199 protein-coding genes, 1 tRNA gene, 2 other RNA genes and 1 pseudogene (2 of these 203 running past the window's edge) are annotated in these 230,686 nt (G+C 39.6%); 102 read left to right on the top strand and 101 right to left on the bottom strand.

The features are described from left to right. A protein-coding gene (locus BLR37_RS01870; RefSeq protein ID WP_244154570.1) for a competence protein CoiA family protein crosses the window boundary here: on the top strand, nt 1–104 show its end. The gene continues 559 nt to the left of window position 1, outside the view; only the last 104 of its 663 coding nucleotides appear in the window; its start codon lies beyond the left edge, outside the window; it ends in the stop codon at nt 102–104. A gap of 186 nt (nt 105–290) precedes the next feature. Beyond that, the gene (locus tag BLR37_RS01860) at nt 291–665 is read left to right on the top strand and encodes a LytR/AlgR family response regulator transcription factor (protein WP_167356529.1); all 375 of its coding nucleotides are present in this window, start codon (nt 291–293) and stop codon (nt 663–665) included. A gap of 37 nt (nt 666–702) precedes the next feature. Here BLR37_RS01860 and BLR37_RS01855 read toward each other — a convergent pair whose 3' ends face one another. Further along, a complete protein-coding gene (locus BLR37_RS01855) occupies nt 703–1,290 on the bottom strand; it encodes a DUF4142 domain-containing protein (protein ID WP_090763821.1) in 588 nt (195 codons plus the stop codon). A gap of 300 nt (nt 1,291–1,590) precedes the next feature. Continuing rightward, the gene (locus tag BLR37_RS01850; protein WP_039470855.1) at nt 1,591–1,800 is read right to left on the bottom strand and encodes a hypothetical protein; all 210 of its coding nucleotides are present in this window, start codon (nt 1,798–1,800) and stop codon (nt 1,591–1,593) included. 235 nt (nt 1,801–2,035) lie between these two features. On the opposite strand from BLR37_RS01850, the gene BLR37_RS01845 reads away from it, so the two are divergent. Next, nucleotides 2,036–2,680, top strand: coding sequence for a Crp/Fnr family transcriptional regulator (locus tag BLR37_RS01845; RefSeq protein ID WP_244154569.1), 645 nt, complete (start codon nt 2,036–2,038; stop codon nt 2,678–2,680). Between the two features lie 10 nt (nt 2,681–2,690). Then, complete coding sequence (locus BLR37_RS01840) at nt 2,691–3,275, top strand: molybdenum cofactor guanylyltransferase (RefSeq protein WP_090763815.1); 585 nt, start codon at nt 2,691–2,693, stop codon at nt 3,273–3,275. 12 nt (nt 3,276–3,287) lie between these two features. Here BLR37_RS01840 and BLR37_RS25685 read toward each other — a convergent pair whose 3' ends face one another. Genes BLR37_RS25685 through nirB form a run of 7 tightly spaced genes read right to left on the bottom strand, consistent with a single transcriptional unit; the run spans nt 3,288 to nt 13,625 of the window. Continuing rightward, nucleotides 3,288–4,766: a rubredoxin gene (locus tag BLR37_RS25685; RefSeq protein ID WP_143009509.1), complete on the bottom strand. Its 1,479-nt coding sequence runs from the start codon at nt 4,764–4,766 to the stop codon at nt 3,288–3,290. Nucleotides 4,767–4,776: 10 nt separating this feature from the next. After that, the gene (locus BLR37_RS01830) at nt 4,777–5,274 is read right to left on the bottom strand and encodes a nitrate reductase associated protein (protein WP_208599582.1); all 498 of its coding nucleotides are present in this window, start codon (nt 5,272–5,274) and stop codon (nt 4,777–4,779) included. A gap of 15 nt (nt 5,275–5,289) precedes the next feature. Beyond that, on the bottom strand, nt 5,290–8,838 hold the full coding sequence (locus BLR37_RS01825) for a nitrate reductase (protein ID WP_244154568.1): 3,549 nt from the start codon (nt 8,836–8,838) through the stop codon (nt 5,290–5,292). Between the two features lie 38 nt (nt 8,839–8,876). Further along, entirely contained in the window at nt 8,877–10,247 is a 1,371-nt protein-coding gene (locus tag BLR37_RS01820) for an MFS transporter (protein ID WP_090763806.1), read from the bottom strand. Nucleotides 10,248–10,273: 26 nt separating this feature from the next. Next, nucleotides 10,274–10,669, bottom strand: a complete 396-nt coding sequence (locus tag BLR37_RS01815; RefSeq protein WP_244154567.1) for a hypothetical protein — start codon at nt 10,667–10,669, stop codon at nt 10,274–10,276. 51 nt (nt 10,670–10,720) lie between these two features. After that, complete coding sequence (gene nirD / locus BLR37_RS01810) at nt 10,721–11,071, bottom strand: nitrite reductase small subunit NirD (RefSeq protein ID WP_090763800.1); 351 nt, start codon at nt 11,069–11,071, stop codon at nt 10,721–10,723. 43 nt (nt 11,072–11,114) lie between these two features. Beyond that, a complete protein-coding gene (gene nirB / locus BLR37_RS01805) occupies nt 11,115–13,625 on the bottom strand; it encodes a nitrite reductase large subunit NirB (RefSeq protein WP_090763798.1) in 2,511 nt (836 codons plus the stop codon). 241 nt (nt 13,626–13,866) lie between these two features. On the opposite strand from nirB, the gene cobA reads away from it, so the two are divergent. Next, on the top strand, nt 13,867–14,631 hold the full coding sequence (gene cobA / locus BLR37_RS01800; RefSeq protein ID WP_090763795.1) for a uroporphyrinogen-III C-methyltransferase: 765 nt from the start codon (nt 13,867–13,869) through the stop codon (nt 14,629–14,631). Between the two features lie 489 nt (nt 14,632–15,120). Here cobA and BLR37_RS01795 read toward each other — a convergent pair whose 3' ends face one another. Next, nucleotides 15,121–16,470: an alpha-L-fucosidase gene (locus BLR37_RS01795; protein ID WP_090763792.1), complete on the bottom strand. Its 1,350-nt coding sequence runs from the start codon at nt 16,468–16,470 to the stop codon at nt 15,121–15,123. A 151-nt stretch (nt 16,471–16,621) separates the two neighbouring features. Here BLR37_RS01795 and BLR37_RS01790 point away from each other — a divergent pair, with 151 nt between their 5' ends. Beyond that, nucleotides 16,622–17,530, top strand: coding sequence for an SDR family oxidoreductase (locus tag BLR37_RS01790; protein WP_341844504.1), 909 nt, complete (start codon nt 16,622–16,624; stop codon nt 17,528–17,530). A gap of 24 nt (nt 17,531–17,554) precedes the next feature. After that, nucleotides 17,555–18,379 (top strand): ion transporter, encoded by an 825-nt coding sequence (locus BLR37_RS01785; RefSeq protein ID WP_090763789.1) that lies wholly within the window; start codon nt 17,555–17,557, stop codon nt 18,377–18,379. A 49-nt stretch (nt 18,380–18,428) separates the two neighbouring features. Here the strand turns inward: BLR37_RS01785 and BLR37_RS01780 are convergent, their stop codons facing one another. Then, complete coding sequence (locus tag BLR37_RS01780) at nt 18,429–18,755, bottom strand: hypothetical protein (protein ID WP_090763786.1); 327 nt, start codon at nt 18,753–18,755, stop codon at nt 18,429–18,431. Between the two features lie 191 nt (nt 18,756–18,946). On the opposite strand from BLR37_RS01780, the gene BLR37_RS01775 reads away from it, so the two are divergent. Further along, nucleotides 18,947–19,543, top strand: coding sequence for an FMN-dependent NADH-azoreductase (locus BLR37_RS01775; RefSeq protein ID WP_090763784.1), 597 nt, complete (start codon nt 18,947–18,949; stop codon nt 19,541–19,543). Nucleotides 19,544–19,590: 47 nt separating this feature from the next. Here the strand turns inward: BLR37_RS01775 and BLR37_RS01770 are convergent, their stop codons facing one another. Continuing rightward, entirely contained in the window at nt 19,591–19,953 is a 363-nt protein-coding gene (locus BLR37_RS01770; RefSeq protein ID WP_039470881.1) for a response regulator transcription factor, read from the bottom strand. A 289-nt stretch (nt 19,954–20,242) separates the two neighbouring features. Here BLR37_RS01770 and BLR37_RS01765 point away from each other — a divergent pair, with 289 nt between their 5' ends. Further along, the gene (locus BLR37_RS01765; RefSeq protein ID WP_090763780.1) at nt 20,243–20,557 is read left to right on the top strand and encodes a hypothetical protein; all 315 of its coding nucleotides are present in this window, start codon (nt 20,243–20,245) and stop codon (nt 20,555–20,557) included. Between the two features lie 140 nt (nt 20,558–20,697). On the opposite strand, the gene mnmA is transcribed toward BLR37_RS01765, so the two are convergent. Then, nucleotides 20,698–21,789, bottom strand: a complete 1,092-nt coding sequence (gene mnmA, locus BLR37_RS01760; protein WP_039470885.1) for a tRNA 2-thiouridine(34) synthase MnmA — start codon at nt 21,787–21,789, stop codon at nt 20,698–20,700. Between the two features lie 429 nt (nt 21,790–22,218). Here mnmA and BLR37_RS01755 point away from each other — a divergent pair, with 429 nt between their 5' ends. Together BLR37_RS01755 and BLR37_RS01750 are read left to right on the top strand one after the other, a co-directional pair. Beyond that, a complete protein-coding gene (locus BLR37_RS01755) occupies nt 22,219–24,504 on the top strand; it encodes a GH92 family glycosyl hydrolase (RefSeq protein ID WP_167356528.1) in 2,286 nt (761 codons plus the stop codon). 153 nt (nt 24,505–24,657) lie between these two features. Continuing rightward, complete coding sequence (locus tag BLR37_RS01750) at nt 24,658–26,064, top strand: DUF6794 domain-containing protein (protein WP_090763777.1); 1,407 nt, start codon at nt 24,658–24,660, stop codon at nt 26,062–26,064. 50 nt (nt 26,065–26,114) lie between these two features. On the opposite strand, the gene BLR37_RS01745 is transcribed toward BLR37_RS01750, so the two are convergent. From BLR37_RS01745 to BLR37_RS01730, 4 genes are all read right to left on the bottom strand, one after another. Further along, nucleotides 26,115–26,528: an EamA family transporter gene (locus BLR37_RS01745; RefSeq protein ID WP_090763774.1), complete on the bottom strand. Its 414-nt coding sequence runs from the start codon at nt 26,526–26,528 to the stop codon at nt 26,115–26,117. 207 nt (nt 26,529–26,735) lie between these two features. Further along, nucleotides 26,736–27,590, bottom strand: coding sequence for an SDR family oxidoreductase (locus BLR37_RS01740; RefSeq protein ID WP_341844503.1), 855 nt, complete (start codon nt 27,588–27,590; stop codon nt 26,736–26,738). Between the two features lie 24 nt (nt 27,591–27,614). Beyond that, a complete protein-coding gene (locus BLR37_RS01735; RefSeq protein ID WP_039470893.1) occupies nt 27,615–28,454 on the bottom strand; it encodes an SDR family NAD(P)-dependent oxidoreductase in 840 nt (279 codons plus the stop codon). Between the two features lie 83 nt (nt 28,455–28,537). After that, nucleotides 28,538–29,449, bottom strand: coding sequence for a helix-turn-helix domain-containing protein (locus BLR37_RS01730; protein WP_039470894.1), 912 nt, complete (start codon nt 29,447–29,449; stop codon nt 28,538–28,540). Between the two features lie 374 nt (nt 29,450–29,823). On the opposite strand from BLR37_RS01730, the gene BLR37_RS01725 reads away from it, so the two are divergent. After that, a complete protein-coding gene (locus BLR37_RS01725) occupies nt 29,824–30,588 on the top strand; it encodes an SDR family oxidoreductase (RefSeq protein ID WP_090763768.1) in 765 nt (254 codons plus the stop codon). 166 nt (nt 30,589–30,754) lie between these two features. Beyond that, nucleotides 30,755–32,005: a beta-ketoacyl-ACP synthase II gene (fabF, locus tag BLR37_RS01720; protein WP_090763765.1), complete on the top strand. Its 1,251-nt coding sequence runs from the start codon at nt 30,755–30,757 to the stop codon at nt 32,003–32,005. Between the two features lie 286 nt (nt 32,006–32,291). Here fabF and BLR37_RS01715 read toward each other — a convergent pair whose 3' ends face one another. Then, nucleotides 32,292–32,942, bottom strand: coding sequence for a YceH family protein (locus tag BLR37_RS01715; RefSeq protein ID WP_090763762.1), 651 nt, complete (start codon nt 32,940–32,942; stop codon nt 32,292–32,294). A 193-nt stretch (nt 32,943–33,135) separates the two neighbouring features. Between BLR37_RS01715 and BLR37_RS01710 the strand changes: the two genes are divergently transcribed. Then, nucleotides 33,136–34,182, top strand: a complete 1,047-nt coding sequence (locus BLR37_RS01710; RefSeq protein ID WP_090763759.1) for an NAD(P)-dependent alcohol dehydrogenase — start codon at nt 33,136–33,138, stop codon at nt 34,180–34,182. Between the two features lie 115 nt (nt 34,183–34,297). Here BLR37_RS01710 and BLR37_RS01705 read toward each other — a convergent pair whose 3' ends face one another. The 4 genes from BLR37_RS01705 to BLR37_RS01690 form a co-directional block, all read right to left on the bottom strand. Continuing rightward, nucleotides 34,298–35,911 (bottom strand): S8 family peptidase, encoded by a 1,614-nt coding sequence (locus BLR37_RS01705; RefSeq protein ID WP_090764821.1) that lies wholly within the window; start codon nt 35,909–35,911, stop codon nt 34,298–34,300. A 155-nt stretch (nt 35,912–36,066) separates the two neighbouring features. Continuing rightward, nucleotides 36,067–36,663, bottom strand: a complete 597-nt coding sequence (locus tag BLR37_RS01700) for a DUF4142 domain-containing protein (RefSeq protein WP_090763756.1) — start codon at nt 36,661–36,663, stop codon at nt 36,067–36,069. A 59-nt stretch (nt 36,664–36,722) separates the two neighbouring features. After that, a complete protein-coding gene (locus BLR37_RS01695; RefSeq protein WP_090763752.1) occupies nt 36,723–37,166 on the bottom strand; it encodes a GNAT family N-acetyltransferase in 444 nt (147 codons plus the stop codon). A 146-nt stretch (nt 37,167–37,312) separates the two neighbouring features. Continuing rightward, on the bottom strand, nt 37,313–37,804 hold the full coding sequence (locus BLR37_RS01690; RefSeq protein ID WP_090763749.1) for a YajQ family cyclic di-GMP-binding protein: 492 nt from the start codon (nt 37,802–37,804) through the stop codon (nt 37,313–37,315). A gap of 76 nt (nt 37,805–37,880) precedes the next feature. On the opposite strand from BLR37_RS01690, the gene BLR37_RS01685 reads away from it, so the two are divergent. The 3 genes from BLR37_RS01685 (at nt 37,881) to BLR37_RS01675 (ending at nt 41,522) form a co-directional block, all read left to right on the top strand. Continuing rightward, nucleotides 37,881–38,480 carry a hypothetical protein gene (locus BLR37_RS01685; RefSeq protein WP_090763746.1) on the top strand — a complete coding sequence of 200 codons (600 nt, stop codon included), beginning with the start codon at nt 37,881–37,883 and terminating at the stop codon, nt 38,478–38,480. 100 nt (nt 38,481–38,580) lie between these two features. Continuing rightward, the gene (gene ppk1, locus BLR37_RS01680; protein WP_090763743.1) at nt 38,581–40,641 is read left to right on the top strand and encodes a polyphosphate kinase 1; all 2,061 of its coding nucleotides are present in this window, start codon (nt 38,581–38,583) and stop codon (nt 40,639–40,641) included. Then, a complete protein-coding gene (locus tag BLR37_RS01675; protein WP_090763741.1) occupies nt 40,641–41,522 on the top strand; it encodes a Ppx/GppA phosphatase family protein in 882 nt (293 codons plus the stop codon). Before ppk1 ends, BLR37_RS01675 begins: the two co-directional genes overlap by 1 nt. 235 nt (nt 41,523–41,757) lie before the next feature. On the opposite strand, the gene BLR37_RS01670 is transcribed toward BLR37_RS01675, so the two are convergent. The 5 genes from BLR37_RS01670 to BLR37_RS01650 all read right to left on the bottom strand — a co-directional run bounded on the left by BLR37_RS01670 (nt 41,758) and on the right by BLR37_RS01650 (nt 46,725). Further along, a complete protein-coding gene (locus BLR37_RS01670) occupies nt 41,758–42,108 on the bottom strand; it encodes a DUF5655 domain-containing protein (RefSeq protein ID WP_090763739.1) in 351 nt (116 codons plus the stop codon). Between the two features lie 6 nt (nt 42,109–42,114). Then, nucleotides 42,115–42,840 (bottom strand): 6-phosphogluconolactonase, encoded by a 726-nt coding sequence (pgl, locus tag BLR37_RS01665; protein WP_090763691.1) that lies wholly within the window; start codon nt 42,838–42,840, stop codon nt 42,115–42,117. A gap of 65 nt (nt 42,841–42,905) precedes the next feature. Continuing rightward, complete coding sequence (gene zwf, locus BLR37_RS01660; RefSeq protein ID WP_039470922.1) at nt 42,906–44,420, bottom strand: glucose-6-phosphate dehydrogenase; 1,515 nt, start codon at nt 44,418–44,420, stop codon at nt 42,906–42,908. 29 nt (nt 44,421–44,449) lie between these two features. Next, nucleotides 44,450–45,865 carry an NADP-dependent phosphogluconate dehydrogenase gene (gene gndA / locus BLR37_RS01655; RefSeq protein ID WP_090763690.1) on the bottom strand — a complete coding sequence of 472 codons (1,416 nt, stop codon included), beginning with the start codon at nt 45,863–45,865 and terminating at the stop codon, nt 44,450–44,452. Nucleotides 45,866–45,966: 101 nt separating this feature from the next. Beyond that, the gene (locus BLR37_RS01650) at nt 45,967–46,725 is read right to left on the bottom strand and encodes an ROK family protein (protein WP_090763689.1); all 759 of its coding nucleotides are present in this window, start codon (nt 46,723–46,725) and stop codon (nt 45,967–45,969) included. A 103-nt stretch (nt 46,726–46,828) separates the two neighbouring features. On the opposite strand from BLR37_RS01650, the gene BLR37_RS01645 reads away from it, so the two are divergent. The 7 genes from BLR37_RS01645 to BLR37_RS01615 all read left to right on the top strand — a co-directional run bounded on the left by BLR37_RS01645 (nt 46,829) and on the right by BLR37_RS01615 (nt 58,359). Next, entirely contained in the window at nt 46,829–48,106 is a 1,278-nt protein-coding gene (locus BLR37_RS01645) for a sterol desaturase family protein (RefSeq protein ID WP_244154566.1), read from the top strand. Between the two features lie 508 nt (nt 48,107–48,614). Then, nucleotides 48,615–51,935: a SusC/RagA family TonB-linked outer membrane protein gene (locus BLR37_RS01640; protein ID WP_244154565.1), complete on the top strand. Its 3,321-nt coding sequence runs from the start codon at nt 48,615–48,617 to the stop codon at nt 51,933–51,935. 7 nt (nt 51,936–51,942) lie between these two features. Then, nucleotides 51,943–53,523, top strand: a complete 1,581-nt coding sequence (locus tag BLR37_RS01635) for a SusD/RagB family nutrient-binding outer membrane lipoprotein (protein WP_090763687.1) — start codon at nt 51,943–51,945, stop codon at nt 53,521–53,523. 9 nt (nt 53,524–53,532) lie between these two features. Then, entirely contained in the window at nt 53,533–55,071 is a 1,539-nt protein-coding gene (locus BLR37_RS01630; protein WP_143009508.1) for a DUF5689 domain-containing protein, read from the top strand. A gap of 86 nt (nt 55,072–55,157) precedes the next feature. After that, a complete protein-coding gene (locus BLR37_RS01625; protein ID WP_090763677.1) occupies nt 55,158–56,567 on the top strand; it encodes a calcineurin-like phosphoesterase C-terminal domain-containing protein in 1,410 nt (469 codons plus the stop codon). A 168-nt stretch (nt 56,568–56,735) separates the two neighbouring features. Then, nucleotides 56,736–57,635 (top strand): glycerophosphodiester phosphodiesterase family protein, encoded by a 900-nt coding sequence (locus tag BLR37_RS01620; RefSeq protein ID WP_090763674.1) that lies wholly within the window; start codon nt 56,736–56,738, stop codon nt 57,633–57,635. A 25-nt stretch (nt 57,636–57,660) separates the two neighbouring features. Beyond that, nucleotides 57,661–58,359 carry a GDSL-type esterase/lipase family protein gene (locus tag BLR37_RS01615; protein ID WP_090763671.1) on the top strand — a complete coding sequence of 233 codons (699 nt, stop codon included), beginning with the start codon at nt 57,661–57,663 and terminating at the stop codon, nt 58,357–58,359. 114 nt (nt 58,360–58,473) lie between these two features. On the opposite strand, the gene bioD is transcribed toward BLR37_RS01615, so the two are convergent. The 4 genes from bioD to BLR37_RS01595 form a co-directional block, all read right to left on the bottom strand. Beyond that, a complete protein-coding gene (bioD, locus tag BLR37_RS01610) occupies nt 58,474–59,082 on the bottom strand; it encodes a dethiobiotin synthase (RefSeq protein WP_090763670.1) in 609 nt (202 codons plus the stop codon). After that, the gene (locus BLR37_RS01605; protein WP_090763668.1) at nt 59,075–60,205 is read right to left on the bottom strand and encodes an aminotransferase class I/II-fold pyridoxal phosphate-dependent enzyme; all 1,131 of its coding nucleotides are present in this window, start codon (nt 60,203–60,205) and stop codon (nt 59,075–59,077) included. The genes bioD and BLR37_RS01605 overlap by 8 nt, the downstream gene beginning before the upstream one ends. Nucleotides 60,206–60,293: 88 nt before the next feature. After that, nucleotides 60,294–60,746, bottom strand: coding sequence for a hypothetical protein (locus tag BLR37_RS01600; protein WP_090763666.1), 453 nt, complete (start codon nt 60,744–60,746; stop codon nt 60,294–60,296). Between the two features lie 79 nt (nt 60,747–60,825). Continuing rightward, nucleotides 60,826–61,602, bottom strand: coding sequence for an XRE family transcriptional regulator (locus tag BLR37_RS01595; protein ID WP_039470948.1), 777 nt, complete (start codon nt 61,600–61,602; stop codon nt 60,826–60,828). 133 nt (nt 61,603–61,735) lie between these two features. Here BLR37_RS01595 and BLR37_RS01590 point away from each other — a divergent pair, with 133 nt between their 5' ends. Further along, nucleotides 61,736–62,086 (top strand): GIY-YIG nuclease family protein, encoded by a 351-nt coding sequence (locus tag BLR37_RS01590; RefSeq protein WP_039470950.1) that lies wholly within the window; start codon nt 61,736–61,738, stop codon nt 62,084–62,086. Between the two features lie 74 nt (nt 62,087–62,160). Here BLR37_RS01590 and BLR37_RS01585 read toward each other — a convergent pair whose 3' ends face one another. After that, nucleotides 62,161–65,313 (bottom strand): peptidase MA family metallohydrolase, encoded by a 3,153-nt coding sequence (locus tag BLR37_RS01585; protein WP_090763664.1) that lies wholly within the window; start codon nt 65,311–65,313, stop codon nt 62,161–62,163. A 172-nt stretch (nt 65,314–65,485) separates the two neighbouring features. Beyond that, on the bottom strand, nt 65,486–67,939 hold the full coding sequence (locus BLR37_RS01580) for a transglycosylase domain-containing protein (protein ID WP_090763661.1): 2,454 nt from the start codon (nt 67,937–67,939) through the stop codon (nt 65,486–65,488). Nucleotides 67,940–68,082: 143 nt separating this feature from the next. Between BLR37_RS01580 and BLR37_RS01575 the strand changes: the two genes are divergently transcribed. Continuing rightward, entirely contained in the window at nt 68,083–68,961 is an 879-nt protein-coding gene (locus BLR37_RS01575) for a polyphosphate kinase 2 family protein (RefSeq protein WP_090763658.1), read from the top strand. A gap of 4 nt (nt 68,962–68,965) precedes the next feature. On the opposite strand, the gene rnpB is transcribed toward BLR37_RS01575, so the two are convergent. The 13 genes from rnpB to BLR37_RS01510 all read right to left on the bottom strand — a co-directional run bounded on the left by rnpB (nt 68,966) and on the right by BLR37_RS01510 (nt 77,946). Continuing rightward, nucleotides 68,966–69,345, bottom strand: an RNA gene (gene rnpB, locus BLR37_RS01570) — RNase P RNA component class A. 106 nt (nt 69,346–69,451) lie between these two features. Further along, on the bottom strand, nt 69,452–69,910 hold the full coding sequence (locus BLR37_RS01565; protein WP_090763656.1) for a PIN domain-containing protein: 459 nt from the start codon (nt 69,908–69,910) through the stop codon (nt 69,452–69,454). Then, nucleotides 69,894–70,121, bottom strand: coding sequence for a UPF0175 family protein (locus tag BLR37_RS01560; RefSeq protein WP_090763653.1), 228 nt, complete (start codon nt 70,119–70,121; stop codon nt 69,894–69,896). Before BLR37_RS01560 ends, BLR37_RS01565 begins: the two co-directional genes overlap by 17 nt. A 23-nt stretch (nt 70,122–70,144) precedes the next feature. Further along, complete coding sequence (locus BLR37_RS01555) at nt 70,145–70,567, bottom strand: c-type cytochrome (RefSeq protein ID WP_090763652.1); 423 nt, start codon at nt 70,565–70,567, stop codon at nt 70,145–70,147. 160 nt (nt 70,568–70,727) lie between these two features. Beyond that, entirely contained in the window at nt 70,728–71,378 is a 651-nt protein-coding gene (locus BLR37_RS01550) for an SCO family protein (RefSeq protein WP_090763651.1), read from the bottom strand. Between the two features lie 154 nt (nt 71,379–71,532). Beyond that, nucleotides 71,533–71,793: a YHS domain-containing protein gene (locus BLR37_RS01545; RefSeq protein ID WP_208599581.1), complete on the bottom strand. Its 261-nt coding sequence runs from the start codon at nt 71,791–71,793 to the stop codon at nt 71,533–71,535. Nucleotides 71,794–71,907: 114 nt separating this feature from the next. Then, a complete protein-coding gene (locus BLR37_RS01540; protein ID WP_090763650.1) occupies nt 71,908–72,339 on the bottom strand; it encodes a hypothetical protein in 432 nt (143 codons plus the stop codon). Between the two features lie 4 nt (nt 72,340–72,343). Then, a complete protein-coding gene (locus BLR37_RS01535) occupies nt 72,344–73,321 on the bottom strand; it encodes a transporter (protein WP_090763649.1) in 978 nt (325 codons plus the stop codon). After that, complete coding sequence (locus tag BLR37_RS01530) at nt 73,284–74,321, bottom strand: cytochrome-c peroxidase (protein WP_244154564.1); 1,038 nt, start codon at nt 74,319–74,321, stop codon at nt 73,284–73,286. The genes BLR37_RS01535 and BLR37_RS01530 overlap by 38 nt, the downstream gene beginning before the upstream one ends. Next, nucleotides 74,322–75,092, bottom strand: a complete 771-nt coding sequence (locus tag BLR37_RS01525) for an MbnP family protein (protein ID WP_090763643.1) — start codon at nt 75,090–75,092, stop codon at nt 74,322–74,324. Nucleotides 75,093–75,252: 160 nt separating this feature from the next. After that, nucleotides 75,253–75,567, bottom strand: coding sequence for a hypothetical protein (locus tag BLR37_RS01520; RefSeq protein WP_090763640.1), 315 nt, complete (start codon nt 75,565–75,567; stop codon nt 75,253–75,255). A 162-nt stretch (nt 75,568–75,729) separates the two neighbouring features. Next, on the bottom strand, nt 75,730–75,939 hold the full coding sequence (locus tag BLR37_RS01515) for a hypothetical protein (protein WP_090763638.1): 210 nt from the start codon (nt 75,937–75,939) through the stop codon (nt 75,730–75,732). Between the two features lie 270 nt (nt 75,940–76,209). Beyond that, a complete protein-coding gene (locus tag BLR37_RS01510; protein WP_090764809.1) occupies nt 76,210–77,946 on the bottom strand; it encodes a phospho-sugar mutase in 1,737 nt (578 codons plus the stop codon). Nucleotides 77,947–78,209: 263 nt separating this feature from the next. Here BLR37_RS01510 and BLR37_RS01505 point away from each other — a divergent pair, with 263 nt between their 5' ends. Further along, nucleotides 78,210–79,523, top strand: coding sequence for an aspartate kinase (locus tag BLR37_RS01505; protein WP_039470980.1), 1,314 nt, complete (start codon nt 78,210–78,212; stop codon nt 79,521–79,523). A gap of 318 nt (nt 79,524–79,841) precedes the next feature. Further along, nucleotides 79,842–81,008 (top strand): diaminopimelate decarboxylase, encoded by a 1,167-nt coding sequence (gene lysA, locus BLR37_RS01500; protein ID WP_090763635.1) that lies wholly within the window; start codon nt 79,842–79,844, stop codon nt 81,006–81,008. Nucleotides 81,009–81,103: 95 nt separating this feature from the next. On the opposite strand, the gene BLR37_RS01495 is transcribed toward lysA, so the two are convergent. The 8 genes from BLR37_RS01495 to BLR37_RS01455 form a co-directional block, all read right to left on the bottom strand. Beyond that, the gene (locus BLR37_RS01495) at nt 81,104–82,462 is read right to left on the bottom strand and encodes a DUF3526 domain-containing protein (RefSeq protein ID WP_090763631.1); all 1,359 of its coding nucleotides are present in this window, start codon (nt 82,460–82,462) and stop codon (nt 81,104–81,106) included. 13 nt (nt 82,463–82,475) lie between these two features. Further along, nucleotides 82,476–83,933, bottom strand: a complete 1,458-nt coding sequence (locus BLR37_RS01490; RefSeq protein ID WP_208599580.1) for an ABC transporter permease — start codon at nt 83,931–83,933, stop codon at nt 82,476–82,478. Then, on the bottom strand, nt 83,933–86,425 hold the full coding sequence (locus tag BLR37_RS01485) for a TonB-dependent siderophore receptor (protein WP_090763626.1): 2,493 nt from the start codon (nt 86,423–86,425) through the stop codon (nt 83,933–83,935). Before BLR37_RS01485 ends, BLR37_RS01490 begins: the two co-directional genes overlap by 1 nt. Before the next feature lie 10 nt (nt 86,426–86,435). After that, a complete protein-coding gene (locus tag BLR37_RS01480; RefSeq protein ID WP_090764806.1) occupies nt 86,436–87,131 on the bottom strand; it encodes an ABC transporter ATP-binding protein in 696 nt (231 codons plus the stop codon). Nucleotides 87,132–87,677: 546 nt separating this feature from the next. Further along, nucleotides 87,678–87,890: a hypothetical protein gene (locus BLR37_RS01470; RefSeq protein WP_090763620.1), complete on the bottom strand. Its 213-nt coding sequence runs from the start codon at nt 87,888–87,890 to the stop codon at nt 87,678–87,680. A 40-nt stretch (nt 87,891–87,930) separates the two neighbouring features. Continuing rightward, nucleotides 87,931–88,740, bottom strand: a complete 810-nt coding sequence (locus BLR37_RS01465; protein ID WP_143009506.1) for a hypothetical protein — start codon at nt 88,738–88,740, stop codon at nt 87,931–87,933. Between the two features lie 14 nt (nt 88,741–88,754). Beyond that, complete coding sequence (locus BLR37_RS01460; protein WP_090763614.1) at nt 88,755–89,132, bottom strand: SRPBCC domain-containing protein; 378 nt, start codon at nt 89,130–89,132, stop codon at nt 88,755–88,757. A gap of 186 nt (nt 89,133–89,318) precedes the next feature. Beyond that, the gene (locus BLR37_RS01455) at nt 89,319–90,509 is read right to left on the bottom strand and encodes an acyl-CoA dehydrogenase family protein (RefSeq protein ID WP_090763611.1); all 1,191 of its coding nucleotides are present in this window, start codon (nt 90,507–90,509) and stop codon (nt 89,319–89,321) included. 112 nt (nt 90,510–90,621) lie between these two features. On the opposite strand from BLR37_RS01455, the gene folB reads away from it, so the two are divergent. Both folB and BLR37_RS01445 read left to right on the top strand, forming a co-directional pair. Next, nucleotides 90,622–90,990 (top strand): dihydroneopterin aldolase, encoded by a 369-nt coding sequence (gene folB / locus BLR37_RS01450; protein ID WP_090763608.1) that lies wholly within the window; start codon nt 90,622–90,624, stop codon nt 90,988–90,990. A 1-nt stretch (nt 90,991) separates the two neighbouring features. Beyond that, complete coding sequence (locus BLR37_RS01445; protein ID WP_090763605.1) at nt 90,992–92,416, top strand: FAD-binding oxidoreductase; 1,425 nt, start codon at nt 90,992–90,994, stop codon at nt 92,414–92,416. Nucleotides 92,417–92,444: 28 nt separating this feature from the next. On the opposite strand, the gene BLR37_RS01440 is transcribed toward BLR37_RS01445, so the two are convergent. Then, nucleotides 92,445–92,933 (bottom strand): acyl-CoA thioesterase, encoded by a 489-nt coding sequence (locus tag BLR37_RS01440; RefSeq protein WP_090763603.1) that lies wholly within the window; start codon nt 92,931–92,933, stop codon nt 92,445–92,447. 69 nt (nt 92,934–93,002) lie between these two features. On the opposite strand from BLR37_RS01440, the gene BLR37_RS01435 reads away from it, so the two are divergent. Both BLR37_RS01435 and BLR37_RS01430 read left to right on the top strand, forming a co-directional pair. Beyond that, nucleotides 93,003–93,437 (top strand): Hsp20/alpha crystallin family protein, encoded by a 435-nt coding sequence (locus BLR37_RS01435; RefSeq protein WP_090763600.1) that lies wholly within the window; start codon nt 93,003–93,005, stop codon nt 93,435–93,437. A gap of 255 nt (nt 93,438–93,692) precedes the next feature. Continuing rightward, nucleotides 93,693–95,009 carry a nicotinamide mononucleotide adenylyltransferase gene (locus BLR37_RS01430; RefSeq protein ID WP_090763598.1) on the top strand — a complete coding sequence of 439 codons (1,317 nt, stop codon included), beginning with the start codon at nt 93,693–93,695 and terminating at the stop codon, nt 95,007–95,009. 85 nt (nt 95,010–95,094) lie between these two features. On the opposite strand, the pseudogene BLR37_RS25555 reads toward BLR37_RS01430, so the two are convergent. From BLR37_RS25555 to BLR37_RS25195, 4 genes and pseudogenes are all read right to left on the bottom strand, one after another. Beyond that, nucleotides 95,095–95,220 (bottom strand): annotated as a pseudogene (locus tag BLR37_RS25555) (type II toxin-antitoxin system YoeB family toxin); the annotation flags it as partial. 137 nt (nt 95,221–95,357) lie between these two features. Continuing rightward, nucleotides 95,358–95,567: a DUF2683 family protein gene (locus tag BLR37_RS01420; protein WP_039471015.1), complete on the bottom strand. Its 210-nt coding sequence runs from the start codon at nt 95,565–95,567 to the stop codon at nt 95,358–95,360. A gap of 87 nt (nt 95,568–95,654) precedes the next feature. Then, nucleotides 95,655–96,677 (bottom strand): S66 peptidase family protein, encoded by a 1,023-nt coding sequence (locus BLR37_RS01415; protein ID WP_090763595.1) that lies wholly within the window; start codon nt 96,675–96,677, stop codon nt 95,655–95,657. 573 nt (nt 96,678–97,250) lie between these two features. Then, the gene (locus BLR37_RS25195; RefSeq protein WP_167356527.1) at nt 97,251–97,412 is read right to left on the bottom strand and encodes a hypothetical protein; all 162 of its coding nucleotides are present in this window, start codon (nt 97,410–97,412) and stop codon (nt 97,251–97,253) included. A gap of 340 nt (nt 97,413–97,752) precedes the next feature. Here BLR37_RS25195 and BLR37_RS01410 point away from each other — a divergent pair, with 340 nt between their 5' ends. Beyond that, nucleotides 97,753–99,051: a DEAD/DEAH box helicase gene (locus tag BLR37_RS01410; RefSeq protein WP_090763592.1), complete on the top strand. Its 1,299-nt coding sequence runs from the start codon at nt 97,753–97,755 to the stop codon at nt 99,049–99,051. A 247-nt stretch (nt 99,052–99,298) separates the two neighbouring features. Here BLR37_RS01410 and BLR37_RS01405 read toward each other — a convergent pair whose 3' ends face one another. The 4 genes from BLR37_RS01405 to BLR37_RS01390 all read right to left on the bottom strand — a co-directional run bounded on the left by BLR37_RS01405 (nt 99,299) and on the right by BLR37_RS01390 (nt 103,381). After that, nucleotides 99,299–100,615 (bottom strand): OmpA family protein, encoded by a 1,317-nt coding sequence (locus BLR37_RS01405; RefSeq protein ID WP_090763588.1) that lies wholly within the window; start codon nt 100,613–100,615, stop codon nt 99,299–99,301. 236 nt (nt 100,616–100,851) lie between these two features. Then, nucleotides 100,852–101,514 (bottom strand): YdeI/OmpD-associated family protein, encoded by a 663-nt coding sequence (locus BLR37_RS01400; protein ID WP_090763585.1) that lies wholly within the window; start codon nt 101,512–101,514, stop codon nt 100,852–100,854. A 109-nt stretch (nt 101,515–101,623) separates the two neighbouring features. Next, on the bottom strand, nt 101,624–102,154 hold the full coding sequence (locus BLR37_RS01395; RefSeq protein ID WP_090763581.1) for an RNA methyltransferase: 531 nt from the start codon (nt 102,152–102,154) through the stop codon (nt 101,624–101,626). Between the two features lie 78 nt (nt 102,155–102,232). Next, nucleotides 102,233–103,381, bottom strand: a complete 1,149-nt coding sequence (locus tag BLR37_RS01390; RefSeq protein ID WP_090763578.1) for a galactokinase — start codon at nt 103,379–103,381, stop codon at nt 102,233–102,235. A 76-nt stretch (nt 103,382–103,457) separates the two neighbouring features. Between BLR37_RS01390 and BLR37_RS01385 the strand changes: the two genes are divergently transcribed. Continuing rightward, on the top strand, nt 103,458–104,507 hold the full coding sequence (locus BLR37_RS01385) for an aldose epimerase family protein (protein ID WP_090763576.1): 1,050 nt from the start codon (nt 103,458–103,460) through the stop codon (nt 104,505–104,507). Nucleotides 104,508–104,510: 3 nt separating this feature from the next. After that, on the top strand, nt 104,511–104,906 hold the full coding sequence (locus BLR37_RS01380) for a DUF1398 domain-containing protein (protein ID WP_090763572.1): 396 nt from the start codon (nt 104,511–104,513) through the stop codon (nt 104,904–104,906). Nucleotides 104,907–104,973: 67 nt separating this feature from the next. On the opposite strand, the gene BLR37_RS01375 is transcribed toward BLR37_RS01380, so the two are convergent. From BLR37_RS01375 to ribD, 4 genes are all read right to left on the bottom strand, one after another. Then, complete coding sequence (locus BLR37_RS01375) at nt 104,974–105,834, bottom strand: nucleoside phosphorylase (protein WP_090763569.1); 861 nt, start codon at nt 105,832–105,834, stop codon at nt 104,974–104,976. A gap of 152 nt (nt 105,835–105,986) precedes the next feature. Beyond that, entirely contained in the window at nt 105,987–106,601 is a 615-nt protein-coding gene (locus tag BLR37_RS01370; protein WP_090763566.1) for an IMPACT family protein, read from the bottom strand. Then, complete coding sequence (locus tag BLR37_RS01365; protein WP_090763563.1) at nt 106,588–107,454, bottom strand: DMT family transporter; 867 nt, start codon at nt 107,452–107,454, stop codon at nt 106,588–106,590. Before BLR37_RS01365 ends, BLR37_RS01370 begins: the two co-directional genes overlap by 14 nt. Then, a complete protein-coding gene (ribD, locus tag BLR37_RS01360; protein WP_090763560.1) occupies nt 107,451–108,506 on the bottom strand; it encodes a bifunctional diaminohydroxyphosphoribosylaminopyrimidine deaminase/5-amino-6-(5-phosphoribosylamino)uracil reductase RibD in 1,056 nt (351 codons plus the stop codon). The genes BLR37_RS01365 and ribD overlap by 4 nt, the downstream gene beginning before the upstream one ends. 148 nt (nt 108,507–108,654) lie before the next feature. Here ribD and prmC point away from each other — a divergent pair, with 148 nt between their 5' ends. Then, on the top strand, nt 108,655–109,512 hold the full coding sequence (gene prmC, locus BLR37_RS01355; protein WP_090763557.1) for a peptide chain release factor N(5)-glutamine methyltransferase: 858 nt from the start codon (nt 108,655–108,657) through the stop codon (nt 109,510–109,512). Here the strand turns inward: prmC and xerD are convergent. Further along, the gene (xerD, locus tag BLR37_RS01350; RefSeq protein WP_090763554.1) at nt 109,509–110,408 is read right to left on the bottom strand and encodes a site-specific tyrosine recombinase XerD; all 900 of its coding nucleotides are present in this window, start codon (nt 110,406–110,408) and stop codon (nt 109,509–109,511) included. The two genes, prmC and xerD, sit on opposite strands and share 4 nt — an antisense overlap. A gap of 61 nt (nt 110,409–110,469) precedes the next feature. On the opposite strand from xerD, the gene aroQ reads away from it, so the two are divergent. Beyond that, complete coding sequence (aroQ, locus tag BLR37_RS01345) at nt 110,470–110,886, top strand: type II 3-dehydroquinate dehydratase (protein ID WP_090764803.1); 417 nt, start codon at nt 110,470–110,472, stop codon at nt 110,884–110,886. An 11-nt stretch (nt 110,887–110,897) separates the two neighbouring features. Then, complete coding sequence (locus tag BLR37_RS01340) at nt 110,898–111,614, top strand: TlpA family protein disulfide reductase (protein WP_090763551.1); 717 nt, start codon at nt 110,898–110,900, stop codon at nt 111,612–111,614. 191 nt (nt 111,615–111,805) lie between these two features. Here BLR37_RS01340 and BLR37_RS01335 read toward each other — a convergent pair whose 3' ends face one another. After that, complete coding sequence (locus BLR37_RS01335; protein WP_090763548.1) at nt 111,806–112,819, bottom strand: glycosyltransferase family 2 protein; 1,014 nt, start codon at nt 112,817–112,819, stop codon at nt 111,806–111,808. A 266-nt stretch (nt 112,820–113,085) separates the two neighbouring features. Here BLR37_RS01335 and BLR37_RS01330 point away from each other — a divergent pair, with 266 nt between their 5' ends. From BLR37_RS01330 to bioB, 6 genes are all read left to right on the top strand, one after another. Then, nucleotides 113,086–113,697, top strand: coding sequence for a WbqC family protein (locus tag BLR37_RS01330; RefSeq protein ID WP_090764799.1), 612 nt, complete (start codon nt 113,086–113,088; stop codon nt 113,695–113,697). Nucleotides 113,698–113,699: 2 nt separating this feature from the next. Beyond that, nucleotides 113,700–114,821, top strand: a complete 1,122-nt coding sequence (corA, locus tag BLR37_RS01325) for a magnesium/cobalt transporter CorA (RefSeq protein WP_167356526.1) — start codon at nt 113,700–113,702, stop codon at nt 114,819–114,821. Nucleotides 114,822–114,881: 60 nt separating this feature from the next. After that, complete coding sequence (locus BLR37_RS01320; protein ID WP_039471058.1) at nt 114,882–115,133, top strand: type II toxin-antitoxin system ParD family antitoxin; 252 nt, start codon at nt 114,882–114,884, stop codon at nt 115,131–115,133. Beyond that, on the top strand, nt 115,126–115,428 hold the full coding sequence (locus BLR37_RS01315; protein ID WP_090763545.1) for a type II toxin-antitoxin system RelE/ParE family toxin: 303 nt from the start codon (nt 115,126–115,128) through the stop codon (nt 115,426–115,428). The genes BLR37_RS01320 and BLR37_RS01315 overlap by 8 nt, the downstream gene beginning before the upstream one ends. An 88-nt stretch (nt 115,429–115,516) precedes the next feature. Further along, entirely contained in the window at nt 115,517–116,866 is a 1,350-nt protein-coding gene (mgtE, locus tag BLR37_RS01310) for a magnesium transporter (RefSeq protein ID WP_090763541.1), read from the top strand. Nucleotides 116,867–116,887: 21 nt separating this feature from the next. Beyond that, complete coding sequence (bioB, locus tag BLR37_RS01305) at nt 116,888–117,889, top strand: biotin synthase BioB (RefSeq protein WP_090763537.1); 1,002 nt, start codon at nt 116,888–116,890, stop codon at nt 117,887–117,889. Nucleotides 117,890–118,163: 274 nt separating this feature from the next. Here bioB and BLR37_RS01300 read toward each other — a convergent pair whose 3' ends face one another. Then, on the bottom strand, nt 118,164–118,574 hold the full coding sequence (locus tag BLR37_RS01300) for an organic hydroperoxide resistance protein (RefSeq protein WP_090763534.1): 411 nt from the start codon (nt 118,572–118,574) through the stop codon (nt 118,164–118,166). A gap of 542 nt (nt 118,575–119,116) precedes the next feature. Here BLR37_RS01300 and BLR37_RS01295 point away from each other — a divergent pair. Genes BLR37_RS01295 through BLR37_RS01285 form a run of 3 tightly spaced genes read left to right on the top strand, consistent with a single transcriptional unit; the run spans nt 119,117 to nt 122,805 of the window. Next, complete coding sequence (locus tag BLR37_RS01295; protein WP_143009505.1) at nt 119,117–121,393, top strand: hypothetical protein; 2,277 nt, start codon at nt 119,117–119,119, stop codon at nt 121,391–121,393. Beyond that, complete coding sequence (locus BLR37_RS01290) at nt 121,390–122,388, top strand: PorP/SprF family type IX secretion system membrane protein (RefSeq protein ID WP_090763528.1); 999 nt, start codon at nt 121,390–121,392, stop codon at nt 122,386–122,388. Before BLR37_RS01295 ends, BLR37_RS01290 begins: the two co-directional genes overlap by 4 nt. Before the next feature lie 3 nt (nt 122,389–122,391). Then, nucleotides 122,392–122,805 carry a hypothetical protein gene (locus BLR37_RS01285; protein ID WP_090763525.1) on the top strand — a complete coding sequence of 138 codons (414 nt, stop codon included), beginning with the start codon at nt 122,392–122,394 and terminating at the stop codon, nt 122,803–122,805. Nucleotides 122,806–122,808: 3 nt separating this feature from the next. Here BLR37_RS01285 and BLR37_RS01280 read toward each other — a convergent pair whose 3' ends face one another. Together BLR37_RS01280 and BLR37_RS01275 are read right to left on the bottom strand one after the other, a co-directional pair. Next, the gene (locus BLR37_RS01280) at nt 122,809–124,968 is read right to left on the bottom strand and encodes an FUSC family protein (protein WP_090763523.1); all 2,160 of its coding nucleotides are present in this window, start codon (nt 124,966–124,968) and stop codon (nt 122,809–122,811) included. Between the two features lie 712 nt (nt 124,969–125,680). Beyond that, nucleotides 125,681–127,948 carry a glycoside hydrolase family 95 protein gene (locus tag BLR37_RS01275; RefSeq protein WP_167356525.1) on the bottom strand — a complete coding sequence of 756 codons (2,268 nt, stop codon included), beginning with the start codon at nt 127,946–127,948 and terminating at the stop codon, nt 125,681–125,683. Between the two features lie 224 nt (nt 127,949–128,172). On the opposite strand from BLR37_RS01275, the gene BLR37_RS01270 reads away from it, so the two are divergent. From BLR37_RS01270 to BLR37_RS01240, 7 genes are all read left to right on the top strand, one after another. Continuing rightward, nucleotides 128,173–130,326 carry a GH92 family glycosyl hydrolase gene (locus BLR37_RS01270; RefSeq protein ID WP_090763518.1) on the top strand — a complete coding sequence of 718 codons (2,154 nt, stop codon included), beginning with the start codon at nt 128,173–128,175 and terminating at the stop codon, nt 130,324–130,326. Between the two features lie 275 nt (nt 130,327–130,601). Next, complete coding sequence (locus tag BLR37_RS01265; protein WP_090764793.1) at nt 130,602–131,195, top strand: RNA polymerase sigma factor; 594 nt, start codon at nt 130,602–130,604, stop codon at nt 131,193–131,195. A 63-nt stretch (nt 131,196–131,258) separates the two neighbouring features. After that, nucleotides 131,259–132,422, top strand: coding sequence for a FecR family protein (locus BLR37_RS01260; protein WP_090763515.1), 1,164 nt, complete (start codon nt 131,259–131,261; stop codon nt 132,420–132,422). A 95-nt stretch (nt 132,423–132,517) separates the two neighbouring features. Continuing rightward, on the top strand, nt 132,518–136,084 hold the full coding sequence (locus tag BLR37_RS01255; protein ID WP_244154563.1) for a SusC/RagA family TonB-linked outer membrane protein: 3,567 nt from the start codon (nt 132,518–132,520) through the stop codon (nt 136,082–136,084). A 4-nt stretch (nt 136,085–136,088) separates the two neighbouring features. Beyond that, complete coding sequence (locus tag BLR37_RS01250; RefSeq protein WP_090763512.1) at nt 136,089–137,516, top strand: RagB/SusD family nutrient uptake outer membrane protein; 1,428 nt, start codon at nt 136,089–136,091, stop codon at nt 137,514–137,516. Nucleotide 137,517: 1 nt separating this feature from the next. Further along, a complete protein-coding gene (locus tag BLR37_RS01245) occupies nt 137,518–139,965 on the top strand; it encodes a zinc-dependent metalloprotease (protein ID WP_090763507.1) in 2,448 nt (815 codons plus the stop codon). Between the two features lies 1 nt (nt 139,966). Continuing rightward, a complete protein-coding gene (locus tag BLR37_RS01240; RefSeq protein ID WP_090763504.1) occupies nt 139,967–140,503 on the top strand; it encodes a DUF3347 domain-containing protein in 537 nt (178 codons plus the stop codon). 107 nt (nt 140,504–140,610) lie between these two features. Here BLR37_RS01240 and BLR37_RS01235 read toward each other — a convergent pair whose 3' ends face one another. Beyond that, nucleotides 140,611–142,434, bottom strand: a complete 1,824-nt coding sequence (locus tag BLR37_RS01235; RefSeq protein ID WP_090763501.1) for a M60 family metallopeptidase — start codon at nt 142,432–142,434, stop codon at nt 140,611–140,613. Between the two features lie 777 nt (nt 142,435–143,211). On the opposite strand from BLR37_RS01235, the gene BLR37_RS01230 reads away from it, so the two are divergent. Continuing rightward, nucleotides 143,212–144,708 carry a sulfatase family protein gene (locus tag BLR37_RS01230; RefSeq protein ID WP_090763498.1) on the top strand — a complete coding sequence of 499 codons (1,497 nt, stop codon included), beginning with the start codon at nt 143,212–143,214 and terminating at the stop codon, nt 144,706–144,708. 206 nt (nt 144,709–144,914) lie between these two features. Here BLR37_RS01230 and BLR37_RS01225 read toward each other — a convergent pair whose 3' ends face one another. Continuing rightward, nucleotides 144,915–145,226 carry a hypothetical protein gene (locus tag BLR37_RS01225; RefSeq protein ID WP_143009504.1) on the bottom strand — a complete coding sequence of 104 codons (312 nt, stop codon included), beginning with the start codon at nt 145,224–145,226 and terminating at the stop codon, nt 144,915–144,917. 398 nt (nt 145,227–145,624) lie between these two features. Between BLR37_RS01225 and BLR37_RS01220 the strand changes: the two genes are divergently transcribed. From BLR37_RS01220 to BLR37_RS01195, 6 genes are all read left to right on the top strand, one after another. Next, nucleotides 145,625–146,491, top strand: a complete 867-nt coding sequence (locus BLR37_RS01220; protein ID WP_090763492.1) for a class I SAM-dependent methyltransferase — start codon at nt 145,625–145,627, stop codon at nt 146,489–146,491. Between the two features lie 707 nt (nt 146,492–147,198). Further along, nucleotides 147,199–147,624, top strand: coding sequence for a DUF1801 domain-containing protein (locus BLR37_RS01215; protein ID WP_090763489.1), 426 nt, complete (start codon nt 147,199–147,201; stop codon nt 147,622–147,624). Nucleotides 147,625–147,756: 132 nt separating this feature from the next. Next, nucleotides 147,757–148,644, top strand: a complete 888-nt coding sequence (locus tag BLR37_RS01210; protein ID WP_090763486.1) for an EamA family transporter — start codon at nt 147,757–147,759, stop codon at nt 148,642–148,644. A gap of 70 nt (nt 148,645–148,714) precedes the next feature. Further along, nucleotides 148,715–149,191, top strand: a complete 477-nt coding sequence (locus BLR37_RS01205; RefSeq protein ID WP_090763483.1) for an Lrp/AsnC family transcriptional regulator — start codon at nt 148,715–148,717, stop codon at nt 149,189–149,191. Between the two features lie 188 nt (nt 149,192–149,379). Further along, nucleotides 149,380–149,667, top strand: a complete 288-nt coding sequence (locus tag BLR37_RS01200) for a hypothetical protein (protein WP_090763480.1) — start codon at nt 149,380–149,382, stop codon at nt 149,665–149,667. A 290-nt stretch (nt 149,668–149,957) separates the two neighbouring features. After that, nucleotides 149,958–150,482, top strand: coding sequence for a DinB family protein (locus BLR37_RS01195; RefSeq protein WP_090763477.1), 525 nt, complete (start codon nt 149,958–149,960; stop codon nt 150,480–150,482). 345 nt (nt 150,483–150,827) lie between these two features. Here BLR37_RS01195 and BLR37_RS01185 read toward each other — a convergent pair. Continuing rightward, a tRNA-Lys gene (locus tag BLR37_RS01185) sits at nt 150,828–150,900 on the bottom strand. A 183-nt stretch (nt 150,901–151,083) separates the two neighbouring features. Here BLR37_RS01185 and BLR37_RS01180 point away from each other — a divergent pair. The 3 genes from BLR37_RS01180 (at nt 151,084) to BLR37_RS01170 (ending at nt 154,252) form a co-directional block, all read left to right on the top strand. After that, complete coding sequence (locus BLR37_RS01180) at nt 151,084–152,202, top strand: formylglycine-generating enzyme family protein (protein ID WP_090763469.1); 1,119 nt, start codon at nt 151,084–151,086, stop codon at nt 152,200–152,202. Nucleotides 152,203–152,304: 102 nt separating this feature from the next. After that, nucleotides 152,305–153,591 carry a sugar MFS transporter gene (locus BLR37_RS01175; RefSeq protein ID WP_090763465.1) on the top strand — a complete coding sequence of 429 codons (1,287 nt, stop codon included), beginning with the start codon at nt 152,305–152,307 and terminating at the stop codon, nt 153,589–153,591. Nucleotides 153,592–153,745: 154 nt separating this feature from the next. Further along, on the top strand, nt 153,746–154,252 hold the full coding sequence (locus BLR37_RS01170) for a D-glycero-alpha-D-manno-heptose-1,7-bisphosphate 7-phosphatase (protein ID WP_090763462.1): 507 nt from the start codon (nt 153,746–153,748) through the stop codon (nt 154,250–154,252). A gap of 158 nt (nt 154,253–154,410) precedes the next feature. On the opposite strand, the gene fsa is transcribed toward BLR37_RS01170, so the two are convergent. After that, nucleotides 154,411–155,070, bottom strand: coding sequence for a fructose-6-phosphate aldolase (fsa, locus tag BLR37_RS01165; protein WP_039482663.1), 660 nt, complete (start codon nt 155,068–155,070; stop codon nt 154,411–154,413). A 91-nt stretch (nt 155,071–155,161) separates the two neighbouring features. Then, nucleotides 155,162–155,261: signal recognition particle sRNA small type (gene ffs / locus BLR37_RS01160), an RNA gene on the bottom strand. 422 nt (nt 155,262–155,683) lie between these two features. Here ffs and gltB point away from each other — a divergent pair. From gltB to BLR37_RS01145, 3 genes are all read left to right on the top strand, one after another. Continuing rightward, nucleotides 155,684–160,183 (top strand): glutamate synthase large subunit, encoded by a 4,500-nt coding sequence (gene gltB / locus BLR37_RS01155; RefSeq protein ID WP_090763459.1) that lies wholly within the window; start codon nt 155,684–155,686, stop codon nt 160,181–160,183. 3 nt (nt 160,184–160,186) lie between these two features. Continuing rightward, the gene (locus BLR37_RS01150) at nt 160,187–161,653 is read left to right on the top strand and encodes a glutamate synthase subunit beta (RefSeq protein ID WP_090763456.1); all 1,467 of its coding nucleotides are present in this window, start codon (nt 160,187–160,189) and stop codon (nt 161,651–161,653) included. 400 nt (nt 161,654–162,053) lie between these two features. Further along, nucleotides 162,054–162,611, top strand: coding sequence for an REP-associated tyrosine transposase (locus BLR37_RS01145; protein WP_090763454.1), 558 nt, complete (start codon nt 162,054–162,056; stop codon nt 162,609–162,611). A gap of 318 nt (nt 162,612–162,929) precedes the next feature. Here the strand turns inward: BLR37_RS01145 and BLR37_RS01140 are convergent, their stop codons facing one another. Then, nucleotides 162,930–164,132 carry a DUF763 domain-containing protein gene (locus BLR37_RS01140; protein WP_090764786.1) on the bottom strand — a complete coding sequence of 401 codons (1,203 nt, stop codon included), beginning with the start codon at nt 164,130–164,132 and terminating at the stop codon, nt 162,930–162,932. A 230-nt stretch (nt 164,133–164,362) separates the two neighbouring features. Here BLR37_RS01140 and BLR37_RS01135 point away from each other — a divergent pair, with 230 nt between their 5' ends. Further along, nucleotides 164,363–165,466 (top strand): metallophosphoesterase, encoded by a 1,104-nt coding sequence (locus BLR37_RS01135; protein ID WP_090763451.1) that lies wholly within the window; start codon nt 164,363–164,365, stop codon nt 165,464–165,466. On the opposite strand, the gene BLR37_RS01130 is transcribed toward BLR37_RS01135, so the two are convergent. Further along, on the bottom strand, nt 165,452–166,573 hold the full coding sequence (locus tag BLR37_RS01130; protein ID WP_090763448.1) for a sensor histidine kinase: 1,122 nt from the start codon (nt 166,571–166,573) through the stop codon (nt 165,452–165,454). The two genes, BLR37_RS01135 and BLR37_RS01130, sit on opposite strands and share 15 nt — an antisense overlap. A 156-nt stretch (nt 166,574–166,729) precedes the next feature. Here BLR37_RS01130 and BLR37_RS01125 point away from each other — a divergent pair, with 156 nt between their 5' ends. Further along, complete coding sequence (locus tag BLR37_RS01125) at nt 166,730–168,196, top strand: glycoside hydrolase family 130 protein (protein WP_090763443.1); 1,467 nt, start codon at nt 166,730–166,732, stop codon at nt 168,194–168,196. Between the two features lie 121 nt (nt 168,197–168,317). Here BLR37_RS01125 and BLR37_RS01120 read toward each other — a convergent pair whose 3' ends face one another. Next, nucleotides 168,318–170,588, bottom strand: a complete 2,271-nt coding sequence (locus BLR37_RS01120; RefSeq protein WP_090763440.1) for a glycosyltransferase family 4 protein — start codon at nt 170,586–170,588, stop codon at nt 168,318–168,320. Nucleotides 170,589–170,735: 147 nt separating this feature from the next. Next, nucleotides 170,736–171,854: an alpha/beta hydrolase gene (locus tag BLR37_RS01115; protein ID WP_090763436.1), complete on the bottom strand. Its 1,119-nt coding sequence runs from the start codon at nt 171,852–171,854 to the stop codon at nt 170,736–170,738. Between the two features lie 136 nt (nt 171,855–171,990). Here BLR37_RS01115 and BLR37_RS01110 point away from each other — a divergent pair, with 136 nt between their 5' ends. Genes BLR37_RS01110 through BLR37_RS01105 form a run of 3 tightly spaced genes read left to right on the top strand, consistent with a single transcriptional unit; the run spans nt 171,991 to nt 173,351 of the window. Beyond that, on the top strand, nt 171,991–172,359 hold the full coding sequence (locus tag BLR37_RS01110) for a SpoIIAA family protein (protein WP_039482640.1): 369 nt from the start codon (nt 171,991–171,993) through the stop codon (nt 172,357–172,359). Between the two features lie 16 nt (nt 172,360–172,375). Next, nucleotides 172,376–172,528 (top strand): hypothetical protein, encoded by a 153-nt coding sequence (locus tag BLR37_RS25190; protein ID WP_156131577.1) that lies wholly within the window; start codon nt 172,376–172,378, stop codon nt 172,526–172,528. A gap of 16 nt (nt 172,529–172,544) precedes the next feature. Then, entirely contained in the window at nt 172,545–173,351 is an 807-nt protein-coding gene (locus tag BLR37_RS01105) for a mechanosensitive ion channel family protein (protein ID WP_090763433.1), read from the top strand. Here the strand turns inward: BLR37_RS01105 and BLR37_RS01100 are convergent. Beyond that, nucleotides 173,348–173,725 carry a response regulator transcription factor gene (locus BLR37_RS01100; RefSeq protein ID WP_039482634.1) on the bottom strand — a complete coding sequence of 126 codons (378 nt, stop codon included), beginning with the start codon at nt 173,723–173,725 and terminating at the stop codon, nt 173,348–173,350. The genes BLR37_RS01105 and BLR37_RS01100 overlap by 4 nt on opposite strands. 147 nt (nt 173,726–173,872) lie before the next feature. Between BLR37_RS01100 and BLR37_RS01095 the strand changes: the two genes are divergently transcribed. From BLR37_RS01095 to BLR37_RS01080, 4 genes are all read left to right on the top strand, one after another. Further along, nucleotides 173,873–176,086 carry an ATP-binding protein gene (locus tag BLR37_RS01095; protein WP_090763430.1) on the top strand — a complete coding sequence of 738 codons (2,214 nt, stop codon included), beginning with the start codon at nt 173,873–173,875 and terminating at the stop codon, nt 176,084–176,086. A 1-nt stretch (nt 176,087) separates the two neighbouring features. After that, nucleotides 176,088–176,507, top strand: coding sequence for a response regulator (locus BLR37_RS01090; protein WP_090764783.1), 420 nt, complete (start codon nt 176,088–176,090; stop codon nt 176,505–176,507). Between the two features lie 76 nt (nt 176,508–176,583). Beyond that, a complete protein-coding gene (locus tag BLR37_RS01085; RefSeq protein WP_090763427.1) occupies nt 176,584–177,168 on the top strand; it encodes a biliverdin-producing heme oxygenase in 585 nt (194 codons plus the stop codon). 185 nt (nt 177,169–177,353) lie between these two features. Continuing rightward, complete coding sequence (locus tag BLR37_RS01080) at nt 177,354–177,533, top strand: hypothetical protein (protein WP_039482627.1); 180 nt, start codon at nt 177,354–177,356, stop codon at nt 177,531–177,533. A gap of 391 nt (nt 177,534–177,924) precedes the next feature. On the opposite strand, the gene BLR37_RS01075 is transcribed toward BLR37_RS01080, so the two are convergent. Next, complete coding sequence (locus BLR37_RS01075; RefSeq protein WP_090763424.1) at nt 177,925–178,980, bottom strand: HmuY family protein; 1,056 nt, start codon at nt 178,978–178,980, stop codon at nt 177,925–177,927. 26 nt (nt 178,981–179,006) lie between these two features. Then, on the bottom strand, nt 179,007–181,082 hold the full coding sequence (locus BLR37_RS01070; protein WP_090763422.1) for a TonB-dependent receptor plug domain-containing protein: 2,076 nt from the start codon (nt 181,080–181,082) through the stop codon (nt 179,007–179,009). A 172-nt stretch (nt 181,083–181,254) separates the two neighbouring features. Here BLR37_RS01070 and BLR37_RS01065 point away from each other — a divergent pair, with 172 nt between their 5' ends. Further along, nucleotides 181,255–182,187 (top strand): helix-turn-helix transcriptional regulator, encoded by a 933-nt coding sequence (locus tag BLR37_RS01065; RefSeq protein ID WP_090763420.1) that lies wholly within the window; start codon nt 181,255–181,257, stop codon nt 182,185–182,187. A 26-nt stretch (nt 182,188–182,213) separates the two neighbouring features. On the opposite strand, the gene BLR37_RS01060 is transcribed toward BLR37_RS01065, so the two are convergent. Continuing rightward, a complete protein-coding gene (locus BLR37_RS01060; RefSeq protein ID WP_039482617.1) occupies nt 182,214–183,230 on the bottom strand; it encodes a LacI family DNA-binding transcriptional regulator in 1,017 nt (338 codons plus the stop codon). 678 nt (nt 183,231–183,908) lie between these two features. Between BLR37_RS01060 and BLR37_RS01055 the strand changes: the two genes are divergently transcribed. The 12 genes from BLR37_RS01055 to BLR37_RS01000 all read left to right on the top strand — a co-directional run bounded on the left by BLR37_RS01055 (nt 183,909) and on the right by BLR37_RS01000 (nt 197,728). Continuing rightward, nucleotides 183,909–184,496: an RNA polymerase sigma factor gene (locus BLR37_RS01055; RefSeq protein ID WP_090763417.1), complete on the top strand. Its 588-nt coding sequence runs from the start codon at nt 183,909–183,911 to the stop codon at nt 184,494–184,496. 133 nt (nt 184,497–184,629) lie between these two features. Next, nucleotides 184,630–185,784, top strand: a complete 1,155-nt coding sequence (locus BLR37_RS01050; RefSeq protein ID WP_090763414.1) for a FecR family protein — start codon at nt 184,630–184,632, stop codon at nt 185,782–185,784. Nucleotides 185,785–185,986: 202 nt separating this feature from the next. Further along, complete coding sequence (locus BLR37_RS01045) at nt 185,987–189,355, top strand: SusC/RagA family TonB-linked outer membrane protein (RefSeq protein ID WP_090763411.1); 3,369 nt, start codon at nt 185,987–185,989, stop codon at nt 189,353–189,355. Nucleotides 189,356–189,381: 26 nt separating this feature from the next. After that, complete coding sequence (locus BLR37_RS01040; RefSeq protein ID WP_090763408.1) at nt 189,382–190,938, top strand: SusD/RagB family nutrient-binding outer membrane lipoprotein; 1,557 nt, start codon at nt 189,382–189,384, stop codon at nt 190,936–190,938. Between the two features lie 146 nt (nt 190,939–191,084). Next, entirely contained in the window at nt 191,085–192,179 is a 1,095-nt protein-coding gene (locus tag BLR37_RS01035; RefSeq protein ID WP_167356524.1) for an MBL fold metallo-hydrolase, read from the top strand. Nucleotides 192,180–192,230: 51 nt separating this feature from the next. Further along, on the top strand, nt 192,231–192,593 hold the full coding sequence (locus BLR37_RS01030) for a hypothetical protein (RefSeq protein ID WP_090763403.1): 363 nt from the start codon (nt 192,231–192,233) through the stop codon (nt 192,591–192,593). Nucleotides 192,594–192,647: 54 nt separating this feature from the next. Further along, nucleotides 192,648–193,430 carry a hypothetical protein gene (locus BLR37_RS01025; protein ID WP_090763400.1) on the top strand — a complete coding sequence of 261 codons (783 nt, stop codon included), beginning with the start codon at nt 192,648–192,650 and terminating at the stop codon, nt 193,428–193,430. Next, nucleotides 193,430–194,359 carry a tRNA (adenosine(37)-N6)-dimethylallyltransferase MiaA gene (miaA, locus tag BLR37_RS01020; protein ID WP_090763397.1) on the top strand — a complete coding sequence of 310 codons (930 nt, stop codon included), beginning with the start codon at nt 193,430–193,432 and terminating at the stop codon, nt 194,357–194,359. Before BLR37_RS01025 ends, miaA begins: the two co-directional genes overlap by 1 nt. Nucleotides 194,360–194,478: 119 nt before the next feature. Further along, nucleotides 194,479–194,982 carry a hypothetical protein gene (locus tag BLR37_RS01015; RefSeq protein ID WP_039482601.1) on the top strand — a complete coding sequence of 168 codons (504 nt, stop codon included), beginning with the start codon at nt 194,479–194,481 and terminating at the stop codon, nt 194,980–194,982. 150 nt (nt 194,983–195,132) lie between these two features. Continuing rightward, nucleotides 195,133–195,678, top strand: coding sequence for a porin family protein (locus BLR37_RS01010; protein WP_090763393.1), 546 nt, complete (start codon nt 195,133–195,135; stop codon nt 195,676–195,678). Between the two features lie 97 nt (nt 195,679–195,775). Continuing rightward, nucleotides 195,776–196,306, top strand: coding sequence for a DUF3347 domain-containing protein (locus tag BLR37_RS01005; protein WP_090763390.1), 531 nt, complete (start codon nt 195,776–195,778; stop codon nt 196,304–196,306). Nucleotides 196,307–196,438: 132 nt separating this feature from the next. After that, nucleotides 196,439–197,728, top strand: a complete 1,290-nt coding sequence (locus BLR37_RS01000) for a citrate synthase (RefSeq protein WP_090763387.1) — start codon at nt 196,439–196,441, stop codon at nt 197,726–197,728. A 183-nt stretch (nt 197,729–197,911) separates the two neighbouring features. Here BLR37_RS01000 and BLR37_RS00995 read toward each other — a convergent pair whose 3' ends face one another. From BLR37_RS00995 to BLR37_RS00975, 5 genes are all read right to left on the bottom strand, one after another. Beyond that, nucleotides 197,912–199,042, bottom strand: coding sequence for a DUF3667 domain-containing protein (locus BLR37_RS00995; protein WP_090763384.1), 1,131 nt, complete (start codon nt 199,040–199,042; stop codon nt 197,912–197,914). 26 nt (nt 199,043–199,068) lie between these two features. Next, on the bottom strand, nt 199,069–200,448 hold the full coding sequence (locus BLR37_RS00990) for a nucleoside permease (protein ID WP_090763381.1): 1,380 nt from the start codon (nt 200,446–200,448) through the stop codon (nt 199,069–199,071). A 172-nt stretch (nt 200,449–200,620) separates the two neighbouring features. Then, nucleotides 200,621–201,235: a bifunctional nuclease family protein gene (locus tag BLR37_RS00985; RefSeq protein ID WP_039482582.1), complete on the bottom strand. Its 615-nt coding sequence runs from the start codon at nt 201,233–201,235 to the stop codon at nt 200,621–200,623. Nucleotides 201,236–201,291: 56 nt separating this feature from the next. After that, nucleotides 201,292–202,260 (bottom strand): electron transfer flavoprotein subunit alpha/FixB family protein, encoded by a 969-nt coding sequence (locus BLR37_RS00980; RefSeq protein ID WP_039482578.1) that lies wholly within the window; start codon nt 202,258–202,260, stop codon nt 201,292–201,294. 99 nt (nt 202,261–202,359) lie between these two features. After that, the gene (locus tag BLR37_RS00975; RefSeq protein ID WP_039482575.1) at nt 202,360–203,097 is read right to left on the bottom strand and encodes an electron transfer flavoprotein subunit beta/FixA family protein; all 738 of its coding nucleotides are present in this window, start codon (nt 203,095–203,097) and stop codon (nt 202,360–202,362) included. A 62-nt stretch (nt 203,098–203,159) separates the two neighbouring features. Here BLR37_RS00975 and BLR37_RS00970 point away from each other — a divergent pair, with 62 nt between their 5' ends. After that, nucleotides 203,160–203,495: a tetratricopeptide repeat protein gene (locus BLR37_RS00970; protein WP_090763378.1), complete on the top strand. Its 336-nt coding sequence runs from the start codon at nt 203,160–203,162 to the stop codon at nt 203,493–203,495. Nucleotides 203,496–203,530: 35 nt separating this feature from the next. Beyond that, the gene (gene chrA, locus BLR37_RS00965) at nt 203,531–204,748 is read left to right on the top strand and encodes a chromate efflux transporter (protein ID WP_090763375.1); all 1,218 of its coding nucleotides are present in this window, start codon (nt 203,531–203,533) and stop codon (nt 204,746–204,748) included. 424 nt (nt 204,749–205,172) lie between these two features. On the opposite strand, the gene dnaB is transcribed toward chrA, so the two are convergent. Beyond that, entirely contained in the window at nt 205,173–206,735 is a 1,563-nt protein-coding gene (gene dnaB / locus BLR37_RS00960; RefSeq protein ID WP_039483176.1) for a replicative DNA helicase, read from the bottom strand. Between the two features lie 200 nt (nt 206,736–206,935). Between dnaB and rlmB the strand changes: the two genes are divergently transcribed. After that, a complete protein-coding gene (gene rlmB / locus BLR37_RS00955) occupies nt 206,936–207,703 on the top strand; it encodes a 23S rRNA (guanosine(2251)-2'-O)-methyltransferase RlmB (RefSeq protein WP_090763372.1) in 768 nt (255 codons plus the stop codon). Nucleotides 207,704–208,144: 441 nt separating this feature from the next. Here rlmB and BLR37_RS00950 read toward each other — a convergent pair whose 3' ends face one another. Together BLR37_RS00950 and BLR37_RS00945 are read right to left on the bottom strand one after the other, a co-directional pair. Beyond that, the gene (locus BLR37_RS00950; RefSeq protein ID WP_090763369.1) at nt 208,145–209,236 is read right to left on the bottom strand and encodes a mannose-1-phosphate guanylyltransferase; all 1,092 of its coding nucleotides are present in this window, start codon (nt 209,234–209,236) and stop codon (nt 208,145–208,147) included. A gap of 14 nt (nt 209,237–209,250) precedes the next feature. Continuing rightward, nucleotides 209,251–210,219 carry a KpsF/GutQ family sugar-phosphate isomerase gene (locus BLR37_RS00945; RefSeq protein ID WP_208599579.1) on the bottom strand — a complete coding sequence of 323 codons (969 nt, stop codon included), beginning with the start codon at nt 210,217–210,219 and terminating at the stop codon, nt 209,251–209,253. A 91-nt stretch (nt 210,220–210,310) separates the two neighbouring features. On the opposite strand from BLR37_RS00945, the gene recQ reads away from it, so the two are divergent. Both recQ and kdsA read left to right on the top strand, forming a co-directional pair. Further along, nucleotides 210,311–212,500 carry a DNA helicase RecQ gene (gene recQ, locus BLR37_RS00940; RefSeq protein ID WP_039483164.1) on the top strand — a complete coding sequence of 730 codons (2,190 nt, stop codon included), beginning with the start codon at nt 210,311–210,313 and terminating at the stop codon, nt 212,498–212,500. Nucleotides 212,501–212,655: 155 nt separating this feature from the next. Next, nucleotides 212,656–213,468: a 3-deoxy-8-phosphooctulonate synthase gene (kdsA, locus tag BLR37_RS00935; protein WP_090763366.1), complete on the top strand. Its 813-nt coding sequence runs from the start codon at nt 212,656–212,658 to the stop codon at nt 213,466–213,468. A 261-nt stretch (nt 213,469–213,729) separates the two neighbouring features. On the opposite strand, the gene BLR37_RS00930 is transcribed toward kdsA, so the two are convergent. The 3 genes from BLR37_RS00930 to BLR37_RS00920 are packed head-to-tail and all read right to left on the bottom strand — an operon-like array spanning nt 213,730 to nt 216,731. Next, nucleotides 213,730–214,146, bottom strand: a complete 417-nt coding sequence (locus tag BLR37_RS00930; RefSeq protein WP_090763363.1) for a DUF6526 family protein — start codon at nt 214,144–214,146, stop codon at nt 213,730–213,732. Nucleotides 214,147–214,184: 38 nt separating this feature from the next. After that, nucleotides 214,185–216,071 (bottom strand): OmpA family protein, encoded by a 1,887-nt coding sequence (locus BLR37_RS00925; protein WP_090763360.1) that lies wholly within the window; start codon nt 216,069–216,071, stop codon nt 214,185–214,187. 36 nt (nt 216,072–216,107) lie between these two features. Next, nucleotides 216,108–216,731, bottom strand: a complete 624-nt coding sequence (locus BLR37_RS00920) for a 7-carboxy-7-deazaguanine synthase QueE (protein ID WP_090763357.1) — start codon at nt 216,729–216,731, stop codon at nt 216,108–216,110. A 107-nt stretch (nt 216,732–216,838) separates the two neighbouring features. Here BLR37_RS00920 and BLR37_RS00915 point away from each other — a divergent pair, with 107 nt between their 5' ends. Continuing rightward, complete coding sequence (locus BLR37_RS00915; RefSeq protein ID WP_090763354.1) at nt 216,839–217,174, top strand: Rieske (2Fe-2S) protein; 336 nt, start codon at nt 216,839–216,841, stop codon at nt 217,172–217,174. 626 nt (nt 217,175–217,800) lie between these two features. Here the strand turns inward: BLR37_RS00915 and BLR37_RS00910 are convergent. Together BLR37_RS00910 and lepA are read right to left on the bottom strand one after the other, a co-directional pair. Continuing rightward, nucleotides 217,801–218,682, bottom strand: coding sequence for a bifunctional 5,10-methylenetetrahydrofolate dehydrogenase/5,10-methenyltetrahydrofolate cyclohydrolase (locus BLR37_RS00910; RefSeq protein ID WP_090763351.1), 882 nt, complete (start codon nt 218,680–218,682; stop codon nt 217,801–217,803). Between the two features lie 83 nt (nt 218,683–218,765). Beyond that, complete coding sequence (gene lepA, locus BLR37_RS00905; RefSeq protein ID WP_039483140.1) at nt 218,766–220,553, bottom strand: translation elongation factor 4; 1,788 nt, start codon at nt 220,551–220,553, stop codon at nt 218,766–218,768. Between the two features lie 332 nt (nt 220,554–220,885). Here lepA and BLR37_RS00900 point away from each other — a divergent pair, with 332 nt between their 5' ends. After that, entirely contained in the window at nt 220,886–221,512 is a 627-nt protein-coding gene (locus BLR37_RS00900; RefSeq protein WP_167356523.1) for an ATP-binding cassette domain-containing protein, read from the top strand. Then, entirely contained in the window at nt 221,513–222,610 is a 1,098-nt protein-coding gene (locus tag BLR37_RS00895; protein WP_090763344.1) for a hypothetical protein, read from the top strand. It begins immediately after the preceding gene. 81 nt (nt 222,611–222,691) lie between these two features. Here the strand turns inward: BLR37_RS00895 and BLR37_RS00890 are convergent, their stop codons facing one another. Beyond that, nucleotides 222,692–224,116: an MATE family efflux transporter gene (locus tag BLR37_RS00890; RefSeq protein ID WP_090763341.1), complete on the bottom strand. Its 1,425-nt coding sequence runs from the start codon at nt 224,114–224,116 to the stop codon at nt 222,692–222,694. 483 nt (nt 224,117–224,599) lie between these two features. Continuing rightward, on the bottom strand, nt 224,600–225,019 hold the full coding sequence (locus tag BLR37_RS00885) for an acyl-CoA thioesterase (protein WP_090764777.1): 420 nt from the start codon (nt 225,017–225,019) through the stop codon (nt 224,600–224,602). A 281-nt stretch (nt 225,020–225,300) separates the two neighbouring features. Here BLR37_RS00885 and BLR37_RS00875 point away from each other — a divergent pair, with 281 nt between their 5' ends. Then, nucleotides 225,301–225,777 (top strand): hypothetical protein, encoded by a 477-nt coding sequence (locus tag BLR37_RS00875; protein WP_090763335.1) that lies wholly within the window; start codon nt 225,301–225,303, stop codon nt 225,775–225,777. 155 nt (nt 225,778–225,932) lie between these two features. Here BLR37_RS00875 and BLR37_RS00870 read toward each other — a convergent pair whose 3' ends face one another. Continuing rightward, complete coding sequence (locus BLR37_RS00870) at nt 225,933–226,487, bottom strand: hypothetical protein (protein ID WP_090763333.1); 555 nt, start codon at nt 226,485–226,487, stop codon at nt 225,933–225,935. 193 nt (nt 226,488–226,680) lie between these two features. Between BLR37_RS00870 and rpsO the strand changes: the two genes are divergently transcribed. From rpsO to BLR37_RS00850, 4 genes are all read left to right on the top strand, one after another. Beyond that, nucleotides 226,681–226,965, top strand: a complete 285-nt coding sequence (gene rpsO, locus BLR37_RS00865; RefSeq protein WP_090763330.1) for a 30S ribosomal protein S15 — start codon at nt 226,681–226,683, stop codon at nt 226,963–226,965. 176 nt (nt 226,966–227,141) lie between these two features. Next, complete coding sequence (gene pnp, locus BLR37_RS00860) at nt 227,142–229,277, top strand: polyribonucleotide nucleotidyltransferase (RefSeq protein WP_090763325.1); 2,136 nt, start codon at nt 227,142–227,144, stop codon at nt 229,275–229,277. Nucleotides 229,278–229,539: 262 nt separating this feature from the next. Next, nucleotides 229,540–230,211: a ribulose-phosphate 3-epimerase gene (gene rpe / locus BLR37_RS00855; protein WP_090763321.1), complete on the top strand. Its 672-nt coding sequence runs from the start codon at nt 229,540–229,542 to the stop codon at nt 230,209–230,211. 80 nt (nt 230,212–230,291) lie between these two features. Continuing rightward, on the top strand, nt 230,292–230,686 hold the 5' end (the start) of the coding sequence (locus BLR37_RS00850; protein ID WP_090763318.1) for a TonB-dependent receptor. Its footprint extends 2,026 nt past the window's final position; the window shows 395 of its 2,421 coding nt (coding positions 1–395); its start codon is at nt 230,292–230,294; the stop codon falls past the right edge of the window.

The raw sequence follows: 230,686 nt of genomic DNA, 5'->3' as shown, positions 1-230,686 counted from the left end.
TGTATGAGCTTAAACAAAGGCCTCAACTCAACGGGAATTACCCATACTTGAAATTGATCAATCGCAAGACATTTATTGCTCAGCATACCCCACCTGAATATTGATACTGATCAGTTTGTTAATGTGTTTTTTTGCTGGTTTAAAAGTGGTTTTTGCAGTATGATCGTTTAGCATACAGCTGTTTTTTCCTGCTTTTGGAGTCAAAAAAATTATTGTGGTTTTGCTACAGTTAAGGTTTGGCTTGAGGCTTGCATAGAGATAATAAAAAGTTAATGCAAACATCTCACTCTATGCCATACACCTTTATTATTATTGATGATGATCAGATCAGTATCGATATTTTGAAAGCTTACCTTTCGCGCATGAAAGAATTTACCATGCTGGCAACATTTACCGATCCTGTAGCAGGAGTAAAGGCAATTCGCGAATATGGTGAAATCGACTTTCTATTTTTGGATATTGCGATGGAAATTTCTGGAATTGATATCGCCCGGGTAATACGTGAGCAGGTTAGGCATATTGTTTTTATAACTGCTTACCAAAAATATGCGCTGGATGCCTTTAGGGCATTTGGTGATAAGTTTTTGGTTAAGCCAATCAATCAGCAAAAAATGCAAGCCGCCATAGCCGACCTGATTAGAAAGGATAAAAGAAAGGAAGCATAAAGATTCACCTCCATCATCAGACGGAGGTGAATGCGTGTTATTTCATGCTATCACTTATTTTATTGATCATAATCAAATGACTTTGAACAATAGGAGCAGTTTTTGTAGCGAAAGATTTAAGGTCTGCATCTTTTCCGTCTTTCGATTCGTCTTCCATCAGTTTTAAAGTCGATTTGTGTCCGTCTACCATCGCATTTACATAAGCTTTATCGAAATCAGCTCCTGTTTTTTTGCTCAGGTCATCCATTTTCTGCTTATGTTCCTCGTCAACTGTACTGGGAAGGGTAATATTTTTTTGTTTTGCTATGGCCATTAATTCGGTATTGGCCATGCCATGGTCTTTCACCATCATGGTAGCAAACTCTTTTACTTTTGCATTACTGCTTTTTTCGAGTGCCATTTTGCCAAGTTCTACTTCGGCCATGCCACCCACAGCCGCTTGGGTAGTGAATTTTGCATCGGCTTCATCTACTGCAATGCCGCCAGTTGCTGCTACATTGGTGGTAGTATCTTTAGCCATGTTTACACTGTCGGCACTTTCTTTAGCATCTTTATTACCACCACTACAAGCCTGGAAAGTTAACGAAGAAGCCGAAATAGCCATCAAATAAATTAAGTTTTTCATATACAATTGTTTTTGTTGTATAAGAAGAACATGCTTTTACCGAAAAGGGTTTAAGTATTTTAAAAGAATTTTATACTGTGTTGTTTTTCTGCTCAGGGTAGGAAGAAGAGAAGTGATCTTGTAAAGTCAAGATAATCGATACTCTTTGGATATAAAATTGATCGCTTAACTGCCTTAATTTCTTAATGTTAAAGGTGATTCAATCATTAAGAAATTAAGGTCATTAAGGATAATGGTTCTTTGAGGAAGGTTGAAGAAATGCCATAAAGCTTTTGGTCTTTATTGGCGTGAAACTTTGTTTTAAGCCACTACAGCTTTACTTTTTTTAGCTTTAGGTTCGGCTTTTTCTGGTAATTGAATCGATAAAATCAGGTCGATACTTTCTGAGTTGGTCTCATAATCAGCCGCGATTTTTTCCCATCTTTTTAATTCTCCCTGTAAGTTTTCAATTTCCTTACCTAATGATTCGATTTTATTCTGAATTGATTTTCTAACGTTCGTATTTGCCATAACACAAAATTATAATTTGGCCGCATATCTTTAAACTTCTTTATGCGCAGTAATATGCTAAAAAATGCTATAGCTTCACTTTCAGGGAGTTTTGTTGCAATAAAATTATCAACAATGGTTAATAACCAGGTATTTCCGCAATAGAAGGATAAAAATCGGCAACATTTCTTAATTTTACTTCGATATCCCGTTAAATATGAAGAAAAATAGTAGCTGCGATCTTAATACTTGTTTTATGTGTCAACTTACCTTAAAAGAATGGCATGCTGCAATTGGTAGTCATAAAAAGAACTTTACAGCTAAAAAAGGAGAGGTGATCATAAAAGAAGGCGATCCGGTAAGCGGGGTATATTTCGTAACTTCAGGTAATGTAAAAGTGCATAAGCATTGGGGCGATAAAGAACTGATTTTACGCTTTGCAAATGATGGTGCGATTATCGGGCACAGGGGAATCAGCAATAACATTTCTACCTATCCGATATCGGCGACTGCTTTGGAAACTACTCAGCTTTGTTTTGTGGATATTGAATTTTTTAAAGCAACGATAAAAGTAAACCAGGAATTTGCCTATGGCTTGTTGATGTTTTATGCCGACGAACTGCATACTTCTGAGAAGAAGATGAGAGATCTGGCATTAATGTCGGTTAAAGGCAGGTTAGCCATGGCCATTTTAAATCTTAAAGATCAATTTGGTTTAGATGAAGCTGGTTTTTTAAAGCTTTCATTAAGCCGGCAGGATTTGGCGGCCTATACGGGTGCTACCTACGAAACTGTTTTCAGGACGATGAATGAACTGCTTGCAGAGCAATTGATTGTGGTGTCAGGCAAGCAAATTGGTATTTTAAATGAAACAGGACTGAAAGATTTGAGTAATAAATAAAGCTTTTGTGATGTTAGGAGTAGTTTTATGTGGCGGACAAAGTTTAAGGATGGGATCCGATAAGGGTTTAATGAGCCATCAGGATAAGCTTTGGGCACAACTAGCCGCTGATAAGCTTACCTTATTACAAATTCCGGTTGTATTTTCGGTTAATGCAGCACAGCAGGAAATCTATGCTGGTTATTTTGGTGAGGCACAGTTAGTGACTGATCATACTTTGGCAGATGTTAAAGGGCCTTTGCTAGGTGTACTTTCTGCTCATTTATTAAACGCTAAACAAGATTTATTTGTACTTGCCTGTGATTTGTTGCTGATGGAAAGCAGCTTGCTCGAAAAATTATTGGCTGCCTACCATGCTTATCCATCTTTTGATGCCTTTGTTTTTACGCGAAATGGTCAGCAAGAACCTTTGTGCGGTATTTATTCGGCTAAAGCATTAAAAAAGATTTGGCATTTAGTGCAAACACATCAGCTGGCTAAACACAGCATGAAATTTGTGTTGAGTAATTTATTGGTATACGAAATAGTTGTAGAAGATAAGGATGACCGTTTTTTTGGAAATTTTAACTCCCATGCAGAAATCAACGGCTTGTAATGTGATGATCTTTTACAGCAATTGCAATGCAGCCTGGTCAATCTTGCTAAAATTAGCTTTATCTTCTTCACAAAGCGGGCAGCAGTAAGTTTCGGGCAAATCTCTAAAGTTTGTTCCAGGCAAAATGCCTTGTGCTTCGTCTCCCACCTTTTCATCATATACAGTTAAGCAGCTGTTGCACTGATATAAGAAATCGACACCTTTTTTGGCAGGTTCTTCGGTAACCATGTTTTGCTGCCGATCTGTTTTAATGGTGTTTAAACGGTATTTGTAAAACCTATATACTGCACGCCGTACTTGTTCCGGCAGCAAAAAACCTGGGTTGTTCCGGCTAAATACTTCACCTGTACGTTCGTTGGGATTAAAATCTTTGGCACATAAAATATCGTAAACAGGAAACAGTTTTAAACCCCATACATCAATTAAATGACGTTTCCGGATCAGTATGCTACTAAATACTTCACTTTTTTTTCGTGTTTTAATGCCGAAACAAATACCAAATGTACGGGTATCATCAATGCTCAGGCTTTTTACCAGAAAGCTTTTGAGCGCCAGGCCTTCGTTGCAATTGTCTTCTACCTGAAAATTGAGTTCATTGGCAGCATGGCGCATGTTAACTTCAAACTCTTCAAGTAAGGTGTTCCACAGGTTTTTGTCTTCCTCATTAATTCCTTTTACAATAATGGTTTTCCACGAGGTGCAGCAAAGTTGCCCCAGTTTAGTGGTAAGACAGAGCTGGCAGAGTTTTTTTAAAAAGGCGATACTAAACAGCTCGTCGCGGCGATATATTCCCAGCCAGTATTTATTGTTGTAACGGTTTAAGCCTTCATAATACGGAAGGTTAAATGAGGATAGGGAAGCAGGTTGTGGCGCAGTTTTGATGATAAAATGTTCGTGCTTAAGTGTTGCAAACAATTCTTCGCCATTGGCTGATGGGTTGTCGATAAATTTATCCGGATTGTTTTTTATAATGTTTTCTATAGCCTGAGTAACCTGTGCTATATGGTTGGTGTAGCAAAGCTGGTCCCATTCATAAATTACATTTGTTTTGGGGAAACGGAGAATTAAATGCCAGTAATGTTCAGATTGAGACGAAGCGATCCAGTTAATATTGCCCGTTAACATAGGCGTGAAGCTCTGGTCGTTATCGCAGATATTTACTTTTATGGTTGGTTTAAAGTCGATACTGTCGAGAATATCTTTGTATACCCCTTCCGTTAGCCATGTTTTGCGGATAAAAATTTCTTCAGCAGGGTAAGAGCTGATGATGTTCGGGAAGTTATTGGTGTTTTCTTCATAATCTACTTCCAGTTTATCCAGTTCAGCGGTAAAAATATCTACGTTATAAGTGGTGGTATCAATTAATAGCTGCTGGCGCAAACCAAAGCGCACATATTGAATCCGTGCTTTGCTGGCTGCAACAAGGATGTTGTAAAGCTTACCCGGCGAAATAATGCCGCCTGGAAAGTTGATGATGATGGTTTTGTACATGCTCTGCGGTTTAAAATCCAAATTCTATAAAGGCTTTAGGGAAGTTTTTGTTCTCATGCCCGGGCCTGCATAATTTTAAAAGTGCAAATCGCTGTATGTTAGTAATTTTTCGCCATTGGCTAATGGAAAGCTGTAATTTTAATTCTGCCAGTTTCTCCTGAAGCATGGCTGGGATTTGATGTAAATTAGCCCAGTCGGGTAGCGGATCGATAGCCAGTGTTGTGGCCTGATTTCCGGTATATTTGGCAATGAGGCTGATTAAAAACTGATGGTATTTATTGATTTCCTCCTGGGTAGAAACAGGTAGCAAAGCCAATTGTACTCTTTCTTCCGGGTGAAACTTACTCCATTCTGCCAGTTTGAGTTTTATGCCAGCTGCATCCATCTTAAAACGGACAATCATCGGGATACAGCGCACATTCGCTTCAATAAAATCTTCTTCGAACTTAAAATATTCGATGCCTTTAACGTTAATAAATTCAGAAGGGCCAGGTGTTGCTTTCATCATTGTTTTTGGTTTAATTTATTCGGACAAAGCGGCTTTAGGTTCGGTTTTAAGCACGTTTACAAAAGAATCGAGAATGGCTTTGACTTCAGGCCGGCAGCTGCCACAACCCATACCCGCGCCTGTGAGTTGGCAAAGTTGCAGGTGGTCTTTACAGCCATCTTTTATTTTGTTAATTAAATTACCTTCGCCCACATTGTTGCAGCTGCAAACGGTTCGGCCTATAATTGGTTCGGTGGTTTTGCCACTTCTTAAAAGCTGGAGCCTTTTTTCGCTCAGTTCCATCTTGTTTTCAATCAGGTTACGGAACTCCAGAAATTCGCCCTTATCGCCAATTAATACGGCGCCAACCAGCTTATCGTTGTGTACAATACACTTTTTGTAGTAACGTTTGGCTTTATCGATAAAAACAATTTCTTCGTAAGTGGGATCGTTATTGGGTATTTCGGCAAGGCCCAGTGAACAAAGTTCGAGGCTGTGCATTTTCAGGATGTTCATTAACAGGCTTCCCTGATAATATTTGGCAATATCGCCACAAAGAAACCGGGCCACTATTTCGGCCTGTTGCTCTGCGGCGGCAGTAATACCATACATTTCGCCTTTAAATTCAGCAATTTCGCCAATAGCAAAAATATCTGCTTCGTTGGTACGCAGATATTCATCAACCACAACACCTCTTTTACAGGTTATGCCAGCTTCTTTAATTAATTCGATGTTGGGAACAGTACCAATGGCAGTAACAAAAGATTCGCATTCGAGCATTAGCCCGCTTTTTAACCGTACACCGGTAATGCTTTTCTCACCAATAACGCGGTCTACTTCATCGTTGTAAAAGATTTCGATACCTTTGCTAATCAACTCCTCGTGTAACAGCTGACTTCCTAAAGCATCGAGCTGGCGACCCATTAAGCGCGAAATCCTCTGGATAATGGCTACTTTCGATCCCGTTTCGGCCAGCGAGGTTGCAAGTTCAATTCCTAGCAAACCACCACCAACAATTACCACTTTGCCGTTTGTTTGGGTAATGTGTTTCCTGAAATTATCGGCATCGGTACGGCTACGCATCGTAAAAATACCCTCCAGTTTAGGCAAATCTTTAAGCACAAAAGCCCTGCTGCCAGTGGCCAGAAGTAATACATCATAATCGTGCGTTTTTCCGTTACTATCTACAACGGTTTTATCTGCTTTATTTATTTTTTCGATGCTTAAGCCACGGTGTAGCTTAATTCTGTAATCTTCCTCTTCGCTATCGCTCATTTTGATGAGGTTGTGCCAGGGGAGTGTGCCGATAATGTAATCGGGGAGTAGTACCCGGTTGTAAAAAGGAAAATTTTCTTTGCTGAAAATTTCGATATCGTCGGTGGTATTTAAAGAACGATAGCTTTTAACAAAACCGCATGCACCTGCACCAGCACCAATTACAATAATTTTTTGCCTTGCTTTTTCGTAAAGTTTCACCTCTACGGCAGTAAATTTAAAATCAGGTTCCTTGCTCAGTGGATCAACCAAATTGTTGGTCAGGTTGTTTACCCGATTTAAATCGCTTTTTAAGATCAATCCCCAGTGCATAGGCATAAAAACAACGCCAGGTTTAATATCGGTAGAATATTTGGCCTTTACGCGTACATTGCCTCGCGAGCTTTGTACCTCGATGATATCGTTATCTTTAATGTTTCGTGCTTCGGCATCAACCGGATTTATTTCCAGAAATGACTCGCTGATATGCTGATTTAGTTTGTTAACCTTCCCTGTTTTGCTGCGGGTATGCCATTGGTCCCTGATTCTGCCTGTGGTTAAAATCAGCGGATATTCTGGGCTTAAAGCTTCTGATTGATTGATATGGCTTACTGCAACAATATTGGCTCTTTTATCAGGGGTATAAAATTGATGATCGGTAAATAATCTGGCAGTTCCTGCTGAGTTTTTGTTTTTTGGATAAGGCCATTGTACCGCTCTTTTTTCTTTTAAAATCTCATAATTCAAGCCGCTGATATCGATGTTAGTGCCTTCGGTAAGTGCTGCATGCTCATCATAAATCGCTGCGCTGTTTTTAAAATCAAAGCCATGATAGCCCATTTTTTGTGCAAAGCGACAAATAATTTCCGAATCGGGTAGAGCTTCGCCGGGAGCCTCAGTAATTTTGCTGAGATAGGCAATATAACGACCTGCGTTGGTCATAGTGCCTTCTTTTTCGGCCCAGGCAGCAGCTGGTAATACCACATCGGCATATTTTAGTGTTTCTACCTTGTTGCTAATGTCTTGTACTACTACAAATCTGGCATTTTTTAAACCTGCTTCAGCTGTGCGCACATCAGGTAAGCTGATTAAGGGATTGGTGCATAAAATCCAGACTGCCTTCAGTTTCCCTGAATTCAGTTCGTCAAACATTTCGGTAGCGGTTAAGCCTGGTTTAGCCTGAATGGTGCCCAGTGGGATTTGCCAGAATTTTTCTACTTCGTTACGGTGGTTTTCGTTGGCCAGATTGCGGTGTGCAGGTAGTAAATTGCTCAGGCCACCAACTTCGCGGCCGCCCATGGCATTGGGTTGTCCGGTTAATGAAAATGGACCGCTGCCGGGTTTGCCAATGTGGCCGGTAATGAGGTTAAGGTTAATTAGCGAAAGATTTTTATTGGTGCCTACTACGCTTTGGTTAAGCCCCATTGTCCACATGGTGATAAAACCTTTGGCATTGCCAATATAACTGGCTGCTAAGCGAATATCACTTTCTTCAATTCCGCAAATGGCAGCAGCATCGGCGATTGAAGTTTCAAAAACGGTTTCGTGGTATTTTTCGTAGCCGTTAGTGTTGTTGATGATGAAATCGGCATCAACATTCCTGTCTTCAATCAGGCAGCGGCCAATGGCGTGGTGCAGGGTAATATCTGTTCCGGGGTTTAGCTGTAGATGTACATCTGCTAAGGAACAGGTTTGTGTTTTACGCGGATCGCTGACAATGATTTTTAAATCGGGGTTGTTTTGTTTTGCGGCTTCAACCCGGCGCCACAGGATGGGGTGGCACCATGCCGGGTTTGCGCCTGCAACAAAAATGCAATCGGCAATTTCAATATCATCGTAGCTAATGGGTACGGTATCTTCGCCCAGGCTCATTTTATAACCAACAACCGCACTGCTCATACATAAGCGGCTGTTGGTATCGATGTTATTACTGCCGATAAAACCTTTTATTAATTTATTTACTACATAATATTCTTCTGTTAAGCATTGTCCGCTGGCGTAAAAGGCAACACTATCGGGGCCATGTTTTTTAATAAGTGCTTTAAATACGGCTGCAGTTCTATCCAGAGCAGTATCCCAGCTTACCCGTTGTAAGGGCATGTTTTTGTTGTAACGCATTTCGGGATAAAGCAAGCGATCGCTTTTATCATTTACAGTATAATGCAGGTTCATTCCTTTGCTGCACAACATGCCCTTGTTTACGGGGTGGTTTTTGTCGCCTTCAACCGTAATTCTTTCGTGGATGTCTTTATTTACCACAATACCACAACCCACTCCACAATAGCAGCAGGTTGTAGTATTGGTCGACGATATGTTGGTTTCGTTATTCAAATGATAAACAAGGTTATAGGTAGTTACTGATCGTATTTTTATTTGCCGGTACTCAGTACAAGCTCATCGACTTTTACAGTTTTCTGTGCCATCAATGTTCTGAAGATGAATACAGCAATACCAATAGCTAAAATGACGAAGCCGAGCAGGGTAAATGCGTTGGTGTAGTCAATCAGATCTTTATGCACGCTTACGCCGTTCTCAATAATGTTTTTTGATGCATGACCGGCTTTAGCCTTAAACATGAAGGCAATTAACATGGCGCCGATATTTCCGCCGGCGCCAACAATACCCGCTACACTACCTACTGCAAGCGGGTTGATAAACGGAACCAGGCTGTAGGTGGCACCATTAGCCATTTTTAAGCTCAGGCCAAACACAAACATCATAAAAATAGCCATGCCGATATTACCTGATTTGGCAAACCAGATTAATCCGATACCTTCTACGAGTAATAATATGGCCAGTAGCAATGTTTTGCCATCAAAACCCCAGGTTTTACCTATTTTATCGGCAACGATTCCACCAAGGGGGCGGGCAAAAATGTTAATCCAGCCAAAAATACCTGCAACCATGCCTGCTACAGCTATTGTTGCACCAAATGAATCGGTAAAAAATATGGGTGCAAAATTGTCGACCGTAATTTCTACACCGAAACAAGCTGCGTAGGCAATGGTTAAAATCCAGGTACGGTAATCTTTTGCGGCAATTAAGAATGTGTTTTTCGTGCTTTTTATGTTTTCGTCTTTGATGTTTTTAAAATCTCCCTGCGGGCTATCGAGCGTGTAACGGTTGTAGAGGAAAGCGCAGATTAAAAGCATTACCCCCGGGAAAATCATGGCATAACGCCAGCTGTCTTCGGTACTGCAAAAGCCTAAAGAGGTAAAAGCAGAAGCAATTAATGGCATAAATAAATTGGCTGCACCGCCACCTGCATTACCAAAACCGCCTGCTGTAGCATTAGCTGTGCCTTTAATGTTTGGCGCAAACATAATAGAGGTATGGAATTGTGTAATTACAAATGATGCACCGATTACGCCAATAGCCAGGCGGAAAAGCAGGAAAGAGGTGTAAGATTGGCTGGTACCAATTAACAACACCGGAATGGCGCAAAGCACAAGCAACCAGGTGTAAATTAATTTCGGACCAAATTTATCAATCAGTCTGCCGATTAATAAACGGGCAATAATCGTAGCCGATACGGATGCAATTTGGATGTTTCCAACCTGATCTTTGGTTAAGTGTAATTGCTCGCGGGCAATTTTCATGAGTGGCGCCATCCCGAACCAGGCAAAAAAGCAAAAGAAAAAAGTAAGCCAGGTAATGTGGAAGGTTTTCATCTGTACGCCTTTAAGCGAAAAGATGTTCAGTTTATCTAAAGGTTTGAGGTTAAGGTTAGTTGTCATCATGTTCAGTTTAGCATTTGCTATTAGGGTTAAAATTTATACCCTAGGCCGACGCCCAGGTTCCATTCTCCGTTTTTTGCCGCAGTTTTAGCATTGTAAAATACTGGTAATTGAACGGCAATGTGGCGGAAAGCTGCAGTTAGGCCAAAACCCAGATTAGGGGTGAGGACTGAGTTTTTGGTCGCGCCAGCGGCAACCTTATCTTCCTTAATTCTTAAACTTGGTAGCATTCCTAGCAGGACCGTGTAAGGTTTTTTACTGAATTTAATGCTTGGCCCTGCACAATTGATAAAAGCACCATGGTCTACATAGCCTGCAGTTAAAATGCCATCAAACAAAACAGCTTTGGTTTGTGCTTTGGTTGAAAAAAAGAACATAGTGAGTACTAAGCAGCTTACAAAAGCCACGCGATTTTGAGTTTTCATGTTGGTTTGGTTTGGGTTGAAATTTGGTTTGTTTTCTCTTAATAATACAATTTAAGATTTTGGATTGATTCCAACGTAAACGGTTCCATTTTCTACCTTTACCGGGTAAGTTTTAATCGCGCATTCGTCACCACTTAAGCATTCGCCCGTGTTTAACGAAAACGTTTTTTTGTGAAAAGGGCAGGCTACCTTAGGTTCGTCGGTAATAGAGCCAATCATTCCACGGCTTAATGCCATTTGTTTTTTGTGCGGACACTCATTTTGTGTGGCGTACCACTCGTTTCTTCTGGTAAAATAGAATAACGCAATTTGCTCTTCACCGTGTTTTACACATACCCCTCCATTTTCTACTGCGTCTTCAACACGACATGCGGCTAACCAGTTGTTTGTTGTTTCTGTCATAAGATTAAGTTTAAATTGAAAATTTTTGGTTAATTATATTTGGTTAGACTATTTTCCATTCAGCGGTTCTTTTTTGTCCGCGCATTTCTACAAATTCGATCGAAGGATCTTTCTCTTCGGGTGCATTAACAAAATGAGAGAAACGTTTTCTGATCGCCGGGTTTTCTACCGCTTCTTTCCACTCGCATTTGTACGAGCTGATCAGTTTTTCTATTTCATGCTCCCATTGTTTGGCCATGCCTAAGCTATCGTTAACAATTACATTCCGCAGGTAATCGATACCGCCTTCCATTTTATTTAACCAGGTAGCGGTTCTGGTCAATGGATCGGCTGTGCGGATATAGAACATCAGGAACCTATCAATGTATTTGATGCAGGTTTCGCTATCTAAATCGGTTGCCAGCAGGAGGGCGTGCTGCGGTTTGCTTCCGCCGTTGCCGCATACATATAAATTCCAGCCTTTTTCGGTGGCAATAATCCCGAAATCTTTACTTTGTGCTTCAGCACATTCTCTGATGCAGCCACTAACTGCCGATTTAAATTTGTGTGGGGCACGAATGCCTCTGTATCTTTCTTCAATGCGGATGGCAAAACTTACGCTATCATGCAATCCGAATCTGCACCAGGTGCTCCCTACACAGCTTTTTACGGTCCTTAATCCTTTTCCATAAGCATGACCGCTTTCAAAGCCGGCCGCAATCAGTTCTTCCCAGATTACAGGTAAATCATTCAGGTGTGCGCCAAACAAATCAATACGCTGACCACCGGTTATTTTGGTGTATAGGTTGTATTTCTTGGCTACTTCGCCGATCACAATTAATTTTTCCGGCGTTATTTCTCCGCCCGGTATGCGTGGTACTACTGAATATGAGCCTCCTTTTTGGATATTGGCTAAAAAACGGTCGTTGCTATCTTGTGCCACATCATTTCCTTTTTTAAGAATCATTTCGTTCCAAAGACTGGCCAGAATTGATGATACCAGCGGTTTACATACCTCGCAACCATCGTTTTCGCCTAAAGCAGTGAGTACCTCGTCGTAGCTTTTCAGTTCATGAATGTGAATGAGATCGTAAAGCTCCTGTCTGCTGTAGTTGAAGTGCTCGCAGATTACATTTTTAATGTATTTACCTTGCGATTTTAGGGTGTGGTTCAATAAATCTTTCACCATCGGCATGCAGCCACCACAACCTGTACCTGCTTTGGTGCATTTTTTTACATCATCTATGTTTTCGCATCCGCCATCGGTAACCGAAGCGCAAATGTCGCCTTTGCTTACACCTTCGCAGCTGCAAATCAGTGCATTGTCGGGCAGGCTGGTAATGCCAGCGCCCGCAGGTTCGCCTCCGCCACGTGAACCTAATATAAGCTCTTCCGGATCTTCGGGTAATGCGATTTTATTGATTGCGGTTTGCAAGAGCATGTTGTATGCTGATGCGTCTCCGATTAATATACCTCCCAGAAGGTATTGCCCGTCGTTACTCACATTAATGCGTTTGTAAACACCTTTATGCTTGTTTTCGAAAATAATGGTGCGGCAATCCGGTTCGGTAATAAAGTTATCTCCAAAGCTGGCTACATCAATACCAATGAGTTTCAGTTTGGTACTCATGTCAAAACTGCTGAAGCTTTTATTTCCTGCGCAGAGGTTGGTGGCTAAAACTTCGGCCATTTCATAGCCTGGTGCTACCAATCCGTAAATCATGCCCTCAAACAAGGCGCATTCGCCGATCGCAAATATGGCCGGGTCGCTGGTTTGCATTTTCTCGTCAACTACAATACCGCCCCGTGCACCAACTTCAATTCCACAGGCTTTTGCCAGTTCATCTCTCGGTTTAATACCCGCCGAAATTACCAGCATGTCGGCCTCTAATGAGGTATCGTCGCTAAATTTTAAGGCAGTAATTTTACCTTCGCCTTCAATATTAGCTGTATTTTTATTTAAGTGGATTTGTAAACCAAGGTCAGTTAATTTCGATTTTAACATATCACTGCCTGCGGCATCAATTTGCCTGGGCATTAAGCGCGGTGCAAATTCAATGATATTGGTTTTTTCGATTCCTAAATCTATCAGTGCTTTTGCAGCTTCCAGGCCAAGTAGTCCGCCGCCTATAACAGAAGCTGTTTTTGCTTTTTTTGCATATGTGCTAATCAGGTCGAGGTCTTCGATTGTGCGATACACGAAAACACCTTCTTTTTCTATGCCGGGGATATTCGGAACAAAGGCGCCTGAGCCTGTTGCGAAAACCAATATATCATAAGTGTAATCTAAACCATTGCCAGTATATACCTTTTGTTGTTCGCGATCTATTTTAACTACAGGGTTATTTAAAAAGAGGGTAATATTTTGTTCCTGGTACCAGTTTTCGGTAGAAAGCGAAAGATCATCAGCAGTTTTACCATTAAAGTATTCGCTCAGGTGAACCCTGTCGTAGGCTCTGCGTGGTTCTTCTCCAAAAACGATAAGATTAAAGGAAGATGTTTTTGATCTCAGTTTCTCGCAGAACTTATATCCCACCATTCCATTTCCGATTACGATTATTTGTGGTTCTTTCATAAATCTTGAAGGTATATTGTGTTTATGGTATATTTTTTTAGTTGTTTGGTTGTTTTGTTGTGTTTTTGTAGGTTTTTTGCGTTTAAAAATTATAATATTTAATTATTATATGATTTTTAATATTCAAATATAGGTTAAAAATGATTTAAAAGTTGTTTTGTTGTGATTTTTATCATAAAATATTTAATTTTTTAGTAAATTTTAATTAATTTTATGATTAAATAGTTAAAACGTTAAAATTATGAATCAAAAAACGGGAGATTTTGGAGTTTTTATAATGGGGGGAGGCCCTGGTGATCCTGAATTGATCACTATGAAAGCATTTAATGTGTTAAAAAGAGCAGAAGTTATACTATATGATAACTTAAGTAATGAGAAATTGCTTGGAATTGCGCCAAAAACATGTAAAATGATCTATGTTGGCAAACAACCTTATCAGGAATACACTCCTCAGGAGAAAATAAATGAATTAATTGTAGAAAATGCACATCAATATCAGGTAGTGGTACGTTTAAAGGGTGGAGATCCCTTTATTTTTGGGCGTGGCTTTGAAGAATTGATTTATGCAGAAGCCCGTGGCATCAAATGTCACTATATTCCGGGGATAAGCAGTATGCAGGGTGCAGGTTTTATCGATGTTCCCTTAACACATCGGGGTATTAGCGAAAGCGTTTGGATATTAACCGGTACCAAGAAGGATGGGAGCTTAACCGAGGATTTAAAATGTGCAATGAAGAGTTCGGCAACTGTAGTGATTTATATGGGGATGAAAAAGGTTGCTGAAATTTCGAAAGCGTACTGTGATGCAGGTTTAGGTACTATGCCTGCAGCAATTATTCAGCATGCCACTCTTCCGCATCAGAAACAGGTAGTGTGTTTGGCTAATAATTTACAGGAAGCTGCTGAAGAAGCTGGTTTAACTTATCCTGCTATTATTATTATAGGTAATGTAGTACAGGCAAAAGCTTATGCCGCATTGCATCAGTCTGATTTGTTGTCGGCCTAGGTAGAGAGGATCAAGGTTTCTGTTTAAGGTGATTTCAATCTTGAGGAAAACTTGTTGTATAGAGTAAATGTATATTTGTTTGTCCTGCCGGACGGGCTTTCTTTTTGGTGTCAAAAAGAAACAAAAAACATCGGCTGAAAATTTTTCTTTTAAAAGTTAGTGCTTAGGCATAATCAATGTAATCCGAAAAATTTGTTAGGCCGAATTTAAGTAGAACGAAGATACCGTACTTTGGCCAAGTTGGATGCTTCAGTAAAGCCTCTAGTTGTAAAGTATAATAGTGTAGAGGATTCAAAGTCTTAATTTTCTTAACTGCTTAATGGTTTCGAAATAAGCTTAATTGTTCTTATGTGGCTTTTATGGTTATAGCTGATGACTCATGGCTGATAGCTTGATATACAAAAGCTTAGTTGTTTAATGGTTTCAAAATGAGCATAAAAAAGCCCGCAACGTTTAGCTTGCAGGCCCGATCATTAACATTAATTTGGGTTAATTTAATATCAATTCTATTACTGGTATTTCGAAGTTGGGTTTTTTCTTTGGTAATTTTAAAACCAGACTGTTGCCTTTTGATTTTTCAGCATCAACCTGAAGTTCAGAATTGTCATGTAAAAACTGAGCATACTTAACTTTGTCTTTAAAACCGTCCAAAGCAATATTGCCCGTATTAGGGTATTCGAACAGGTGAACATATAAACGCTTCGTATCTTTGTTGTAAGTAAGTCTTGTGCCTTCTGCAGCCTTAAAATCAGCAGGTGCAAAAGTGCAGTGGTATATCGATTTTGAGTTGGCGTGCATCCATATGCCCAAACTATCTAATGCTGTTTCGGCTCTGTAATCAAATTCGCCACGGGCAGTTGGCCCAACGTTTAACAATAAATTGCCACCATTGGCTACCGATGTAATTAACAAATCCAATAATTTTCTGTTGCTTTTCCAGGTATTTTCATCGCGGTGGTAACCCCACGATCCGGAGAAGGTTTGGCAGGTTTCCCATACTTTGCCGCGGTATTTTTCCAATTCTTTTGGTCCAACCTGTTCAGGTGTTTCAAAATCGGTACCATCTTCGTAATCATTTAAATCTAAACGGTTATCTACAATAATGCCCGGTTGCAGTTTTCTGATTTGTTTAAGCAGCTCTACCGATCCCCAGTCGTCTTTGCCTTTGCCATATTTGCCAGGGTAAGAAAAATCGGCCCAAAGGATATCTATTTTGCCATATTTAGTCAGAAGTTCGGTTACCTGATTGTATAAGTATTTACGGTATTTGGCCATATCCCTGCCTTTGTTTAGGGCAGCATAGGCTTCTTCCGAGTCTTTTGCTGGTCTTAGCGGATGAACATTATCTATTGTAAAATCAGGATGGTGCCAGTCGATAAGCGAGTAGTAAAAGCCAATTTTGATGCCTTCAGCACGAAAAGCATCAACAAATTCTCTTACCAGATCTCTTTTTGCCTGTGTATTGGTGGCTTTATAATCGGTGTATTTGCTGTCAAAAAGTGTAAAACCTTCGTGGTGCTTGGTGGTTAAAACGGCATATTTCATACCGGCAGCTTTCGCTTCTTTAGCCCATTGTTTAGGGTTAAATAAATCAGGGTTAAACTGGTCAAAATATTTTTGGTAGTTTTCATTGGTAATATGTTCATAGTTCCTTACCCATTCGTGGCGTGCAGGTAAAGCGTACAAACCCCAGTGGATAAACATGCCAAAGCGGGCATCTGTCCACCACTCCATTCTCTTTGTTTTTTCGGCAGCTGTTTCATTGCCAAGCCGTTTTTGTGCCGAACCCGTTAAAGCCAGGTTAAGCGATAATAAAGTGAGTAAAATTGTTTTTTTCATTGTGTGATTTGGTTAGGAATGTGAAAAGCTAATTTAAAGAGGTATAGCTGATCAAAATAATCGGATATGAGCAAATGATTAAGCTAAATTACCCTGCTGCTGACAAATAGGAGACTGGGATAGGATGAACTGAGATTTTGATTGTAAAACTTTGGGCTTAGTATGCTTGTTTATTTTAAAAAGATACATTAAAACAGATAATAGGGTTATGAAAACTCAAAAAACACCTGCAAAACAAAATAAGCAACCCGGTATAGAAGCTAAAATGGACCCCCAACCTGAGGTAATTAAAGAAAATTATAAAGCGGCAGGAAAGCTTGAAAATAAAGTGGCTTTAATAACCGGTGGAGATAGCGGTATTGGGCGTGCGGTTGCCGTGCATTTTGCTGCAGAAGGGGCAGATGTTGCTATTGTGTATTTAAATGAAGATATTGATGCTAAAGCAACCCAAAAAATGGTAGAAGCTGCAGGGAAAAGCTGTCTGCTGATAAAAGGTGATGTGAAAAAGCCTGTATTTTGTAAAAACGCAGTTGATGCGGTAATTAAAAAGTTTGGTAAGATAAATATCCTGGTTAATAATGCCGCAATTCAGGTGCCGCAAAAAGATCCCAATAAAATTGATCATAAACAGCTCGATGAAACTTTTCGTGTCAATATATACGGCTATTTTTATTTTGCCAACGAAGTTCTGGAGCATTTCGGAGCTGGTGATACCATTATTAATACTACTTCGGTTACGGCTTACCGCTCCTCACCACACCTGATCGATTATTCTTCAACCAAAGGCGCTATTACTTCTTTTACCCGTTCGCTGGCTACCAATCTGGCTAAAAGCGGTATCAGGGTTAATGCAGTGGCACCTGGCCCGGTCTGGACGCCACTCATTGTATCAACATTTAATAAAGAAAAAATTAAATCGTTTGGGAGTGAAACTGCAATGGAAAGGGCAGGGCAACCGTCAGAACTTGGACCTGCTTATGTGTTTCTGGCTTCCGATGATGCTTCTTACATTACCGGGCAGGTAATACATGTTAACGGTGGCGAAGTGGTTAATGGTTAATTCTGTATCTTAGCTAAAAACTACATGGCATCACCTGCTCCTAAAGATTGGCGTTTTAAACTTCATGAGATTATTTACGAATCAAATACCCCGGCAGGCAAAGCTTTTGATGTTGGGCTTTTAATTGCGATTTTCTCTAGTATTATTGTAGTGATGCTCGATAGTGTGGTGAGTATTCATCAACACTATGGCAAGCTTTTTAATATAATGGAGTGGGTTTTTGCTGCGCTCTTTACTATCGAATATATTTTGAGGCTTATCAGTATCCGCAAACCGCTTAGGTACGTGTTTAGTCCCTTAGGGATTATTGATATGGTTGCCCTGTTGCCGTCTTATTTAAGTATTTTCTTTGTTGGTGCACAATCTTTACTCGTGTTTAGGGCGCTGCGCTTATTGCGGGTTTTCAGAATCTTTAAACTGGGACATTTTTTAACTGAGATTAATTTTTTAACCCAGGCCTTAAAAAATAGTGTCCGCAAGATTAGTATTTTCCTGCTTACGGTTTTAACCATTACCGTTATTCTGGGTTCGGTAATGTATTTGGTAGAAAAACGCGAAAATGGTTTTTCCAATATTCCTGAAAGCATATACTGGGCCATTGTTACCATTACAACAGTGGGTTATGGCGATATTTCGCCCATTACCCCATTAGGCAAATTTGTGGCTTCGGTTGTGATGTTGATTGGTTATGCCATTATTGCTGTGCCGACTGGTATTATTACGCATGATATTGCGATGGCTGCAAAGCATAAAAAAGAATTGCCCGAATCGTGCCCCAGTTGCAGCAGGGAAGGGCATGATAGCGATGCCTTGTTTTGTAAATATTGCGGAGCATCGTTATTCAGATAAAAAAAATGCCAGATTGTTTATGGTCTGGCATTGCTTAACTGGATTTGTTTCATAGCAGCTCATCGTCATCTTCATCGTAAGCGTCGGGGTCGTTATTCAGTTCTCCGATGTCCGATTCGTTATAGCCGTAATTGTCTTCCTCCTCTTCTTCATCTTCATCATCCTCTTCATCCTCTTCATCATCCGGACCTTTAATTTTTTCATTTAATTGCGTGCCTTCGCCGTCGGCAAATTGCACCTCATCCTCAGTATATTCATCATCTTCCGTTTCGGAAGTTAGGTGCCCTTCTGCGGCATTTCCCTGCGACCGGTTGATCTGAAACTGTTCGATATTTTGAATTTCTTCTTTCTGTTGGTTGTTTTCCTGGTTTTTCATGGTAGGTTCTTTTATGTTAAGAACAGGTAGGCAGGGGATTAAGTTTATAGAAAATAAAAAAATAAACGCTCAGGGTGTTGCCGTTTATAAAGCTTACTATACTAAAGGATAGCGCTATCCTTTAGTATAGTAATAACTTTTTGATAGCTGGTGTATATAATTTTGCCAGTAATAAATAATAAAGACAAAAAATGAAAATATTAAATTTAATATCAAGTCCAAGGGGCGAAGCATCTTCCAGTATTAAATTAGGGAATGCCATTGTAGAAAAACTAACAGCTGCTAATCCTGGTAGCACTGTTATTACGCACGACCTCACCAGCAAGCCATTTCCGCATCTGGAAGAAGTGCACATCAATTCTTTTTTTACACCAGCAGAAAATCATACTCCTGAATTTGAAGAAGCAATAAAACATTCTAATGAGGCTATTGCCGAACTGAAGGCTGCAGATGTGATTGTAATTGGCGTGCCGTTATATAATTTTGGTATTCCATCTACATTGAAAACCTGGATAGATCATATTGCACGAGCAGGCCAAACTTTCAGTTATTCGGAAAATGGCCCCGAAGGTTTAGTAAAAGGTAAAAAAGTTTACCTGGCTATTTCTTCTGGAGGCGTGTATTCGGAAGGACCGATGAAAGCTTACGATTTCACAGAATCGTACCTGAGATCGGTATTGGGGTTTTTAGGTATGGTAGATATCGTTGCGTATAGGGCAGAAGGATTAAGTGTACCTGACTTGAAAGATGAAGCTTTGAGTAAAGCCATTGAAACTATAGCACTTTAAAAAAAATAATTTCTACAGCGGAAACTCACCGTTGTAGAAATTATTCCTTAATTAACCAGATGTTTCTCAATCCTGCCAGCAAAATCGTTCAGGTCGAATGGTTTATTGATAAAGTCTTCGGCATCGCATTTAGCCTTAATGGTGTTTAAGTGGTTATTGGCCGACATCATCATTACCGGGATATTATGTGTTTTAATATTTCGTTTTAAAGTATTGCAGATATCCAGTCCGTTTCCATCGGGCAACATTACATCTAAAATCACCATATCTGGCAGGTGTTTGTTCATTTGTAGCCAGAAATCGCTGGTGTTGGGGCAGGTTTTTACTTCGTAAAGTTCTTCAATCAGCAGAAACTCAATAATCTCCCTGATATTCGGGTTGTCTTCTACAACATAAATGCACTTTTTCATAATTCCTCCTTTTAAATTAGATAACGAGTCTAATTATCAGATGTTTAAAATAGTTGTACACATTTGCCAGGTTATCAACGTAGGCAATACACTTGTCATGGCTGTATCTAATTTTTATTTTGACCAGAAAAAATGTGAGAATAAATTTTGATGCTAATTTTTTTAGTATAAATTTGCTTTTGGAGAAACCGAAAATACGTGAGCGGAAAGTTAAACGCAGCGTATGGTGTGTAATTATTTTAAACAAAAAGCTTATGGCTTCGTTTGTTTGCTGATATATTTATTTTTTATGACCGTTACCGTTTTAGCCATATTTGAAACAGATTTCAAGCCTGATCTTTCATTAGGGAAAATTATGAATGAAAGATTAAAGATAGCTGCTGCCGATTTGCAGGATATTCACTTACAGCCTTTGCATTCGTTAGGGCAACGCAGTGATGACTTAGTAGTTTACATGAGCTATAACCCCAAATATAAAATCAGGTGGCGTGTGGTAAACGATGTGCCCGAAGATGTAGAGCAATTTGTTGGACAGGTTTGCGGTGATTTAGGTTATATTCATTGGAAAACCGCCACCATTAATGTTTTTAAGGGAAGTGAGTAATTACCTCACTGCTTTTCATTTCGATCGTCACCCTGAATTCATTTCAGGGTCTCATCAATAAAAAAAGAGATGCTGAAATAAATCCGATAGCTATCGGATCAGCATGACGATCACTTAGAATTATGAAGGGGAGCGGATTATTAAACTAAAAACCCGCCACCCAATAAATCATTTCCTTCATAGAACACTGCCGATTGGCCTGGTGCAATGGCTGATACATTGTGGTCGAACACTACACGCATTTTGTCTTTCTCCTGTACAATTGTACTTAGCATACCCGCATCTTTATAGCGTATTTTGGTAATGATATCGCTCATCGGCTCTTCAATACTCGCATATTTAATCAGGTTAATATTTCGAACCATCGCTTCGCGACGCTCCAGTTCTTCCGCTTTGCCTAAAACTACTGTATTGCTTTCGGGCAGGATTTGGGTAACAAACATGGGCTCGCCAAAAGCAACGCCAAGACCTTTACGCTGGCCAATGGTATAAAAAGGATAGCCTTTGTGTTGGCCTACCACCATGCCATTGCTCAGAATGAAATTACCACCCGCTACGCGATCTTCTAAATCTTCTACTTTATGTTTTAAGAAAGCCCTGTAATCGTTATCCGGAACGAAACAGATTTCGTAGCTCTCCGATTTTTTAGCCAGTTCTTCCTGGCCCATGTCTAAAGCCATTTGCCTGATTTCAGCTTTAGCGAAGCTGCCCAATGGGAACTTAGTACGCGAAAGGTTTTCTTGCGAAACACCCCACAATACGTAAGATTGATCTTTATTTTCGTCTTTTCCTTTCGAAATTACATAGCGGCCGCTATCTTGCTGGCGGATATTGGCATAATGTCCCGTTGCAATAAATTCGCAGTCGAGTTTATTGGCTCGTTTTAATAACGCTTCCCATTTAATGTGGGTATTGCACAATACACATGGGTTAGGGGTTCTTCCGGCCAGGTATTCATCCACAAAATTATCGATTACATAATCGCCAAATTCGTCTCTGATATCCAATATATAATGCGGAAAACCATAGTTTACGGCAAGTGTACGGGCATCGTTAATGCTATCTAAAGAGCAACAGCCGGTTTCCTTGCTGCTACCGCCAGAGCTGGCATAGTCCCAGGTCTTCATGGTTAATCCAATCACCTCGTAACCTTGCTCATGCAACATTACAGCCGCTACCGAACTATCAACCCCGCCACTCATGGCTACCAGAATTCTACCGTGTTTACTCATTTCAAAAATATAGGATGCAAAAATAAGGTTTATTTAGCTGAAATTGATTAATGGAAGTCAGTTACTTGTAAAAAGCGACAAACCTTGCGGGTTTTCAATACCTGTAAGGTTTACATTGTTCTATTGCTTAATTGTTAGGATCACCCCAGTTAACCAATTTAAACAATTAACCAGTTAACCAATAATTAGTGAATGTTTAATTGTTTGATTGTTGGGATCACACCAGTTAACCGATTTAAACAATTAACCAGTTAACCAAAAAACCAGAAATGTTCAATTGCTAAATTGTTTGATTGTTAGGATGACTCCAGTAAACCAAAAATGTATTTTTTGCTTTACTTAAACGTTTTAGTCATGTTATTTGTAGATATTTGAAGATAAATTTCTACCTTAGAATTTTAAACAAAACAAGCTAATCTCGAAAAAGATATGATTAAAAAAATTATGCTGCCCTGTCTTTTGTTGTCGGGCATGGTTGCTTCGGCACAGCAGAATCTGGTGCAGTATGTTAAGCCCATTATTGGTACTTCAAAAATGGGGCATACCTATCCGGGTGCAACCGTTCCTTTCGGTGCAGTGCAATTAAGTCCCGAAACCGACACCTTATCTTACGAAGTAAACGGTAAGTACAATGGCGATGTGTACAAATATTGTGCGGGTTATAAATATGAAGACAAAACCATTACCGGTTTTAGTCATACGCATTTTAGCGGTACGGGACACTCCGATTTGGGCGATTTTTTAATCATGCCGACACAAGGTAAACTGCAATTGAATCCAGGTACTGCTTCAAATCCGAAAAGCGGCTACCGTTCGGCGTTCTCACATGCAAACGAAGTAGCCGAAGCAGGTTATTACAAGGTTAAACTCGATGATGATAATATCCTGGCCGAATTAACCTCAACTACCCGGGTTGGTATGCACCAGTACACTTTCCCTAAATCAGATCAATCGCACATTATATTAGATTTGATGGCCGGAATTTATAATTATGAAGAAAAAACCGTTTGGACTTACGTACGTGTAGTAAACGATACCCTGATTACAGGTTACCGCCAAACCAATGGCTGGGCCAGAACCCGTACAGTATATTTTGCCATGAGTTTTTCTAAGCCTTTTAAAAGCTACGGTCGCAAAAGTTATGATGCCAAACAAGCTTACCGAGGCTTTTGGGGTAAATTTAACCAGGAGCAAAACTTCCCTGAAATTGCCGGCAAGAAGTTAAAAATGTTCTTCGATTTCGATACCCAGGAAGGGGAGAAAGTTAAAATTAAATTTGCGCTATCGCCCGTTAGTCAGGAAAATGCTTTGCAAAACATGCGTGCAGAAATTTCGGGCTGGGATTTCGAAAAAGTAAAAGCACAGGCTCAGGCCAGCTGGAACAAGGAGTTGAATAAAGTTCAGGTAACGACTTCGAACGATAATAAAATCAATTTCTATACTGCTTTATATCATGCTTACATCAATCCGACTATTTATACCGACGTTAACGGCGAGTACAAAGGTTTAGATCAGGGCGTGCACAAAGCTGATGGTTTTACCAATTATACCACTTTCTCGCTTTGGGATACCTACCGCGCTTTGCATCCGTTTTTTAACATTACGCAACCTGGCCGTAGTAACGATATGGTAAAATCGATGCTGGCACATTACGATCAGAGTAGTTTGCACATGCTGCCGATCTGGTCGCATTACGCCAACGATAACTGGTGTATGAGTGGTTACCACAGCGTTTCGGTTATTTCTGATGCCATTATTAAAGGTACTTATAACGGCGACGCCAATAAAGCACTTGATGCTTGCGTAGCTACAGCTAAACACCGCGATTACGAAGGAATCGGTTATTATATGGATAAAGGTTATATTCCTGCCGAAAAATCGGGCATTTCCGTTTCCAACAACCTCGAATATTCTTATGATGACTGGTCTATTGCTCAATTAGCTAAAAAGTTAAACCGGATGGATGTTTATGAAGAATTCATCAAGCGTTCTAACAACTGGAAAAACAATTACGATAGTGCAACAGGTTTTATGCGCCCTAAACTGGCCGATGGTACCTTTAAAAAACAATTCGATCCGAAAGATACCGAAGGACAGGGTTTTATTGAAGGGAACAGCTGGAACTACAGTTTCTTCGTGCCGCAAGATCCGGCTACACTGATTGAAATGATGGGCGGTAAAAAGAAATTTGCAACACGTTTGGATACCTTATTTACCATGCACTTGCCAGATGAATTTTTTGCGCATACCGAAGATATTACCCGAGAAGGTATTATTGGTGGTTATGTGCATGGAAATGAACCTGCTCACCACATTGTTTATTTGTACAACTGGGCCGATCAACCCTGGAAAACACAGGCACAGGTTCGCCACATTTTAAACATGCAATACAAACCAACTGCCGATGGTCTGGGTGGAAATGACGATTGCGGACAAATGAGCGCCTGGTATATGTTCTCTTCACTAGGGTTTTATCCGGTAGCACCAGGTTCTGAGGTATACTCTTTAGGTAGCCCGTTGGTTAACCACGCGGTTATCAATTTAGAAAATGGCAAAACTTTCACCGTTGAAGCTATTAAACAAAGTGATAAAAATGTATATGTAGAAAAGGTTTTATTGAATGGTAAAGAAATTACCGACCATAAAATTAAGCACGCAGATATTACCAATGGCGGAAAGCTTACTTTTTACATGAGCGCAAAACCGAAAAAGTAATTACTCATCCCTATATAAATGTTGAACCGTTGGCTATGTATTTAGCCAGCGGTTTTTTGTTAAAACAGATAAACAGTCTTTCTTTCTATGGAATTTAAGATTAATTAACATTTATAGTTTAACCGTTTTACTATATTTATAGATCTTAATTACATGATGAAAATTACGCTCACACTCACATTCTTTTTATTATTGAGTATTTCTGCTTTTACGCAGTCCTCAACCTCCCAAATTCCGATTACCGAAGTTTTTTCAGCTAACGGAAAATTTTCTCTTAAATCCTTTTCTTACGACGATGAATTTCCGACTACGAGAGGTAAGTCAATAGTTTATAAGGGCGATAAAAAGGTTTACGAAATTAACCGCTCATTTGATGTGTATACTTTTGGACAGTATTTTTTAACTATTTCAAATGATGGCTCAACTATAGCTTATCTGGCAAATGCAACTTACAGTGATGATGGTTTTAAGAATGTTGTTATTTACAAAAATGGAAAAAGGGTGCAAGCCTATACTACTAAAGAATTTTCCAGCTGTAATCCAGATGTAGAGCGATGTCAGTTGTTCTACAATAATTCTGCTATTGTAGTGGATAATCAGCAGAGTAAGCCAGGCTTTCCTGTGTTTAAAACTGGTACAACAGCTGAAGAAAAGTTTCTAAACCAACAATATGTAATGAATGATCAGGATACCATTTATTGCGTAGACTCAAAGAAGATAGTTACTGTTTATGATCTTAAAAAGTGTGAGATCGTGAAAAAAGTTCCTTTTGAATCTGTTTACCAAAAACTTAAAGATCTTAAGCCTGCAATTCCAAAAACCGATTTTTTTGAATATGCCTATAAATATATACCGGATTTTGTTATCCTGAAGACTCAAAAAAATCTTGCACTCGAGATGGAAGAGAAGATCGGGTTGAAATATGTAGGAATCAATACTCCTGATTTTTTTGACTATAAAATATATCGGATCACATTAGCAGGCTATTTAAATAAAAATGGAAATTTTGAAATTGATACATTAAGCTGTCCGAAAGATATTGATGAGGATAAAATCAGAAAAATAATGACGGCTAATATTTTTGATGCCAGTTTCCTGTCTGAAAAAACGGAGAAACAATATTTCAAATTCTTTTCGGGCGGTTTCCGGAATCCGGTTGATTCTTTAGCTAAACAAGAACTTTTAGTAGAAAAGGAAGCGCAAAAAAAAGAACGTGTCAGGCGGTTAACATTAGATTCAATCAATCATATTTACATCCCGGTTAATCTTAATGATTGTTTTTTGCAATTGGATAAGATCTTGAAACCGATTGATAAAGAGACGATTAAAAATTACAAGAGCAGCGGAGAGATGTTAGGGCTACACCATGGACTAGGCATGTGGATCAGGAATAATTGGGGTTTATGGGGTGGGTCCAGGTTACAAGTCTACTTCGGACAGAGAGGTTTTTCTGAACCTGATGGTGTATCCGGAATTATTTTAGATGGATATTATGATTGGATTAAGGGAGAAACAAGTGGCGGCGCTAAATTTGAACAGAAATATCCTGTAAAGAACTAGTTATCTATATTCAATGTAAGTGGTTTTACCGATGCAATCGTAAAATAGATTTACAGTAAAATCACCATACTTCCCGCAACGATAAGTCCGCCGCCAATAAGTGTTTTGGCATCAATAGGCTCTTTTAAAATTAAAAAAGCAAGTCCCATGGCGATAGCTACGCTAAGCTTGTCAATCGGTGCTACTTTAGAAACATCTCCGGTTTCGAGTGCTTTGAAATAGAAAATCCAGGATAGCCCGGTGGCCAGTCCGGATAATCCTAAGAATATAAGGTTGTTTTTGCTCAGGGTTTTGAGTTGGGTAATTTCGCCGGTAGCCAGAACAATTCCCCAGGCAATGAATAGAATTACGATTGTTCTGATGGCTGTTGCAACATTTCCATTCACTCCTTTAAGACCAATTTTGGCCAGTATAGCTGTTGCTGCTGCGAATAGGGCCGATAGTATAGCGTAAAATTTCCACATAATTTACGGGTGTTAATTGTAAATATGCTTAGCATACATAAATTATCCAATGTTGTATCAACCCGGTAGCTGGAAATTTGTTTGATAAACTACTACTTTATTTAACAAGTCAAAAAAAGCTACTCATGTAGAGAAACAATGGTAAGAAAGGTCGTCATTGCTTCATTGACTGGAAAAGCCTTTCCGCAATGACGACACTTGTAAATATTAAGCATTCACCTCTTCAAAATTCGTAGCTGTAGCCAAAAACTTCCAGTTGGCCATGTCTCGCTGTACATCAGCTATTTTGGCTTCCGCAACCTGATAGGCATCCGGTCCGAGGAATAAATGTAATGGCGGGTTTTCGCTTTTTGAAGCTTCAATCATTACTTCAGCAGCTTTAGCCGGGTCGCCGGGCTGTTGGTTATTGATGTCGTTCTGGTGCATAGCCTGCGAATCGCGTACTTCTTTATAAGCATCAATGGGTGAGGCTGGAACAGCCAGTGAGCTTGCATTTAGAAATGCTGTCCTGAAATAACCCGGTTCTACTACTGTTGCTTTAATGCCATGCGATTTTACTTCAGCTGCAAGCGATTCGGTAAAACCGGCTACTGCAAACTTCGTAGCGCAATAAATCCCGAAACCCGGGAAGTTTCCGGAGAAACCACCAATAGAGGAGATATTGAAAATATGTCCTGATTGTTGTTTGCGCATTTGTGGCAATACTTTTCTGATCACATTGAGCGAACCGAAAACATTGATGTCGAAATTCTCACGTGATTCTTTGTCGCTTAACTCTTCCAATGCGCCCAGCATCCCATAACCTGCATTGTTAACCACCACATCTACACGGCCAAATTTGGTGATGGTTTGGCTAATGGCCGCTTCTACACTGCTTTCGTTTATTAAATCTACGGCTAAGGGTAAAAAGTTTTCGTGTTCACCTACGGCATTGGCTAAATCGCCTAAATTGCGGGAGGTTGCTGCAACCTGGTATCCGCTGCCTAATAATTTTTTTACTAAGGTTAGTCCCAGACCTTTTGATGCGCCTGTTACAAACCATACTTTTTGGTTGTTCATCATCTTTTTCTAAATTTTAAATGTGGTTTACTGGTCAAAATCAGTTGAGATCGAAATTGGTTTCCAGTCATTAATTTCTTTGCTTAGTGCTTCAAGTTTGGTCGTAGCACGGTCAAATGCATCTTTGCCCAAGAGTAAATGCAATGGTGGGTTAGGCATGCTGGCCAGCGAAATCATGGCTGCAGCTGCTTTTTCGGGGTCGCCAATTTGCTGACCGTCCATTTTTAAATAACGGGCATGAATTTCCCTTACGCCTTCATAATCGGCAATAGGGTTAGCTGCCAGGTTAAGTGAATCGGCGGTTAAGAAACTTGTTCTAAATGCTCCCGGAGCAACTACTGTAACTTTTATGCCAAAATCTTTCAGGTCTTCAGCTAATATTTCTGAGAGGGAAATTACTGCAGCTTTCGCAGCAGCATAAATTGCCCAGCCCGATGCACCGGTAATGCCGGCAATTGAAGAAATATTGATGATATGTCCGGAGCGTTGCGCCCTTAAATAAGGCGAAACCTTTCTGATTACATTTAAGGTGCCAAAAACATTTACATCAAAACTGTTGCGAGTTTCAGCATCGCTAAGTTCTTCTATGCTGCCACCAATACCGTAACCTGCATTGTTGATAATCACATCAATGCGTTCGAATTGGGTAATGGTTTCTTTGATCGCTTTTTCTACGCTTTGTTCGTCTGAGAGATTAACCGCAAGAGGAAGAAATTTTTTCGAATCTGTAGCTACTGCCCGCTTAAGTTCGTCAATATTTCTCGAGGTAGCGGCAACATACTGGCCAGCTTTTAACAATTGATGAACCAAACTTAATCCTAAGCCTTTAGAAGCTCCGGTAATAAACCAAACTTTTTTCTTGTCCATAATTTTATCTTTTTTTGTTTAGACAAAGTTACAGACAAGAGGCACGCTACTTATTACATGATTCAAACCGATGATTACGAAATTCAAACAATTCGGTAAGAAGTAGGGGTGTGGTTGGTTAATTTTTTGAAAAAGTTATTGAAATGGGTAGGTTCTTCAAAGCCCAGGCAGTAGCCAATCTCAGAAATGTTCCAGTCGGTATGCTTTAATAAAGCTTTGGCCTCGCTCAGTAAGCGTTCGGTGATGTAATGGGTGGTGGTTTTACCGGTAGTTTCTTTGATGGCACGGTTAAGGTGGTTAACATGTACAGAAAGTTGCGAAGCATAATCTTTTGCCGAGCGCATGGTGAATCTTTGTGTCGTATTTTCGATTGGGAACTGGCGTTCGAGCAGCTCCGTAAATACTGAGGTAATCCGGCTGTTCGCGTCTACATGCCTGAATAAAGCTTCTGAAGGCTGTGTTTTTAAAGCAAAATGCGTGATCTCGGTAATATAGTTCCTCAACAGATCATATTTATACACATAATCCGTATTGATCTCTTCAAGCATTTTTGCAAAAATGCCTTCTACATGCGCTTCCTGTGCTTCGTTTAAAATGTAAGCGGGTTTGCCTCCGGGGATAAACATGGGTAAATCGCCAATGTTCCCGCGGATTTTTTCCTTAAAAAAAGATTCGGTAAAAATGCAGAAGAAGCCTGTAACATCACTTTTCTGGCCGCTGGCCAGCTCCCAGGTATAGGGAACAAGCGGATTGAAAAATATCAGTGCGGTACCGTTTATTTCTACGCTTTTATCGGCGTAGTGGTATACGTTGTGACCGCGGATGAGTGAGACTTTGTAGTAATCTCGGCGGTTATAGCTCATCGGCCTGGCGTCTTCTTTCAGGCAGTCTTCCAGTTTAAAAACATTAAAATGCCCCACGCCGTTCTGCAGGTTTTCGGGTAGGAAACTAAATTTATTTTTATAAAAATCTTCAATACTTTCTGGTTTGCTCATAAAATCAAAGTTACAAAATTCAAACGTTAAAATGGAAATTGAGTGTTCTGATTGATGCAACGTTTTTTGATGGATTGGCTTTGATTTTAAAAAAAAGATTTTTCGCTGACAAATAAATATACCAATCGGTATATATTTGTCGTGTCAATTGAAAGGGATTGATAATAGTTTTTGCAAATGAGAGGGAATTGACTCATTTAATGCAATTATTAAATCTTAGTGAGTCATTTTTTTTTGACCTGAAATATACCGATTGGTATATTAATAGGAAAATGGAAGACTAACTTGATTGAAGCCAGTTAATTGATAAAATAATAGCATTACGCTCACGTGATGAGCATTGATTTAATCTTAAAATCTTAAAAAAATATAAAATGAAAACTTCACAAAATACTGTTTTATTAATCGGCGGTACTGCCGGAATCGGTTTAGAAATTGCAAAACAATTAACCGCCTTAAATAACCATGTAATTGTTACCGGAAGAAACCAGGAGCGTTTAGATGCAGTTGCTGCATCGTTAAACAATGTTACCACCATATTATCGGATGTAAGCAAGGCTGAAGATGTAGATGCTTTGGTTGCACGTATTAAAGCAGATTTTCCACAGTTAAACATCGTAATTAATAATGCTGGCAGGGCCATTCTATACAATCTGGCCGATGATAATGAAGATGCTTATGCCAATGCAGCCGATGAAATGCTGACCAATTATTTATCCATCATAAGGGTTAACCAGAAATTATTGCCTGTACTTACCAAACAAGAATCGGCAGCTATTGTAAATGTTTCTTCTATTGTGGCTTATGTACCAGGGGTTACTTTGCCAACTTATGCGGCCAGTAAAGCAGCGTTGCATTCGTACTCTACCTCGTTAAGGTTAAGTTTGGAAGGGTCGCCGGTTAAGGTGTTTGAATTGATGCCACCGCTCGTTGATACCGAATTTTCAAAAGAAATTGGTGGCCATAACGGTATAAAACCAGGTGTTGTAGCCGACGAATTGTTAGCTGCTTTGGCCAATGATGAATTTGAGATCAGGGTAGGCGATACCGCGAAAATATATGAATTGTTTAGACAATCGCCGGCCGATGCCTTAAATGTGATGAATGCCAATAGAAAAGCCTGGATTGAATCTGTTTAGTTGACAGGAGGTAACGGGAAACAAAAAGGATTCGGGCTTTACATTTATCGTATCAATTTTAGCTGCAGGAATAGTACTTTTGCCGCGATAAGTGTAAAACACAGATTTGTGCTTGCCTTTAATGGTGCATAAGCCGATTTAAAGGCATTGACTAAAAATAATTAACATGAAAAGAGTAGTAGTAACAGGTTTGGGTGCAATAACCCCACTTGGAAATACCGTTGAAAGCTTTTGGCAGCAGATACTGGCTGGTAAAAGTGGTGTTGGTCCGATTACAAAATTCGATGCTTCGAAGTTTAAAACGCAGTTTGCCAGCGAAGTAAAAGACTTTAATGCTGAAACCTTTCTGGATAAAAAGGAAATTAAAAAATACGACGTTTTTACGCAGTATGCCATTGCATCAAGCGATCAGGCCATAACCGATTCGGGATTGGATTTTAGTACCATGACCGATGATCAGTTGGCCGAAGTTGGTGTAATCTGGGCCACTGGAAATGGAGGTATCGGTACTTTTGAAGCGCAGCTGGAAGAATTTCACGCCGGCGATGGTACACCAAGATTTAGCCCGTTTTTTATTCCTAAAATGATTGTTGATATTGCCGCAGGGGTAATTTCGATCAGGCATCGTTTGCGTGGTCCGAATTATTGTACCGTTTCGGCTTGTGCATCTTCTAATACGGCTATTATTAATGCTTTTGATACCATTCGTTTGGGTAAGGCAGCCATTATGATTGCCGGTGGTTCTGAAGCCGCCATAACCAAATCATCAGTTGGCGGATTTAATGCTGCGCAGGCTTTATCAAAGAATAATGATGATCCGCAAGGCGCTTCACGACCTTTCGACGTAGATCGTGATGGATTTGTGATGGGAGAAGGTGCCGGAGCCCTGATTTTAGAAGAACTGGAGCATGCTGTTAGCCGTGGTGCACATATTTATGCTGAAATTGTTGGTGGTGGTATGGCTGGAGACGCCTATCACTTAACCGGAACTCCTCCTGATGGGGTTGGAGCTGGCCTGGGTATGACCAGCGCTTTAAAAGATGCTGGTATTGCTGCTGATCAGATTGATTACATTAATGCACATGCCACTTCAACCGGTTTGGGCGATTTGAGTGAGCTGCAGGCGATAAACCGTGTTTTTAAGGATTTGCCGGTGGTAATTGGAGCAACTAAATCGATGACTGGTCACTTGTTAGGTGCTGCTGGTGCGATCGAAAGTGTAATTAGCATTTTGGCCATTAGAGATGGCATTATTCCGCCAACCATCAATACGAAAAACCTGGATGAAAACATTCCTAAAGGTTTAAATATTGTATTGGGCGAGCCAATTAAAAAGGAAATCAATTATGTGTTAAATAACACATTTGGTTTCGGAGGCCATACCGCCAGTACCATATTTAAAAAGTATAAAGCTTAATGGCTTTTCGATTATAGAGTAAAATGCCTGGTTAATTGCCGGGCATTTTTGTTACTTAGTGCTCTGCCACGGAGACACGGAAAAACAGGGAGGACTTTATGATATTCCTGGTAGATTTAGCTGCGCTGAGCCTTCGGGTTCTCTGCTTCACTTTGCTCTGCTAATCTCAAAGCGTATGCAAATAGCTATCGTTGTAAGATTGCTTCGTCGGCTGAAAAAGCCTTCTCGCAATGACGGATAGGCTATGGGTTTTTACTAATGAACCATTGACCAATGAACCAATAAACTATTTATCCATCAACAAATTAACCAGTTCTTTCAGTTCTTCAACTTCTTTTTCCAGTTTCTCTATGCGGTTTTCCAACTCAGTCGAATCAAATTGTGTTACAATAGTTGCTTCGGTTTCCGGTTCCGTAGTGGTTTCTGCCTGTTCTCCAAGGAGGTGAACAAAACGGGCTTCTTTTTGTCCTGTTCTTTTGGGCAGTTGTTTTACAAAAGCCGGTTCTTCATCTGATAGTTTTTGCAGCTGTGTTAAAACTTCTTCAATGCTTTCAAATTCGTATAACCTGCCTGAATTGCTGTTTATTTCACCCGGGGTTAAAGGGCCACGTAACAATAAAAGGCAAATAATGGCCAGTTCGGAAGGTAACAATGGGTAAACGATGGCCAGGTTGTGTTTATATTTAGTCGCACGACTGGAGCCACCTGTTGCTGTCGATATTAAACCCTTAATTTTAAGCTGGTTCAGTGTTAAGGTAACTGTTTCTTCATCGTAATTAACTACCGGATTTCTGGAGCTTTTTTGATTACAGGCCGCTGTTAAACTGTTCAGCGTCATAGGATAATAATCGGGGGTGGTCCGGCTTTTTTCAATCAATGCGCCTAAAACACGTTGCTCTTCTGCAGATAAATCGGGTAGTGGTTTTACGTTGTCCATGTTATAAAAATATAAATTGAATGAATATTTTGAAAATTATTTTGCTATAGCTTAATTTATAGGTGATTAGGGGATGGAAGGCTGTTTTTTAGCATGGCTGAAATAGAAATGCAACATTATGGCATATCCTGAAATGAGGCCGGCATGACGAATGCTAAAGCTTAATCTTCTAGCTTTGAAAAAAATAAAACATATGATAGCTGCAAAAGGATACGCTGTTCACAGCCAAACTGATAAACTGGCTCCATGGAATTTCGAAAGAAGAAACGTTGGACCAAAAGATGTGTTAATCGAAATTTTATTCAGCGGAATTTGCCATTCCGATATTCATCAGGTAAGGAGCGAGTGGGGGCCTGCACGTTACCCAATGGTTCCGGGGCACGAAATTGTTGGCCGTATAACCGAAGTAGGTGCAGAGGTTTCTAAATTTAAAGTAGGCGATTTGGCAGGTATTGGCTGTATGGTTGATAGCTGCAAAGAGTGTCCTACCTGCAAAGGTGGTCAGCAGCAGTTTTGCGAAAAAGGAGAAACCGTTTGGACCTACAACAGTGTAGAACGCGATAAAACTACGCCAACTTACGGTGGTTACTCAAACAAAATTGTTTGTACCGAAGAATTTGTGGCGCATGTGTCAGATAAACTCCCACTGGCAGGAGTAGCACCTTTACTTTGTGCCGGAATTACAACCTATTCGCCAATTAAAAGATGGGGCATTACCAAAGGGCATCAAGTAGCTATTTTAGGGCTGGGTGGTTTAGGGCACATGGCGGTTAAATTTGCCGTTGCTTTTGGTGCCGAAGTTACTGTTTTAAGTACTTCGCCTTCAAAAGAAGCTGATGCAAGGAAACTAGGCGCCCATAATTTCGTGGTAACTAAAGATGCTGAGCAATTGGCCCAATACACCAAACATTTCGATTTTATTATCGATTCGGTTTCGGCACCACACAATTACGAGATGTACTTCAAACTATTAAAGGTTAATGGCGTGCACATTTGTGTAGGTTTACCCGCTGAGCCAATTAAATTTCCGGGGTCGGCCTTAATGCATGGCAACAGGGCTTTAACGGCTTCGAGCATTGGTGGTATTGAAGAAACACAGGAAATGCTCGATTTCTGTGCTGCCCACGATATCGTTTCAGAGGTAGAGGTGATTAACATCAATTACGTAAACGAAGCTTACGAGCGGGTATTGAACAGCGATGTGAAGTATCGCTTTGTAATTGATATGGATACATTATAATAGTTAAAAACAAAAAAAGCGGATCGTTTGATCCGCTTTTTTTTTTGCAATGAGTTGTCTTATCATTTAGCTGTTAGAAGGTCCTTCGACAGGCTCAGGATGACAAACTCCAATATTATTTTGCAGTAGCTTTACCTGAATAAGTAGCTGCTAATTTTAATGCATTATATGCGTTAACAATACCGCCGCTGATGCAAAGATCAGAGAAAGGAACTGATACCTGCTCGGCACCGGGCTCGTCGCCTTTAGCGTAAGATACATTGTGATTTACTTTGGTAACCGATTTAACAATGATTTCTTTTACCTGTGCAGCAGTTAATTTTGGATAGTAAGAACGGATTAACCCCGCTAAACCTGCAACCACCGGCGAAGCCATACTGGTACCATCTAAGTTTTTGTATTTAGATCCCGGTACAGTTGAGTAAATGTGCACACCTGGCGCAAAAACATCAACCTGGGTTTTACCAAAGTTAGAGAAACTTGCTTTTAACGTCTCGTCATCAGTCGGACCTGAAGCACCTACTGTAATCCATGATGCAATTGTTTTTTCATCCAGATCTTTGTGGTTAGGATAGTTATTTTCTACATCGATATCCTTGTTTTCATTTCCGGCAGCCTGTACAATTAATACATCTTTTGAAGCTGCATATTTCATCGCTTCGTTAACAATGGCCTTATTCCAGCTGTAAGCTTTACCAAAGCTCATGTTAATTACCTTGGCACCATTATCAACGGCATAACGGATGCCGTTTGCTACATCTTTATCGCGCTCATCGCCATTTGGTGTACAACGCACGCCCATAATGGCAACATTATCAGCAACACCCCAGATACCAATTTTATTGGTTCTGTCGGCAGCAATAATACCAGCAACGTGCGATCCGTGCATGGCATCAGGGCCAGCTACATCATTATTTCCGTAAAATTTCTCGTTTACATCATCCGGATTATCGCCAACAATATCACGTGGGTTATAATCAAGGTTCAGGTTATATTCGGCCTGACGGGTGTAATAATCAAAACCTTCTTTAATCTGGTCTTCGTAAAAATCTTTGAAACTGCCTTCTTCCAGTTGTTTAACCAATACGCTCTGTATGCGGCCTTCAATTGGTGTACTTGGTTTAAAGTTTTTAAAGTCTTCTGCTGTTGGATTTTCTTTACCGATTTTTTTTACTACAGCATCAAGCGCATTTTTAAAGCCACTAATGCCCGCTAAGTTAGCTTTAGCCTCACCTAATTGTTTTTCCAGGTCGGTTCTTGCAGCTTTAAACGCTTCCCAATCTTTTTTATCTTTTTCTGCAACATTTGCATCAGTTGTGTTGGCAAAACGGGCCATATCACGACGCACTAAACGGGTTAACTCTAAAGTTTCAAAGTTTACTGATCCTTTAGGGCCGCCAATAAAGTTCCAGCCGTTAATATCGTCTGCATAACCGTTTTTGTCGTCGTCTTTGCCATTGCCGGCAATTTCCTTTTTGTTTACCCACATGATGCGTTTTAAGTCTTCATGGGTAGCTTCTACACCGCCATCGTTAACAGCAACAATTACCTTAACCGATTTTTTGCCTTTTAAAAGCTCTTTATATGCTTTTTCAGTGCTAATGCCGAATGTACTATCACTTTTAAGATCAAGATTTTGCCAGTTTGCCTTTTGAGCATGTACCAAAGCCGGCACTGCACTTAGGAGCGCTGCACTTACAAGCGCGCTGAAAATTCTACTTTTATTCATTCTGTATTTTTGAATTAAACGGCGAAAGTTAATTTTAATTTTTCTATTAGAAGAAAATGTATTAAAAAATGATGTTTTCAGCACATTCTTTAAAGAAAAAATCCTGAAGAATTTCATCAGGATTTATGTTTTGAATGGAAGTTTAAGACGATAGATTACTTCATCTTTGAAACAATTTTTTTTGCCATTTCTGTATGCGATTCGATAATCGCTAAATTTTCGGTTGCCCAGGTTTTTAAAGCGGCATCGGTGTTTTCCATTCCCTGCTTAAACAGGGCTACCGTTTTATCATGGTCGGTAACCATCATATTCATGTAGTGTTTATCAAATGCATCACCGGTCATTTTTTTCATCTCGGCCAAATGCATCTCATCTTCAGCGGGTAAACCATCAGGGGTAATTACCTTTTTATCAATCGCCAGAGCTTTTAATGAGGCATTAGCTTTAGTATGGTCAGTTAGCATCTTTGCTGCAAAATCTTTTACCTGCTGACTTTTCGCATTGGTTTCGGCAATTTTAGCTGCTTCAACTTCCATAATTCCACCAATTGCTGCCTTTCTTAAAAATGTGGCTCCTTCTTCGTTTATTGCCGATTCGGTGCTTTCAGATCCGGTTACGTGCGTGCCGTTAACCATGCTGGTGTCGCCAGCAACACTGTCTTTGGTGGTTGATGATTTTTTATCGGCCGTTTGGCAAGCCTGATAACTGAGCATCATAGCAATAATGGCTGGTACTAGAAAGATCTTTTTCATTGTTTTTCAATATTGGTATCTATTGAAAACAAGAGCATTTTGAAAAGGTTTTTTTAAATCTATTTGGGGTCGCTGTAAATATTGGGGATGACGATACCCATTTGTCTTTCAGGATTTTCGATTGCCGCAAATCCAAACTGTTCGTATAAACCATGCGCATCTAAAGTTGCCAGCTGGTAACGGCGCAATCCCTGCAAATCGGGGTGGAAGATCATAAATGACATGAGCTTTTTAGATAATCCCTGTCCCCGATAATTTTCCCCGATGTAAACATCACAAAGCCAGGCAAAGGTAGCCTTGTCGGTTACCCAGCGGGCAAAACCCACTTGTTCCTGGTTTTTGTAAATACCAAAACAAAGCGAATTTTCAATCGAACGTTTTACCGTTTCGAAAGGAATGTTTTTAGCCCAGTACGACTCGGTACTTAAATAATGATGGATGGCATCAATATCTAAAAGCTCCTTTTTATCTGAAAATATGAATCCGTTTTCGCTGATTTCCATTTTTATTGCTTAATCGTAAGTGTAGGTTAACTGGTTAATTGTTTAAATTGGTTAACTGTATATTGTTCATTGGTTCAGTTGTAATTAGTTCATTCGTAAGGATTTACTAAAACTGTTAACCAATTAACCAGTTTAAACGGTTAACCTTAATTACGCATGTTAATGTACTGCAATGGCTGGCCGAAGTCTTCGCCTCTGCATAAGCTGATTACCGCCTGCAAATCGTCGATTTTCTTTGCTGTAACCCTAACCTGATCGTCCATGATGGCGGGTTGCACTTTTAAGCCACTAGCTTTGATTTTAGCAACTACTTTCTTGGCCGCCTCTTTATCCAAACCTTCTTTTATGCTGATTTCTTTTCTGATCATATTGCCCGATGCCGCTTGTTCGTCGCCGAAATCAAGACTTTTAGGATCGAGGTTTTGTTTCATCATGCGCGAGATAATCGAGCCCTCAATCGCTTTTAAACGCATGTCGTCCTCGGTAACAATCGTTATCACATTAGTTTTTTTATCCAGATCGATGGTGCTTTTCGAACCGTTAAAATCGTATCGGTTAAGGATTTCTTTTTTTGCATTGTTAATGGCATTGTCGAGCGTTTGCGCATCAACTTTACTTACGATATCAAAAGAAGGCATAGTTTTAGCTTTAAAGTAAAAAAATAAGTAGATTTAGTAGAAATTATTCTGTCCTCACAAAAAAACGAAAAATAATATGAAAACCACTAAGCCGAAGTCTCAAAAAAAGATCACCAAAAAGGAAGTTAAGAAACAGCTGGAGCAATCTATAACTGACAAATTTTTGGAAGTAATCAAAAGTTTAGGCCATGATGTATCAGAAATTAGTGTGGAAGTGGGGAAGGCCAGTAAACGCGTTGCGAAAAAGCTAACCAAGAAATTTACCATTGTAAAGGCTGAGGTTGGGCAAAAAATAGATGATTTGGTACATGCATCGAAAGAGAAGGCCAAAGAGGTTAAAAAACCGGTAGCTAAAACATTGAGTAAATCGGAAAAAACAGCCGAAAAAGTAGTGAAAAAGGCTGTATCTAAAGCAAAACCGGTGGTACAGAGTGTTAAAGTAGCTGCCATTGCTACCGAAGAAAAGGCCGAAAAAGTACTCGCAAAACCAACAGAAGCTGTTAAAGAGGTGGTTGCTAAGGCAGCACCAGCGGTTAAAAAGGCTGTGCCTGCAAGTAAAGTGCCTGCAAAAACGGTAACCGCGCCTAAAGCCGAAAAAGCTGATCCGGTTAAGAAAACAACAACAAAAGCGGCCGCACCAGTTAAGAAAACAGCTAAAACACTAGTCAAAAAATAAATTTGTTAACGTTAATACGTCAATTAATTAACATCGATTTAACAAATTAATATGCAGTTTTGAACATCCCTGTTTTGGCAGGGATTTTTTATTTTTTTTAATGAGTAAGAAGAAGATCCCATTTTTTAACCGCGAAATTAGCTGGCTTTATTTTAATGAGCGCGTGCTGCAGGAAGCAGCCGATGAAACTGTGCCACTAATTGAACGCATTAAGTTTTTATCGATCTTTTCGTCAAATTTAGAAGAGTTTTACCGCGTTCGTGTAGCTACCATGACGCGCTTAACCAATCTGAACGATAAAGCCAAAGCTCTTTTAGGGTTTAACCCAAAGAAAATCCTGAATGAGATTAAAAATATTGTAGTAAAACAGGAACGTAAATTCGATCAGCTTTTTCAGGCTACCTTAATTAACGAACTGGCACAAAACCGGATTTTCATTTTAAATGATACCCAGCTCAACGTAAGTCGTGGCGAGTTCGTTAAAAATCATTTCAGGGATAAAATCTTATCCAATCTGGTGCCCATTATGCTGGATATGGATAAACCTTTCCCGGAACTGAAGGACAGGTTTTTGTATTTCTTCGTAAAATTATCGAAAAAAGACACCAAGATGAGGGAGAAGTATGCCCTGATCGAAATTCCACCCAGTTTACCACGTTTCCTCGTACTGCCTGAAACGAATGATTTAAAATTTATCATCATGGCTGAGGATATTATCCGCTACTGCCTGGATGATATCTTCTATATTTTTACTTACGATAGTTTAGAAGCTTACTCCATTCAGCTAACCCGCGATGCCGAGCTGGATATTGATAATAATGTGAGCGATAAGTTTATCGAAGATCTTAAAAACAGCCTCGAGAAACGTAAAAAAGGCAAGCCAATGCGTTTGTTATACGATTCGGCCATGCCTTTAAATATGCTTACTGTTTTGGTAAATAAACTTAAACTGGAGGCTGAGAGTTTAATTCCGGGTAACCGTTACCACAAATTCGGAGATTTTATTGCTTTCCCGAATGTGGGTAAAAAGGAATTGGAGTATACGCCTAACGTGCCGCTAAAGGTGCACGATTTGCACCGTACCCAAAGTGTTTTCGCTAAAGTGGCGCAAAAAGATTATCTGGTTAACCTGCCATATCAATCGTACGATTATATCATTTTGTTTCTTCGTGAAGCGGCTATCGATCCGAAAGTAACCGAAATACAGATTACGCTCTATCGCTTGGCCGAAAACTCAAAGGTGATTAATGCTTTAATCAATGCAGCCAAAAATGGCAAAGCTGTTTCAGTTGTGTTGGAGTTAAAAGCCCGTTTTGATGAGCAGGCCAATATTTTCTGGACCACTCGTTTAATGGAAGAAGGTGTGAAGGTAAATTATGGTCTTACCGATTATAAAGTACACTCTAAAATCTGTTTAATAAAGCGTATTGAAAAAGATAAACCCGTGTATTACGCCAATCTGGCCACCGGTAACTTTAACGAAAAGACAGCAGGCTTATATTGCGACCACAGTATTTTTACCGCCAGGAAAGAAATTACCAACGATTTGGTGAAGCTTTTTGATGCGCTGAACAAAAGAACGGTAACAGGTGGTTTTAAGCATTTAATTGTTTCGCCTTTAGAAAGCCGGTCGAAGCTGGTGAATTTCATTAACCGCGAAATTAGAAACGCCAAGGCCGGTAAAATGGCTTATATCTTATTGAAAGTAAATAGTTTGGCCGATGAAGGCATTATTGCCAAGCTTTACGATGCCAGCAATGCAGGTGTTAAAATTCAGCTGATTGTTAGGGGTATTTGCTGTTTAATTCCTGGTGTTAAGGGGTTTAGTGAAAACATTACGGCTATCAGCATTATCGATAAGTTTTTAGAGCACGCCCGTGTTTACATTTTCGGTAACAACGGTAAAAATGATATGTATTTATCGTCGGCCGATTTGATGAGCCGGAATTTTGAGCACCGGGTAGAGGTGGGTTTCCCTGTTTTAGATCACGATGTTAAGCAGGAAATACAGGATATTATTGACCTGCAACTGCAGGATAATACCAAATCGAGACAGATTAATGCCCTGAACAACAATAAATACCATAAAAACAGATTAAGTAAAAAAATAAGAGCGCAGGTAGACATCTACAACTATTTAAAAACCAAGCATCAATCATAATGTTAAGATACGCAGCTATAGATATTGGCTCGAACGCCGTGAGGTTACTCATTGCCGATATCAGCAAACAGGACGGAAAATACAAATACAAGAAAAATACACTCATCCGTGTGCCGTTAAGGTTGGGCGACGATGCCTTTCTGGATCAGCATATTTCAGAGAAAAAATCAACAGATCTGGTAAAAACCATGACGGCTTTTAAAAATCTGATGGATGTTTATCATGTTTCCGAATACCTGGCTTGTGCTACTTCGGCTATGCGAGAAGCCAACAACGGACAGGATATTGTAAAGCTGATTAAAGAACAAACTGATGTTACCCTTGAAATTATTGAGGGGCAGCGCGAAGCCAATATTATTTATGCTAACCACATTGAAGAAGAGCTGGATGAGAATAAAACTTACCTGTACATTGATGTGGGTGGAGGTAGTACTGAATTATCTGTCTTTGTAAAAGGTGTGCCCGAGGCTTCGAGGTCTTTCAATATTGGTACGATCAGGATGCTTGATAACCAGGATAAAGAAGAAACCTGGGATGAAATGAAAGACTGGGTAAAAGAACATACCAAAGCATACAAACATTTGGCTGGTATTGGAACGGGTGGAAACATCAATAAGCTTTTCCGAATGTCTGACGAGAAGGAAAATGCACCCTTATCGTTGCAAAAGCTTAATGCGATGTACAATAAGCTAACCAGCTACTCATTAAAAGAGCGGATAAACACGCTGGGTTTAAATCCCGATCGTGCCGACGTAATTATTCCGGCCTGCGAAATTTATTTAACCTTAATGAAATGGACGGGGATTAAACAAATTTATGTGCCTAAGGTAGGGTTGGCAGATGGTATTATTAAGCTTTTGATTGAAGAGAAACTGGATTAAGCGGGTTGTTAATTCTTGTTTCGTGCAGACACGAAACAAGGTTTACTAAGGCTTTCTCATTAACGTGGTGTTAGGTGTTACCATCTGACACTTTCGAGTGTTTGGTGATTCACCAAACACTTTTTTTATAGGGCTTACGAATTAATTGGTTGATGTGTAACCAACTAAGGGGTAGGAGTTAGATTAAGTTGGGATAGTTGGTTCGTGCAGACACGAACCAGGGCTGAGAACTTAGCTATATAATCGCCATTTTCAAAAATCCTTTCACTTCATCATTTACATCTGCTTCAAAATAGATTCTTAAATGATGGTTAAACTGATTGGTGCCGGGTACTTGGGCAATTTTGGTAAAACACAGATTATCTGTAAAGGGCTGGCTAAATGGAATAACCACGTGCATAAAGTTTTTACCGAGCTGAGTAATGTAGGCAAAACTCTTTTGATTTTCAATGGCAATCATTGATTTGGTTGGCCGTAGGTTAATCGGCCCCAATTCGCTCAGTTGAGCTATAAAAAAACGGAATAACCCTAAGGTATATTCCGTTTTTCCGTTTAAAAAGTCTGATAATTGTTGCTCGTCAGACATGGTAATTTAATCTTCTAATAATTTGGTAGCTGCCTCGTCTGTAAACCAGGTTAATTTACCCTCAATTGGATTAATCAGTTGAGAAGGGTAAGTGTCTACATCTTTCTGCTCGTCGCCAATTACATGCTTTAAAGCCTCTGCTTTGTTCTCTCCAAAAACTAAAAAGGCTACATTATCGGCTTTATTAATTAATGGCGCAGTAAAACTGATCCGGTAAGTATTTAATTTCTCTACAAATACCGAAGCTACATTTACTTCTTCATCTTTAACCAAAGTAGTGTGCGGGAAAATAGAAGCGGTATGTGCATCATCACCCATACCCAGCAATATCAGATCGAACGCAATATCATCGCCGTTAAAATGATTGTCAATTGCTTTTTTATATTCTATAGCTGCCTTTTCTGGTGCCAAAGTAGTATCAACATAAAAAATGTGATCTTCTTTAATACCCAGCGGATCTAAGATCGTTTTTTTAGCCATTAATCCGTTGTAATTATCATCGGTGGCTGGTACATTGCGCTCATCGCCAAAAAAGAAATAAACCTTTTCCCAGTCAATTCTGTGCTGGCACTCGGTAGCCAAAAAATGGTACAAAGCTTTCGGTGAGCTTCCTCCGGTTAAAACGAAGTTAAAGCGGTCGTTTTCTTCGATCGACATTTCTGCGATCTTGATCACGTAGTCGGCTAAATCCTGGTTTAATTCTTCGAGGGTTTTGTATATTAATAAATTCATGTGTAATGGTTGATAGTTAATGGTTCATAGCTATTAAACTATTTGACTATGAACCATCAACTTATTTAATCCTTATTCTTTAATGGCAGGTTAAACCAGTGGAAACCATCTCTGGCAATTAATGCTTCAGCTTCCTCAGGGCCCCAGCTATCGGCAGGGTAGTTCGGGAAGTTGATTGATTTTTTGCTCTCCCACGTATTTAAGATAGGCATTACCAGTTCCCATGCAGCCTCTACCTGATCGCCGCGCATAAACAGGGTTTGATCGCCCATCATGGCATCAAGCAATAAAGTTTCGTAAGCCTCAGGGGTATCACCTTCGTAAGTTCCTTTGTAATCGAAAACCATATCAACCGGGTTAAGCACCATATCCAGTCCAGGACGTTTAGCCTGTACCTGCATGCGGATACTCATTTCTGGCTGAATACTGATTACCAAACGGTTTTGTTGCCAGTTTTCGGTTACACCCGATGAGAAAATCTGATGTGGTACATCTCTGAACTGAATAGTAATTAACGATGAAGTTTGGTTCAAGCGCTTTCCTGTTCTTAAATAGAAAGGAATGCCCTGCCATCTCCAGTTATCGATATGGAATTTAACTGCTGCAAAAGTTTCGGTATTAGAGTGTGCATCAACACCTTTTTCCTGACGGTAGCCTGGAACTTCCTTCCCTTCAACCCAACCTTTACTGTATTGGCCACGAACGGTATGAAAACGGATATCTTCTGCAGAAAATGGACGCATAGCCCTTAAAACCTCCACTTTACGGTTCCTGATTTCATCAGCATCAAAATTAATTGGCGCTTCCATTCCAACCAAACAAAGCAGCTGCAAAAGGTGATTCTGGATCATATCTCTCAAAGCACCAGAACCTTCGTAATAACCCCCACGATCGCCTACACCCAATTGTTCGGTTACCGAAATCTGTACGTGGTCGATGTAAGACCTGTTCCAAAGCGGCTCAAACAAAGCATTGGCAAAACGGAAAGCCATCATGTTTTGTACGGTTTCTTTACCCAGGTAATGATCGATACGATAGATCTGCTTTTCGGTAAAAATGGTGCTCAATAAAGTATTCAGCTCCTTTGCCGACTCTAAATCATGACCGAAAGGTTTCTCAATTACAATACGGCTGTTATCTTCGTCTTGTGTAAGTTTATATTTTTGTAAACACTCAGCAATAATCGGGAAGAAATTTGGTGCTACAGCAAGGTAGAAAATTACCTGTGTGTTCGGACCATATTCTTTCTGGTATTTTTCTACCGCATCTTTCAGGTTTTCGAAGGTTTTAGGCTGTGCAAAATCGGTAGGGCAATAGTGGATGGTATTTCCAAAAGCATCCCATTTTTCCTTTTTTACCTTTCCGCTACGCGAAAATTGGTTTACAGCATCTTCTAAGGCAGCCTTGTAGCTATCGTCGGTAAATTCGGTTCTACCAGTACCAATAATGGCAAACTTCTCTGGCATGTAACCCTCCATAAATAAATTGTATAGGGCAGGTGCTAATTTTCTTTTGTTTAAATCACCTGTTCCGCCAAATATTACAAATATGGTCGGGTTTAATGCGGTTTTGGTTTTCATTTTTTGTCTTTGTTCGTGAGTGTACTAGGTTATGATAATTTGTTCCAGTCGGCGTGGAAAACACCATCTTTATCAATACGTTCGAAAGTGTGTGCACCAAAGAAATCTCTTTGTGCCTGTATCAAGTTAGAAGGCATACGGCCTGTGGTAATGGTATCGAAATAAGTAAGGGTAGAAGCAAATGCCGGGATACCTAAGCCTGAGTTAATACAAGCGGCAATAGTTTTGCGCGTTCCGGCTAAACTACCTTTAATGATCTGCTGGATGCCTGCATCACCAAAAAGGTGTTCTAAAGCATTGTTGTTATCGTAAGCTTTATAAATATCAGCTAAGAAAGTTGCTCTGATGATACAGCCACCGCGCCAGATTTTGGCAATTTCCTGTAACTGCAAATCGTACTGGTATTCTTTTGAAGCTTGTACCAATAAGTGCATACCTTGTGCGTAGGCGCTTATCATGGCGAAGTAGAAAGCATCTTCTAATTCATCAACAGTAACTTCAATTTTAGTGTCTTTTTTACCAAATGCTTCTTCAAGCGATACCCTTAATTTTTTAAATTTAGATAAATCGCGGTTCGAAACAGCTTCGTTAATGGTTGGTACCGGTAACTGAAGTTCCATAGAAACTTCTGAGGTCCATTTTCCTGTTCCTTTTGAACGTGCTTCGTCTTTGATCTGATCTAAAAGATCGTTTTGGGTTTCGGTATCTTTAAACAGGAAGATTTCGGCTGTGATTTCTAATAAGAATGACTGCAATCTGCCTTCATTCCATTTTTTGAAAACTTTATAAATCTCTTCGTTCGAGTAGCCTAAACCATTTTTAAGAATGCCATATACTTCGGCAATAAGTTGCATAATGGCATACTCGATACCATTGTGTACCATTTTAACAAAGTGACCTGAAGCACCCGGGCCAATATAAGTTACACAAGGATCAGTACCTACTTTAGCTGCTACGGCATCAAAAACATCTTTAACTACGTTGTAAGCCTGTTTATCGCCACCAGGCATCATACTCGGACCGAAACGTGCACCTTCTTCGCCACCAGAAATACCCATGCCAAAGAAATGTAAACCATCTTTTTCCAGTTCATCAACACGACGGTTTGTATCGGTAAAATGCGAATTTCCGCTATCGATAATGATATCGCCTTTGCTTAAAAGTGGTTTCAATTCGGCAATAACGCTATCTACAATCGGGCCGGCAGGTACCAATAAAATCAGGGTACGTGGCGTTTGTAAGCTCGAAATAAAGCTTTCAATGTCGTTAAAGCCCTCTAATTGATGTGCTTTGCCCTCTTCCTCAAGCTTGGCAATCATTTTGGTGTCTTTATCGTAACCAGTTACCGAGAAGCCTTTATCAGCCATGTTTAATAAAAGGTTGCGGCCCATGGTGCCTAAACCAATCATTCCCAATTTATATTTTTTTGAATCGTTATTTGCCATGTTTTATTTTTTTGAATGCACCCAAAAATAGGGTTTACAAATTAATATTGCAGATTTTGTTGTTAAAAGATTGTAATAAACGGTGAATTTTTAAAATCGTATTATTTCTTAGGTGAAACGGTGAAAATGTTATACTTATCGGCCAGTTTCCAGAGTTTTGCACCACCTTTAATACCATCGCGATTGGTTACAATTTTAATGTTGCTTTCGAGTTTAAAGTCGATTTGTTTCGAATTACCACCACCAATGTATAGTGTATCGTAATTAAATACTGTTTTATAGGTTTCAATTACTTTTTTAAGCCTTTTATTCCAGCGCTCGGCACCAATTTTTTCGAAAGCCTTGTTGCCAATGTAATCGTCGTAATCTTCTTCCTTGTTAATAGGAAAGTGGGCCAGTTCTAAGTGAGGGAGCAGCTCGCCGTCAAATAATAAAGATGTACCAAAGCCTGTACCTACGGTAAAAACAATTTCAAAGCCTTTGCCTGCTACCACGCCTAAACCTTGCTGATCGGCATCGTTAACCAAACGTACCGGATGTCCCAGAGTATTGGCTACACGTTGGGCCAGATCTATATCTTCCCACTTGTTTTTGGCCAGGTTAGGGGCAGTTTTAACTACACCATTTTTAACGTAACCCGGAAAACCAATCGAAATGCGATTGTAGGTTTGTGGGAAAGTCTTAACCAGTTCTGCTATGCCGTTAACAATATCCTTAGGTGTAGCTTCGGGTGGCGTTTTGCTTTTTACATATTCATTAAGCATGTTGCCATTTTCATCTAAAAGCACCGATTTGATGCTGGTGCCGCCAATATCGATTGATAATATATTGTTGTTGTCAACTTTTTTCTGTGTAGCCATAATATGTATTTATGGGATCGAAGTTCTGCAAATATTTTAAAACGGCAAACTATAAATAGATATAGTGGTAATCGGTATGTAATAAAATAAAACTATTAAATCTATGTATTTAGTAGAATATAATTATGTTTGCAACGTTAAACTTAAAAATATTAAAACTGTTATGACGGTAAACTACCTTGCATTTGCTATTCCTGCGTTTTTTATTTTCGTTTTCATTGAATTTAAAATTGCCCAACATCAAAAAAAGGCAAAGGTTTTTAAATACGAAAGTACCGTTGCAAATTTTAGTGTAGGTATTGCCGAGCGCTTATTGAATTTATTTATTGCAGCCAGTTTTTATCAGGTTTACGAGTGGGTATATACTAATTATGCCATTTTTAATATTTCTACGGCCTGGTATGTATGGGTTTTATTACTACTTTCTACCGATCTGGTTTGGTACTGGTACCACAGGCTGGGGCACGAAATTAATTTTTTGTGGGCAGCGCACATTGTACATCATCAAAGCGAAGAATTTAATCTTTCGGCCGCAGCACGGATTACCACCATTCAGGCCGTTTTCCGGAATGTTTTCTGGTGTGTATTGCCATTAGTTGGTTTTCATCCCAATATGATTATTACCATATTACTGGCTCATGGAGCTTATTCTTTCTTTACGCATACCCAGCTCATAGGTAAGATTGGCTGGTTAGAAAATGTATTGATAACCCCTTCTTTACATGGCGTGCATCACGCTTCTGACGAGAAGTACCTGGATAAAAATTATGGCGATGTTTTTGTGTTTTGGGATAAGCTTTTCGGGACTTTCCAAAAAGAAGAAGAACCACCTAAGTATGGATTAACACATCCCATCAAAAGTTATAGCTTTTTGTGGCAGCACTTTCACTATTATTTAGAAATAGGAGAGGCTTATCGCCGGGCAAATGGTTTTAAGGCCAAATGGAATGCTGTTTTCGGTAGCCCTGCTTTAATGGATCAGACTATCAGACCGGTACTGGAAAAGCGTTACTTTCAGGATAAAAAGCAGGATACAGCCAGACCAAAATTTAAGATCTATTTAAATCTTCAGCTTACCATAGTAGTGGCTATGCTTACAGCTACAACATTATTTTATAGTTCGTTAACCATGCTTAATAAAATAGCCATACTGATCTTTATTTTGATTACACTGATTAACATTGGAGCACTTTTGGAGCAGCGGAAATGGATTTATTACCTCGAGTGTTTCAGGTTGATATTAATTTTTGGATTCTTTTTCTATACTTATAATTTACTTGGTTTGTTAATATTTCCGGTAATTATCTTAATCGCACTGGAGCGGACATTCTCTTTACGTAAACTTTACATGAAACATGTTTTTGAGTACATAAAGGTTTAAAAATGACGTTTCTTTAGCTTTCGATTTTAATTGGTATATAATTGTTACAAGCAAATCTTTCGTTTTGTTGTCGTCTGATTTTTCTTTTGGATTGGGCTTGTAATAAAATTATTACGTGACAAAACATTACGGTTGGATTATCCGGTACAAAAGTTTCATTTTCCTCTCTGTTTTAATTGAAACAGACTTTTTTAATTGGTTTCAATAGAAATTGATTTGGACCTTCTTTTGTAAAAACTGTAAATATCTGTCTTTTTAAACATTCATATAGAAAATTTTTCTATTGCTGCGTTTTATTGTTTTTAGTTTCGATTTGTTTTTATAATTTTATTTAATGAAATATAAAGTAAGTTAAATGAAAGTAAAACGCAATATTTTGTGCTGTCTTTAATACGTTAATACTTGCTTAACATACGCTTAACATAAACGGACTTACTTTGCCCGCAAATCCGGACGAAATAAATCGAAATTATGGACCCTATTACTAACCGGATATACTATAATAATTATGATTAAAAATTTTACTCAACAAATTTCGTGGCACCAATGCGTTTTGCATGAGAAGAAAAGCAGCCCCGATTGTGGCCAAAAGAAAAGTAGCGCTTTTTTTATAGGTAGGCTAAAACGCTTTAGTTTTTTGGTTTGTGTATTGATGGTTCAGTTTGTTTGCATCAATGAGAGTTTAGCGCAGGCACCCGCACAAAATATTGTAATTAAAGGTACCGTTTTAGATGATCAGGATGGACAGGTATTGATTGGCACCACCATAACCGATAGTAAAAAGAAGTTTTTGGGCGTAACCAACGAAAAAGGAAATTATACCATCACTATTGCTAAAGGAACCACTGTTTTATATAACATGGTAGGCTATAAAACGCTCACAAAAGTTTTTAATAATAATGAAAGTAACGAAGTAATCAGACTTCAGTCTTCAACCAGCGAATTAAATGAAGTTGTTGTTACCGCTTTAGGGATAAAACGTTCAGAAAGAGCGCTGGGATATGCAATCACAACTTTAGATAGTTCTGCTTTCACAAATGCGGTGGCTACTAACTGGACAGATGCCTTATCCGGAAAAGTTGCTGGTTTGAATCTGGTGCGAAACAGTGGTTTAGCTGGATCGAATAAGATTATTCTACGTGGTGAAAATAACCTCACCGGAGATAATGAAGCTTTAATCGTTATTGATGGAGTTGTTGCCAGTAGTAGTGCCAGACGTACTGCGGGAACCGGTGGAGGTGTTTATGGTACATCGGGAGATATTTTGCCTACAGATTTTGGAAGTGCATTGAGTGACTTAAGTCCTGATGATATTGAGAATGTTACGGTGTTGAAAGGACCAGCTGCATCAGCCCTTTATGGTCAAAGAGGTGCAAACGGTGCGATTGTAATTACCACAAAATCTGCTGGCAGCAGTAAGAAAAAGTTTAACATTACATTTACTTCTAATACAGCCTTTGAGCAAATTAACAGGGGGCCTGATATTCAGCAAGAGTATGGAGCAGGTGTAAGTGGCGCAAGTTATTATAGTTTTGGAACCAACGCCGATGGCGCAGATAACCATGCAACGAGCTCAACTTACGGACCAAGGTTTGATGGTACCAGCATGTTTTTTCAATATGATCCGACCACACAAAAAGGCGGAACAACCCGTACGCCATGGGTTGCCTATCCAAATGCTTTGGATGCATTTTTCAAAACAGGTGTAGAAACAACAAACTCAGTTAGTTTAGACGGAAATGTTGGAAAAACGGGCTTGCGTTTCACTGCAAATCACGGTAGTAATGACTGGATTGTTCCTAATACCAATTTAGAGCGTACATCGGTTGCTATCTCTGGAAATAGCAGGGTTACCAAAAAATTAAACATTTCTTTTAAAGCAAATTACAATAACAGACATAGCGATAACTTACCCGCCACAGGTTATGGTAACCAGTCGTTAATGTATTGGTTTATGTTTGCACATCCGAATATGAATTTGGATTGGTTTAAAAACTATTGGGTTGCCGGGCAGGAGCAACGAAAATTTGTGGATTTAACTTCCAGTTTTCCGGAAGGTCCTTACGCAATTTCAGAGCAATACTTAAACGGACAAAGAAGAAACGGTATTCTGGGAAATGTTCAGGCTACCTACAATTTTACCAATGATTTGAGTTTACTTGTGCGTTCTTCTATAGACTTTAATCACGATATCCGCGAAACCCGCCGTCCTTGGGATGCTGCAGGTGCAAAATTTGCACAGGGATCTTATCGTGTTCAAGACATCAATTCTTACGAATTTAATGCCGACTTTTTATTAAGATACAACAAGCAGCTTACAAAAGATATAAAGCTTTCTGCAACCGCAGGAGGTAGTCAATTGAGAAACAGGTACTACAAATCAGAGCTTCGTGCCGATGGATTGATTGTCCCGGGCGATTACAGCTTAGAAAACAATCAAAATCCGCTGATTTCTGTACCTGATACAGCCCGTTATAATATTAACAGTTTGTATGGTACTATGTCTGTGTCGTTAAAAAATTATTTGTTTTTAGATTTAACTGGAAGACAGGATTGGAACAGTACTTTAGCATCACCGCTACGTACTGATAATGTTGGTTTTTTCTACCCATCGGCAAGTTTGTCGTTCATCGCTTCAGATTTTTGGAAGATGCCGGCTCAAATTAGCTATTTCAAATTACGCGGATCAATTGCTCAGGTTGGAAGCGGAGGCACTACGCCATATCGTACTGCATATAACTATACTTTAGCTGCAAACGGAATTTATCCGGGAGAGGCAATGACAAACCCGACGATACTTCCAAATATTAACTTAAAGCCCCTCTCTACTACTACAATTGAGGTCGGTGCTGAGTTGAAATTATTTAAAAGCAGATTGAATTTTGATTTTGCTGCATATACCGGAAATACTAAAAATCAGATATTAAGCCGCTCAATTGATCGGGCTACAGGTTATTCTATTGCGATATTTAATGCCGGACGTGTAGATAATAAAGGTTTGGAAATGTCGGTAAATGCTACGCCGTTACAAACCAAATCATTTAAATGGACGGTTAACGGAACATTTTCGGCAAACAGAAATACCATTAAAGAGCTGGCAGATAGTTCGGTAATTCTGCGTACCGGCCCGCTTGGTGGTACCCAAATTGTAGCCAATGTTGGTGGAAGTTTGGGCGATATTTACGGCTTTGGCTTGAAACGTTCACCTGATGGACAAGTTATTTTCGATAATACAGGTAAAGCTATTCCAGATCAGACACAACTAAAATATCTTGGAAATACCATGCCTAAATTTAGATTTAGTTTTGGTACTGGTGTAACCTATAAAGGTTTTGCAGCCAATGTGTTATTTGATGCACAACTTGGTGCCGTTGCACATTCGTTAACCTTTGCACGGATGGCAGGTTTGGGTAAATTAAAACTAACCTTACCAGGAAGATACGGTGGCTTAATTGGAGAAGGTGTGATGTTAAATCCAGATGGAGTTACCTACAGTCCTAACACTACAGTAGCTACCGATATTGGTGCCTTTTATGAAGCAATGTATGGTTCTACCAATGCTGAGGGAAGTACTTTCAGAACTGATTACTTAAAATTCAGAGAAGCAAATATTAATTATACTTTCTCAAAAAGACTGGTTTCTAGTTTAGGTTTGAGCAGAATTACCATTGGTGTGTATGGCCGTAACCTGTATACCTGGTCGCCATGGCCTGCCTTCGATCCTGAGTTTGGTACATTGTCGGGAAGTGATATTGTACAGGGTTTCGAAGTGGGGCAATTGCCATCGACCCGAACTTTTGGTGCACGTTTAGTAGTAGGTATAAACTAATAAGAAAATGAAAAAGATTAAAAATATTACAGGTTATGCTTTCTTACTGGTGATAGGGACTTCGTTGTTCTCCTGCAAGAAAGATTTCGATAAAATCAATATAGATCCAATAGGTGTGCCAAGTGTTACTGCCGATAAATTGCTGGCACCTACTTTAACAAACGTATTAAGTGCAAATTTAATACGTAACCGAAGCATTAACAATGAATTAATGCAGGTTACTGTTTCTACTCTGGATGAGGTATTGGAAGGTAGAATTTACAGATATGATATCAGAAGACAATTATCTGATGCCATGTGGAATTCATGGTATACTGAATTGACCAATATTAAGGATATCAATGCGATTGCGAGCACAACTGGTACAGTTAACACTTCATATCAGGGAATTTCAAAAATTGCAGAGGCCTGGACTATGCAATTGCTTACCGATACTTATGGGGATGTACCCTACACAGAGGCAAATCAGGGTAAGTTTGGCGTGTTGGAGCCAGCATTCGATAAGCAAAAAGATATTTATATGTCACTATTGAATAAACTGGAAGAAGCAAATACATTGTTAACAGCAGGGCAGACAATTACAGCGAGCAGCGATCCGGTATTTAATGGGGACGTTACTAAATGGCGCAGGTTTGGAAACTCATTGTATCTAAGATTGTTGCTCCGTATTTCGGGCAAAGCCGAAGCAAGTGCGCAGGCTATAGCTAAAATTAAAGAAATAGTGGATACTAACCCGGCCAAGTATCCGATTATGACGGATAATACGCATACCGCTAAAATTCTGTGGAATGGAACAAACAGCAGTACAGCAGTTTACTCTTCACCATTTATGGTTAGTGTGAGACCTGCCGATTTCAGGGCATCTGCTATTGTAGATTTTTTTATCAATAATTTAACAACCTGGGCCGATCCGAGAATAAATCCGGCTTATGGAAAGAATGGAGTAAACAGATGGGGTATTGCCGCCGGACCTGCAGGATATGTTGGTGTGCCAAGTGCTTATCCTATCGGTAGCGGAGCACCAACAAAACAAGCTTATTTTTATTCTGATGCACAGTCGGGCAATCCATTCAGCTTACAAACAGATGCTTCAACAGGTGTTATCATGAATGTTGCCGAAGTTGATTTTATTTTGGCAGAGGCGGCTGCAAGAGGCTTTATTAATGGAACTGGTGAGAGCTATTATTACAAAGGTATTGCTGATGGAATTAATTATTGGATTCCGACATTATACACAAAGGGAGATGATGCATTGGTAAGAGACTACGCTTTAAAAGGCGATTTTAGCTGGAATAATGCATTGCCTTTGGATAGTAAAGTTGCAGGTGCCGACAGTAAATTAGAGCAGATTCATCTGCAAAAATACTATGCCTTGTTTTTAGTCGATTTTCAACAATGGTTTGAATATCGCAGAACCGGGCATCCGCTGCTTCCACAAGGAGCAAGTTTATTAAATGGAGGCAAAATGCCGGTTCGTTTGTACTACCCAATACTTGCCCAATCTACAAATCCAACGAATTATAAAAATGTTCTGGCTGCACAAGGACCAGACGATGTAAATACACTTATGTGGTGGCAAAAACCTTAAATACTATTGATGATGAAAAATAATTTAAAATATTTTCTTTTGCTGGCAGTTGTTGTTGCTATTTACTCGAGCTGTAAGCGGGATGAAGACTATCGTTATAAGTTTTCAGAAAGTGGTTTCATTTCTAACTTCGATTTAAGAAGATACTATAAAGGATCAGATCTTGCACTTAATGCCGATGCCATAGGAGGAGCTACAAGTATTAGAGGAGTAGTGGTTTCAGATTTCAGATCGGGTAATTCGGTAGCAGGATTAATTGCCTTGCAAAATAGCCGCATTAATGGTTCGGCAGATTCGTTAAGGGGAATCTCATTCAACATCGGGGCGGCTGCAGCAAATTTTACCCCCGGCGATTCCTTGCATATTAAACTGGATGGTGGCGTATTAAAAAGGGTAGATGGGATTTTACAAATTACCGGTTTAACAACTGCTGCTATAACTAAAGTGGCTTCCGGAAGGATTATCAAATTGCAGGCGGCAAGTACGAGTACTATTTTAGCCAATCCTGATCGTTATGAAAGTACCTTGGTAGCCATTAACAGCGCTGTGTATGATCCTGAGCCCACTAGTGGTACTGTATATTCAGGAGATAAAATTCTTAACGATGGTTTCGGGCAGGCAACGTTGCGTACCAGTGCCAATGCTACTTTTGCCAATACTGCCGTTCAGCCATCGGGTAATTTTACGGGAGTAGTTTATGTTACGGGAACAGGAGCTGCAAAAAAGATCGAATATAGGATGAGAACAATAGATGATTTCTTTTATGTTGCGATGCCAAAACTTTCTCCTGCAATTATTTCAGGATTTCACGTAGATCCGAATGGTACAGACGGAAATTACGAGTACATTCAGTTTTTAGCTACCAAGGATATAGATTTTGCTGTAACTCCATTTTCAGTGTATACCAATAACAATGCAGGTGCAACGGCTTTTCCAACCTTAGGATGGAATACCGGAGCGCTTAGAACCTATAAATTTAATCTTACCTCGGGCACTGTAAAAAAAGGAGAGTTTTTCTACGTTGGAGGTGCAGGTCAGCGCATTAATGGTTCAGCATCAACAGTTATACCAGCATCCAAATGGATAGCCAGTGTAAATTATACAACCGTAAAAGGTGCAAATGGTGTGGGTGACGTAACCGGCAACTTATTAGCCAATAGCGGAAACGTGGCAGGTATTGCAATATTTGAAGGTACTGATGTTACGCCAAATTCCATTCCATTAGATGTAATCTTCTATGGCGGACCAAATGGCAGCTATTACACTCCAGGTCCACCTGAATATGGATTTAGAATTACCATAACTGATAAATTTAGCACTTACGCTGGTACAGCTGCTCAAGAGTATTATGGAAAAGGAACCAATTCAAATGACAAACGCTTTGCTGGTTTTCCTGCTGCGGTTAGCTTTGCCAGATTAGGAGGTGTATATAAAGCTAAGAAAGGTGGATGGGAGTCGGCCCGGACAATGATAAGCGTTACATTAACCAATACTTCGGTGCTTAGCGAAATCGAAACCGGAAGTGTTACAGCTTTAATCGATAAGTAAAAAAGAAATAAGCAGGGCCAGTTTTACTGGCCCTCTTCATATTATATAATAAAAATTAAGCCACTGGTTTAATATCAATAAAAATCATGAACAGAAGATCCTTTATCCAAAAATCAGGCATATTAACCACGAGTTTATTTATTAGCTTAAAATCATTTCCGTCATCGCTGTTTGCTATTGATGGTGTGGTAAGCGGAACAGTAACCAGTAAAAGCAAAACTGTTGCAGGAGTGGTTATATCTGATGGATATAGTGTAGTGCAAACCGATAAAAACGGTAATTACGAAATTAAACTTAACGAACTGGCACGTTTTGTATGGATCAGCACACCATCCGGATATGAATTTAAAACCGAAAGCAGCATTGCTCGCCATTATTACAAGCCAGATACGGCCGGAAAGTTAAATTTCGATCTTAAACCCTTAAAACAGAATGATGATAAACACAATTTTATTATTTGGGCCGATCCACAGGTAAAAAACAAAAAAGACGTAGCGCAAATGATGGAAACCTCGGTTCCAGATACCCGCGAGGTAGTAAAAAGTATGGGTAAAACTCCGGTACATGGAATTGGGGTAGGTGATCTGGTTTGGGATAATTTTGATCTTTTTCCTGCATATGATGAGGCCATAGCTAAAATTGGCATTCCGTTTTTTCAGGCATTAGGTAATCATGATCAGGATTACCGGCAGGGTGGTGATGATACTTCCGACAGGACTTTTCAGGCACATTACGGGCCAACTTATTACTCGTTTAATAGGGGTAAGGCACATTATGTGGTTTTAGATGATGTACGCTATTTAGGTGTTGAGCGTACTTACGATGGTTATATTACCCCAACACAATTAGATTGGCTGGCCAAGGATTTGCAATTTGTACCTAAGGACGCCTTGTTGATCATTTGTCTGCATATTCCGGTACATAATGCGGTAAAAAATAATGAAGATTTTTACGCCGTTCTAAAAGATTTCAAGAACATTCACATCATGTCGGGCCATACCCACTTTAATAAAAATGTGATTAAAAACGGCATTTTTGAACATAACCATGGTACAGTTTGTGGCGGCTGGTGGACCGGTCCGATTTGTGAAGATGGAACCCCGCGCGGTTATGGCGTTTACGAAGTTGACGGAACAGATCTGAAATGGTATTACAAATCAACAGGCAGGGACCGAAAAGAGCAATTGGATATTTATGTAGATACTTTGACCAACCAGAAAAGATTGATTGCCAATGTTTGGAATTATGATCCCGAGTGGAAAGTAGAATATTTTTTGGATGGAAAAGCTATGGGCGCAATGGCGCAGCAAGATGGATTTGATCCCTTAGCAGTAAAATTATATAAAGGTGATAAATTGCCTAATCCAAGGCCATTTGTAGAACCCCGTTCAACCGATCACCTGTTTTTAGCCCATTTTGAACCCAGTGTTAAAAATGTGAAAGTAGTAGCTACCGATCGCTTTGGCGAAAAATTTGAAGCAGAAATTAATGCTTAAACAGGTTTGGTGTGCTATCTGATGTTGCCATCTGATAGTGATTGAAAAATTAATGTAGATTTAATTAAGCGTGTTAAATGGTAAGACCTGATACCATTATCTTGTAGATTAAATTAACAGCGTCGGAATGTTATTCATCCAACGCCACTATAAAATCCCTTTTTGGATATGAAACTTAAAAAAACAGCAATCTTTATTCTTTTATCTGCATTCGCGGTAAAGTCGAATGGTCAAGAAGTTAAATTTCCTGCATTCAGTGCAGAAGCACATCGCGGCGGACGTGGTTTAATGCCGGAGAACACCATCGCGGCCATGCTGAACGCCATGAAGATTGAAGGCATAACTACCCTGGAAATGGACACCCACATCTCAAAAGATGGGAAAGTAGTAGTAACGCATGATGATTATTTAAGTCCGGCATTTATGCTTAGCCCTGAAGGAAAAGAAATTCCGGAAGCAGATGCGCGTAAATACCCGATTTTTAGTATGAATTACGATGAAATTAAGAAGTTCGATATCGGAAGTAAATATTACGGTCTTTTTCCGCAACAGAAAAAAGAAAAAGCACAGCTGCCTTTGCTTGGCGATTTAATTGATGCTGTTCAGCGTGATATCAAAGCCAATAAACGCAAACAGTTCTTTTACAACATCGAAACCAAATGCAGCGAAAAAGGAGATGGGGTAACCAATCCAGATCCCGAAACTTTTGTTAAGTTGCTAATGGAGGTCATTAACAATAAGAAAATTACCCCTTTTGTGGTGATCCAATCGTTTGATAAACGCACCATTCAGCTTATACACCAGAAATATCCTGCAGTTAAAACTTCTTTCCTTGTAGCCAATAAAAAAACTTACGAAGAAAATATTGCCGATTTAGGTTTTAAGCCATTTATTTTAAGTCCGGTGTGGCAAATGGTTACCGAAGAGCTGGTAACAAAAGCGCATGCCGATGGGGTTAAAATTATTCCATGGACTGCCAATACTTTAGCCGATGTACAGAAACTGAAAGCTTTAAAGGTAGATGGTATTATTTCTGATTATCCAGATGTTTTAGTACAGGCAAAATAGTATTTTAGGCTTTTATAATCATAGCATGAGAACATTTTTAAACAGGTTACTGGCTTTTGCTTTTGCACTAGTACTGCTAAATTTCAAAGCGGTACAGGCGCAGGTAGTAAAATGGGACAGCACTTATCGCCCGGGTAAATATGTAGAGTTGGTAGCGAAATTTAAGGCTGACCCTAAATCGAAAAAGGATTTTGTTTTTCTGGGCAACAGCATTACAGCTGGTACCGATTGGGCCAAATTATTGGATTTGCCACAGGCAAAAAACAGGGGTATTTCGGGCGATATTACTTTTGGTGTATTGGAACGTTTGCAGGATGTAATTGATGGTAAACCTGCTAAGGTTTTTGTGCTGATTGGCATTAACGATATTTCGCGGAATATTCCCGACAGTATTATTTTAAGGAATTATAAAACCATCATCAGCAGAATCAGAAAGGGCTCAAAGAAAACGCACATCTATTTCAATACCCTTTTACCGGTAAACAGTGCCTTCGAAAAGTTTAAAAACCATTATGGTAAAGATGAGCACATTTTGTGGCTGAATGAGGAGATCAGGAAATTTGCTGCAAAAAATGTAACTGTTATCGATCTTTATCCGAATTTTACCGATCAGGATAAGCATTTAAAGGCTGAACTGACTAAAGACGGTTTACATCTTATTCCCGCCGGCTATCAGGTTTGGGCCGATTTTCTTAAAAAGAGTGGTTTTTTAACTGAACGTTAATTTTTTAGACCTCGCAGGTTTTTAAAACCTGCGAGGTCTTTGTTCTTCAAAATAGCTTAATGAGGTCCTTCGACAGGCTCAGGATGACAAATTTGTGTTTAGTTTTTTAAGCTTTTAAATCGAAATATATTCGCCAGCCATGGCTACCTGTTCCTGGTTAATCTCGCTTAAGTGAGGTACATAGCCTAGTTTTTTTACCTGGCTATACTGCAAAATATATCTTTCCGTTTCGGCATTTTCATCGCCATTAAAAATGATCCCTTTAACCGGAATATCGTACTGTTTTAGCAGATTGAGCGATAATAAGGTATGGTTGATGCTACCCAGGTAATTTTGCGAAACCAGTATCACTTCAACATTCAGTTTTTTAATTAAATCTATAATCAGCTCGGTTTCGTTTAAAGGAACCATTAAACCGCCTGCGCCTTCAATAATCAGGTTATTCGCAGTTTCAGGCGTGTTAATATGGTTAAGGTTAATTTCAATTCCATCCAGTCTGGCCGATAAATGCGGCGAAAGGGGCTGTGTTAAGCGGTAACTTTCGGTATGGATAACGGTTTTAGTATTGGTAATTAAGCTGCCAATGGTTAAACTGTCGCTTGTATCAAGATCTCCAGACTGGATAGGTTTCCAATAATCAGCCTGGAGTTTTTCGGTTACAATAGCACTAATCAGTGTTTTGCCAATGCCGGTTCCAATGCCGGTAATAAAGTATTTAGCCATTCAATTGAAATTCGTTTAAGTGATTAACCAATGAGGTAATTTCCTCATCAGCATTAAAAGTGTGGAGGCAGATGCGCAACCGCTCTTTACCCAACGCCACAGTTGGGCTTAAAATTGCCCTTACATCAAATCCTGCTTGTTGTAAAGTTGTTGCAGCCTGTTTAGCTCGCTCGTTTGATGGAAATAAAATGCCCTGTATAGCACTTTCGCTATCTAAAGCCTGTATGTGCTTAGCTTTAATTAGCTTTCTGAAAAGTGCAATTTTCTGATGGATTATACTTAGGTCTGTTTTACGCAATAACTGGTAAGCCGCATTTACGGTTATGATGTTATGAATCGGTGCTGCGGTAGTATAAATAAACGACCGTGCAAAATTGATCAGGTAATGGCGCAGGTTTTGGCTGCCCAGTACTATTGCGCCATGCGCACCTATAGCTTTACCGAAAGTAACAACAGTTGCAAATACCTGATTGGTAAGGTTGAGTTGATGCACTAAACCTTTACCCGTTTCGCCAAAAATGCCGGTAGCGTGTGCTTCATCAACAATTAAATTAGCACCATATTGTTCGCATAATGTCGCTATTGCCGTTAAGGGGGCAGTATCGCCATCCATTGAATAAACACTTTCTACAACCACAAATATGTTTCCCTGTGCGGTTTTAAGCTTTGTTTCTAATGCATTTACATCGTTATGCGCAAATTTGTAGCGGGTAGCGTGGCTTAGGCGGCAACCATCTATAATACTGGCATGAACCAGTTCATCCGTAATAATGGTATCGCCACGCTGTGGGATACTTGATAAAAGACCAACATTGGCATCGTAACCCGAATTAAAGATTAAGCCGCTTGCTACACCGTGGAAGCTGGCAATGAATTGTTCGGTTTCTTCTATATAGGTCGTGTTGCCACTTAGTAGGCGAGAGCCTCCTGAACCATTTTTATAGAGAGGTACTTGCTGTGTTAAAGCTGAAACGAGTTGTCGCAATTCCGCTGATTGGGCAAAACCCAGGTAATCATTTGAACAAAAATCGACAGGAGGGAGGTTGGTAGACAAGTTTCTGATCGAAAGGTTATCTTTCCGTTCCTGGAGTTTGCTGTTAAGGAATTGCTCAATTTTACGCATTGGCCAAAAATACAGAAAGCGTGCTGAATAATCAGAACGCTTTCTAAAATATGACGAATTAGCTTATTGTTAAAGCCAATGTAATGAATTAGCCTTGTGTTGGTGGGTTAGAAACCACCGGAGCTTTATCTTTTCTGTGCTGACCCATTCCTTTTCTCATTTTTCCTGCTTTTTCTTTGGCTTCTGCACGGAAAGCATCCATTTTGGTTTTTTGCTCGGCTGTTAATACTGCATCTATTTTAGCTTTTTGCGCATCCATAGCTGCTTTACGGTCTTTCATTTTACCTTTCATATCACCCTTGTCTGCATTTCTCCAGGTATCCATGGTTTTTGCATTTTCCAGTTGGATGGCATAAATTTTCGACTTCTGATCGGCAGTTAAGCTCAGTTCTTTTTCCATTTTGGCTGTTACTTTTTCTGCGCGCTGTTCAGCGGTCATTTTAGGCATTTGCCTTCTGGCTCTTTTTGTAGTGTCTTGTTGAGCAAATGCAGCTGTTAGACCCATCACTGCAATTGCTATTGTTAAAATTGCTCTTTTCATGTTTAATTTTTTTATGTGTTTGTTAAATCAATAGATATAAAAAAAGGTAAACGGTTTAATCGGAGCCTGTTAAAAAATGTTAATTTTTATTTAACTGTGAGATTGATTTCTGCATTTGGGCCATCATTTGAGTCAGGGTTTCCATGGTTGGATCTGGTGCAGGTTCTGGTAATGCAGTTGAAATATAGGCTTTTGCTTTCCAGATTTCTAAAATATCTTCGGCGGCAATAGTATAGGCATCGTACACCTTATTGTCTGAAATTAATTTCAGGTCTTTGTTTTCTTTAAAACGGTTACCAGCTCTTTTATATACTACGCCTTCATTTTTGCTGATAATGACATAGGTTTCGCCGGTTTTTACTTCGTTCCAGTTATCTAAATATTCGCCGATAATTACGCTGCCCGGCTGAACAGGTAACATACTATCGCCCATAATTTCGAAAGCACGGAAAGTACCTTGTCTTAAAGCAGGTATAGGCAACTGGAATTTAGGCAGGTCGCTTATATATTGTGGATCTGAAAAACCATTCAGGTAACCAGCGCTTGCTTTAACGGGAACTAATTCTATATTCTCGCGGTCGTGCTGATCGACAGAAATACTCAGTACCCTCAGGTTCGAACCTTGGCTTTTTGGTTTCGGTTTCCAGCTGTCTGATATTTTCTCATTGATGAATTCATCAATGGTTAAGTCAAAATATTCTGCTATTTTTTTTAGTAATTCATATTTAGGCTCAGCACGGTCTTCCTCGTAGGCGCCGATTAAAGATCTTTTAATTTCCATAATATCAGCGAAATTCTGCTGTGTATGGCCTTTTTTCTTCCTGAGGTACTTTAAATTATTTGAAATATTTGACATAAAAATAAATTTTAAAATAAATTTGGAATTACTAAAATAGTTAGTAATTTTATGCTCATAAAGTTAGTAATATTATTTTGAATTGCAAGAAGATATACTAAATAGTTTAGTTTTAATTTTTAAACACAAGATCATGAAAAAGTTTGTTTATATCGTTACCGACAGAAATCGCACCAGCATGCACGTAGGCATGAGTTCTGATTTGATTAAGACATTGGATTTCTACAAACAGATGCCAAACTTATTCTTTGATAATGGAATGCAATTAACCCGTTTAGTTTATTTTGAAGAGTTTAAATCTGAAGCCCAGGCTTTGGCCCGTTTTAAAACCATTAGCAGGTTTACCCGCATGCAAAAAGAACGTTTGGTGCGCTCATGTAACCCCGATTGGATTGATTTAACCATCGGATTGGATTTTGAAAACATCCTTTTGCACCGCAACATCACCAATCAGGTGAAGTTATCATTCAATAGCCTATCTTAACAAAAACATACCCTACAAAAAAAGCGATCAGTTACCCGATCGCTTTTTTTTATGCCAATAATTTTTGACTATAATTACCAGCCTGGTGCAAAGGTTAAACCAAATACACCAGCTTTAACATCTTTACGCTGAAAAGGAATGGCATAATAAGGCTCCAATACAAAGTAGCCAAAAACATTTACCCGTAGTGATACACCAACACTTAAAGCCGGCACACGCTCGTTTGTGGATTGGTAAGAACCAATAACAGCTCCATTGTCATCTTTTACAGGAACATCGGTATAAGTTGGCTCACTTTTGAAAACCACTTTAGTATCGTTTGTCCAGGCTACACCCGCATCGAAGAAAAGGTTCAAATCAGAGAATAAAAATTTAGAAGGAACTGCTGCCAGCTTTTTAGGTCCGGTAAAAGGTAGACGTACTTCGAAGTTAACTACGGCAATTTTACTTCCGCTTAACTGGTTAATATCAAAAGATTCTGAAGCCCTTGCCGATGTTGTTTTGTAAATCGAATTAGATTCGTAACCCCTGATCAGGTACGGATACCCCAGGTACATTGGGTAAAGTTTATCAGCATCTTTACCAATTCTTAAAGTATTATAACTTCTTACGGCAAAGGTAACCGGTTTAGCTCTCCAGTATTTGCGTAAATCGGCAGTTACACCAGCAAAATTGTAAGTACCTAAAAATTTCTCGCCACTTACGCGGTACCTGAAACCATCAAGCGGGGCTGTTAATCCAAAAATGGAATTGTCGCCTACAAAACCTGCGTTTAACTGAAATAGGGTAAAGGCATTAAAAGGAATACCATAATCTAGTGAAGCTTGCTCATTTGATATTTTTGTACGGTCAGAACCTACAAAAAATCCGTTCGGGTTGTAGTAATTGCTATAACGGTCTACACGGTAGCTATAATGCGAAAAGGCACCTCCAAGTTCAAAACGGTGTATTTTACTAAAAGGATATGCACCAAAAACCTGTATCTGATCTTCAAATGTTCTGATGATATCGGTACGATAATTAATGGCATCAGTTGTTTGGTTATTGCTTACCGGTACTTTTTCAAAACCGTAAGAACTAAATCCCGAAACGTAAGGGATGTGCGAAACAGCAACCCCCCAGTTAATTCTGCTTTTTTGGTTAATATAACCTACCAAGCCACCGAAATCGTAAATTTCTCCGTTTACCGAAAGGTTGGCAATAATCTGGTTGGTACCTAAAATATCGCTAAACATACCTACAATACCGCCCGAAACACCTGTGCCGAAACGGCTGGTAGATACGCCAACGCCGCTGTTTGCCAGATAATCTAACCTGAATTTTGGTCTGTAAGGCACTACTTTCATTGAGTCGGCCACCGTTTTTTCGAAACGGTCGAAATTGTTCAGGTTCGAATTAATGATATTTACTCCAATATTTTCCATCGGTGGTAAAATTGCAGCATCGAAATTTTCGTCCTGATTACCAATACGCTTAGCTTTAAAGCTGCTCAACTTCGCATTATAAAGCGTGTAGCGTTGGTAACGGTAGTAACTGTAAACAATATCATCAGTTGCTGATACCGAAATGGCTGGCGAAAATTCGGTGATACCGCTGATCCCGGTAAAGTAATCGGTTAACTGATCTACAGTATTATCGGCGAAATTGTATTTGTATAAATTCCTGAAACCATCTCTGTTTGATAAGAAATAGATGTTCTGGCTGTTCGAAGAGAATTGTGCATTCAGGTTATTAGCGCCCGGAAATACATTCAGATTGGTAACTGTTTTTGCTGCAATATCGTAAACAGCCAGATTGATTGGAAGCACTGCATTAACGGTATTGGCCTGAATGGCAGCGCGGTCTGATGAAAATACCAGTTTTTTACCGTCAGGAGAGTAGCTCGGTGCGTAATCAGAATAAACATCATCGGTAATCTGGGTTACTACTTTTGTATCCAGATTATAAGAGAAGATGTCGCTCTGGCCTTCAACCATACCCGAGAATGCCACGTCTTTTCCATTAGGCGCCCAGGTTAAATTGCCAAATTGCTGTACTTTGCCCATGGCTGTTTGCGATACGGTAGAGCCGGTTGCTACATCGACAACCATCATCTGGTTTTTACCATGACTGAAAATACTAAAGGCAAACTGTTTACTGTCTGGCGACCATGCTCCGGCCGATTCTATAAAGTTGAAATCATCAATATGGCCATTAGAAATCTGGCTGGTTAATTTTCTGATAATCCTGCCGGTTTTGGCATCTGCAAGGAATAAATCGATACCAAAAAGATCTTTTTCCGACATAAAAGCCAGGTATTTACCATCAGGGCTCAGGGCAGGAGCAACGTTCATGTTCCCGGCATTCTTGTTATCGATAATTTTTGTTCCGGTAATTTTAATCTGCGAGCTGTCTGCCTTTAGCATTGGCTTGTAGTGTGCGTCAATTGAGTTTTTCCACAGGCCTGATAAAGTTTTGTCATCGTAACCAAAAGTATATTTAATGGCGTTCTCGTAACCATATTTTGCCGTGTTCTTAAATAGCGGAACAATTGTGGTGTCGCCATACTGCGAACCAATGTAGGTCCAGAAAGCCTGGCCATAACGATACGGAAAATATTTATTGGAGTTGGTTAAATCTTTTAATGATGGAATATCACGGTTTAACATGGCATCGCGCATCCACATTGAAGTAAAGGCATCCTTTTTACCGATAGAAAGATACTCGGCCATACCTTCAACCATCCAAAGTGGCGTTTGACCTACATTTTCCAGGCTGATTGAATCTTTTTCTAATAAAATATGATATTGGAATGCATGCACCAACTCGTGACCTAAAACGTGTCTGGTTTGGCTGTTAAGCTCCATAACCGGCATAATTACACGGTTTTTTAAAGCTTCTGTAACCCCGCCGGTACCAATTCCAATTTCTCCGTTTAGTGCGGTAGTTTGTTGAAAATCAGGGTGGTTGTTGTAAAGAATGATTGGGTTTTTCTTTAAAAAAGTATCCCTGAAAACCTCCTGATGCATTTTATACCAGGTTTCAGCATCCTGCGAAAAGCGTTTCAGGAGTTTTGGGTTTTTAATGTAGTAGTAAATTTCGAAGTGTGGGGTTTGCAAAACCTCAAAATCCAGTTTTTTATATCTGACCTTATTTTGGCCAAAATACTGGGCTTTAACAGAAAGTGAAAGAATAAGCAGGAGCGATAGTACAGCATATCGCTTTAATAAAGTAGAGCCTATTTTCATACGTGTAGTTTTAGTATCGATGTTCAGTAATTTACGAAAATGGAATGGTATGAGATTTGAAAAATAAAAATAGCAATTGTTTAAAAGACTATTTAAATTTTAACATTTTTTTAAACTTTTTCGGCTAACCAAAAGCAATTGGTTAGCCGAAAATTTATGCAGGGAAATTCCCTTAATTGTTGTTATTATTCTCGTTTTTTTTCTTTTCACGCTCTTCCTGGCGTTGTTTTCTTCTCAGTTCGCGTTCTTCCTTTTTGGTTAAGGGTACGGTTGCGGCAGGTGGGGTTTGAACCGGTTCTTGTTTCTTTTCCTCTTTCTTCACCTCAGGTTCAACTACCACAGGGGTTGCCGTTTCCGGCGTCTCAGGAACTGCAAAATCAGTCGAATCAACCACTACGCTGTCGGTTGAAGTAGTGTCTCTAACAATTTGCGGACTAGGGCAGTTGTAGGTGCGGGTAATATCAACTGTGGCTTTAGGGAAAGCACCATACGTATATCCAGTGGATGGATCGAGGTAAACTTTTTCCATAAATTTGGCAAAAATAGGTAAGGCCGTTCTCGAACCTTCTCCCTGTTCGCCATTTTTAAAGTGTGCCGTCCGCTCATCACAACCTACCCAAACGCCTGTTACCAAATCTTTGGTTAAGCCCATATACCAGGCATCAACATAATCAGACGAAGTTCCGGTTTTACCACCAATCTGGTTGTTTTTCTTGAACAGGTTTGGCCATTCCCAAAGGGCCTGAGAAGTTCCTCCGGGCTCTTCCATCCCTCCACGGAACATGTAGGTCATTAACCAGGCTATTTCTTCACTTAAAACCCTTTTGGTTTTTGGCTTAAATTCGTCAATTAAATTGTTATCCTGATCGGTAATTTTTTCTACCAAAATTGGCTCGGTTCTTACACCTTTATTCATAAAAGTGGCATAAGCTTTCACCATTTCATAAACGGTTACATCGTTTGAGCCTAAACTAACCGATGGAACAGATTCTAAATGACTATCGATACCGCATTCGTGCGCATATTTTACCACATTATCCCAACCTACTTTTTCCGTAACCTGTGCGGTAATGGTATTTACCGATCTGGCCATGGCCCATCTTAAACTCATTTCGCGGTAAGTAATGCTGTAATCGGCATTTTTAGGCTCCCAGTATTTGGTTTGTCCTTTGTCCTGGTAGGCAATTTTAACTGGTTTATCGGTAAACTTGTCGCAAGGGCTCATACCTTGTTCTAAAGCTGTAAGGTAGGCGAAAGGTTTAAAAGTTGATCCTGCCTGACGTTTGGCCTGGTTTACGTGATCGTATTTGAAAAATTTATGATCGATGCCACCTACCCAAACTTTAATTTTACCACTTGCAGGTTCCATGGTCATCATACCGGTATTCATGATTTTTCCATAATAGCGGATCGAATCTAAAGTAGAAAACAGGGTGTCACGGTCGCCTTTGTAGGTGAAAATCTGCATTCTTTTCTTTTTATTGAAATAGGCCAGTACAGAATCGGGATTATTCGGGAATTTCTTTTGCAAAATGGCGTAAACCGGAAGATTTTTCATAGCCCTGTCCGGATAATCTACTTTTTGCTTTTCAGAATCGTACCACGGATCTTCGTTACCCCACACGCTGTAAAACCTGCGCTGTAAAATCCGCATTTGGTCTGCAACAGCTTCTTCAGCATATTTTTGAAGCTTAGAATCGATAGTAGTATAGATTTTTAAACCATCTTCATATAAATCGTAGCCGTTATCGGTACACCATTTTTCGAGATATTTAGCTACGGCAGCCCTTAAATAAGAATCGCCATCGCTGCCATCCTGCATTTTACCTTCTTTGAGTTTAATGGGCTCTTTAGCCAGCTGGGTTAAACTGTCTTTGCTCAGGTAATTGTATTTGTTCATCTGAGCCAGTACCACATTTCTTCTCTCCAGTGCTTTTGCCGGGTTTTTAGTTGGATTGTATAGCGTAGTTCCTTTTAGCATACCAACCAGCATCGCCGCATCAGTTGTGCTTAGGTCTTTAGCTTCTTTATCGAAATAAATCCTGCTGGCTGTTTTTATGCCATAAGTATTGTTACCGAAAGAAACGGTATTGAGGTACATTGTAATGATGTCGTTCTTCGAATAATTAGATTCGAGCTTTACAGCTGTCATCCATTCCTTTAATTTTACAATTAAGGTACGCACCAGCGGTATTTTTACCAATAAGCCCTGCGATTTGTTGTAACGCGTACGGTACAGGTTTTTGGCCAGCTGTTGTGTAATGGTGCTGGCTCCGCCATCTTTACCTAAACCGACAACTGCACGCCCTACGGCCTGCACATCAATTCCCCAATGTTTGTAAAAACGTACATCTTCTGTTGCCACGAGTGCATGTATTACACCTGGTGCAATTTCTTCGTAATTTACCGGGGTTCTGTTCTCTTTAAAGTATCTGCCAATTAATTTTCCGTCGGCAGTATAAAGCTCTGAACCCACACGTAGGGTAGGCGCTTTAATGTCGCGTACGCTGGGAGAATAGCCAAACAGCCACAAAAAATTAAGTTGAAGCGCAGAAAAGAAAATTATTACAAAAAATAAAACAATGGAAAAATAACGTAAGTACTTGTTTTTTATCTCTTTAAACATATTGGTTAAGATGATCTTATAGTAAATGCTGAGGCGTTAAATATAAAAAAACTCTGTATGCAAATTAACGTATTTAATTTACTTATTTTTTAGTTCTATATTTAAATTATTGATTCACCTGTTTATTTAAAATACGTATAGGTATGAAAAACGAATTTAAGGGATTAATTGTACAAGGCGACAAGAAATTTTCATTAAAAAACCATAAAACCGACTTCACCGGAGGCTACAATAAGGAAAAAGCAAAAGATGCATTGGTAAATTCGAAAATAGAATTAAGCCATTTACAGGAAAAATTATATGCTGCAGGAAAACATTCGGTACTGATTATTTTTCAAGCCATGGATGCTGCCGGAAAAGACAGCGCCATAGAACACGTAATGAGTGGATTAAACCCTCAGGGTTGTCAGGTGTACAGTTTTAAGGTGCCAACCTCAGAAGAATACCAGCACGATTTTTTGTGGCGGCATTATAAGGCTTTACCAGAACGTGGCCGTATCGGGATTCATAACCGTTCGCATTACGAAAATGTACTGGTATGTAAGGTACACCCAGAATATGTTTTAAGCGAGGATATTCCGGGGATTACCGATGTAAAAAAGATCAATAAAGATTTTTGGAAACAACGCTATCAAAGCATCAGAAATTTTGAACAACATTTAACGGCCAACGGTACCGTGATTCTGAAATTCTTTTTAAATGTAAGCAAGGATGAGCAGAAGCAGCGCTTTTTGGATCGGATAGAAGACCCTACCAAAAACTGGAAATTCTCTTCGGGCGATATTAAAGAAAGGGCATTGTGGGATAAGTACATGGAAGCTTACGAGGATGCCATAAATGAAACCAGTACGGCTGAATCGCCATGGCATGTTATTCCCGCCGATAAAAAATGGTTTGCACGTTTGGCCATCAGTGAAATTATTGAAGACAGACTGAAGAACCTGGACTTAAAATTTCCGGTATTGGGTGCGGATGAAACCTTAAAACTTACTGAAACGAAAAATGCTTTACTAGCAGAATAAAATAAAAAAATGCAGGTCTATAAGCCGGGTTCTGTGTCTCGGTTGCCCAAGATTTCTATCATTTATCCACTATAAACGTTGCCGTTTATCTCTAACGACCTACCCACTAACATCGGACGGGCAGCCCTACGTACGTTAGCCTATTTGGTCTTTCAACTCCCGGGGTTTACAATCCGCTGCAGTCGCCTGCAGCGCTCGTGCGCTCTTACCGCACGTTTTCACCCTTACTCCGACATAAGCCGGGGCGGTATATTCTCTGTTGCACTATTCCGTAATTCAGGTTTTCATTCCTGAACCCCTTTCCGTTAGAAAGCGAGATGCCCTGCGTTGCCCGGACTTTCCTCTCTCCCGATAAATCGGGACAGCGATAGAACAACCTGCATTTTGCACAAAGATGTGGTTTTTTAGGCAGAAAGGCATAAAAAACCAGAAGTTTTTGTGTTTACTAATGCTTTTAAGCTGTTTTAATTCTCACATTGCTATGCAATATTCATTCATTAGCATTGTCATATATTTCCTTCAATACCTTATCAGAAAATCTAAAATTTGTCTCCTGTATTTTCTCAAAAATTGGTTTTATAGAAGTAATGAGTCCCAGGTTTTTTGCTTTTAAAATAATACCCAATGTACCTGTGAACAGCAGATTTAACTTTTTTGCCAACTTTCGTCCTTTGTTGTCGTCGAGAATAAGAAGTGATGGGGCTGATTCGGTTGCTAAAGTAATGGCACTTGCTTCTCCGGCATCAATATCTAAAGAATTTTGAAAGGTGGTGTTTTTAGGTGATTTGATTTCAACCCAATCGGGTAAAGGAGAACCAAATTCTGCCGCAATAGTGGCTGTTGTTGTGATTTTAGTGAAAAGTAATCTTAAAAGATCTAATTCTCCGATTTTTTCAAGCAAAATGAAGCAGCTCGTATCAGCAATAACTATTTCATATTTTTTCTGCATCACTTAACATTTCAGAAGCAGGATAGTTCAATAGGGAAACACCATAATCAGCAAGTAATTCTGAGAATGTACGTTTTGATAAACCTGCCATGGCTGCTGCTTGCCCAATTGATAATTTTCCCGATTCAAATAGCTTTGCAGCAATGAAACGTACGGTATCGTGTTCATGCTCACCCAGGCTATCCGGAACTTGCAGCGTTATTGTTGTCATGATTTAAATATACGAAATATTATCTACTTGCAATTCTGCAATTGCTTCGAAACTTCAGTATAAGGTACAAATCCTTGCTTGTTACCGAAAGAATTGGTGATGTAAACCATTACCTGAGCCACATCAATATCGGCCAGTTCGGGGAAGGCAGGCATTTTTTCTTTGTATTCCTTGCCATGAATAACCAAAGTTTCGTTGGCGCCGTTTTTAATGAAACAAGCTAAACGGCTTTTGTTGGTTTTTAAGAAAACCGAGTCGGTTAAAGGAGGGGCAAGCTCACCTAATCCTTCGCCATTTTCGCCATGGCAGTTCTGGCACCTGCTTTTGTAAATGTCTTTTCCGTTTGACATGTAATTTTGCAGATCGATGGTTTCCTGGTTTTGGCAGGATACGATGATGGCGATAACAGCAAATAAAAAAATGGAGTTAATGATGTACTTGCGCATGTATTTTAGTTATTAACCACAGATAAGAACAGATGAACACCGATTTAAATAATTATCTGTGTTTATTCTGTATATCTGTGGTTGAAAAATAAGGTTTGTATTTACACTTGTAGTCAAAAAAATAACATTTTCTTGCTAATCCGTGCCTAAAGTCAATGTTCTACTTTTTGTATTCTGCCAGTAAAACCGGGATGTCTTTTTTTAATTGCTCAACCTGATCCTCTTTGGTGCCATCGTAAGCGCCACGAATCCTGCGGTCTTTGTCGATTAAAACCAGATACCCCTGGTGAATGTAGCCATCTTTAGCAGTGCTGTCTTCGCCAACCGCCACCAGGTAATTTTTTTCGGCCAAAGTATAAACACTGTCTTTGGTACCATAGAGAAACTGCCATTTCGGGCCATCAACGCCTAGTTTTTTAGCGTATTTTTTTAAAGCTGAAGGTTTATCGTATTTAAAATCAATGGTGTGCGAAACAAACATCACATCCGGGTTGGTTTTAAAATCGTTGTAAACCGTCATTAAGTTGCGGTGCATGGTAGGGCAGATGGTGGTGCAGGAAGTGAAAAAGAAATCGGCCACATATATTTTTCCGTCTGTTGCTTTGTTGGTTGTTAAAACACTATCCTGATTTAAGAAAGCCCAGTTCGGAATGGTTTGGTAAACCGTATCAATTTTTTCTACTCCGGCAGCATCTTTAACTATTTCTGCATGGCGCTCGCCATAAAACGGTAGTTTTTTTTCTTGCTTGCATGCGGTAAATATAGAAGCGAGCAACAGGCTGGCTGCTGCGTAAGAAATGATTTTATTCATGTTGTGAATTTAAAAATGTAAATATACAAGGTAATTCGGTCTAGGGTGTTAATTGTTTTAGAAAAGTCCGGGGTCAGATGTCGGAAAGTCCGAAGCCTGAATGTTTAAACTTGCTAACTTCATGTCTTCTGACATCTGTCTCCGGACTTCCGACTTATTTCTTTAAAAACTTGGCCGGTTCGGCAATAAACTTCTGCTTACAGCTTTCTGAACAGAAATAGTAAGTTTCTTTATTGTAAACCGTAGTTTTTGCTGTGGCGGCTTTTATCTTCATTTTACAAACAGGATCGATCACTACTTTTTTAGTAGAATCAACCACATTTGCTTCTTGTTTAGTGATAATTGGGTTCGCGTTTAATTTCAATGCGAATGTGCTTAATCCCATCAGGATAATTGCTGTGCTTAATTTTTTCATATCTATTGTTTTATGGAAAGTCCGGGCTCTGAAGTCAAAAGACCGAAGTAAATCTGCATATGCTTGCTTACCAGCTTACACCATATCTTCTGTCTCCGGTCTCCCGAACTCTGACTATTTAATTTTGTAAATTTTTAAAACTGAATCTGATTCGCGGGTAACCTTAATGTAACCATCTTCTACATCACGGATTTTAATCATCTGCGATTTGTAATAATCCAGGTCTTCCTGTTCGGTTTTACCTTTAAAATCATCTTTAAAAAAATGCATCCAATCCATCATTTTTTCATCTGCAGCGTTTAACCGGGCAATTACATCACTTACTTGCTGTTTGGCAGCAGCAGAATCGGGCGATTTTTTTAGTTGACCGGAAAGCAACAATGTATCGAGCTTCATTTTGTTTTTTACAACTTTTTCTCCGTCAATCATTAACTTATCGTGAATGTTTAAAACTTCCTTACGCACGGCTTCTGCATTGGGTTCCGTTTTGCAGGAACTGAAAAGGATAGCTAAAACGCCGATTGCGGTTGTGATTTGTCTTTTCATATTTTTAAAAATTATAAGTAATGCCAACATAAGCTTTACCTGCACTCATCGGGTGATCGGTTTCAGCTTCCCAGATGTTTTTCTGTACACCAACATTTAAGGCAATGTTTTTATAGAAAATATCGGCACCTATACCGCCCATTAAATTATTCATTACATGTTCGCCGGTTTTTTGCCCTTTGTATTTTTCACCCGCCGAATATTCGTAAAAAAACTGTGCCGAAGGCATGAATTGCCAATCTTTGCCAATACTTTGTTTGTAAAAAATATTCAGGAAACTGGTTGTGCTGTTGGCAATTCCCTCATCGCGGCTGTTGGTGCCATTTACCTTATAAGAGGTATTTAAACTTGCACCAAATTTACCCAATCCAACCAGATAGTTTATGTAAACAAAACCATCGGTACTACCGGTTCCGGCCTGCATAAGCGAAGAATAACGGATACCGGCCGTATTTTTGAAATCATTTTTTCCGGTAGGTAATTTAATTCCTGCGCCTGCAATAAGCTGCTGTTTAAAATCAGCATCCAGTTTTTGCATTAGATGATAACCTGCATACACATTGATATCGCCCACACCACCAATGGTTGAGGTGTAGCCGTTATAACGTTCGCTGTTAGAAACATAAGGCAAAATGGCATTCACCTCTAATCGGTTGCCTATAAAATACTTGCCTCTTATTTCAAGTGAACGATATAATTCATAATCACCAGGATTGCCCGCATGTCCGGTAATTGGCGCGCCCTGACTTCTGGCCGGAATAAAGAATTTTCCGCCATTCGGAAACAAGGAATGCGATTGCCCCTCGTAACCATTAAATGAGCGGTAGCGGTACAAGAGGCTGATGCTGTTGCGGTTATAATAGGGGGTAATGCCCATAAAACAACCGCAAATATCGCAGGCAAAAGCCTTACTGCCGAGCAGTACGAAAGCCAAAATGAATAATTTACGATTCGCTAAATAATGTATTTTTGATAAACTCATGATCTGTTAATGTTTTTAAAAATGCTTTAATCTGCTCTTTCTGAGAGCTGTTTAAAGGGATGCCATTTTTTAAGGAAGCATCCAGGTTTTCGGCTGCTTTTACGCCCGAATCGTAGTGGTTTAACACTTCATCCAGACTGTAAAAACGACCATCGTGCATGTAAGGGCTGGTATATTCGATATTGCGCAATGTGGGGACGCGGAACTTTCCGAAATCAGTTTGTACACTGGTAATGTGCGACCGGCCTTCATCTGCACTCAATAAATCTAAACCGTTGCTGCGATAAGAAAAATCGGTGAAAAAAGGCTCGGCATGGCAAGAACTGCACTTTTCTTTAAAAAGCGTATAACCAGCCTGCTCAGCTGTTGTAAAAACAGCCCCATTTTCTTTGCGCATTACCTGGTCGTACTTCGAATTGGCCGAAACCAGCATAGCAGTAAACTGCGTAATCGATTTCAGTATCAGCTGCGAGTTGATTTCGGTTGAGCCAAAGGCCTGTTTAAACATATCTGGATATGGTGCAGTGGCTTTTAAAAAAGTAACGATGGCTTGAATATCGGTACCCATTTCGCAGGCATCGGTAATGGCATTTAAGGGCGAAGTTTCGATGTTTTTTACACCACCATCCCAAAAGAAAGCTTTTTGCCAGGCCAGATTAATCAAAGGCGGGGTGTTGCGCTTGCCCTGACAGTTGTTTACACCATGACTCACCTTATGGTCGAGCTGGGTAAAAGCAGCAAATTGCTGATGGCAACTTCCACACGAAACGCTTTTATCGGCCGATAAGCGGGCATCGTAAAACAGCTTTTTACCCAGGGCAAAACCAGTATTACTTAGCTTGTTATCTTCGAAATTATATGTTGGTGCAGGAAAATTTGATGGAACTGTAAAGGCAATTTTTGTTTCTTGCTGGCTAACCTCATCCTCATTTTTACTGCAGGCATACATCAACGCAATGCTTAAGGCAAGCATTGCGAAGACTGCTATTTTCCTCAGCATTTAATTATGGATATGATCTAAACGAAACAACCCGTTAGCATAGTTATTGGCCACAATTACCGAATTTGGCCCACCCATTGTAAAATTCAGCGTAGCGAAACTTACATCGGTTTTACCTGTAAATAACGCAGCTGCATTGACGATAAAGTGCATATTGGGTTTGCCGTCAGTTCTGATGCGCAAAGGGTTAGTCGCATTAATTTCTGTAGCAAAGGTTCTGATGGTGTTGTTCGGATCAACTACGCCGCCAATGTGGAAAGTTAGTGCATTGTTTGCCGCTGTAGATTGTGGCGAACTACCTTCCAGTTTCACAAAAATATAACCACTGTTCCAGGTCCAGAACATGCCATTTGCCGGATCTAAAGCACCTGTTTGGGCACCGGCAAAGTTACGGGCATAGTCTACTCCAATGGTATATTCGATTTTGGTATAATCGCCGGTTGGTACATCTTTTAAAGTAATATTGGTCGATTCGGTTTTTGAAGCATCGATTAAAAAGTAGCTTTCCGGAATCAGGTAGCTGCTGCCATCGGCTTTACTTAATTTAATGTTGCTCACGTAGTATTTAAATACATTGATTTTGAAATCTTCGCCTTTAGCGTTTTTATATGTGGTTGTATTTAAGGTTAAAGGACTTCCGTTTACCTGGTTGTCGAACTCGATTGTGAAAGTAGATTTGGTTTCAGGAGTGGTTTCGTTGTTGTTTTTTTTGCAGGAAGTTAAAAGCAGGGCAGGGCACAATAATGCCAATAAGTATGTTGTGATTTTCATTTTAAGAAAATTGAATAAGTAAAAAATGGGGAATTATGAACGTAATCGTCATGCTGATCCGATAACTATCGAACTTATGCTACGTCTCAAAAAAAAATAAATTAATTGAGAGACCCTGAAATAAATTCAGGGTGACGTACGTACTTGAATTAAAAATTACTTAAACCGTTTTCGGCGGATGAAAAATGGAGATGGAGAGATCTTTAGCTGGCTTTTCCAGATAACCGCTTTCTGCTTTAATAACAAAGAAAGGAATAGTATGGTTAAGTACCACAATTTTAAACTGCGGTTCAGCTTCAACAACGCGTTTCAGGTTTTCCTGTGCCTGTTTGTTCTTGCCGTCTAAATCTTTCAGTTTTTTAGCAAGGAAACATTGCCCATCGCAATGCAGCTCAGGATGAGCCTTGTTGATACAAAATACACTGGTAATGTATTCCTTATTCATCTGATAACCCGAGTACACCACTAGCTGCATGTAACAATTGGAAATTGTACAGATAACTAAAAGATATATCAGAATTCTTTTGAACATGGGTATTGAGCTGCAAATGTACAAACGAAATTGAAAGCCACAAAGAAAAAATATGAAACTATAGCAAGGGCTAAGATTTAATGTTTGTTTTAAACTACATAACCATTATCTATTCCAGGCTTTCTGATGAAGTTCTTCTGAATTAATATCGTAATCACTCCATATCCCTTTAGAAAGGGTGAACTCAGCTGTCCGGACTGATTTTTCAGGGTCAGTTATCCTTAACTCAGCATCAATATCCCACGACTTTAAAAAGTTTAATAACGCATCAATTTTGCGCTGCTCTACATTATCTTTTAAAATTATCGCTGTCATGATGATCCTTTTTGTAATTGTAAATATAAGCAATCTATTTTTATGGTGTGTTGACTTCTTGTAATTCTATAGTTTGTATATCAGTTAGGGTGCAATTATTTTCTGTTACGGATTCACAGAGACCACCGAAAATCCCTCTGTCATTTTTTAAGTGATTTTCCGTGTTAATCCGTGCTTCCGTGGCTGAAATAAAATTATTGGATTAGGCATAAAAAAACACAGATGAATGACCTTCATCTGTGTTTTTCAATTTTTTATTAAGCGTTTAAATTATGCCTGTAAATCAGTCATTACTGCTTTGATTTTATCTCCCAAAGCTGCATTTACTTCTTCGAAATCTTTTCTATCCGCTAAAGGTGCATTAACACTGCAATAGAACTTAATTTTGGGTTCGGTACCACTCGGACGGGCAGAAACAATGCTTCCATCAGCAGTAATGAACTGTAAAACATCAGAAGTTGGATAATCCAGTTTGGTTACCTTTCCGGTAGCTAAATCTGTTTCCTGACTTAATTCGTAATCTTTCAATACTGAAACAGGTGAACCGCCAAGACTAGCAGGTGGGTTTTCCCTGAATTTCACCATCATGGCTTTAATTTCTTCAGCACCGGTTTTACCTTTTTTGGTTAACGATACCAGGTCTTCTTTATACAGGCCGTATTCTACATACATATCCAGTAAAGCGTTATACAAGCTGGCACCTTTATCTTTGTAATAAGCGGTCATTTCGGCGATAAACGCAGCAGAAACCACCGCATCTTTATCGCGTACCAAATCGCCGATCAGGTAACCATAGCTTTCTTCGCCACCACCAATAAAGTATTTTTTACCTTCCAGCTCGGTCATTAACTGGCCGATGTATTTAAAGCCGGTTAAGGTATTGTAGTAGGTTACGTTTTTCTTTTTGGCAATTTCTTCAATCAGGTTAGAAGTAACGATTGTTTTCACAATAAACTGATTTCCATCTAGTTTTCCGCTTTCCTGCCAGGCCGATAATAAATAATTAATTAACAAACATCCCGTTTGGTTACCGTTTAATAATACCCACTCGCCATTATTGTCTTTTACTGCAATACCCACACGGTCGGCATCAGGATCGGTTGCCAGAACTAAATCAGCATCTATTTCTTTTGCCTTGTTCATGGCTAAAGTAAGCGCTTCTTTTTCTTCCGGGTTTGGATAAACTACCGTAGGGAAATTACCATCCGGTTTGCTTTGTTCTTCAACAATGGTAACATTGGTAAAACCGAATTGCTCAAGCGCTTTAGGCACCAGAGTAATACCTGTACCGTGAATAGGAGAGAACACAATTTTTAAATCGTGCTGTCTCTTAATCGCCTCTGGCGAGATAGATAAAGCAGTAATGCCATCCAGGTAAAGTTTATCTACATCTTCGCCAATGAGCTGGATATTGGCATCTATACGGTCAAATTTAACCTCATCGATGCTTTTGATCTTGTTTACTTCATCAATAACCAGTTTATCATCAGGAGAGGTAAACTGACCACCATCTGCGCCGTAAGCTTTATAACCATTATATTCTTTAGGATTGTGTGAAGCCGTTAACATTACACCACTTTTGCAACCAAAATGGCGCACTGCGAACGATAATTCGGGTGTTGGTCTTAATGCCGAAAAGAAATAAACATGGATACCGTTAGCCGAGAAAACATCAGCCGTAATTTTGGCAAAATAGTCAGAATTGTTGCGGCTATCGTGCGCAATGGCAACTTTAATCTTCTCGTTAGGATATTTATTGTTTAGGTAATTGGCTAAGCCTTGTGTAGCGGTACCAATCGTATATTTATTAATGCGGTTTGAGCCTGCACCCATAATACCGCGTAAACCACCTGTACCAAACTCTAAACTTTTATAAAAGGCATCTGTTAATTCGGTGGTGGCATTGTTATCAACAAGCGCCTGAATTTCGGCCTTGGTATTCTCATCATAATTTCCGCTTAACCATTGATTAATTGTGGCTTGCGTTGCTTGATCAATTGCTTGCATTGAGCTGTTTTTTAAATTTAATATCTGGTGTTGAACAAATTTCAATGCATGAAGTTTGGTTAAAAACCAATTAATTTTCATCCATCCAAATTTTATTTTGTTGAGGGTGTTGCTTTTAAGCTGCTTTTGCTTATTTTCACGCCCCGATACAATAATAAAGAAATTCCGGTATTAAAGTGGACCGACTGTAACTTTTTTAAAATAGTTTTAAAATTTGTAAAGTTATCGCCCTTTTTTCGCTGGAAAAAACAACAAAGAACTAGATGAAAATATTAAAATTTGGGGGTACTTCTGTAGGTAGTCCCGAGCGCATGACGAAATTATTGGATATCATTAATCCAAATGAAGAGCAGATTGTGGTTTTATCAGCAGTGTCTGGTACCACAAACAGTTTAGTAGAAATTGCAAATCATTTTTTAGCTGGCGATAAGAAGAAGGGAAGCGAGTGCGTCGAAAACCTTTACCAAAAATATAAAACCTTTGTAATAGAACTTTTGCCTGCTGCCGAATTTCAGGAGCAGGGAAATGAGGTGATTGATTATCACTTTGGCTTTTTAGCTGGCCTGGCTAACGACCTCTTTACTTCGATTGAAGAAAAGGTTGTTCTGGCACAAGGTGAATTGTTATCTACTACTTTATATCACATCTATTTAAAATCGATCGGTGTACCATCGGTATTATTGCCTGCTTTAGATTTTATGAAAACGGATGAGGACAACGAGCCAGATATTCCTTTTACAACCAAACATTTAATGCCTTTATTGGAGCAGCATAAAGATAACAAGCTGTTTATAACACAAGGTTACATTTGCCGCAACAGTTTTGGCGAGGTAGATAACCTGCGTCGTGGCGGAAGTGATTATACTGCATCATTATTAGGTGCAGCAATTCTGGCCGAAGAAGTTCAAATCTGGACGGATATTGATGGTATGCACAACAACGATCCGCGTATTGTTAAAGGTACCAAACCAATTGCACAGTTATCGTTTGATGAGGCTGCTGAGTTAGCTTACTTCGGCGCTAAAATTTTACATCCGCAGTCGGTTTTCCCGGCTCAGAAATATAAAATTCCGGTTCGTTTGCTAAATACCATGGAGCCGGCAGCTGCAGGTACTTTAATTACGCACGATAGCGAAAAAGGCAAAATCAAGTCAATTGCAGCCAAAGATGGTATTACGGCAATCCGCATCCAATCCAGTCGCATGCTATTGGCTTATGGTTTCTTACGCAGGGTTTTCGAAGTATTTGAAAGGTATAAAACACCAATTGATATGATTACCACTTCGGAGGTTGCCGTATCGTTAACCATTGATGAAACGGCTCATTTACCACAAATTATCGAAGAACTGGAAAGTTTCGGAACGGTAGAAGTAGATAGGGACCATAGTATCGTTTGTGTTGTAGGCGACTTCGGCTCTGAAAAGCATGGCTTTGCCAGCAGGGTTTTAGAAGGTTTAAAACACATTCCAATCCGCATGATTTCTTACGGTGGTAGCAATTACAACGTTTCGCTTTTAATTTTAAGCGAATATAAAACCGAAGCTTTAAGAAGCTTGCACAACCGTTTATTCGAATAACAGAAAAAACGCGCCGGTTATTACCAGCAGTCCGATGAGGCAGTGAACCGCTAAGAAAGCTGCTGGTAATAATCCGTTTTTATACTTTTTGTAGGAGTTAAATAAACCCAGCGAAAGGATAAGGACAATAAAAAGGGCTGCTGCTATTTTCATTTTCTGATAAATAAAAGGAAAAGTACAATCAGCAGTAATACGATAAAAAACCGGATTTTGCCGTTGTATTGTTTGTGGGTAATTCTTCCGTGCTTTAAATCGAGGTAGTTACCAATATATACCAGCCCAAAGAATAGAATTAAAATTATAATAAGGAATTTGAACATGTTCGCCGATAAAGATATATCAAAGTTTAACAATATAGAAACACCTTTTTACTATTATGATACTGAGTTGTTGCAGAAAACTTTGCGCACCTGCGCAGATGCTGCTGCTCCATACGGGTTTCATATCCATTACGCACTGAAGGCCAACTTCAATGCTGTTTTGTTAGAACAGATTAAAGGAATTGGTTTCGGTGCCGACTGTGTAAGTGCAGGCGAGGTGAGAAGGGCAGTAGAAGTAGGCTTTGATGCTGGTAAAATTGTATTTGCCGGTGTGGGTAAATCAGATAAAGAGATAAATGAAGCACTTGACCTGGATATTTTCTGCTTTAACGTAGAATCGATACAGGAATTAGAAGTGTTGAACGAACTGGCAGCCAAAAAAGGTAAAACTGCCCAGGTTGCTATCCGCATTAACCCCAATGTGGATGCGCATACACACCATAACATTACCACAGGTTTAGATGAAAATAAATTCGGGATCAACTCATGGGATTTACCTGAGTGTGCCGAAACTTTAAAAGCTTCTGCAAACCTGAAATTTATCGGTATTCACTTTCATATTGGCTCGCAAATTACCAACCTGGATGTTTACAAAAACCTTTGCGTGCGCGTTAACGAATTTGCAACCTGGTTTGAAGATAAGGGCTTTAATTTAAAGGTTTTAAATGTTGGCGGTGGTCTAGGCATTGATTATCATAATCCTGATAACCAGATTCCTGATTTTGAAGCTTATTTTAAAATTTTTAACGAGTTTTTAGAAGTAAAAGCCGGTCAGGAAGTACATTTTGAATTGGGCAGAGCATTGGTTGGACAATCGGCTTCGTTAATCACCCGTGCTTTGTACATTAAAAAAGGTAAGAAAAAGAACTTTGTAGTATTGGATGCAGGTATGACTGAGTTAATGCGTCCGGCATTGTATCAGGCGTATCATAAGATTGAAAATTTGTCTCAAATCTCAAATCTCAAATCTCAAATCTCAATTAGGTATGATATAGTAGGCCCGATCTGCGAAAGCACCGATTGTTTTGGTAAGGAAGTTGAACAGCCAGAATCATTCAGAGGCGATATTTTTGCTATACGCAGTGCGGGTGCTTATGGAGAGGTTATGGCTTCGAAGTACAATTTGCGCGATGCCATCCGATCAGTTTACAGTACTGAGATATAAAAAATAAGTTTGTCACACTGAGCTTGTCGAGGTGCTTTTTGCATTTGTTTATGCTACTCCTTCGACAGGCTCAGGATGACCAATCCAGGGTTAGATTAAATCCGCTTTCTAAGCGAAAAATAGCCAACCCCGGCTAAAATCACCGTTAGGGTGGTTATGGATAGCAGGTTAATCCAGATAACAGGCACATCTTTAGGAACATACTTTTCCAGTTTATAATTTTCAATATCCGTATTTTTAAGTTCACCATTGGTAAAAATGGCCGGATAAAAGTGCAGTCTGATTGTTTCATGATATTTCCTAACGGCCTGCTGAAAATTAAGGTGACTATCCAGATCGGTACCAGCAAGCTCATTAACGCCCAATTGTAATTGTATGCTTGGGAAAAAGAGCGCAACTGTTTCAGTAAAGTTTTGTCTCGAAGCCAGCTTTTTTTCAATTAATACACGACTTCCCAAAGCGGAATCGTCGCCCATTTGTTGCATGCCATAATACCAGTACCAGCTAAAAGTTTTTTCTTCGGGAAAAGGATATTTTTTCAGTTGCGGATAATGCTTAAAAAAGGGTGCCATGGTTACCGATTTATCCATGTCCCACTTTTCATGGTAGCCTTCGCGCTGGTTAATTACATTTTGTAAGGCCTCTGGTACCGGGTACTTTTTGGTAAGCAAGAGATTTAAACTTGCAGGTACCACAATACACAGCAAAACCCAAACAGCAATGAGTGCTGATGCATTAAAGCTTGATGATTTATGGAGTGAAATAGCAACAAAAGCAACCGCAAACCAGAATGCAAGGTAAAGCAGAATTAAAGTCATTACGGTTGCAAAGGTGCCATCAAATGGAAGCTGCAGGTAAATACCAGCCACAAGCATGAGTAAGAGTGCCAATACAAAAATCACCACAAGCCTCACCAAAATCTTTCGCCAGATGATTGTGAATGTTTTGTCGGTTTGCGCTTTTAACAAGGGCCAGATACCACTTTCTTTTTGTTCTGAGAGCAGGTTATAACTGAAGGCTATAATGACCAGCGGAAATAGAAAAATAAAAACAAAACTGAGATCCATTTTACCCAAAAGCAGGCTTAAAGGGTTACTTAGATCGGTATCGTACAGCTGACCTTCCAGTCCCAGCATAGTTACCGATATGAGGTAAGGATTAACATCACGCTGCCCGTTGGCAAAAGCTGCCCATGCGCCTGGTGTATTGGCCAAAGAAAATTTGTTGTGATAGAAAAACAAACCAATATCATTACCAAAATGTGCTATGTTTTGCCTGGTTTGTTGCTTTTGTAAACTTGCAGCTTTTGTAATTACCTGTTCTTGTTTTTCGATAAAAGTTTTGCCGAAATACAAGCCTGCAAAACCCATTAAAATTAACAGGATTATGCCCATCCAGGTAGCACTGTTTCTGAAAAACAGCTTGAACTCTAGTATATAAATGCTTTTATTCATGTGTTGGAGGTGTTTAATTTTGGTTTGGGATTGTTTTAACCCACCGGGCCGTGCATTGGATCATGATGATTACTAATGTTAACCAGCATAATAGCGAAGCAAGTGCCAGTAATTCGCTTTTGAGTATGGTACCTAAGTGGCTAAACCGGTAGTTGAAATCGGGCTGTTGTGCCCAGTTAGACCGGCTTATAGCCAGTGGTTTAGCGGTTTCACCCGGTGAGTTGTTGCTGATTTTATCGATCTGCAGCTTGTTCATTTTTTGTGCCAAACCATAACGATAGGTTTCTGCCTGATTTTGAAAATCGACAAAGGTTTTAAAATCGGAAGCTGTAAGCGCCATGGATACGTTTTTGAGTGATAAATAAGGATTTAGAAAGCCAGAGAGCAGGGTGAGGCGGTTCTGTTTTTCGAAAGTCGCGTTCAGGTGTCGCTGGTGGTTACTGTATATTTTCGAACTGATTTTTTCACCTTCGGCCATAATATAGCCTCCATAATTGAATGGCAGTTTTTTTACATCATCTACTTTGTAGGCTTTAAGTAACGAATCTTTAATGGAGGCGTAGTGCACATCGTTGGGGTTGTGACTATCGCCTTGCCTGCTGATATCGGCTGCAATGGCATCAGCAAATTCTATTTTAGAAGGCGAGGGGTGGATTTTATCGCCAATGGCTTGTGTAATCCGCGGCATAATTACCATAAAGAAGATCCAGCAGGCCAGCAAGGTCGTTAATGCGGCTTTCGAACTTTGTTGATAAGCGGATACCAAAACAGTAATGGCCGAAACGATAAAGAAATATACTGAGTAACATAAAATCAGCATCAGTAACCGCAGACTCGAATCGGGGTTAATTTGCCAATTGCTTAAAGAAGCCCACAACAATATGGTGAGCAAAATGAGTGGTAAGAAAATAGCAAGGCAAACACTAATAATACCCAGTGTTTTACCCCAGAGCAGCTGTTTCCAGCTCACATTTTGGCACAATAAGATCTTTAATGTACCCAATTCGCGCTCGGCAGAAATACTGTTATAGCCTAAAAAGAAAATGAGCAGCGGAACCAAGAGCTGCAGTACCATAGCTACGCTGATTTCGCCGAAACGTAACATGCCGTTTGCAAAACTGGCTTCGCTAAAATTAACGGTATTTTGTTTATGAGCTTCTAAAAAGATACTTACCCCCGCAAAGCTTTCAATACCGAAATCAAAAAAGCTGAGCTCGTGTTTTTCGCGGAAGGCCAGGTATCCATAATGCGCCATCCGGTGCGGGTGTTTATCGGGTTTGGCCAGCCATTTTGCCCTAACCAGTGCTTTATAATGCAGCCTTTGGTTTTGCTGCGATTTGTAATTTTGCCAACCTACATAAGTGGCCAAACAAAGTGATACGCCCAATAAAATCAGGAGCGCCAGGGTGGCTTTGTTGCTAAATGCGGTTTTAAAGGTTTGCCTGGCAATAGTGGTAATAATATTCGACATTATATGCGGTAGGTTACGTTAAACATGATGTTTCTGGGCGTGCCCGGAAAAAGCCTTAAATAATTTTGCGCGCCAACCCAATAGGTTTTGTTTAAGATATTATTCAGATTTGCGGCCAGTTGCACTTTGCTGCCCACTGGCGAATAATAAATAGCTGCATCGAAAAGGGTGTAAGCCGGTAGCTCAAAATCTCTGATGTAAAGCGGAAGTTTAGTGCCACTGTACTGTACGCCTGCGCCAAAACCAATGCCTTTTAATTTTATGGTTTCGAGATTGTAACGGGTCCATAAGCTGGCGCTGTGTTTCGGGGTGTTTTGCACCCTTTGACCAATTAATGCCGGATTAAAATCGTCTTGAATAATGGCATCGATATAGCTATAGCCTGTATTAAATTGCCAGTTAGCACTGATAAAACCAGAAGCTTCAAATTCGAAGCCCCTGCTTCGCTGCGCACCACGTTCAATTAAACGGTTTACATCTAAGGGATCATTGGCATTCATCAACAGGTTTTTCTGATTGATTTCAAAAAATGCCAAATTGATCATTAAACGCTTGTTAAGCCATTCTGATTTGGCGCCAATTTCTTTAAGATCGCTTTCTAAAGGTTTGAAATTACTGCCTGCAGGTGGTGGTACTATAACCAGGCTCGAAGTGTTGCCTTGTGGCTGGTAGCCCTGTAGATAGGTGCCGTAAATATTAATGTTTGGATTAACCGCGTAGGTAATCCCAGCTCTTGGTAAAAGTTTGTGTTGGACTATTTTCTTTTCTGTAGTCAATTTGTAATTGCTGTAATCTTCGTACCATTCCTGCCTTAATCCCAATGTAAGTGTTACTTTGCCATAGGTAAGCTGATCTTGCAGATACACACCATTAACCAGGTAGTAAGATGGGGGGATCTCCGTTTTGGTAAAAGTATAATCACTTAGATTTTTCAGGGTATAAGCCGGATTGGCCAGGTTAAAATGCTCTACATTAGGCACTGGTGCATTTACTCCGTTTACGGTTTTAAAAAGATAAAGGTCTTTTTTTGCCGGATCGTAGCGTGTAGCGATGGTGCCATCTTTTAACCGGTAACCCTGAGCCGAATTTTCTCCGCCACCTCTTAGTTTTTGGGTATTTATTCTATCATAACCAATTACCAGTTTATGACCAATATGGAATGTATTGGCATTAATACTGAAATAAGTACTGAGATTATCAGTTGCCCATTTCTGCTGCCGCTGTACTGCGCGCATTGCGGCTAAAGTGGGGATAGCCTGATTATTTTCATCTACACCAAAGGCATTGGTTGTTCTGTGCTCCAGCAGATCTTCATTCCAGTTCTGCTTCATGTAGGCCGCATTGAAAACAATATTTTCGGTCAGTTTATGCGAAAAACTCGTCATCAACATCAAATCTTGCGTGTTAAAGCGATCGTTGCTGGCCCCCATGTTAAAAGTGATTGGCGTGCTGTTTAAATCTGTCTGTCCGGCAATGGCGCCAAATATAGCCTGTCCCCGGTCTAACCGTGAGTTGCTGTTGTTCATTACCACCTCAACATTTAAACTGGTACGATCTGATGGCCGGTAGGAGAATGAAGGTGCAATCATATATCCTTTCCGGTATTGCAGATCTCTAAAGCTTTTACTGTCTTCGTAACCAATATTTAAGCGGTAAAGTAAGGTTTTAGCTGTGTTTAATGGCCCGGTAAAATCGAGTGCACCGCGAATAGTGCTAAAACTTCCGGCTGAAATGCTCACTTCTTTACGGTCTTCGGTCAGCGGTTTTTTAGTTACCAGGTTAATACTACCACCGGGATCTACACTCGAAAATGTAGCACTTGCTGGACCTTTTATCACTTCAATACGCTCGAGATTATTGGTTAAGGGCTGATTAAAATAATACTGGCGTGTACGCATGCCATTAATAATTGCACCTTCTTCGTTTTGGTTAATACCCCTGATGGCGAATTGGTTGTAATAACTGCTTTGCGATACACTGGTTACATTTTTAACCGCATCAGCCAGCACAGCAGCCTGCCTGTCGGCCATTAATTCTTTAGAAACGGATGAAATGGCTTGAGGAATATCTTTGTTGGCCGTAGCGGTTTTAGTGGCCGAAAAAGAATAATCTCCGTAATACTTTCTGGCATTGGTTCCTACAATTTCAACAGTCTGGAGTTCTTCATTGGAGGCGGCCAAAATAACAGGATCCAGAACTAAATCACTGCTGATAAGGTAAGTTTTACTAAAACCGGCGTAACCTACAGCACTCGCATTAAAGGTATAACTGCCTGCTTGAGGTAAAATTATGGCAAAGTTACCGAGCGAATCAGTGCTGGTATGCAGCAGGTCTTTGCCGCTTTTTAATTTAATATTGGCCTTATAAATGGCAAGATGGTTTGCATCGAGCACTTTCCCTGTTACCTTAACCTGCGCATTAATCTGGAGGCTGGTTAAAAAGATACAAACGAAAATTAAGCTGATCCGAAAAATATGATATATCAATTTCATGATGGGTTAATTAAATGGTTTGCAGGTACAACTTTTGAAGATCAGCCGCGCTAATATCGCTTGCTTGGAGGGTATGGATCAATTGGCCTTGTTTCATAATGCCAATGTGTGAGCCCACATTTACGGCATTAAAAATGTCGTGTGTAGCCATTAGGATGGATTTGCCTTCTGCGGCCAGCTGTTTTACCAGTTGCGTAAAATCTTCAGTTGCTTTAGGGTCGAGGCCACTGGTAGGTTCATCCATGAAAATGATCTTTGCATTTTTTGCCAGGGCGATGGCAATCCCCACTTTCTGGCGCATGCCCTTACTGAAGCCCGATAAATGTTTGTGGTGTGCGCTGGTTGCTAAGCCGCACTGGCTCAGGAAATGAGTAAGCAATTCTTTTTCATAACTGAAACCTGCGAGTTTCGAAAAATAATCGAGATTTTCTAAAGCCGACAGATGACCATAAAGCATCACCACTTCGGGTATATAGGCCAGGTGTTTGCGGCGATCGTTATCATAAGGCGAAACCTCCACATTATCGATCAGGATTTTTCCTTCAGTTGGCGTAATAAAACCTAAAAACAGGTTAATTGTGGTGGTTTTTCCAGCGCCGTTCTGACCGAGTAAGCAGTACACTTCGCCTGGATTAACGGTTAAATTCAATTGGTTAAGGGCACGAAAAGATTGGTAATTCTTGGATAAAGAAATAGCTTGAAGCATAAAAATAAAGGTATAGGTGCAGGTCATGCGACCGCACATTAAAAGAAATGAATTAAATATTAAGCAATTGCTGCCTATAGAGATTGTTTAGGCAACTAAATTAGGTGGACCTTTGTTGCTGCAGGATAAGATAAAAGCAACAGGATGTTTCAGCAAATAGCTATGGATTTTAACTGCAGGTTTAGCAGCCGGCAATGCCAATGCAATAGGAGCAGGGAGATTGAAAAAATGCGACTGATGTTTGAGTACCTCGCATAATTTACACTTTACCTTTGCGGCAGTCAGCTGTTTTACCAGCCGCCCTCCATTTATACATTGATTTTCTGTTGTGCTTTTTTCTACCCCATGGTGATGGAGTGATTCGATCAGGATGGCGTTAACAAATATAACCAACAGCAATGTGGCCCAAATGCGGGAAAATATTTTGCTGCGGTATGGATGCTGTAGCGACTTCAACGCAACAAAGTTACATTTAAAAAGAATATAAATGCAGCTTTGTTGCGGAAATATTTTAATAAAAGCCGATAATTGCCACTGTTAATGAGTTTATCTCTTTTTCGAAGCAATAAATACGAAAACACCGGCTACTAAAATAATACCACCTGCATAAGGTGGCCAGTTAACTGATTTTTCTTTATCGGCCGATACCTGAATCGGGCCGGCATCGATTATTTTTTCTTTTTTGGTATAAGTAAAGCCCGTCCATATCAGCATGGCAGCGCCTAATACAATTAAAATAAGTCCTACAGTTTTGTTCATGGTATTTTTTATTTCAGAACAGCTGCAGATCAATTATGTTTTACCTGAATGAATAACCCAGAGTTATTTTTTGCGCGTAATTCACATTATCGGCCATTTCATAAGAAAGAGAAAAGCGATGTATATAAAAGAAATAATTAAAAACCCAGCCCATTGAATTTTTTCCGCGGAGCTCATCGTAAGCTTTAACACCCGATCTGAAACTGTCGGCAAAATTAGGTGTACCGCCAATAAAAAGCCTGAAGGCATGTCTGATATCGTGGTTTCGTCTTGCTCTCCACATTATTTCTGTCGACAATCCTGTCGTCCAGAGCACTTTTCGATTTGTAACTGCAACATAATCGGGAAGGGGGGCGTTGTAAACCTCTTGCCTGAAGCGGGCATAATCCCCTCCTTCGAAACTAATCGCATTTTCGAAGGTAAGGTATCTGAAATCGGTATTTTGATTGGCAGAAGTATGCTGAAGTCCGGTAGAAAATCTGAGGCCTAACCCCGCTGCTGATTTTTTAAAACCCGGGAGATAATCCTTTAAATCATCTGTATTGTTGTTTTCTCTATAAGAAGCATTTCCTGCATATCCGTAGATTCCGTAAGAAATGTTCCATACTTTGAAGGTATTTGATCTGCTGATATTGGCCATCCCAAATTCAAAACTGGGGCCTGGATTTCGAGAGACGGCTCCGGCATAACTTGCTGAAACAGTGGTTAAAGTTCTAACCGAATCGGTGCCCATTGCTTTTGGGATATAGCCCATGTTATTACCCATAATCGCTGGGGTAAAAAGAGATGTGCAGGAACTTAGGGCGGCAAGGAAAATTAAAGAAGTTAGAGCGGTAATTTTAGATTTCATGTTTTTATCCGGGTTTATTCGTCAAAGAAATCAATCAATCCACCCAAAAAATATTCTTGTATTCCTTCGGTAAAATCGGCGTAGTCTTCATCAGGGATGTTGGTTTGCTTAAACTCTAATGAGGTCCCTTTTTTATCTTCGTGAAGTTTAATAGTTACAATCGAAGCTTCGTTTTCTTCGCCAAAATACCATTGTTGTACAATTTGTTTCCCATAAACAAATTCGATGTTTTTGCCGGTTATATCTCCATCCCAGAAAGAAAATTCGGTGCCTGGCACTTCTTCAAACGCTACTTCAGCGCCAGTCCATAATTTAATGCTGGTTTCTTTGGTGAGCGCTAAATAAACTTCTTCGGGTGGGGCAGGTATATAGGTGTATTTTTTAAAGTCCATATTGTTTAATGAATTACTTTTGGCTCGTCTTTGATTTATTCTGACGGTTTATCCAAAATTATACAAAGATAGTAAAGCGAAAGTGTCTTCAACTAAATTTTATATTAAAGTTATTTTAAGGCAGGGTAAAAAAAAGCCTTCGTTTTTGGAATAACCGAAGGCTGAACTTATTTGTAGTGTTGCTAATTACTTAAAAGCATTTATGCCGGTAACATCCATACCGGTAATCAGCAAGTGAATATCGTGCGTACCTTCATAGGTAACCACCGATTCGAGGTTCATCATGTGGCGCATAATCGAATATTCGCCGGTAATACCCATTCCGCCCAGCATTTGGCGTGCATTGCGGGCAATATCGAGGGCAATTTCTACACTGTTTCTTTTAGCCATCGAAATTTGTTCGGCTGTAGCACGGTTTTCACTTTTTAATGTACCCAAACGCCAAACCAGAAGCTGTCCTTTGGTAATTTCAGTCACCATTTCGGCCAGTTTTTTTTGTTGTAGCTGGAAACCGCCAATCGGTTTACCAAACTGTACGCGCTCTTTCGAATAGCGTAGCGCCGTATCGTAGCAGTCCATGGCGGCACCTAAAGCGCCCCAGGCAATACCATAACGCGCCTGGTTTAAGCAACCTAATGGACCTTTTAATCCGCTTATTTCAGGAAAAACATTTTCTTTCGGGATTTGTACATTATCAAAAACCAGTTCACCCGTAGCAGATGCCCTTAGGCTCCATTTGTTATGCGTTTCGGGAGTAGAAAATCCTTCCATGCCACGTTCTACCACCATTCCTCTTATTTTACCCGCTTCATCTTTGGCCCATACCACTGCAATATCAGCAAAAGGAGCATTACTGATCCACATTTTGGCCCCATTTAATAGGTAATTGCTGCCGGCATCTTTAATATTGGTTACCATGCCACCAGGGTTCGATCCGTGATCGGGCTCGGTTAAGCCAAAGCAGCCCATTATTTCGCCACTGGCCAGTTTAGGTAAATATTTTTTACGCTGTTCTTCGGTACCATAGGCATAAATCGGGTACATCACCAGCGAGCCTTGTACGGATGCGGTAGAGCGGATGCCCGAATCGCCACGTTCAATTTCCTGCATTAAAATACCATAAGCAATATAATCTAAACCTGCACCGCCATATTCAACCGGAATAGTCGGACCAAAAGCGCCAATTTCGGCCAGTCCTTTTATTAAATGTTTGGGGAATTCGGCTCTTTGGGCATAATCTTCAATAATGGGACTTACTTCTTTTTTTACCCACTCGCGCGCTGTTGCACGGATCAGTTTATGTTCGTCGGTTAACAATTCATCCAACAAATAATAGTCTGGTGCTTCGTATAAGTCTTTTTTTGCTGATTTGCTCATGGTTGTATACTAATCTGGTTAAGCAATAGGGTTCATTTCAAAGGTAACAATTTACGGCAATGGGCATTATATTCGTGAATAAAAATTTAATTTTGCAACATACAAAACATAGATGGGCCATATCAAACAAACCGTAGCTTTAAAAGATGTAAAATGCTTTGCTTTGCACGGCTATTATCCGGAAGAGCAATGGACTGGAAATCATTTTATTATAGATTTAACAACCGAATTTACACCTTTGGGCTTTGATGATGAACTGACACAGACCGTTAATTACGAAGACCTGAACAGCATCATCAGAACAGAGATGAAAAATACCCAAAAGCTATTGGAAACGGTTTTGAATAACATCATCTCAAAGGTGATTGAAATCTACCCTTTTGTAGAGAAGATCGATGTGAGCATGAAAAAGCTTAATCCGCCAATGCCCGGTCAAATAGGCCATTCTTTTGTTCAACTTAGTTACTCAGCCACCAATTAAAATGAATTTTACCAAAATAAATACCGAAATTTTAGCAGAAATCACCTCAGCAATTGGTGCCGATAAGGTTTTTACCGATGCAGAGAGTTTAGCTAACTATAGTCACGATGAAACCGAAGATTTGCGTTACCAGCCAGAAGTTGTGGTAAAACCCACTACTCCTGAAGAAATTTCAGCGCTATTAAAAATCTGTAATGCACATCATGTGCCGGTAACGCCCCGTGGTGGAGGTACAGGTTTAAGTGGCGCTGCTTTACCCATTTATGGTGGGGTTTCTCTATCAATGGAGAAGTTTAAAGCCATTTTGGAAATTGATACCGAAAACTTGCAGGCTACTGTTGAACCCGGTGTGATTACCGAAGAATTTATTAATGCTGTGGCCGAGAAAGATTTGCTGTATCCGGTTGATCCGAGCAGTAAAGGATCTTGTTTTATTGGTGGTAACGTAGCGCATGGCTCAGGCGGACCGCGTGTAGTAAAATATGGTACCATTCGCGAGTATATTTTAAACCTGGAAGTGGTTTTGCCTAACGGCGATATCATCTGGACAGGTGCCAACACCCTTAAATATGCTTCGGGCTATAATTTAACCCAACTCATGATTGGCTCAGAAGGCACTTTGGGTGTGGTAACTAAAATCGTAACCAAGTTATTGCCTAAGCCTTCGCAATCAGTGCTGATGATGGGCTCTTTTAGTACTAACGAAGATGCCTGTGCAGCTGTTTCGGCTATTTTCAGGGCGGGAGTAACTCCATCGGCTTTGGAGTTTATGGAGCGAAAAGGAGTGGAGTGGGTGATTAAATTCGACGACATTAAGTTTGATTTAAAAGATGATGTTGCGGCTTTGCTGATGATTGAATTTGATGGCGATGATTTAGATGATATTTTTAAGAATTGCGAAAAAACCAACATCGTTTTAGAAGAACACAGCTGTACGGAGGTTTTATTCGCAGATACGGCTGGCCAGAAAGAAGAACTTTGGCGCATGCGCAGAACCATGGCCGAATCGGTAAAATCGAATTCAGTTTATAAAGAAGAAGATACAGTTGTGCCACGTGCTGCTTTACCTAAACTGGTAAACGGTATTAAAGAAATAGGAAGTAAATACGGTTTCGAAAGTGTTTGCTATGGGCATGCCGGCGACGGAAACCTGCACGTTAATATTATAAAAGCTGGTATGAGTGATGAAGACTGGAAAAACAAACTCAAATTTGGTATCGCCGAGATTTTTGAACTTACCACAGCTTTAGGTGGCACATTATCTGGCGAACACGGAATTGGTTTGGTGCAAAAAGAATTCATGCCAATCAAGTACTCCGAAATCCATTTAAATTTAATGCGTGGTATCAAACAGGTTTTTGATCCTAAGGGAATTTTAAATCCTGGGAAGATTATGCCTGAACCCCCAACCCCTAAAGGGGAGTAGCATGTTATGCTATGCCCGCTTCAGGGGGTTAGAGGGCTAACTGCTCAAAGCTCAGCATTTTCTGTTTCTCAGCGTCAGGTATTGAAGTTGGTCGTTGGGTTGCATAATCAATGGCGATGCAAACGGTTTTTCCGCGGCTGCAAATAGTTTCTTCATTTCCCTTCAATTTTACAATCTGGTATTCCAGGTCGAAACTTGTATCGCCAATTCTGGATGTTTTAACATGGATCGCAATTTTATCGTGAAGCACAATGGGTAAAATATAATCCAGTTCGGCATGGGCTATAACAATCCCGGTTTGTTTCCAGTCCCATTTTATAATTTCTTCCCAATACTTGCTTCTGGCAATTTCGAGATAGGTAAAATACACCGAATTGTTTACGTGGCCCATCATATCGAAATCAATAAAGCGCAAAGGTACTTCAGTTTTATAGTTGAATTTGTCTGAAAAACTACTTAAAACTGACGTTTTGTCTTTTGTTTTGCTTTGTTTTTGCCAAAATGTCTTAAATATCATAAAAAATCGGTTTGGTATGTAAGTTGAATAAGGTGTATTATCAAATTAAAAAAATAAAAAATTAGAGATATGACACTTGTAAATTTTAACAACAGAACCCGTAACACAGCTCCTTACTTTAACAATGTTTTCGATTCATTGTTTAGCGATGCGATCACTAAAAATAAAGCAGTTGATAAATCGCCTAATGTAAATATTCATGAAAACGAAACCGCTTATGTGATTGAGTTGGCTGCACCTGGATTGAAAAAAGAAGATTTTCAGATCAATTTAAAAAAAGACACACTTTCTGTTTGGGCAGAAGTTAAAAAAGACGAAACCCAGGTAGCTAAAGATTTTACCCGTAAAGAGTTTGATTACAGCTCATTTGCAAGATCATTCAATTTACCAGATACTGCAGATGGTGATAAAATTACTGCCGAATATAAAGACGGTATTTTAAGTATCAACATCAGCAAAAAAGACGATGCTAAATTACAACACAAAGAAATTGTAGTATCGTAATCAAAAATATTCTCGTAAGAGGGTTTTTCATAATAGTTTAAGTTTAGGTTTTATAAGGTTAGCATTGGATGATGCTAACCTTATTTTTTTAGTAGATTCACAATTCCCACCTCCTTCGGAGGGGGTGTCCGGTAGACGGGGTGGTGAATTGAGAATTTATATTTAACTATCAGCTATAAATTGAATCGTATTTAGATTGATTTTAAGTTACAGACTTAAAATTAGCTTAATCTCAATTTTTTGTACTTTTGCGGCATGGAGAGAGAAATTCTGGATACGAAGCGTAAAGCACTTAAAATAAACCTTGCCCCCCGCATTTACGGTACTTTTGCCGAAATTGGTGCAGGTCAGGAAGTTTCGCGGAACTTTTTTAATGCCGGTGCTGCATCCGGGACGGTTGCCAAAACCATGTCGGCTTATGATATGACTTTTAGTGATGCCATTTACGGTGCTGAAGCCAATGGACGTTATGTAAGTCAGAACAGGCTTTTGCAAATGCTCGATCACGAATTTGGCTTGTTAACCGAGCGTTTATCTGGTGAAAAGTATGAAAGCCGTACTTTTTTTGCTTTTGCAGATACCGTAACCACTTTAAATTATAAACGCACCAACGAACCTCATGGCTGGGTAGGTATCTGTTTTCAGAGTGAACCGGGAGGTTTACCAAACGAAATCTTTTTTCACGTACGTTTGCTCGATACCGATGTAAACATGCAGCAGCGTGTTTTGGGTATTATTGGGGTAAATTTGGTGTATGCTGCTTTTTACCATTATCAGGATCCTAAACTGATGGTCGAATCGCTGGCCGATAACTTAACCATCGATTCGGTAGAAATTGATTTGATTTCGGTTAAAGGTCCTGCGTTTGAAGGGGTTGATAATATCTTGCTTAATCTGTACATGATTATGAAAGATTTCTCTGCTGCGGCAATTTTTGATGCTGATGCACACCCGCGTCAGGCGAAAGATTTGTTGTATAAAAAAGATATCATGATTTTAAGAACCAAATATGGTCAGAAATCATTGCCTAACTTTAGCTTATTCAATAAAGCCACCGATCAGTTTAAACGCACCAATAAAGTTGAAGAAGGCAACCTGGCCGTGATGATTGAGGTTTTGCTCACCAATGTACTTACAGAGGCGCACGAAACTCCTGATGATATCGATCTGGCTGCGGTAGCTAAACGTACCCAGGAAATGTGCGATACGGGAAACATCGTTATTGTATCGAACTTTACCCGCCATAACCGTTTGGCTAAGTACCTGGCCCGTTGTAAACCGAAAAGCGTAGGTTTAGCCACTAACATCAACAACTTAAAATTTGTGTTTAACTCGTCGAATTTTAAAGGCGATAACTATTCAGGGCAGTTATTGAGTTATGTAAATGATATGTTTAATACCAATGTGCGTTTGTTTGCTTATCCTTTCTTAGATAAAAAGACCAATCAGGTAATTAATACTACCAATATGCCGGTTACGCCAGAGGCCAAGCCTTTGTTCGATTTCTTATTGATAAATGGTTACATTACAGATATTGAAGATTACGCCGAGAACGAAGTGAAAACCGTTTAACATGGCTTGATAGAACTAATTTAAATGCTGGGTTTATCCCGGCATTTTTTTTATAAAGGTTTTGTTGTGGCGTTATGTTTTTAGGCTATTTATCGCCATAATGACCTAGAGCAGAGATAATGGTAACTGTTATAATCTCGTCTTCTATTTTATAAATTAAACGATCTTTTTGATTGATTCTCCGAGACCAAAGTCCTGATAGTTCAAACTTTAACTTTTCAGGATTTCATATACCCGTTTCTGGATGAACGTAGAGTTCGGCAATAATTTTTTCGATTTTTTTTATCGAAGCCTTATCTCCGGATTTTTGGATGGTTAATAAATTTTTTTGAGCCCTCTCGGAAATGATTACTTTATATTGTCCCATATAGATTTATTAGGGTCAAGTGTAATGTAGTTTCCCTTCTTTACTTCTGCGATGCTTTGTTTTACCTTCGCTACAAACTCAGGATTATACGGACTTTCATCTTCCTTTACAAAAGAAACATTTAAAGCTTTAAGAACCGCTTCTATGGCTGCTTCCTGCTTTTTGTTTTTTGGATGTGCGATTATAGTCATAACAGATTTTTATACTCAAAAATACGAAATTATTTAATCAGGTTTTCAATTACCTTCTTGGTACTTTATAATCTGAATTTAAACAAATTAAATTGTGCTCAGCGTTGTGCCATTTTCGTTAACCATTAAGATATGCTTTGCACCACATTTCAGTGCAAAATTATTCCTTTGGTGGCCAACCGGAAAATCGAAAGCGACAGGGTAGGCGTATTCTTTTACTTTTTCGAGTACAATATCATAAACGCTTTTGCCAAATTCTTCGCCGGCATCATCGGTTTTAACTTTAAAGCCTCCCACAATTAATCCTTTTAGGTTTTTAAGTTTACCGCTGCGTTTTAAATTCCATAACATTCTATCGATACTATACAGGTACTCGCCTGTATCTTCTATGAAAAGGATTTTATCTTTAGTATCCAAGTCCGAATCGCTGCCAGCAAGGGTTTCTATGATACTCAGGTTGCCGCCAACCAGTATGCCGTCAGTTTTTCCGAAACGGTTATTGCTGTTTACAGGTGCGGTATAACCCATCTCTTGGCCAATTAAGGCGTTTTTGATGGAGAGGATGGTTTCAATCTGTATCGGTTCCGCTTTGGTCCAGTCGTCAGGGAAACTGTTGCACATTTTGGAATGGATAGAAGCAATACCAAAATTTTTGGCCAGGTGGCAGTGAAGTACGGTGATATCGCTAAAACCAATTATCCACTTGGGGTTTCTTTTAAAGGCCGTAAAATCAAGCTGATCGATAATGCGGACAAAACCATAGCCGCCGCGGGCACACATAATGGCTTTAATGTTCGGGTCGTTCAGCATTTGCTGAAAATCAGCCAGTCTTTCTTCGTCGGTACCGCCATAAGTAAAATCGCGTTTGCCAATGGTATCGCCAACCTTGATGGTAAAGCCCCAGCTTTGCATTTGTAAAACCGATGGCTGGATCTGCTCCAGTGTAATGTATCCTGCCGGACTGGTAATACCGATGGTATCGCCGGGTTTTAAATAGGGAGGGATTTTAAAAGCTGAATTTTCACTTTCGATGCTATGTGCTAAAGCTTTAAATGCAGGAAGCACAGTTGTTGCTGCAATAAACGAAGAAAGGAAATGTTTTCTGTTCATCTAAAATGGGGAGTAGAAATTGCGATGGCTAAATATAGGATTTAAAATTCTGGCATAAAAGAAAAGGGATTTATATCCATAAATCCCTTTTTAAACCAAACAAATTAATCTGTAAAAGATTAGTATAATGTGAATTATATAAATAACCATGAGCAGGCTAAAAGGTTTTAAGATTTTTGAAATAAAAGATTTTATGACATTTTACAACAGGCTGCTGTACAATAGCCCTGATGGGAGCGGAAATACTTTTTGGCACGGTTGGATAATTTGTTCTTGAATAGACCTGCCAAAAAGATTGGAGTAGACAGCAGGAAGGCATGAAGCGATAAGCACTGCAATTGCGCTTCAAAATCAAGAAAGGATTTACGAATTGGGGTTAAAAAGTTAAGGCTACCCATCGCGGGTAGCCTTTGCTAACAACAAAACAAATATAAGATAACCAAATCTTAACTGACCTGAGCAGGATCAGTGTAAAGTGCTATGAAATACACTTAGCGGCCTAGTAATGGATTCGAACCATTATAAAAAGTTTATGAAACTCCAACCTTCCAATCGGTCAACTGGCCGTATTTATTAAACTGGTTTTAAGGTTAAAAAATCTTTGAGCGCCAAAACCTGTTCGGTATTAATCTCATCTTCATCTGGCTGAAGGGGTGTTTCATTTTGCGTTGCTTTAAGCGGTTGTGTTAAAGCAGGATATTCATCAATGGCCGGATATTGAAAATAGATTGACATGTTTTTGGGTTTAATTGTTTAACCTCATACCTTCGTTAATGATTAATGTTGAGCAAATATATAAATAAGTATATAATATCTATAGATTTAGTAGTATTTATTTTGGAATAATTATTAATGTATTGATAATTAATGGATTAATTTTTTAGTTAGTTTTGTTTATCCTGCAAAATTAGCCTCCTGCAATAAAAAAAAACGTAAAATAATGCTCTTGCCGATCTGGATTTTGACGTTGGTAGAATAAGCTGTACCGGTATGTGGTGCACTCATTTACTAAGCTTTGCGCTAAAAGCTAATTATTTTAAGGATATTTGCAGTTCAAATCATTAAAATAGTAATTGTGTCTTTAGATAAATTAAAACTTAGCAAACCACTTGTAGCGGCGATGACTGATGCCGGATTTTTAACTCCAAAAGAAATCCAGGCCAGAACAATGTCGAGAATTTTAGGTGGCCAGGATGTTATAGCGGTAGGGCCAGAGGGAGCAGGCAAAACTACAACCTATGTTTTAGCAACTTTAATGAAATTGAAATATGCCTTTGAGGAAGCACCAAGGGCATTGATTTTAGTGCCGGATATTGAACATGTAGACCATGTTTTGGAGCAATTTAAATTATTGAACCGCAACAGCACTTTCAGGATTTTGGGGATTGATAGCCGTGGTGTTATTGAAACGCAAATGAACGAGATTACAGATGGCTGTGATATTATTGTTGCAGTACCTGATCGTGCCCGTGCCTTGTATTTAAAACTGGCACTAAATACCAATAAAATACAATTATTTATTGTAGATAATGCCGAACTTATTGTTAAAAAAGGTTTGCAGCTACCTGTTGTCGAATTGGCCAATAGCGCTTACAAATCTCAGCACGTAGTGTTTACAGAAGTGCTGCACGATAAACTGAACCACATGATTGCCCCTTTCATGAAAGATTCGGCAGCCACCATAGAGGTAGATGAAATAGGCGAAAAACAAGCTGAAGTTTATCAGCAAATGTTGTATCAGGTACCTAATTTCAGGACAAAACTTAACCTTTTAACGCTCTTGTTGAATGATGCTGAAGTTTTTGATAAGGTGGTAGTTTTCGTTAATACCCGTTTAACTGCTCAAACGGTTTACAAAAACTTTAATCACAAAAAAGAAGGCGAAATTTCTATTTACCGTTCGTTATTCTTTGATGATAAGGGTTACGATGATATTGAAGATTTTAAAGCGAATGCCGAAGCCAGGGTTTTAATTGTAGCTAACGAAAATCTGGGCGAACTGGATATTCAAGGCATCCCGTTTATTTTACACTTCGAATTGCCTGAGCAAAAGGAAACTTTAATTCAGCGCATTGTTAAACATGGCGACGATGATGTAGTGGCGATTACTTTTTCAACCGATATCGAATTAATAGAGGTAAGAAAAATAGAGCAGGCGATTGGACAGAAATTAGAAGTAATGGAGTTGCCTGAGGATTTAAAAATAGTTGATGCCGCCAGCAAACCGAAGAAAAAGAAAGGTGAGGAAGATGAAGATACAAGTGAGCGTGGAGCTGCTTTTCATGAAAAGAAAGCCAGTAACCAGAAAAACTACAACTATAGCGCAGGTGCCAAAGCTAAAATGACTTATAAAAACAAAAAAGGATTATCTTAAAAATCGTTTTCTTCATGCTGAACTTGTTTCAGCATCTCTTAAAGTACTTTACAGATTGGATAATAGACCCTGAAATACCCGTCCAACTAGCCGGGCGGAAATCCGATATTGTTTCAGCATCGCTTAATTGCAAATTATTAAACTAATAGATCCTGAAACAAGTTCAGGAAGACGTATTTCTATAAAAACAAAAAATCTCCTCAGAACTAAATCTGAGGAGATTTTTTTATTAACCGTTATTTACAGCTTAGTATAAAGTAAACTCTACACGACGGTTTTGTTGACGGCCGGTTGCAGTTTTATTGCTTGCAATCGGTTGGTCAGGTCCGTAACCTGTAGCTTCGATTCTCGACGCATTTGCTCCTTGTGAAACTAAGTAAGCTTTTACCGATTCTGCTCTATCTTTAGATAAACGTAAGTTTAATTCTCTGCCACCAGTGTTATCGGTATGGCCGGCAAGTTTTAAGCTGAAGTTTTTCTCTACCAATAGTGCGGCAACGCGGTTTAAGGTAGCAAATGATTTAGAACGGATGGTTGATTTACCTAAATCGAATTCTAAGTTAGAAATGGCATCTTTAACTACTTTACGATCGGCTTCTGTTACCACAACTTTAGTTTCTTTAACTACTTCGCGTTGCACTTTAATCGGACAACCAGAACCATCAACCACAGTACCTGAAGCTGTTCCAGGGCATTTATCAAATTTGTTTGCTACACCATCGTTATCATCATCGCCCATATCCTTAGCATATTGCTCTCTATCTCTTGCTGCATTTTGCTCAGCTGTTGATAAGGCTCTTCTCAATTCGGCACTTTCTGCTGCAGTTTGCTTGTTTAAGTTAGCCAATGAGCTGTAGTTTTGCAACTGAGGTTTTGATTTATCGCCGATGGCAAACTCCAGACCTGCATGAGCATAAGCAAAACGATCGTTTGTTGGACCGTTAAAGCCATCAAATTTAGCAGATTTAACAAAGTTAACGTCGTAACCCAAATCTACGTTGATCCCTTTAGCTACACCTAACTTTAAACCTGCTCCAACTGGTACAAACCAACCTTCTCTGTAAGAACCGGCATCAACCGTATTCGGAGACGTTGTAGCACCCGATGACATATAACCTGCACCAGCTTTTAGGTAAGGAGTTAAAATACCATTTTCCTGGTTAATGCTGATGTTGGCTACATTCCACACCGCAGATAAAGCACCTGACCACTGAATGTTCGTTTTATAACCAGTATTTGCAATAAAACCACCTGCACCGTTTGATGCCCTTAACTCTTCAACCTTACCAGCTAAGAAATCAGCCTGGATACCCAGTTGCGGTAAAATTTGTTTTTTAACATAACCACCATAACCAATATGCTCAACAGGCGTTTCAAACTGGTGGTTTGAGTTTCCAAAAATAGTTCGTGGGGTTAACAAACCTCCGTGTACACCAACCGACCAGGTACGGAACTGGGTAGGAGAGAAACGGCCGGTAGCCGCAGGAGTTTCTTGTGCAAATAATTGTGATGATAATCCTAATAAGGCAATCAACATTGTTGATTTTGTAATTCTCGTATTCATATTTTTCAATTTTGTAAATATTAGTCCTTAACAGTTTTTATTTCGTACTGTTTTGTTGTGACTAAGAAAAAATCTTGCCAAAAGAGCAGGTTCTTATACAAATACCTTATTTATCAGAAGATTAGGGGTTGAAAATTATTTCACGAAAAAGTTACGCAACAATAGCGGTTATTCGCTTTTTTGTATAGAATTCTATACAAAATCGTTGTTTTGCCTGAAAATATTTTTTTAGAATTTTATTTATCTGAAGGATTTTTCTTCTTGTTTAACAACATTTCTATTGTTTTTTCAAGTCTGCTGGTACGTGTTTTTTCCTGTTTTGCAGTTAAAATCCAAAGTACATATTCCTTTTTATGAGAATAAGCAAGCGTATTGAAATAAGCATAGGCTTCAGTATGGGCGGCCAGAAGTGTTTGTAAATCTTCAGGCAGTTTCACCGTTTTGTTTACGGGATCAATGTATTCACCAAATTCGTTGGTTTTGATATGATCGTTCCGCATACCGGAAGGTTTTACTTCAGAAATAAACTTTAGCCGAAGCGCTGTCCAGGTTTCGTTTACAGCTGCCGAAGCACAGGGCGTTAAGCCAAAACCGCTCAGTTCTTCCCAGCTTTTCATTAGTTCGAGATCTGATGGTATTTTTGAAGTCTTTTTGGGGTAAAATACCCAGCATATCGTTTTGGTATCCATTTGCCCGATATTATCTTTAATTTGGGCATTGAGCTGTGCTTTACTGGTCGAAAAAGTAATCAGTGCATTAAAATCAGCCGTATCCTGGTATTGCATTACCACATCTGCCGGGATATCTCCAAATATAGCTGCTGCATTTTCAGGTGCATCAACTATTTTAACTTTAAAGCCGGGCTTAACCTGAAGTTTTTTTAAGAAAGAATTTTCCATTTTGTTTTATTTAAACAGTCCGATTCCCAATATTGAAAACAATAAGATCTTTAGGCAAACTTAGCGCGCTTCGCGTCTTTTTCTCTGCGTGCTTTGCGGTTAAAAGAAATTACAATTTTAATTTAGCAAAGAAATCCCAGAATACAATCCCTGCAGAAATCACAATATTAAACGAGTGTTTGGTGCCAAACTGCGGAATTTCGATGCATTCATCAATCCTGGCCATTACCTCATCGCTAACGCCATCCACTTCATTGCCGAATATTAAAGCATATTTTTTATTGGGATCGGGACGGAAAGTGTTCAGCATGGTGCTGTTTTCGGCCTGCTCAATGGCCACAATTTCGTAACCCAGTGCACGCAGGGCATCAACAGCCTGTACCGTATCGGTGTAATGCATCCAATCTACCGACTGTGTGGCGCCCAAAGCCGTTTTTTCGATTTCGCGGTGGGGTGGTTGGGCTGTAATGCCACAAAGTATTACTTTTTCGAGAGCAAAACCATCCGCTGTGCGGAATATTGAACCCACATTGTGCATACTGCGCACATTATCTAAAACCACTACAACAGGTAATTTTTCCTGTGCTTTAAACTCCTCAATATCAGGACGGTTTAACTCGTCTAATTTTAATTTTCTCATTTTTGAATTGATTACACAGATTGATTGATCCCATCGATATAAGGATTACACCGATATGGATCATGTAAATTCTATGTTTTATAATTTAGTTGGTCCGCTGCCAATTTCGCTGATATAAATGGCCGCTGGGTAACCAATCTGGGCTACGTAATAATCGGTTAAATGTTTTGCAAAATCTTCTTCAAAACCTTTCTCCAGCAAAGCAATCGCACAGCCACCGAAACCAGCTCCTGTCATGCGTGCACCAATTACATGCGGATAGCCAGTACAAAAATCTACCACTGCATCAAGCTCTTTTCCGCTTACTTCGTACAGGGTTCTGAGTGATTGGTGTGACGCGTACATCAGGCGGCCAAATTCTTCGAGGTTGCCGCCATTTAATGCTTTCGCTGCTAAATGCACCCGGTCGTTTTCTTTAACCACGTGCGTAGCACGGTTTAAAACTACCTCATCTTTAATCAGGTGACTGTGTAAGGCTAGTTTTTCTGCAGTGAGCTCACAAAGGTTGTGCAGCGTAATTTCGGTATTTAAAAGTCTTAATGCTTCCTGGCATTCAGCCACGCGCTCATTATATTTCGAATCGGCAAGCTCACGTGGTTTATTGGTATTGATGATCGCCAGTACATAATTGCCCAGATAAACATCAACCAGTTTATATTTTAAGGTTTCGCAATCTAAAACAATGGCTTTATCTTTTTCGCCAAAAGCTACGGCAAATTGATCCATAATGCCTGAATTTAAACCAATGAAATCATTTTCAACCCTTTTGGCCATTTTTACCAGTTCGAGTTGCTGGTAGCCCAGGTTAAAAAAGTTATTGAGTGCGTAAGCCGTGGCAATTTCTATCGAGGCCGAAGAGGAGAGACCTGAACCAATTGGAATGTTACCATAAAAGAGGAAGTCGAGCCCGCTAATTTCTTTACCATCCTGAATCATTTCGTTAAGGATACCAATTGGATAATTTGCCCATACGCTGCCATTTTTAGCATTAGGCTGGTTGTCAACTTCTGTTTCAATATCGAAGTTCAGGCTTTTAAACCTGAATTTATTATCGTTATTTCTGGCAATGGCTACCCAGGTGCCTAAGGTAATGGCGCAAGGCATAACCAGGCCACCATTGTAATCGATATGCTCGCCAATCAGATTAACCCGGCCAGGTGTAAAATAAAGTGCATCGGCTTTTTTATGGTAATGCCCCGCAAATTTTTCCTCAAGATTAATGTTCATTTGACTAAAAATATTTATAAAAAGCAAGTAATAATGCTATGTTTGTTTACAAAACAAAAGCCCTAAGTTACAATTTATGAGCGTTCAGCAAATACCAACCGGAAAAATTATTGATGGCGAAGAAGTTATCGCAATCGAACTAACCAATAGTAAAGGCACTTACGTTAAAATATTTAATTACGGTGCAATCATCAGTAAGTTTGTCGTTAAAAATGCAAATGGCGAAATGCAGGATATTGTATTGGGTTTCGATGATATTGAAGGATACCTTGACCCGGCCTACCTGGCTAATTACCCTTATTTTGGAGCAGTAGTTGGCCGTTATGCTAACCGCATTAAAAACGGCCGTTTTACCATTGATGGGGAAACGTACCAATTGGCTCAAAATGCAGGTACCGATACGCTACATGGAGGTATTACCGGCTTCGATAAAAAAGTTTGGGATGTGATTGATATTGTAGACGGACCACAATCGGCTGTTACTTTGCAATACGAAAGTCCGGATGGTGAAGAAAACTTTCCGGGAAACCTGATTGTAGATTTAACCTTCGAACTGACCGAAAATGATGAACTGATTCTGAGTTTCGAAGCAGAGACCGATCAGGCTACAGCCATTAACTTAACTCACCATGGTTACTTTAATTTAGCACCAAAGGGCGGAAATATTAAAAACCATAAATTACAAATCTTCTCATCTAACTATCTGGAGCAGGATGATAATTATTCGGTAACCGGTAAATTGATTCCTGTTAAAGATACTGCACATGATTTTACGCAGTTAAAAGAAATTGGCCGCGACTGGAATGAAGACGAAGGCTATGATCAGACTTTTGTGCTCGATAAGATTTATGGCGATTTATCGCTGGCTTCGAAAACAATCGAGGACGAAAGTGGTTTAACTTTAAATGTATATACTACCGAGCCAGTAGCGCATTTGTATACCGCTAAATATTTAGATGTGAAAAATGGCAAAGAGGGGCGTGATTACGAAAGCTACAGCGCTTTTTGCGTAGAAACACAACATCACCCCAATGGAATTAACATTCCGGAATTTCCCAGTACTGTGTTAAGACCAGAGGATTTATATACACAAACAACAGTTTACAAGGTTTCATTAAACAGATAAAATATGTTTACCATTTCTAACATCCAGATAGCAGCTGCAAAGATTAAAACCGGTGCAGATTTTCCTCAGTTTATTAAAGAAATTAAGGCTATGGGGGTTAAACGGAATGATGTATATGTAAACAATGGCTTATCTATTTATTTTGACGATGAAGATAATGCACAGCAGGAGAGTCCGGAGGATTATCCTGCTTTAATTATTAATGAAGCATCTTCGGCTGGAAAGCTTGAGCATGCTTTGAAAATACATCAGCAAGGCGAAACTGATTTTATTACTTTCTGTAAGCAGGCTGCCGATGCCGGCGTCGAAAAATGGATTATTGATACAGAAGAAATGACTTGTACCTACTTAGATAGCGCAGGGAATGAACTGGTGAAAGAAGAAATACCTAAGGTTTAAGCACCTAAATAAGTGGATTGGTGTTATGCCTGAACATCCATCCACTCAATCTTTCAAGATTCATTAATTAAATCCGCTCTAACACCATCTTAATCGCATCTTCAACTACCTTATTGGGGTTGCTGCTGAATTCGAATTTTACCCTGCTGGCCAAAATAGCATTTACCGAAAGTGCTTTGTGTCCCAAAACCTTTGCTAAAGCATAAATTCCGGCAGTTTCCATTTCTAAATTGGTAATACGGTGCTGGTTGCTGTTAAAGCTGTTAATTAAACTGATGAAATCGGGTATTGCATTTTTAGCGCGTACCATTCTGCCTTGCGGGGCATAAAATCCGGGTGCAGTGATGGTGATGCCATGGTGCATATCTTTGCCTATCGTATTGAGTAAAACATCATTGGCGGCTGTTAAATAAGGATTTATATTTTTCAGATGACCAAAATGTGCTTTCAGGTCGTCCATTAAGCTGCGTTCATCGCCGGTAAGTTCATGGTAATAGTAATTCATGAGTGCATCCATCCCAAGGCCATACGATGAAGCCAGGATTGTACCCACAGGAATGTCGGGTTGAACGGCGCCCGAAGTGCCGACGCGAATAATATTTAATGAAGTGAGGTGCTTTTTAACCTCCCGGGTATCAAAATCAATATTTACGAGGGCGTCGAGTTCGTTAAAAACAATATCAATATTATCGGTACCAATACCTGTTGAAAGTACCGTAACCCGCTTTTTACCTACATAGCCAGTATGCGTTATAAATTCTCGCTTACCTTTTTTTAACTCAATTTTATCGAAGTATTTACTTACTTCGCCAACCCGGTCAGGGTCGCCAACAGTAATTACGTGGTCGGCAACGTCACCAGGCAATAAATTTAAGTGGTAAATGCTGCCATCCGGGTTAATAATTAAGTCGCTTTCAGCTATTTTCATGGTATCATCGGTTAGTTTAAACTGTACAATTCAGCGCAAAATTGTTTGTTTGAATAAATTTCTATTTCAGCGGCCACAGATTCACAGATTGGATCTAATCTGCTAATCTGTGGCTTTTTAATAACGAGATTGATTGCTTTAAAATATTATGGCTAAACAGTTTGCAGGTACTTTAATTTAACACCTGCTATTTTATCAAATTTACCTAAAATCTGGTTTAACTGGTTTTTTCTGATTTCGAATTTCAATACGCATTGCGTGTCGAATTGTTGCGCCAAAACATCAATATGCTCTTCTTTTACCAGCTTCATTACATCGTTCATTTGAAGATAATCAAAATTAGCTTCATAAACATCATTTACGGTTTTGTTTATGATTTTTGATGCTTTAAGTGCTTCAATACTAGCAGTTTTATATGCGTTAATTAAACCCGGGACACCTAATAATGTTCCGCCGAAATATCGCACTACAACCATTAAGATATTGGTTACATCTTCTGATAGCAGGCAGTTGAGAATAGGTCTGCCCGCAGTACCCGATGGTTCACCATCATCATTTATGCGGAATACCGAACGATCGGGCGTGAGCCGGTAAGCGTAGCAAAAATGCCTGGCCTTGGTATGTTCAGCTCTTAACGCAGTAATAATGGGTTTAACTTCCTCTTCTGAACGAATGGGGTAAGCATAAGCAATAAATTTGCTGCCTTTATCTCGAAATATGCCTTCTGAAGCACTTTCGATTGTTTTATAAGTATCATCGAACAGCATTTTGCGATAGTGTTATGCAAACAACCGCGGCAATAGCCATGATTATTCCGATGTAGTTTACCTTTGTTAATTTTTCTTTAAATACCAGAACGCCAATCAAGGTGCCAACAATAATAACCCCCAGGTTCATGGCAGCAAATACAGTAGAAGGGTTTTGCGCCAGTGCCTGATGTGCTTTGAGATAAAAAAGGATGTTGCCGAAATTAAAGAAGCCTAAAATCAGTCCGCAGGCCAGGTTAACCAGTTGCAGCTTTATTTTTCCTGAAATCGTCATTACAGTAACAATGATTAACGAAACCACAAAAGCCATACAGAAAACAGTAAACAGCGAGGTGGTATAAGGTAATGCTTTATATAAGGCAATTTGTTTAAACAGTACATCAATTGCTCCGAAACCAATAAATACCATTACCGGGAAGATCAGATTTCCTGTTTTTTGATCGGGATTGCTTTTGCGTAAAAACGTAAGGAAAATGGCTGTAAAACCGATGGCGAGGCCAATTATTTTTAAATCGTTAAAATCTTCTTTAAAAATAAAATATGCTGCCAGTATTGGGATAAATAGCGACAGACGTTGAGCGATATCGGTTTTAACTATGCCCAGGCTTTTAACCGAAGCTGCAAGAAACAAGAATATAGTAGGTAAGAGTATAGCCAGCGCCGTATAAATTGGCCATGGAGCAGTACTGTTTAGTAATTTGATATCGGGTTTAAAAAAGAAAAAGCAAAGCGTTAAGGCGGCAAAATAGTTTACGGTAACGGCTTGTATGATGCTGATTTGATACCTTTTAGCCAGTTTTAATAGTATGGCTACGGTAACACTGCAGCAAATGCTTAAAATAATGTAGATCATTTATTTAGGTCGTTTATATAGATAGAAAGTTTATCATTTCCAACTTGAACCTGCTCTTGCAGATTGCCATTAATTACAGGTGAAGCAATGCCTTCGTTCCAGCTGGTAGAGGAAGTAAAAACACGGGCTTCATCCCAGAGACCGGCTTCTAAAAATTGTTTTAAAATTTGTGCACCACCTTCTATAATTACCGATTGTACATCCATTAAATAAAGTTGAAAAGCAATCTTCTGTGGTAGATAGAAATGCATGTCTTCCATTTGGATATAGTGGATATTGCCAGCTACATCGGTTTTAACTTCGTTAAAAATAATGGTTTTGGCTTCGTCGTTATAAAGGTGATTGCTTTGCGGAACCTGCAGGTTTTTATCAATAAGCAAACGTATTGGGTTTTTTCCCGGCCATTCTCTTGAGGTTAACCGTGGATTATCGATAATAGCCGTTTGTTTGCCAATCAGGATAGCATCTTCTTCAGTACGCCATTGGTGAGCCAAACGTTTGGCTAAAGCACCGCTAATCCATTTCTGATGCCCATCATTTGTAGCGAAATAACCATTGGCTGTTTCTGCCCATTTTAAAATAACGTAAGGTCGTTGTTGTTGTATACGGGTAAAAAATCTGCGGTTGAAATGGCGGCATTCAGCATCTAAAACACCACTTACTACCACTATACCAGCGTTTTTAAGTTTTGCTATTCCTTTGCCATCTACGCCCGAAAAAGGATCGCGGTTACCGATTACAACCTTTTTAAGCTGATGTTTTACCAGTAAATCGGCACAAGGCGGAGTTTTACCAAAGTGCGCACAAGGTTCTAAATTTACATAAGCAGTGGCTTGTTTTAACAGACTTTCGGCCTGTTCGCCATATTTATCAAGCACTGCTTTTACTGCATTGGGTTCGGCATGTGCCTGGCCATATTGCTGGTGATAGCCTTCGCCAATAATTTGGTTATTAGCCACAATTACACAACCAACCATCGGGTTTGGACTAACCTGACCACTGCCTAAAGCAGCCAATTCCAGGCAGCGTTTGATGTAAAATTCGTCGCTCATGGTGGCAAAAATAGTAAAAAAATGAGTGATGGAATGCCCAAAACAGAATTGATATCGTCCTAAATAAGTAATTTTGCTGCCATTAAAATTCAGGTGGATGCAGCAATCTGTTTGTTGATGAATCTATCTGTTAAAACAAAATTTGTTAATGAAAACCGGAGAATTAGAAGCAATTTATCAGTTGGAGCTCGAAACTTTGTATGATGGAGAGGAAGCTAAAGCTTTGTTTAGCCTTGCTGCAGAGCACGTTTTAGCCTTGTCGCCAACCCGTTTGCGGATGGAGCGTGATACTGATGTTACTTTTATCCACGAACAGCAATTGTTGAGTATCCTTAACGATTTACAGCTGGGAAAGCCCCTGCAGTATATTTTAGGTGAGGCGCATTTTTATGGTCTGGTATTTAAGGTTAACGAATATGTGCTCATTCCAAGGCCTGAGACCGAAGAGCTGGTAGATTGGATTATAGCAGATAGCAATTTGCAGTTTGCAGTTGGCGACATTAAAATTTTAGATATCGGAACAGGTTCAGGTTGTATTCCGGTTACGCTTAAAAAGCACCTGCCGCAAGCACAGGTATCAACTTTAGATGTTTCGGCTGAAGCAATAGCAGTTGCCAGACAAAATGCTAGGCAAAATGGTGTGGAAGTAGATTTTATTGAAGCAGATATATTAAGTTTCAAAAGTGAATTAAAATTTGATGTAATCGTTAGTAACCCGCCTTATATCAGGTTGTTAGAGCAGGCAGAAATGCACGAGAATGTTTTGGCGAATGAACCACATTTAGCACTTTTTGTAAGCGATGAAGACCCCTTGATTTTTTATAAAGCTATAGCCAGTTTTGCGCAAACTAACCTCAATCCAGGTGGAAAGCTGTACTTCGAAATTAATGAGTATTTGGGTGAAGAAACAGTTGATATGTTGGATGATAAAGGATTTAAAAATATTGAGTTAAGAAAAGATATGCAGGGGAAGGATAGGATGGTGCGCTGCGATTTAAGTGCCTAAGATCTGGGGTGAAATTGAGTAATAACCTCTCTTAAATAATCGCGGTCAATATGGGTATAAATTTCGGTAGTGGTAATGCTCGAGTGACCCAACATTTCCTGTACGGCACGTAAATCGGCACCACCTTCAATTAAATGCGTGGCAAAAGAATGCCTTAAGGTATGTGGACTAATGGTTTTCTTCAAGCCCGTACCTGCAGCGAGGCTTTTGATTAAATTAAATATCGATATCCTTGAAAGCTTTGCGCCAAAACGGTTTAAAAAGATAAAGTCTTCATGTCCTTTTTTAATGTTGGCATGCACACGGACTTCGTTAATGTAGATTTCCATCAGCTTCAATGCTTCACTTCCGATAGGTATTAAACGTTCTTTATTCCCTTTACCAATTACTTTTATAAATTCGATTTGTGGAAAAATATTGGATATTTTTAAATCGGTTAACTCACTAACCCTAAGTCCACAACCATACAATACCTCAATTATTGCTTTATTACGCATACCCTCAGGTTTAGAGGCATCGATGGCAGCAATTAGCGCATTGATTTCATATATATTTAGGGTATCGGGCAGTTTCCGGCTAAGCTTAGGGGCTTCAATTAATGCTGTAGGGTCTGTTGTAATTACTTCTTCGAGCATTAAATAAGTGAAAAAAGCCTTTAAGCCCGATATTACCCTGGCCTGTGTACTGGCCTGCATACCGAGCTCGTTTAACCACGAAATGAAAGATTTAATATCCGTTACATGGATATCACTTAGCTGTGGCGCTTCATCCAGCGATTGATAGTATTGGGTCAGTTTTTCAATATCGCCCAGATAAGCATCAACAGAATGTACTGCCAAAGATCGCTCGAGCTTTAAATACGACTTAAAACCTTTAATATATGATGGCCAAAGCATGCTTTTATTTGAGATTTTTTATAACATTGCAACGTTACAACATTTAACGTTACAACAGATCATGAAAATACAAATTATTAACGGCCCCAACTTAAATCTTTTAGGCGTACGCGAACCTTCTATTTACGGCAATACAAGTATCGAAGATTATATTAAAGAACTGAAAACAGCGTATCCGACTATCGAAATAGATTACTATCAAAGCAATGTAGAGGGCGAGCTGATTAATAAATTACATGAAATTGGTTTCAGTTATGATGGCATTATCCTGAACGCAGGTGGTTATACTCACACATCTGTTGCCATTGCCGATGCCATTGCAGCCATTAAAACGCCGGTTGTAGAGGTGCACATTTCAAATATTTACGCCCGTGAAGAATACCGCCATGTATCTTTAACGGGTAAGAACTGTCAAGGCGTTTTAACCGGTTTTGGAATGAAAGGTTACCGACTTGCATTGGAAAGTCTTTTAAACTAATCAAAAACAATATGCTTAAACATCTAATATTAACTGCTCTACTCTTTACCGGCCTATTTGCACAGGCTCAGGAAACTACAACACAAAAGACCATCCTTAACGAACAATCGGTAATACGGGGCGAAGACGGGATGGTTTATCCCTACAACACCTGGAAAAAGCTGATGCAATCAGGTAAATATGGTATAAAGGATAGAAAAACCTTTACTGATAGAGGCGAAAAGGAATACCTGATTTACGAACTCTCTGCCGATCAGAAAGCAGCTTATGTGAATAGAATGCCCAGGCCGCGCGAAAGCGAATCTTTTAAAGAAGGTGAATTGTTTAATGGATTTAAGATCAGCGATATAGATGGTAACAAATATAACCTGAAAGATAGTACCGGAAAGGTGTATGTGATTAATTTCTGGTTTATCAATTGCCCGCCTTGCAAGGCAGAAATTCCGCACCTGAACGAGATTGTAGCCAAATATAAAGACAACAAGGATGTAGTTTTTCTGGCAATAGCCCTGGATGAAAAGTATGAGCTTAAGCCTTTTCTAAAAACAACCCCCTTTGATTATCACATTATCAGCGGTGGGCGCTCTATTGCCAGCAAATATGGCGTAAAAGGCTATCCTACGCACGTGGTTATTGATAAAAAGGGCTATATTAAATTCAGTACGCTGGGGTTGGGAGCAAGTACGGTAAACTGGGTTGAAAAATCGATTGAGGAATCTTTAAAATAGTTGATGTTTTTTACTGCAATGGTATATATGCTTAGCGCTATGCTCCATGCTTTTTTATTGGAGCTTTTTTCACCACCGAGGTCACAGAGCTTTACACAGAGTAACACGGAGTTTTATGATATTTAACATTAACCAGAATAGTAATATACTTAACTCTGTGCCCTTCGTGCCCTGCTCAGTGTGCTCTGTGGTTAAAATAAGCCCGAGAAATATTTGATTTTTCGGATAAAAAAAGCCCAAACCACACTATTGTTGAATACACCCTGGTGTGTAGCATAAGGTTTTTGAAATGCCTTTCGCTTTTTATTTGTTTTAGCAAGCGATTTTAAAAAGTACCAGTGCCCTTTACTTACCGCCATGGTAAATTTGGGCTTTCCGCTCAGTAAGAAGTGCCACCAGGCCACAAAATCAATGCACATCCTGATGAAAATCCTGAAAACAGCATCGCCTGCAGGCAGGTTTTTTTGCATAATAATTAGGTTATTCCTGAAATTAAGATAGGTTTTAAACGGATTTTCGGTTTGTAAAGTGCCTCCACCCACATGGTATACTTCAGCATCCGGACAGTACATTACTTTGTAATTCAGGTTTTTTAAGCGCCAGCACAGGTCAATTTCTTCCATGTGCGCAAAAAGGTCGGCATCTAATCCGCCAGCCTCTTTCCAGCATTTACTTTTAATGAAGAAAGCAGCGCCACTGGCCCAGAAAACTTCCCTGGTATCGTTGTACTGACCGTTATCCTGTTCGTATACATTAAATAACCTTCCCCTGCAAAACGGAAATGCATAAATATCAAGATAACCACCAGCTGCACCAGCGTATTCGAACTGGTTTTTGTCGTTGTACCATTTAATTTTTGGCTGTGCAGCGGCAATTGTTGCATCACTTTCCATTAAATCAATCACTGGCTGGATCCAGTTGGGGGTAACTTCTACATCAGAGTTTAGTAAGATAAAATAATCAGCATCAACACGTTCCAGTACTTTGTTGTAACCACCCGCAAAGCCATAATTAACTTCGTTGCTGATAATTTTAACACTGGGGAATTTTTCCTGTACAAATGAAACCGAATCATCAGTTGAGGCATTATCACCCACAATAATTTGCAGGTTATCATACTTGCTCTGTAAAATTCCGGGTAAAAATTGTTCTAAATATGCTTTTCCATTCCAGTTTAAAATTACAACGGCTACTGAAGGACTCATTCTTTTTTATTTCGGGTTAAATTTCCGTTTTATGGCTGTTAGGCCAAATCATCTGTTTGTTTATATCGATAAATTTAAAAATAGGAGCTATTGCTATACTTTTTTCTCAGGCCATGGCGCAATAAAGCAGATAATGTAGTAATCTTGCAGAAAAAAGCAGTGGGAGGACAATTGCTATGGCCGGGTATATAAAAATACGCCAGGATGTGAATTTCCTCTTTAAATCATTATTTTTAAACGTTTCAGCTACAAACATAAATTTTCAAATGCAGAATACAGCTATACTTCCATTATTTTATCTCCCGCCAGTTGGTTATTTTAGTTTATTGCAAAAGTTAGGGGGCGATTTTTTAATAGAAAAACACGAACATTTAACCAAGCAAACGTACCGGAACCGGGCCAGCATTTATTCGCCAAATGGAAAGCTTGATCTGACTGTTCCAGTGGTTAAAGGTTCGAAAACGCATACCAAGATGAAAGATGTACGCATTAGCTACGATTTTAAATGGCAGCGTTTACATTGGCTTAGTTTAGAGGGGTGTTACAGAAGTTCAGCGTATTTTGAGTATTACGAAGACGAGCTGTCGCGCTTTTATCATAAAAAATTTGAGTTTTTGTTCGATTATAACCTCGAATTGGTAGAATGGCTGAATAAAAAACTCAAACTGCCCCTTGTAATGAATACAACCTCCGAATATAGTGATACTGTGCCTCCTGAGCTCGATTTTAGGGGGATGATGAGCCCTAAAAAGGAAGAAGATATTGTAAATAACAAGCCATATTATCAGGTTTTTGAAGACAGGCATCAATTTTTACCCAACTTAAGCATCGTTGATTTGTTATTCAATCAAGGCCCGCAGGCCCGGTTATATTTATAATTATGGGTAAAAACAAACCACGTAACAGGCATAAGCACTACAAAGTGCCGGCACCGGGCACCAGTCCGGGCTTATATGCCATTGATGAAGAAGCTTTAAAACCGGTAATTGTGCTGCATACTTATAACGAGAAAAGTTATAAGAAAGTAGAACTGGATAATATCAACGACATTGGTAAACTGATTGAAAGCAAGGATTTTAATTACTGGTTTGATATTAAAGGTTTGGGTGATCCGAGTATGTTCGAAACTTTATATTCGAAATACGACATCAGCCGCCTGGTTTTAGAAGATATTACCAGTTCATACCAGCGCCCGAAATTAGATGAATACGACAACGATAAGTATATTTTTTCGGTTAGCCGGCACCTGTATTTAAATGATGAGGGTGTTTTAAATAACGATCAGATCTCATTTATCCTTTCTGAACGGACTTTAATTACTTTTCAGGAGACTTATGCAGATTGTTTTGAGCCTGTACGCAAACGTTTGGAAGTAGGTAAGGGAAACATCAGGATAGGTGGGAGCAGTTACCTCATGTATGCCATTATGGATGTGATTGTAGATAACTATTTTGCGCTTTTAAACTTTTGGGGCGAAGAACTGGATGCGATTGAAGACCGCCTGTTTGATAATCCGGACCGGCGGATTATGTACGATACCCAGGGTATTAAACGCTCGCTGATTACCATCAGAAAGATAGCCTGGCCGGAGCGCGATAAACTGAACGATATTATCAGAACAGACAGCCCATTAATTTCTGATCTGACCAAAACCTATATGAAAGATGCTTACGACCATTGCATCCAGATTATTGATTTTATCGAATCGTTAAAGGAGATTGCTTCTGCCAATATTGATATGAACCTGTCAATCATCAGTAACCGGATGAATGAGATTATGAAGGTGTTGACAATCATTTCATCTATTTTTATCCCGCTAACTTTTATTGCGGGTATTTACGGCATGAACTTTAGTCGGGAAGATCCGGCTACAGGTAAGATATTGCCCGATAATATGCCCGAACTATACAGTCCGCACGGTTATACATGGACGTGGATTGTGATGCTGGTAATTGCCTTGCTGCAAGTGATTTATTTTTGGCGCAAGGGTTGGTTTAAATAATTTTTATTTTTAAAATGTACCAATTTTTGGTAACTTTAATCATATTTTAATATAAAAACTATGGGACGAAATACATCAATGGCTTTAGGAGATCATTTTGAAAATTTTGTTGATGAAAGAATTTCTGAAGGAAGATTTAAGAATGCAAGTGAAGTTATTCGCGCAGGGTTAAGATTATTGGAAGAAGAAGAAAATAAGATTAAAATTTTGAGAGAAGCACTTCAGGTTGGAATTGATAGTGGTGTGGTAAAAGATTTTGATCCGAAAAAACATCTTGAAATGTTAAAAGCCAAAAAGAGAAAAAATGGCTAAGTTCTCACTTAGTCATAAAGCACTTGAAGATTTAAGTGAAATTTGGAATTATACTTATGATGTTTGGTCTGAAAAACAAGCAGACAAATATTATAAACTGCTAATGGGATTCTGCGATCAGATTGTTGAAAGACCAGAGATTGGAAGGAATTATAAGGAAACAAATCAGGATATATTTGGAATCAAAGTTGGTGAACATATCATTTTCTATCGAATAATGGAAAACAGAGAAATTGAAATAGCCAGGATTTTACATGCTAAGATGGATTTAGAAGGTAAAATGTCAGAATTTTAATTATGCTGAATGATTGACTTAATAGTCGATTTTTGCAATATACATTTTTAATAATTGTAGCTTTAGGGCGTTTTAGGTTAGGCAACAAATGCAGTCATTCGAAATAGATAAAAGCGACGTACTGAAGGTTAAAAATGCAATTTTAGCCGGTGACGAGGTTTTGATGGAGGTTTTGGCAGAATACCATGCCTCAGAAATTGCGATTTTATTTGAGCGGTTAGATAAATCAGAACAGCAGCATATCATTAATTTGCTGCCAGCTGAAACAGCTTCCGAAATTATTTCGGAGATGGACGAAGAGTCACATCCCGAGGATTTGCTTTTTCAACTGCATCCGGATAAGCGTACCGAAATTGTTGAAGAGCTGGATTACGATGATGCGACCGACATTATTTCGCAGCTCGAAGATCACGAACAGAAAGAAATTCTCGAAGATCTGGAAGATGACCACGCTTCCGAAATCAGGAACCTGTTAACCTACGACGAGAAAACAGCGGGTGGATTGATGAACACGGAGCTGATCTGTGTAAACATTAACCTCACCAAGAAAGATGCCATCGATGAAATTATCCGCCAGAGCGAAGAAATGGAAGAGTTTTATACCATTTACGTGGTGGATGATGAAGCGATTTTTAAAGGCATTGTATCGCTCAAAGATATTATCAAGGCTAAGCACAATGCCCAAATAACCGAACTGGTAAAGGTTGATGCCGTTTATGTGCACCCCGACACCGATCAGGAAGAAGTAGCCAATTTAATTTCGCAATATAACTTAACGAGTATTCCAGTAATCGACGATCACCAGAAACTATTGGGAAGGGTAACTTTCGATGATGTAATCGATGTAATGGAGGCCGAGAGTACCGAAGATATCCTTAAAATTTCGGGGGTATCGGAAGATGAGGAACTAAGTGGTAACTGGGTTGAGGCGGTAAAATCGCGTTTGCCCTGGCTCATTATTAATTTAGGTACGGCATTTTTAGCTTCTTCGGTAGTGCGCTATTTCGATCCTACCATAAAGTTAATCCCATCATTAGCGGCTTACATGACCATTATTGCCGGAATGGGCGGAAATGCCGCTACACAAGCACTTGCGGTAACCGTAAGGCGTATTTCGCTTTACGATTTGACCGATAAGCAGGCTTACCGCACCGTATTAAAAGAGTTTACCGTAGGTTTAATTAACGGTGCATCGAACGGTTTAATCGTATTTATTTTTGCTTTCTTTTTTGATGGAAATCCGATGCTGGGTTTGGTTATCTTCCTGGCAATGACCGGGAACCTGATTATTGCAGGCATAACCGGGGCGGGTATCCCGTTAATTTTAAAAAGGGTAGGTATCGATCCTGCCATTGCATCATCTATAATTATTACTACTTTTACCGATGTTTTTGGCTTCCTGTTAATTTTAGGTTTAGCCAGCAAACTTTTACTATAGCTTAAACAAATCCTGATCCGAATGCAAATGACAAGACACGATTGGACAAAAGAAGAAATATACGAAATATACAATAGACCATTTTTAGATCTGGTTTACGAAGCAGCAAGCATACACCGCGCAAATAAAGATTACAATGAGGTTCAGGTAAGCTCATTGATTTCGATTAAAACCGGTGGCTGTAAAGAAGATTGTTCTTATTGCCCGCAGGCCGCCCGTTACCATACCGATGTAGAAGTACAACCTATGATGCAGGTTAGCCAGGTGGTGAGTGCTGCTGTTAAAGCAAAAGAGGGTGGTGCATCACGTTTGTGCATGGGTGCTGCATGGCGCGAAGTGCGCGATAACCGCGATTTTGATCGTGTTATTGAAATGGTTAAAGCTGTTAACGATATGGATATGGAAGTTTGTTGTACCCTGGGTATGCTTACCGAAGATCAGGCACAGCGTTTAGCCGATGCTGGTTTATATGCTTACAACCACAATCTGGATACCTCTGAAGATGATTACAAACGCATTATCTCTACCAGGACTTACGACGACCGTTTAAATACCATTAATAATGTACGTAAAGCTAAATTAACCGTATGTAGTGGTGGTATTATTGGTTTAGGCGAAACCGTTGAAGATCGCGTTTCGATGCTGCAAACCTTATCTAACATGGAAACTCATCCGGAATCGGTTCCGGTTAATGCTTTGGTGCCGGTAAAAGGAACACCTTTAGAAAACCAGCCACGTGTACCTATTTGGGATATGGTAAGGATGATTGCTACAGCGCGTATCGTGATGCCTAATTCAGTAGTACGTTTATCGGCTGGAAGAAATGAAATGAGTACTTTAGAGCAGGCTTTCTGTTTCATGGCGGGTGCAAGCTCTATCTTCGCCGGCGATAAATTGTTAACTACGCCTAACCCGGCTTTTGTTGATGATATGGCTATGTTTGAGTTATTAGGGCTAAAAACCCGCGATGCTTTCAAAAATGGTCGTCCGGCTAATACTTTGGTTAAAGAAGAAGCAGTTTAGTTTATTTTCGTAATGTGAGATGTTACCATCTTACATGATTTAAATATTCATCAATAGGTTGTCAGCATTTGACACACAAAAAGGTCCCGATTAGATGGTAATCAGGACCTTTTTTGTGAAAAAAACATCTAAATGTTCCTTTTAAGGGATCGTCATTGCCAGCTTGACTGGCAATCTTAAAACTAATGCATTACGATTAGCTTCGCTGAGCACTTCGTGGTTCGAATGACGATCTTTCTAAGACGATGTTGTTATACTGACCTATATGGACAACCTACACTGCAGTTACCCTAACTTCTATATTCCCGCTAGTAGCCTTAGAATACGGACATGTTTTGTGCGCTTTTTCTGCCAGTAACTGCGCTTCTTCGTGCGATATTCCTGGAATATGTACATCCAGATCGGCCAAAAGTGCAAATGCGTTTCCATCTTTAGTAAACGAAACGAGCACTTTCACATTGGCTTCACTCACATCTACGCCTTCGCGTTCGGCAATTGAACCTAAGGCTCCTAAATAACACGGACCCCATGCTGCGGCGAATAATTCTTCGGGGTTGGTTGCTCCACCTTGCCCACCTAACTCTTTTGGTCTTCTTAAATCAAAGTCTAATATTCCATCGGCCGATTTAATGTGACCGTCTCTTCCTCCTGTAGCTGTTACTTCAGCTGTATACAATTTTTCCATCATTTTCTCTTAGTTGATTTAGAGATAACAATGCCTTTGCAGTCTTTGTTTTTATATGCTGTCTATGTAGTTAGTACTTATTTTTTGGTAAAAAATAATCTTCACCAAATATTTTTTGCTGATTCATGTAAAAAAATAAGTCATTGATATAAAATTTTGCTTCTAAAGTTTGCCGTTAGGCGGGTGCTCAAGGCGATTTATACTCCTTTTTTGGTATGTAAATATCTTGTTTTCAGTGTTTTGTTTTGTTCTGGATTATTTCTTATGGAAGGACACCTGCAAGGGTAAATTTTAATCATTTCTGGTTTCGTGTAAAAAACAATGACTTTATACTGACATGAGGTTTATGATTATACTAAAACAATATTTTTATAGAGTAACTATTAAAAATCGTCCCAAGTTTGATTTATAGGTTGTTTTTGGTGTTGTTCATAGCTAGTTTTGTTATAACAACCGAATCTTATGCGCAATCCTGTCCGGAAAATATCGGTTTTGAAAATGGCAATTTTCAGAACTGGAAGCTATTTACCGGTGTGTTGAGCATGGAGAATAACCAAACTTCTTTTACCTTAAACGAAGTGGCCAAACCTGCAACCGGGAGGCATACGATTATCAGTAAAAAAAATCTGGTCGATGCTTATGGTGGCTTTAGCCTGATTCCTCCTTCAGGTGGTAATTTTGTAGCTAAAATCGGCGATAACGGTACCGGAAGCCAGGTGGATGGTATTTCTTACCTGATGACAGTACCAGCAGACCGGCCAGACTTTACGTTAACTTATCAGTACGCCGTAGTATTAGAAGATCCGGATCATGAACCTTACGAGCAACCACGCTTTATTGCACGCGTAAAAGACGTAGAAAAAGACGAATATATCCCTTGTGCATCTTTCGAGTATGTAGCTACTTCATCGTTACCGGGCTTCAAAAAAGCAGAGGGATACGAAAGTGTAATTTACAAAGACTGGTCGCCGGTTACCATTAACTTGTCTGGTTACCAGGGTAAGCAAATACTAATAGAATTTATCAGTACTGATTGTGCCAGGGGAGGTCATTTTGGTTATGCTTATGTAGATATTAACAATGTTTGCGGTGGCCCGATAGCAGGCAGTACCTACTGCAGAAGTGCTGATGCCTTAAATATATCGGGACCGAGCGGCTTTCAGGATTATAACTGGTACAATGCCGACCGATCTGTTAAATATGGCACCGGACAATCCATTAACATTAAACCAAAGCCAGCCGATGGATCGAAGATTGTTTTAGATCTGGTTCCATATGCAGGTTTCGGTTGTCCAAGTACCATCAGTACTATAATAAAAGGTGTTGATTACGATTTGAAGGTTTTAAACAAGAATGTGGTTTGCCAGAACAGTGAAATCGATCTGCTTAGCGACAAGTATATTTTAAACAAATCAGCTGATTTTACCTATTTGGTTTACGAAGATAAAGACCTGACCAAACAAATTGGGTCTTTGGTTATAATAACAGGCAACAAGACCTTTTACATTAAGGCAACGAATAATAAAGGTTGTGAAAGCATAGTGCCAATCGACATTGCAGTATATGAAGTAGCCAATATTACGGTAAACAATCCGGCTGCGGTTTGTTATTCGGAAAGTGTCGATATTACGAAGAACGAATTGGTTGTGGGCGAAATGGTGGGTATTACCAAAACCTATTATACTGATGAAGCTGCAACACAGGTATTAGCCGATCCGCAACATATTAAGGTTTCGGGCAGGTATTTTATTCAATTTTCAAATCAGTTTGGATGTAGTAAAATTGTTCCGGTAGAGGTTACCATTCAGGAGAAACCCATACTTAAAATTACCAATCCAAAAGCGGTATGCCAGGGCAGCCAGGTAGATCTTACAGCCATAAATAATTTTGAGGGCAGTGATGCTACATTCAACTATAGCTTTTATGAAGATGAGGCTTTAACCAAAATTTTAAGTAATCCCTCGAAAATTGATAAATCAGGCAGTTACCATGTAAAAGCGGTTAGTGCAGCAGGTTGTATTGTTAGCGGCCAAATAACGGTAACCATAAGTAATCCTCCGGTATTTACCGTTAACCAGCCTGCTAGGGCCTGCTATCCCGATAAAGTAGATTTAACCAATCCGGCATTGTATACCGAAGTTAATGGCCATTTTACTTATACCTTTTTTAGCGATGAAACGCTGAACAGTCCGCTTACATCGCCCAAAGCAATTGCCAAACCAGGCACATACTATGTAAAAGCCACCAACGAAAGTGGTTGCTTTAGTAGTGCCAAAATTGTGGTAAACTATAACGAAGCACCAAAACTTGTTTTAAACGCACCAAGAGCCGTTTTTGATAATGAATTTATAGACTTAACGGTACCTGAAATTACCCGCGGAAGCAGCCCGTTTGTAAAAGTTACTTATTTTGAAGATCAGTACCTGAAACATCCCATGCAAAACCCTGTCAGGGTAAACAGGGCAGGAGTTTATTATGTGGCCATACAAAGTGCAAATGGCTGTATCAGCAGCAGGCCGGTTACCGTAACTGTTTTGCCACAGCCTAAAATTATCGTACCAACTGCTTTTACACCTCAAAAAGAAACCAATAACCGTTTGTATCCTTTCCTGGTAAATGTTAAGCAGCTAACCAGTTTCAGGGTTTACAACAAATGGGGCATTTTGGTTTACGAGAGTGCGGTTTTAGCCAATGGCGGCTGGGACGGACAGTTTAAAAGTAAAATGCAACCTTTAGAAACGTTTTCGTGGTTTGCAGAAGGTATTGATCTCTTCGGTGGAAAAATTCAATCAACAGGAAAAACGATTCTGATATTATGATGTACAAAGCCCTGATAACTTTTCTTTTGTGTTTGGCTACTGTATGTTGTTCGGCACAAGACCCTAAATTTTCGCAGTATTTTGCCGCGCCGCTGTCATTAAATCCGGCTTTTACAGGCTTTTTCGATGGCGATTACCGGATTGCGGTTAATACCCGGCAGCAATGGGGCAATCTCGGTGATCCTTATAATACTTACAGCGTTTCGGGTGATATAAAACTGCTTGAAGATGAGAATTTTACCAATAATTATTTCAGTATTGGTTTAAGTGGCTTGTTTGATGAGTCGTTAAACAAAGCTTTAAAATCACAATATCTCAGTGCCAGTGTTTCCTATTACCAGTATTTTGATGAGGAACACCGATTCAAATTCGGACTGGCACCACAAGTTGCCTATGTGTCTAAATACCTCGATTATAACAAACTTACCTTTGCTTCGCAATATGATGGAGGCGGTTTCGATAGTTCTATGCCCAATTTTCTCGATTTAAAAAACGATAAAACAGCTTATTTCGATGTGAACATCGGGCTTAACTTTTCGGCAAATTTCGATAGGTTGAGCATCGCAGGCGGTTATGCGCAATATCATTTAACAAAGCCAAAAGATGCCCTGCTTAACAGCAGTCGCGAGTTTGTTGCTGCCCGCCGTACCGTTAATCTGGGTATGGTTTATTTGCTTAACGATTATGCAGATTTAAACGTTACCGGGCTTTACAATGTGCAGAATAAAAATAAAGATGCCATTTTGGGTACGGTACTGGGTTTAAAACCTGGCGAAGAAACCAAAGTAAAACTCAACTTAGGGCTTTGGTATAAATTTAACGAAGCTTCATTTTTTCCTTATGTAGGAGCGGCTGTTGGCAATATTAGTGCTGGTATAAACTATACGGTATATGGCAGTAAATTATTAAATGCCACACCACGCACGTACGAATTATCTTTTATATACAGGCATAATAACTTTAAGGGGTTTAAAGTGCCTTGCCCCAGATTTTAATGTATGAAAACCTTAATATGCTTACTGTTTGGTCTCGTACTGGCCAACACCGCTTATAGCCAGAAAAAGAATATCGATTACCAGTATTTCCGTGAGGGTAAAACCTATTATGCCTTTAGTCTTTTTAGTGATGCTGCGAAAGCACCAGGCAATTTGATGCTTGATTTTACCGCCAAAGCTAAGTTCAGTAAGATTGAAAAAATATTGCTTAAAGCAGGAGGGGTTGAGGTAAAACTGAAATTCGGTGTTAGAACTGATGTAATCCAATCAGACAATGCTGAGCAAAAATCTTATCCTGTAGTTTTTAGTGCCAAAGATATTACTGAAAGAGAATTGGGTTGCGATGGACAGATTACTTTTAAATTGGATAACGGAGAAACTTATACGCTACCTTTTAATGCCTGCCTGATTAAATAAGGCTTACAGCTTTATTTTAACCGATAGCTTATAAATATCGTAAGCTACTTTCTGGATCAGATCAAATTGCTCAGGCACCAGGTCTTCACCTTTTTTAGCGCTTAAGCCATTCTCATTGAGTCTGATTAAAGGTACATTGTCGATAGTGCTTGTACCTTGTAAAAGATTTTCAATCGCTGTATCTAACAAGTAATTGGTATTGTTGGCTATAGGTTTTAAGTGATCAAAGCTTTCAAAAATAAACTCATGCTCTTTGTTGTAGAGCGAAAGCGTAGCCACATACGAAGATAACAGGTGGCTTAAAGCCGTAAACTGGTGTACTTCTTTAATAAACAGCTGTTTGCTTTTGGGCTCAGAAAACATTCTCTGAAACAGCGAAGCCAGGTTGGCAGTGCTCACATACACTTCTTTACGTGCCAGTTTATATTCAGTACGATCGTAGTGCTTTTCAAAATACAATTTAATTACCTGATCGTAATACGTCTTGTTTGCTTTTAAAATATCGACCATGGCCTCCTTCAGGTTTTCGTACTCCCAGGTAGGGAAAAGCGAATAACTGGCCAGCAGGGCAATACCTGAGCCTATAAAGGTATCGTAAATCCTTTCTCTAGCCAGGGCAATAGATCCCATCCCTAAAAAATCGAATAGAATGAGGATATAGGGCGTCATGAAAAGTACGCTGACCACATAATTTTTACGCTGAAAACTGTAGCAGCCAATCATGCAAATCAAAAGGATTACAAATAAGGTATTGCGGTCGTGGATATAGGTAAGCACGCCCATTCCCACAAATGCACCCACAGTAGTACCAATTAAACGCTGGTAATTGCGTTCTTTGGTTAAACTAAAGCCTGGTTTGGAAATCACCAGGATGGTGAGTAAAATCCAGTAACTGTGCGAAAAATCTAAGGCCAGCGATACCACAAATCCCAGCAGCATTACCACAGTAACACGCAGCGAATGCCTGAAAGTAGAAGAGCTATAAGTTAAATTCTCTGTAAACAGTTTAAAATCGAACTTCTGGCGGGTAATAAATTTTTCGGTATCTACCTCTGCCTGACGAATATCTTTACTATTCCTGACTTTAAAATAACTGAAAATGGTTTTAACACGCGAAAGGATATTCTCGATATTTACCTCAATATTTTTCAGCGCTATAATACCCAGGGTGTTGTACTCCTGGTTTTGGTTGTTCTTTTCGAGGTGGTTGATTTTGATTTTTAAACGCTCTATTTCAATGAGCAGACGCTTGGAAACAACCGGTGTACCACCACTTTTCAATGCAAAGGCAATATCATCTAAAGCATAAGAAATGCGTTTTATGGCCATTTCATAATCAGACAGGATCCCGGCCTTATCAAACTGATCGTGCAATTGCTGATAGTTGTAATAGGTTGACATTACCTGCTCAAAAAGATCGACCATATCTACAAAAACCAGCAACAAAAAGCGACCTTCCGGTGTCGAATCGCGCACAATTTCGCGCGTTCTGAAAAGCAACTCCCTAACAGCATCCTGTTTTTCGTGTACTGATACCTGAAGTTGTAACAGGTCGGCATACGTTTTTTCGTAATTATTGTTCTGGTGATAGAATTTGGCTTTTTCCCTTAAAAATTCGGCGACTTCTAAAATCGAATCACTTAACGATTGCTGCACGAGGCGGAAAGGGCGCAGGCGATATACAAAATAACTTAAGCCCGTATACCACAAGCTACCAGCCAAAACCAGTGCCGAGTGGAGTAATACTTCCTGCCATGGCCTGATATCATCAATACTGAGTACCATGATCAATAAAACTGCCGTGCCCACAGAAGCAGCACGCAGGCCGTAGATGTAAAACATCGAAAATATAAAACTCGATACAGCCAGTAAAAAGCCAATAAAATAATGGTTTTTGTTGGTTAGCCCGGTAATAATTGAAAAGGTAAAAATAAGTGCTGTGGTAATCAGCATAGCATTTCTCCGGTGCACCATTGGCCCCGGACTATCAACCACGCTTACACATAAAGCACCCAGTGATAAAGTCATGCCATATTTAAGCATGCCAAACTGTGCAAATATTAAGGAGGGGAGCAGTACGCCAATGGTAATGCGCAGGCCGTCGGCAAAATACGTACTCAGCAAAAAGTCTTGTATGTTTCGGATGGGTTGCCTGATCTGCATACTACAAAAATAACATAATAGCCATTCTTTTTGTTGAGATTAAAATTAAGTTTTTTGGTTTTTTAATCATTTTAAGCAGAAAAAATACAAGTTTTTGATATTCAGTTGGATAGCTTTTGTGTATAACCGAAAATGAGGCAGATGTTAATAAACTAAAAATAAATGCTTTTACGGCTTGAAATATGGGTTTTTCATCTTTTTAAATTGTTGGTAACCAATATATTTAGGTTGAAAACTTTGTGTATAAAAACCATCGTTTTTTCTTGACAGATAATGGATTAACACCTAAATTAGATTATATCAATACGAAGTACTTTGAATTCTGATAAAACAATCCAAAAGAAATAAAGAACCGAGAGGTGACAGATTTCGGATAGTTTACAAGGTAACGGTTAGTTTCAGAAAGGGTTAAACCGAGTAAGAATATACATTGCCATCGAGAGATTGGTGAATGAGAAAACCGCACAGACCTAACAGAGATTATTGAAAGCTAAGAAGTTTACGGACAGAAGAGCTGGAAATAAATTTTCACGAATCGTAAAAGTTGCAAAACCTAACGATAACGGAAAAATCAAGGTAACAAGTATTAGATGCTTTAAAAATAGCTATGGCTGCTTTTAAAGTTAGAAAACGGGGAACTTAATCGAAAGAAGAAAGTCCCCGTTTTTGTTTTTTATGCCCTTTGTAAGGGCAGGTTTTGAAACCTTACACCTTACTTTTGGGTAAATTGATACACTTTGCCGGCCTGGGTATTAAAACTATATTTAAAATCATTACCCGATTTTTCTTCAGTCATCCCTTTTGCATTAAGCTGATTTGGACTTCTTACGATACATTTCTCGCCTGATAATGATTTAATCGCTAAAGCCACAACTTTACCATCTTTCCATTGCAGGTTGGTGATTTCGAAATTACCACGGCCCTTTAAACCTTTAATTTCGCCGCTTTTCCATTGATCTGGTAAAGCAGGTAAGAACTGTAATTCGCCTGCCTGGCTTTGCAGCAACATTTCCGATATACCGGCCGTATAACCAAAGTTTCCATCAATCTGGAAAGGCGGATGTGCACAAAACAAATTCGCGTAAATACCACCACCCTTATTGTAATCGGTACCCGAACCGCCTACGGGTGTAATAAAGTTCTGCAAAATCTTATAGGCATGATTTCCATCCTGTAAGCGTGCCCAAAAGTTCATCTTCCAGGCCATTGACCATCCGGTCGATTCATCGCCACGGGCAGTTAAGCTCACTTTAGCAGCCTGAGCCAGCTCTGGTGTTTTAATGGTACTGATTTCTCTACCCGGATGCAAACCAAAAAGATGCGAAATGTGTCTGTGCTGATCTTTGGGGTCATCGCGGTCGGTTTCCCACTCTTGCAATTGTCCCCATTTACCAATTTTTGGTTTTAATAAATGCGCTTTTAAATCGGCAATGTGTTTTTTATAATCTGCATCAATACCTAAAATATCAGCCGATTCGATGTAATTGGTAAATAAATCGTAAATGATCTGGTGATCGTGTGTTACCCCGTCTTCGGTAGGACCATGCTCCGGCGACCAACCCATAGGGGCAACCAAAGTACCATCCGGGCGTCTTTTAAGGTGATCATCCCAGAATTCGGCAATTTCTTTGATAATGGGGTAGGCAAAGTTTTTCAGGTAAGTTTTATCCTGTGTAAAGGCATAATGTTCCCATAAAGCCTGCGCATACCAGGCGCTTCCAGGGGTATTCCACAAGAAGCTCATGCCACCAAAAATATTGTTCTCGGTTTTTACCGTCCAGCCACGGGTATTGGGATATTGCTTGCGCGTATGCATGGCACTTACCTCGCGCATGCTGTTAATGTAATCGAGATAAGGAATCTGACACTCTGAAAGGTTGGTTGGTTCTGCCAGCCAGTAATTCATCTGAATGTTGATGTTCGAGTGGTAATCGCTTCCCCATGGTGGGGTATTGCTCTCGTTCCACAAACCCTGCAGATTGGCTGGTAAACCGCCTGCCCTTGAAGAACTGATTAACAAATACCTGCCGTATTGAAAAATTAAAGCTTCGAGCGCCGGATCTGCAACTTTTTTATAATTGATCAGTCTTTGATAGGTTGGCAGCTTTTGGTTAGCTACATTACTGGTACCAAGGTTAATAGAAAGGCGGCTGTATAAGCGGCTGTAATCTTCGGTATGTGCTTTTAAAAGGTTATCGTAACTTTTGGCTTTAACCGCATTTAAAACGCGTTCGATTTTAGGAGCCGGTTCTTCGCCTTTCCAGTTTTGTTCGCGCTTGTTGAGGTAATTGGTAGCGGCAGTAAAAAGGATGGTAAAGCCGTCAGCAGCTGTTATTTTTAATTTTTCGTTGTCGCCATCTTTTACCGTTTCGAGCTTTCCATTTTCTATTTTAACCAACGCAGTAGCCTGATAAGTCATGCCATTGGGCAGTTTACCTGTAAACTGAATGGTATTTCCGTTGGCTGTTATTGTACCCTGATGCGCATTTTTTAAGCTTATAACAGCTGAATATGCCTTTTTCTGATTAGCCGTAAAACGCAATGCCATTACTTTATCCGGAAAACTGCAAAAATACTCGCGTTTAAATTGTGTACCATTTTGTGTATAGTTAATGGTATGAACTGCCCTGGTGATATCGAGTTTGCGGGTATAGTTCTCAAATTGTCCCGCTTTGCCTTCAAAATCAATAAACAGATCGCCAAAGGCCTGGTACATGCCCCGGTCGTTTTCATCGCCTGTCCACAAAGTATTATCGTTAAATTGAATGTGTTCCTGTTCAACACCGCCAAAAATCATCCCGCCAATGCGGCCATTGCCAATGGGATAGGCTTCTGTCATCCATTTTTTTGCCGGTTTATTGTCCCACATGGTGAAAGCCGGATTTTCTTTGTTTTGGGCCAAAAGCCGGTCGCTGAAACAAAAGAGGAGTAAGCACGATAGGAAAGTGCAAACAAGGTTTTGCCTGTAATTTAAAAGCATGGTGGTTATTTGATTAGTGTGTAAACCAAAGATATATAAAATAGCATAGGAGGCATGAAAAGCCAGCCGATAAAGCATCCCGATATTTGGCATATTATTCAGCTATTTAAGCATAAGGAGTTACCGTGTTACTTAAATTTAATTGGTAACTATTGTGATATTTTGTTGACAGACCTTATAGATTTTCTATATTTGGTACAACACACTAAAACGTTTTATGTAAAATGAAATCCCTAACCAAATCTTTTAACATTTTCTTATTGTTGGGTATGCTGGGCATGAACCAAACCCAGGCCCAAACCAAACCAAAATTTACCCAATACGTAAATACCTTTATTGGTACAGCACCTTTAACCGATCCTAAAATACTGGGTTACGAATTACCACAAGGCTGGCGATCGTGGGCAGGTTTAACTTTTCCAGGCAGTTCGTTACCCAATGCCATGGTGCAATTGAGCCCCATCACTGAATTTGGTTCGGGCGCAGGTTACGAATATGAAGACGATACCATTTACGGTTTTGCACACACCAATAAAGGCCACTGGAACTTGTGCAACCTGCCCATTTTACCTTTATCTAAACCAAGTGGTAAATTTGGATCAAAGTTTTCGCACAAAAAAGAAAGCGCTGCGCCAGGTTTTTATCAGGTTTATCTGGATGATTACCAGGTGAATGTTAGGCTTACCTCGACTTTAAGATGTGGCTTTCACGAATACACTTACAAGGACAATAGCGACAGACAGATCCTTTTTAGCATGGGTAAAGCCAATAGTGGCGTAAACACCTGGAATATTGCACAGGATGGCCCATCGGCTATACAGGGCTTTCAGGGAGGTGAGAATGTTTATTTCTACGCAATATTAAATGGCAAGATTGATAAACTGGATATTACCGATGAAGGCAAACGTTCTGGTTATGCGATTGTACACCTGGCTGATGGAGGTAAAGAGCCCATAACATTAAAAATAGGTTTATCTTTTGTGAGTATAGCCAATGCTAAACAAAACCTGGAGCAGGAAATTGGCCAGAAAACCTTTGCGCAAATCCGTAACGAAGCTACCAGTACCTGGGAGAACTTGTTATCGAACATCGAAGTAAAAGGAGGTACCAGCAAGCAAAAACAAATGTTATACTCCAGCTTGTACCGTTCGTTTTTATGGCCGGCTTTGCGCAGCGATGTAAATGGCGAATACAAAGATGCCAAACGTCAGATTGTAAAAAGCAATTTCAGGTATTATACTGAGCCTTCATTGTGGGATACTTACCGCAACAAGGACGTATTGTTAGGATTAATTACGCCTAAAGTAACTTTAGATGTAATTAAATCGATGAAAGATGTGGGCGAGAAAACAGGTTTTATCCCTACCTTTTTTCATGGCGACCACGGAGCTTCATCTATAGCAGGAGCCTATTTAAGGGGTATTGATGATTTTGATATCCAGGCTACCTATAAAATTTTATTACGGAATGCCAATGTTGCGGGTGGTGCCAGGCCATTTATTAAAGAATATATTGAAAAGGGCTATATTTCTGATCCGGATGTGAAGAACCCGCATGTAGAAACCAAAGCCAAAGCAGGCGTTTCTAAAACACTTGAGTATGCTTACGATGATTATTCGCTGGCGCAAATTGCACAAAAACTGGGCGATACGGCCAATTACCGCATTTTAATGGCGCGATCGAAAAACTATAAAAACATGTTCGATCCATCTACCCGTTTTATGCGCGGCAGGTTAGAAAATGGCGACTGGATTACGCCGTTTAATCCACAATACCCTTACTACGAGTACATGTACCGCGAAGCCAATGCCTGGCAGGTTTCTTTTTATGCACCGCATGATATGCCGGGATTAATTTCATTATATGGTGGAGCTGCCGGTTTTGAATCGAAATTAGATTCGTTGTTTACTCTGCCGTGGAACCCAAAATATATTGCGCGTAACGTAGAAACCATGATTGGCCAGTATTGTCAGGGGAACCAACCCGATCATGAGGCACCATTTGCCTATACTTTTATTGGTAAACCCGAAAAATCGCAAAAGATAATCGACAAAATTTTAAATGAATTGTATGGCATAGGCAATGATGGATTAGCCTTATCGGGCATGGATGATGCAGGCGAGATGTCGGCCTGGTACGTGTTCACTGCTTTAGGTATCTATCCGTTTTCGGCTACCGATCCTAAATATATTGTAACCGCACCTTTGTTTGAAGAAGTGAAATGGAAAACCAGTAGCGGGAAAACCTTAACCATTAGTAAACCCGGAAAGGGAAGAGGTATTAGCCAGATTAAGGTTGATGGTAAAACGAATGAAGGATATTTTATTTCGCACGATTTATTTAAAAACGGCGGTAAAGTAGTGATTGAAACCAAATAGATTATTTTTAAGAGCCACAGATTAACAGATTAGTTTGCCCATTTCAATCTGATAATCTGTGGCAAAAAGAAGAGGGGTAAATCTCCTAAAAATTACTTCCTTAATTTAAGAGCCGCAGATCAACAGATTAGTTTACTCTTTTTAATCTTTAAATCTGTGGCCAATATTGTAACAAACCCTTCTTTTAAACTGTTAAAATATAGCTGCAAGCCTGTAAAATAGAAGCTTTTGCAATTTTATACGTACTTTTGTGTACCAAACAGGTTAAAAATTTAATGAACAAAAGCACGGAGGTTGGCCCAGAAACTATTTCCTTATTAAAATCTGGAAACAGGCCGGCTTTTGACGAAATTTATCAGCACTACAGTAGCAATCTTTACCTGCGGATTTTAAAAATGGTAAAAGTGCAGGAAGTAGCTGATGAACTTTTGCAAGATGTATTTTTAAAAGTTTGGCTAAAACGCGACCTCATTGACGAGAACCAGCCCTTTAAAGCCTGGATTTACAAAATTGCCCAAAACTGCATTTACGATCATTACCGTTTGATGGCCAAAGATGCCAAAATGCGGCAATATCTGATTGATCATTATTCGGAGTTGTACAACGAAACTGAAGAATATTTGCTTAATAAAGAGCGGCGGGCAGTGCTAAATCTGGCTTTGGACCAGTTACCGGAAAAAAGAAAACAGATTTTTATGCTTTGCCGCATAGAGGGGAAGAGTTACGAAGAAGCCGCATCCATTTTAAACATCAGTCCCTCAACGGTAAGCAACCAACTGGTAAAAGCTACCAAAAGTATGAGGGATTACGTGTTTTTCCATTCGAAGGAGTTCATGATTTTCGCAATTGCACTGCATTTAAATAAATAATTTATTTTTTTATTTCTGGAGTAGTGTGTTTCTGCTTTTGCTGCGTATACCTAACAAAGCAAGATGAAAATAACTCCGCAAATAGAAGCCCTTTACTTACGTTTTTTAAGCAACGAAATAACCGAAGCTGAACTTAACCGGCTGCTCGATTATTTTAATGTGGCCGAAAGTGCCGATTTGCACACCCTTATTGAAGCAGAGTTACTGGATGTCGATGATGAGTACCACGGGAACGAAAACCTCGACAGGCATTTAAACAATATACATCATATTATTTCGGCTAGTATTGATGCTGCTGACGAAAAACCAAGAACAGTAAGGCTGCAGCCAGCATTTAAATCGCTGCTTAAAATCGCTGCAAGCATTTTAGTGGTGCTATCAATCGGTTACCTGGGCTATACTTATTTATTTAAACAAGCTGATATTTTGCCTGGGAGAAGTTTGGCAACCCTTAAATTGAGCAACGGACATGAAATTAACCTCGATACTTTAGCCAACCAGGCCATTGCAACGGTTAATGGCGTGCAAATTACCAAGCTTGCAGGCGATCGTATTGTATATACGCATGTAAACGCCGTTTCGGATACCAACAGTTATTTGCAAACCATTACAACCCCATTGGGCGGGAAATATAAAGTTACGCTTACCGATGGTACACAAGTAGTTCTAAACTCGGGTTCTACCTTAACTTTTCCGATTGGGTTTAATCAGGCCCAAAGAAGGGTTACTTTAAGCGGAGAGGCTTATTTTGAAGTAAGCAAAGATGCTGAACATCCTTTTGTGGTTTCATCCGGAAGGGAAAGAATTACGGTATTGGGAACGAAATTTAACATTTCGGCTTACCCTGACGATGATTTTATCAGCACCGCTTTATTAGAAGGCAAGGTAAACTGTCTGGATGTTAACACCAATAGTAACCTGATTTTACATCCGGGTGAAGCAGCTTTAATCCAAAACAACCAGTTAAGCAAATCAACAGTTGATGTTTCGGATATGGCCGCCTGGCAGCAGGGATTTTTCGCTTTCGAAAATGAAGAACTTGCTGTGGTTATGAAACGCCTGAGCCGCTGGTACCAGCTGGATGTAGATTACACATCAATCCCCGAAAAACGCATTTATGCCCGTATAAATATGCAGGAAAACCTGACTACTGTACTCGATATGTTATCGATTACCAGTGGCCTTAAATTTAAAATAGAAGGAAGGAGGGTAACCGTAATGAAGTAAGCTTTACGCCAAAACATCTCTACCGCCTTATCAACAACCACTAACAAACTTTAAAGAATTTTAAATTGAAATCATCCCTTCAACTTAATAGGGTTATGGCTTTTGTAATGCTGTTTTTGCTTACATTTGGCCTTAAAACCACGCAGGCACAAACTGCAACTTATACTTTTTCTTTCAATAATGCGCCTATAAACGGGGTAATTGCAGAAATTGCCAAGAAAAGTAATTACCAGTTTATTTTCGATGCCGAATACCTTAAAAAAGCTAAACCGGTTACGGCTAAAATTAGTACCAACTCCTTAAAAACGGTACTCGAAACGGTTTTCAAAGATCAACCTTTCGATTATGAAATTAATAACAATACAATTGTTTTAAAACCCTCAAAGGCCTTTACTGAAGAGGAATACATTTTACATGGAATGGTAACAGATAGTTTGGGATCGCCATTGCCAGGTGCTTCAATAAAGTTAAAAGGCACCAATAAATATACCACCAGCGATGGCAATGGCCATTTCAACATTAATTTAACCAACGAATACAACACCCTCGAAATTGCTTATGTAGGTTATCTGTCTAAAACACAGCGTTTAGACCGTACAGCTGCCTTAAAGGTAGTAACCGTTCGGTTAAGTACCAACGCTTCTTTACTGGCAGAGGTGGTAGTAAATGGTTATCAAACCCTCAGTAAAGAACGTTCAACAGGTGCAGCTAATACTGTAAGTGGAAAGATTCTTAACGAAAACATCCCTGTTGACATACTAAGTGCTTTAGAAGGGCGCGTTGCCGGTTTAGCCTATGTTAAAAATCCTAATGGACTGGGTGCAGACCGGCCTGTACTTAGAGGGCAGGCTACATTCTCTTTTGCTACTGCAACACGAGATCCTTTGGTAGTTATTGATGGACTACCATCAGAGACACCTTTAGAAGAGATAAACCCTTATGATATTGAGTCGGTTACTGTATTAAAAGACGGGGCTGCTGCGTCAATTTATGGCTCGCGTTCAGCAAATGGTGTAATTATCTTAACTACCAAAAAAGGTAATAGTCCATTAAAAATATCACTTAATACTGATTTTTTTATCGATACCAAACCAAGTTTCAATTCAATGCACTATGCATCAACAGCTGATGTTGTTGATTTTGAAACTGATGTTTACAATCAGGAGCGCGCACGTTATGCCTCAACCGAATCTATGTTTGCAGCATATGGAACAGTGGCAAATGGGTCTATCAGATACTACAGCCCGCTTTATCAGCTATATCGTGATAGAGATGCAGGAAAAATAACAACAGATGGTGTTAACCAGCAGCTGGCCTCGTGGAAAAACGCAGATTATTACGAACAATATAAAGAGAACGTTTGGCAAAATGCATTTCGCCAGCGTTATAACCTTTCTTTAAGTTCTGCAACAGCAAAATCGAACACTTTTGCATCTATTAACTATGACAATTCAAAACAGCGCGTAATTAATAACAACGATCAGAAAGTTACCCTTTATTTTAAGAATACCTATAACATTAAAAAATGGCTAACCACCACTTTAGGGTTTAATGGTGCTTATTCTACAGCTGTAGCAACCGATCAATCTTACAATTCTTACACCGGCCTGCAACCACGTTACGCCTCAATCGTTAATCCCGATGGCAGTCTTGTTTACGCGGATTATGTGAGCCTGGCTGATGGAATAACAAGCTCTGGAATGATTAATGGTTCGGTAGCGGCTGCTTTAAAAAATAATCCCCAGTACCGTTCCTATCGTTTTAACATACTGGAATCATTAAATGAAGGACAAACCAAGTCGAATACCGTATCATTAAGGGCATTTGCCAATATTCAGGCTAAGATAATGGATGGCTTAAGCTTTTCAAGTCAATTTCAATATGAAACCGGTACTACTAAATCTGAGCAGTACTATGATGCAAATTCTTATAAAATGCGTAGTGCGTATAATGCTTTGGTTAATTATACCCCGGCTACTAATGCTTACACATTTGGATTACCAACAGGAGGAAGAATTAGCCAATTGATGTCGCAAAGCAACACTTACACCTTTAGAAATCAATTTAGTTTCGATCGATCTTTTGGCAAAGGAAAACACGCTATTGCTGCCGTTGCTGGTATGGAAATGCGTCAAACGTTTTTACCTATCGGCATGAGCGATATCAGGTATGGCTACGATCCAATCACCTTAACCTCAACCATAATCAACAATGCTTCATTAAGCCAAACAGGTTTACCAAGTTATATCTTTGGTGGAAATAAAACAATAGGTGTTGCGGCACGTAGTTTTCAGGAAACCAAACACAGAAATATTTCAACCTTTGCCAACGCTGCGTATACCTATTTAAGTCGCTATAACGTAACAGGTAGTTACCGGGTAGATCAGGCTGACTTTTTCGGTGCAGATCCCGAATTCAAAAACAGGCCTTTGTGGTCGGTTGGTTTAGGTTGGAATGCCAGCAACGAAAGCTTTATCCAAAATATCGAGTGGATTAATTTATTAAAACTTCGTGCTACTTATGGTATAAATGGTAATCAGAATACAGAATCGACTAAGTTTCTAACTGCACGGAGGGTAAATGATAACCTTTTTCCATCACTGCAATACCTAAACGTATTGGGTCTCCCAAATCCAAAATTGCGCTGGGAAAAAACGGAGACTTATAATGTGGGTTTAGACTTTGCTTTCTTAAACAACCGGTTAAGCGGGAGTATAGATACCTACGACAGAAAAAGTACGGATTTAATGGTTTCGACAGAATTAGATCCAACGGTAGGTACCGCATCGAGAGTAATCAATAACGGAATTTTGCGTAATCAGGGTATTGAGTTTACTGTTGGTGCTGATTGGTTAAAATCAGGCGATTTAACGCTCAGCTCACAATTTATATACGGATTAAACAGGAGCAAAATTGGTCAGGTAAACAAGATTCCAAGTACGGCGAGTAACTATATCTCTTCGCCCACCTTATATTACGAAGAAGGAACCGATTACAACACTGTATATGCTTACCGTTATGGTGGCATGATAAATGGATATCCTTATTTTCTGGATGAAAATGGCAAAGCGACTTTAGATTTTGACGCTAATGGAAATCCTATTGTTTCGAGTAGCAGAGACATTAATAATGCCAGCGCGCTGGTTAAAATGGGGACATTTATTCCAACTTATACCGGATCATTTTCACAACGCGTTTCTTATAAAAACTTTGAGTTGAGTGCTTTATTTGTTTTCTCAGGGGGCAACGTAATGCGTAAAGATGTAACCAGTTTAAATTCAAACGATGTTACTGACCTTGATATTACTCAACGCTATAAAAATGGCTTTACACCAGAATTACCGCGTTTATTGGTCGATTACTCTGAAGCTATGCTGGGTAGGGCCGGTTCAATTTCGACCATGTGGCAAAATGCTGATGTAAATATTGTTAAAGCAGATTACATTAAATTAAGAAGCATTTCACTAGCCTATAACCTTCCTAAACAGTTGATAAAAAGGCTCAATATTCCTTCTGCCAAATTTACCGCACAAGTTAATAATTTATGGTATGCCAGTGCAGCAGGCGACGATATTGACCCTGAATCTTACTCGCTTAACACAGGAATCAGAACGCTTCAAAATCCTAAATCATTCGTATTCGGATTAAACTTAACCTTTTAGCAAAATGAATAAAAAGATAGCATTAATAGTTTTACTATCGGTTTTGGCCTTTTCAGGTTGTAAAAAATATACCGATTTAACCCCCCGGGGATCATTAGTAGTAGAAACAGCCCAGGATTATTATGAACTTGTTTCTTTTCCAAACCGGGCATACATCATGACCAATTTTCAATATCTGGTTGATGATATGTGGTTAAAGGAATCGAATTTTATTGGCATTACACCCAATATTAATACAGTACATTTCAGTTTCAATGAAAACGTAGATCGTGTTTCACTAATTCAGTCATCTAATTTCTACGATCGCGCTTACCTTTATATTAACCGCTGGAACACCATTATTTCTTTAGTGGATGCAAGCAAAGGCGATGATAATGTAAAAGCGTTAGCTAAGGCCGAAGCTAAAGTTTTAAGGGCGTTTGATCACTTTCTGCTGGTAAATGTTTATGCCAAAGCCTATAACGCAGCAACTGCAGCAACCGATGGCGGGATTTGCATCATGGATAAATATGATTTAGAGGCACAACCGGTTAAATCATCAGTAGCTGAAGTGTATAATTTCATTCAGAAAGATATCGATGATGCGCTTCCTTATCTTCAGGCACAACCATTGGATCCTTATCATCCATCATTAGCCTTTGCCTGGGCACTGAAAGCTAAAGTACATTTGTTTAAAAAAGAAATTGCACAAGCCAAACAAGCTTGCGAAAAATCGCTTGGTTATAATAATCAGATATTCGATCTGGTAAATTATACTACAGTTCAGGGTGGGCCAAATGTGGTGCCTGTTATTGCGCCTAATAATCCCGAAGTATTAAGTTACATGTACATTCAGGGCTATAACGAAACCAATTTTGGTTATACCTGGTTAATCAGTCCGGAGCTAAGAGAACTTTTTGGCACTAACGATGCCCGTTTTAATATGTTTTTTAATACCACATCGGCCAGTTTTATCGATATCGGTTCTAATGCAGCTTATTACAATGTACCGTTTTCTAAATTTTTCTATCCAACCGTTGGTTTAAAAACTACTGAAGTATATTTAATGCAAGCCGAGTGTTTGGCCAGGGAAGGTGATTTAGCCGGTGCTATGGCAGTGGTGAATAAACTCCGAGAAAAACGGATCCTTTCGGGCAATATTATTCTTCCGGTACCTGCAACCCGAAAAGAAACCATGGATATTATTATCAACGAGCGCAGAAAAGAATTGTTTTTAGGCTTTAACCGCTTTATGGATTTAAAACGCCTGAACACTGAACCTGAATATGCAAAAACAGTTATTCGTAAATATCCTATAGTAAACAAAACAGTTCCGCAACAAACCTATACACTGTTGCCTACATCCAGGTTGTATATCATTCCTTTTCCGCTTAACGTACTCAAGAAAAATCCAAACTTAACCCTAAATACCGACGAAAAGCTCCCGTTTTAAGATGAATATTAAAAAGATTATTTTTCCGATGGCATGCATGCTTTCAGTAGCTGCCTACGGACAAAAAGTACAGGTAAAAACCGACAGTACCACTAAGAAAGCCCCGGTCGATTACAGCAAACTCATTCCAGAAAGTGCTTCAAGCCAGAACGGATTGTTTGATGTAAAACGCGTAGACCAGAAATGGTTTTTCGAAGTGCCGGATAGCATGCTTAACCGCTATATTTTAGTGATAACCCGCTATGTGAGTACCCCGCAGGGTATGGGCAGTTTTGGAGGCGAGCAGGCCAATGAGCAAACTGTTTATTTTGAGAAAGGCAATAACAACAACCTTTTGCTGAGATCAGTTTTATATCGCCAGGATGCAAAAAACAGCGAAACATCCATTTACAAAGCTGTAATGCAATCGCAGGAAAACCCGATTGTGGCTGCATTTGATATTAAGGCTAAAAACCCTAAAACAGGCAATGCAGTAATTGAGGTGACCGATTTCTTTAAAAAAGATAATCCCATTGTATCGATTGCTGCTAATGAAAAATCGGAGAAAAAACTGGGCAGTGTAGCCGATGACCGTTCTTTTATTGAGAAGATTAATACTTATCCGATTAATATTGAAGTTAAAACCACCAAAACCTATACATCTTCAGCCGGAAACATCCCTTCAGGAGCCTTAACCGGTGCGGTAACAGTACGCTTAAACACATCCTTTGTGCTTTTACCTAAGGTACCCATGCGCAAACGTTTTGCTGATGAGCGCGTAGGTTATTTCAACAACAAATACATTTTGTTTGATGAAGACAGACAGCATGCAGATGCGAAGTACTTTATCGAAAGATACCGCCTGGAGCCCAAAGATGCCGATTTAGAAAAATACAAAAAAGGCAAACTGGTTGAACCTAAAAAGCAGATTGTTTATTACATCGATCCGGCTACGCCGAAAAAATGGCGTCCGTATTTAATTGCTGGTATAAACGACTGGCAGAAAGCTTTTGAAAAAGCTGGTTTTAAAAATGCTATTGTAGGTAAAGAATGGCCTGAAGCCGATACCACCATGAGTTTAGAGGATGCCCGTTTCTCTGTAATCAGGTATTATGCTTCTGAAACACCTAATGCTTATGGCCCAAGAATTAGCGACCCACGCAGTGGCGAAATTATTGAAAGCCATGTAGGCTGGTACCACAATGTGATGAAACTGGTACAAAGCTGGTACATGATCCAGGCTGGTGCGTTGGATGAAAGGGCACGAAAAATGAATTTTGATGATGAATTAATGGGACAGTTAATCCGCTTTGTTTCTTCGCATGAAATTGGCCATACCATTGGTTTAAAACACAATATGGGCGCCAGCAGCCAAACCCCGGTTGAAAAGTTAAGGGATAAAAAATGGGTAGAAGCCAACGGCCATACCGTTTCGATTATGGATTATGCCCGCTTTAACTATGTAGCACAACCCGAAGATCATATTGCACCTGAAGGCATTTATCCGCGCATTGGTGCTTACGATAAGTGGGCCATTAACTGGGGTTACCGTTATTACGACCAGGTTAAGGATGAGTATGCAGAGGAGAAGATTACCAAAAAAATGATTCTCGATTCGCTTACAGCCAACCCTAAACTTTGGTTTGGCGGCGAAGGAAAAGAAGAAGATCCGCGTAGTCAAACTGAAGATCTTGGCGATGATGCCATTGCTGCGAGCGATTACGGCATTAAAAACCTGAAAAGGGTAGTGCCTAACCTGGTAAAATGGACTTATGAGCCCGGCGACCTTTATAACAATTTGAGCGATATGCACAAAGGAGTTGTGCGCCAGTTTAGCCGCTACCTTTACCATGTAATGAAAAACATTGGTAACAGCTACGTAACCAAAAGAAGTACCGATGAAGCTGGTTTGGTTTATACGGAAGTGCCTAAAAAACGCGTAAAAGCAGTGGTTGACTACGTAGGACGTCAATTGTTCGATGCGCCAATCTGGTTATATCCTACAGCGATTACCAGCCGGATTGCTACCCGCCCGATGGATGATATTGTTGAGCAGCAAAACCAGATGCTGAACATGTTTTTAAGTCAGGGTTTAATTTACAACTTAAGCCAGAAAGCTTTGAATTCTGCTGATCCATATACAGTAAAAGAGTATTTAAACGACTTGAAAAATACCACCTGGATTAAATTTAGTGGGGTTGAAGCCAGCGATGTTTTCCGCAGAAGCTTACAGCGTTCGTACCTCGAAAAGTTAAACATGCTCATTAATCCAAAAGATATTACTGATGGTAAGGCCATGACTACTGCACAGCGCAGCGATGTACGTTTAGAAGCCATTACACATTTAAACGACATTAAAGAAACCGTTAAAGTGCTTGTTACACAAACCAGCGGAATTAATCAGCTACACCTGAAAGATATGCTTCAGGAAATCGAGAAAATAACTAAAAAATCAAATACAAATGCCTAATATGAAACGTTCACTTATTATTTTGCTCAGCGCTACCTTATGGTTAGGCTACACAGCAAAAGCACAGGTACTTACTTCGCTGCAGGAAGTGGGTACACCAGAATTGGCCCAGAAACGTGAAGCCTTAAAAGAATCGGTAATGACCAGCTATCTGGGCATTAAAAACAGCCTGGTTAAATCAGACTCAGTTGGTGCGGTTAAATTTGCTACCGAACTGATCGCCAATTTAAGCCAGTTTAAGTTCAAAAAACTTTCATTGGAGAAAATGAACGAGGCCACCACTACGCGTAAAGAAATGATTGAGCTGGCGCAATCTATCGCAGCTACCAAATCAATCAACAAACAACGTAGCGAAATGGATAAACTATCGGTTAAAATGTGGTCGGTTATAGAAAGATTTAAACCCGAAAAAACGAGTTTATATAAACAGGTTTGCCCTATGACAGGTACTACCTGGATTAGTGATGATAAAGCGATTCAAAATCCTTATTACCCTAAAAACATGCTTACCTGTGGCGAGGTTAAAGCCAGCATTTAAAAAAAGAAAATATTTAGTTAATGATAAAAGCGGCAATCTGGATAGATGCCGCTTTTTTATTGATTAATTGAGACAGAAGAACGGGCAAACATTTGCCCGCTTTTTTTTTAATTGTAAAGCCCAATCTCGGCTAATGCGGCAAATTGTAATCCGTCATGCGCGTTATTGGCTATTACTTTAAGGTATCTGAATGTTTTGCTGCTGCCAAAGGCGAAATATTGTGCGCCCGTAGCGTTTTGTGCAGTATAGCTGTTAACTGCAGTAAAAGTTACATTATCCGTACTGGTTAACACCTGAAAATCTTTAACGGCGCGTGCCAGGCTGTTCCTTTGTACTAAACTTAAGCCCTTGGCCGTTTTAGATGATCCCAAATCGATTACAATCTGGTGCGGATAACTGGTTGCTGTACTGGTCCAGCGTGAGTGCCAGTAAGTGCTGAAACTGCCATCAATTAATGTAGCAGCCCTGCCGTTGGTAGCACCTTCGCCGCTGGTTTCTTCCGAGCTGAAAGAATTGATCGTCCAGCCGGTTTTGCTTAATTCGTTTAGTGGTGCAACATTATCCTGCAGCGTAGAAGGATCGGTAGTTGGCGCAGGTAAGCCTAAAGCAGCCATATCCGTATGAATTTGTGTGGTGGCAGCCGCAGTTGATAAATTCAAACCCCATTTCGTAAAGAAATTACTCAAATTTTTACCCGATATGTTACAGGCTTTCAGCATGAAATAACGCAGTTTATCATCATCGTTGGCTAATGTTGGGTTTTCTACACGCATATTTTTTGATAAGGTGCGGTAAAAGTTATCACCATAAGCCAAAGTCAGCTGCTGGAACATGGCTAACCTGATCCAGACATCCGTTAAGGGGTTGGCATAGCTGGTTGATCCGTTAAAATCTTTGGTGCCATCGGCTTTGCCTAAGTAGGTGAAAACTTTTGGCCAGGTACCATCGTTTACGAGCCTGTTGATAGAAGGGGTAAGCGTACGCTGTACATATAAACTGTACAGGTTAACGGTAACTTCGCCAAGGGTGCCCCAACGCCACATCATCTGGTGCTGGTGCCCCAGCTCATGCCACATGCCCCAACCATTGGTGCCTACACTGTTTAAAGTTAGTATGGCATTTACATCAGAGGTGGTATAAGCTGTGCGGTAATCGTAAGCAAAAAAGTAATAGGCCGGGTCTTCATGCTGGGTAAGCAGATAAGTATGTACATTTTTGGCATGTACCGGTAACGAATTGTCTAAGCCGTTCAAATCATCTTCAAGCGCAATAACCTGCGTAATTTTGTTTAATATGGCCGCCTGATCTTCTGTCTGGTATTGTATCGCCTTTGTACGCGAAACCACAATAAAACAGTTCGATCCTTCCAGAACCACGTCAGGCGTGGTGTAGGTTTGCAGCTGGTTAATCCAGTCGGAGTTGGTACTCACCCCAAGCTTGAAATAAGGCGCAAACTGATAACCGCTGTTAAAGGTTATTTTAGCGGTCGAACCGGTAGTAGCGTTGGTATATCTGATCCACAATAAACCACCAACTGCATTGGTAATCGTATTGGTACCTGCGGTAAGTTGTACAACCGTTGGTTGGGTGTTCCAGGTGCCATATCTGGAGTAAGTTCCAATCAGCAATTTAGGTAAACGTGTTCCGGCGGTTTGCTCTACCGTAATATCAAGCGTGGCATTTGGGGCCATGTATAAACCGGTTGCCGTAAAATCTGTTAACTGGTAGCCGTTCTTTAAGCGGTCTCTTTCAATAGAAGCGCTGATCTTTTCGGTAACATTAAAAATGTTGGTTTGTGTTGCCGATTCTACTGTTGCACCACTTTTCGGGGCTTGGTTTGTTGCCACCTCTTCGGGTAATTGCGTTGCTTTTTTACAGGCAGAAAGGCCCATTACGGCCAGGGCAGTAAAGAGTAAAAGTTTCCTTTTCATGATTAGGTTTTGTAGGTTAGGTTATCAAAATCCGTAACTAAAAATAGCTCACGGAGTTAATTGGTTTATTAGTTGGGGTTTAAATAACCTTCAGACAGCACAAATCGGGGTATTAATGCACAGTTATTTAAAATATTCGGTTACAACAGTTGTTTTTTGCTTAATGTAATGTCTTGTAAATCAATAGGACACAAAACAAAAGTCTTTCTACAACGTCAATCGAATGTATAAATATTTACAAGCAGATAAAAGGAAAAAGATTGCGCAACCGTTTGATTTTGGATGTGAAATGTATTATAAATCTCCTGGTTCATAGCACGATAAAAAGCTGCACTATAGTTTTTTGACCGAAAGCTGTTAGATTGTATAGCGCTTTTGCCAGGTGTTTAGTTATTGATGTTAGTTTTATAGGCTTACCATCAATAATGGCCATGTTAAATTTGGCCCAATCATAAAACAAGACTGATCCAGTCTTTTTTCATGCAGCATTAAAAATACAGATGTTTTAAAATTGTGCTAATTGCGAGTGATTAAATTACAGCCGATCAAACGTTTGCGCGATAATAGCCTGGAATTAACTTTTATTTATTTCTGAAGTATTGCTTAATATTGATGAACCCTGGTAGATGTTGTGGCATATTTTTATCGAACAGCCTTACCCGGAGCGCATAAATATTGGGAAAAAAGGGCATATCAGATTTCAAAGGTGTAGTTAAGGTCAGATAAGCAGCAGTCAGTTCCCCAATTTTGGCAAGTATTAATTCTAACCTTAAATAAATGAAAATTCCATTACTGATTTTATTGACTTTTTTCGGCTTGCAAAGCTTCGCGCAAAAAAAGCCCAATGTGATTTTAATCTGCGCTGATGATTTAGGCTATGGTGACCTGAGCTGTTATGGAGCCACCAAGCTGCATACGCCGAATCTGGATAAACTTGCTGCAAGTGGCATCCGTTTTACTAACGGACATTCGACTTCGGCAACCTGTACGCCTGCACGTTATGCTTTAATGACGGGCGAATACCCATGGCGTAAAAAAGGAACCGGTATTTTGCCCGGCGATGCGGCACTGATTATCCCTACCGATCGCAAAACCTTACCAAAAGTTTTTAAGGAGGCTGGCTATCAGACAGCGATTGTAGGCAAATGGCACCTGGGTTTGGGCGAACAGGTAGAAAAAAACTGGAACGGTGAAATTAAACCCGGCCCCAATGAAGTTGGGTTTGGCTATTCGTTTATTTTTCCGGCTACTGCAGACCGTGTACCAACAGTCTTTTTACAAGATCACAGGGTAGTTGCACTAGATAACGATGATCCGATTGATGTAAATTACAAGCAGAAAATTGGCAACGAGCCTACCGGAAAGGAAAACCCTGAGTTGTTAAAAATGAAGAGTTCGCCAGGGCAGGGACATGATAACACCATCGTAAACGGCATTGGCCGCATCGGTTTTATGACTGGAGGCAAACTGGCCAGATGGACAGATGAAGAGCTTTCATTTACCTTCCTGGCCAAGGCAAAACAATTTATTGCTGAGAAAAAGCAGTCGCCTTTTTTCCTTTATTTTGCTTTAACCGAACCACATGTACCGCGTATGCCAGCAACCATGTTTAAAGATAAAAGCGGTTTAGGAGCACGGGGTGATGCTATTTTGCAGTTAGACTGGACGGTGGGTGAGATTATGAAAGAGCTCCAAAAACAGGGTATTGCCCAAAACACCATGATTGTTTTTACCAGCGATAATGGTCCGGTACTGGATGATGGCTACCAGGATGGCGCAGTAACCCGCCTGAACGGACATACACCTGCCGGTACGCTTAGAGGTGGTAAATACAGTGCGCTTGAAGCCGGTACGCGTGTTCCCTTAATCATTAACTGGCCAGCAGGAATTAAACCAGCCGTTTCTGATGCACTGGTATCGCAAATTGATTTTATCCAGTCTTTTGCAGCCTTGTTGCAAACTAAAGTGCCAACTGGCACCGCAACCGACAGCGAAAACCAACTTGCTGCTTTCCTGGGTAAAAATAAAACCGGCCGCTCGGTATATGTAGAACAGGGTGGAGCACTTTCGATTATTAAAGACAACTGGAAATACATTACACCTGAAAAAGGTACTGCCTATGCCAAACTGGTAGGTATAGAAACCGGTAACCTGGAAACACCTCAGCTTTATGACTTGAGTAAAGATAAAGAAGAGAAACATAACCTTGCTGATACTTATCCTGATAAGGTAAAAGCGCTTGCTACTTTACTGGCAGAGATTAAAGCGAAGTAGTACGCTACATTTTGATGTGAAAAGCATCGTTTCATAAGGCAGGCAATCCGTAATGGGATTGCCTGCTTTTTTGTTTTATTAGAGTGTTTATAAGCTTGTCCTCCTGAGCGGAGTCGAAGGACTTTAGTTATTCCTTGCTATGATCCGTCATTCCCGCGCAGGCGGGAACCACGAAGTGCTCAGCGAAGCTAATCTTACTTCGGTTACTATTTTCTTTTCCCTTCACACAGTCTTGCCTCGGCTAGCCGCCGAACCGCTTTTACCTTTTTCTTGATAAAAAGGTAACCAAACCTGAGCGCAGCGAAAGCATGCCCGCCAATGAAAACAACAACAAAGGGGGCATAAATCAAGGCTGGGATCTGATGTTGGATAAAATCGTCAAAGCTTTTATTGCGGCAGCGCAAGCCCTCCCGAATAATTTCGGGACAGGCTGACGAAAAGTCGGGAAAGACACGCTGCCTTGGGTAATGCTTTTTGAACGGTTGTGCAGAAGCTTTAACGTTTTCTCCTGCCATCATCTCCTATGCCGGAGGCAGGGTGCGGATCCGCCTCGCCATCATGCAGATCCGATAGCTATCGGATTTGTTTCAGCACCTCTCTTTAGTTCGCGCTTTTCAATAAGAGCCCCTGAAACACCCGTCCGACTGGCCGGGCGGAAGTTCAGGGTGACGTACTGTAGATTTCTGCATAGATAATCTGGCTCATATATCCATCACCTCGCCGTCATGCTGATCCGATAGCTATCGGATTTGTTTCAGCATCTCTCTACACTGTATCTAGGAGACTCTGAATCAGCCGACCGGCCGGGCGGAAGTTCAGGTTGACAGAGGCAGAGAAAGCGATGAATTTGTAAACTCGCTTTACAATTAAAACCAATCCAAATGAGTAAATTTAAATAGCACCAATATTTATGGTTATGGATTCAACTCTTCCACATTTTGATCCCGTAAAATATAAGCAAACCACGCACCAGCAATGGCAGGAAGCCGCAGAGGCCTGGTACCGCTGGAGCCCCCTGTTACATCGTTGGCTGGGTGAAACTACCAATAAAATGCTCGATATGGCAGGCTTAAAAATTGGACAAAAGGTGCTTGATATTGCTGCCGGTGCAGGCGAACAATCTATTACAGCAGCTAAGCGGGTCGGACCAACAGGTCAGGTTTTAGCTACCGATATTTCTGCCAATATTCTCGAATATGCGAAACAAATGGCAGTGCAGGCTGGTATCAGCAATATTAAAACCGCGGTAATGGATGGCGAAAACCTGACGATAGAGGATGAAACCTTTGATGTGGTTATTTCAAGAGTGGGATTGATTTATTTTCCCGATCAGCAAAAAGCACTGAAAGAAATGTTGCGCGTGCTTAAGCCCGGTGGTAAAATAGCAGCTATTGTTTATTCTTTACCCGAAAAGAATACATTTTTCTCCATACCTGTAAGCATTATTCGTAACCGTGCGCAATTACGTGCTCCATTGCCTGGTCAGCCGGGGCCTTTTAGTTTAAGCCAAAAAGGTGTAATTGAAAATGCTTTTTCTATGGCAGGCTTCAAAAAGGTAACATCGGTATTGGTTAATGCGCCATTAATTTGCACATCAGCCAAAGAATGCCTGCAGTTCGAAAAAGAATCGTTCGGGGCTTTGCATCAGATGATGAGTGGCCTATCCGAAACAGAGAAAGCCGCGGTGTGGGATGAAATTGAAAGCGCACTCGGGCAGTTTGAAACTGAAAACAGTTTTGAAGGCCCATGTGAAATGCTGGTGGCTTTAGGAGAGAAGGTTTAGGTGATTTCCTTTATTTTTATTGATCCACTCACCCTCGCCGTCATGCTGTTCCGATTCATCGGGATTAGCACCTCTCTTCAGTTCGCACTTTTCAATGAGAGACCCTGAAACGAGTTCAGGGCGACGGCGAGAGGGGGCGATCTCATTGACGATCCGTCCATTCCCGCGCGGGCTGGAACCACGAAGGGCTCAGCGAAGCTTACTTCGGTTGCTATTTTCTTTCCCTTCACACAGTCTTGCCTCGGCTAGCCGCCGAACCACTTTTTCTTTTCTCTTGATAGAAAAGAAACAAAAGATCAAGGCTTGGATCTTCTCTTGTAAAAACCTACGAAAAACTGAATGACGGCAGTCTCTAGGCGCTTTGCCACGCTTCGGCCAATACACGCGCTTGCTCCTGCCTTGGGCAGTGCAGATATTGAAGTCAGTGCAAAGCTTTTCGTGCTTTTTCCTGCGAAAATCTCCTATGCCGGAGGCAGGGTGTAGATAGCATGGTGCAGAACCCTTGCACATCCCTTTGTTCCGCATTGTCATGCTGAGCGCAGCGAAGTATCCCTCTGTAGTTCACTGCAGTAAAGAAGAGACCCTGAATCAAGTTCAGGGTGACAGAGACAGGGAAGCCGATGAATTTGTAAACTCACGTCACGATCTAAACCAATCCAATTATTGTATATTTGAGTAAGAACAGGCTCACCAAATAATCATCTCAAATGAACATACCCGCCCAAATAGCAGCTTACATTGCCAGCCAACCCGATGCCAAACGCAACGACCTGCAAACTTTGCACAACATCATTATTGATTTAGTGCCTGATGCACAGCTCTGGTTTCTTGATGGTAAAAATAGTGAAGGTAAGGTGGTTTCCAATCCAAATATTGGTTATGGGTTTTACACAATTACTTATGCCGATGGCAGCACCAAAGATTTTTATCAGATTGGTTTAAGTGCTAATACTTCTGGCATTTCAGTTTACATTATGGGCCTTGAAGATAAGCAATACCTGGCCCGAACCTATGGCACCAAAATTGGCAAGGCTACAGTTACCAGTTATTGCATTAAGTTTAAAGCGTTGAAAGACATTGATGTAAATGTGCTTCGGGAGGCAGTACGTGGCAGGCTTGAGGATAAGGTCTGATCTGACAGATATGTCCATTCGCCTGGCTAATAGCGGGTCAAAATTGCAAATTCAGGCTGATATTTAAGGAAATTACAACGCTGAGATGATTTACTTTTGCACCGCCGACAATACCCGACGGCACTTTAACTCATGCATTTAAATTATAAACAAGCTGTTCTGCTTACTTTACTCGCTGCTTCACTATGGGGCATATCAGGAACTTTTGGACAATTTCTCTTCAATGAAAGAGATATGAATGTGGAATGGTTAATCACCGTTCGGCTTCTGATTTCAGGTTCCTGTTTGTTGCTTTTTGCCAGGTTTAGGGAAAAGGCAGATACGATGGCGATCTGGAGAGAGAAAAAGAATATTGTTCCGTTATTGGTTTTTGGCATTTTCGGCATGCTTGGCGTTCAGTATACCTACTTTGCTGCAATAAAACATTCGAATGCTGCAACTGCAACGGTTTTACAGTTTACCGGTCCCATTATTATTGCTTTGTATCTTGCTGCAAAGTACAGGCGTGTACCGCCATTTCTTGAACTCATTGCTATCCTGCTTGCTATACTCGGTACATTTCTGCTGGTTACACAAGGAAGGTTTGATAGCCTTTCAATTTCCACAACAGCATTGTTTTTCGGTTTAGCCTCTGCCGTAACCCTGGCGCTGTATTCACTTCAGCCTAAAATGCTGATGCAAAAGTATAACGCATCAATCGTAGCTGGCTGGGGTATGCTCATTGGTGGAGTAGCTTTCTGTTTTATTCATGCTCCCTGGGCTATTGAAGGAAAATGGGATTATCAAACGGTGATTAGTCTGGCTGTGATCATTATTCTTGGAACCTTAATTGCATTTTATGCCTACCTAAGCGGCGCCAAGATCATAGGTGCACAAAAAGCCAGTTTGTTAGCGTCTGCCGAACCATTGGTAGCGGTGATTATTTCTGTAGTATGGCTGAAAACATCTTTCGGGCTTATCGACTGGATTGGCAGTTTATTAATTATTTCAACCATTTTCCTCTTGTCGAAGAATAAGTAAACAAAGTTTCTATAGTTTTGATTATAGTGTAAATTGCCTGTTTCATTTATATTTCATACACTACCACATTATGTTGGATAAATTTGATCTGGATATTCTGGCTTTTATGCAAGCCAATAACCAAACCTCGCAACGCCATATCGGTGATCAGATAGGTTTATCGGCCGCTGCGGTACAAAGACGTGTCAAGCGCCTCAGGGAAGACGGTTTTATTGCCGCCGATATATCAGTAATAGACCGAAACTTAACCGGAAGCCAGATCACGATCATTGTCGAAATATTTCTGGTTAGCGAGGAAATCGAACTTATCGACCAGATGAAAAAGGTCTTTAAGGAAACACCTGAAATTCAACAATGTTATTATGTAACCGGCGAGTCTGATTTCTTTTTAATTGTTGTGGTGCCGACTATGTCTGAATACGAAAAGCTAACCAGAAGGGTTTTCTTTTCAAATGCCAATATAAAACGCTTCAGAACAGTGGTTGCCATGGGATTGGAGAAAATTGGACTGGATATTCCGCTTCAATACCTGGTTCAGCAATTATGATCGTCTCATAGTCTTGGTGAATTTCCACGCAGCCAGATGGTTAATTGGTTTGAGACGTTAAGGTGTCATCCTGAGCGGAGTCGAAGGACTTTCATTATTCTCTTCCACACTTCGTCATTCCCGCACAGGCGGGAACCACGAAGTGCTCAGCGAAGCTAATCTTAGCCATTGTTGTTTTATTTTGTTCTATGCTTGCAGGCGTTAGTTTTATGCTTGCAGGTGGCAGTTCTATACTTGCAGGCGTTAGTTCTATGCTTGCAGGCGTTAGTTCTATGCGTGCAGGTGGTAGTTTTATGCTTGCAGGTGGTAGTTTTATGCTTGCAGGTATTAGTTCTATGCTTGCAGGCGTTAGTTCTATGCGTGCAGGTGGCAGTTCTATGCTTGCAGGTGTTAGTTCTATGCTTGCAGGTGGTAGTTTTATGCGTGCAGGTATTAGTTCTATGCTTGCAGGTATTAGTTTTATGCTTGCAGACTGAGACTGGGGTCTATTCAATAAACTGTGTCAAAAGGATAGTTAATAACTTTTGAAGCAAGTTTGAGCGGAGAACTTGATGAACATTTGCAGGATGATGTTAGTGTTTTGTCTTTGTTTCTTTGTTGCCATTTTTCAGTCTTTAACGACAAGCTATTACAGGACAAGACAATTAGTAATTCTATTGAAATTTTGTAGATTAGCCAAACGGAAGTGCTTCGATCGCCCTCGTGCATAAAGCAGTATTCCGTTGCCTGCAATGCTAAACAAGATTATTCTAAACTTTGACAAAGCATGACGAACAAAATACAAGAAAGTTTATGGCGACAATTTGGAGCAAGTATTGACATGCTTATTAATGTGATTTCAAACTGCCCGGTAGATTTTTTCTTAGACAACAAACGATTTTATTATTTAGTATATCACAGTGTTGTTTTCTTAGATTATTATTCTACAATTCCACCCAGACCTTTTTCGCCAATTCTATCATTCACTATTCAGCCACCAAACCAAAGACCAAAAGAATCAATAGGCGACATGATTCCTGATAAGATTTATAGCAAACAGGAATTGCTTGATTATTTACAAGCTACTCGTTTGAAATGCAAAAAACTAGTTGACAGCTTGACAGACAATGAGAAGCTGGACATCCGGTTTACAGAAGGAAACCAAGAAGGTGACATGGACTATCCAATTTTGGAAATATTACTTTATAACCTGCGACACACCCAACACCATATAGGGCAATTAAATCTAATAATGCGACAAGACTTAGGTAAATATATGGAATGGGCTTTTCGGGTTGACGAACTGAATTAGCAGGTATCAAAAGCACATGCAGGCAACAAGCGGTTTTGCAATAGTAGGGCCAGAAGTCATTGGCTCAACTTTGATAATTCTATTTAACTTTAGTGTAAAACTTGATTGAAGCAACAGCGATGCTGTAAGATAGCATATCATAGACACGCTCAATATCCTTAATCGTTCTCGTTTGTCACAAAGTGATTCCTTTGGAATAACGAGGATGGCAGAGATCAGCGATTTTATCGCCATTTTAAGTTTATATTTTTTTGCTATTATAATGCATTTGAAATTCATGCTGCCGGGAATGCTGCCAAAACTTTTTAAACACAAAAAAGCCCCACATTTCTGTGAGGCTTTCTGTGATCCCGCTGGGATTCGAACCCAGGACCACTACATTAAAAGTGTAATGCTCTACCAGCTGAGCTACGGAATCTTCTTTATTTAAAACGTTATCCGTTTCCTTTAAAGTGGTGCAAATATAGGGTTCTAACCTATTTCCTGCAAATAAAAAATCGTTAAAACTGCTAACTGTATTGATTTATAGGTGAATTAATTATTTGCCTTCTCTTTTTTAAATAGAATTGATATTTTTATCGCTCAATATTTAATCCCCAACATGCACAAATCTTTCCGTTTACTCTTTTTCCTGCCTTCGCTCTGCCTATTTTCCTGCCAGTCCAATTCATCTGATGAAGCGGCACAGGCCAGACACAAACAAGATTCGCTGGCTTCGTGCGAGAAAAATATGCCCAGCCGTTTCGGCGCGGTAAAAGATACTTCCAGTTTCGCCGGTAAAGCATTGAGTCATGAAGGGATGGTTTTAATTCCAGCTGGTGAGTTTGCGATGGGTGCCGGTGATAAAGAGGGCAGGGAAGACGAATATCCGCAACACCAGGTTAAAGTAGCTTCTTTTTGGATGGATGTTACAGAGGTTACCAATGCCAGTTTTCAGGAATTTGTAAATGCTACCGGTTATGTAACCACCGCCGAGCGTAAACCGGATTGGGAAGAAATGAAAAAGCAGTTGCCTGCAGGAACGCCTAAACCACCTGATAGTGTTTTTGTTGCTGCTTCGCTGGTTTTTTATCAACCTAAAAGCGTTACCAGCTTAAACGATGCTTCGCAATGGTGGGCCTGGATAAAAGGTGCAGACTGGAAACATCCGCACGGACCAAAAAGTAGCATTAAAGGCAAAGAGAATTATCCTGTTGTACATATCTCATGGGATGATGCCATGGCTTATTGTAAATGGTCGGGCAAACGCTTACCCACAGAGGCCGAATGGGAATTTGCAGCACGTGGCGGTTTAAAAAATGAAAAATACCCATGGGGTAACGAAGACATAGAAAAGGGCAAACCTAAAGCCAATACCTGGCAGGGGAGTTTCCCGGTAAAAAATACCGATTGGGATGGTTACAATGGTCTTGCTGCGGTAAAACGCTTTAAAGCCAATGGTTATGGGCTTTACGACATGGCCGGTAATGTTTGGGAGTGGTGCAGCGATTGGTACCGCCCTGATTATTATGCCAAACTTTCGGGGATTACCGATAACCCTAAAGGACCAGCCGATAGTTACGACCCGATGGAGCCAACCGTTCCAAAGCGTGTGGTTAGGGGAGGTTCGTTTATGTGTAATGCTTCTTACTGCAAAGGTTACCGGGTAACTTCAAGGATGAAAACTTCAGCAGATACCGGGCTTGAGCATACCGGTTTCAGGTGCGTAAGCTCCAATTAAGCTGATGCTTGTTAAATTGAAAATCACGCAAACGTTTGTTATCTAAATTATTGAATTATTTGTTTAGTTTGGCACAATCAAATTAAACCGAACCGAATATTTATGCAACAAACAACAAAACCAGGCCAAACGCAGGGGCCAAAACCGCTCATTATTATATGTGCCTTATTCTTTATTTTTGGCTTTGTAACCTGGGCAAACGGAACCTTAATTCCTTTCTTTAAGTTATCTTTTGGCTTATCTAACTTACAGGCATTCTTTGTAACCTTTGCCTCGTATATGGCTTATTTCTTTTTAGCCTTACCATCATCATGGATACTTAAAAAAGTAGGTTTTAAAAACGGCATTGTTTTAGGTCTTGTTATTTTGGGCTTAGGTTCACTAATCTTTATACCTGCAGCTCAAACCCGTACTTTCGGTCTTTTCTTAACCGGTATTTTTGTTCAGGGTGCTGCTTTAGCTTTGCTTCAAACGGCTTCTAACCCATATTTAACTATTATTGGCCCAATAGAAAGTGCGGCAAAAAGGATCAGTATGGCGGGTATCTGCAATAAATTTGCAGGTATGATTGTGCCTTTGATTATGGGAAGCCTGTTTTTGAAAAATGCTTCAGAGGTTGAAAAGCAGATCCAGGCTGCAACAGGAGCAGCACATGAGCAATTGTTAAATGAGGTTTTAGGCCGTGTTAATATGCCTTATATTGTACTGGCTATTGTTTTCTGTCTATTTGCTGTGGTGATTAAATTTACCGATTTACCAGAGGTAGAGGTTGAAGAAGATGTGGTTGACGAAACCAAAGGTGAAGTGGTAAAGCACAAAAGCATTTTCCAGTTTCCACACCTGTTTTTAGGTTCGCTATGTATTTTTGTATATGTAGGTGCCGAAGTTATGGCTGGCGATATTATCGGTATTTACGGTCGTGAGTTAGGTATTAGCGCCGAAATCAGCGGGAAATTAACGTCTATCACGCTGTTTAGTATGTTAATCGGTTATATTGTAGGTATCATTACCATTCCAAAATACATTTCACAGCAAAAAGCATTACGGATTTGCGCAATCTTAGGTATCGCTTTCGCCATTTTATCTTTCGCTATATCTACCTGGTTTGCGGTTATTTTTGTGGCACTACTTGGTTTGGCTAACTCGTTAATGTGGCCGGCAATTTTCCCACTGGGCATTAGTCATTTGGGTAAATTTACCAAAATAGGTTCGGCAATTATGATTATGGGTATTGCAGGTGGGGCTTTAATGCCTTTATTATATGCTTTCCTGAATGAAAAATTACATATTCACTTTCAGTTGGCTTACCTTTTAACGGTATTGCCTTGTTATTTGTATATTCTTTATTTCGCTGTAAAAGGACATAAAGCCGGATTAAATTTAAAATAACCCAAACCAAATAAATTGTATGAGAAGCCCGGTCTGAAAAGATTGGGCTTTCTTTTGTCCTTTATTTTCAGTTATTTTGCCCAAATTATAATAGTATCAGGTCTTGATACTAAAATCTTGATACTAAAACTAAATCCCGATACTAAAACCAATAATGAATAAAGCTATTTTTCTCGACCGTGACGGCGTGCTTAACCACGAAATATACGATTACATTACACGCGTTGAAGATTTTAAAATCCTTGATTATCAAATTCCGGTATTAAAACGCTTTTTTGACGAAGGTTACCTTTTAATTGTAATTACCAATCAGGGCGGTATTGCGTTAAAGCGCTACAGCGAGCAGGAGCTGGCCATTATGCACCAGATGTTACGCAATGCTTTTGTAGCTAAAGGAGCTGATATTGCCGGTTTTTACTATTGTCCGCATCACCCAACCGTTGGCGGCGAATGCAAGTGCCGTAAACCAGCTTCAGGCATGATCCTGGATGCTATCGATATGTACGATATTGACCCAAAACAATCGGTTATGATTGGCGATAAACCGCGCGATGTGGAAGCAGCCAATGGAGCAGGAGTGAAGGGTATTCTGATCGAACCGGATGAACAGATTAATTACGAGCAGGTTAAAGAGGTACTTAGTCGTGAGTCTTTGGTTTAGTTTGGAGTTTTAGGTTGGGAGTTTGGAACAGCCTAATCCTTATAATCATTTAAAAACGAAAAAGTCCTGAGCTTTAAGTCGAAAACCGACTCAAGACTCAGGACTTTATTTTTAGGGTATGGGTTTTGACTCTGAACTCAGATCTCCAGACTCCAAACTTATTTACCTGCCGCTTTAGCGTGATCGGCTAAGAAAGTAGCTAAACCAGTATCAGTTAAAGGGTGTTTTAATAAACCAACAATTGCAGCTAAAGGAGCTGTAATTACATCGGCACCTAATTTAGCGCAGTTTACAATGTGCAATGGTCCGCGGATTGATGCTGCTAAGATTTGTGTTTCGTAACCGTAGTTATCAAAAATGGTTCTGATATCTTCGATTAAAACCAAACCATCGCTCGAAATATCATCTAAACGACCTAAGAACGGAGATACATAAGTTGCTCCGGCTTTAGCAGCCAATAAAGCCTGACCTGCTGAGAAAATTAAAGTACAGTTGGTTTTAATTCCTTTTGATGAAAAATATTTGATGGCTTTAACACCGTCTTTAATCATCGGAACTTTAACCACAATTTTAGGGTTTAAAGCTGCCAATGCTTCACCTTCTTTGATAATTTCTTCGAAAGTGGTCGAGATAACTTCAGCACTTACGTTGTCATCAACGATGTCGCAGATAGCTTTGTAGTGGTTAATTACATTTTCATCGCCTGTAATACCTTCTTTAGCCATTAAGCTAGGGTTGGTGGTTACACCGTCTAAAATGCCAAGATCTTGCGCTTCTTTGATTTGATCAAGATTTGCTGTGTCAATAAAAAATTTCATGCTTATAAATTCTTAAAGTGATTATTAGGTTCTGCTGTTAGAAGCCCTGAAGAATTTAATATCCCCCCTTCAGGGGATTAAGGGGGTAAAAAAAGGGCAAGCACCTTCTATCGCACCGCTACAACCTTCTACCCTTGCTATGTTCCCATCCTGGGGGAGTTCAAAGGGAGCTGGTCGTAAAAGACTTGCCCGGCCACAAAGGTAGAAAAAGAAGTTGTTTTGCAAAACCCATTTCTTTAATTTTTTATAGATTATTGCTATCTGACTGATTAATAAATTAATAAAATTTAAATGTGTACTTTTAAGTAAGCGATATAAAAGTGAAAATAGGGACAAAGCATTTGAATTGTTTATATATAAGTGTTATTTTTATATATGAAGTATTAATTAAATCGTTTTAGGTTTGATTTTATTGAAAAAAGCTCATTTATTGTACAATCTTATCATTATTATAATTGTAATTATATGTGGTTTAAATTATAAATATTTTAATTTAAGCTCTTTTAATTGAATAAGGGGTAAAATTTTTCAAAAAATTATGTCAACTCTGTAATTTACCAGAAATTTTTTATATCTTAGTGTTTCCTATACACTAACAACTAACGAGCAAAGAATGGAACCAAACAGTGGATTGTACGATGCGCAATTTGAACACGATGCCTGCGGTATTGGGTTCGTTGCACATGTGAAAGGGCGAAAATCGCATCAAATCATCTCCGATGCACTTACTATTTTAGAGAATCTAGACCATAGAGGGGCAAGTGGAGCAGAACCGAATACCGGCGACGGCGCTGGGATTATGATTCAGATTCCTCACGAATTTTTTTATGATGAATGTTTAAAAGCTGGCTTTAGCTTACCTGAAACCAATAACTATGGTGTAGGTATGTTATTTATGCCAAAAGATATCAGATCAAGAGAAGAGTGCAGAGAACTGATTTACCGTGCAGCAGAAAAACTTGGTCTGGAAATTTTAGGTTTCAGAAAAGTTGATGTAGACACAACAGATATAGGTAGTATGGCACTTTCTGTTGAGCCGGAAATAGAGCAGGTATTTATTGCCCGTCCGTATGATGTGGCACCTGGTGCAGATTTTGAGCGTAAGCTTTACATTTTTAAGAATTACCTGATTAAACTGATTGTTAACACCGTGCATGGCGGTAAAGATTTTTATATTGTTTCGCTATCTGCGCAGACTATTATATATAAAGGTCAGTTAACTTCTTTGCAAGTTCGTACTTATTTTAGCGATTTAAGCGATAAACGTGTGGTTTCGGCCTTAGGTTTGGTTCACTCACGTTTCGCAACCAATACATTCCCGTCGTGGAGACTGGCACAACCTTTCCGTTTTATCGCGCACAATGGAGAGATTAATACCTTACAAGGAAATTTAAACTGGTTCAGGGCAGGTGTTAAATCACTGGCTTCTTCGCATTTTACGCCTGAAGAGCTGGATATGCTTTTACCTGTTATTGATGAAACCAATTCAGATTCTGGCTGTTTGGATAACGTAATCGAATTGTTATTCCACGCTGGCAGAACCTTACCTCATGTTTTAATGATGTTAGTGCCTGAAGCATGGGATGGTAACGATGATATGGATCCGGTTAAAAAAGCCTTCTATGAATTCCATGCCACATTAATGGAACCGTGGGATGGACCGGCAGCAATTGCTTTTACCGATGGTAAATTAATTGGAGCTACTTTGGATCGTAACGGTTTACGTCCTTCGCGTTACGCCATCACTTCTGATGACCGTGTAATTATGGGTTCTGAAGCTGGTGCATTGGCGATTGATCAAAGTACCATTATTGAAAAAGGCCGCTTAACTCCTGGTAAAATGTTCGTAGTGGATATGGAGCAGGGGCGTATCATCAGCGATGAGGAAATTAAAACACAGGTTTGCGGCGGAAGTCCGTATGCAGACTGGATTAACCAATATCAGATCCGTTTAGAGGAGTTGCCTGAGCCACGTTTAATGTTTACCGGCTTATCGGCAGAGTCTATTTTTAAATACCAGCAGGTTTTTGGTTACAGCAGGGAAGATGTAGATCTTTTGCTTAAACCAATGGCTATTGAAGGTAAAGAGCCTATTGGTTCGATGGGTACCGATACGCCGCTTGCTATTTTATCACAACGTCCGCAACATTTATCGTCATACTTTAAGCAGCTTTTTGCTCAGGTTACCAATCCGCCTATCGATCCGATTCGGGAGAAAGTGGTAATGAGTTTGGCTAGTTTTATGGGCAGCAACGGTAACTTGTTAGATGAGAACCCTCGTCAGGCACACTGTGTAGCCATTAAACACCCAATTTTAACCAATCAGGAATTAGAAAAACTGAGAAGTATCGATACGGGTGTTTTCCAGGCTAAAACTTTACAAACCTATTTCAGGGCTGATGGTAAGCCAGGTGCTATGGCGAAAGCTTTAGACCGCTTATGCCGTTATGCTGTTGATGCTGTTGAAGATGGTTTCCAGGTAATTGTATTAAGCGACAGGGCTATCGATTCTGAGCATGCTGCAATGCCTTCGTTATTAGCGGTTTCGGCGGTACACCACCACTTAATCCGTAAAGGCTACCGTGGTGCTGTGGGTATCGTTATCGAGGCTGGTGACATTTGGGAAGTACACCATTTTGCTACTTTACTGGGCTTTGGTGTTACTGCAATTAACCCTTATCTGGCATTAGAAACCATCGGCGGTTTCCAGGAAGAATCGGGCTTATCTGCAGAGCAACTAACTAAAAACTATATTTACGCGGTAAACAGTGGTTTGTTAAAAATCTTCTCTAAAATGGGAATCTCTACCTTGCAATCATACCAGGGTGCCCAGATTTTCGAAATTTTAGGTTTAAACAAACAGGTAGTTAATACTTATTTCACTGGTGCGGTTTCGCGTATTGGTGGTTTAGGTTTAGATGAGATTGCAAAAGAAACCTTAATTAAACATCACCGCAGTTTTGGTCCTGCAACGCAGACCGAAAACTTATTGCCTGCCGGTGGTACCTATAAATACCGTCGCAGAGGTGAAGCGCATTTGTTTAATCCGCAAACTATCCACTTGTTGCAAAACGCAACGCGTAAAAACGATTACAACATTTTTAAACAATACTCTAAACTGGTAAATGAGCAAACACAACAGGCTTATACCATCAGAGGTTTGTTTGAGTTTAATTATAGCCGTCCGGCGGTTCCGTTAAATGAAGTTGAATCTACCGAGGCCATTTTAAAGAGATTTGCAACAGGGGCAATGTCATTCGGATCGATCTCGCACGAGGCACACTCAACTTTAGCTATTGCCATGAACCGCATTGGCGGAAAGAGCAATACAGGTGAGGGTGGTGAAGATGAGATGCGTTATACTAAATTGCCAAATGGCGATAGTATGCGTTCGGCTATTAAACAAGTAGCATCTGCCCGTTTTGGGGTAACCAGTTACTACTTAACCAACGCTGATGAGTTACAGATTAAAATGGCTCAGGGTGCAAAACCAGGAGAGGGTGGTCAGTTACCTGGTCACAAGGTGGATGACTGGATTGCAAAAGTTCGTCACTCTACCCCAGGTGTAGGTTTAATTTCGCCTCCTCCACACCACGATATTTACTCGATTGAGGATTTGGCACAGTTAATTTACGACCTGAAAAATGCCAACCGTGCAGCCAGGATCAATGTTAAACTGGTATCTAAAGCGGGTGTTGGTACTATTGCAGCCGGTGTGGCTAAAGCGCACGCCGATGTAATTCTGGTATCGGGTTTTGATGGTGGTACCGGTGCTTCGCCTTTAACCTCTATCCAGCACGCTGGTTTACCTTGGGAACTTGGTTTAGCAGAAGCACACCAGACCTTGGTTAAAAACAAACTGCGTAACCGGATCATTTTGCAAACAGATGGTCAGTTAAAAACAGGTAGAGATATTGCTATTGCAGCATTATTGGGAGCTGAAGAGTGGGGTGTAGCTACTGCTGCATTGGTTACTTCTGGCTGTATCATGATGCGTAAATGCCACCTGAACACTTGTCCGGTTGGTGTAGCTACGCAAGATCCTGAATTAAGGAAATTATTTACAGGTGATGCAGATCACGTTGTAAACTTATTCTATTTCCTTGCTGAGGAGTTACGTGAAATTATGGCTGAACTAGGTTTCAGAACGATTCACGAAATGATTGGTCAGGCTGATATTTTAAAAGTACGTGAATTGCCTGCAACTGATTGGAAATTAAAGCACCTTGATTTATCACCTATTTTGTTTAAAGCAGAAGAGAATGGCTTGCCTTTATTTAATACTGAAGCGCAGGATCATGGCTTGGACAACGTTTTAGATCATAAACTAATCGCCGCTGCACAATCGGCTATTGATAATAACGAGCCTGTTTTTGCAAGTTTCGAAGTTAAAAATACCGACCGTTCTTTAGGTACCATGTTATCCAACGAAATCTCTAAAGTACATTTAAGTGCCGGTTTACCGCCTGATACCATTAACTTTAAGTTTGTAGGTTCTGCCGGACAAAGTTTTGGTGCATTCAGTACCCGTGGGGTTACTTTATCGCTTGAAGGTGAGGCTAACGATTACGTAGGTAAAGGATTATCTGGTGCGAGATTAGCAGTTTATCCTTTCGCTAATTCGACTTTTGTACCTGAGCAAAATATCATTATTGGTAACGTTGCACTTTATGGAGCTACTTCGGGCGAGTTGTTTGCACGTGGTAAAGCTGGTGAACGTTTTGCTGTACGTAACTCTGGTGCAACTGCTGTTGTAGAAGGAGTTGGCGATCACGGTTGTGAGTACATGACTGGTGGTGAAGTCTTAATTCTTGGTGATACCGGAAGTAACTTTGCCGCAGGTATGAGTGGCGGTGTAGCTTGGATTTACGATGCAAACGGAACTTTTGCACGCAAATGCAATAAAGAAATGGTTGATTTAGATCCGTTACAAGCCGAAGATGAAGAGCGTATTTTAGCTTTACTTAAGTCGCATATCCGCTTAACAGACAGTAAAGTAGCTGAGTTTATCTTAAGCGATTGGAAAACACAATCAGCGCATTTTGTAAAAGTATTCCCTAAAGAATACAAAGCAGTTTTAGCAAAACGTAATCAACAAGTAAAAACACACTAAGCCATGGGAAAAGTAACAGGATTTCAAGAATACGATAGAGTTGCGCCCACAAGAGAAGAGGCTGTAACGCGTGTAAAACACTATGGGGAATTTTTAAATGAATTACCCGCACAAGAATTAAATAACCAAGCTGCGCGCTGCATGGATTGCGGTGTACCTTTTTGCCAATCGGGTTGCCCGCTGGGTAACGTAATCCCTGAATTTAACGATGCCGTTTATCAGGGCAAATGGGAGCAGGCAGCCAATATTTTATTAAGTACCAACAATTTCCCTGAGTTTACCGGCAGGATTTGTCCGGCACCTTGCGAGTCGGCATGCGTACTGGGTATTAACCGTCCGCCGGTTTCTATCGAGGAAATTGAGAAACACATTATCGAAATTGCTTTTGAAAAAGGATTTATCAAAGCAAAGGCTCCATTAATCAGAACCGGTAAAAAGGTTGCAGTTATTGGTTCAGGTCCGGCAGGATTAGCCGCTGCTGCTCAGTTAAATAAAGTTGGACATGAAGTTACCGTTTTCGAACGTGATGATGCACCAGGTGGTTTATTGAGGTATGGTATTCCTGATTTTAAACTTCAGAAAAATGTAGTCGATCGCCGTATCGATTTAATGAAAGAAGAAGGAATTATCTTTAAATGCAATGCCAATGTCGGTGAGAACGTAGAGATTGGTACTTTATTGAGAGATTTTAATGCCATTGTTTTGGCTGGAGGCTCAACCATTCCGCGCGATCTGCCAATTGATGGCCGTTCGGCTAAAGGCGTTCATTTTGCAATGGATTTCTTAAAACAGCAAAATAAGCGTGTGGCTAACCGTAAGGTAGATAGCGAAGATATTATGGCTACCGGTAAAAATGTGATTGTAATTGGTGGTGGTGATACGGGTTCAGATTGTATCGGAACTTCAAACCGTCATGGTGCAAAATCGGTAACCCAGTTCGAAATTATGCCAATGCCGCCACAAACGCGTAGCGAAAATATGCCTTGGCCAACTTATCCGATGTTATTGAAAAATACTTCATCGCACGAAGAAGGCGCACAAAGGGCATGGTCAGTAAATACCAAAAACTTTATTGCCGATGAAAACGGAAACCTTAAAGCATTAAAGGTGGTAGATGTAGCGTGGGAGATTGATGCTAACGGTCGTCCGGTTACTTTTAAAGAAGTTCCGGGATCAGAAAAAGAATTACCTTGCGAATTGGTGCTTCTGGCAATGGGTTTCTTATACCCACAAAAAGAGGGATTAATTGAAAAATTAGGTGTTGAATTAGATAGCCGCGGAAACGTGAAAGCATCTGAGCACACTTATCAGACCAATATTGCTAAGATTTTCGCAGCTGGCGATGTTCGCCGTGGACAATCTTTGGTAGTTTGGGCCATTTCAGAAGGTAGAGAAGCTGCCCGTAAAGTAGATGAATACTTAATGGGAGCCACCAAACTGGCATCGAGAGATGCAATTGCTTATGCTTAGTAGGTTTTAAATTCTATATTTTTAGGGTCGTGGTGCAAGCCACGACCTTTTTTGTTTAAGGAGATTCCCATCGGTTGGTGTCCGCACCAACTGAAATAGTATTAGTTCCTGCCACGGATGCACGGATTATCACAGAGTCTATTCGGTATTAAAAGCTGGTCGATAATTACGCTTACCAGTAAACTATTCTGTCCGTAGAGTTAAGCGCAGCGTCTCTACGGACTGATGAATAAAATTGAGTTTGTAACTCAATTAAAAGAGCGAGTCTGAGACTCTTTCCTATTCTGTGTCCGCACCAACCGAAATAGTTACTTCTTGCTACTGATGCATGGATTATCACGGAGTGCTGTCGATAGGTGTTTTTATCAGGCAAATAGGTGTTAAAAGCTTATATTAGTATATGAGTGAAAGTGGTTATCAAATAAAAGATCAGGAAGCTTTACATTTTATAACATTTGCAACAGTACAATGGGTAGATGTATTTACTAGAAAGGAATATTCGGATATTATTGTAGAAAGCTTAATTTACTGTAAGAAGAATAAAAGCTTAAGAATTCATGCCTGGTGTATTATGACCAATCATTTACATCTGATTTTATCGGTAGGTGAAAACAAGAGCTTGCCTGATGTATTAAGGGATTTTAAGAAGTTTACATCGAGTAATGTTATTAAAGCAATTAAAAATAATAATCATGAGAGCAGACAAAGTTGGATGCTTTGGATATTCAAAAAGGCCGGAGAAGAAAATAAAAGAAACAAAGATTATCAGTTTTGGCAGCAAGAAAATCATCCGATCGAACTTTCTACAAATGATATGATAGATCAAAGACTAAATTATTTACATGAAAATCCAGTAAGATCTGGAGCTGTTAGAAACGCTGAAGAATACGTTTATTCTTCAGCTATTGATTATTACACGACAGAAAAAGGACTGATAGAAATAGATTTTATAGAATAACTTAGCATAATAGATATCCTATCCGTAGAGTTAAGCGCAGCATCTCTACGGATTGATGAATAGGGCTGAGTTTTTAAAACTCAGAATATAAGAATGAGTCACAGACTCTTATCCATTCTATCATCCGTAGAGTCCTTCGGAACTCTACGGACAGATGGGGGGCGGTGAGGACACCGACCAGCAGACGAATATAAGAACGAGTCACAGACTCTTATCCATTCTATCATCCGTAGAGCCCTTCGGAACTCTACGGACAGATGGTGAAATAAAGGTGTTTTCCGTGTATTCTGGTCTCCATCGCTATTATTGTTATCTTATCTAAAACAAGCTCAGCTGATCATTCTTCGGCGGTTGCTCTTTTCCAAAAACTGTTCTACCACCATACTTCCAGCTGTCTTTTCTTTCCTGTTCAATCACTTTTTCAAAATCCATGTTGGGTGTAAAGTCCTTTTCTGCGTTGCTGGCAATGCGGTGCAAAGATCTTATGGCGTCCTGTTTATCGGTATTTCCAATCTTTGCTTTTTCTACAGCCTGGCGTAAAAAGCCAATCGTTTCATCGTAAACATTTATCGGAACAGGAAAAGGGTAACCGTCTTTGCCTCCATGTGCAAAAGAAAACCGGGCAGGATCGGTAAAACGGGAGGGAGTACCATAAATAACTTCGCTAACCAAAGCCATCGATTGTAAGGTACGCGGTCCCATGCCTTCCAATAAAAGTAGCTCTTCAAAATTATCAGGCCTTTTCTCCTGAGCCAACCACAAAATACTACCCAATCTTTTTAAATCAACATCTTTGGCTTTTACTTCATGGTGATTAGGGAGTACCAGCTTCTGTATTTCGGCCATCATCCGGGAAGGGCTTTCGCTGGTTAGGCCGATCATGGCTTTACGTGTGGGATTGGCGCCGATGGCAGTGAGGTTTAATATTTTTCCCTGGTTAAGGCCACAAATTCCGGTGTGTGGCTCCTCTACAAAAGACTTTAAATTTTCAGAATGCCAATGGTATCTTCTGGCTGTGCCGCTAAAATCGCTCATGCCTTGCTGTACCACTGCCCAATCGCCCTCGCTGCTTAAAATAAAGTTATGCAGGTAAAGCTGAAAACCATCCTGAATGGCAGTATTATCAACTTTTGCACTGAGCTTGCTCGATCTGACCAGCATTTGGCCATCAAGTCCGGTTTTTTCGGCAACGCGTAAAAGTTCGTTAGGTGTTTCTCTGCTCAACTTCCCTTTGCCGCCGCAAATGTAAATGCCCAGCTCTTTGGAGAGCGGATTTATCGCTTTTTTCAAAGCACCCATAACCGAGGTGGTTATGCCTGATGAATGCCAGTCCATACCCATTACCGCACCCAGGCTTTGAAACCAAAACGGACTGCTTAACCGGCGTATCACTTCTGCCTTGCCGTATTCTGCTAAAATCGCTTCGGTAATAGCAAGGCCCAGTTTGGCCATACGCTGCGCAAGCCAGGGCGGAACGTGGCCATAGTGTAAAGGTAAATCTGCGCTTCCTGATCTTTTCAATGCTAACAAATTTAGTAAAAATATTTAAGAAATTAGCTGGTTTTTGCCACGGATGCACGGAATCCAGAAAGGTTTAAAATTATTCGTGTTTCCGTTACTGTTTGTAGGATGAGTATTATTTTTTGCCACGGATGCACCGAAGTCACAGAAATCAAAAACTTAGGTGTCTGCTAAACGATTGGTCTTATATTTTGTTATCTTCAACCGGAGGCCTATAATTAACCCAGCAGATGCGCAAATTTCTTCAACGTTTATTAAGCAATTGGATTATCCGTATGTCTAATAAATACAGCTCGCGACCCAATCGCAGGCGAATACACGGTGCTTTAAACAAGCTTTTCAAAACCATTGTTAAAACGCCGGGCAAGCGTGGTCCGATTTTGGACATAACAGCGGCTGATAGGTTTATCATCCTTTCAGACCAGCATAAAGGTGCCCGCGATTTTGCCGACGATTTTACCCTGGCCGAAGAAAACTATCTCAAAGCGCTTGAACATTACGCAGTAAATAATTTCCATTATATCAATTTAGGGGATAGCGAAGAGCTTTGGAAAAATTTAATGGAATCAGTAATCAGGCACAATAAAAAGACATTCGAAGCGGAAAAGATTTTTATAAACAAAGGCATGTTTACCAAAATATTTGGTAACCACGATCTGTACTGGGATAACGATCCATTGGCTGGTTTTAATTTAAACCGTATTTACGGGAAAAAAATACCGATTTATGAAGGCGCCATATTGCGCATGCCCATAGGGGCTCAATTTCTTGATATTTTTCTTACACATGGTCATCAGGGCGATTTGCAAAGCGATGGAAACTGGTTTAGCAAATGGTTTGTGAGCACGGTATGGGCTCCGCTGCAGGCCTACCTTCGAATTAACCCCAATACACCCGCTTACGATAATCAGCTTAAAACTGCACATAACATTATGATGTATAGTTGGGTGGTTAGCCAAACCAATAAGGTGCTGATTACCGGCCATACGCATCAGGCGGTTTTTGCCTCCTTAACGCATTTAGAAAGAATTTATCTCAAACTGCAGCAAGCCAAAAGAGATAATAACCAGGAAGCTATTGCCGCTTTAAACGCTGAGCTGGTTAAGCAAACACGAGCCGGTGATAAACCTCCGCGGTTTAGAAAATACAAGCCCAATTACTTTAACAGTGGCTGCTGTTGTTTTAACGATGGCGATATTACCGGTATCGAAATTGAAAACGGTTTAATCCGCTTAATTAAATGGTCTTGCCATAAAACGGGCTATTCAGAAAGGATTGTGCTCGAAGAAATGAAGCTGGAACAGCTTGTCGAAACAGTTTTACCTAAGCGGTAGCTGTAAATAAAAGGTAGTGCCCAGGTTTTTACCTTCGCTCTCGGCCCAGATTCTCCCTTTATGCATATCTGCAAATGCACCTGCAGTAATTAAGCCCAGACCATTGGCACTTTCCTGATGTGTAGGGGCTGCACTGAGCTTGGCAAATTTGATAAACACTTTTTCCAGTTCCTCCTTTGTTAAACCTACGCCCTGATCTTTTACGGCTATAGTAAGCTCAGTAGCGGTAAGCTGATGAGATATGCTGATCTCTGTACCCAAGGGTGAAAATTTAATTGCATTATCAACCAGCTGGCTGAAAACTTCAGTTAATTTATTTACATCACCAAATATGAACAAGGGTTCGTTGATGTGTATCGATATCGATTGGTTTTTGATTTTTAGCTTTCTGCCGAAGCTTAATTTTACGGCTTCCAGAACTGCTGTTAAATCTACTTTAAGTTTTTCTGGTTTGTAGGCTATTGCTGCTTTCTTCGCCGGACTTAAAATATCATTTAAACTATCGACCATTTTCTTCGATTGTGCATTGATTTTACCCGCAATTAATACCGCTTTTTCATCAATAGCAGGAATTCTGCCCATCAGCTCTGATTGGAGGGAAATGGTAGTCATCGGGTTTTTAAGATCGTGGATGAGCACATGTAAACGGTCATCATAAGCCCTGAAAGCATTGCGCATGGCCAGGGTTCCTTCCAGTTTATCCATTACCATTTCGCCCAGCAGCTTGAGCATATTGATTTGCGTCTCGTTTGGTTGTAATGTTTCAGGAGTTGAAACATAAATTACGCCCAGCAGGTATCCCTCCGGCGATTGCAGTGGAGCTGTAACAAGTGTAGCATTGGTTTCAGTTATAACCTTAAAAGTATCGTAGAGTGGAAATTGTGGCTTAAGGGGCGGATTACCAATTGTTGATTTCTGAAAAACTGACTGAGCACCTTCAAAACAGATCCCTGCGCCAGGGGCATTAAATATACCGGCAGCCAACTGTGCTATCTTATCGAAAGCATATTCAGCTATGGTATCCAGCATTTCGTATTGTGTAAGTTTAGCTAAGCGCAGTGCTTCGTATTGGGGATTGGTATTTTCAATTACTTTTTCACTATGCATCGCCGGGATTGTTTTGAGTTAAGGGATTGTACGATAAAGGTAAAGATTATGATTAAAACCGGTAAATTTTATAAACAATTAAGTGGCCAAATTAGTTAATATAAAGTTGCAGATGAGTGATGAAAAGAGTTTAACGATCACCAAATCAATTAGGTAATGAGATTATATATTGAACGTAAGCCAGTTAAGGTAAACCCCGATACCAAAAGAGTAATTGCCAGATTTTTTTTTAATGGAGAAGAACGTGCATTAGAAGTAATTAAGAAAGTACTATTGTTTTCTGATGAAAAAGTTTTTTCGCTCATCTCCCCAATTTTACAGGAATATTCTAAAAGACACCGGAATATTACCAAAATTTTATTGCGGCATTGTAAGAAGCTAAAAAGGCAGTTTACCGCGCTTGGTGTATCGTTAGAGCATATTGATGAATATACCCGTTTATTAATTGGTGCTTATTTTACGCACGAATATTCCATCGAGTCGGCTGCTTTTTTTAATCCGAGTATTGTAGAAGATCCCGACCAAACTGATTTGGTTGAGGGAGAAAAAAGGGTAATCATTAGTTTTAGAGCTGTGGGTGAGGGGCATATTTCATCTATTGTTTTTCGCAGGGCTTTAATTGATAAAAATAATAATATCCAGGTTTTACCCGTAGGCAATTATGTAGATGAAGCCGAGGTAGTTAAAAATGCCATTTACGCTAAAAAGCTCTTTTTAAAAAAAGCGGCTTATGCGCAGATCGATCCGTCCGTTCTGGAAGAAATTGAAGCCAAACTGGATGATAAATTTGAGTACACCAGTTTAAGCAACATCATTAAAGATTCTAAAAGCCTGCACAAAGAAAACCCAACACGGTTGATCGAGTATGATAAAGTGCTGTGGCTGTCAGATACCTATCATACGATCAGTTTTTCAAAAGATACCGATATTTCTGACCGCGTTATTTTCCCGATTTCTGAATTTGAACGCAAGGGAATTGAAGATGCGCGTTTTGTGAAATTTGTTAAAGACGATGGCAAGGTAGTATACTATGCCACCTACACGGCTTTTGATGGCTCGCTGATAATCCCCAAGTTGGTGCAGACAGTAGATTTTTATGAATTTAAAGTTATACCATTGTATGGTGATGGTGCTCAGAATAAGAATCTGGGGTTATTTCCAAGAAAAATTAACGGGAAATTTGTAATGATGAGCCGGATTGATGGCTGGAATAATTACCTGATGTTTTCGGATAAGATTAATGTTTGGGAGAACCCGATTTTATTAAAGCAGCCGCGTTATGATTGGGAACTGGTACAAATAGGCAATTGTGGTTCACCTATCGAGACAGAAAAAGGCTGGATTGTAATTACGCATGGTGTTGGCCCAATGAGGCGGTACTGCATTGGTGCAAGTTTGCTCGATCTGGAAGATCCCAGAATAGAAATTGGTCATTTAAAAGAACCGTTAATTATCCCGAATGGCGATGAACGGGAAGGTTATGTACCCAATGTAGTTTACTCTTGTGGTTCAATAATCAGCAATGGCGAATTGATTATTCCTTACGGATTATCGGATTACAGTTCATCATTTGCTACCGTGAATTTAGAATTATTGCTAAACCGGTTACTGGAGAATAATTAAAATTATCCATCGTGGTAACCCAAGACAAGAAAAACCCGTCATTGCGAAGCAGGGCTGTGCGAGCTGAAGCAATCTGCATAGGAGATTGGTTTTGCAAGTACAAGATTGATAGTAAATAAACCTAACTAAACTTATCAACCTCTACCAAAGGCGACGATAAAGTTTCATACTCTGCCTCTGCAGCCTTAAGTATGGCCAAATGTGAAATAAAATAAGCTAAGGTACTTTCAGCGCCCTGGTTTCTGTTTACGCTGTTAAACTGCAGTCCATCGGCACAACCATTGGTTTCAAAATCATACAATGGAATGTGCAGGCTGTTTTTACCCAAAAACCATTCGTAACTCGTATGCATTAAACTCAGGTAATGATTGTTTTTGGTAATCTCGAAGGTTTTGGCATAAAGTAATACCATGGCCATAGTTTCAATGGCCTGCTGGTCGTAAACAGGGTTTTTACCATGCTTTTTTAACCAGCCAGCGTTTCCTACCGGATTGAGGTATCCGTTTTGAAAAGAAAAAGTATTTAAGAAAGCAATACTTTCCATCGCTGTTTGGTATGATGCAGCATGCCCGGTTACTTCATAATGATGCAGCAGAGCCAATGGTAGAATGGCATTATCGTAAGTCAAAATATCTTCAAACCAGTGCCAGTCTCCATCTTTATTTTGCTTGTACGACGAAATTAAGGAGTTGGCCAGTTGATTAATTTCATTAATAATCAGCTCATCGCCCGGATGTGCGCACAAGTAGTAAGCCAAACCGATAAGCGTATTGGCTTTTCCGCGGATATAATTTAATTTTTTAAAATGTGGAACTGCATGCCAGAAAAGCTCGCGGCCAAACTCACGGTAAGAATTATTGGGAGCACTACAAATTAATTGACCAAGTGCCCAGATTGTACGTCCAAATGAGTCTTCTGAGCCAATTTCATCCAGATATTGCCGGTTAAAACTTAAAAAGTTACGAAAATTACCATCCTCAACCTGCATATACTGGATAAAGCTGAGGTAAACAGGCATAAATTTTAGGGCATAAGGGTTTTTGTCATACTCACAAGCCATCAGCGACATAATTAGTGCCCTTGCGTTATCATCAATGCAATAACCTTCTTTAAGATTGGGTACCCCGAAACGGGCATGCTGGATAATTCCGGTATCATCTGTCAGCAAGGCAATATGACTGAGGTTAAGCGCAGGCATTTGCTCTACATCTATAATTGGTGGAATAGTTCTTTCCGGTTTTTTTTGTGCGGCTAATGCTTCTCGTAAAGCTTCAAGATATACACGGCCAATAGCAGGCCAGCGTAAATTCAAGCCATAGTTATAGGCATTTTGCTTAAGTTGCCTGTAGGTATCTTTATCGCTGAGCAGTTCGTTTACAATGCTGGCCAGGTGTGCATCATCTTTAAAATCAAATAACCGGCCCCGGTTATCGGCCAGCAGCTCCTGAGCATGCCAGTAAGGGGTTGATACCACTGCTGCACCAGCGCCAATAGCATACGATAATGTTCCGCTGGTAATCTGCGCTTCGTTTAAATAGGGGGTAATGTACAAGCTACAGGCAGTTAAATACTGGTGTAATTCGTTTTCTGATACAAATTTGTTTACGAAAGCGATATTATTTTCTACACCCAATTCTCTTGCAAGGGCTTTTAAACTATCACGATACTCTTCGCCATTGTGCTTAACTACGCCCGGGTGGGTGTTGCCCAAAATTACGTACAAAGCCTCGGGGTGCTGTGCTACAATTGCCGGCAGGGCTTTGATAACCGTTTCCAAACCTTTATTACGGCTAATTAAACCGAAAGTAAACAATACTTTACGGCCTTTAAATAAGTTGCTTTCTGCAATCTCATTATTAACGATGGGTTCTAAATCCGGCACGCCATGTTCGATTAGCCGGATAGCCGCTTTTGGAATTTGGTAAATACTGGTTAAAAACATCACGGCCTTTTTGCTCATTACCACAATTTTAGCAGCCTTTAATGCGAGCTGTTTTAAAATGGTAAGCTGCATATAGTTCGGCTCCTTTAAAACAGTATGTAAAATGATAATAAAAGGTTTCTTTAACCTGTTAACCAACGATAGTAAAAATACCCCGCTATTGCCGCCATATATGCCAAACTCGTGTTCTATAATACAGGTGTCAACCTCACTGTTATTAATGAAATCGGCTGCCTCAATATAATCCTGCTGGTTTTGTTGCCTGATAACAAATTTGACCTCCTTGCCATAAGCATGTTCATGAATGTCATCTGATTCGTTAAGCGCAACCACAAAACTTTTTTCAGGATTGTAGTCTGCGTTTAAACTTAAAGCAGTAACTAAGTTATGGTTAAATGTTGCTAGGCCGCATTCGCGAGGGGGACAGGTAGAAATATAGGCAATTTTCATAGGTATTTCGGGTAGATTAGTATTTAAACAACATTGTTAAACTCAAATAGTTTGTGTTTTTACCAATTGAATAAAATATGCTTAAGCGATATTGAGTTTGATGATGATGTGGAGCGAAGTTTTATTCCCACTCCATTATCTTATAATTTATTTAAAAGCCGTTTTTAACTGATCGGCAGCATAAGCTTGAGCCGCTTTTGCTTCTGGTACAACAGCGGCCATGCCGAAGAACTCATGGGTTACACCGTCGTAATTTTTGCTGTATACCTTTACGCCGGCAGCTTTAAGTTTATCGGCCAGCATAACACCATCATCATGCAGCGGATCTATTTCGGCAGTTATAATGGTTGTTGGGGGCAAGCCCTTTAAATTGGCATTAACCAGCGAAATTTTAGGATCCTGTGCCTCAATCATGGTATTTAAATATTTTTCTGTAAACCAGCCCATCATGGCCTTGTTTAAAGGTTTAGCTTTTTCGTAGGTTTTGTAAGAAAGCGTATTCATATCGGCCTGGGCAATGGGGTAAACCAGGAGCTGATGTACGGGAATCATAATTTGCTTATCGCGGGCCATTACCGATACATTGGCAGCTAAATTTCCGCCGGCACTTTCACCTGCTATGGCAATTTTGCCGGGATCGCCCTTTAAATCAAAAGCATTTTTAATCACCCACTCATAAGCAGCAAAAGCATCGTTATGGGCTGTTGGGAATTTGTTTTCGGGGGCCAGACGGTAAGCTACCGAAACAACTACTGCACCTACCTGTTCTGCCAAAGCTTGTGCCGAAGCATTATAAACATCAAGGTTTGCAATTACAAAACCTCCGCCATGATAATAAACAATAAGCGGAAATGGTCCATTGCCTGTTTTTGGTGTATAAATCCGCAGGTGTATTTTGCCACCATTAACAGCGATATCTTTTCCAGTAGTATCAACCATTGGTGCGGGTATGGTGATTTGGTTTTCTTCAATCAAATCCATAACTGCATTGGTTGGGGTATGGTTTCTGCGTGCATCGGTTGCACTGAGTGTTTCGATAGGTTTATCGCCATAACTGCTTAATTTTTCGATAACCGCCTGCATTTCAGGTTTTATGGTTTTACCCCATTCGGGTGGCGGACCCGCAGGCTTTAAGCTGGCAGCAGCAGTAGAATCGGTCAGGGTAGTGTCGCTCGCAACGGTTGTTTTGGTATTGCTGTTACAAGCCCACAGTAGCAGGGTTCCGGTGAGTAAAAAAGCGGTGTTTTTCAGTAGTCTGATTTTCATGAGTTTAAATTTATTGATGTCGTTTCTATAACAGAAAGAAGCAGTTAACGGTTTTTACAGCTTTACAACCTCGTAGAATCTGATCAAAATTCAAACATCTTTAACTTTTGAGGTGTTCTTATTACAAATTGAAATTATGTTAGCAGAAATAACAGGCTTACCCGATCAGGTTTTTGGGGTAAGGGCAACAGGCGAAGTTACCAGTGAGGATATTAAGCACGTATTGTTGCCGGGGCTTAAACGTACAGCCGACAAATTTAAAGAAATCAGGTACCTGCTGGTGTTGGATACCGATGTTAAAAATTTTACAGCCGGTGCATGGATACAGGATGCCAAAGCTGGCTTGCAAAATTTTACCAAATGGAAAAAAATAGCGGTGGTAACTGCCGAAAAAGGGGTAGAGTGGTTTACCGATATTTTTACTGTGGCTACGCCCGGCGCTTCTAAAGGTTTTAAACCCGATGAAATTGAAACTGCAAAAGACTGGTTAATCAGTAACGATTGATATTATACATTATACCATGAAAAATACTAAAACCCCGGCCGAAAGTAGCAAGGCTACCGCACCGAAACATGCCAAAGCGAAAGGAGCTGATGAAAAAGTAACATCAGCCAAAGATGCCAAAAAAGTAGAGGTAACTAAAAACGCTCCGGTAAAACATAAGAAACCGTAATTTTTAGCATCAGTTTATGACTTTAGATACCGATAACCTCAACCGGTTTTACAATAAAGCTTACGATTGGATTATAACCAAAGGCCCCTCGGTAATATTGGGCATTGCCATACTTATTCTGGGGCTGTGGCTCATTAAACTATTGGGAAGATGGATGGAAAAGGGGATGCTCCGTAAAAATATAAACCCATCACTGCGCCCTTTTCTTACCAGCTTAATTTTAATTACCCTGCGTATTTTACTGGTATTAACCGTAATGCAGATAATTGGCGTTCAGCTTACTTTCTTAACTGTATTAATTGGCGGTATTGGTGTAGCAGCAGGTTTGGCACTATCGGGTACGTTACAGAATTTTGCCAGCGGTGTACTTATTTTATTGTTGAAACCTTTTGTGGTAGGCGATAATATTATTGCGCAGGGGCAGGAAGGTACGGTAACTTCCATCCAGATTTTTTACACCATAGTTAAAACATTCGATAACCGCACGGTAGTTATTCCAAATGGTAAATTATCGAACGAAGTGATCATTAATATCAGCAGGGAAGGCAGCAGGCGCGTAGATATAGAAATGAAATTTAGTTATGGTATAGATTACGATAAAATTGTAGCGGTTTTTAACAAGACTGTAGATGAATTTAAAGCCTGTTTAAAAACACCCGAACGGCGAATAGGTGTATCCGTTTTAGAGGAGAGTGGTTTTAAGGTTATTTTCAATATTTGGGTAAATGCACATGGGTTTACCGATACCAAGCTATCTTTTCAGCAGGAGTTGATGAAAAACCTAAAACTAGGTGGAATAAAATTACCGGGTATGTCTGATTAGTTTATTCCTTTTTTGAGTAAGGCGTAAATTTTATCCATCAAATCATCGATGTTAAAAGGTTTGGCCATAAAATCATCAGCAGTTACATCATCAAGGCTATAGTTTGTAGCATTGTAACGTGCCGAAATCATTAAAACCGGAATATGCTGTGTGGTTGATGTAGCCTTAATTTCTTTCAAAAGTAGTCTTCCATCGGTATCAGGCAACATAATGTCCATAATAATCACATCGGGATTGAAATCGTGCACGTGACTGATAAAGTCTGCGCCTTTGTTTAAACCAGCTACGTTAAAAGCTTCGCTTTCTAAAATCAGGGTAATAACATCAAGGATTGCATGATTATCTTCGATAACCAATATGTTTTTTTTTGCCAAAGTTGGGATGGTTTTTAATAAGTCGGAACAAATATAGAATAAAAAACAATCCTTAAAACTGAATTTATCTAATTCCTACTACATGCCGAAAATAAACTTAATATTTGTTAATTCGTAAATTCAAATTTCTTGTCTTATCTCTTATATATGAATAAATTTTCTGTCGACTTAACCAATTGTGATAAAGAGCCCATCCACATTCCTGGTAAAATTCAGTCGCATGGTTTTCTGATAGCCGTTGATAAACAAAATCTTGCGATAAACTATATCAGCGAAAATGCAGGAGATTTTTTGAATGAGCAGCCTAAAAACTTATTAAATAAACCGCTTGCGGCGGTTAATGCTTACATCAGGCAACAAGATCCGGAGTTTAATATCGAAGATCTGCTTAAACTGGGGATTATCCGCAATAATTTTGATGCCATTAGTCCGCATCCGGTAGAGCTCGATGGCAATCCTTTTTATCTCATCATTTCTGCTTCAATAAACGATTGGCTACTGGAGTTTGAGCCGGTAACCCTGCAATTCGATATACAAAGTTCAATTGGTCGTTCGGCATCAGCAATGCTGCAGGGCAAGAGTGTTTCTGCGTTGCTAAGCGGTGCTGCGCTTGAAGTTAAGAAACTGATCAGTTACGACAGGATCATGATTTATAAGTTTTTAGATGATGGTCATGGCGAAGTAGTTGCAGAAGAAAAAGAAGCCGCTTTGGAGCCCTTTTTTGGTTTGCATTACCCAGCTTCCGATATTCCAAAACAGGCACGGGAACTCTATAAACTGAATCTTACCCGTTTAATAGCCGATGTAAATCAACCCGATGCACCCATCATCACTTTTAAAGAGAATGAGCCGCTTGATTTAACCAATGGGGGCCTGAGAGCTGTTTCGCCCATCCATATTCAGTATTTAAAAAACATGGGTGTTCAATCGAGTTTCAGCATTTCGCTTATTTCGCATGGCGAGTTGTGGGGGCTCATTGCCTGCCATAACTATAGCCCGAAATTTATCGATTATAAAGCCCGTGAAGGTTCTAAGCTGATCGGACAAATCCTGTCGTCGGCCTTAGAATACCGTCAGGATGAAGAGGAAGCAGAAATAGTTGAGCTGTTTAAAGATACGGCGAATGTACTTTCAGAGCATTTATCCCGTGATAAGTATTTAATTGAGGCCATAACCGGGCATAAAAGAACGATTTTAAACGCTACAACTGCATCGGGTGTAGCCATTATTTTCGAAAACGAACTCAAAACCATTGGCGATGTGCCTGCAGATGAGGATATCCGCGAATTGGCAGAGTGGTTAAAGCAAACTACTGACGAATCTATTTATTACACCCACCGGTTATCGGAAATATATACCCCGGCAAAGAAGTATAAAAAAATTGCCTCGGGTATGTTGTCCTGTACTTTAAATAAAGAACTGGGCGAAATGATTATCTGGTTTAAACCCGAACTAATTACCACGGTAAACTGGGCGGGTAATCCGGAGAAACCGGTAACTCCTGATGAAAATGGCTTATTAAGCCTTTCGCCAAGAAAATCTTTCGAAATCTGGTCGCAGGTGGTAAATAATACTTCAGAGAAATGGCGTTCTGAAGAAATTTCTTCTGTTTTACGCATACGCGAGATCATTATTACCGATATCAATAAAAAAGCTAACGAAATCAGGCTGCTTAATGAGAAGTTACAAGCCGCGTACGAAGAGCTCGATACCTTTAGTTATACTGTTTCGCACGATTTAAGAACGCCTTTAACATCAATTAAGACCTATACCGAATTATTGCTTAAGAATAAAAGCATCGATGAAAACGGTAAAAAGATGCTCGATCGCATTTTACATGGTGCGAATAAAATGAATTTTCTGATTAAGGAGATTTTAAATCTGGCAAGGGTAGGCCGTTCGGATATAAATTTTGAAACAGTTGATATGCCTTTGTTGTTAAAGGAAATAGAAAGCGAAGTTTGGAATGCTTTTAAAGCAGACAAAACCGAGTTGTTTTTAGGTCAATTGCCTAATATAAAGGGTGATAGAACAATGATTGCACAAGTGTTCACTAACCTGATAGGTAATGCGGTAAAATATTCATCAACGGTTAAGAAACCCAGAATTGAAATCTCTGGCCATGTTGATGGTGAAGAAATCATTTATGCCATTAAAGACAATGGCATAGGGATTGATAACCGGTATTATGACAGGGTATTTGAACTGTTTAAGCGCATGGATAATGTGAAGGAGATAGAAGGAACAGGAGTAGGATTAGCTATTGTAAAAAGAGTTGTAGAACGGCATAACGGAAGGGTTTGGTTTGACAGCAAGCTTAACGTAGGCTCTACTTTTTATGTGGCATTTAAAAACAGGTAAAATGAAAACACCAGATATATTTTACGTAGAAGACGATATAGATTATGCATTCTTTATGCAGAGTGCAGTGCAGGAGGTTAAGGATACGCTCAATCTCACTATTGTAGAGGACGGAAGTGAGGCCCTGCTGAAGTTACAACATTTTGTAGATAGTAAAATCAAACCAAAGCTGATTTTGCTCGATTTAAATCTGCCGGGCTTATCAGGATTGGATTTGTTGAAATTTATAAGAGATATTCCTTATCTGAAATCCATCCCGGTAATTTTATTTTCTACATCCGATAATCCGGAAGATGTTAAAGCAGCAGTAGAGTTTGGTGCAAACGCTTATTTAACAAAACCCAGTGGTTACGATAACCTGGTAAAATGTGTGCACTCGGTGCATGATTTTTGGTTTAACCAGCACCTCAGATTAAATTAATACAAACCCATATCAAAAGATTCGGCTTTGAAATCCGGATCTTTTCTTTTTTATTCCGATTAATTAAATACCCTATATGATTGCCAATTTATTAAGAACCGAAACTTCCGAAAATCACAAAGCACTCGAATCGTTAATGTTTGTTAACGAAATCATGAACCATACCTTAAGCATTGAACAATACAAAAAATTACTGACCATAAATTACATCATTCACCAGAAGCTGGAAAATGAGCTCAGCAATATGCTTGATGCCGGAATTGCTGAAGAGCTGGATATGAACAGCAGATTAAAACTTGCAGCACTGGAAAAGGATATGGAGTACTGGCAGATTGATAGCCTAACCTTACCCGGTTTGGATTTTGAACTTTTTGTTCCGCAGAAAAATACGGGCGAGGTTTTAGGTGCCTTGTATGTGCTTGAAGGGGCCACACTGGGCGGAAATGTTATTAAGCGGCATATTTTAGCCAATAAGCATTTTGAAGGCCATGAAGCCGGTTTAAATTACTATGGTGTTTATGGCGAAGAATTGAGCGAAAAATGGAAAACTTTTGTTTCTGTGTTGAATAAACGCGTTGCAGAGGCCGATTACGAAGCCTGTGTGAAAAGTGCAAATCTTACCTTCAATAATCTCATTAACCTGGCCAGACAACTTAACTAAGTTGCTGAATTTTAATTGCGAAAATTGAAAAAATACGTCTGCAATAGTGCCAGGGCATTTTTTTGATTTGTGTAAATGTGCAAAACTTATTTTAAATTAATATTTGCTTTCTGTTGTAAATTCAAGGTAAATATGTATAATTGAAAAAAAATAAATTTTTTAAACCTTAAAAACATCAATTAGCGATGGAAAAATTCTCAAAAGTTAAAGCTGCTGTTGCTGCGATTGAAGCAGATGTAGAAAAATTTTATAATGCTGGCAATGCAGCTGCTGGTACTCGTGTGCGTAAAGCAATGCAAGATCTTAAAGTTTTAGCACAAGAAATCCGTGCAGAAGTAACTGACAAGAAAAACGCTGGCAAATAATATTTCGCGAGTAGAAACAAAAAGGGTTCTGGTATTCCGGAACCCTTTTTGCGTTTAAGCCCCTTACAAAGTCTAACAGATGCTGTGTAGGGGCAGAACTTCGTAAGTTTGCCGGAACGCCGGCGTGTACAGCTTAGATCGTCTTCCTGAAATTGTTTCAGGACCTCTTATTGGTAAGCTTTATAGTGTGATTAAATACCTGGCGATTTATAAAGGAGTTTCAAGAAATGTTGGTTATTATTTTAGAGATGCTGAACAAGTTCTGTAAGACGCATATATTTCGATTTGAGCTAAAAGGTATCCCTATAAAAAGATAAAGCTCCCCATCGCGGAGAGCATCTATCCAACTAACAAAACATATTTTTTTATTTGATTGAGCGTTTACTCAAGATTATCCTTTTTTAATCAGTTTATATTCGATTACCGGTTTACCGCGTGTACCTGCATCACCGGCACCCATCGAAACAAATTTTAGTTTATAGTAATTTCCTGAGGCATCTTTTATGATATAGAAAATCTTAGCATTGGCACCTGTAGCAGGTTGTGTGCTTCTCCAGCCTGCCCCAATTAAATCTCTGCTGGTTGAAAATGTTGCGCTTGCAATGTCGGCTTCAGAAAACGACGTGTAAGTTTTTGTATCGGTAACTGCAACAGCAGCAGCTGATGTTCCACCTAAGCTGTTAATGAAAACTAAATCAGAAAATGCATAAGGGAAAGTAGCAGTCCAGTACATGCTGTAAGTCCATACAATATCCCAGCTGGCTTTTGCAGGTTCAACAGTAACAGCCGTTCCTTTTACCAAAGAGGTAAACTGGAAGTTGGCATCAGCATTTTTAGTAACATCTAAAGTTTTAAAAGTAGTTTCGGTAACCTTCGCATACTGCAAAGTATAACCTGTTGTACCTTTTCTGATTACCCTGATTTTGTAAAGCTCATCGTTAGCTAAAACAGTTGCAGCACCGCCTTTTCTGTTAATGATATAAACTTTGTTTTCGGCATCGGTAGCAGAAATAGCTGCAATGGCCGTCTTGTTTAAAATGTTAGCTTCCCTGCCATCGTCTACTATGGTGAAATTACCTTGTCCCTGACCAACTTTTAAAGCATTAGGATCAAAATCGGCAGTGGTTACAGTGTTTAAATCTGTTTTATTAATCACCAAAGCAGAAGCACCATTGGTTGAGTTTAATATTACTTTAAAATCTGCTCCTGAATAAAAGCCTAAATCCCAGCTATCTCTTTCAACGGCAGTTTGTTTATCAGCACTAAAATCTACATAAACACTGTTTCCGGCAGCACTTCCTGCCTCTGCACCAACTATTCCGTTAAGCGTTAAAGTACTTCCATCTGAAGGTGGCACCACAACTATCGGTTCTTCAGCATCTTTTTTGCAGGCTGTAAAGGTTACCGCTAAAAAAGCGATGGCAATCATTGAGTTTAATTTATTCATGTTTGTATATGATTATTTTGTTTGTATTAAAGTTTATCCCAGTTATAACTTAAACCTAACAGGTAAGAACGGCCATAGCTATAAGGTACAGTTGCACCGCCTGTACTGTGTGCTCCACCACTTGCGGTTGAGCTGTTGGTGAGCTGTGTAACATTGAAAAGGTTTTTAATCCCCGCGTTAATAGTTAGCGATTTAAACAGGTTTTTGTTCAACATTAAATCAGCGGTATGAAAGGCCCCGATTTTTACCAGTTTCGCCGCAGATACATTGTTTTCTGTGCTCAGCTGGTAGCTCGGTAAACTACCAGTGTATTTATAAAACAGGCTAATGCTTCCCCTGATTTTTGGTAAGGTGTAGGTAATGTTCGAATTTACTTCCGTTGCCCAGGCAAATTCTGGCGTCGAAAGATTATTATCCTCACTTAAAGCATTGTATCGCCCTATATAAGACAGGCCAAGGCTTGCCTGAAGGTTTTTCTTAAACCGTAGCACATTATCCAGCGTACCGCCTGTAGTTTTGTACCGGGCTACATTAATCAGCGTGGTTACCGAATTATTGGTGGGAGAAAGGCCAAAATCAATCCTGTTCTTAACCAGGTTATAAAAACCCGTTAGAGTAGAACGGAATTCAACATCATTTTCATGAATGCCAGACCATACTAAAGAACCATTAAAACTATTGGATTCTTCGGCTTTTAAATCAGGATTACCCAAAATGTTATGACTGGCATCAACAAAATCATAATAGAGCTCCCGCAATGCTGGTGAGCGGAAACCTTTTGCATAAGCAAGACGCAAATCCAGGTCGCGTGTAAGTACGAGCTTGGCATTTAATGATGGAATTACAGGTGGTGCACTGTAAATGGAGTTTTTGATAAACCTTAATCCAGGTCTGATATTAATAACATCAGCTAACTTAATTTCTGCCGTAACAAAAGCAGCGTAGTCATTAATCACCGGCGATCCTTTAATGCGTTGCCCACTGGCGGCATCTCTGCTATACTCTATACCCGGTTGAAAGGAAACAGCTTTATTGAGTGTATAAATGGCTGTAGCCCTAAAATTGACGGCGTTAAATTTGGCAATATCCTGTTCGCCGGCACCAGTGCTAAGTTCTTCAGTATTGTTTGTAAAATCATGGATCACGGTTTTAGTTGCACGGTCCAATTTGGTAAAGCCCGCAATGGCAGACAATTGTAAGCTGTTGCTTATTTTGTATTCCGATTGAATTTGCTGGGTATACCTGTGTGTGGTGTAAGTTTGCAATACGCCTTTATAATTGTTTGGATTTAGCCCATAGCGCACATCAATATCTTCTTTTATGGCATCTAACCTATACCAGATATTAAAGTTATTGTAACGGTAGCCTACCTTGGCATTACCCAAAAACTGTTCCTTTGGTTTCCATCGGTTGGTAACGGCATTAACTTCTTCTATTGTTGCCGTTTTGGACGCTAAATTCCAGCCACCAAAATCATTGTGGGTAAAACCTGCCAGTACACTCCAATTTTTGTTTTTCCAGTTGGCACCGATATGCTGTATGTGATTGCCTTTGCCCGAAATCGCTTCATATTCATTGCCTGCAGTTTCTTCCTGTATTCTTGCAGACAAGTTTAGCAATGGTTTGCCCGGATTTTTGGTAATGATGTTGATTACACCTGCAAGCGCATCTGCACCATACACTACCGACATTGGTCCCTCAACAATCTCTATTCGTTCAATCGTATTAATATCGATTTGATTTAAACTCTCGCGGGTATCAGACCTGTCTACCATGGGCACACCATCCAACAATATCTTAACATTTCTACCTGTCATACCCATTAACTGTATGTCGGTGGTGCCGAGGGTTAAATCGTTACTAAACCTAAAGCCTAATTCGGTATTTAATATTTGTTGCACATTGGTGGCTGCCCTAAGTTTTATCCGCTCAGCATTTATAGTACGTACATTGTAAACAGAATTGCGTAATGTTTTGGGGCCATACTGACCGGTTACAACCACATCTTTTAAATCATTTGCCTTTGCGGTATCAACTTTAATTTCTTGAGCCACAGTTACAAATCCACAAAGCGATAAGGCAATTGATAAATATATCCTCATTTATTTAGACTAATTATAAATAATTGTGCAAATTTGTGCATTATCACCAAAAGGAGATAACGTTAAACGGATAATTAATGCCGCGAAACGGATTAAATGGAATAGCAGACAGGGTTATGTCACATTGAATTCCAAAAAATGCTCCTTGAAAATGAAATAAAATCGTTTATTAATGAAAATTAAACTCTCAGTACAGACAAAGGGAATAATTGCATATCAAAATACCTATCCTGCAAATTTTGCAGGCATACAGGATATAGCGGAAGCAATTGTAGCAGTTAAAACTGAACATACGCATTTATATATTACAGAAATGTGGTTTGAAGGCATTCATATCAGCATTATTAACCTGGAAAATAATTTACCTGAAGATTTACGCTTTGAATCTTCTCATGCACACATTGGTTTGTTGTTTTGCTTAGATGGAAGCCTGATAGCGACCAATGAAACGGAGCAAAATTTTTTATCCTTAACCAGGAACGAGCAAAACCTCAATTTGGGTAAGGTAAATAGTCTGACTTTAAGGGTGCAGGAAAAAACGAGTTACGTGTATATTCAGCTTACCGAAGCTTATTTTCAAAAAGCAATGGGATGCGAATTCGAGCACAATGCACTTTTACCATTAAGAGAACCGATAAGCCCTGAAATTAATTCAATTTTGCAAAGTCTCAGTCTTGATAATCATTCGGGTAGGCTAAAGCGCCTGTTTGTAGAAGCCCGGATACTCGATCTGATTGTAATTCACAGCAACCAAAAACCGGATAAACAGCGAATCCTTTTAAAGGAAGAAGATTTAAAAAAGATTATTTATGCCCGGCAATTGGTAGAGCGCGATTTACAGAGGCCGAGTTCTTTAATTGAACTTTCGCGTAAAGCCGGAATTAACGATTTTAAACTTAAAAAAGGTTTTAAAGCACTAACCGGCCATACGGTATTTGGCTATCTGTATAAAATCAGGATGGAAAAGGCGCATTATTACCTTTCAAAAGAAAAGCGAGCCGTTAATGAGGTCGCTTTTCTTGTAGGCTATAAAAATGCACAGCATTTTATCGCTGCATTTAAAAAACAATATGAGGTTTTACCAGGAAGTTTAAATAAGCATTAATAATTTAGCACAAACGTTTGCATGTCCTATTCTTTAACTTCGTTAATAATCAGGTCAGATTCTACAATGGTATTATAATAAGCCTGGTTTTCTGGCACCGGACTATGAATCAGATCAAGCAGGATATTAGCCGCTTTTTGTCCTTGTAAATAAGGGTATTGTTCTACAGAGGCAACCGGCGAATTATCCAGGTAACTGATTATGGGCAGGTTGGCATAACTCACCACATCGAAATCGTTAATTACGTTTAGCTTTTTAAAGTATTTAATTAAAAACAAGGCCACATAATCGTTAAATGCGACAATGGCTGTAGGTTTTCTTTTGTGGTTTAAAAATTGTTCGGCAGCTTCGATGGTACCTTCTTCGGTTAAATCGCAGTTGACTACCAAAGATGGATCGAATTTTAACCGGTTAAAAGTAATGGCTTGCATGTAACCGTCTTTACGTTCTTCACTGGCATAAAGTGTGCTGGGGCCGTTAATCATCCCAATACTGCGGTGTCCTTTTTTAAGCAGGTAGTTTACGGCTTTAATGGTTGCGCTTTCCAGACTGCAGGCCACATAGTGTACATTTTTGAAAGGAGGGATCCGGTCAAAAAATACTACGGGAATGTTGAAAGAGTTTAATTTCTCAAAATGATCAAACTTTGAGGTGTCTTTACTGATAGATACCAGTAAACCATCTACCCGTTGGTTTTTCATTTTCTCTACCAGTTTAACTTCCTGCTCGTAGTTATCGTGCGACTGGGCAAAGATTACCGTATAGTTTTTCTTAATGGCTTCATCTTCAATTGCCGAAATGGCAATGGAGAAAAAGTGCTCAGAAAGTTCTGGTAAAATTACACCAATGGTGTAGGTTTTGCCTTTTTGAAAAAGTATAGCCGCATTGTTAGGCTCATAGTTCAGAGACTTGGCCAGCTGTTTAATTTTCTCACGGGTTACTGCTCCAATGCTTGGATGGTCGTGCAGTCCTCTCGATACACTAGAGGGTGAGATGTTTAAAATTCTGGCTATTTCCTTTATGGTTGTTGGTTTCGATTGCATTCTAACTGCTAAACTACATTAAATTTCTTCAATATGTAATAATACAAAATTAATCAAACGTTTGCGTTGTTTTTTTCTTTCAAATCTTTTCTTCAAAGCATTAAATATCGATACATTCGGGCCACAAAACCCATGGTTTGATTAATACTTAATAATATAAAATTTATAGATAGAAAGCAATTGCCGGAGACTAAAAAAATGATTTTAGCACATTATTGGTTTTTGCGCGGATAAAGAAACACCCCCAATGATTAACATAAATGCCCCTTGTAATGAGGGGTATTTTAAAAAAAACGAGAAGTGTTCGTACCACTTCCCGTTAAAGCGGGTTTATTCCTGCATGCAGGAAACAATAAGTTATCTAAGCTATATGTTAACCCTTTTCAAAGGTATAAAATTTAAGTGTTTTTTTAACAGGTAAATTTGTTGTGAGAAATGCTATCTTGCAAAGCCAAACATTTTTAACCAAATAGATAATCAGCACAGTAATAAGGATAAGTAGAAGCCCGTTTTACAACAAATAGTCACATTCCGTTAGATCAATCGTCCTTTTTTAGCAAACACTTTTTTAATTTAACAGCACTGTACGAAATAATTTAATAAATTTAACATTAGGTTAATAATGATGTTATTTCTTTGGCGCACTTTAAAAACCTTAATCGTCATCCCCGATTGTTTATGTACAAAGAATTAGAAAGTAACTTTTTTCTTCTGGTCAAATTAGACAAAAACAAAGCATTTAACCTGGTGTTCGACGCTTATTGGAGCGCGCTTTACAAACAGGCTTATAAAAAGGTACACTGTACAGATTTGGCACAAGATCTTGTTCAGGATGTATTTGTAAGCTTGTGGGATAAAATCGAACTACTGGATGCCGAAGGGAGTGTGCTGGCTTATTTGTTTGCTATCCTTCGCAACAAGATTCTGAAACTTTATGAAAAAGACAGCGTACGCTTAAAATATGCCGTAAGCGTAACCACTAAGGTGGCTCCATCCGATGTACATTCGCAAAATGCAATCCTTGAAAAAGAACTCAAAGCCATTATTGATGCCGAAGTAGAAAAGATGCCTTTGCGCATGAAAGAAATTTATCTGCTTAAACGCGAAGACGAGCTTTCTATCAAACAAATTGCCCAGGACCTTTCTTTATCCGAACAAACAGTAAAAAATCAGCTCCAAATGGCTTACCAGCGCTTGCGCGCTCGGGTAAAGGATTACGATTCTTCACTGGCACTATTGGCCCTGTTTATAGCCAAACACTTATAATTTTCTTTCTGATCACCACAATGCGCTATAAATAAAGGTTTTGCTAGCCTTTAGTAATTAATTTTTTAAAAAAAGTAAAAATGCCATGGTACTTTATGCCAGGTAACCGTATACACCTATAAAAGCCACTATTTTGGATACGAACGAAATCAAAGATTTAATCGAAAAGTATAACCGCCAGACCGCTACCTCAGCAGAAAAAAAACTGGTAGAGGAGTGGTACGACCGTATTGATGGTGCAAGTTTGACGCAAAATAATCTGGAAGACGCAACAGTTAAACAACAGATCTTAAGCCGGGTTACTGCGAGTATACAAAATACTAAAACGCCTAAAGCTAAACGCATCAGATTAAATTATGGCTTGTTTTTTAAAGCTGCGGCTATTTTAATTGCTTTAATTGCGGGTACGTACATTTATTTTAATTCAACCAATCGTTCGCAGATCGCAGCCACCTCCGTTAAAGCAAACAAAATAACTATTGTTCCGGGCGGAAATAATGCAGTATTGTTGCTCGCAGATGGTTCTCAAATCATTCTTAACAATACTTCAGACGGGCAGGTGGCGAGCCAATCCGGTGTTCAGGTAATTAAAACCAAAAGTGGCGAGTTACTTTACCGGTTTGCGGGTAATGCAACAGCAAAAGGAGCAACCATTAATACCGTAAGTACACCAAGGGGAGGGCAATATCATTTAATTCTGGTTGATGGCACCGAAGTATGGTTAAATGCAAGCTCTTCAGTTAAATTTCCTACTGCTTTTGTGGGTAACGAACGCAGGGTAGAAGTTACAGGAGAGGTATATTTCGAGGTCGCTAAAAATAAAACCAAACCTTTTATTGTACATACCGATCAATCTGATATCAGGGTACTGGGTACGCATTTCAATGTAAATACCTATGCCGATGAAGAATATCAGCGTACCACCTTGCTAGAGGGGAGCGTAGAAATTAAACGGGGTGATAAAAAAGCGCTTTTAAAACCAGGTCAGCAGGCAAGTTTGAATGCTAAATCTGACGGTATTAAAGTAAATGAAATTGAAGATCTTTCTGAAGTTATTGCCTGGAAGAATGGTTATTTCCAGTTCGAAAAATCTGATCTCCCGTCTGTAATGCGCCAGGTATCACGCTGGTACGATGCCGAGGTAATCTACAATGGCAAAATTCCGGCAAAACAATACTCAGGCAAAATACCTAGAAATGTAAGCATAGCAAAATTAGTCGAAATGCTGGCTTGGAGTGGTATCCATTGCAAAGTAGAATACAACCAGATTACAGTAAACCCTAAATAAATAACCAAACCAAATCAAACTATAAAGCGCAGCATATGATGATATAATACTCCAGACATTCCATTTTAATTCCCTTTAAAAAGCAATTCAATTGTTCGTACCAATTTATTTGCGAAAGAGGATTAACAACCTGCGCCAGCTAATCTGCAGCAGGAACACAATAAGTTATCTAAGCAATTATGTTTTAAACCCAAATTCAATCATGAATTTTAGTAATTTTTTTGCGCCCGGAGCATTAATCTGGCGTAAGCCCACACAATTAATATTGGTGATGAAGCTAACCGCACTATTTTTATTCGCATGTCTGTGCCAGGTAAGCGCAAGTGTTTATAGTCAGAACATCACATTGAAACAAAAAAATGTTTCGATGGAAGTGATATTTAAATCGATAGAGAAACAGACTGAATACGTTTTTCTTTATGATAACCTCGAACTGCAAAATGCCCACAATGTAAGTATTGACGTTAAAAATGCACCACTGGAACAGGTGCTGAGTTTATGTTTAAAAAATCAGTTGTTGAGCTACAAAATATTCGATAAAACGATCGTACTCAGGAAAAAAACCGAGCTGATATCCAATCCCTTTTTCGAAACCATTAGTGGTAAAGTTTTGGATGAAAATGGTTTGCCAATTGTTGGGGCAAGTATTATGGTAAAAGAAACGAAAACTGTTACCAGAACTGATGCCAATGGTTATTTTTCTATCAATGCCAATGTGGGTACAACATTAATTGTCTCTTTTATTGGTTACACTACCAAAGAAATAATTATTGATAGTAAGCGCGATTATAGCATTTCACTACAAGCCGCCACAACCGAATTAACAGACGTGGTAGTTACTGCCCTGGGTATTAAACGTTCAGAAAAATCGCTGGGCTATGCCGTACAAAAAGTAGCCGGTAAGGAACTGCAAACCGTTAAAGGGGTTGATGTAGCTACTTCATTAACAGGCAGGGTTTCGGGTTTAGTAATTAAAAACTCAACTGAATTTAATGCCAGACCAACCATTGAGTTACGTGGCGAAAGTGCATTGCTGGTTATTGATGGTGTGCCTTACGGTAATATGTCGTTAAGAGATGTACCAACAGATGATATCGAAAGTGTAGATATACTTAAAGGTCCTACTGCTTCGGCATTGTATGGTTCGCGGGCAGCTGGTGGCGTTATGTTAATCACCACTAAAAAAGGGGCAGCTGATAAAGGTTTTTCAATCGATGTGAACAGTAATACCATGGCTTCGTTGGGATTTCTGGCTATACCTGAAGTGCAAAGCTCGTATGGCAGGGGTCAAAACGGCGTAATTGATAACGATTATGTTTGGGGACCTAAACTGGATATTGGTAAAACTGCCAGAGACTGGAATCCTGTTACCAAGCAGTTTGAAGACAATATGCCGCTGGTATCGAAAGGTAAAGACAACCTGAAGAACTTTATGTCTACCGGTATTATTTTAAATAATAACATCAGTATTGCTCAAACCAGCGATAAAGGTAGCTTCAGAATTGGCTTAAACGATATTTATAACAAAGGACAGTTTCCGAACCAGAACCTGAACATGGTAAATTTAACCATGGCAGGAGAGATGAAGCTGAGCGATAAATTTAAGCTGGAAGGCCATATGGGCGTAAGTCGCCGCTGGGCTGATCAGATCTGGGGTGGTGGTTATAACAACCAGGGTTATTTATACCAGTTAATTATGTGGACGGGTACCGAATACGATATCCGCGATTATAAAGATTACTGGAAAGTGCCTTATAAAACACAGAACTGGATGTATACCAACTGGTACGACAATCCATATTTAATCGCCAACGAAAAATTAAATGGTATCCAAACCAATACGGTAAATGCTAATGTTACGGCAAACTACCAGATTAACCAGGATTTTAATTTATTAATACGTTTAGGCTACGATAACTACAATAACAAAACAACCTTCCGTAATCCTACCGCTAATATCTATTCTACACGCGGTGGGGCGGTTAACGGTAGCGGATGGAATGCAAAAGGGATGTATTCTATTCAGGATGCTAAGGGTTTCAGTACCAATGATGATGTAATTTTAAGCTATAAGAAGAAACTGAATAAGTTTAGCATCGATGCTTTGGCGGGTGGAACAGTTTACTATTTCATTGACGAATCGTTAAGTGGAACAACTAAAAACGGATTAATTTCACCAACATTTTATTCTTTAGCCGGTTCGGTAGAACCACCAACGGTATCGCAAGGGTATAGCACCAGACAAATCAACAGTTTGTACAGCAGGGCTTCTATTGGCTATAACGATGCCATTTTCCTTGATTTTACAGGAAGAAACGACTGGAACTCTGCGCAACCAAAAGCATCACGTTCTTATTTTTATCCATCAATCGGTTCGAGTATCGTAGTTTCAGAATTGGTGAAATTGCCTAAAGTAATCGATATGTTCAAAATCCGCGGTTCATGGGCGGTATTTAAAACAGCTTTAGGGGTATACGCTACAAACAGAACTTTCGGCACTACAACAGCCGCATGGAATACTTTAAATTCTGCTAGCTATCCCTCATCGTTATTGGGTAACAGCTTACTGCCAAGTGCGCAAAGAACTTACGAAATTGGAGCTGCGGGTTATTTGTTTAAGAAGCGCCTGCATTTTGATGTCGCTTATTTTAATAAATACTATTACAACCAGCAGGTAAGTACTTCAATTCCTGCATCATCAGGCTTCTCATCTACTTTGGTTAATACCCAGGAAACCTATGAAAGAAGAGGTCTTGAAATTACCGTAGATGGTTCTGTAATCAGAAATAAAGATTTCGAATGGTATTCTACCATCAACTGGTCTAATCAGCACCGTTACTATGTAAACCTCGATCCGGTATACTCTGCCGATAACTTATGGGTGAAAAAAGGAGAGCGATTAGATACGTATACCGATAACTACTGGGTTAAAGATCCGCAGGGCAATGTAATTCACGAAAGCGGTTTACCTGTTTGGAGCGATTATGTTAAAAAATTAGGTTATGGTGAGCCTGATTTCAGTTTTGGTTTCATTAATAATTTCACTTATAAAAACTGGTCGCTGGGTATTAATATTGATGGCCGCATAGGTGGCTTAATGTACAATTACGTGTACGATAAAATGTTCGATTCGGGTACTGCTCCGGAAACAGATAACGAATACCGTTACAATCAGGTAGTGCTTGGGCAGAATAACTATGTAGGCCAGGGTGTTAAAGTAGTATCAGGTACTGTTACTTACGATAAATATGGTCAGATTACGAGCGATACCCGTAAATACGCAGTAAATGATGTGCCAATTGGCTATCAGGATTATGCACAATGGTACCGTGGTGGTGATGCAAGAGTGCAGAACGAATCGTTTGTTAAACTGCGTGAAGTTTCACTGGGCTACCGTTTACCATCAAAAACAGCTGGTAAGCTAGGCTTAAAGAATGCATCGTTCTCTTTAACCGGCCAAAACCTGTTCATGTGGACCAATTTCAAATACTCAGATCCCGATGTTGATACCGAGAACCTAAACTCGCCATCAATGCGCATGGTAGGTTTTAACCTTAAGGTAGGTTTCTAGTAATTATTGTTTTTAAAGAAGATTTTATGAAAAGTAAATTTTTAAAATATAGCTTATTGCTGCCTGCATTAGCACTATTAACTAATGGTTGCAGCAAGTTTGATGATATTAATACAAACCCAAATGCAACTACACAGGTAAACTCTGCTATGCTGGCTACCGGGATGATTCTAAATATCACAAGGGGGGATATCAGCAGTACCAAGTCTTTTATGCAGCCTTATTTATTGGGTAAATACCTTACCTGGGGCGAGGGGCAGGAGAATTTTCAATACAACAAAATTAGCCGGACAGATTTTAGCCGTATAACCCTGTTGCGCAATATTACGCCAATGGAAAATTATGCCACAAGCGATGCACTAAAGAAATCTTATCAGGCACTTGGGCATTTTATCAGGGCCTGGCAATTTTTTATGACTACCATGCAGGTTGGCGATATTCCATATACCGATGCGGTTAAAGGTGAGTCTGATGCCATATTACAACCTAAATACGATAGTCAAAAAGCAGTTTTTTTTGGTATTTTAAGCGAACTCGATCAAGCCAACACTTTATTTGCCTCAGGCGCAACTTTTGAAGGCGATCCTATTTTTGCTGGTAGCACCGATAAATGGAGAAGATTAACCAACAGTTTTGAGTTGCATGTATTAATCAATCTCTATAAAAAAACAGGTGATGCTGATTTGAAAGTGATTGAACGTTTTAAGGATATTGTAGCCAATCGTCCTTTAATGCGCGATTACAACGATAATTTTGCATTAGCATACAATGCAACAGCCGGGCAGAACTATCCATGGAGCGATGTTCCTGCAGGCTCAGGTAACTCATTCGTTAAATCGAATTATACCATGCTTACCAATCTGCTGCTCGATCCTTTAAAGGCAACTAACGATAAAAGACTTTTCTATTATGCAAAACCATCGCCGGTTAAAATTACCGCAGGGGTTTCGCAAAGCGATTTTGCTGCTTATCCGGGTGTTGAGCCTTCCGATTCGTTTTCAAGTTTGCAAACCAGAAGGGTAAATAAAGATTATGCCGATATCAATGCCCGTTACGTAAATCTGGTAAATGCAGAGCCAGTTGGTGTTTTTAATTATTGGGATTTGCAGTTTATCCTGGCCGAAGCTACCATTCGCGGCTGGATAACCGGTACACCGGCACAAACCTATTATGCCAATGGCATTACCAACTCGATGAAATTTATCGCGCAGTACACTCCTGATTTGGCTGATTATAACCACAACATGAAAATGGATGCCGCTTACATCGATGCTTTTCCGGCTACAGTAGCTTTAACAGGCTCAACAGAGCAGCAAATAGCGCAGGTTATTACACAAAAATACGTTGCCAGCTTTTTGCAGGGAAACAAATACCAGGCCTGGTTCGAAAACAGGAGAACAGGTTATCCGGTATTTAAACTGAATTCGACTACGAATTTAAATTCGCCGTCTACTAATTTTCCATTAAGGTGGTTATATCCATCTAACGAACTGAGTTACAATTCGGCCAACCTTTCGGCTGCGATTGCCAGCCAGTATGGTGGTAGCGACGATGTAAACCAGGCCATGTGGCTTTTAAAATAATTCGCTCTTAATTAATCTAAAAAGTTCTCCGCGTTAATACCGGAGAACTTTTTTGCTTTAAAGCACAAGTAATCCATACGTCATATCTCTAAAGCATGTTATTTTTATAAAAGCATATTCATAATTTGCTCCAATTAATCAATAACATGATAGCCCTGTATATAATACTTTTTCTTGTTGCTGCATTTCTGGTCATCACCAATTTACCTGTTTTTGGCCGTTTACCAAGAGGATTAAGGTTAGCCAAAACACAGCAATTGTCCAACTACAGTAACGGAGCCTTACAAAATCTTTCAGTTACACCTATGCAACCCGAAGGTGTAAGTTTTTTTACCATATTAAAGGCTTTCTTTTTCGAGAAACATCCGGGGAAAATACCCGACAGACCACTTCCTTTTAATCAACCGGATTTAGATAGCCAGGCCAGAAGCAGTGCACCGGAAATTATCTGGTTTGGGCATTCATCTTACCTGATGAAAGTTGATGGGTTACGAATTTTAGTTGATCCGGTTTTTAGCAAAGCACCATCGCCGTTTTCCTTTATTGGCAGTAAGGCTTTTCCAGGAACAGACGTGGTTAAAGCGGCTGATTTTAAAAATATCGATGTTTTGGTAATTACCCACGATCATTACGACCATTTAGACTACCAAAGTATATTAACCATTGCACCGGGAGTAAAAGCGATAGTTACTTCGCTTGGTGTAGGTGAGCATTTAGAAAAATGGGGGATTAACACCGATAAAATTATCGAATTGGCCTGGGATCAATCGACAACTTTATTCCATAACCTCGAACTAACAGCAGTACCCGCAAGGCATTTTACAGGAAGGAAATTTAAACGCAATCAAACCTTATGGTCGGCCTTCGTACTGAAAACTGTGAACTGTAAATTGTTCTTAGGTGGCGATTCTGGCTACGATTCTCACTTCGTACAAATTGGCGAAACTTATGGCCCGTTTGATCTGGCTTTATTAGAATGCGGACAGTATAATGCCTATTGGCCATATATACACATGTTTCCTGAAGATACTGTGCAGGCTGCTATTGATTTAAAAGCAAAAGTTTTAATGCCAGTGCATTGGGGGAAATTCAGTCTGGCCATGCACCCCTGGAACGAGCCCGTTAAAAGGGTAGTAGCAGCTGCTGCACTTAAAAATTTACCATTGGTTACCCCAGCTTTGGGCGAAACAGTAATTTTAAATGAGTACATGCCTACAAAAAACTGGTGGCTCGAAGCATAAAAACTAAACAATAATTAGATCGCGGTGTTTAATTCAGAAATAAATACCGCCATGAAAACTGATCTTGTAGAAATTTTTCAAACCATAAGGGCTGGCCTGCAGCCTTACGCTACACTGGGCTATACCGTTCACGAAAATTCTGAAACAGGTTATGACTTGTACAGTGAAAAAAATATAACAGTTAATGGCGAAAAAATAACTGAGCGTTTTTTTGCCGGTGTTTATATCAACGGTAATGTGGTAGAACTGAAAGTGAATACCGAAGAGTTTTCTGCCTCAAACCAGCGCTTAACAGATTTTGGCGATAATAAGGCTGGTTTAAAAAATACCAGTCTCGACGATGCCCAACTCCGCGAAGTCGAAACCCTTATTGAAATTATACACACTAACTTCAAAGAAAAAGAGTGGATTTAATAATTTGATGCTAAATTTGCACCTGATTTTTTTTCTGAACTAAATTTCTGGTGATTGAGCATTTTAACTTCCGATAACAACTGGCACAACCAATTAATAAATGCACTTGCCGCTTGTGAGGTAAACTCCGGGCCCTTTTTCGAAGGCCCGTTTCAACTGTTAAAGTTAACTGATCAACTAAGTATTAATCTGGTAAGTTTAAATAATCCATTCAACCCTCAGGATTTTATTGAGCTGCAGGAAAAGTATGTAGCAAAACACATTAAACTCATTCACCTTTGGGAAGATATTTGGCTCTCAAAACCCAATCAGGTATTGGCGAGGCTTACCTCATTGCTCGGGAAGAATAAACGTATTCATGGCCGCAAAACAAAAGTTCATAAAATCGCTAAACCCATTGCCGATGCTTTTTTAAATGAAAACCATTTACAAGGTACGGTGAGCAGCCGTTATAAAATTGGTTTATTCGAGAAGGAAGAACTGGTTGCCGTAGCCACTTTTTCTGCCCTTCGTAAAATGAACCACACCGAAAATTACAAGTCGGCAGAGCTGATCCGGTTTGCTGTAAAAGCAGGCTATTCCATTACAGGTGGTTTAAGCAAACTCATTTCGTACTTTGCCGAATTACATCAGCCTAATGATTTAATGACCTATGCTGATCGCGATTGGTCGGCTGGAGAGGCCTATTTGAGGCTTAACTTTTTGCAGACTGCCATCATAGCCCCTCAATATTATCAGTTAAATGCTGTGCTACAACGCCAGTTAATAAAAGATGCAGGAACATTACAAGCACAAATATTCAATACCGGAAGTTTAAAATTTATCCTCAAATTTTAATGGATCAGCACAACCTCATCATCATTTTGGGTGCAACAGCATCGGGTAAAACCAAATTGGCTGTTCAGGTAGCGCATGCCTTAAATGGCGAAATTATAAGTGCCGATAGCCGCCAGGTTTTTAAGCGCATGGATATTGGCACGGGTAAAGATTTACAGGAGTATACTATCGAAGGAACAACCATTCCTTACCACCTCATTGACATTTTAGAACCAGGCGAACGTTATCATGTAGATGCTTTTAAAAATGATTTTTACCAGGCTTTTGATGAAATCAGCAAGCGAGGTAAGCTGCCTGTACTTTGTGGTGGAACCGGGATGTACATTCATAGTCTTTTGCAAAACCAGGCTTTTACCGCCGTTCCCGTTAATCAGGCTTTAAGAAATCAATTGGAACTGCTTACTAAAGAAGAACTGGTGTTGCAATTACAAAGCGATGCCAGCCATAATACACAACATGTAGATTTATCTTCGAAAAAACGTTTAATCCGGGCTTTAGAAATTGCCGCCTATCTCAAAGAAAATGAACTGGAAACAGTTGACCGTCCCGTACTGAAGCCACTTATTTTTGGATTAAAGAACGAAGTTGAAGTGACCAGGGCAAAAATACTTGAACGATTGGAAGCGCGTTTTAAAGCTGGGTTAATAGAAGAGGTAGCGCAGTTGCTTAAATTGGGGATTAGTAAAGAGATGCTCATCTTCTACGGCCTGGAGTATAAATTTATTGTGAATTACCTGGATGGGCAGCTTACATTAGCGGAATTAAAGCTTAGGTTAGGTATTGCTATATGCCAGTATGCCAAAAGGCAAAATACATTTTTCAGGAAGATGGAAAAGGACAGTGTAAACATCATTTGGCTTGATGCTTCACTTTCTACCAATCAATTAAAACAGCTGGTATTACAAAAAGTTTCAGCATCGTTTAATTAATTCCAAATACTCCTTTTTAGCGTTCTTTATCTTATTAAAAGTGCTTAAAAAGCCCTTTTGGCACAGCCTTTGTGTTTGTTGAAGCATATTAGTTTAACTCAAAAAACAATATCTTAAACATGAAAACAATTACGAAAATTATTGCTACATCAGCAGCTGTTGTGGCTTTATTCTTTACTACAAATGTTAATGCGCAATCAAGTCGGAATTTAGGAATTGGATTAAATGTAGGAGCGGGAACGACAACTGGATATGGTTTAGTGATAGGTGGTGATATCAGATATCAATTTAATGTAGATAAACAATTATCTATTCCGGTAACCGCAGGTTACAACAATTTCTCTATTAAAGACTCATACGGAGGTGGAAGCTTTGGTATAATCCCTGTTAAAGCAGGTGCAAAGTATTTCTTTAACGATTCTGGTGCAGGAGCTTATGGTTTAGCAGAACTTGGAGCCGGTTTTGGTACTAATAAAGGTTCTGGAACTGCATTTGTATACTCTCCGGCTATTGGTTATGCCTGGAGTAATGGTTTAGATTTAGCAGCCAAATATGAAGGTTATTCAAATAACGGAAGTATTGGTTTTGCCGGAATTAGATTAGCTTACGGATTTAGTCTGTAATCATTTCACAAATATTAATGAGAGCCTCCTTCCTTAAAGGGGGCTTTTTTATTTCATAACATTCTGAAAAAAATGAAAATATAAAATCTGCTCATTGTATTTTGCCGTATATCATTTAAACCTTTAATTGATAACTTAAATACGATACCAATGAAAACAATTACCAGACTTTTTGCGACTACCTTAACTGCACTTGCGATATTAAGCACCAGCAGTTTAAAGGCACAGGAAATGGGACAGACAATGAGCAGCACTAATGGCATGGCCTTTAAAATAGGCGTAGGTGTAAATGCCGGATTTTTCCCCGATCGCTCAGAAATGGATTATGGCTATGGAGCAGATGTAAAACTGCAATATGATTTAAGTAAAGATGTGGCCCTTACTGCTTCAGCCGGCTATACCCGTTTAAGATGGAAAGGCAGCCCTTTAAATTTTCAGTTTATCCCTTTAATGGGCGGTGTTAAAACCTATGTAATCGACAGGATGTATTTAAGCGGAGGCCTGGGTACCGGTCTGGCAGTTAAAGAAAGTGCACAAATGAACTTTATTTATACCGGTGGCGTAGGTTATGAGTGGAACAACGGATTAGAAATTGGTGCCCGTTACGAAGGATATGTAAACAATAGCGCATCCGATTTGTATTTTATGAAAACCGGTCAATACAACCTCCGTATCGGCTATAATTTTAAATTATAATTAAAATATCATTTATTTGAGAAAGCCCTGCAATTTGCGGGGCTTTTTTTATTGATTTAACATATTAATTGCTATTTTGAGCCGAAAACCAAATACAATGAAAAAAATATTCGGAATAGCCATCATAACCGCATTAATGGCCTGCAATCAATCGGAAAAAAAGACTACAGAAAATAAAGATTCCGTAAAAACAGATTCCGTAAGTGTTAAAAGCACAGTTACGATAAAAGAAGAGAAAAAATCGGTAATTTTTGCCCAATATGTGGAGTTGAAAAATGCATTGGTTAAATCTGATGCTGCGGTTGCACAAAAAACGGCCGAAGCTTTGAAGAATAGTTTGGCTGCCTACGAAGGATGCGAGCTTACCGCAGAGGTTGCCGGTAAAATTGCAGGTACCAATAATCTGGTAACGCAAAGAAAAGATTTTACCGTTTTAAGCGCCGATTTAATTGCTTTGGTTAAAAACGCTGAAATAGAAAAGGGTACTATTTATGTACAACATTGCCCAATGGCCAATAAAGGCGATGGTGGCGACTGGCTTTCAACAGAAAAGGAAGTTAAAAATCCATATTATGGAAACGAGATGCTGGAGTGCGGAAGGGTAGTGGAAGAACTCAAATCAAAGTAACAGGCACGATTTGTTTTTTTAAGCATGATTGTTACGTCTTCCTGACTAATTATTCATATTAATTTAACAGATTTGTTATGCATGTATATTAATTTTATATAATTTAGAAAGCTATAAACACAATACAATAATATGTCAGATATTGCAGAGATCAAAGTTGATGGTAAGACAATAGAATTGCCAGTAATTACAGGAACAGAAGACGAAAAGGCCATTGATATTTCAAAATTAAGAGATCTTACAGGTTTTGTAACTTTAGATACTGGTTTTAAAAATACAGGTTCTACAAAAAGCAAAATCACTTTTTTAGATGGTGAAAAAGGCATTCTAAAATACAGAGGTTATGGTATCGAACAACTTGCTGAAAAATCGAGTTTTTTAGAAGTAGCTTACCTTGTTATTTACGGTGATCTTCCAACACAAACGCAATTAGACGATTTTCAGAAAGAAATCAGCAAACACACACTGATTCACGAGGATATGAAGAAATTCTTTGATGGCTATCCATCAAGATCTCATCCAATGGGTCAGTTAGGGTCGTTAATCTTCTCTTTATCTACATTTTATCCTGAATGTTTAAAGCCAAATCAAACTGCTGAGGAGCAAAACTTAACCATTATTAAATTATTGGCTAAGCTGCCTACCATAGTTTCGTTTATCTATAAAAAATCTTTAGGTCATCCGCTTATTTATCCAAAAAATAAATATGATTATGTTACCAATTTCCTTTGGATGACATTTGGACAGCGTACCGAAGATTACGAAGTAAATCCAATTGTGGTTAATGCCATGAACAAATTGCTGATCCTGCATGCAGATCATGAGCAAAACTGTTCGGCATCTACCGTACGTATTGTAGGTTCGTCTGATTGTAATTTGTACGCGTCAGTTTCTGCAGGTATTGCGGCACTTTGGGGACCACTTCATGGTGGTGCAAACCAGGCTGTAATCGATATGCTCGAGCTGATTAAAGCTGATGGTGGCGATACCGAAAAGTGGATTGCGAAAGCTAAAGATAAAAATGATCCTTTCCGTATGATGGGCTTTGGCCACAGGGTATATAAAAACTTCGATCCAAGAGCGAAAATCATTAAAAAGGCTTGCGATGATATTTTAGAGAATTTAGGTATTGATGATCCGATTTTAGAAATTGCTAAAAAACTGGAAGAAGCTGCCTTAACCGATCAGTATTTCATCGACAGAAAATTATATCCAAACGTAGATTTCTATTCAGGTATTATTTACCGTGCATTAGGCTTCCCTTCAGAAATGTTTACCGTTCTTTTCGCTTTAGGACGTTTACCAGGATGGATTGCACAATGGAAAGAAATGCACGAAAACAAAGAGCCAATCGGCCGTCCACGTCAGATTTACGTTGGCGAAACCGACAGGGAGTTTGTTGCGATCAAAGACAGAAAGTAATTTCAAAATGCATAAAAAAACCACTCGAAATTCGGGTGGTTTTTTTGTGGGGTAATCTTTTTAAAAATCGTCACCCTGATCCGATAGCTATCGGATTTAATTCAGGGTCTCTGGCTTGGCAAAAATTAGGCTGAAATACCTATATAACCAACTGAACAGAAGTTTTCAGTATGACGAGAAATATTACGTAGCCACGTAATAAATCAAATTAACCATAATATATTCTGATACATTAAACGCAATCCAATACAGTACGAATATCCAAAACATTTTGAAGATAATACTGCCGGTTTTACGCTGATAGAATACTTTTAAAGCGCTGAACATGTACCAGCAAATCCACACCAAAACAGCCAGTTCAATTGTTTTGGTAACGATGTAGGCATTCTGAAAGACATGTTTTATCAATGGAGCAGTAAAAATCTGTACAATAAAATAGGCTGTCATGCCATGAATGGTAAAAATCAGGTGGTTAAGATAGTATATGTGATTTTTCCTGAAATTCCACATGATAAAAAGTGCCAGCAGGGGCATCAATAAGAAGTATTGTTTTGGCCTGTTGTGCTCTAAAGTTTCATGAATCACTTCCGATTTTTCACCAATAGTAATCGCTCTCTTTTTGATTAACTTTTCGTACCAGCTATCCTGTTGATCTGAAGGTAGTTTTTGCTGGCGCGCCAGATAAGCCGCATAAGTACTATCGTTTCTTTCGATATAGATATCGTTGTAATTATCGATAACCTCTTCAAGCGAATCCGATTTTAGGGTAACATTTTCGGCTTTCATCCGGTTAAGTTCAATTCCCTGATCTTTGAAGCTCAGTTTTTTAAACTCTTTTACTTTTATGGCCTTATCTAAAGAATGCACAGTCTTTTTGATAATTTCATTATCGGTTGGCATTCCGGCAAGCTTGAGTGCATTATTTACACTGTCTGTTACATGCTTGCTGTTTTGCTTTTCAACTGTAATACCATCATCTTCATGCTTCTCCTTTGCTACATGTTTGGGCGAATAAACCACTAAGAAGTACACAATTGAAACGAAGATGTACATACTTACCGGATTGATATATCTTGCTCTTTTACCGGCCAGATAATCGAGTGTAACTTTACCGGGCTTGGTTAGGAGTGGGGCCAGCGTTTGAAAAAACTTATTGTCGAAATGAAAATAATGGGCAATACTATGACTAATAAAAGCCCAGAAACTTTCTTTTAATTCTAAATTGGGCTGACCACATTTACTGCAATAATGTGATTCTACATGCGAACCACAGTTTAAACAATCGTGTTCTTTTCTATACTTACCAGCTGACATAAGAGGTTATTCGGAAATTATTTAAATTATAGGTGATTAATGGCTTCTACTTCGGCGCGGGTATGTTTATGTTTAAATATCACGACAAAAACAACTGCAATAACGAGTACGTAAATGGTAAAGGTTAACCAGATGTTATGCCAGTCTTTTACGTCCAGGGCTCTGCTCAGATCTCCGTTAGGTAATACATCAATCCCTTTATTTTTAAGAAATTTAAGCAGGTGTACATTGTCTGCTTCGCTTTTTACGTATTTGGATAGTGAACCAATATTGTGATAATAAGTGGTAAAAAAGCGGCTAATCATCCAGCCTGAAACCAAACTGCCAAACACAGCGCCAAAGCCATTGGTCATCATCATAAACAAGCCCTGGGCAGAAGAACGGATTTTTGGGGTGGTTGAGGTTTCTACAAACAACGATCCCGATATGTTAAAGAAATCGAAAGCCATACCGTAAACAATACAGGAAGTGATGATCATCCAGAGGTTGCTCGATGGGTCGCCGTAGGCAAATAAACCAAAACGCAATACCCAGGCAAACATGGCAATGGCAATTACCCATTTAATTCCAAATCGTTTCAAAAAGAAAGGAATAGCCAGGATAAATAGTGTCTCTGATACCTGAGAAATGGATAAAATGATGGTAGAATATTTAATTACAAACGATTCGGCAAAAACCGGGAATAATTTAAATTCATCTAAAAAAACATCACCATAAGCATTGGTTAACTGTAAGGCAGCCCCCAGGAACATCGAAAAGATAAAAAACAAAGCCATTTTGTAATCGGCAAAAAGCTTGAAAGATTCTAGCCCGAGTTTTTGTGCAAATGTTTTCTTATCACTGATTAGATTTAATGGCTTGCAAGCTGGTAATGTAAATGAATATACCCCCAACAATAAAGCACTTATACCTGCAATGTAAAACTGGTTGGCACTGGCTTTATTACCGGTTAAGTTGGTAATCCACATGGCTGCAATAAAGCCAATTGTACCCCAAACGCGGATAGGCGGAAAATCTTTTACTACATCGAAATTGCCATTTTTTAAAGTGGTATAGCTGATCGAGTTACTTAGTGCTATGGTTGGCATATAAAAACACATGGCTACCAGTATTACCCAGAAAAAGGTGTGCGGATTATTGACCTGAGGCAGGTAAAACATGGTTGCGGCATACAGGATGTGCAAAATGGCATAGAGCTTTTCTGCATTGATCCATTTATCGGCTAAAATACCGGTAAGGGTAGGCATAAACAGCGAGGCAATACCCATGGTAGAGAAAATGATCCCAAAATCGGCGCCATCCCATTGTTTGGTTCCGAACCAATAATTTGCAATTGTAATTAACCAGGCAGCCCATACAAAGAATTGCATGAAACTCATTATAGTTAAGCGAAACTTAACGTTCATAATAATAGTTTAGTTTAAAAGCTGAATATAGAACTATTTTAAAACATAATCCAAAATGAGCCTAATTATTTTACACAATCTGGCTCATTTTGGACTTTAGCTTTTTTATAGCAGAGATTTTGTAGAAAAAAATCTGAAAGATCGGGCTATGGATAATAACTGAAGGCAGAAACTATGAAGTTCCGCGTTTATTTAATTCATCTCTTAAGCGGGCAGCTTTTTCATAAGCTTCTTCGGCTATAGCTTCCTGTAATTTTTGCTGTAACTCTTCTACCGTAAGATCGCCAAAGCCTTGTTGCTGGCCCGAAGTTGGCAAGGTGTCGGCTTCGGGTTCTTTAGCAATCGAATCCATATTCTCGAGGAAAAGAAAATCATTTCCTTCGATTACAATACCTGCAGAAGCCAGGATAAATTCGTAGGTATAAATCATCGCATTAAACCTCACGGCTAATGCAATAGCATCCGAAGTACGGGCATCAACCTCGTGGGTATTTTTGCCGTCGCTGCAAATCAGTTTGGCATAAAAAACGCCATCAACCAGATTATAGATAATGATTTCCTGGATGTTGATATGAAAAGTATCAGCCATCGATTTAAACAGATCATGGGTTAATGGCCTGCTAGGAGTCATTTTTTCAATTTCTATGGCAATAGCCTGGGCTTCGAAGGCACCAATAATAATGGGAAGGCGCCTGCGTCCATTTACTTCTCCTAAAACAAGGGCATAAGCACCAGATTGCGTCTGGCTGTAAGATAAACCTACAATATCTAATTTGACTTTTTTCATATTTGTTTTTCAAAACCTCGCAGGTTTTAAAAACCTGCGAGGTTTGAAGGTTTATATTATCCCTTATGTGCTTTTAATGCCTCAATTAATTTAGGTACCACTTCAAAAGCATCACCAACAATACCGTAATCGGCCACTTTAAAGAAAGGTGCTTCCGGATCTTTGTTAATTACTACAATCACTTTTGATGAACTTACGCCTGCCAAATGCTGGATAGCGCCAGAAATACCAATAGCAATGTATAAATTTGGGCTAATGGCAATACCAGTTTGGCCAACGTGCTCTGAGTGTGGTCTCCAGTCTGCATCAGAAACCGGTTTTGAACAAGCTGTAGCGGCACCCAATAAACCGGCAAGTTCTTCAATCATTCCCCAGTTTTCCGGACCTTTTAAACCTCTTCCGGCTGATACTACCAGCTCGGCATCTGGTAACGAAACTTTATCGGTAGCCCTAACAATATCTTTAATAACAGTACCCAGGTCTGATTGTTTAATATCAGCACTAAAGTTTTCGATAACGGCATCAGTTGCGTTTTCTTTAACGCCAAAAGCATTTGGATTTAAAGCAATTACTTTGTTAGCCGACGTTAATTCGGTGATAGCAAAAGCTTTACCCGAGAAAGCTGTTTTCTTAACGGCAAATTTACCATCTGTACTTGGCAGTTCAACAGCACCATCGGCTAATCCTGCTTTAAGTTTTACCGCAATACGTGGTGCCAAACCTTTACCAGAGAATGAGTTAGATAATACCACAATAGCAGCGCCTTCTTTTTCGGCAGCAGCAGCGATAACGCTTGCATAAGCCTGGTTAACAAAAGATTTTAACTGATCGGCGCTTACATTTAAAACTTTAGCTGCACCATATTTACCCAGTTCTTTTAATTCGCTTTCGGCAACATCACCAATTGAAATAGCGGTTAAGCTGGTAGCTTGTTGATCGGCAATGGCTTTGGCGTAAGAAACCGCTTCGAATACAGATTTCTTAAATTTGCCTTCAGCCTGTTCTACATATACTAATACTGACATATATTTATCCTTAATTCCCTTAGCGGGCGTATTTTTAATTTATGATTATTGATTTATTTCTGCTAGGCTTAGCAAAGAAAATTGCTAACTGCCAGCTGATTAGATTACCTTAGCTTCGCTATGTAACAGGTTGATTAACTGCTCTGTCTGATCGGCAGGGATTAATTTAACCGTTCCGCGAGGGGCAGGGGTTTCATATTTGGTTACCTTGGTTACTTCATCAATAGCAACCGCTTCTACAACAGCCAAAGGTTTTGTTCTGGCGCTCATAATACCACGCATGTTCGGAATTTTAGGCTCAGCTACACCTTCTGCACAGCTGGCTACAAACTTACCCGAAACGGTTAATACTTCTTTACCGCCTTCAATTTCTCTTTCGATAGTTGCAGTATCGCCATCAATATCTAATTTTTTGATGATCGATACAGAAGGGATATCTAAAAATTCGCCAACCATGGCAGCAACCTGGTTTCCATTGTAATCAATAGATTCGCGACCGGTTAAAATAACATTGAAATCTTTGTCTTTAGCATATTCAGCAATTTGCTTCGCCACAAAATAGGCATCTCTTGGAGCTGCATTTACCCTAACAGCATCATCGGCACCAATAGCAAGTGCTTTTCTGATGGTTGGATCGTTGGCTGCTTCGCCAACATTGATAACGGTTACCGTTCCTTTACCACCTTCAGTTAGCTCAATCGCTCTTGCTAAAGCAATTTCATCGTAAGGATTAACAATATATTGTACACCTGCAGTATTGAATTCGGTATTATCGTTGGTAAAAGTTATTTTTGTCGTTGTGTCTGGCACATTACTGATACAAACTAATATTTTCATATGTTATATGTTTATTATATAAGGTCTTTCTGCAAATTTAATTAAAAAAGCAAGGAAATAAAATGTCAACTACCCGTTTAAGTAAGTTATTAGATTTTTTAGAAAGCGATCCGAACGATCCGTTTATACTATATGCCTTAGCCACAGAGTATAACGCACAAAATGATAAAGAAAAAGCCTATTCTTTTTACCTTCAGTTAACTGATCAGCATCCCGATTATGTAGGTACCTATTACCATCTGGGCAAGTTATTGGAAAAAGACAACCAGAAAGAAAAAGCAATCGAAATTTATCAAAAGGGAATGCAAGTGGCACGCAATAAGCGCGATATGCATGCTTTCTCCGAATTGCAAGGGGCCTACAACTCAGCAGCCGGATTGGATTACGAAGATGACTAGGTCAGTTTTTAGTTAACAGTTATCAGTTTTAATTCATGCAAAACAAACCTATTGCTGCCAAAAAGCAGTGGCTGTTTATCCGGAATGTTATTTTTTTTACATTCACCTCTTTTGGCGGGGCACAGGCGCACCTGGCTTTATTGCTTAAGTATTTTGTACAGAGCACTAAATTTATCTCGGAAGAGGAGCTTTTAGAGTTAAATGCACTGGCGCAGGTATTACCGGGGCCTGCCTCTACGCAAACACTGGTAGGGATAGCCTGGAAAGTAGGTAAGTTGAAACTGGCTATCATTACTTTCCTGATCTGGATTTTACCGACAGCCAGCATCATGACTTTTGCTGCAATCAGCTATGCCATGCTCGATCAGAAGCAGAAGTTCAATGCAATTTTGGAATATATACAGCCCATTGCGCTCGGTATAGTGGCTTATGGCGCCTGGCAACTGGGTAAAAAGGTGCTTTCTTCGCAGGTAGCAATATTTCTGGCAGTAGCTTCGGTTATTGCCACCCTGGTGCTGCGCAACGCCTACGTGTTTCCTTTATCCATTTTAATTGGTGGGATGATCTCATCGGCCATAGAAACCCCAAAAGAGGAAACAGAGTTGAGGGTTAAATTATTTTCGAATGTTAACCCTAAAAAACTGATCTATTTTTTAGGCGCCTTGTTGTTGTTTGCCCTGGTTGGTGCAATCATTAACCGTACATCGCCATTCAGTTTGCCAATCCGTTTATTAGAGAATTTTTACCGTAACGGCATACTGGTTTTTGGTGGCGGACAGGTTTTGGTGCCCCTGATGTTTACCGAGTTTGTAGAAATGAAACACTATCTGCATGCCACGGGATTTTTATCTGGCTTTGCACTGCAGCAAGCACTGCCCGGACCAACCTTTTCTTTTACCAGTTATCTCGGTGCATTAAGCATGAAGAATTTTGGCTATGGACTTTGGGGGCAGATTTTAGGGGGCTTGATTGGTGTAATCGGTATTAATTTACCGGGATTAATTTTAGTATTGTTTATCGTACCTTTTTGGGATGACCTTAAAAAAATCTCCCGAATTAAACACAGTCTTTCCGGCATTAATGCGGTAAGCGTAGGTTTTATTATTGCCGCATTTATACTCCTGCTAATCCCTATGGGGTTTAACTGGCTGTTTTTAGGGATTATGCTGGTTACGTTTTTATTGCTCAACTTTACAAAAGTGAGCCCGCCCATTATTGTGTTAGCAGGGATTTTATTGGCCTATTTGTTTTAGTAGTTCTTAAGGTTAATAATAGCCTCAAATGATATAGGCTGAAGATATAATTATATCTAAAGATTGAATTGTCATCCTGAGCTTGTCGAAGGACCTGCTCAAACATTGTTGAAGGCCCTTTGATTACTTGTCTTGATTTTTATCCTGTGATTGGACTCGCTGTTTTTTGATGCATACAGGATTTCGTAAAAGGCATTGCAGGACTGACAGTGCGCTTTAGGTATGTTGGCGCTCCAATTCCGATGGGAAATCGGGATTGAACACCTTTAGGAGTCTCCTAGCCTTAAGTATGTTTCGCTATTGCATTAAGATTGCCATCCGATAGCTATCGGATCAAGCTGGCAATGACGATACTGTAAAAGGAATTGCAAAAAAGTGTACACACAATAGGATTCACTGGGAGGCCCGGGATACCCAGTGATTATTAAAACGGTGGATCATCATCACTGTAATCATCCATTTTTGAAGGACGGATTATCACATTGCTTTGCTTTTCAAAATCCTGCGATGGATACATTCCTGCTGATGGATCGGCTGCAAAAGAACTTGGTGGTGCATCAAAATCATCTTCCAGATCCTGGAATTTAACAAACTTACCAACGAATTTAAGTGGTACAATACCGGTTTCACCGTTACGGTGTTTGGCTATAATTACCTCACCAATACCCGCCTGCGATCTGCCTTGCTCATCTTCGGTAATACCATAATATTCAGGACGGTATAAGAACAATACCATATCCGCATCCTGCTCAATTGATCCCGATTCACGTAAATCGGATAACATTGGCCTTTTTCCTTGTAAACCTGGTCTGCTCTCTACCGCACGACTCAATTGCGATAGCGCCAGTACAGGTACATCGAGCTCTTTAGCTACCGATTTTAAGGCCCTTGATATACTACCAATTTCCTGCTCACGGTTACCACCACCTTTACCTTCGCCTTTACCATGCATTAACTGCAAGTAATCGACAATTACCAATTGAATATCGTATTGTGATTTTAGCCTCCGGCATTTGGCCCTGAACTCAAAAATATTTAGTGCCGGTGTATCATCAATTAACAGGGGAGCCTCAGTTAAACGGCCAATTTTGCTGTGTAGCTGTTGCCATTCCCATTCCTGTAAATTTCCTTTTCTGATTTTTTCCTGCTCAATTTCGGCTTCTCCGGAAATAAGACGGTTAACCAACTGTACCGACGACATCTCGAGCGAGAACACCACGCAAGGTCTTTGAAAATCGACCGTGGCGTTACGTGCACAGGTTAGTACGAATGCCGTTTTTCCCATCGCCGGACGGGCAGCGATAATTACCAAATCCTGTTTCTGCCAACCACCGGTAATACGGTCTAAGCCTGTAAAACCAGTTGGTACGCCTGTTAAACCATCAGTTTTGGTTCTTAGCTCTTCAAGCGATGCCAGCGACTGCTTCACGATATCTTCCATTTTCTGGGTATCTCTACGCAGGTTGTTTTGGGCAATTTCAAAAAGTCCTTTTTCGGCCTGGTCAAGCAAATCGAAAATATCGGTAGTATCTTCGTAAGCGTTGGTTATAATTTCAGTAGATATTCTGATCAGCTCGCGCTGGATATATTTTTGTGAAATGATACGGGCATGAAATTCGATGTTTGCCGCCGAAGCTACCCGGTTGGTTAAGCTCGTAATATAATAGGCACCACCTACAATTTCTAAGGCACCCATGGTGCGCAATTCTGAAGTAACGGTTAAAATATCTACCGGTTTCGATTTCTGGAATAGAATATGAATCGCCTCAAAAATCTTCTGATGGGCAATGTTGTAAAAAACATCAGGTTTTAAAACATCAATTACCGCAGATAGGGCATCTTTTTCGAGCATAAGCGCCCCCAAAACTGCTTCTTCCAGGTCTAAAGCCTGTGGTGGGATTTTTCCCTGTGCACTAATGGTGTTGCTTAGTCTGGCCTTTCGGGCAGCGAAGCTGTTTTTTCCGCCTTGTTCGTTATCGTTACTCATTCCACAAAAGTAATTAAATTTTGACGGGCTTGCTCGAATTAGTTGTTACTGTTTGTTAACAAATTGAAGCATAATCAAATTGATTTTTTTGAGGTTTTTTACCGGGATATTTTTTTTTGAACAATTAAATGTGAATAAGAATAATATAGATAAGGGCTAAAAGATTTTATTTGAATACTTTTGCCTAACAATTTCAAAACATGGATAATTTTAGAAGACCGCAACGCGCAAAAGAGAATAATGAGTTTATATTTGGGATCAGGGCTGTAATAGAGGCTGTTAAAGCCGGCAGGGATATCGAAACCATTTATCAGCAACGTGGTTTGGGTGGCGAATTGTTCTTAGAGTTAAAGGCGCTTTTAAAAGATACCTTAATTCCGCTAAACTCAGTTCCGATTGAGAAACTGAACCGGATGTCGCAGAAAAACCACCAGGGAGTTATTGCGGTAATATCACCTATTACCTATCAAAATATTGAAGACATAATACCTGCTGTTTTTGAAAAAGGAGAGGTGCCGCTCGTTCTGGTGCTGGATAGTGTGACCGATGTCCGTAACATGGGCGCGATTGCCCGTACGGCTGCCTGTGTAGGCGTTCATGCCATTGTTGTGCCTCTAAAAAATGCAGCTCAGATTAATGCCGATGCCATTAAAACATCAGCAGGTGCTTTATTTAGCATTCCCATTTGCCGTCATGCCAACCTGCACAAAACCTGTTTGTTTTTACAGGATAGCGGCTTACAGGTAGTTGCCTGCACCGAAAAAACTAACGATATGATTTATGCGCCTGATTACACCATGCCAACAGCAATTGTAATGGGGTCGGAAGATGAAGGAATTTCGAACGATTTGCTAAGGGTAGCCGATCATCTGGCTAAAATACCTATGGCTGGTAAAATCGAATCGCTCAATGTATCGGTAGCTGCCGGGGTAATTTTATACGAAGCAATCAGACAAAGAACGATTTAAGGTAAGGGGATGGTCAATAATCAATAACCAATGTTCAAACTTCAATGACCAAAAGCGAATACATTAAAAAGGATCATAAATAAAAAGCTTAATGTACTTAATTTCTTAATGATGAAATTACTTAATATGAAAGATGGAAAAGGGAGGATGGAAGTAAATAACCAATAACCAAATTCCAATTTTCAATGGCAAGCGCGTTAGACAGGATCATAAATTAAACCCTAATGCGCTTAATTTCTTAATGGTGAAGCGATTTAATATGGAAGATGGAAAAGGGAGGATGAAGGTAAATAACCAATGTTCAAACTTCAATGACCAATAGAGAGTGCATGCTGAATAAAACCTTAATGCGCTTAATTTCTTAATGATAAAATTACTTAATATGGAAGATGTTCAGATTTACTTTACATCTTCCATATTAACTTTCACATCTTACCTCTTTTAAATAAACTTATTGCCGAAACGCGACTTCACTTCGGCAACAAATTCTTTAACACGTTGCTCTTCGTTTCTTGGGCAAACCATTAGCATGTTGTTGTTTTCTACTACAATATAATCGTGCAGGCCCTGTAAAATAACCAGTTTGTCTTTAGGTACGTTGACCATGCAGTTCGAAGAATCGAACATAATTACCTGCTCTGATGGGATTACAGCATTACCTACATAATCTTTTTCGGCCATTTCGTAAATCGAAGCCCAGGTGCCTAAATCCGACCAGCCGAAATCGGCAGGAAGCACATAGACATTTTCTGCTTTTTCCATGATACCAAAATCGATAGAGATATTGGTACACTGGAAATAAGCATTATTGATAAATTCTTTTTCGCCTCCCGTATTCAATTCTGCTCTGCCTACATTAAATATTTCATACATATCAGGCAAATGTTTTTCAAAAGCTTTTAGGATTGCTTTAGATGACCAGATGAAAATCCCTGCGTTCCATAAAAAATCACCGCTCTGGATAAATGATTTAGCCAGTTCAAGGTTGGGTTTCTCTGTAAAGGTTTTAACTTTATGCAGGTCGGTATCGGTATTGAGTACGTAATCAGTATGTTGTATGTAGCCATATCCCGTATCTGGACGGTTAGGTTTAATGCCCAAAGTAATCAGACAGTCGTTTTTTGATGCTGCATCAAGCGATTGTTCAATGGATCTGACAAACTCGTCCATATTACCAATGGTATGATCGGAAGGGGCAACAACAATGGTTGAATTGGGATTTAACTCCGCAATTTTTAAACTTCCGTAGGCAATACAAGGAGCTGTATTTCTAAGTAAAGGCTCTGCTAATATTTGGTTTTCGCTTAATTGGGGCAGCTGTTCTTTTACCAAATCGACATAAATTTCGTTGGTAACAATAAAAATATTCTCAGGCGGACAGATCTTTAAAAACCTGTCATAAGTGCTCTGTATCAGCGTTTTACCAACGCCAAAGAAATCGATAAATTGTTTAGGGTATTCTGTTCTGCTTACCGGCCAAAAACGGCTTCCTACGCCGCCAGCCATAATTAAGGCATAATAATCTTTATTCATTTTATGTTTTAAAATTACACTATCCCCTCGTTTAGGAGGTCGTGTAAATGGATGATGCCAAAGTAAGTGTTTTGTTCCAGAACTAACAACTGTGTAATGTTATTTTGTTTGATAATCTCCAGGGCATCTACAGCCAAAGCATCATGCTGGATGCTTTTAGGTGTTCTGCCCATAATATCTTCGGCCTTTAAATGCTCAATTGTATTGTTGTTTTCCAACATTCTCCTGATATCGCCGTCAGTAATTACCCCAAGTATATGATTACTGTTATCTACAACAGCCACAGCACCCAAACGGTTTTTACTAATTTCAATCAGTACATCTTTTACCGGAGCAGCAGGAGAAATAGACGGTTTTTCATTGGATAGGGCCAGGTCTCTTGCTTTTAAATAAAGTTTTTTACCTAACGATCCACCCGGGTGGTATTTGGCGAAATCGGCTTCGTTAAATTCGCGGCATTCGAGCAAACAAATAGCCAGGGCATCACCCAAAGCCAACTGTGCAGTGGTACTGGTAGTAGGAGCCAGGTTATGTGGACAGGCTTCTTTTTCAAAAGCAGTATTCAAAATCAGGTCAGCCTGTTCTGCGAGAAAGGAGCTCAATTCGCCAACCATGCCAATTAACAAATTGCCCGAGGTTTTAAGTAAAGGAACAAGCACTTTAATTTCGGGGGTATTACCGCTTTTGGAAAGGCAGATAATTACATCGTCTATCTGGATCATACCCAGATCGCCGTGAATGGCATCGGCAGCATGCATAAATATGGCCGGTGTACCGGTTGAGTTAAAAGTAGCCACAATTTTTTGGGCAATAATGGCGCTTTTGCCAATTCCGGTTACAATTACACGTCCCTTGCAGTGTAAAATACTGGTTATCACTTTTTCGAAATCATCGTTAATGTTCCGGGCAACATTCATTATTGCTGCTGCTTCGAGCTCCAGGGTGCTTATAGCCGATTGTATAATTGATTTTTTACTTTTCAAAGAGAAAATAATTGTCTGTTAATACTTGAAATTCTTGTAAAATTATGTTATTTTGGATAGAAAAATAGCATCGCATATTTTATTACACAAAATGGACGTGAAAAAGTCGTTATTTGATAACCTACAAAATTTCTTCGGGTTTGACAATTTCAAGGGTGATCAGGAGTCGATCATAACAAATATTTTAGAAGGCAATAACACATTTGTGATTATGCCAACAGGCGGAGGGAAGTCGATTTGCTATCAGTTACCAGCTTTAATGAGCGAAGGAACGGCAATTGTGATTTCTCCGTTAATTGCTTTAATGAAAAACCAGGTAGACCAGTTACGGGCTTTTGGTGGAAATGACAGTATCGCTCATTTTCTGAATTCATCTCTCAATAAATCTGAAATTACGCAAGTTAAATCTGATCTCTTAAGCGGTCAGACCAAATTATTGTATGTTGCGCCCGAATCGCTGGCGAAGCAAGATAATATTGAATTTTTAAACCTGATTAAGATCTCTTTCGTTGCGGTAGATGAGGCACACTGTATCTCTGAATGGGGGCACGATTTCAGGCCTGAGTACCGTAAAATTAAGCAGGTTATTGCAGGTTTAGGCAATAATATTCCAATTATCGCTTTAACTGCTACTGCTACGCCAAAAGTACAGCAGGATATTATGAAAAACCTTGGGATGACGGAAGCTACGCTGTTTAAATCGTCATTTAACAGGCCAAACTTGTTTTATGAGATCCGTCCCAAGCGCGATATTACCAAAGAGATTATCAAATACATCAAATCAAATCCGGGTAAATCGGGGATTATTTATTGCCTGAGCCGTAAAAAAGTAGAGGAAGTAGCCGAAGCTTTAAATTTGAATGGGATCAGTGCCTTGCCTTATCATGCTGGTCTGGATGCGAAAGTAAGGGCCGAAACGCAGGATAAGTTTTTGATGGAAGATGCCGAGGTAATTGTAGCGACCATTGCCTTTGGTATGGGAATAGATAAGCCTGACGTTCGTTTTGTAATCCACCACGATGTGCCTAAGAGCATGGAAGGTTACTACCAGGAAACCGGTAGGGCCGGACGTGATGGCGGCGAAGGGGTTTGTATCGCTTTTTACTCGCAAAAAGATGTAGATAAGCTGGCCAAGTTTATGAAAGATAAACCGGTTTCTGAAAGGGAAATTGGTACACAGATATTAAAAGAGGTAATTGATTATGCCGAATCGGGCGTTTGCCGCCGTAAACAGATTTTGCATTATTTTGGCGAAAACTTTAACGAAACAGGCTGTAACTGCATGTGCGATAACTGCAAAAAGCCTAAAAAACAGTTCGATGCTGAAAATCAGTTGTCTACGCTTTTAAAATTCATCGAAAAAACGGGAGAGAAGTTTGACGATGCGCATTTACTAAATGTTTTCTTAGGTTTAGAAACCGCCCAAACCATTGCTTACGAGCACAGTAAAGTGCCCGAATTTGGAATTGGGAAAGCAGATGGCGAGTTGATGTGGAAATCAATTGTGCGTCAGGCCGTTTTAAATAACTTCCTGTACAAGGATATCGATAATTATGGTTTATTAAAATTAACCAGACAAGGGAAAGACTTTATTGTTAATCCTTACAGCCTGAAGTTTATTTTAAATGAGCCGATTGAAAGTGGTGCCGACGATGATGATGATGACGTTAAACAAGGCCCGGGTGCTTTAGATACGCATCTGTTATCGCTGCTTAAAGATTTACGAAAAAAAATCGCCAAGCAAAAAAATGTACCTCCATTTGTGGTTTTCCAGGATCCATCGTTAGAGGAAATGTGCACGCACTATCCCATCACCATGGAAGAATTGCGCCAGATTTCGGGTGTAGGCTCTGGTAAAGCCATGAAATTTGGTACACCTTTTATCGAACTGATTAAAAAATATGTGGAGGATAACGACATTGAGCGCCCTATCGACCTGATTATTAAAACCCAGGCCAATAAATCGCAGATGAAAGTATCAATCATCCAAAATATCGACCGCCAGATTGGCCTCGAAGATATTGCAGATTCAAAAGGCATTACTTACGAGGAAATATTGAAAGAAGTAGAATCGATTGTAAACTCCGGAACAAAGCTGAACCTGAACTATTTCATCGATGAAGTGATTGATGATGACAGACAGGACGAGGTTTTCGATTATTTCAGGGCTGCTGAAAGCGATTCTATTGACGAAGCCTTAAACGAGCTTGGCGAAACTGATTATACGCGCGAAGAAATTCAGCTGATGCGCATTAAATTCATGTCAGAATTAGGAAATTAAGCAAGATATGAGAGGTGAGACATTAGATTTGAGACAAACTCATTCTAATATCTCATTTCTCACATCTCAATACTAAAAATTAGATTGGAAATATGAGACATTAGAGATGAGTAACTCATTCTCAGGTCTCACATCTCAGGTCTCACATCTCAACAATGATAAACTACTTAGATAAACTTAAAAATACCGATACAGGAAATTTCTTTTTAATGGCTGGCCCGTGTGCTATTGAAGGCGAAGAAATTGCCATGCGTATTGCCGAAAAGATTATTACCATTACCGATAAACTTCAAATCCCTTATATTTTTAAAGGCTCTTACCGCAAGGCCAACAGGAGTAAAGGCAGTTCATTTACTGGTATCGGCGATGAAAAAGCTTTAAGAATCCTTGAGCGTGTTGGTCGCGAGTTTGGTGTGCCAACGGTAACCGATATTCACGAAAGCGATGAGGCTGCAATGGCTGCTGCTTACGTAGATGTATTGCAGATTCCTGCGTTTTTGTGCCGCCAAACTGATTTGTTAATTGCAGCTGCCCAAACCGGTAAAGTAGTTAACGTAAAAAAAGGTCAGTTTTTATCGGCGGGTTCAATGAAATTTGCTGTGGAGAAAATTAAAGAAGCCGGAAATGATAAGGTTATTTTAACCGATCGCGGAAATACCTTTGGTTACCAGGATTTGATTGTTGATTACCGTGGTTTACCCGAAATGCAAAGTTTTGGTGTACCTGTGGTGATGGATTGTACACACTCTTTACAGCAACCTAACCAGAGCAGTGGCGTAACCGGCGGTAAGCCCGAACTGATCTCAACTATTGCCAAAGCGGCTATTGCTGTTGGTGCAGACGGTTTGTTTATTGAAACACATCCTGATCCGGCTAATGCTAAATCGGATGGAGCGAACATGCTGCATTTAGATTTATTGGAAGAAACTTTAACAAAATTAATTCGCATCAGACAAGCGATACTTTAATAGCCAGTCGTCATTGTCAGCTTGATCCAATAGCTATCGGATGGCAATCTTAAAGCAATTGCTTAGCAACGTAATTAAACTTATCAAGGTCAGATGGGAACATCTGACCTCACTTAAATTTGTTATTTGTCATGCTGAATGCAATGAAGCATCTTTTTGTAAATGTGTTTTTCATTTGAGAGAGATTCTTCACTACGTTCAGAATGACAGCGTTAAAAATTGATCTATCGGTTGTTGTCAACACCGACCGACATAAAAGCTTTATATTCTGTTGTAATCTCCACGCCAATGCCTTATTGCTTTCTTAATTTCATTAGGAGACAATTGATCAGCTACGGCTCTATCCACTAAAGCTAAAAATTCTTCATCTCCGGCAAATCGTAAAGCTAGTATTTGTCCCATGCTTAACTCTCCTGGAAGCGCTTTCCCGGCCAGAATGTAATAACGCAATTTTTCTTCAGCCCTTGCTGCTCTATCCTGTGCTTTGAGTGCAAACATGCGTGCCATTACAGCAATAATAGAAATTAGGAAAAATGCAAGTACAATCAAGCCTGTAATGATACTGGTGAAAGTAGCGCATACATAAATTGCAAAACCAAAGCCTAAAACTGCTAATGGTATTGCGAAAAAATGAAAAGGAGGATAAAATCTTTTATGGTTTTCGTAGTTCTGTGCCATATTTATTTTTTTTACGCTATACTATTTCGCCTGATGTATTATATTTTGGTGATAACAAAAGAAGTCCTCCTGTTATTTTTCCTACCCAGTTCAGTTTTATTATCTGCAATTGGCTTACTTGCCCCAAAACCTTTAAAAGTGAGTCTTTTGGCATCAATCTGGTTTTTAATCAGGTAATCGTAAACTGCGTTTGCGCGGTTAAAAGATAATTTCTCGTTCAGCTTATCATCGCCAACATTATCGGTATGCCCCTGAATTTCGATATTAACCGATTCGTTTTGGTGCAGGAAATCGATCAGCAAATCGAGCTCACGAATGGAGGCAGGAAGCAGGTTAAATTTGTTGGTATCGAAAAAGATATTGCGGAGCGTTACATTACCACCTTGTTTTATTTTTTCAATTGCTACTTCTATCTGGTAAGGTTTGTTTATATCGGCAGCTTTCAGTTCGAAATTTTCTGAATAAAACAAATAGCCTTCTGCGTTTACATTAAATAAATAATCGCTCCCTATGGGCATTACGGCTAAGAATTCGCCTGTTTCAGGGTCGGTATAATCATCAAAAACAGTTTTATTGGTCTTAAGATCGACCACCTGAACATTACTTTCAATGGTTTTCTTCGTGTCTTTATCCCTTACAATACCTTTAACATAGGTAACTTTCGCTGGCCTGGCCTGTTCAGGTATTCCAAAACTGTAAATATCCTGAGCACCAAATCCGTTTTTTAAATTAGATGAAAACAAGCCAAAATTACCGTCGGCACTTACTACCAAACCACTTTCATCATCAAATGAATTGATAGGATATCCAATATTAATCGGTTTCTGCCATTTTCCGCTGTCATCCATCCGGCTGTAGTAAATATCTTTATTGCCAAAACCCGGCCATCCATCCGATGAAAAATAAAGTGTTTTTCCATCCACATGTAAGAATGGTGTGTTTTCATCGTATGCGGTATTAATATCCGGACCCAGGTTTACTGCAGGTCCCCATTTGGCATCATCGGTAATGGTACTTTTCCAGATATCGTAACCACCAGACCCCCCGGGACGGTTGCTGATGAAATATAAAGTTCTGCCATCAGGACTAATCGCTGGTTGCGATTCCCAATATTCGGAGTTTACCGGTTTACCTACATTATAAGGTTCGCCCCAGTCTTTGCCTTCGCGGTGTGAAACATAAATGTCGCAACGGCCCAATCCATCCGGACGGTTACATCCGGTAAAAAAAAGATACTTACCATCAGGCGAAATGGTTTGCGCACCTTCATTGTAACGGGCAGTATTTATTTTAGCCGAAAGTGGCGTTGCCTGTCCCCAGGTATTATTTTTAAATTGCGATGTCCAGAAATCTTCGTTGCCATTAACCTGACGGGTAAATATCAAGGTTTCGCCATCTGCGGTCAATGCAGGGAAATATTCTGCATCTGTGGTATTAACCCCGGGGCCTAAGTTGGTTGGCGAGTATTTTACAGGTTTTTTAACGGCCGAAATGGCAAAATCACAATCCAGCAGGTATTTTTTTGCTTTTTTTGCGCGATCTGATGAAGCATCGAGCGCTAGAAATGCTTCGAAATCTTGTTTGGCTTTGGTGTAATCTTGTGTAGCAAATTCGGTTTCGGCCAAACCAAAAGTCACTTCAGGTTTTACATTTTTATTGATGAGGATCGCTTTTTGGTAAGCTCCTTTAGCTTCGGGATATTTTCTTTGAATTTTGTAAACACCGGCTAAAACAATGAAGGCATTTTGAAATAACGGATCACTTTCAACTGCAGTTTTCAATAATTGTTCTGCACCGGCAAAATCCTGTTTCTGGATTGCAGCGCCAGCATTTTCGAAAGCATTTTGCGCTTTTTTATTACCAGAGTTCTGTGCAAATACACAAAAACTTAAAAAACTAAAACATAGGAACAGACAAAACCTCATACATTAAACTTTGGTTACAAAGCTAATGTATCGTTTTTAAGGAATATTTAAAAATTTGTGTGTTTGTAAAGAAATTTCCCATTTCGGGTTGGCCATTACATAATCGATGATCATAGGGGTAATTTCCTTTGATTTAGACCACTCTGGCTGAAGATAAAGTTTACAACCCGGCGATACCATAGCTGCATATTCTTCTGCCCATTTAAAATCGCTTTTATTGAAAACAATTACTTTGAGCTCGTTGGCAAAAGGCGCAATATCAGGCCTTGGTGCTTTAAACTTTTTAGGCGATAAGCAGATCCAATCCCAGTTGCCCGAAAGCGGGTAGGCGCCAGAAGTTTCGATAAAAGTAAGAATACCTCTTTCTTTCAGTTTATTGGTCAGGTAATCGAGGTTATAAATTAAAGGCTCACCACCTGTAATTACAACAGCTTTACCCGGAAAACGGTCGGCATTTTCTACAATAACATCCGAAGCCGTTAACGGGTGCATTTCGGCATCCCAGCTTTCTTTCACATCGCACCAGTGGCAGCCCACATCGCAACCGCCCAAACGGATAAAATAAGCCGCTTTGCCGGTGTTAAATCCTTCGCCCTGTATGGTGTAAAATTCTTCCATTAAAGGAAGTAATGTGCCGTCTTCTGGAATTTCCTGTTTCATTTTTGAGGATGCAAATATCCTAAAAAAATATGGTGATGCCGTTCCTATTTCGAAATTTAATAGAAAGATGAAATAATACTGATATTTATTTGCAGTATTTTAGCGCTATGAAGTGGTTTAAAGCATTAAATAACAATCAGATTCCCCGTGCCGATGCCATTAAAACCATTTCGGTTGATGGGAAGCAGCTTTGTATAATTAATAACGAAGATAGAATTATTGCCACTCAATCGCATTGTCCGCATGCTGGTGGTCACTTTAGTGGGGGCTGGTGTAAAAACGGAAACCTGGTATGCCCCATTCACCGCTACGAGTACAGCCTCGAAACCGGAAGGGGAGCAGAAGGGCAGGGAGATTATATTAGGATCTATCCAACCGAGCTAAGAGAAGACGGTTTGTATATCGGCTTTGAAGAAAGCTGGTGGAGTAAATTATGGGGATAACTGGTTAATTGTATGGTTTTAATTGTTAGATTGTTAAATTGTTGCCAAGCAAACTGTCAACTGAAAATTGGATAATTAGTTCATTGGTCATTAGTTCATTAGTAACTGCAAACTGCCAATTGCAAACTGGTTTAAGGTTAATTGGTTAATTGTTTAAATCGGTTAATTGTATGGTTATAATTGTTAGATTGTTGCCAAGCAAACTGTAACTGCAAATTGGTTCATTTGTTCATTCGTCATTAGTAATTGCAAACTGCCAATTGCAAACTGGTTTAAGGTTAACTGGTTAATCGTTTAAATCGGTTAATTGTATGGTTATAATTGTTAGATTGTTAAATTGTTGCCAAGCAAACTGTTAACAGCAAATTGGATAATTAGTTCATTGGTCATTAGTAACTGCAAACTGCCAATTGCAAACTGCTTTAAGGTTAACTGGTTAATTGTTTAAAGCGATTAATTGTATTGTTGTAACGGGTACTGTAAACTGATAATTGAAAACTGCAAACTTAGCGTCTTCTTGCCTTTGTGGTTATAAAATGGTAAACCGGCCCTTGCTATTAAATAAAAAAAGCGATCCAAAATGAACCGCTTTCAATGCTTTAGTCTTTAAGCTTTCGGCTTTAGTCTCAAGAATAAATTTCTTTCCTTGCCGAAGCCAATGTGTTTTTCAACAAGCCTACAATAGTCATTAAACCTACACCACCTGGTACCGGCGTAATGTATGATGATATCGGCGCAACATTGTCGAAATCAACATCTCCATACAGTTTAAAGCCTGATTTGGTTTCGGTAGAATTTTCGCGGTTAATCCCCACGTCGATAATAATAGCACCTGGTTTAACCATATCAGCAGTAACAAAGTTCTTTTTACCAATAGCCGCAATTACAATATCGGCCTGTAAAACCTGCTCTTTTAAATCTTTCGTACGCGAGTGGGTAAGCGTTACGGTACAGTTACCAGGATTGGCATTACGCGCCATTAAAATACTCATTGGGCTACCTACAATATTACTGCGGCCAACTACAACGCAGTGTTTGCCAGTTGTATCGATATTGTATTCCTGTAACATCAATAAAATACCATAAGGAGTTGCCGGAATAAAGCAAGGTAAGTTGCGCATCATTCGGCCCAGGTTTACCGGGTGGAAACCATCTACATCTTTACGGTAATCAATTTTTTCAGTTACTTTTTCAGGGTCGATGTGCTTAGGTAATGGCAATTGTACAATTAAACCATCCACATCAGCATCCTGGTTAATTTCTTCAATTTTAGCCAACAATTCAGCCTCGGTAACCGAGTTATCGTAACGGTGAAGCGAAGATTTAAAACCTACCTTTTCACAGTTTTTCATTTTACTGGCTACATAAGTTTCGCTACCACCATCATTACCCACTAATATCGCTACAAGGTGTGGCTTGCGACCACTTTTATTCAAAAATTCAGCCGCCTCTTCAGCAATCTGAACCTTAACTTTTTCTGATACGTATTTACCGTCTAGTAGTTTCATTTTTCTAGTATCTAGTATCAAGTATCAAGTATCAAGCTTCGCAAGCTGTCTTGCTATCTGATACTAGTATCCTGATTATAATATTAATCTAATTTTAAAACCGCCATAAAAGCAGATTGCGGGATTTCTACGTTACCCACCTGGCGCATGCGTTTTTTACCTTTTTTCTGTTTCTCCAATAACTTACGTTTACGGGAAATATCACCACCATAACATTTAGCGGTTACATCTTTACGTAAAGCGCTCAATGTTTCGCGGGCAATAACTTTAGCCCCGATCGAAGCCTGAATTTTAATCTCAAACTGCTGACGTGGGATCAGTTCCTTTAATTTTTCGCAGATCTTCTTGCCGAAATCGTAAGCATTACTTCGGTGAATTAATGAAGATAATGCATCAACAGGCTCTTCATTAATTAACATATCTAAACGAACTAAATCCGATTTACGGTAACCAACCTGATGATAATCAAATGAGGCATAACCTTTAGAAATAGTCTTCAGTTTATCGTAAAAATCGAATACAATTTCGCCCATTGGCATTTCGAAAACCAATTCAACACGATCTGAAGTTAAGTAAGATTGATTAACAATAATACCACGTTTTTGAATACAAAGCGACATTACCGGACCAACAAATTCTGCCTTAGTAATGATATTTGCTTTGATAAAGGGCTCTTCAACCGAATCCAGTTTACTTGGGTCTGGTAAATCAGATGGATTATTTACGGTAATTTCAACACCTTTGGTGGTATGTGCAACATACGATACGTTGGGTACCGTTGTAATTACAGTCATGTCGAACTCACGTTCTAAACGTTCCTGGATAATCTCCATGTGCAACATGCCCAGGAAACCGCAACGGAAACCAAAGCCTAATGCAGCAGAACTTTCAGGTTCGAAAACGATAGAAGCATCATTTAGCTGCAATTTGTGCATCGCTTCACGTAATTCTTCAAAATCTTCTGTATCAACAGGGTAAATGCCGGCAAATACCATTGGCTTAACCTCTTCAAAACCCTGAATGGCACCATCAGCTGGTCTGCCAACAGTTGTTATGGTATCTCCAACTTTTACCTCGCGTGCTTCCTTAATTCCGGAAATAATGTAACCTACATCACCGGTTTTAACTACGTTGCGTGGCGACATATCCAGTTTCAAAATACCCACCTCATCAGCAAGATATTCTTTACCGGTATTGATGAATTTTACCTTGTCACCTTTTTTGATTTCGCCGTTTACCACTTTATAATAAGCAATAATCCCCCTGAATGAGTTGAATACAGAGTCGAAAATCAATGCCTGCAATGGCGCTTCGGTATCGCCAACCGGAGCCGGAACCCTGTCAACAATAGCCTGTAAAATTTCAGGGATTCCCATTCCTGTTTTACCAGAAGCAGGAATAATATCATCACGGTCACAACCGATTAAATCAATAATCTGATCTTTAACTTCCTCTGGCATGGCGCCCGGTAAGTCCATTTTATTCAGGATCGGAATGATTTCCAGATCATGCTCCAAAGCCAGGTATAAGTTCGAAATGGTTTGTGCCTGAATACCTTGAGAGGCATCAACAATCAATAAAGCACCTTCACAGGCGGCAATTGAACGCGAAACCTCGTAAGAAAAATCTACGTGTCCAGGGGTGTCAATTAAGTTAAACACATATTCTTCACCACCAACTTTATAGTTCATTTGTATGGCATGACTTTTAATGGTAATGCCTCGCTCGCGCTCCAAATCCATATTATCGAGCAATTGCGCCTGCGCTTCACGCTGCGAAATTGTCGCTGTATATTCTAATAACCGATCAGCCAGGGTACTTTTACCATGGTCGATGTGTGCAATAATGCAAAAATTACGTATATGCTTCATCTTTGCGCAAAGATATGTTTTTTAATGGAATTTGTAAGCTGTTACAGAAAGTGAAATCCATGATTTTTTGGGGTGATTAAAATTTGTATTTTTCCGCATAATCAGAAAAGCAAAGCCAGTTGCATTTCGGCAATTTTAGCCCTGCCTTTCACTATATCTTTTTGGTTGTAATCAGCTTTAAACTGAATATCGCTTAGCCAAAAAGGATGCCGTTGCCGTCAGGTTTATTAAACAACAGGTACTGGTGCTTGGGTCACCTTTTCCAGACATGGTGCTTAATACGTAACAATTGGCAAGCTTTTTACTCTAATTATAACCAAAATCCAAACATTTTGCTCAGCTTAATTCATATTCATAAAAAATACGGCAGCCATGAAGTTTTAAACTTTAGCGAATGGAAAATCGATTCCGGAATCCATTGGTTAAAAGGAGGGAACGGTACTGGTAAATCTACTCTGTTCCGCATTATATCTGGTCAAACACCTTTTAAAGGCAAGGTTGAACTCAATGGGGTTAACCTTAAAAAAGAACCGGTAAAGTTTCGAAGCATAATCAGTTTTGCAGAAGCCGAACCACAATATCCATTATTTATTACCGGCCAGGAACTGATTGATTTTTACACCGGAACCCGTAATGCAAAAGCCAGCCAGGCAGCTAACCTGGCTGATTACTTCGAAATGTCGGCTTTTTTAAACCAAAAGGTAGGCGGTTACTCCAGTGGCATGCTTAAAAAGTTGTCTTTAATTTGTGCGTTTATTGGCGATCCGGTTTTGTATATTTTAGATGAACCCCTCATAACCATCGATATAGCATCGGCCGATAAACTTTACCAGCTCATTAAGGAGAAAGCCGCACAAGGTAAGTCTTTTCTATTATCCTCTCATCAGGAGGTTAGTGCTGATAAACTGAAACTTGATGGTGTATTTAATATTGATGATAAACAGGTAATTAGGTTATAAATGTTAAAGCTATTAGTCAATACATTGGCCAAATCTTTTTACCAGCAGCATGCCGGTTTTTTTCTGGTAGGTATTTATATTTTATTTGGTGTGGTAGAACCTTCGCAATTGATTGGTTATCAAAAAGCATTGTTGCTGGCTGGCATTACTTCGCCAGTTGGTATGGCTATTGTTTTTACTTCCTGGTTTTTATACAGCCTTAAAGCACTGTTTTTTGTCAGGCAGAAACTTGCAGAGGCACAATATAGTTATGTGCGCGAAACAGCTGCATTACAGGTAAGTATGCAACTTAAACTTTGGCTTGAATTATTTTTGGTAATGCTTTTACCAATAGGTATTTATGTGTTTTTATTAATCGTTCTAAGTTTTAAATATCGTTTGTTTTGGAGCGCTTTAAGTATTGTTTTCGTGTTTACACTACTGTGCCTGGTATTATCGTGGCTCACCTTTCGTTCGGTAACTTTTGGATTTTTAAAGCAGGAACGAAGGCCGCTTAGTACAGGTATACAAGTTAAACGCCCGTATTTCAGCTGGCCCATTTTTCACTTGCTAAACGAACAACCTTTAATGTTGCTGATGTGCAAAGGCTTATCGTTCATTTTTTTTAAAGGCATGTTGTGGATGTTTGCCGATGCTGATACAGATGAAAGGGTAGTACTCGTTGGACTATTGGCTTCGGTTTTATGCCACGCCGTTTTAATTTACAGCCTGCTTAAATTCGAAATATCTTATTTGAATTTCGTAAAAAGTATGCCTGTTCCGGTATTTAAGCGTGTGCTTAACTGGCTATTGATATTTTTCATAATCTTAATCCCAGAATGGATATTTGCAATTATGGCAAGCCATAGTATGCTTTATACCTTTTTTACCGTGTTTTTATTTGGTCTGGCAAGCTTACTTTTAATGCTAACTATACTAAATATCGTAAAATTAGATATGGATCGCTACCTGAAATACTTGCTGTTTTTCTTTTTTATGGCTATGTGGGCTATTCTGGCGTATTATGGTCTTTTATTCAGCGTTTTGTTATTGGTTAGCTGCAGTTTTTATTATCTGCAATTTTTCAATAAAACCGATTTAAAAGCGCTTACAGAATAGCAAACAGAAATTTTAACCACAGATTATTACAGATCAACACAGATTTGCCTTCTCTTCCAATCTGTGGTTAAAATTATGTGGTTACACCACTGTTTTCTTCCACTTACCTTTTTTAAACAAAATGTAAGCGGCTACAGCAATGCCTGCTTCGGCGGTTGGTATGGCGATAAATACGCCGGTTGGCCCCATTTCTAAAAACCTGGCCAAAAAGTAGGCAAAAGGAATCTGGAACAGCCAAAAAGCAAAAACATTAATTTTTGTTGGCGTCCACGTATCGCCGGCACCATTGAATGCACTTGTAAGCACCATTCCTAATCCATAAATAATAAAACCAATACTTAGTATTTTTAATGCATGACTTGCAATTTCAACTATCTTTTCATCGGACGTAAAGAACGAAGCAAATAGATGTCCGCAGGTCAAAGAAAGAGCACTAATAATAGCCATAAAAATCACCATGTACTTCATTGTTATAAAAACAGATTTCTCAGCTCTATCTAAATGGCCAGCGCCTAAATTCTGACCAACAAGCGCTGCAGAAGCATTGCTAAGTCCCCAAGCAGGCAATATAGAAAACATCATTAATCTCAAAGCTGTTTGAAACCCAGCAGAACCATCTGGCCCGCCGGTTGTGGCGACCAATCTTGTTAAAAAAATGTAACTGCAGGAGCCTATACTAAACTGTAAAATACCAGGAGCAGCAATTTTTATGATGGCTTTAATTTGTTTCCAATCGGGAACGAAATGACTTGCCATGATTTTTAGTGCACTTTTGTCATTAAATAAATTATAAACTTGATAAGTAACCCCAATGCCACGACCTATTGTTGTTGCTATGGCTGCACCTGTTAAACCAAAGGCAGGTACTGGTCCAAAGCCGTTAATAAAAACAGGGCAGAGGGTAATGTTGGCAATATTGGCGATCCATAAACTCCGCATAGCAATAGCTGCGTTACCTGCACCTCTAAAAATTCCGTTAATTAGAAATAACAAAACTATAATGAGACTTCCTCCAATCATTATTCGAGTGAATGTTGTTCCATGATCTGCTGTTTCTGCCGAAGCTCCCATTAGTAAAAGTATATCTCTTGCATATAATAGGCCAATTATACTGATTATTAGATTTATGGCTACGGCGATTAAAATAGTTTGTATGCCTGCTTTTGAAGCAGCCTCAGGGTTTTTCTCGCCAATTCTGCGGGCTACAACGGCTGTAGCAGCCATACTTAAGCCAATGGCAAGCGAGTAAATAATGGTTAAAACCGATTCGGTTAAACCTACGGTTTGGATGGCATGACTGCTGTTTTCCAGGTGGCCAACAAAATACAGATCGACCAGTGCAAAAACAGACTCCATCGTCATTTCCAACATCATGGGGATCGCCATTAGAATAATAGCCCTTTTTATGCTGATAGCAGTTAAATCAACCTCATGACCTTTAATAGATTGTACAAGTAGCTCGAAAAAAGAAGATAGTTTGCCCTTTGTCTGTGTTGACTGTGACATATAATGAAATTAAAATGTAATAAATAAACCAAATGATACGCCTTACGCGTACCTATTTAAAATTGAAATGGGAGGGAATCCTCGGTTATTTAGAACCTCAAACGGATTGCAGATACTATCATTGCTCTGGCCTTTTTGATCGACCAAAGATAACGAAAAATATTAAACGTCAAATTTTGATGACGATTTTTTGAGTTGGTGATTAATTTTTTTGCCACGGATGCATCGTGGATTGGGATACAGGGAAATATATTATAATTGTTTTTTGCCATTTCCATGGTCTGTGGCTCACAGACCATTAATTTAACTTTAAAATTTATGGTGATTAATTTTTACCACGGAGGCAAAAGATGTGGTGATTGTTTTTTTGCTACACCTGCCCAGCCGTTCAGGCGGGGAAGCACGGAATCCACGTATTAATTCTCTTGAATCGTTTCAATCCCTTAATCGGTGTAATCTCACCAATCACTTAATCCTATTTATTTATATACTGTAAGCTTTAATCATTTCTTCGGTAACCTTAGTGCCTCTATTGGTATTTAAATCAATCAGTACGTAGTCAAAAATCCCATCCGAAGCTACTTTATTGGTTTTTTTATTGATGATTTCGAATTGCACCGAACAGCCTTTTTCGTGCATGGTTAAAATTCCGGTGCGGATGAGCATCAGGTCGTTCATCAATAGGGGCCGTTTAAAGCTGATATCTACCCGGCTTACCACCCAACCCAAACCTTGTTTAGTGAAATGCTCCCATGGCATGCCGTAAAACTTCTCCATCTGCTCATAACGGGCAGCCAATACATAATCGAGGTACTTGCTGTTATGTACATGGTTAAACATGTCTATATCGTCAGGACGGACGCGTAATTCGCTTTCGAAGATGCTATACTGATTCTTTTCCACTACCAAAATGTTTCTGCAAAAGTATACAATTGTATACTTTTGTTGCTCTTTTTTCGTATTTTTGATAAATGGGGAGGTTAAAGTTATATGACACAAGTATTCCACGCGAAACAATTGTTGAAGAGCGTGAAAGTGTCTATCTAAGCCGGACTTCTGAGCAGCACTTTTTTAATGTATTACAACTTAACCGGATTTCGGTTGTAATGAATGGTGGCAGGCCTTTAAAATCTCCGGAAGGCAAAGGATTAGTGATTAGTAAACCGACTGCATAATTTTCTTATATGTCTTTTGATAAGGAGAATCCTGAAATGCTTTTATTGTTGCAGACATTTGAGCAGTTTAATGTTAATTATTTGATTGTTGGTGGTTTTGCCGTTAACCGATATGGTTATAACCGCACTACTGGTGATTTGGATATCTATCTTAAAGACACAAAAGATAACAGACAGAATCTGATTTATGCAATTGATAAAATGGGTTATGGCAGATACGATATGTTATTGGATGTTCCTATTATTGCGGGCTACTGTGAAGTTTTAATGGACGATGGAATGTATGCAGATTTAATGACTGATATACCCGGGTTAGATAAAACTAAGTTTGATGAATATTTTGAAATGGCGACAGTAGACGATATCAATGGTATTAAAGTCAGGTTTTTGCATTACAATCACCTATTGGATAACAAAAGAGCAACGAATAGACCAAAAGATCAGCTTGATATTTTAGAGTTGGAACGCATTAACAAGCGAAATTAAGTTTTTTGCGTTGCTTCAGTTTTTCTGAACCCGACTAAGTTGAAATCCTTTTTGTTTGAGTAGCTGAATTAGATTTCTTTGTCATTCCTCCTCGCAATTAGGATAGTGGAAGTAGGGTGGCTCATTAAAATCGGGTATTGATTTTTTTAAAAATGCTAGTCGATTTCCTGAGGTTCGGATTTATCATTACTCATAAATCTCCATTCTTGGCCATAAAGCGATTTATACTGGACCATAATTTTAATATCAGCCTTTTCTACCAGTGGTCCCAAACGTTCATCGTCTATATTTATTAAACTTAATTTCTCGCCAACAGGTAAAATTTCGCTTTTCCAGATATTGGCCAATGCTACTGACTTTGTAGAGTCCAATCTGTTTTCTTTTTTTATTTGTTGTATAATTTCTGCTATGTTTTCAAAACGTTTGGATTTATAGGAATAAGCGTAGTTTGAAACTATTGCCGGGCCCAAACCCTGATTTACAATTATAAATTCATAATGGTAAGATTTGCCAGTTTTGCTGTCGCCACCTGAAAAACTCTTCGAGTAATTCATTAGCAAAGGTTTTACTGATGCATATTGCTGAACTTTTTGTAATCTGGTTTGATATAATGTGATAATAATTGCGCAAATACTGGTTACAATGGCACATACGCCAACAAGCGTGTTTAACGATAATCGGGGTTCTTTGTTAACTTTCGGTTTCTGCATTTTCTTAAAGTAATTATATCTCCGGTTCTAAAGTAGCAAAAATCAGGATTGATTCTTAATAGTATTAATATTTACATTAATAATCAGTGTATTAAGTCCGAAAAATTATCGGGCACCTCATTTGTTTATAATCAGAAATAACCTTATCTTTGCGCCACAATTAATTAATTTATTGCTTTAATATTATTCAAGAATGTATTTAAGTTCAGAAAAGAAAGCCGAAATCTTTAAAAAACACGGCGAAGTAGAAACCAACACTGGTTCTGCAGAAGGTCAGGTAGCGTTATTCACATACCGTATTGCGCACTTAACAGAACACTTAAAGAAAAATCGTAAAGATTTCTCTACACAGTTATCACTTCAAAAATTGGTAGGTAAACGTCGCGGTATTTTGGCTTACCTATACAAAAAAGATATTGAGCGCTATCGTGCTATCATCAAAACTCTTGAGTTGCGTGATATCATTAAACAAAAATAAGCGTAAGTTTATCTGTAAAAGCCATTCTCTAAAGAATGGCTTTTTACTTTCTAAAGAAAAAAAATGATCTGGGATTATTACAGATGAGTTTTTAATTTTATCTTCGTTCGCAAAAACAAAAACATATATAAACAACGGTGTGTAGAAAGAGGAAAACACACCATAATTCGATTTAAATGAATGTAATAAAAAAATCGTTCGATTTGGGCGATGGCAGAATTGTAGAAATTGAAACCGGTAAGCTGGCTAAACAAGCCGATGGTTCGGTTGTAGTAAAAATGGGCGATACCATGTTGTTAGCAACAGTAGTATCAACAGTTGGTGCTAAACCAGGTACTGATTTTTTACCTTTATCGGTTGATTATCAGGAGAAATACGCGGCTACAGGTCGTATTCCGGGAGGCTTTTTACGTCGTGAGGCCAGATTATCTGACTACGAAGTTTTAATTTCACGTTTAGTAGACAGGGCTTTACGTCCGTTGTTCCCATCAGATTATCACGCTGATACACAAGTGATGATTTCATTAATCTCTGCTGATAAAAATATCATGCCTGATTGCTTAGCTGGTTTAGCTGCATCGGCTGCATTAGCAGTTTCAGATATTCCTTTTAACGGTCCGATTTCTGAAGTACGTGTTGCTAAAATTGATGGTAAATTGGTAATCAATCCATATGCCAACGATTTAGAGCGTGCAACTTTAGAGTTTATGGTTGCTGGTTCGGCTAATGATATCGGTATGGTTGAGGGTGAATGCGATGAAATTCAGGAAGATGAAATGGTTGAGGCATTGAAATTTGCACACGATGCAATTAAAGTTCAATGTGCTATTCAGCTTGAATTAACCGAAGCTACAGGTAAAACTGTAAAACGCGAATATAACCACGAAGACCACGATGCTGATTTAAAAGCAAAGGTTTATGCTGATACTTACGATAAAGTTTATACATTGGCAAAATCTGGTTCGAATAAAGATGAGCGTAAAGTTGGTTTCACTGCAATTATCAACGAATTCTTCGAGGCAATGCCTGAAGATACTGCTGATTTGACCAAAGCAATGGCTAAACATTATTATCATGATGTTCAGTACGATGCGATCAGAAACTTATTGTTAGATGAAGGTATCCGTTTAGATGGCCGTAAAACAACCGAAATTCGTCCAATCTGGAGTGAAGTAGGTTATTTACCAGCAGCACACGGTTCGGCAGTATTTACACGTGGCGAAACACAATCTTTAACAACCGTTACTTTAGGTAGTAAAGATGATGAGCAAATGATTGATGGTGCTTTCTTTAACGGTTACCAGAAATTCTTATTGCACTATAACTTCCCTGGTTTCTCAACTGGCGAGGTTAGACCAAACAGAGGTGCAGGTCGTCGCGAAATCGGTCACGGTAACCTGGCACAACGTTCACTGAAAAAAGTTCTACCTCAGGGCGAAGCTAATCCATATACCATCCGCGTAGTATCTGATATTTTAGAATCAAACGGTTCGTCATCAATGGCAACAGTTTGTGCTGGTACATTAGCTTTAATGGATGCCGGTATTAAAATCAAATCTCCGGTTTCGGGTATTGCAATGGGTTTAATTACCGACGAGAAAACTGGTAAATATGCGATCCTTTCTGATATTTTAGGTGATGAAGATCACTTAGGTGATATGGACTTTAAAGTAACCGGTACTGAAAACGGTATCGTTGCTTGCCAGATGGACTTAAAAATCAATGGTTTATCGTACGAAGTTTTAACTAAAGCTTTATTGCAGGCTAAAGAAGGTCGTTTACACATCTTAAACGAGATGAAGAAAACCATCAGCCAGCCAAATGAGGATTACAAACCACATGCACCACGTATTGTTTCTTTAACTATTGATAAAGAATTTATCGGTGCCATTATCGGTCCTGGAGGTAAAATTATTCAGGAAATGCAACGCGAAACCGGTGCAACAATCTCAATCGAGGAAGTTGACGGAAAAGGTATCGTTGAAGTATTTGCAGATAACAAAGCATCAATTGATGCAGCAGTTACCCGTATCCGTAACATTGTGGCCAAGCCAGAAATTGGCGAAATTTACCAGGGTAAAGTAAAATCAATTATGCCATTCGGTGCATTTGTTGAGATTATGCCAGGTAAAGATGGATTATTACACATCTCTGAAATCTCATGGCAGCGTTTAGAAACCATGGACGGTGTGTTGAAAGAAGGCGATAAAATCGAGGTTAAATTATTAGACATCGATAAGCAAGGTAAAATGAAACTTTCGCGTAAAGTTTTGTTGCCTAAGCCAGAAAAACCAGCTGCGCCACAAGCTTAATTGGTAAACGTCATGCTGAACTTGTTTCAGCATCTCAATAACGAAAACCCTTTCAGTTTACTGAAAGGGTTTTTTGTTTATACATTGAAAGTGAAATATCAACTTTTCTCCTGGCCATTGTATAAAACTTTTACCTCGTACAAATATATCTTGCATCAGCAAACTAAAAACTTTCATTGTTCTTTTGTAACTTGCATGCATAGTAAAACCTAAAAACAACCGTAATTGCGGCACACAAAGCAATTACGAAAACCCATAAGAAATGAAATACATTATAGCCCCATCCATACTTTCGGCCGATTTTGGCAATTTACAGCGCGATATCGAAATGATCAATAACAGTGAGGCCGATTGGTTTCATGTTGATGTAATGGATGGTGTTTTTGTACCCAATATATCTTTTGGCTTCCCTGTTATGGCTGCAGTTAAAAAACACGCTACCAAACCTTTAGATGTGCATTTAATGATTGTTGAACCTGATAAATACATCAGCGATTTTGCAAAAGCAGGGGCCGACCGCATTACCGTGCATTACGAAGCCTGCACACACTTGCACCGTAGCATTCAATTGATAAAGGCATCGGGTTGTAAGGCAGGGGTGGCTCTAAATCCGCATACGCCTGTTACTTTATTGCAGGATGTAATTGAAGACCTGGATCTGGTTTTGATTATGTCGGTTAATCCAGGTTTTGGAGGTCAGGCATTTATTCACAATACTTACAAAAAGATACAGGATCTGAAAGCGTTGATTAAAGGCATTAACGACGATTTAATTATAGAAGTAGATGGAGGTGTGGGCTTGCAGAATATCGCTACGCTTGTATCTGCCGGTGCCAATGCTTTTGTGGCAGGTAATGCAATTTTCGCAACCGAAAGCCCTACCGCAACGATTGCTAAAATGAAACAATTAACCCATAACAGTGTGAGTATTTAATTGTTTTATTGCTATATTGTTTCGGGTATTACGACTGTTTATCGGTCTTAATATTTAAAACTTCAGTCTTTCTGTTAAAAATGCTCAAATTTCGGCTGCTCTTTTTTCTTTTAATTGCTGGTTGCAGTCTGGCGCTTGCGCAACCACTGGTGAGGGTTTCCGGAATAGTGCAGAATGAAGAAAAATTGCCGTTGGCGCAGGTTACGGTTATTGTACTCGGTCAGGCGCAATCAACTGTTACTGACGAATTTGGTGTATATACCATATATTCTAAAACCCGATCTTTTAGCATCAAATATTCGTTGCTAGGTTATCAGCCCCAAACCATAAAATTTAACGAACGCTCTGGTGCAAGGATACTGCAAAAAGTGAATCTGATAGCCAATATTAACGAATTGGAGCAGGTAAATATTACCAATAAGCAAAATCAGCTCAGTAATGCTACAACCATTAACGTTGCCGATATAGGTGCTAT

It is taken from the genome of Pedobacter soli, from assembly GCF_900101435.1.
GTDB lineage: Bacteria > Bacteroidota > Bacteroidia > Sphingobacteriales > Sphingobacteriaceae > Pedobacter > Pedobacter soli.
The sequence above is the reverse complement of the archived record's forward strand: the minus strand, read 5'-3'. Positions and strand labels throughout refer to the sequence as shown.

Coding starts and splice junctions, on each gene's coding strand:
- BLR37_RS01860 (WP_167356529.1), top strand. CDS start 291: ATGCCATACACCTTTATTATTATTGATGATGATCAGATCAGTATCGAT.
- BLR37_RS01855 (WP_090763821.1), bottom strand. CDS start 1,290: ATGAAAAACTTAATTTATTTGATGGCTATTTCGGCTTCTTCGTTAACT.
- BLR37_RS01850 (WP_039470855.1), bottom strand. CDS start 1,800: ATGGCAAATACGAACGTTAGAAAATCAATTCAGAATAAAATCGAATCA.
- BLR37_RS01845 (WP_244154569.1), top strand. CDS start 2,036: ATGTGTCAACTTACCTTAAAAGAATGGCATGCTGCAATTGGTAGTCAT.
- BLR37_RS01840 (WP_090763815.1), top strand. CDS start 2,691: ATGTTAGGAGTAGTTTTATGTGGCGGACAAAGTTTAAGGATGGGATCC.
- BLR37_RS25685 (WP_143009509.1), bottom strand. CDS start 4,766: ATGTACAAAACCATCATCATCAACTTTCCAGGCGGCATTATTTCGCCG.
- BLR37_RS01830 (WP_208599582.1), bottom strand. CDS start 5,274: ATGATGAAAGCAACACCTGGCCCTTCTGAATTTATTAACGTTAAAGGC.
- BLR37_RS01820 (WP_090763806.1), bottom strand. CDS start 10,247: ATGATGACAACTAACCTTAACCTCAAACCTTTAGATAAACTGAACATC.
- BLR37_RS01815 (WP_244154567.1), bottom strand. CDS start 10,669: ATGAAAACTCAAAATCGCGTGGCTTTTGTAAGCTGCTTAGTACTCACT.
- nirD (WP_090763800.1), bottom strand. CDS start 11,071: ATGACAGAAACAACAAACAACTGGTTAGCCGCATGTCGTGTTGAAGAC.
- nirB (WP_090763798.1), bottom strand. CDS start 13,625: ATGAAAGAACCACAAATAATCGTAATCGGAAATGGAATGGTGGGATAT.
- cobA (WP_090763795.1), top strand. CDS start 13,867: ATGAATCAAAAAACGGGAGATTTTGGAGTTTTTATAATGGGGGGAGGC.
- BLR37_RS01795 (WP_090763792.1), bottom strand. CDS start 16,470: ATGAAAAAAACAATTTTACTCACTTTATTATCGCTTAACCTGGCTTTA.
- BLR37_RS01785 (WP_090763789.1), top strand. CDS start 17,555: ATGGCATCACCTGCTCCTAAAGATTGGCGTTTTAAACTTCATGAGATT.
- BLR37_RS01780 (WP_090763786.1), bottom strand. CDS start 18,755: ATGAAAAACCAGGAAAACAACCAACAGAAAGAAGAAATTCAAAATATC.
- BLR37_RS01775 (WP_090763784.1), top strand. CDS start 18,947: ATGAAAATATTAAATTTAATATCAAGTCCAAGGGGCGAAGCATCTTCC.
- BLR37_RS01770 (WP_039470881.1), bottom strand. CDS start 19,953: ATGAAAAAGTGCATTTATGTTGTAGAAGACAACCCGAATATCAGGGAG.
- BLR37_RS01765 (WP_090763780.1), top strand. CDS start 20,243: ATGACCGTTACCGTTTTAGCCATATTTGAAACAGATTTCAAGCCTGAT.
- mnmA (WP_039470885.1), bottom strand. CDS start 21,789: ATGAGTAAACACGGTAGAATTCTGGTAGCCATGAGTGGCGGGGTTGAT.
- BLR37_RS01755 (WP_167356528.1), top strand. CDS start 22,219: ATGATTAAAAAAATTATGCTGCCCTGTCTTTTGTTGTCGGGCATGGTT.
- BLR37_RS01750 (WP_090763777.1), top strand. CDS start 24,658: ATGATGAAAATTACGCTCACACTCACATTCTTTTTATTATTGAGTATT.
- BLR37_RS01745 (WP_090763774.1), bottom strand. CDS start 26,528: ATGTGGAAATTTTACGCTATACTATCGGCCCTATTCGCAGCAGCAACA.
- BLR37_RS01740 (WP_341844503.1), bottom strand. CDS start 27,590: ATGATGAACAACCAAAAAGTATGGTTTGTAACAGGCGCATCAAAAGGT.
- BLR37_RS01735 (WP_039470893.1), bottom strand. CDS start 28,454: ATGGACAAGAAAAAAGTTTGGTTTATTACCGGAGCTTCTAAAGGCTTA.
- BLR37_RS01730 (WP_039470894.1), bottom strand. CDS start 29,449: ATGAGCAAACCAGAAAGTATTGAAGATTTTTATAAAAATAAATTTAGT.
- BLR37_RS01725 (WP_090763768.1), top strand. CDS start 29,824: ATGAAAACTTCACAAAATACTGTTTTATTAATCGGCGGTACTGCCGGA.
- fabF (WP_090763765.1), top strand. CDS start 30,755: ATGAAAAGAGTAGTAGTAACAGGTTTGGGTGCAATAACCCCACTTGGA.
- BLR37_RS01715 (WP_090763762.1), bottom strand. CDS start 32,942: ATGGACAACGTAAAACCACTACCCGATTTATCTGCAGAAGAGCAACGT.
- BLR37_RS01710 (WP_090763759.1), top strand. CDS start 33,136: ATGATAGCTGCAAAAGGATACGCTGTTCACAGCCAAACTGATAAACTG.
- BLR37_RS01705 (WP_090764821.1), bottom strand. CDS start 35,911: ATGAATAAAAGTAGAATTTTCAGCGCGCTTGTAAGTGCAGCGCTCCTA.
- BLR37_RS01700 (WP_090763756.1), bottom strand. CDS start 36,663: ATGAAAAAGATCTTTCTAGTACCAGCCATTATTGCTATGATGCTCAGT.
- BLR37_RS01695 (WP_090763752.1), bottom strand. CDS start 37,166: ATGGAAATCAGCGAAAACGGATTCATATTTTCAGATAAAAAGGAGCTT.
- BLR37_RS01690 (WP_090763749.1), bottom strand. CDS start 37,804: ATGCCTTCTTTTGATATCGTAAGTAAAGTTGATGCGCAAACGCTCGAC.
- BLR37_RS01685 (WP_090763746.1), top strand. CDS start 37,881: ATGAAAACCACTAAGCCGAAGTCTCAAAAAAAGATCACCAAAAAGGAA.
- ppk1 (WP_090763743.1), top strand. CDS start 38,581: ATGAGTAAGAAGAAGATCCCATTTTTTAACCGCGAAATTAGCTGGCTT.
- BLR37_RS01675 (WP_090763741.1), top strand. CDS start 40,641: ATGTTAAGATACGCAGCTATAGATATTGGCTCGAACGCCGTGAGGTTA.
- BLR37_RS01670 (WP_090763739.1), bottom strand. CDS start 42,108: ATGTCTGACGAGCAACAATTATCAGACTTTTTAAACGGAAAAACGGAA.
- pgl (WP_090763691.1), bottom strand. CDS start 42,840: ATGAATTTATTAATATACAAAACCCTCGAAGAATTAAACCAGGATTTA.
- zwf (WP_039470922.1), bottom strand. CDS start 44,420: ATGAAAACCAAAACCGCATTAAACCCGACCATATTTGTAATATTTGGC.
- gndA (WP_090763690.1), bottom strand. CDS start 45,865: ATGGCAAATAACGATTCAAAAAAATATAAATTGGGAATGATTGGTTTA.
- BLR37_RS01650 (WP_090763689.1), bottom strand. CDS start 46,725: ATGGCTACACAGAAAAAAGTTGACAACAACAATATATTATCAATCGAT.
- BLR37_RS01645 (WP_244154566.1), top strand. CDS start 46,829: ATGTATTTAGTAGAATATAATTATGTTTGCAACGTTAAACTTAAAAAT.
- BLR37_RS01640 (WP_244154565.1), top strand. CDS start 48,615: ATGATTAAAAATTTTACTCAACAAATTTCGTGGCACCAATGCGTTTTG.
- BLR37_RS01635 (WP_090763687.1), top strand. CDS start 51,943: ATGAAAAAGATTAAAAATATTACAGGTTATGCTTTCTTACTGGTGATA.
- BLR37_RS01630 (WP_143009508.1), top strand. CDS start 53,533: ATGATGAAAAATAATTTAAAATATTTTCTTTTGCTGGCAGTTGTTGTT.
- BLR37_RS01625 (WP_090763677.1), top strand. CDS start 55,158: ATGAACAGAAGATCCTTTATCCAAAAATCAGGCATATTAACCACGAGT.
- BLR37_RS01620 (WP_090763674.1), top strand. CDS start 56,736: ATGAAACTTAAAAAAACAGCAATCTTTATTCTTTTATCTGCATTCGCG.
- BLR37_RS01615 (WP_090763671.1), top strand. CDS start 57,661: ATGAGAACATTTTTAAACAGGTTACTGGCTTTTGCTTTTGCACTAGTA.
- bioD (WP_090763670.1), bottom strand. CDS start 59,082: ATGGCTAAATACTTTATTACCGGCATTGGAACCGGCATTGGCAAAACA.
- BLR37_RS01605 (WP_090763668.1), bottom strand. CDS start 60,205: ATGCGTAAAATTGAGCAATTCCTTAACAGCAAACTCCAGGAACGGAAA.
- BLR37_RS01600 (WP_090763666.1), bottom strand. CDS start 60,746: ATGAAAAGAGCAATTTTAACAATAGCAATTGCAGTGATGGGTCTAACA.
- BLR37_RS01595 (WP_039470948.1), bottom strand. CDS start 61,602: ATGTCAAATATTTCAAATAATTTAAAGTACCTCAGGAAGAAAAAAGGC.
- BLR37_RS01590 (WP_039470950.1), top strand. CDS start 61,736: ATGAAAAAGTTTGTTTATATCGTTACCGACAGAAATCGCACCAGCATG.
- BLR37_RS01585 (WP_090763664.1), bottom strand. CDS start 65,313: ATGAAAATAGGCTCTACTTTATTAAAGCGATATGCTGTACTATCGCTC.
- BLR37_RS01580 (WP_090763661.1), bottom strand. CDS start 67,939: ATGTTTAAAGAGATAAAAAACAAGTACTTACGTTATTTTTCCATTGTT.
- BLR37_RS01575 (WP_090763658.1), top strand. CDS start 68,083: ATGAAAAACGAATTTAAGGGATTAATTGTACAAGGCGACAAGAAATTT.
- BLR37_RS01565 (WP_090763656.1), bottom strand. CDS start 69,910: ATGCAGAAAAAATATGAAATAGTTATTGCTGATACGAGCTGCTTCATT.
- BLR37_RS01560 (WP_090763653.1), bottom strand. CDS start 70,121: ATGACAACAATAACGCTGCAAGTTCCGGATAGCCTGGGTGAGCATGAA.
- BLR37_RS01555 (WP_090763652.1), bottom strand. CDS start 70,567: ATGCGCAAGTACATCATTAACTCCATTTTTTTATTTGCTGTTATCGCC.
- BLR37_RS01550 (WP_090763651.1), bottom strand. CDS start 71,378: ATGAATAAAATCATTTCTTACGCAGCAGCCAGCCTGTTGCTCGCTTCT.
- BLR37_RS01545 (WP_208599581.1), bottom strand. CDS start 71,793: ATGAAAAAATTAAGCACAGCAATTATCCTGATGGGATTAAGCACATTC.
- BLR37_RS01540 (WP_090763650.1), bottom strand. CDS start 72,339: ATGAAAAGACAAATCACAACCGCAATCGGCGTTTTAGCTATCCTTTTC.
- BLR37_RS01535 (WP_090763649.1), bottom strand. CDS start 73,321: ATGAGTTTATCAAAAATACATTATTTAGCGAATCGTAAATTATTCATT.
- BLR37_RS01530 (WP_244154564.1), bottom strand. CDS start 74,321: ATGCTGAGGAAAATAGCAGTCTTCGCAATGCTTGCCTTAAGCATTGCG.
- BLR37_RS01525 (WP_090763643.1), bottom strand. CDS start 75,092: ATGAAAATCACAACATACTTATTGGCATTATTGTGCCCTGCCCTGCTT.
- BLR37_RS01520 (WP_090763640.1), bottom strand. CDS start 75,567: ATGCAGCTAGTGGTGTACTCGGGTTATCAGATGAATAAGGAATACATT.
- BLR37_RS01515 (WP_090763638.1), bottom strand. CDS start 75,939: ATGACAGCGATAATTTTAAAAGATAATGTAGAGCAGCGCAAAATTGAT.
- BLR37_RS01510 (WP_090764809.1), bottom strand. CDS start 77,946: ATGCAAGCAATTGATCAAGCAACGCAAGCCACAATTAATCAATGGTTA.
- BLR37_RS01505 (WP_039470980.1), top strand. CDS start 78,210: ATGAAAATATTAAAATTTGGGGGTACTTCTGTAGGTAGTCCCGAGCGC.
- lysA (WP_090763635.1), top strand. CDS start 79,842: ATGTTCGCCGATAAAGATATATCAAAGTTTAACAATATAGAAACACCT.
- BLR37_RS01495 (WP_090763631.1), bottom strand. CDS start 82,462: ATGAATAAAAGCATTTATATACTAGAGTTCAAGCTGTTTTTCAGAAAC.
- BLR37_RS01490 (WP_208599580.1), bottom strand. CDS start 83,933: ATGTCGAATATTATTACCACTATTGCCAGGCAAACCTTTAAAACCGCA.
- BLR37_RS01485 (WP_090763626.1), bottom strand. CDS start 86,425: ATGAAATTGATATATCATATTTTTCGGATCAGCTTAATTTTCGTTTGT.
- BLR37_RS01480 (WP_090764806.1), bottom strand. CDS start 87,131: ATGCTTCAAGCTATTTCTTTATCCAAGAATTACCAATCTTTTCGTGCC.
- BLR37_RS01470 (WP_090763620.1), bottom strand. CDS start 87,890: ATGAACAAAACTGTAGGACTTATTTTAATTGTATTAGGCGCTGCCATG.
- BLR37_RS01465 (WP_143009506.1), bottom strand. CDS start 88,740: ATGAAATCTAAAATTACCGCTCTAACTTCTTTAATTTTCCTTGCCGCC.
- BLR37_RS01460 (WP_090763614.1), bottom strand. CDS start 89,132: ATGGACTTTAAAAAATACACCTATATACCTGCCCCACCCGAAGAAGTT.
- BLR37_RS01455 (WP_090763611.1), bottom strand. CDS start 90,509: ATGAGCAAATCAGCAAAAAAAGACTTATACGAAGCACCAGACTATTAT.
- folB (WP_090763608.1), top strand. CDS start 90,622: ATGGGCCATATCAAACAAACCGTAGCTTTAAAAGATGTAAAATGCTTT.
- BLR37_RS01445 (WP_090763605.1), top strand. CDS start 90,992: ATGAATTTTACCAAAATAAATACCGAAATTTTAGCAGAAATCACCTCA.
- BLR37_RS01440 (WP_090763603.1), bottom strand. CDS start 92,933: ATGATATTTAAGACATTTTGGCAAAAACAAAGCAAAACAAAAGACAAA.
- BLR37_RS01435 (WP_090763600.1), top strand. CDS start 93,003: ATGACACTTGTAAATTTTAACAACAGAACCCGTAACACAGCTCCTTAC.
- BLR37_RS01430 (WP_090763598.1), top strand. CDS start 93,693: ATGGAGAGAGAAATTCTGGATACGAAGCGTAAAGCACTTAAAATAAAC.
- BLR37_RS01420 (WP_039471015.1), bottom strand. CDS start 95,567: ATGACTATAATCGCACATCCAAAAAACAAAAAGCAGGAAGCAGCCATA.
- BLR37_RS01415 (WP_090763595.1), bottom strand. CDS start 96,677: ATGAACAGAAAACATTTCCTTTCTTCGTTTATTGCAGCAACAACTGTG.
- BLR37_RS25195 (WP_167356527.1), bottom strand. CDS start 97,412: ATGTCAATCTATTTTCAATATCCGGCCATTGATGAATATCCTGCTTTA.
- BLR37_RS01405 (WP_090763588.1), bottom strand. CDS start 100,615: ATGAATACGAGAATTACAAAATCAACAATGTTGATTGCCTTATTAGGA.
- BLR37_RS01400 (WP_090763585.1), bottom strand. CDS start 101,514: ATGGAAAATTCTTTCTTAAAAAAACTTCAGGTTAAGCCCGGCTTTAAA.
- BLR37_RS01395 (WP_090763581.1), bottom strand. CDS start 102,154: ATGAGAAAATTAAAATTAGACGAGTTAAACCGTCCTGATATTGAGGAG.
- BLR37_RS01390 (WP_090763578.1), bottom strand. CDS start 103,381: ATGAACATTAATCTTGAGGAAAAATTTGCGGGGCATTACCATAAAAAA.
- BLR37_RS01385 (WP_090763576.1), top strand. CDS start 103,458: ATGAGCGTTCAGCAAATACCAACCGGAAAAATTATTGATGGCGAAGAA.
- BLR37_RS01380 (WP_090763572.1), top strand. CDS start 104,511: ATGTTTACCATTTCTAACATCCAGATAGCAGCTGCAAAGATTAAAACC.
- BLR37_RS01375 (WP_090763569.1), bottom strand. CDS start 105,834: ATGAAAATAGCTGAAAGCGACTTAATTATTAACCCGGATGGCAGCATT.
- BLR37_RS01370 (WP_090763566.1), bottom strand. CDS start 106,601: ATGCTGTTCGATGATACTTATAAAACAATCGAAAGTGCTTCAGAAGGC.
- BLR37_RS01365 (WP_090763563.1), bottom strand. CDS start 107,454: ATGATCTACATTATTTTAAGCATTTGCTGCAGTGTTACCGTAGCCATA.
- ribD (WP_090763560.1), bottom strand. CDS start 108,506: ATGAGCGACGAATTTTACATCAAACGCTGCCTGGAATTGGCTGCTTTA.
- prmC (WP_090763557.1), top strand. CDS start 108,655: ATGAAAACCGGAGAATTAGAAGCAATTTATCAGTTGGAGCTCGAAACT.
- xerD (WP_090763554.1), bottom strand. CDS start 110,408: ATGCTTTGGCCATCATATATTAAAGGTTTTAAGTCGTATTTAAAGCTC.
- aroQ (WP_090764803.1), top strand. CDS start 110,470: ATGAAAATACAAATTATTAACGGCCCCAACTTAAATCTTTTAGGCGTA.
- BLR37_RS01340 (WP_090763551.1), top strand. CDS start 110,898: ATGCTTAAACATCTAATATTAACTGCTCTACTCTTTACCGGCCTATTT.
- BLR37_RS01335 (WP_090763548.1), bottom strand. CDS start 112,819: ATGAGTCCTTCAGTAGCCGTTGTAATTTTAAACTGGAATGGAAAAGCA.
- BLR37_RS01330 (WP_090764799.1), top strand. CDS start 113,086: ATGCAGAATACAGCTATACTTCCATTATTTTATCTCCCGCCAGTTGGT.
- corA (WP_167356526.1), top strand. CDS start 113,700: ATGGGTAAAAACAAACCACGTAACAGGCATAAGCACTACAAAGTGCCG.
- BLR37_RS01320 (WP_039471058.1), top strand. CDS start 114,882: ATGGGACGAAATACATCAATGGCTTTAGGAGATCATTTTGAAAATTTT.
- BLR37_RS01315 (WP_090763545.1), top strand. CDS start 115,126: ATGGCTAAGTTCTCACTTAGTCATAAAGCACTTGAAGATTTAAGTGAA.
- mgtE (WP_090763541.1), top strand. CDS start 115,517: ATGCAGTCATTCGAAATAGATAAAAGCGACGTACTGAAGGTTAAAAAT.
- bioB (WP_090763537.1), top strand. CDS start 116,888: ATGCAAATGACAAGACACGATTGGACAAAAGAAGAAATATACGAAATA.
- BLR37_RS01300 (WP_090763534.1), bottom strand. CDS start 118,574: ATGGAAAAATTGTATACAGCTGAAGTAACAGCTACAGGAGGAAGAGAC.
- BLR37_RS01295 (WP_143009505.1), top strand. CDS start 119,117: ATGGAGAATAACCAAACTTCTTTTACCTTAAACGAAGTGGCCAAACCT.
- BLR37_RS01290 (WP_090763528.1), top strand. CDS start 121,390: ATGATGTACAAAGCCCTGATAACTTTTCTTTTGTGTTTGGCTACTGTA.
- BLR37_RS01285 (WP_090763525.1), top strand. CDS start 122,392: ATGAAAACCTTAATATGCTTACTGTTTGGTCTCGTACTGGCCAACACC.
- BLR37_RS01280 (WP_090763523.1), bottom strand. CDS start 124,968: ATGCAGATCAGGCAACCCATCCGAAACATACAAGACTTTTTGCTGAGT.
- BLR37_RS01275 (WP_167356525.1), bottom strand. CDS start 127,948: ATGCTTTTAAATTACAGGCAAAACCTTGTTTGCACTTTCCTATCGTGC.
- BLR37_RS01270 (WP_090763518.1), top strand. CDS start 128,173: ATGAAATCCCTAACCAAATCTTTTAACATTTTCTTATTGTTGGGTATG.
- BLR37_RS01265 (WP_090764793.1), top strand. CDS start 130,602: ATGAACAAAAGCACGGAGGTTGGCCCAGAAACTATTTCCTTATTAAAA.
- BLR37_RS01260 (WP_090763515.1), top strand. CDS start 131,259: ATGAAAATAACTCCGCAAATAGAAGCCCTTTACTTACGTTTTTTAAGC.
- BLR37_RS01255 (WP_244154563.1), top strand. CDS start 132,518: ATGGCTTTTGTAATGCTGTTTTTGCTTACATTTGGCCTTAAAACCACG.
- BLR37_RS01250 (WP_090763512.1), top strand. CDS start 136,089: ATGAATAAAAAGATAGCATTAATAGTTTTACTATCGGTTTTGGCCTTT.
- BLR37_RS01245 (WP_090763507.1), top strand. CDS start 137,518: ATGAATATTAAAAAGATTATTTTTCCGATGGCATGCATGCTTTCAGTA.
- BLR37_RS01240 (WP_090763504.1), top strand. CDS start 139,967: ATGAAACGTTCACTTATTATTTTGCTCAGCGCTACCTTATGGTTAGGC.
- BLR37_RS01235 (WP_090763501.1), bottom strand. CDS start 142,434: ATGAAAAGGAAACTTTTACTCTTTACTGCCCTGGCCGTAATGGGCCTT.
- BLR37_RS01230 (WP_090763498.1), top strand. CDS start 143,212: ATGAAAATTCCATTACTGATTTTATTGACTTTTTTCGGCTTGCAAAGC.
- BLR37_RS01225 (WP_143009504.1), bottom strand. CDS start 145,226: ATGATGGCAGGAGAAAACGTTAAAGCTTCTGCACAACCGTTCAAAAAG.
- BLR37_RS01220 (WP_090763492.1), top strand. CDS start 145,625: ATGGATTCAACTCTTCCACATTTTGATCCCGTAAAATATAAGCAAACC.
- BLR37_RS01215 (WP_090763489.1), top strand. CDS start 147,199: ATGAACATACCCGCCCAAATAGCAGCTTACATTGCCAGCCAACCCGAT.
- BLR37_RS01210 (WP_090763486.1), top strand. CDS start 147,757: ATGCATTTAAATTATAAACAAGCTGTTCTGCTTACTTTACTCGCTGCT.
- BLR37_RS01205 (WP_090763483.1), top strand. CDS start 148,715: ATGTTGGATAAATTTGATCTGGATATTCTGGCTTTTATGCAAGCCAAT.
- BLR37_RS01200 (WP_090763480.1), top strand. CDS start 149,380: ATGCTTGCAGGCGTTAGTTTTATGCTTGCAGGTGGCAGTTCTATACTT.
- BLR37_RS01195 (WP_090763477.1), top strand. CDS start 149,958: ATGACGAACAAAATACAAGAAAGTTTATGGCGACAATTTGGAGCAAGT.
- BLR37_RS01180 (WP_090763469.1), top strand. CDS start 151,084: ATGCACAAATCTTTCCGTTTACTCTTTTTCCTGCCTTCGCTCTGCCTA.
- BLR37_RS01175 (WP_090763465.1), top strand. CDS start 152,305: ATGCAACAAACAACAAAACCAGGCCAAACGCAGGGGCCAAAACCGCTC.
- BLR37_RS01170 (WP_090763462.1), top strand. CDS start 153,746: ATGAATAAAGCTATTTTTCTCGACCGTGACGGCGTGCTTAACCACGAA.
- fsa (WP_039482663.1), bottom strand. CDS start 155,070: ATGAAATTTTTTATTGACACAGCAAATCTTGATCAAATCAAAGAAGCG.
- gltB (WP_090763459.1), top strand. CDS start 155,684: ATGGAACCAAACAGTGGATTGTACGATGCGCAATTTGAACACGATGCC.
- BLR37_RS01150 (WP_090763456.1), top strand. CDS start 160,187: ATGGGAAAAGTAACAGGATTTCAAGAATACGATAGAGTTGCGCCCACA.
- BLR37_RS01145 (WP_090763454.1), top strand. CDS start 162,054: ATGAGTGAAAGTGGTTATCAAATAAAAGATCAGGAAGCTTTACATTTT.
- BLR37_RS01135 (WP_090763451.1), top strand. CDS start 164,363: ATGCGCAAATTTCTTCAACGTTTATTAAGCAATTGGATTATCCGTATG.
- BLR37_RS01130 (WP_090763448.1), bottom strand. CDS start 166,573: ATGCATAGTGAAAAAGTAATTGAAAATACCAATCCCCAATACGAAGCA.
- BLR37_RS01125 (WP_090763443.1), top strand. CDS start 166,730: ATGAGATTATATATTGAACGTAAGCCAGTTAAGGTAAACCCCGATACC.
- BLR37_RS01120 (WP_090763440.1), bottom strand. CDS start 170,588: ATGAAAATTGCCTATATTTCTACCTGTCCCCCTCGCGAATGCGGCCTA.
- BLR37_RS01115 (WP_090763436.1), bottom strand. CDS start 171,854: ATGAAAATCAGACTACTGAAAAACACCGCTTTTTTACTCACCGGAACC.
- BLR37_RS01110 (WP_039482640.1), top strand. CDS start 171,991: ATGTTAGCAGAAATAACAGGCTTACCCGATCAGGTTTTTGGGGTAAGG.
- BLR37_RS25190 (WP_156131577.1), top strand. CDS start 172,376: ATGAAAAATACTAAAACCCCGGCCGAAAGTAGCAAGGCTACCGCACCG.
- BLR37_RS01105 (WP_090763433.1), top strand. CDS start 172,545: ATGACTTTAGATACCGATAACCTCAACCGGTTTTACAATAAAGCTTAC.
- BLR37_RS01095 (WP_090763430.1), top strand. CDS start 173,873: ATGAATAAATTTTCTGTCGACTTAACCAATTGTGATAAAGAGCCCATC.
- BLR37_RS01090 (WP_090764783.1), top strand. CDS start 176,088: ATGAAAACACCAGATATATTTTACGTAGAAGACGATATAGATTATGCA.
- BLR37_RS01085 (WP_090763427.1), top strand. CDS start 176,584: ATGATTGCCAATTTATTAAGAACCGAAACTTCCGAAAATCACAAAGCA.
- BLR37_RS01080 (WP_039482627.1), top strand. CDS start 177,354: ATGGAAAAATTCTCAAAAGTTAAAGCTGCTGTTGCTGCGATTGAAGCA.
- BLR37_RS01075 (WP_090763424.1), bottom strand. CDS start 178,980: ATGAATAAATTAAACTCAATGATTGCCATCGCTTTTTTAGCGGTAACC.
- BLR37_RS01070 (WP_090763422.1), bottom strand. CDS start 181,082: ATGAGGATATATTTATCAATTGCCTTATCGCTTTGTGGATTTGTAACT.
- BLR37_RS01065 (WP_090763420.1), top strand. CDS start 181,255: ATGAAAATTAAACTCTCAGTACAGACAAAGGGAATAATTGCATATCAA.
- BLR37_RS01060 (WP_039482617.1), bottom strand. CDS start 183,230: ATGCAATCGAAACCAACAACCATAAAGGAAATAGCCAGAATTTTAAAC.
- BLR37_RS01055 (WP_090763417.1), top strand. CDS start 183,909: ATGTACAAAGAATTAGAAAGTAACTTTTTTCTTCTGGTCAAATTAGAC.
- BLR37_RS01045 (WP_090763411.1), top strand. CDS start 185,987: ATGAATTTTAGTAATTTTTTTGCGCCCGGAGCATTAATCTGGCGTAAG.
- BLR37_RS01040 (WP_090763408.1), top strand. CDS start 189,382: ATGAAAAGTAAATTTTTAAAATATAGCTTATTGCTGCCTGCATTAGCA.
- BLR37_RS01035 (WP_167356524.1), top strand. CDS start 191,085: ATGATAGCCCTGTATATAATACTTTTTCTTGTTGCTGCATTTCTGGTC.
- BLR37_RS01030 (WP_090763403.1), top strand. CDS start 192,231: ATGAAAACTGATCTTGTAGAAATTTTTCAAACCATAAGGGCTGGCCTG.
- miaA (WP_090763397.1), top strand. CDS start 193,430: ATGGATCAGCACAACCTCATCATCATTTTGGGTGCAACAGCATCGGGT.
- BLR37_RS01015 (WP_039482601.1), top strand. CDS start 194,479: ATGAAAACAATTACGAAAATTATTGCTACATCAGCAGCTGTTGTGGCT.
- BLR37_RS01010 (WP_090763393.1), top strand. CDS start 195,133: ATGAAAACAATTACCAGACTTTTTGCGACTACCTTAACTGCACTTGCG.
- BLR37_RS01005 (WP_090763390.1), top strand. CDS start 195,776: ATGAAAAAAATATTCGGAATAGCCATCATAACCGCATTAATGGCCTGC.
- BLR37_RS01000 (WP_090763387.1), top strand. CDS start 196,439: ATGTCAGATATTGCAGAGATCAAAGTTGATGGTAAGACAATAGAATTG.
- BLR37_RS00995 (WP_090763384.1), bottom strand. CDS start 199,042: ATGTCAGCTGGTAAGTATAGAAAAGAACACGATTGTTTAAACTGTGGT.
- BLR37_RS00990 (WP_090763381.1), bottom strand. CDS start 200,448: ATGAACGTTAAGTTTCGCTTAACTATAATGAGTTTCATGCAATTCTTT.
- BLR37_RS00985 (WP_039482582.1), bottom strand. CDS start 201,235: ATGAAAAAAGTCAAATTAGATATTGTAGGTTTATCTTACAGCCAGACG.
- BLR37_RS00980 (WP_039482578.1), bottom strand. CDS start 202,260: ATGTCAGTATTAGTATATGTAGAACAGGCTGAAGGCAAATTTAAGAAA.
- BLR37_RS00975 (WP_039482575.1), bottom strand. CDS start 203,097: ATGAAAATATTAGTTTGTATCAGTAATGTGCCAGACACAACGACAAAA.
- BLR37_RS00970 (WP_090763378.1), top strand. CDS start 203,160: ATGTCAACTACCCGTTTAAGTAAGTTATTAGATTTTTTAGAAAGCGAT.
- chrA (WP_090763375.1), top strand. CDS start 203,531: ATGCAAAACAAACCTATTGCTGCCAAAAAGCAGTGGCTGTTTATCCGG.
- dnaB (WP_039483176.1), bottom strand. CDS start 206,735: ATGAGTAACGATAACGAACAAGGCGGAAAAAACAGCTTCGCTGCCCGA.
- rlmB (WP_090763372.1), top strand. CDS start 206,936: ATGGATAATTTTAGAAGACCGCAACGCGCAAAAGAGAATAATGAGTTT.
- BLR37_RS00950 (WP_090763369.1), bottom strand. CDS start 209,236: ATGAATAAAGATTATTATGCCTTAATTATGGCTGGCGGCGTAGGAAGC.
- recQ (WP_039483164.1), top strand. CDS start 210,311: ATGGACGTGAAAAAGTCGTTATTTGATAACCTACAAAATTTCTTCGGG.
- kdsA (WP_090763366.1), top strand. CDS start 212,656: ATGATAAACTACTTAGATAAACTTAAAAATACCGATACAGGAAATTTC.
- BLR37_RS00930 (WP_090763363.1), bottom strand. CDS start 214,146: ATGGCACAGAACTACGAAAACCATAAAAGATTTTATCCTCCTTTTCAT.
- BLR37_RS00925 (WP_090763360.1), bottom strand. CDS start 216,071: ATGAGGTTTTGTCTGTTCCTATGTTTTAGTTTTTTAAGTTTTTGTGTA.
- BLR37_RS00920 (WP_090763357.1), bottom strand. CDS start 216,731: ATGAAACAGGAAATTCCAGAAGACGGCACATTACTTCCTTTAATGGAA.
- BLR37_RS00915 (WP_090763354.1), top strand. CDS start 216,839: ATGAAGTGGTTTAAAGCATTAAATAACAATCAGATTCCCCGTGCCGAT.
- BLR37_RS00910 (WP_090763351.1), bottom strand. CDS start 218,682: ATGAAACTACTAGACGGTAAATACGTATCAGAAAAAGTTAAGGTTCAG.
- lepA (WP_039483140.1), bottom strand. CDS start 220,553: ATGAAGCATATACGTAATTTTTGCATTATTGCACACATCGACCATGGT.
- BLR37_RS00895 (WP_090763344.1), top strand. CDS start 221,513: ATGTTAAAGCTATTAGTCAATACATTGGCCAAATCTTTTTACCAGCAG.
- BLR37_RS00890 (WP_090763341.1), bottom strand. CDS start 224,116: ATGTCACAGTCAACACAGACAAAGGGCAAACTATCTTCTTTTTTCGAG.
- BLR37_RS00875 (WP_090763335.1), top strand. CDS start 225,301: ATGTCTTTTGATAAGGAGAATCCTGAAATGCTTTTATTGTTGCAGACA.
- BLR37_RS00870 (WP_090763333.1), bottom strand. CDS start 226,487: ATGCAGAAACCGAAAGTTAACAAAGAACCCCGATTATCGTTAAACACG.
- rpsO (WP_090763330.1), top strand. CDS start 226,681: ATGTATTTAAGTTCAGAAAAGAAAGCCGAAATCTTTAAAAAACACGGC.
- pnp (WP_090763325.1), top strand. CDS start 227,142: ATGAATGTAATAAAAAAATCGTTCGATTTGGGCGATGGCAGAATTGTA.
- rpe (WP_090763321.1), top strand. CDS start 229,540: ATGAAATACATTATAGCCCCATCCATACTTTCGGCCGATTTTGGCAAT.